Source organism: Mesorhizobium sp. 113-3-9, from assembly GCF_016756515.1.
In the GTDB taxonomy this organism is placed as follows: Bacteria; Pseudomonadota; Alphaproteobacteria; order Rhizobiales; family Rhizobiaceae; genus Mesorhizobium.
The window spans coordinates 2,865,429-3,092,748 of the sequence record NZ_AP023246.1; the positions used below are offsets into that span (position 1 = coordinate 2,865,429).

Here is a 227,320-nt window from a genome sequence, read left to right on the forward strand (position 1 = left end):
AATAGGCCTGGTCCGGTTCACTGGCCTTGCGGTTGGCGATAAAGGCCTGGAGCGCTTCGTCGATCGCCGGATCGAGGCCCGGATCCTGGTATCCGTCGAGCAGCCTTTTCCATTCCCGGTTTGCACGCTGCGCGGCGTCGAGCCGGCCATCCTCGTTCCATTGTTCGAAGGAATTGTTGTCGCTGCTGGTGGAGCGATAGAAGGCGGAGAGGAAGTTGGACTGTGTATGCGCGCTGCCAAGGAAATGCGATCCGGGGCCAACCGCTTCGATCGCCTCCATCGCCTGGGCATTCAGCGACAGATCGATACCCTCGAACAGGCTGGCGACCTTGCCGCAGAGATCAGCGTCGATGACCGTCTTCTCGAATCCGGTGACCAGTCCGCCTTCCAGCCAGCCGGTGGCGTGGTTGATGACGTTGGCGCCGGCAAACATCGACATCAGGATGCCCCATGTCGCCTCCTGCTCGGCCTGCGCGTCGGGAAGTTTTGAGGCTGACAACGAGCCGACAGTGTGGAACGGCACGCCGACGCGCCGCGCGAGCTGCCCGCAGGCGAGCACCATCTTGCCTGCCTCCGGCGTGCCGAAGGTCGGAGCGCCGCTCTGCATCGAGATCGTGCTGGCAAAGCTTCCCATCAGGCAGGGCGCTCCGGGGTTGATCAGCTGCACGAGCGAGAGACAGGCAAGCGCCTCGGCCAACACCTGCGCCAGTGTGCCGGCGACCGTGCAAGGGCTCATCGCGCCGGCCAGCGTCCACGGCGTGCAGGCGACGGGCTGATTGTTGCGGGCACACACCTTCAGCGAGCCCGACATGTTGGCGTCGAGCACGAGCGGTGCGTTGGTGTTGGACACGTTGTAGAGCACGGCGTTGTTGGCCACGAACTCCTCGCCGAACACGATCTTGGCCATGTCGACCGCGTCCTGCGCTCGCCTCGAACCGATGAACGCGCCCATGAAGGCGCGGTCCGAATGACGGATGTGGGTGTAGAGCATGTCGAGATGGCGCTTGTTGGCCGGCAGGTCGACAGGCTCGCAGACGACGCCGCCCGAATGATGCAGATGCGGGATCATCTGATGGATCTTCACCAGATCGCGAAAGTCCGCGATCGTGGCATAGCGCCGGCCGCGATCCAGGTCGTGGACGAAGGGTGGGCCCCAGGACGGACACAGCACTGTGTTGTCGCCGCCAATCACCACCGTGTTTGCTGGATTGCGGGCGTGCTGCTTGAATTGTGAAGGCGCGGTGGCGCGGATGATCTTGCGGCACATGCCAGGCTCGAAGCGGACTCTGGTGCCCTTCACGTCGGCGCCTGCCTCGCGAAAGATGTCGAGGATCTCGGGATCGTCATGGAACTCCATGCCGACCTCCTTGAGAAGCCGGTCGGCATTCGCCTCGATCAGGCTCAACCCCTCTTCATCGAGGATGTTGAATGTGCCGATCCTGCGGCTGATATAGGGTCGCCGCGGTGCCTGCTGAGCGAGGCGCTGGCCCTGTCTTCCAGCCCGGCCTCCGCTTCGTGGCGCTGGAGCGTCGATCGTCGCGTCCTTGTCCATTTCAGTCTCCGTGATCAGGCAGGCATGAAAGCAGCCGGCGCATCGGCCTGAAGGCCGCGCAGCCGCAGATTGTCCGGATCGTAAGGAGCCTTCTTCAGCTCCCGCGCCGACAGTTCCTGGCCGAGGATCGACACGGTCAAGCCTTCGGCCGCAACACCGGGCCGCAGATAGGCAAGCGCAATGGTCTTGCCGGTGCGGAAGCCGTGGCTGCCGGAGGTAACGATGCCGACCGGGCGGCCCGCCTGCATCACGGCGTGGGCGTAGAAGGGCAGCCTGTCGCCATCATCGTCGATTTCGATCAGCACCATTGTCCAGGCGCTTTTGCCGGCGCGCTCCAACATTGCCTCGCGACCGACGAACGTCCGCCCGTCAGCCTTGACCAGCGCGCCCAATCCGGCCTCCAGCGGCGTCCGCTCGGTGGTCAGGTCGGCGCCCCAGGCACGATAGCCCTTTTCCAGCCGCATCGCATTCAGTGCGTAGATGCCGAACGGACGCAGATCGAACTGCGCTCCGGCTTTGATGATCGCTTCGTAGAGCTTGCCGAACTGCGCCAGCTGCACATGCAATTCCCATCCGAGTTCGCCGGCGTAGGAGACGCGAAGCGCGGCCGCCCTGATGCCCGCCACGCGCAGAATCTGCGCCGAAAGCCAGGGGAATGCCGCATTGGACAGATCGGCTTCGCAGATTTTTTGCAGCAGGTCGCGGGCACGCGGTCCCATCACGCCGAGCACGCCACGCCTTTCCGTGACGTTGTCGATCGTCACGCTCGGGAAGGCCGCGGCGCGCGCACGCAGCAGATCCTCGTCATGTCGTTCCGCAAGTGCTGCGCTGGTCAGGTAGAACCCTTGGTCGCCGAAGCGGGTCACGGTGAATTCCGATGCCAAGCCGCCTTTTGCCGTCAGGACGTGAATGAGCCCGATGCGGCCATGGCGTTCCGGTGGCCGGTTGGCGCCGAGCGAAGCCATGAAGGCGCTGGCGCCCGGCCCGCCGATCTCGAACTTGGAGAAGGCTGAAAGGTCGATGGCGCCTACGCTGCCCTGCACACCGAGACACTCGCCGCGCACCGCGTCGAACCAGCCTGGCTTGCGGAAGGTCAGCTGCGGGGCTCCGTCAAAGCTCTTCACGGCGAACCAGTTCGGGCGCTCCCAGCCATAGGCAGCGCCGAGCACGGCGCCCTGGCTCTTCTGGAGCTCAAGTGCCGGCGTCGTGCGGCGCGGCCGGCCCGCTTGGCGTTCCTCATTGGGATAGTGGATGCCAAATTGCAGGCCGAAGCCTTCGACCGCCTTGTCGATACGATAGTCGCGATCGGCATAATTGCCGAACCGGCGAGGATCGATGGCCAATGCGTCGCTCGGCGGTGATCCGTCGACGATCCAGTCGGCGAGGAAGCGGCCGGCGCCGCCGCCTTCCATAACGCCCATGCTGGAGCCGGTGAGCAGCCAGGCATTGCCGAGGCCAAAAGCCGGACCGACCAACGGATTGGCGTCCGGCGTGAAGGTGATCGGGCCGTTGACCACCGTCTTGATGCCGGCATTGGCGAGCGCCGGCACCCGCTCCATCGCCAGTGCGATGATATGCTCGACCCGATCCAGGTCGGGCGGTAGCAGTTCCATGCCGAATTCCGGCGGCACGCCGTCGATCGCCCAGGGATGGGCCGACTTCTCATAAGGGCCGACGATATAGCCGTCGCGCTCCTGGCGCAGATACCAGCTTTCCTCCGGATCGCGGATGATCGGCAATTCCTTGGCGCCGGCCGCGATGCGCTCGGCAATCTCGGGCACGGTGTCGGTCACGACATACTGGTGCAGCATCGGCACGACGGGCAGGTCGATGCCCATCATCGCGCCGATCTCGCGGCACCATGTGCCGGCGGCGTTCACGACATGCTCAGCGACGATGTCGCCCTGTTCAGTGCGCACCAGCCATTCGCCCGATGGCTTTCGCTCGATCGAAAGCACCGGATTGTGGCGCACGATTTCGGCGCCGCGCGAACGCGCGCCGGCGGCCATGGCGTTGGTCGCCAGCGTCGGATCGACATGGCCGTCATTGGGCTCGTAGATCGCGCCAATGATGCCGTCCGTGTGGCAGAGCGGATAGATTTCCTTCAGCTCGCCAGGGCTCAGAATGCGGAAATCATGGCCAACGAAACGGCCCAGTCCCTGCACGTGGCGGAATTCGTCAATGCGTTCCTGCGAACGCGTGATGCGCAGCGCGCCGCTTGGGTGAAACCCTGTCGGCAATCCGGTCTCTGCGGTGAGAATCTCGCGATAGAGCCGCACCGAATGGGCTCGCATCTCCATGATCGTCGCATTGTGGGCGAAATGCGTGCAGAGCCCGGCGGCATGCCAGGTAGAGCCCGCCGTCAGCTCCTGTCTCTCGACGAGCATGACATCGCTCCAGCCGCGTTTGGCGAGGTGATAGAGCAGCGACACGCCCATGGCGCCACCGCCGATAACGACCACGCGGGCCTGCTGTCTCATGAATTTTCCTCCGCGCTTGCGCGCATGCGCATTCCTGTTGGGTCGTAAGGGGGCTTGTCGAGCGGCTGGAGCCGGTAGCGGGTACCGGCGACCGCGATCTCATAGTCGGAAGCGAGCAACTGCGCTTTCGCCTCGCCCGGAGCGCAAGCCACATAGCCGAGACAAAGGCTGAGCCCCGTGCGAACGCCGAGACCGCCTGAAGTCGTCAATCCGGCAAATTTGCCGTCTCGGTAGATGGGTTCGTCATGTAGCAGAAGCGGATTGGCGCCGACGACCGCGAAATGCATGAGCCGACGACGCACGCCATCGACCTTCGTTTTCAGCAGCGCCTCGCGGCCGATGAAATGGTCCTTCTGCCAGGACACGGCGAAAGAGAGACCTGCCTCCAGCGGCGTGTCCTTCGGCCCGATATCATGACCCCAATGGCGATAGCCCTTTTCCAGCCGGCAGCCATCCAGCGCGTAGTGGCCACAAAAGGTCAGGCCATGAGCGCTGCCCGCCTCGGCGATGGTGGCCAGCAGGCTTTCGGCGTGTTCGACCGGCACATAGAGCTCAAAGCCGAGTTCGCCGACAAAGCTGACCCGCGTCGCCCGCACGTTCGCGGTGCCGATATCGATGCGGCGCGAGGTCGAGAACGGAAACGCCGCGTCGGAAAGATCGGCGTCGGTCAGGCTTTGCAGCAGGTCACGCGAACGCGGTCCCATGACACCGAGCACAGCCTCCGCCGACGTCGCGTCGAAGGCCGAGACATTGAGGCCGAGGTCTTCGGCGTGGCGGCTGATCCAGGCGAGGTCCTTCTGCCGTGTCGCCGCGCCCGAGACCACGCGGAAAGCGTCCTTGCCGATTCGCGCGACCGTAACATCGGCCTCGATGCCGCCCCGCGCATTGAGCATCTGCGTATAGACGGCTCGGCCTTCGGGCTTGTCTACGTCGGCGGCACACAGGAATTGCATCAGTGCCACCGCGTCGCGTCCACGTACATCGATCTTGGTGAAGGGCGAAAGCTCGAACAAGCCAACGCCTTCAGCCATCCGCTTGGCTTCAGCCCTGGCAGGGCGCCACCAGTTCTGCGCGCCGACGGAATGGCCACGCGTTTCCGCGTCCCCGAACCAGAGCGGTCGCTCCCAGCCGGTCGGCGCGCCGAAAACGGCGCCCGCCTCGGCGAATGTGCGATGAAAGGCGGAACGCCTGACATCGCGCCCGGCAGTCGGCTGCTTGTAAGGCCAGTGCATGCGGAACAGATCGGCGACGGCCTCTTCCATTCTGGCGCCGACGAAGGAGCGCGCCGCAGCGGAGCGATCGAAGCGGGCTATGTCGAGCGCCCATAGATCGAGGCTTGGCTCGCCATCGACAATCCACTCGGCCATCGCCTTGCCGGCGCCAGCGGACGACATCATGCCCGTCGAGTTGAATCCGGCGGCGACGTAGAAACCGCGCAGATAGGGCGACTCGCCCATCAGCGGTCGTGTGTCTGGCGTAAAACTCTCCGGCCCGTTCATGAAGTGTCTAATGCCGGTTTGCGACAGCGCCGGCAGAAGTTTCAGCCCGGCCGCCATGAAGGGCTCGAACTGGTCCCAGTCCTCCGGCAGTTCGAGGAAAGGCCTGTCGCCGGCCGGTCCGCGAACCTCGAAGAGCTTGGCGTGCGGCTCAAACCCGCCGAGCACCAGCTTACCGGAATCACCCTTGACGTATATGGCTTCATCGAGGTCGCGCAGGATGGGAAACGGATCCTGCAGGCCGGCGATCGGCTCGGTCACCACATACATGTGCTCGACGGCCTGCAACGGCACGGGAACGCCGGCGAGCGTGCCGACATCGCGCGCCCAGGCGCCAGCGCAATTGACCACGATCTCGCAATCGATGGTGACGCCGGAAGCCAGGGTTACACCGGCGACCCGGCCATTGCCGGTCACGATGCCCGAACAGGCGCGGCCTTCCAGGATGCGGATACCGGCCGCGCGGGCCCGTTTGGCATAGGCGGCGCAGATGTCGACGGGATTGGCCTGGCCGTCTTCCTCGACCCACAGCGCGCCTTCGATACCGTCCACGACGATATCGCTCACGCGCTCGGCCACGCCGGCCTGATCGACGATCCCGACCCTCAGGCCGCAGACATCGCCCATATGCGCGATGCGCTTCAGTTCGTCCATGCGCTCCGCGCGCCGCGCCAGCCACAGGCCGCCGGTGCGCCGGTAGCCGGATGCCTGGCCCGTCAGTTCCTCAAGGCGCGGAAATAGCTCCGTCGCATATTGCGCAAGTCTCGTCAGGTTGAGGCTGGCGCGCAACGGGCCGACAATCCCGGCTGCATGCCAGGACGTGCCGCTGGTCAGTTGATGGCGCTCCAGAAGGACGACATCGCTCACGCCCAGCTCGGCAAGGTGATAGGCTGTGGCAAGGCCAATGACGCCGCCGCCAATGATCACTATACGTGCCCTGTCATTCACGTTGCAGGAAACCTTCGCTGGACCCGAATGGCGCGATCTTTTCCCGCTAAGCCTCTTGCGCTCAATCCAAATTTTGCAACATTAGGAAAACTTATGAAGCCTCGCGGGTGGAGTTGCGGGTGAAGAGCGGCAGTTTCGATTTCAATCTTTTCCGATCGATCGAGGTTTTCGTCGCCATCGTCGAGACCAGGCATGTCACCCAGGCCGCGCAGATGCTGGGCATGACCCAGTCGGCCGCTTCGCAACATCTGAAGAACCTGGAAAGCGCGCTCGGGGTCAGTCTGATCGACCGCAATTTGCGGCCGATCGAGCTCACCAAGGCCGGCATCGCGCTGCATCGCCGCGCCGTTGCCATACTGGCCGAGGTCGAGGGCCTGCGCACCGACGCGCGCCGCGTCAATGCGGCGCCGCTGCCCTTGCTGCGCATCGCGCTCCTGGCCTCCATCGCGACCACGCTGGCTCCCGCGCTCTCGGTCCTCGCCCGCAAGGGCTTTGGCATTCCCGAACTCAGCCTGTTCGCCGGGCTTGCGACCGACCATGTCGCTTTGCTGCGCGCTCGCCGCGCCGACCTCGCCGTCACCTCCGGCGAGCTGTTCGAGATCGAGGGACTGACGCGTTACCCGGTGATGACTGAAAAGTTTCTGCTTGTGACGCCAAAGGGCTTTGCTGGTGATGTCGGCGACATCGTGAAGCTCTCGAAGAAGCTCGCGTTCGTGCGCTTCTCGCGCGAGACGCCGGTCGGGCTGCGCGTCGACCAGCATCTCAGCCGGCTGCGCCTCGAGATCCCGCGTGCCATGGAGGGCGACCGCTCCAGCGTTGTGATGGCGCCGGTCGCCGCGGGCATGGGCTTTGCGATCCTGACCCCGACCTTGCTTATCGATGGGTTGGCGGAAGGCATGGAGATCGATGTCCATCCCTTGCCCTTCACAAGCCTTTCACGCAACATCCTGCTTGTCGCACGCGAGCGTGAACTGGGAAGCCTCCCCGAGGCCTTCGCCGCGCGCACCGCCGAAATCCTGACCAACGCGATCAGCACTCGTCTGCCCGGCCTTCCGGCCGATTGCTATACGGTCGACCGTGCTTCCCCCAGCGACTAATCGGCCCCATCAGTTATCCTGATGAGAATGTTTGCCTGTGTGCGCGCCGTGCATTCCGTGTTTTCAATCAGCGGAATTCGCAACACTGGAGGCAAGACATGAACGCTCCGCAGGTCCATTCAAGTCTGGACATCGACTGGTCGACCGAGGCAATCGTGGAGCGGCGGAATCGCTTCTATTCGGCCACGCAGCGTAAATTCGTGCCCTACAAGGATCCGCTGATCCTCAAGCGCGGCAGGGGTCAGTATGTCTGGGACGAGAAGGATCGCAAATATACCGATCTACTCGGTATGAACCTTTGCATCTCGGTCGGTCACGCGCATCCACAAGTGGTCAAGGCGGCCTCGGAGCAATTGGCGGAACTGACGCATTGCACGACGATGTTCTACCACCCGGTTCCGGCCCAATATGCCGAGGAACTGGTGGCGACAATGCCGGTAGGACATGACTGGGTCGTGCATTTCACCAACAGCGGCGCCGAGGCAATTGATCTCGCGCTTCTGATGGCGCGCTCGCACACCGGCAACATCGATATGCTGGCGCTTGCCTCGAGCTATCACGGCGCCACATTCGGCGCCCAGTCGGTTACCGGCATAGCGGGTTTCCGCCATCAGGTGCCGCAGCTTGGCGGCGTAACTTTCGTGGCCGAGCCCAACCAGTATCGTGGCATTCATGGCGAAGGGGTGCAGCCTTATCTCGACGAGGTCGAGCGCGCGATATCAAGCTCGACCAGTGGCCGGCTGGCCGGCATGGTCATCGAGCCCGTACAGGGTTATGGCGGCATCGTGCCAATGCCCCCTGGCTACATCGCCGGTGCCTTCGAGCGCGTGCGAGCAGCAGGGGGCGTCTGCATCATCGATGAAGTACAATCCGGCGTCGGCCGCACCGGCAATGCCTTCTGGGCTTTTGAATCGCATGGCGTCGTGCCCGACATCGTCGTTGTCGCCAAGGGCGTCGGCAATGGCATCCCACTCGGCGCCGTCATCGCCAGGCGCGCGGTCGCCGAATCCATGGCCGACAAATTCCTATTCCACACCTATGGCGCCAATCCTGTCGCCTGCGCCGCTGGACGCGCGGTGCTCAAGGTGATGCGCGAGGAGCGGCTGCAGGACAACGCGGCTGTAGTGGGCGGCGCGCTCATTCAAAGGCTGCAGGATCTCAAGAGAGATTTCCCGCTGATCGGCGATATAAGGGGACAAGGCTTGATGCTCGCCATCGAGCTGGTCAAGAACCAAGCGACAAAAGAACCGGCCCCCGAAGCAACCCTACAGGTCTTCGAGGAAACGCGGCGTCACGGCCTCGTCGCCAGCCGTTCCGGTCCATATCGAAACGTCATCAGGATGTGCCCGCCACTTTGCCTGTCGATGGCCGATCTCGATAATGTGGTGGACAGCTTCGTCCGTAGCTTTCGGATCGTATCAACCTGACCGGTTTTGGTACGATGGGTAGGCAAGATGCTTTCTTATCCGATCAGCCGCTGCTCATCGAATCGCGTTGCCAATAACGTCCAACCAATGGAGTTGGACAAGATCGCCGGCGAGGAGGGAGACCGGTATGCGATGTAGGCGGGAAGCGGCCGGCGCGTCCGCGATTGCAATCTCTCTAGAATCTTTCAAAATCGACGGCTGGCCGTTACTCCCAGCAGTGTCGGCGCCCACGCGGTCGTGCCTGCAGCTGCCGGTCCTCCTACGGCGCCATCTCGGTCATTCACAGGAAAGGGGTTCCTAACGGCCTGCGGCCACGCGGTGCATTGCCGCGCGCCAGTACATAGCCTTTTCTGGGTCGATGCTCGATGCCTAAGGCGTCCGGACTCGCGAACAGGGCGGCGAACTGCTGCACGCCCGCGCTCGTGATCGTTATCCTTTCGCAGGTGGCACCGATCAAATCGCCTCTGTAAAGCACGCACCCTGGGCGTCGAGCATTTTGGTCAGACCGTCATCATCGCGGATCTCTATCGGCATTATGGCATCGATTGGCAAGACATCATGGCAGCGGTGCAATCGGTTTCAGCCGGCCGGCCACTGAAGCACCTTGGCCCCGCCGCCTGACGATCCGCCAGCATCGCCTGGTTGCCGGCTCGTTCGGTCGAGCGCCGTCAATACCGGAATTCCTTGAGGGTCGTCGCCAATCGTCCGCGCCATCTTCCCGCGTGGCGAGAGAACGTGGGGGAGATGAAAAAATGGCTGAGGCCGGCAATCTCATGAGCGGTGACGCGCCGCGGCCGTCGGTTGGGACGGCAGCGGCCATTGCACATCACGGCGAACTCATCCAGGGCGTCTTCAAGGATGATGGCGGGCGCCTTCATCGCGGGCTCGTGACACTGCCTATTGCCGGCTTGAGATCGGAGGCGAGCTTTGTCAGGAGCGATGGCGATGCGGTCGTTGTTCACCCCGATCACAAGGTCAAGGCAGCGGCAGCCGCGCGGCTTACGCTCGATTTCTTGAACGTCGCCGGCGGTGGCGAGCTGACGCTTCAAAGCTCAATTTCCGTGGGGCACGGCTATGGCTCATCGACGGCTGACGTCGTTGCTTCCATTCGTGCTGTCGCCGCGGCCGTCAACGTTCAGCTGCGGCCCTCGAGCGTCGGGCGTCTGGCCGTCGCCGCCGAGCGTGCCAGCGACGCGATCGCGTTCGATGAACACGCGGTGCTCTTCGCGCAACGGGAAGGCACGGTGATCGAGAATTTCGGTGGCTCCCTGCCGCCGCTGCTTCTGATCGGCTTCAAGACAAATGGCGGCGTCCCGGTCGATACATTGCAGCTTCCTCCCGCACGCTACGACAGTGCCGAGATCCAGGAATTCGGCGTGCTCCGGGCTCTGGTGGCGCGGGCGGTTCGCCTTCAGGATCCCTACCTTCTTGGACGCGCCGCCTCGGCCAGTGCCCTGATCAGTCAACGACATTTGCCGAAACAAGGCTTCGGCGATATCGCCGACATAGCCAGGCGAGCCGGGGCATGCGGAGTGCAAGTCGCTCATAGCGGCTCGTTGTTCGGCCTGATCTTCGATCTTTTCACATCGAATCTGAAGCGACGGGCGGCGCTCGTCGCGCAGCAGATAAGACGTGCCGGCTTCAAGGATGTCGAAGTCCATCTGGTCAATGCGGAGGGCTGGACATGGTGACCCTCGACGTGGACTATTTCAGGGACCTTGAGACACCGCGCCTTGCCGTGCTGGCGCCAAATCTCGTGGCCGCGGCTTTTCCGCTGATGAAACTGATGCCGGCCCGTTTCATTCTGGATCGGGCAGCGTCGAGTGGCGAACTGAAGGCAGGTTCTCATATTGTCGAGACCACGTCCGGCACGTTCGGAATGGCGGTGGCGCTGCTCGCGGCGGCGCGAGGTTATCGCCTTACGCTTGTCACTGCTTCAACGCTTATCGATGCCAAATACAAAGCCCGCCTAGAGCGCATCGGCGCCACGGTCATCGCACTTGACGATCCGCGCGGCGACGGCAATCAGCCCGGCCGGCTGGAGCGCCTCCAGGAAATCCTGGACAAGGAGCCGGATGGTTTCTGGACCCGACAATACGACAGTCCGGGCAATTGGCTCGCCTATGCGCGGTTGGCTGAACTCTTCATCCGCGCAATGGGCAGAGTTGACTGCCTGGTCGGCTGCGTCGGTACGGGCGGCTCGCTATGCGGCACCGCTTCCTTTTTGCGAACTGTCTTTCCGCATCTGACGGTGTTTGCCGTCGATACCCATCGCAGCATTCTGTTCGGGCAGCCGGTCGGCAAACGTATGCTGCGGGGCCTGGGCAACAGCGTTTTACCGAAAAATGTCAGGCATGAGCTTGTCGACGAGATCCATTGGGTTGGCGCCTACCCGGCGTATATGACCGCGCACCGTTTGCTGCGCGGGCACGGCCTCTTCATGGGGCCGACAAGCGGCGCCGCCGCCTTGGTGGCGCAATGGGTCGCAACGACCCTTCCGGAGGCGCAAGTGGCGGTCATCATGCCTGACGAAGGCCATCGCCATGCCGAGACTGTCTACAATGACGACTGGCTTGCGGCTCTGCCTGGCTGGCCCTGCAAGGAACTGTCCGAGCCAAGGACACTGACGACAATCGCGCCGGCCGCGGAGACGCAATGGACGCGTTTTCTTTGGTTTCGTCGCAGTCTCGACGATGTGCTGAAAACGGGCGAAGCAGGCGAGGTGCCACCGGCTGTTGGCGCCGCGGAAAATCTATGAAGCGAGATCCAGCCCTTTTTCGTCGAGCCAGCGCCAGGCGTCGTCGGTCGTCTGGAAGATCCGATCGTGCTCGTTCGATCCAGCGGACCGATCGAGATCCTTGAGACCGCTGGCTGTCACGACGGCCACGACCCGGTCTGTGGTTGCGATGATACCTTGGTCTTTCAATTTCGATATGGCGATCAGCGGCGTGACCGACGCCAGTTCGGCAAAGATCCCTTCGTCCCGCGCAAGGCGTTCCTGCATCGCAATCAGGCCGTGATTGCTGACGGGGACGGCGTGCCCGCCGGACTCCCGAAGAGCCTTCAGCGCCTGAAAGGTGCTGCGCGGCGTGCCGATCGATACGGCAAGGCTGTCGAAGTGCATCTTGCGTTCGCTCAACGCATCGGCGCCGCTGGCCAGAGCGTCCGCCAGCGACCCATGTACCTCCGCCGCGACGAGACGAGGCAGGCGCGTGATCGCCCCTTGCGCGAACAGCTCGCAAAAGCCAGCCCACACGCCGGACAACGCATCGCCATAGCAGACCGGCAGGACGCACCAGTCTGGCGCCGTCCCGTTTGATTGCTCGACGATCTCGTAGGCGATGGTCTTGTAGCCCTCGATGCCGAGTGGATGGCTGCCGACGACCGGACCGTGATAGGGCGATGCGATGAACCAGTCGTAGCGTGCAGCCGCCTGTTCAAGCAGCGACCATCGGTCCATCTTGCTGACCAAGGGCAGCACCGTCGCGCCATATTTGCGGATCTGGGCCAGCATCGCGCCGGCCGATCCCGCGAAAGTGGTGACGACGCATTTCAACCCGGCTTGGGCTGCGTAGGCCGCCAGCGAAGCGCCGGCGTTTCCCGATGAGGCGGTCGCGACGATTTTAGCACCACGCGCGCGCGCCACGCTGACCGCAATGGTCGAGAAGCGATCCTTATGCGACCAGGTCGGGTTTCGGCCTTCGTCCTTGATTGCGAGGTTAGACACGCCGACAAACGCGCCGATGCGCGGCGCGGCAAGCAAGGGCGTCAGACCCTCGCCGAGGCTCACCGCCGCCGCTTCTGTGCAAGGCAGCATATGTGCAAAACGCCACAGCGAGCGCGAGCTGGTGGCGCCGGCTAAAGGGTGAGGCTGTGGAACTGCATAGATCGGCCGAAGATTTGCTGGCGCGGTGTCTTGGCACCGCGCGCATCCTTTGGAGTCGATCGTGACGTTGGCGGGGTAGGAAGCGCCGCATCGGATACAGGCGAATTCCAGAACCCGGCTTTTGTCCATCTCCAGACGGCTGATCTCGCCTGGGGAATGCGCGGACATGTCGTGCGCGAGGTCGCGAGACGGCCGGCTCGTCATGGCAATTCCTTGTCCAGGAAACGATGAATTCGCTGGTTGTTTCAAACAGCCAACAGCGCGGCTGTCAATGCGGAATGTGCACTATAGTGTGTCGCACCATAGTGCGCGCCGTAGCATCCGTTGTTTGATGAAACTTCGCGGCGTTTTTGGCCTGAACGTGCAGCGGCTTCGCAGAGAAAGAAAACTCTCTCAGGAGCAGTTGTCTTTCGCTTCGGGCCGGACGCGCGCCTATATCAGCAGCGTCGAGGCCGGACGGCGCAACGCCACGCTGGATACAGTCGAAATTTTGGCCAAGGCGTTGAATGTCGAGCCGCAAGAGTTGGTTTCGGCAAGCCCGGCAAGTAGGCGCGCTATTCGGGTGACGAAGCCGGCGGCTTCAAAGTCGAACGAATGAAGTCAGGCGTCCTCAATGCTGTATTGGTCCGGTTTTCACTTATCTCGTCTTTGTGATGGGCGATTGACTCCTTTAGTGTACATTCGATGCACGTCCCATTGAAGATGGCGTCTCGACACTCATAGGTTGTTGCGCGGGGTAGGGCCTGACTGTGGTTGAGGTCTGCCGATGGAGAACGAAACCGTTATCGACCTTTTTGCGGCGATCTCGAGGATCGACACTGCGCGGTCGGCTGACGCAATCCTTCAAGAGTTTCGCGCGGCGATGGCGCGCTACGGATTGCGCAATTTTCTGATCACCGGACTGCCCGTGCCGCACGACACGGACTGGCGCCGCGAGATTCTGGGTGATGGATGGCCTCCTGAATGGCATCGTCGCTACGTCACCGAGGCGCATTTTCTGCATGATCCTTGTGTCGCCCAGTGCCGGCACTCGCCAGAGCCTTTCCGATGGGGTGAACTGCCGGCCGCAAGGTTGGTTGCGCGCGCGAAGCTGGTGATGGATGAGGCGGCCGAGTTCGGGATGAAAGAAGGTATCTGCGTCCCAATTCATGTCCCATTGGCCGGGCCAGGCGTCGTCACGGCCGCGAGTGACCGGATGGAAGTTCCGCCAAGCGCAGTCCCCTTTATCGAGACGCTTTGCGTGCATACCTTTCGCAGCCTCTCGGGACTGGGAACACCCGCCGATGCCGATGAGCCCACGCCCTTGACAGCGCGCGAGCGTGAACTCCTGGAGTGGAGCGCACAAGGCAAATCCACCGACGACATCGCTTGTATCCTCGGCGTCACCAGGAACACGGTCGAAAGTCATCAGCGCAACATCCGAGGAAAGCTCGACGCGATCAACGTCGCGCATGCCATCGTCAAGGCGCTGCGACGGCAGGAAATCCAGATTTAGCAATACCTGAATACCGTCATACGTACGACAAGCCCGTTTTACTACGACCCTGCGCCTGGAGGCGTCATGGTTCGTATGCATTTGGTCACTTGGGATAACAGGAAGCACTACAGGAAAGTTCTGGAGCGCTACTTTCGCATAAGGTACGACATTTACGTCAAGCAAAGGCGATGGCGCGCCGTCGGCCGGCCCATCAACATCGAGATCGACGCTTTCGACAACGAGCATGCAATCTATGTTCTGGCGCTTGACACCAACGGCAGGATCGTTGGCGGCTCCCGTCTCGTGCCGACGCTGCAGCCGCATCTTATGAGCGAGGTGTTCCCGGTTCTCGCCGGCGGCAGGCCTCCGAGAGCGGCCGAGATTTTCGAATGGACGCGCTTCTTCGTCGTTCCATCGCGTCGCACGCAAGGCGCCTCGTCACCGATCGCCGGCTTTGTTCTCTGCGGTCTGCTTGAGACCGCGCAAAGCCTGGGGATTCGACAGATCAGCGTGGTGTGCGAGACGTTCTGGCCAAAACGCCTGCGCGCCCTTGGCTGGACGCTGACCGAGCTCGGTGAAGTTCTCGAACATCCCGACGGCGACATCATCGCGCTGCTGATCGATGTCACACCCGAGGCTGTTGAACAGACACGCCGCGCTTACGGCATCAGCGGCGTCATACTCGCGGACAAGATCTAGGCTCATAACCAGGCATTTGCGGAAAGTCCGCGAGGCGTCGATCGTCAGGTATATTGTCATCGCGCCTATTTGCGCGGTAGTCAGCCTTATGATGCGTCGAACCCGGTTGATGGACTCATGAAGCCGCTGGTCCTGATCTCCTCGAAGGATCCGGATTTTTTCCTGGTTTTCGGGCACATACTTTCCGTAGCTGGCTTCGAAATACGGCTGATCACGGGAGACCGGGAAATCGCACGCGCCATCGAGGCGGCAGCCCCGCTTGCCGTGGTCATCGACTGCCATCCAGGCGACCGTGCAGTGGTCAAGCAGTGCGCCTGGCTGAAGACCACCGCCGCAACCAAAGGGACTCCGGTCGCAAGCCTGGTTGCCCCGCGTTCGGGCAAGCTGCATCTCGATTTGATCAAGGCTGGCGTCGACGAGGCATTTGCCCGGCCGTTCGCCCCCGAACAGCTCCTGGCCTGGTTGCATGGCAAGGCGGGCCTTGCGAAGCTATCGCGCGAAACGGACTCGGGTGAGTTGGTTCAGGGCGACTTCCGGCTGGAGCGACAGACCCATCGGACATTCTTCAAGCAAAGAGAAATCGTCATGCCACCGATCGAGTTCAAGCTTCTGCGCAGCCTCTTGGCGCAACCTGGCAAGGTCTTCAGCCGCGAGGAACTGGTCGCGACCGCATGGCCTGAACATGCCGCCGCAACCGACGTGCGGGGGGTCGACGTCCATATAGCCAGGCTGCGCAAAAGGCTTCGGGCATCCGTGGGAAGCGATGTGATCCGAACTGTCCGCTCAGCCGGCTACGCATTCGCCCCGGAGTGGTAACCTGCTCGGCGCTTCCGGCATCGGCGCGCGCGTGCGCGCCGATTGCCGGCACGCCGGGACCGCACGCATCGACGCTCAATGGCTCAGGATGGTATCCAGGAAAAGCCTGGCGCGGGGGTGAGCGGCGGCTGAGAAAAAGTCTTTGGAAGTGGCCTGCTCGACGATGCGGCCTTCGTCCATGAAAACGATTTCATCCGCGACTTCGCGTGCGAAACCCATTTCATGGGTCACGCAGACCATGGTCACGCCGCTTCCCGCCAGCGCGATCATGACGTCCAAGACTTCCTTGATCATTTCCGGGTCGAGCGCCGAGGTGGGTTCGTCGAACAGCATGATGCGCGGATTGAGGCAAAGCGCGCGCGCGATCGCCACCCTTTGTTGTTGACCGCCCGAGAGCTGGGCCGGGTAGGCCTGCGCCTTTTCGGGGATGCGCACCGCTGTCAGATGCTGCATGGCGATCTCTTTGGCCTCACGCGCCGGTTTCAAGAGAACCCTGCGCAGCGCCAGCGTGCAGTTGGCAAGCACGGTGAGGTGAGGGAACAGATTGAAGCTCTGAAACACCATGCCTGTCTGCCGGCGGGCCTTTGCAGCAGCGCGGGCATCCTTTCCCAGAGTTGCCGCTTCGAACTGGATCGTTCCCTTCTGGAAAGGCTCGAGACCGTTGATGCAGCGGATCAAGGTCGACTTGCCGGAGCCGGACGGTCCGCAAACGACGATGCGCGCGCCCGCTCCAACCGTCAGATCGATGTCTTTCAAAACCTGCAGGGAACCGAACCATTTGTTGAGGCCGTCGATCCGCACATGAGGGATGGATTGAACGGCCGGCACTGGATGTGGGGCTTGAGCGAGCATCAGCGACGTCCAGCTGCAAGCAGGCGCTGCTCGATGCGCTTCACGCCATAAGCAACGATCAGCGCCAGGGCGAGAAACAGAATGCCGGCCACGGTCAGCGGCTCTGCGTAGCGATAGGTTTCGGACGCGATATCGAAGGCGCGTCCGAGCATTTCGGGCACGGCCAGGATCGCGAGATAGGGCGTCGCCTTGAGGATCGAAACAACATAGTTGCCCAATGGGGCGGCGATGTTGCGCAACATCTGCGGCGCGATGACGAAAACGACCGTGTCGCGGCGTGTGAGCGACAACGCTCTGGCTGCTTCCTGCTGGCCCTTCGGGATCGCGTCGATGCCCGCTTTGAACACCTCCGCCAGATAACCGCTGTAATAGAGACTCAGCCCCAATACGCCGACCGTCATGGCGCCAAGCCGGACTCCGTAGAAGGGCAGCACGAAATACAGGAAATAGAGCCAGGCCAGAACCGGCGTCGAGCGGATGAAGTCGATCAGGAAGCGGACGGCGAGGCCAGGCGCACCGCCGCCGCGGCGGAGCATTTCGAAAGTGAAGCCGAGTGCGGAAGCCCCGATACAGCTCAAGACCGTTGCGAGCAGGGTGGTCCCGATCGCCCCGATGATCGTCGGGATGGTCGATAGTGCGAAGTCGAAGTTAAATCCCACGCGGCGTTCCTCTTTCAGGATTGACCCGCGCCTCGAGCCAGCGGCCGGCAAGCGCGATCGGATAACACACGACGAAGAAGGCCAGCAGCAGCGCCGAATAGATCGCGACCGGGTCGTATTCGGTCTGCGCGATCTCCTTGGCCCGGAAGGTCATGTCCGTCAGCGTGACCAGCGAGACGAGGGAAGTCGCCTTGACGAGCTGGATAAGGTTGTTGACGAAGGTGGGGCTCATGGCGACCAAAGCCTGCGGCAGTTCGATCAGAAACAGGATCGCCGGGCGCGAGAGGCCGAGCGCCATGCCCGCCTCGCGTTGGCCGGCCGGAAGAGATTGCAGCCCGGCGCGAACCGCCTGGCTGGCATAGCCGCCGGCGTTGAGGCCGAGAACCAATGCACTGACGGTCAGCGCCGATAGAGTGATCCCCATCACTGGCAGCACATAATAAAAAATGAAGAGCAGGACGACGACCGCTGAGCTGCGCCAGAATTCGATCACGGCGGTAACCAGAAAGCGGGTGATGCCGGTGGTCAGAAACTGCGCGACGCCGAAGACGAGCGCGAAGGGGACCGCAAAGACCAGGCCATAGGCGGTGACCTCAGCGGTGATGCCCAGCCCTTGTAGAATGCCCAGCCAGATGTCGAGCATGCTCACGGAGTCCCACCACTCTTCGCGGAAAGGGGAGGCGACGATGCCGGTATCGTCTCGGCGTGTCTGAGAAAGGCGGCCTTGCGCTCAGAAATCGCGCCCTCCGGACCGGACCTCATGGCAATCCTCCACGCCTTGAAAAGAACGATCGCCTGTAGGGGCAAGCCATCGATGGCTCTCTCATAAACCGCGTCGGAGTCAGATGTCAATAAACATGTACATATTATTTCCAAAGTTCATATAATAACGCTACGGCCGTCGACATCGCCGTTGGCCGGTCATTGCACGCTACGCTACGATGACGGCTGAAACCTGTTGAATCGGACCGCTCCAGGGCTCTTTTGATCGTCCCCGACCGGAGCGATGTTCGACGTGTTCCCGGTCCAAACGGGGACAGGATGGCTATGGCGCACAACGATACCGAAGGACGCGCGCGCAGCTCGCGTATGCTGCGCACCGCGCTCGGACCCGCCATCGCCCGGTTTCTCGACGACCCCGCGATCATCGAGGTCATGCTGAACCCGGATGGCCGCATCTGGGTGGATCGGCTTTCGGAAGGTTTGGCCGATACGGGGGAAATACTTGCGCCGGCCGCTGGTGAGCGGATTGTGCGCCTGGTCGCCCATCATGTCGGCGCCGAGGTCCATTCCCGTTCCCCGCGTGTCTCGGCCGAGTTGCCGCAGACCGGCGAGCGTTTCGAGGGCCTGCTGCCGCCTGTCGTCGCGGCACCCGCCTTCGCGATCCGCAAGCCCGCCGTGGCCGTGTTCACGCTCGATGACTATGTCGCGGCGGGCATTATGTCGGCCGGTCAGGCCGCGATCTTGCGCGCCGCGGTTGCCGGGCGCGCCAACATCCTTGTCGCCGGCGGCACGTCGACCGGCAAGACCACCCTCACCAACGCGCTGCTCGATGAGGTGGCGAAGGGAACGGACCGGGTTGTTATCATCGAGGACACCCGCGAACTGCAGTGCGCCGCGCCCAACCTTGTCGCCATGCGAACCAAGGACGGTGTCGCCACGCTCGCCGACCTGGTTCGCTCTTCGCTGCGCCTGCGGCCCGATCGCATTCCCATCGGCGAGGTGCGCGGCTCGGAAGCCCTGGATCTCTTGAAGGCATGGGGAACCGGGCACCCCGGCGGTATCGGCACCCTTCATGCGGGCTCCGGCATGGGCGCCCTTCGCCGCCTCGAGCAGCTTATCCAGGAAGCCGTCATCACTGTCCCGCGTGCGTTGATCGCCGACACGATCGGCCTCGTCGCCGTCCTCGCCGGACGTGGCGCCGCGCGACGTCTGATCGAACTCGTTCGGGTCGAGGGTCTCGGCACCGATGGCGATTATCGCATTGTTGAAGCCACGCCGATCAACCCGGGAGAAACTCCATGATCCGCCGCCTTGCACACCGCCACGGCCATCTGGCCGCAGCTGCCGCCGTCGCCCTTGCCGTCAATCTCCTGATCGCGTCGAGTGCCCGGGCGTCGGGCTCCTCAATGCCGTGGGAACAGCCACTCGAAAAGATCCTGCAGTCGGTCGAGGGGCCGGTCTCCAAGATCATGGCCGTTATCATCATCATCGTCACCGGCCTGACGCTGGCCTTCGGCGACAGTTCGGGCGGCTTCAGGCGGCTGATCCAGATTGTTTTTGGCCTTTCGATCGCCTTCGCGGCGTCGAGTTTCTTCCTGTCCTTCTTCTCGTTCGGTGGCGGAGCGCTGATCTGATGAAAAGCGCTTTCGAACAGCTTGATGCAGTGCCGGGATGGACGGTGCCCGTCCACCGGGCGCTGACCGAGCAGATCCTGCTCGGCGGCGCGCCGCGCGCAATCGCGATCCTGAATGGCACGCTGGCGGGCGCGGTCGGCCTTGGGCTGCGGCTGTGGCTGGCCGGCCTCCTCATCTGGGCAATCGGACATCTCGCCGCGGTATGGGCCGCAAGGCGCGATCCGCTGTTTTTCGAGGTTGGGCGCCGGCACCTGCGGCTCCCCGGACATCTGTCGGTTTGAGGGCGCCGCCATGATGAGCCTTGCCGAATACCGCCGGACCGCTGCCCGCCTTGCCGACTTCCTGCCCTGGGCAGCGCTCGTCGCGCCGGGCGTCGTGCTGAACAAGGATGGAAGTTTTCAGCGCACCGCGCGGTTTCGCGGGCCTGATCTCGATTCCGCTGTCGCGGCGGAACTGGTCGCTGTGGCATCGCGCATCAACAATGCCTTCCGTCGCCTCGGCTCGGGCTGGAGCATCTTCGTCGAAGCGCAGCGGCACGAGGCCGCTTCCTATCCCGAGAGCCAGTTCCCCAACGCGGCCTCCGGCCTCGTCGATGCCGAGCGCAAAGCCGACTTCGACGAGGCGGGGGTTCATTTCGTATCGAGCTACTTTCTCACATTGCTGTTCCTGCCGCCGCCGCAAGACGTCACCCGCGCCGAGGGGTGGCTTTATGAGGGGCGCGACCAGTCGGGCGCGGATCCTGGCGAGATCGTGCGCGCTTTTGTTGATCGCACAGAGCGCGTGCTGTCCCTGCTCGACGGGTTCATGCCGGAATGCCGCTGGCTCGATGACGGCGAGACGCTGACCTACCTGCATTCGACCGTCTCGACAAAGCGGCATCCGGTGCGCGTCCCCGAAACGCCGATCTATCTCGATGCGCTGCTGGCCGACCAGCCGCTCGCCGGCGGGCTCGAACCGCGGCTTGGCGACAAGCATCTTCGCGTGCTTTCGATTGTCGGATTCCCGACCGCGACGACACCCGGCCTGCTCGACGACCTCAACAGGCTGGCCTTCCCCTACCGCTGGTCGACCCGCGCCATCCTTCTCGACAAGGTCGACGCTGTCCGCCTGTTGACCAGGATACGGCGGCAATGGTTTGCCAAGCGCAAGAGCATCGCCTCGATCCTGAAGGAGGTGATGACCAACGAAGCGTCAGCTCTCCTCGACACCGACGCCGCCAACAAGGCGGCGGACGCCGACGCCGCGTTGCAGGAGCTTGGCGCCGATGTGGCGGGCATGGCTTATGTCACCGCGACCGTCGCCATCTGGGATGCCGACCCGCGCGTCGCCGACGAGAAATTGCGGCTTGTAGAGAAGGTCATCCAGGGCCGCGACTTCACGGCGATTGTCGAGACCGTCAACGCCATCGACGCCTGGCTCGGCTCGTTGCCCGGGCACGCCTACGCCAATGTCCGCCAGCCTCCCATCTCAACGCTCAATCTCGCCCACATGATGCCCCTTTCTGCCGTGTGGGCGGGGCCGGAACGGGACGAGCATCTGGTCAGTCCTCCCTTGCTTTACGGCAAGACCGAAGGCTCGACCCCGTTCCGGTTGGTCCTTCATGTGGGCGATGTCGGTCATACGCTGGTCGTCGGCCCCACTGGCGCCGGCAAGTCGGTGCTGCTCGCGCTGATGGCGCTGCAGTTCTGCCGCTACCGCAACGCCCAGATCTTCGCCTTCGACTTCGGCGGCTCTATCCGCGCCGCGGCGCTCGCCATGGGTGGCGACTGGCACGATCTCGGGGGGCACCTTACCGAAGGCGTGGACGCCTCCGTCTCGCTGCAGCCGCTCGCCCGGGTTCACGACACCTACGAGCGCGCCTGGGCGACTGACTGGATCGTCTCGCTCCTGACGCGTGAGGGTATCCAGATCACCCCCGATGCAAAGGAGCATATCTGGGCGGCGTTGACGTCGCTTTCCTCGGCTCCCGTCGAGGAGCGCACCATCACCGGGCTCAGCGTCCTTCTGCAAGCCAGTGACTTGAAGCAGGCATTGCGCCCGTACTGTGTCGGAGGCGCGCACGGCCGGTTGCTCGACGCCGAGTCCGAACACCTCGGCCAGGCATCCGTGCAGGCGTTCGAGATCGAGGGTCTGGTTGGCACGCAGGCCGCGCCGGCGGTGCTGTCCTATCTGTTTCATCGCATCGGCGACCGGCTCGACGGGCGGCCAACGCTGCTCATCATCGACGAAGGCTGGCTTGCCCTTGACGACGAGGGGTTTGCCGGGCAGTTGCGCGAGTGGTTGAAGACGCTGCGCAAGAAGAACGCCAGCGTCGTCTTCGCCACCCAGTCGCTTGCCGATATCGATAATTCGGCGATCGCGCCGGCGATCATCGAAAGCTGTCCAACCCGGTTGCTGTTGCCCAACGAGCGCGCGATTGAGCCGCAAATCACCGCCATCTATCGACGCTTCGGCCTGAACGACCGCCAGATCGAAATCCTGGCGCGAGCAATACCCAAGCGCGATTACTACTGCCAGTCCCGTCGCGGCAACCGTCTCTTCGAGCTCGGCCTTTCCGAGGTCGGGCTGGCACTTTGCGCGGCGTCCGCGAAGAGCGATCAGGCGCTGATCGGCAACATCATCGCCGCGCATGGCCGCGACGGCTTCCTGGCGGCCTGGCTGCGTGCCCGCGGCGTCGGCTGGGCTGCCGACCTTATTCCTGACCTGACCCCTGCCGAAGTTGAAAAGGATCCTCAATCATGACTGTTCATCAAAACCGCCCGCGCGCCATTTTTCTGGCCGCGGCGATGCTCACCGCGCCGGTCGCTCTCTCGCCGATGATGACTGTGCCGGCTCATGCCTTCATCGTGTTTGATCCATCGAACTATTCGCAGAATGTTCTGACGGCCGCGCGTTCGCTGCAGCAGATCACAAACCAGATCACCTCGCTTCAGAACCAGGCCGAGATGCTGATCAACCAGGCGCGCAACCTGGCCAGCCTGCCCTTGTCCTCGCTGCAGCAACTGCAACAGTCGGTACAGCGCACGCAACAGCTTCTCGGCCAGGCACAAAACATCGCCTTCGACGTCCAGCAGGTCGACAAGGCCTTTCAGCAGCAATACGGCAGCGTCTCGCTCTCTGCATCCGACCAAGATCTCGTCACCGATGCCCGCGCGCGCTGGCAAAACACGGTGGGCGGCCTTCAGGACGCCATGCGCGTCCAGGCCGGTGTGGTTGGAAATATAGAGACCGGCCGCGCACAGATGTCGGCGCTGGTAGACGCCAGCCAGTCGGCGACAGGAGCGCTGCAGGCGACGCAAGCCGGCAATCAGCTTCTTGCGCTGCAGGGCCAGCAGCTCGCGGACCTCACCGCTGTGGTCGCCGCCAACGGCCGCGCCCAGGCTCTGAGCGAGGCCGAACGCGCTGCCGCGGTCGATCAGGGCCGTGAGCAACGCCGCCGCTTCCTGGCGCCAGGCTCCGGCTACCAGGCCGGCTCGGTCCAGATGTTCAACCGCTGAGGTCGACGTCCATGGACGGCAAAACGCTCGCTCGTACGGCGGCTGTCATTCTTGTTGCGGCCGCCGTCACGGCGGCTGCGCTCGGTATGAGCCGGAAGCAGGACAAGCCGGCGGGTGAGGGCGTGCACACAACCGCAGGCTTGATGCCGAACCCGGTGCGCGACGGTCTGCGCCACTGCCAGGCGCTCGGCGAGGCTGCTCTGCGCGACGATGGATGTGCGCGACTGTGGGCCCAGCAGCGCGATCGCTTCCTTGGTCTGGGAGAGCCGTCGGAGCGTTCGGCAGGCGGGCCGGCCTTCTCGCGATCGCCAGATGCTCCTCCGCGCGTGGGCCCGTAGACATGGGCAACACCGGCGTCATCGACCAATTCCTGGCCACCTTCACCCGTTACATCGACAGCGGCTTCGGGCTGCTCGGCGGCGAGGTCGCCTTCGTTGCCACAACGCTGATCGTCATTGATGTGACGCTTGCCGCGCTGTTCTGGAGCTGGGGCGCTGATGACGACATTCTTGCGCGGCTCGTCAAGAAGACGCTCTTCGTCGGTGTCTTCGCCTACCTGATCTCCAACTGGAACGGTCTCGCCCAAATCGTATTTGAGAGTTTCGCCGGTCTTGGTCTCAAGGCGAGTGGAACCGGCTTTTCGGCACAGGACCTGCTGCATCCCGGCAAGGTGGCGCAAACCGGCCTCGATGCGGGACGGCCATTGCTCGAGGCGATCTCCGGTTTGATGGGCTACGTCTCCTTCTTTGAGAATTTCATCCAGATCGCTTGCCTGCTCTTTGCCTGGGCACTTGTCCTGCTCGCCTTCTTCATCCTGGCGGTGCAGCTCTTTGTGACGCTGATCGAGTTCAAGCTGGCGACGCTGGCCGGCTTCGTGCTGATCCCTTTCGGTCTCTTCGGCAAGACTGCCTTTATGGCCGAGCGCGTGCTCGGCAGCGTCATCTCGTCCGGGATCAAGGTTCTGGTGCTTGCCGTCGTCATCGGCATAGGATCGACGCTCTTCGGCGAATTCACCCAAGGTTTCGGCGGCGAGAGCCCTACGATCGACCAGGCCATGGCGATCGTGCTGGCGGCGCTGTCGCTGCTCGGGCTCGGCATATTCGGTCCTGGCATTGCCAACGGCATCGTCTCAGGCGGGCCACAGCTTGGCGCTGGTGCGGCCGTCGCCACTGGTCTTGCCGCGGGCGGCATGGCGGCCGCTGGCTTGGGCGCAGCAGGCCTGGCAGCGCGAGGTGGGACAACCGCATTCTCGGGAGCGGCATCAGCCACGCGTGCCGGTACCGCATTCGCTGGCGGCGCTTCCGCCGCCTATGCGCTTGGCGCCGCCGGCCAAACTGGCGCGGCAGGCATCGCCTCGGGCGTGGGCGGCATTGCGCGCGCTGGCGCTGCGGCAGCAGCATCCCCCCTGAGGCGCGCCGCCGCAAACACCGGTCGATCGCTTAAGTCAGACTTCGCCTCCGGCGCCAGTTCGGCGGTCGAAATCACCGGCGGGTCATCGACCATGGGAACGATGGGCGGCGCCGCGGCTCCTGCGTCCGGCGCGGGCAAGCCATCCGGAACTCACGGACAGCCCGAATGGGCCAGACGTTTGCATCGCTCTCAACGCCTCGCCCGCGGCGCCCAGACCGCTGCTCACGCGGTGCGCGCCGGCGACAGCCATGGCGCGGGCGCTTCGATTTCTCTTAGTGAAGGCGAATGATCCATGAAACTTTTTAGGCGCCCCGCCACCCACTACGGCAAGACCCCTCGACCTGAAACCCCTTATCAGAAAGCAGAACAGATCTGGGACGAGCGCATCGGCTCGGCTCGCGTGCAGGCACGGAACTGGCGCGCGATGGCATTCGGGTCGCTCCTCTTGTCGGCAGGCCTCGCCACGTCCCTGGTCTGGCAACTCGGCCGCGGCACTGTCGTGCCTTGGGTGGTGCAAGTCGATGCGTTGGGCCAGGCGCAAGCGACCGCGCCCGCGATCGCCGACTATAAGCCGACCGATCCACAGATCGCGTGGCATCTCGCCCGCTTTGTCGAACAAGTGCGCTCCATCCCAGCCGATCCCATCATCCTGCGCCAGGATTGGCTGCGCGCCTACGATTGGACCACCGACCAGGGCGCTGCGGCGCTCAACGACTATGCGCGCGCCAACGACCCTTTCTCCAGGATCGGCAAGCAGCAGGTCGCGGTCGAGGTCTCGTCGGTCATCCGGGCCTCGCCGAGCTCCTTTCGTGTCGCCTGGGTCGAGCGTCGCTATGAAAACGGCCAGCTTTCGAGCACCGAGCGCTGGACTGCGATCCTGACAATCGTGACGCAGATGCCAAATGACGCCGAACGTCTCCGCGCCAATCCCCTCGGGATCTACGTCAACGCCATCGACTGGTCGCGGGAGATGAGCCAATGACCACGACATTACGTGTTGTTGCCGGTACGATTGCCACAAGAAGCCTGTTATCGGCCGCGCTGGTCTCGGGGGCGGCACTGCTTGCGAGTTGCGCCACGCCTTTGAAGAAGCCGCCGAAGATCACCTACGATGCCTATGTCGCGCCGTTGCCGCCGGCACCAGTCGCCGCGACGGAGCAAAGGCCGAAACCTCTGCGCGTGCCGCCAGGCTGGGCACCCGCGCAAGGCGGCGCTATCGGCGAAACGCCGGCCGCGCGCGTCGAGAACGCAAACGCTGCCGCGCGCGTGGAGCCGCGCCGGGAAGGCTACTACAATGCCATTCAGGTCTATCCATGGAGCGAGGGAGCCCTCTACCAGGTCTACGCCGCGCCTGGCCAGATAACGGACATCGCGCTCGAGCCGGGCGAGAGCCTGACCGGAGACGGTCCGATCGCCGCCGGCGATACCGCGCGCTGGATCATCGGCGATACCGAAAGCGGCTCCGGCATTGCCCGGCGCGTCCACGTTCTGGTGAAACCCTCGCGGGCCGACATCACGACCAACCTCGTCATTGCCACGGACCGGCGCAGCTACATGCTTGAGCTGCGGGCAGGGGCGAAGCCCTACATGCCTGCCGTTGCGTGGTCGTATCCGTCTGCGAAAGCGGGGCTTATGCAGAGCATCGCCACAACGCCGGTCATTCCGGACGCTGCAGCACGCAACTATCGCTACGGCCTTGCCGGCGACAGCCCACCCTGGAAGCCGGTGAGCGCCTATGACGACGGCCGCAGAGTTTACGTCGAGTTTCCGCGCGGCATCGTGCAGGGCGAGATGCCGCCGATTTTCGTCATCGGTCCGGACGGCGAAGCTGAAATCGCCAACAGCCGCGTCTATCAAAACGTCTTGATCGTCGACCGCCTGTTTGGTGCTGCCGAACTGCGTCTTGGCGCGGGCAAGCGGCAGCAGACGGTAAGGATCGTTCGTACCGACGGCGGAAGAACGGAAAGGTTATGGCGCAGGCTGGGCGACCGCGCCGCATCGACGGCGCCGAACTCAACCCGCGGAGGAGCGGTGCAGCCATGAACGAGAAGGACATCGCCGTCGAACCCATGCGGCTTCGCCCCGACCCGCCGCGCGTGACACGTCTGTCGCGCAAGATGCTCGCAGGCATCGGCTTCTTCGCCTCGCTCGGTGTCGGGGGCGCACTGATTTACGCTCTGCAGGACGCGAATATAATCAAGCAGGGTGCGGAGCTCTACCCTACCTCCAATCGGCCACCCGCCGACGGACTGGCACGCCTGCCGCACGACTATACCGGTCCGGTCCTCGGGCCGCCGCTGCCTGGCGATCTTGGCCGGCCGATCCTCGATGCCCAAAACAAGGGAGAGGTCGTCGTGCCACCCTCGATAGCGAGCCCCGCCGTTGACGAAGCCGAGCAACGCCGGCGGGCCGAGGAGGAGGCGGCAAGAACCTCGCGCGTCTTCTTCCAGACAGGGCAGGAGAATACGAGGACGGCCGAAACGACCAACCCTGCCGTAAACGACCTTGCCGATCAGGTTGGTCAGCCAAATGCGCAGGACCGGCAGCTTTCCTTCCTGTCGGCCGCCGCAGATCGGCGTACCGTGGCCCCGGATGAAGTGATCCCTCCCGCGTCGCCTTACGTGCTTCAGGCCGGTGCCGTGATTGCTGCCGCGCTGATTACCGGTATCCGGTCGGACCTACCCGGCCAGATCACCGCCCAGGTGACCGAAAATATCTATGACAGTCCCACCGGCCGCGCGCTGCTCATCCCGCAAGGCACCCGTGTTGTCGGGCAGTACGACAACGCAATTGGTTCAGGTCAGCGCCGCGTGCTGCTCGTCTGGAACCGGCTGATCTTTCCCAACGGACGTTCGATCGTTCTCGAGCGTCAGCCCGGCACGGATGCTCAGGGCTATGCCGGCCTGGAGGATGGCGTCGAATATCACTGGGGCGAGTTGTTCAAGGCTGCGGCGCTGTCGACTGTCTTGAGTGTTGGCGCGCAGGCCGGTTCGTCCGGCCACGACAGCGACATCGTGCGCGCTTTGCGCGACGGTGCATCCGATAGCGTCAGCCAGGTAGGCCAGCAGATCGTTCAACGCCAGCTCGCTATCGCGCCGACGCTTACGATCCGACCTGGATTTCCCGTCCGCGTGCTCGTTACCCGCGACCTTGTTCTCGAACCATACAGAGGTTGAGATGGCCAAGCTGAAGCTCGCGACGATCACCGACGACAAGCCGGTCAAGATTACAGTTGAGCTGCCAGCGCCGCTGCATAGCGACCTGGTCAGCTACGCGGAGATCCTAGCCAGAGAGACGGGGCAATCATCCGTAGATCCGTTGCGCTTGGTCGTCCCGATGCTTGCGCGGTTCATCGCGACGGATCGGGGCTTTGCGAAGGCCAAGAAGGGAAAGCTCTAGAAGAACCATAGAATTTCGTTCTGGGCCGGCGCACTCGGCGCGATCTCAAAACGACAGCAATTGCCTCGATAAGCGCAACGACATGCGTGCCTTGTCTCCGAGGATAAAGGCTTTTTATCGCGGCAGTTCTGTTCCAAGTGCGTATGAGATTACTGGACCCAGTCAACCCAAGCTTCCGGGCGACATGAGACCCAATGCGACCGCCAACACCCGACAGACCGCGCTCGATGCCGCAGCTATGCCCGAACTCAAAGCGCCGTACCACGTCAGCGATTGTCGTCTTGACGAAGACCCGGCCGCCCATAAGATCACCGGCCTATCGTTGCGGAAGACCAGAATGGGAACGCGTCGGGAACGGGTCGAGAAATGCCACCGCAATCCATGGCCTGACCATTACGCGTTAGGGAAGTGGGAGCTGCTTTAGGATGTCACAGGCCGACGAAAAGCAGATAAAGGCTGCCGTTGAACGCTACGTCCTGGCCATGTCCACTTCTGACGAGCAGGGACTGACAGCAGCATTTCATCACGCGGCCTCGATTATCGGCAACTATCAGGGGGCGACGGAATGGCTTTCCGTCGACGCATACGTCGCCGAGGTGCTCGGCGCGGCTCTTGCCCCCAACGATAAGCCAAGTTGGGCGATTGGTTCGATCGACCTCACCGATGATGCAGCCACCGTCAAGGTACAGACCGAGTTCGGGAGCTTGCGGTTCACGGACTATCTTTCCGTTCTCAAGATCACCGGAAAGTGGAAGATCGTCAGTAAGCCCTACCACCTTCATCAAAAGCGGTCACCAGCTGGCCCATTTGGCACGGGACGTCCGGCGGTGCCGCGCGGCTAACTATTGCCTTCGCGCGGGCGGAGCGTGGCGGCGACCGATGATGTCGATAAGGCTCTTGTGGACCTCGTGCCAGCTTTCTGAAATCTCTTTGTCGCTGATCCCCTCTGCCTCGGCGCGGGCATGGCGGATCACGATTTGGAAGCTTCGAAGTAAATTCTCCCCAAAAATCGGTGGCTTACGGCTTTCCCTGCCGCGGGCTGTATCGGGGTGCGACGGGTGATCGAAATCAGATGTAGCGAGTTATCCTGCGACGGCGTTGTTGAGGGCAAGACATAGGCCTCCCTACGCCGCAATGCAGCGTCGATTCCGCGCCTCTGAAATTTTTTGACGAATCTGCTGAACGCCGGAGTATCGGCAACCGCCGACCACTGGAAGGATATTTGCCTCCAGATACGGCAATACTGGCATGCGATCAGCATGACTGAAATGGGGCCGACGGCAGAATGACTGCTTCTGGCATTCGATGAACGATAGGCAGACGCCCGGCGGTACCCACATAGGGCTGAACCGTTGGACACGAGGGCTCATTCGATCGACCTTCAGAACGTAACGGCTATGTGATTTGAAGTGCCTGTCCGCTGCTCTAGCTAAGCCAAATAACCTGTTCGCGGATGTGCGCAGTTCTCGGCTCAACCTGGGGTCAGATTTGACATGTTGTGGCGCTCAACTCTGTATCTGTTGATGTTGCTCGCCACACTCGCGGCTGTCCACTTGTCAGTGTCGATCGCTTTGCTGCTAATGGGGCCTGACTGGTACACGCGCCTCTAACCATGTGTCTATCAGTAGCGGCACCCTGCGAGAGGGTCGGATTGCACATTCGCGCGTCGTGAAGCCCTGAACTCTGCGGAATCTGCAAATGCTCGCAGATCATCATAATGCCGTATCCACCGCCCCCCACGACACTCATCCAAATCTCGACTGGCCGGCGCCTTCGTCAGGAGAAGGATATTGGAGGCGTCCATTTCCAATTCAAGAGAGCGGGCGGGCCAAGCTGCCCGCCCTTCGCGGTTATCGTTAGCGCCTATTTCAATGATGTCGCGGTCTCTCCCATGAACTGCACAACAGGCCGACTGCCTGGGCTGGCGCAAGAGGCGTTCAGGAACGCCTCCACGACCCGCAATCGGCCTGTCACTTGAGTATTTTTTCCCAGTGACAGAGGCGACGAAGACCAATGGCGATATCGCCCAAGCGAAAAGCCGCCGCTAACGCATAGCTGTATAGTCTGCTACCGCGAAAGATCGGCAGGGCGTAGAATCTGTGGGCGCGATTTGCGATGCCACGAGCAGTGCCGAAAATGCTTTCCGACGGGTCTTGACGACGAAAATCGGCTTCCACATATATTTTCCCGGTCGCTCCCAATTTTAAGCGACCATTCCTCAACCGTCTGAAATCGTTCAAAGAATTGGAGGTTAAGATGAGCGATAGGACATTCGACAGCCCTGTGTTCGTGAGAGTGGCAGAAGGTCTCATCCAAGAAATATCATGTCTGGAGGACGCATTCGACTTTCTGGACGAATGGCCTCGAAACCGGCGCGGCGTGATCTATGAAACTGCCAAGCGAGCCTGTCAACGAGCCTTCGACGGGCAGATTCCGTCGACAATTGCGCGCGACGCATTGGCTGGGTTCGCCCGTTCAGCAAAAATTCTTGAGGATGTCTCTACAACGGTGCCCTGGATGGTCGGCGCGAAGGCCGGTCACACCGGCGAAGTGGCCACCTGATCGCTACGAGAGGAGGAAAACGATGCTTTCCCAACCTTTCGAAAAGCCAGTCCGCGTATGGGTCGGGCTTGGCTTCCCTCGACAGTTGAATTCTGTGGTGGATGCCTACCAGTTCGTCATGGACTGGTGTGGGAATAGTCCGGAACAGAAGGCTGCGATCCGCGCCTGCAAAGCTGCATTGGCTGGTGAGATCGACGCCGAGACTGCGCGAGGCATTTTAGTTCAGTTCGCCAGGAGGAAGGACATCCTGGTCGAAGACGGAATGATGCCGATGCCGGCACCCACCGGATGGCCATCGCATGTTTGATCTCTAAGCGCCTCTGGGGCGGCGGTCATGTGCTGCCGCCCACACTGCGCCGGCGAATGATCGGCGTACTGAGGACAGGTCGATTGTCGCCGGCAGCTTTGGTGTGCAACGGCCCGGATGAATGCACGGATCCAACGTTGTGAAAATAGTTGAGGCGGAAAATGCCATCTTACGCCGAGACGTTGGTCAGTCGGTTGACGAACCCCAAACCGGTCGCGCTCACCCCCTCGATCAATATGTGCTCATCGACCTTCGTAGGATAGGACAGAACACCGATTGCATTGAAAGCTACTCATCGCCCTGATCTTGAGGTTCGCCAGACCATACGAGAGAATACGAAGGAAACGGATTGGCGAACCAGCCGCCAACGTACTGATTTCCTGTAGAAAACGGCGACCCTCCGGGCCCACCATAACCATTGATTTTATTGGCAAAAATGTGGCTTTGCCCACGGCTTGCTCCACACCTTGCCCACGGGCGGGGCGAACTGCCTGAAAATGATCAAAGGCGCCTCTCTTAGCCATTCCGCGATTCCTTTATCACCTTACGATCCGCAAACTCGTCCGCCGCTTCATCTGATCGCGCTTTTCCTCACGCAGGTTGACGGCTCTCGCGATATCGACGGCGATCCGCTTCTTGTTAGCGTCGCGCACGTAGTCGTCGGTCACCGTCATTGAGGAATGACCCATGGCGTCCATGATGGCGCGCGCTTGGATGTTGCATTCTGCCGATAAGTTCCGAAGGTGCGGCGTAGCCCATGCAGCATATATCCTTCGGCGATATCCGCTTGCCGCGTCCAGTGTTGCATCATGCCTGTCAGGCTTATTTCCGAGAACGGCTTCCCATACGCGGTCTTGAGGACAGTGCCACCCTTCGACCGGTCAAGCGGTTCCTAAGTTGTCGCCAACTTGTCAACGACCGGTATGAACATCTCCCTTCCGCCATGGCGATTTCGGTTCTTCCAATTCGAGCGAGCCGTCGAACAATTCGATCTCCTCCGTGACGAGATCATCCCACTCAAGGTTGGCGATGTCGCCGCGGCGATTGCCGAGCCAGAAGCCAAGGGCATAGCAGGTCCGAGCGGGCGTACCGATTGTATGCCGTTCCTCGTACTTCTCTTTGCTCCGGTGCCTCGCGATGAAAGAGAACCTCATGTCACTTGCCTCGCGAAGTAGGCTGGGGCCTTTTCCATCGCGACAGGGGCCTTTGCTAGCCGGAGACCCGAAGCTACAACAGCGACCGCAGGAAGGGTCCTGCCCGAAGAATCGAAGGGTCGCATGGCGCGGAGCAAACCGGCAACTTTGAAGGATGTGGCGGCACTTGCGCATGTATCGCGCGCAACCGCGGCCCGCGCCCTGAACAGCTATGGCTATGTTGGCGACGAGACTGCCAAGAAGGTGCAGGCGGCGGCGGGAAAGCTCGGCTATCGAGGCAATCGCCTGGCGCAGGCATTGCGCAATGGGCAGCTGCCGATTGTCGGCTGCATTCTCGGCGACATCCAGAACCCGTTCTTCGCGCGCATAGCCCATGACATCGAAGTGCTTGCCCGCGAATGGGGGCATAATCTCGTCATCGGCAGCAGCGAGGAGGAACTGGATCAAGAGATCTCGCTCTTGGCGAGTCTCCAGTCGCTTTCTATCCGAGGCTTCATCGTTGCACCGACATCAGCCGAGAACAATGCGCATCTGCAAGGCCTGATCGCGGAAAACGTGCCACTGATCCTGATCGACCGTGTCGCCGAGGGCGTCGACTGCGACAGTGTCGTGGTCGACAATGAGGGAGGAGCGCGCAAAGCGGTCGAATATCTGATCGCCATGGGCCACCGCCGTATTGGGCTGCTGCAGGACGACATGCGCATCTTCACCTCCCGCGAGCGCATGACCGGCTACCAGACGGCGCTTGCGGCCGGCGGCATCGGGTCCGACGAACGGATGATCGCGGTCTCGCAATCGACGGTCGAGCATGCTGTCGACGCAACGATACGTTTGTTCAGCCAGAAGACTCCACCGACGGCGCTTTTCACGGTCGACAGCCTCATGACGCAGGGCGCGCTTCTTGCCTTTCGTTCGATGGGGATTTCCATTCCCCATGACGTTTCGCTGATCGGATTCGACGATTTCAACCTGGCGACATTCACCGATCCGCAGATCACCGTCGTCTCGCAGCCGGTCTCGGAAATAGGACGCGCGGCGGCCCGGCTCCTGTTCGATCGGCTTGCCGGGAAAACTGATCCACCGCGAAAAGTCCGGTTCGAAACCAAGCTGATCATTCGTGGTTCGGTCAGTCGGCGCGGCGGCTGAACCTCGAAAACGCCTGTCCTATTTTTTTGAAAGCCTACTTGCCAATATGGAATTCTCGTGCGCTAAATGTGTGTGAGATCGATCTCACACACATTCTCAAGGTCATAGTCTCAAGATCATTGAGTGAGGACGCCCGCGTGGTTCGGGGGCAAGTGCGGAACGCAAAACGGGAAGTTTCAAATGCTCAATTTCGATAGGGATCGCTTTGTGAAGATCCAAAGCGGCGCGGTTGCAATCGCCAAGGACATGCGTGTCCTGATGCGCGATCTGCTGGACGGCGGTCTGGAACGCATCTTCTTCATGGGAACCGGCGGTGTGCAGTTTCTGACCCAGCCGGCCATCGAGCTTGCGCGCAACACGACGCTCTTTCCGGTTTCCGCGGCCTATTCCGCGCAGGTCGTGCTGGAGCCGCCGGCGGGCCTCGACGGGAAGGCGCTGGTCGTTCTGCCCTCACTGTCCGGCACCACCAAGGAAAGCGTGCAGCTTCTCGCCTTCCTGAAGGAGCGCGGCGTCAAGACGTTGTCGCTCACCGGCCACAAGGATACCCCGCTCGGCCGCGACGCCGACTACAACTTCACCAACTTTGCCGAGGACGACACCTCTTCGGAATCCTTCTACCTCCAGACCCTTCTCATCGTGCTGGCCCTCTTGGCCGAGCGCGGCGAATTTGCCGATTTCGACGCGACCGTGGCCGAGCTGGCGCTGCTGCCGAAGCTGCTGGTTTCGGTGAAGGAAGGCTACGAGGCCGAAGCCGCCGCCCTCGCAAGGGAGATCAAGGACGAAACCTACCATATCTTCACCGGCGCCGGCTCCGTCTGGCCGGAAGCGCACTATTACGGCATGTGCATCCTCGAGGAGATGCAGTGGATCCGCACCCGCCCGGTGCAGGCATCCGACTTCTTCCACGGCACGCTCGAACTGGTGGAGCCGGGCGTCAGCCTGTTCATCTTCAAGGGCGAGGACGCGTTCCGTCCGCTGACCGACCGGGTGGAGAACTTCGCCAAGCGCTACACAAACAAGGTGCGCGTCCTCGATGCGGCTTCCGCCACCCTGCCGGGTATCTCGGCCAAAACGCGCGGCCTCATCTCGCCGATCGTCCTCGCAACCATGCTGGAGCGCCTCAGCGCGCATCTGGAGGTGCTGCGCGACCATCCGCTGACCACGCGCCGCTATTACAAGCGCGTCGAATATTGAGCTTTGCGGTCCGGCGTCGCCGCCGGACCGCACGCCTGCCTGCATGCCTTACGAGACAAAACAACAGAGAGGAACTGCGAAATGAAAGCCAATATTTTCTTGAGCACGCCCAGCCTCGCGGCCATCGTTGCCGCCGCCTTCGTCATCGGCGGCGTCAGTGCCGCATCCGCTGCCGACGCGGTCGTTGCCGATCCCAATGCGAAGGTCGACTACTCGGGCACGGTCAGCGTCCTGACGAAATTCGGCCTGCAGCAGCTTTCTCCCTTTTTCGTCGACGCCGCCAAGAAATATGAAGCGCTTCATCCCGGGGTGAAGGTCGAGCTTATCCAGGAGAGCGACGACAGCGTAAAGGGCAAGACCAAGGCGCTGGTCGCCTCCAATTCGCTGCCGGACGTCTACTTCACCTGGACAGGCAGCTGGGGCGAGAACTTCGTGCGCGGCAACCGCGCCGTCGATCTGACCCCCGTCATCGGGCCGAACACGGAATGGGGCAAGACGCTCGCGACCGCTGCCGTCTCCGCCTTCCAGTACAATGGCAAGCTCTACGGCATTCCGCTTTATCTGGACGCCAAGTTCATGGGCTACAACAAGAGCCTGTTCCAAAAGGCCGGCATTGCCGAGCCCAAGACCTTCGACGACATGCTGAGTGCCTGCGCGGCCCTCAAGAAGGCCGGCGTCACGCCGATCTCCTTCGGCAATAAGGAAGGTTGGCCGGGCGTCCATTATGCGGGGCAACTCCTTGCCTATAATGTGCCCCAGGCGACCCTCGAGAAGGACTTCGTTCCGGCCACCGCCGAATATACCGATCCGGGCTATGTCGAGAGCCTGAAGCAGTACAAACAGCTGATCGACGAGTGCTCGGACGGATCGGGCACGAACGGTTCCTCGTATGCCTCGGCCTTGCAGCAGTTCAGCAACGGCAAGTCCGCGATGTACTATCAGGAGATCATCGAGTTCGATCAGTCGACGGCCGACGGCGCGCTCAAGCGCGAGGATTTCGGTTTCTTCAAGCTGCCGGTCCCGAAGGACGCCAAGGGCGACGTAAAAGCCATCGAAGGCGCGCCGGAGGGCTACATGATCAACGCGGCCTCGAAGAACGTCCCTCTCGCGATCGATTTCATGCGCTTCGTCACCTCGGCCGAAAACGGTAAGGTCCTGTCGGCAACGCCTTACGGCCAGCCGAGCGCAACGGTCGGCGGCTATTCGGCGGAGACCATGAACCCGACCGTTGTCGACGGCCTGAAGGTGATCGCGGATTCCTCCTATCTCATGCCCTGGCTCGATACCGCGAACCCGCCGCGCGTGGCGGCTGCCTGGCTGTCCGGCCTGCAGGCGCTGATCGGCGGCTCGATGACTCCGGAACAGGTCATGGAACGGGTGAAGGAAGCGGCAGCTCCGTCGAAGTAGGATTTGGCCAGCGATGACCGCCATGCAGCCTGGGCACAAGGGTGAAGCCGTCAAAATCGGCATTGCCGGGCCGAGCCGGTCCGAGAGGGACTGGCTCGGCCCTCTGGCCGCCGTTTGGTCGTTCCGCTGGATCCTCGCCGCCTTCGTGCTGATCCTCTGGTTCGTCTACTATCCCATCATCGACAACTTTGTCGTCAGCACGAAGAACCAGGACATCTTCACCGGCGAAACCGCTTTCGTCGGACTGGAAAACTATCGCCGCCTGCAAGCCGATCCGGTGGTCTGGATCTCGATCGTCAACAACACGCTCTATGCCGTCATCTCGGTCGTCTTCCAGGTCTTCGGCGCCTTCGTGCTGGCGGCGTTGATCGAAGGGCTCGCCGAGGAGAGATGGCGGCGCTTCTGGCGCGCCGTCTATTTCGTGCCGTCGGCCATCTCGATCACCGTGACCGGCCTTCTCTTCTACTTCATCTATCAGCCCGACATAGGCCTTCTGGATTCGGCGCTGACGCAGGTCGGCCTTGCAGGATGGTCGCGTGCCTGGCTCGGCGAGGAAGGGACGGCCATCTATGCCATCATAGCCATGAGCCAATGGCAGGGCTTCGGCTATTCGACGCTGCTGTTCGCCATCGCCATCCAGAAGATCCCGCGCGACCTCTACGACGCGGCGACCATCGACGGGGCGGGAACCTGGCGACGCCTGTGGAGCATCACCTTTCCCCTGACCCGGGAGATGACGGGCCTGATGGTGATCATCACCATCACCGGCGCGTTCCAGGTCTTCAACGAGGTCATGGTGATGACCGGTGGCGGGCCCAACAACAGCAGCCAGGTGCTCGGCACATGGCTCTATCAGCAGGGTTTCATCGAGAACGACTTCGGCTACGGCGCGGCGATCGCATCGGTCATCTTCGTCATCACGCTCATGACCGGCTTTGCACAGCTCTGGTACACGAAAAGGCGGAGGGTCGAGCTGTGAGCCACTCCTATCAGCCGCGCCAGATGGAGCGCACGGACTTCGTCGCCGTGCTGGCGAAGGTCTGCCTCGTCACCTTCCTTACCAGCCTAGGCATCGTCGTGCTCTATCCGCTGTTCTGGATGGCCCTGAACGGCTTCAAGACCAACGCGGAGATCTTCGGCAATCCGTTCGCGCTGCCAAGCGGCTTCAACATCACGAACTACATCGCCGCCTGGAATCAGGGCATTCGCAACTATATCGCGACAAGCGTCATCGTCACGATCGGATCGGCCTTCTGCACCGTGCTGGTCAGTGCCTGGACCGCCTACGGCCTGACCCGCTCGAAGCTCCCGGGCAAGCCGTTCTTCGTCGGCATCGTGCTTGGCGGCCTGATGCTGAGCCCGACGGTCGCCGTCATCCCGCTGGTGCGCATGATGCAGGACCTCGGCCTCTACAATACCTACTGGGCGCTGATCATCCTCTACACCGCCTTCCGCATCCCCTTCACGACCTTCCTGATCCGCGCCTACATGCTTGGCCTGCCGCGCGACCTCGACGAGGCTGCCATCATGGATGGCGCCAGCGAAGGCCAGATCTTCTGGAAGGTGACGCTGCCGCTGTGCAAGCCGATCCTGGTGTCCTGTGTCATCCTGCACGTGCTCTTCGCCTGGAACGAGTATCTCTTCGCGATGATCTTCACCAGCGGCGCGGACCTTCAGACACTGCCCGTCGGCCTGACGTCCATCATGGCCAAGCACGGCACGAACTATGCCGTCGTCTTCGCCGCCATGACGCTCTCGGCGCTTCCTATCGTCATGATTTTCTTCGCCGCTCAGCGTTTCTTCATCCGCGGGCTTGCCGAAGGCATCGGGAAATAGGGCAATGTTGAAACGCAAACAGCTTATCGGTGCGAATTTCTCCTTTCAGCACCACCCCTTCCGCTGGACCGCCGAAAAGCTCAGCGCGATGGGCTTCGACCGGATGGAATTCTGGGGCATCGCCCCGCATCTCGACCTCTTCCACGGCAACCGCGCGCGGCTCGCCGAGGTAAAGTCGATCCTCGCCGACAACGGCTTGACCGTCCGTTGCTTCACGCCGGAGCAGGTTCTCTATCCGATCAACATCGCTTCCGGCGACGGCGCCTATCGGGAGGCCAGCGTCGAGCGCTTCATGCGCGCGGCCGACATCAGCGCGGAACTCGGCGCGACCTATCTCTTCCTGACGCCGGGCCGCGGTTTCGAATGCGAAAGCAGGCAAACCGCCTGGGAGCATTCGGTCGCGTCGATCAACCGGATCGCGGCGCGTGCGAGGTCGCTCGGCGTTTCCTGCCTGCTGGAGCCGCTTCAGCGCCTTGAAAGCAACATCGTCACCAATGCGGATGAGCTTCACACCCTCTGGCGTGCGCTCGACGGCGACGATGTCGACGTTGTGCTTGATCTTGTTGCCATGGCGACCGCGGGGGACAGTGTCGGCGGCTATTTCGAGCGCTTCGGAAAGCGCGTCGCGCATGTCCATGTCGTCGACGGGACGCCGGCGGGGCATCTCGCCTGGGGCGACGGCAGCCTGCCGCTCGACCACCATCTCGGCCAGCTTCGCGCGCAAGGGTTTGCCGGCACGCTGACCTTCGAGCCCTTCGGCAACGGATCCTATGCGCTCGATCCCGTTTCCGCCTGGCGGCGATGCCTGGATGCGATCGCACCTCATCTCGATCGGACTGACGAAGAATGACGAAGGCCAATCCCAAGCTGATCGCCGTCGGCGACAATTGTCTCGACGCCTACCTGACCAAGGGTTTCGTCACGGTGGGCGGCAACGCGCTCAATGTCGCCGTGCAATGGCGGCGGCACGGGCTGAACGCCCGTTATTTCGGGGCGCTGGGGCAGGATACGGAAGCGGACATCATGCTCGAGGCCATCGGGGAGGTGGGGCTCGACCAGAGCGATGTCGAAATACGCCCCGGCTCTTCCGCCGTAACGCTGCTCACGGACGATGCCGGCGAACGGCGCTTCGTTCTCGAATCGCTCGGCGTGGGAGAGGATTACGTTCCGAGCGCCGGACGCTACGAGATGCTGCGGCAGGCCGATTGGGTGCATCTTGGGACGAACTCCAGCGAAAAGCTGGTCCGCAGGCTCGTCGCGGATGGCATGCCCTTCAGCATCGATGTTTCCACCCGGCATTTCGACCTTTCGCTGGAAGGCGTGCCGCTGGTCTTCGCCTCAGGCCCGGACGATCCGGCCGAGGCCGTGGAACCGCTGATCGCGCGGTTCAGGGCCGCGGGCGCGCGCCGGATCGTGATCACCTGCGGCAAGCGCGGCTCCTTCTACGATGATGGTGGCAGCGTCACCGAGGCGCGTTCGGTGCCGGTCGCCGTCGTCGACACCTGCGGCGCGGGGGACAGCTTCATCGCGACCTTCATCACGTCGCGCTTCTTCGAGGAGCGTTCGGGCAGGGACGCTCTTGGGCTCGCCGCCGAAAGGGCATCGGAAACCTGCACCCATCTAGGCGGCTTCCCGCAGCCCATCCGGGCGATCCCGCAATGGCTGCTCGCCAAGTATGACGATGTCATCCGCGGCACACAGAGGACTGGAGCATGAACACCATCACGATGCGGCCACCGGTCGCGGCGGCGAAGGCCGATCGCTCCTACTGGCTGCGCAGCATAGAGGCCGACGCCGCCACCCCGCCCTTGCAGGGCGCGGCGGACTGCGACGTGGCGATCGTCGGCGGCGGCTATGCCGGCCTGTGGACGGCCCTGCGTATCAAGGAGCAGGCGCCTGAAACGCGCGTCACCGTGCTCGAAGCCGATTTCTGCGGCTCCGGCGCGTCGGGCCGCAATGGCGGGCAGGTTCATAGCTGGTTCGCCGAGATCGATATGCTGCGCGCGCTTGTCGGCGAGGACGATGCGCTGATGCTGTGCCGGTCGACCGCCGACGCCATCGAGGAGCTGAACGGCCTCCAAACCTCCGGCACCATTGAGATGGGCCTCAGGCTCGACGGCTGGCTATGGACGGCAAGTTCGACCGCGCAGGAAGGAGCCTGGGCCGCGGCCCGCGACCTCTGCCTCGCGCTTGGCGAACAGCGCTTCCATCCGCTTCAGCGTGCCGACATCCTGCGCCGCACCGGCTCGGATGCCTCCTATGTCGGCATCGTCGAGGAGAGGGCGGGGACCGTGCAGCCCGCGAAACTCGCCATCGGCCTGCGCCGACTTGCCCTTGAAAGGGGCGTGGTTATCCACGAGCGAAGCCCGGTCGTCGACATCTCGCTCGGTCCGCGGCCACGACTGCGCTCGGCCGGCGGCGTGCTTTCCGCCGGCAAGGTCGTGCTCGCAGCCAATGCCTGGCTTTCGGCCATTCCGGAGCTGCATCCCTATCTCTACGTGGTGAGCAGCCAGGTCATCGCTACCGCGCCCGTGCCGGACATTCTCGAGCGGATCGGCTGGACCGACGGCGCCTCGATCTGCGACGCCCAGCACCATGTGCTCTATTACCAGCGCACGCCGGAAGGTGCCGTCATCTTCGGGCGCGGCACGGGCGGCATCGCCTATGACGACCGCATCGATGACCGGTTCAACCGTGGCAGCGACGGAGGAGCGGAAAACATCCGGGAGCTGCACCGGGTCTATCCGCAATTCAAGGACGTGCCGGTGCTCTGCGACTGGAGCGGCCCGATCGACTGCACGGCAGAGCACCTGCCAGTCTTCGGGCATTTGAAGGACCACGCGAACATCTTCTACGCGATGGGTTTCAACGGCACGGGCATCGCGCAGACGCCCGTCGCCGGCCGCATCATGGCAAGCCTCGTCCTCGGGCGTGACGACGCGTGGAGCCGGTGCGGGCTGGTCGGCATCGGCAAGCGCACCCGGCTTCCGCCCGAGCCCCTGCGCTATCTCGGCGCGCGGGTCGTGCGTCACGCCATCCGGCGAAAGAACGATCTCGAAATCCTCAACAGGCGGCCGGATGCAGTGACGCGATTCCTGGCCGGGCTCGCTCCCTGACGGCGCATGCCTCTGAAATCAACCAATGGAATGGGAATGATGGCCGATTTGTCGCTGAGAAACATTCGCAAGGTTTATGGTGACCTGGAAGTCCTGCACGGCATCGACCTTGAGATAAAGTCGGGTGAATTCATCGTCTTCGTCGGTCCGTCGGGCTGTGGGAAGTCCACGTTGCTGCGCTCGATCGCCGGCCTCGAGAAGATCACCTCCGGCGACCTCGTCATCGACGGCGAGCGGATCAATGCCGTCGCGCCCTCGAAGCGTGGCATCTCGATGGTGTTCCAGTCTTATGCGCTCTACCCGCATATGACGGTCTACGAGAACATGGCGTTCGGGCTGCGCATCGCCGGGATGTCGAAGGCCGAGATCGATGAGCGGGTGCGCAAGGCGGCCGAAATCCTCCAGCTCGACAAATACCTGCAACGCCAGCCTAGGGCGCTCTCCGGCGGACAGCGGCAGCGCGTGGCGATCGGCCGCGCCATCGTGCGCAATCCGCGTGTCTTCCTGTTCGACGAGCCGCTCTCCAACCTCGATGCCTCACTGCGCGTCGCCACCCGCATCGAGATTGCCAAGCTGAAGCGGAGCATGCCCGACGTGACAATGATCTACGTCACCCACGACCAAGTCGAGGCGATGACGCTGGCGGACCGGATCGTCGTGTTCAAGGACGGTGGCATCGAGCAGCTGGGCACGCCGACCGAACTATACCGGAAGCCGGCGAACCTCTTCGTCGCCCAGTTCATCGGTTCGCCGGCGATGAACATCCTGAAGGGAACGGTCGTCCACCGCACCGGGACGTCGGCGCGTTGCCGGCTCGATTGCGGCGTCACCCTCGAACTGGCGGCGGAACCCGGCAGGCTTTCGAAAGGTGAGGCCGTCAGCATCGGCATCCGCCCGGAAAACCTGCGGATCGCCGAGGGAAAAGGGGCCGAGCCGGCATTTACCGGAACCGTCGATCTCGTCGAGCACCTCGGCGAGGTGCAGATCCTCTATGTGGATCTGCCCGGCGTCAGCGAGAAGTTCCTGGTCAAGGTGGATGGGGAGAGTTCCATTGCACGCTCGCAGAGCGTCGATTTCACCGCGCGGCGACGGGATATCCATGTTTTCGACGCCGCAGGAAACGCCATTCCGGTTGTGAGCCGGCGCGACAGTTCAACCGACGCTAGTCATAACAGCGGATCGCGCCCATGACCGCAAGACTCTCCACATGCAGACGTGATCGATAAATTCAGCCGTGAGCGCCTGGCGGTCCATATCCAACGCCAGATCAAAAACGGCGATGTCCTGGTTATGCCAGCCCTTCTGTTTGTTCGCCACGGCTCGATGCGAATATCCACTCCAAAGACATGTTCAAGTGTTCGACATCACGATGACGCGTGGCAATTGCAATGCCGTCAATTCACCAGTTACGTTTTGCATGGCGGTGCATTTGAAGAAGCTTCAGCGCTGCACAAGGTATATTGAACTCGTGCCGGCCGCATTGCGCGTGCAACATGACGACGCTGGATGTCTCGATCCGCAGTGGTGCAACTTGATCGAAGTTTTCGTTCTGGGGTTCGAGTCGGCAGGGCGCTGGCGCCTTTCGCCCCACTCAGAAGGCTTGCGGTGACGCGAACGACATCTTCGCGCCGCATTGTCGCTGCGCAAGGTCCATACAGCTCATCTCGAAGGCGGTCATTCCCGGCACCGTCGACAGAGTTAAACCCCTTCTTGGCGCATCTCTGGGGACATTGCACTGGCAAGTTGAGCCTGGGCTTTCACCATGGAAACCAGGAACAGCCCCAGATTGCCTTGCTCCAGGTCAAGGCAGCCTATTTGTCCCATGAGATTGCCGAGTTCGTCACGCAGGATCGTGATCGCCTGTTCGGCTCCCCAGGAACCGTGTGCCGTGACACCGTAGAGAGTTGGCCGGCCGGCGAATACAAAGTCGGCGCCTAGGCAAAGCGCGGCGAAGATGTCCGAGCCGCGACGCACACCTCCGTCCATCATCAGCGGCATGTCCGGGCCAACAATCTCGCGCAGGATCGGCAGTACCGAGGGCGCGGCAACCGATCGGTCGTACTGCCGCCCGCCATGGTTGGAGACGTAGATGCCGTCGGCCCCCAGCCGCATGGCCATCGTGGCGTCGTGCGGGTGCATCACACCCTTTACCACGAGCTTGCCGGGCCAGAGGTCACGGAAGAGCTTCAAGTGCTCCCAGGTCTGAACGCAGTAAGCATGGGTGTTGGCAAACTCTGCCACCTCAATTGCGCTTGATCCCGGGGGCGCGTAGAGCGCCCAGTTCTGCATGACGGGCAAACCGCCGGTGCGCAGGTAAGCAAGCGTCCACGCGGGATGACAAAGGCCGTCCCAGGCAAGCCGCGGCGTCATCCTGAGCGGGAACTCAAAGCCATTGCGCTGGTCGCGCTCTCGCTTGCCGGCGATCGGGATGTCGATGGTGACCACCAGGACTTGACAGCCTGCCCGCTCAGCGCGGCCGATCAGGTGCCTGGTGATTTCGACGTCGGCCGCGGCGTAGAGCTGGTACCAAAAGCTGTTCGGAGCGAGTTTGGCCGCATCTTCGATGGAAGAGACGCTGGTGCCAGACATGATGAAGGGAATGCCGGCCTGTTCTGCCGCCTGTGCGAGCATCAGGTCCGCTCCTGGTCGGAACAGTCCGGCATAGCCGGTTGGCGCAATGCCGAAGGGTGACGCATAAGTCTTGCCGAACAGCGCCTTGCGCTGCGTTCGCTGCGACACGTCCAGCATGTAACGCGGCAGAAAGCGATATGCATCAAATGCGGCTTCGTTCTCGCGCAGGCCACGCTCGTCGCCCGCGCCGCCATCGATCCAGTCGAACAGGATCTTCGGCAGCCGCCTCCTGGCATGCTCGCGCAGATCCGAAATCGAGATGACCCGCCTCAAAGCACCCTCACCAAACCAGCATCCAGGTTGTTCATCGCAGCCGCCAGTCAGTCGTGCAGCATCGCGGGCTCGGGCTCCTCGTCGCCTTCCGGAGCAGACGCCGCTTCCCGCTGGTGCGATTGCGCCAGAATGTCGCCGAACGCCACCGGGAACAGCGAGCCCAGGAAGACACGAGCGATGTGCTGCGCCTCGCCCGGTTTCAGCGGATTGGGTACCGAGCGCATGTTGAACCAGAGCCCTTCGATCAGCGAGTTCAAGCCGACCGCGGCGAGATGGGCGTCGGCACGCTTGTTCGGCTCGGCCGCGACGATCTCCTCGAAGATCGCCTTGGTCAGGCTGTATTCGCGCTCGCGCAGTTCGGCAAAGAGCTTGCGATAGTCGGAATGGATGTGCCGTTCCGACAAGAAAGCGTGCCACAGCGCGATCTTCTTCTGGCTGGTCACGCGCCGGCTGAAGCTTGCCACGATCATCGCATCGATCCGCTGGGCGGCTGTCCCATCGGCCACGGCAACCGCGGCCTCCTCGCGGCAGTTCATGTATTCACCCGAAACCTTCTCCAGCGCGGCCAGCAGCAAAGCTGCCTTGGTCTTGAAGCGGAAGGTAACGTTGCCATAGCCGATGCCCGCTTTGGTCGCGACATCGGCCAGCGTCGTGCGCGAGAGCCCCTTGCGGCCGATCACCTCGATGGCCGCTTCGATCAGCTCCTCGCGGGAATCCTCGGCTGTTTTCCGGCGCCGCAGCAGCGGGCGAGCAGGCTTGGCTTCGGTCTTGGGTACGCGCGGCATCAGCCCCTCGAAGTTATGCGGGTCAAGCGGTGGCACCGCAATCAATAGGAAAATCGGCGCCGGTCACGAAGGTGGAGTCCGACCCTGCCAGAAAAACGATGATGTCGGCAATTTCGGCCGGCGCGATGGAACGCCGCAAAGGCTGCGTATCGAGCCATTCGGGAAGCGTGACATCCACGCTGGCGTCGAAGAAGTTCTCGATCATGGTGGTATCGACCACGCCGGGGCTGACGCTGTTGCAGCGGATGTTGGTGCCGCGGCGGGCGCAATCCAGCGCTATTTCGCGCGTCAGGTTTACCACGGCGCTCTTGCTGGTCGTGTAGGCAACGAGCTTCGCATCGGCGCGGCTGCCCGACACGGAAGCGAGGTTTACGATCGCCCCGCCGCTCGCCGGCATGTGCGGGATCACCGCTTGAACGCCGCAGAAGGTGCCCTCCACGTTCACGGCCATTACCTGCCGCCATTCTTTGAGGGTGGTGGATTCAAGGGTGCCTTCCCGCAGGATGCCCGCGCAATTGACCAGGATGTCGATCCGGCCGAACTCGTCGACCACTCGATCGACGGCATTCTTCCAGGAGGCACGATCCGTGACATCGTGCCGTACATAGCGCGCGTTCTCGCTTTTGGGAAAGCCATCCGGCCTTGGCGCGATGTCGGTTGCCACCACGGTCGCGCCGAGATGCAGCAGCCGCGTCACCGTTGCCAGGCCGATGCCCGAGACGCCGCCGGTCACAATGGCGACCTTGCCGGTAAAACCTTCTTGGTTGGAAGGCCAAGGTCCGGATGTCATGCTGCGATCCTCTGTTGTTCGAAGGGGCGGGGAGTGGACGGCGTGACGCGCAGGCACTGCAAGGGCTGGAGATGGGAGCATCAGCGCGCGAGATAGCCTCCGTCCACCACGAATTCGCCGCCGGTGACAGCGGCGGACCTGTCGGAAGCGAGGTACATTACAATCCCCGCCAGCTCTTCCGGTTGTCCCAGGCGGCCCATCGGGTGAGCGTCAATGATCCGCGCCCGTGCCGCATCGCCATCGGGATGGCTTGCCAGGTAATCGAGCACCATGGGGGTGGCGAAGTATCCTGGCAGGATCACGTTGCACCGCACATTCGTCTTGCGCGCGGCGAGATCGAGTGCCGCCGACTTCGACAGCATACGCACGGCTGCCTTGCTCGAGGCATAGGCAGCCACACCTTCCGCCACGATGCCGCCATCGCCGGTTGCGCCGTTCACCGAAGCGATGTTGATGATCGACCCGCCGCCGCCTTCCCGCATTGCCGCGGAAACGAGCTTGCAGCCGAGGAACGTGCCGTCCAGATTCACCGACAGGGTCTTGCGCCAGATTTCCGCGGTGCAGTTCAGCACATCGTCGCCATCAAAGGCGATGCCGGCCCCGTTCAGCAGCACGTCGATGCGCCCGAAACGCTCGAGGATTTCGACAATGGCGGCGCGCCAGCTGTCTTCTGACGTGACATCCAGGTGGATCGAGCTGCCACTTCGGTCCGCCGCCGATTGCGCGATGTCGGCGGCGATCGCCGTGGCGCCCTCCTGCCGGAAGCGCTGAACGCAGGCGCGGCCGAGCCCCGAGGCGCCGCCGGTGACCAGAACGATTTTGCCGCCCAGCTCGTACATGCTCAACCTCCCGCCGCCAGACGAGAGGGACGAACGAAGTCGTATTCGTCGGGGCGCACCCAGAGCGTTTCCCACCAATAGCGCACCGTGCTGCCGGACCAGTTGTTGAGGATGCGGCCGGAAGCATCCTTGTACCAGCTCGAGCAGCCCGCGGCCCAAACCGTGCGCTGCAGGTCGACATCAAGCTTCTTGTTGAAGCGTTCCATTGCTGCCTTGCGCGGGGCCATGAAACGGGTCCGCCGCGCCTGCATCGCTTTCAGGCAGCGCATGACATACAGAACCTGGCACTCGAGCATGAAGATCGCCGAGCCATGCCCGAGGTTGGTGTTGGGACCATAGAGCATGAAGAGGTTGGGGAAGCCCGTCAGCGTTATGCCGCGATGCGCCGTGGCGCCGCCGGCCCACGCCTCGTGAAGGTCGAGGCCGCCAAGCCCCTTGATCGTCATGGGCGCGAGGAAGCGTTGCGTCTCAAAGCCCGTGGCAAGGATGATCACATCGGCATTGCGGTGCCCGCCGCCGGTGCGGATCCCTGCCTGGTCCAGACCCTCGATGCCTGATCGAACAAGCTCGACGTTCGGGCGCGCCAGCGTCTTGAACCACTCGTTGGACAATAGAATGCGCTTGCAGCCGGCGGGGTAGTCCGGCGTCAGCGCGCTGCGCAATTCCGGGTCCTTGACCGCCTCCTCCAGGCTTCGCTGGCTCTGCTTTTGCCATGCCAGACCAAGCCGGCTGCCCTTCAGGAAGGCACGAAACGTCTGCTCGATCGACCAGTAGTCGAACAAGCGTTGGACCTTCATCAGCCAGGGGAACGCCCTCAGCATCCTTTTTTCAAAAGGGGAGATCGCGCGATCCGGCTTGGGGATGACCCAATTGGGCGAGCGCTGGAACAGCGTCAGCTTGCTCGCCTTCGGCGCGATCTCCGGCAAGAACTGGATCGCGCTTGCACCGGACCCGATGACGGCGACCCGTTTGCCCTCGAGATCGATCCCGTGATCCCAGCGGGCAGAGTGGAAGATGGGGCCACCGAAGCTTTCGAGCCCGGGGAACGCGGGCGTTGCAGGCAGGTTGAGCTGTCCGGTCGCGGTCACGAGGCAGTTCGCCTGATACTCCTCGCCTGCCGCGGTGCGTAGCCGCCAGACCGATGCGGTCTCGTCGAACTCCGCGCTGCTCAATTCCGTCGATAGGTGGATGCTCGGACCAAGGCCGTACTTCTCCACGATCCGTTCGAAGTAGGCCTGGATTTCATCCTGCTTGGCAAAGCGGCGGCTCCAGTCCGGATTCATCTCGAACGAGAACGAGTAAAGGTGGGAGACGATATCGCACCCGGAACCCGGATAGTCGTTGTCACGCCAGGTGCCGCCGACGCGATCCGCCTTCTCGAACACGATGAAGGGAATGCCGGCCTGCTTCAGCCGAATGGCCATGCACAACCCGCCAGCGCCAGCCCCGGCGATCGCGACGGAAAGAGGCTGCGACTGCAGGCTTTTGCGATCATCCATCTCAGTTCTCCGCCAAGCCTTGCACCCAGTGACAAAACATGCGAAGCCATCTATATGCGATTGCTTAGGCAGTCAATAACAACAAAATTACCTAATGTTTTCATACAGTAAGATCGCAATAGAGAGAATTAGTAAATTTAACTTGCGACATTGTCGCAAAGGTGGAAAGCTATCGGAATTCGGGAAAGATCGCGGTATCAGATGAGTGCGCCGGCTTCAGGTCAGACAAAATCAGCAAGCGCCTGGCGCTCGAAATCGGCATGCCGCGGCTTGCGTCCGATCTCCCGGTGTGGCGTGTCGGCATGACTTCCGCGCCCGTCCGGAACCTGGCTGGAAGCGTCGCCATCGTCACCGGGGCAAGCCGCGGCATGGGTCGCGCCGCCGCGATCGCGCTTGCGGAGCAAGGCGTCAAGGTTCTCGCGACGGCGCGGGATGGTGACTTGCTGGAAACGCTTTCCCAGACTCGTGGAATAACTCCTTTTGCGCTCTCGCTAAGCCGCCCTGGCGCTTGCGCCGAGATTTCCGAAGCCGCCCATGCGCTCGGACCTGCGACCATCCTCGTTCATGCGGCAGGGCGCGGCGGTTATCTTGACAAGCCGATTTTCGACCAAGGCCTTGATGATTGGCGCGAGACCATGGCCGTCAATCTCGATAGCGGCTTCGAGCTGTCCCAATTGGTTGCGCGCAACATCCGTGAAGCAGGCTGGGGCCGGATCGTCCTGCTCGCCTCAACGGCCGGCGAAGTCGGCGCGCCGTCGATGGCGCCGTATTGCGCCTCCAAGCATGGTGTGATCGGCCTGATGCGGTCGGTCGCTCAGGATATCGCTCCCTTCGGAGGAACCTGCAACGCGGTGCTGCCAAGCTGGGTGCGTACCGATATGGCCGAGCGCGATGCCGAATTCGAGGCCGAGCGGCGCGGCATGAACGTGGAAGAGGTATGGGCCGAGCGCAATGCCGCCAACCCGGCGGGTAGGATCGTCAGTGTGCAGGAAATCACAGACGTGATCTCCTTTCTTGTCGCGCCTGCTTCCAGTGGCATCAACGGCCAGGCCATCACTGTTTCGCTTGGGAGCTACTGGTGATTTCTAGCGTCCAGACCAGTTCAGTGCAGCCGGCCATAGAATGCCGCAACGTTTGGAAGCTCTTTGGGAGCCGTGCCAGCGAGGCGATGGCGGCTACCAAGCAGAGTGAAACGGCCAAGAAGGATCTACTCCAGAAGTACGGTTGCGTCGTGGGTGTAGCGGACGTCAACCTCTCCATTCCGGCTGGCCAGATCTTCTGCATCATGGGTCTGTCCGGCTCCGGCAAGTCCACTCTTGTCCGTCACATCAACGGGCTGATCCGACCCACCTCGGGCGACATCTTGATCAATGGCCAGAGCGTTTGCGATCTCAGTGCCAAAAATCTTCGTGCCCTTCGCGCCTCCAAAATCGCGATGGTGTTCCAGAACTTCGCACTGCTTCCGCACCGCACGGTGATCGAAAACGTGGCCTTCGGACTGGAGCTTCGCAAGGTCCGCCGAGCCGAACGGCTTCAGCGTGCGGCGGAGATGCTGAAGCTGGTCGACCTTGCTGGTTGGGAAAACCGCTTTCCCGATGAGCTTTCGGGTGGCATGCAGCAGCGCGTCGGTCTGGCACGCGCGCTTGCGGGCGACCCCGACATCCTCTTGATGGACGAGCCGTTCGGCGCGCTTGACCCGCTGATCCGGCGCCAGTTGCAGGACCAGTTCATCGAACTGTCCAGCAAGATGCGCAAGACCACCGTCTTTATCACCCACGACCTCGATGAGGCGATGCGCGTCGGCACCAAGATCGCCATCATGCGCGACGGCCGGGTCGTTCAGGTGGGAACGCCTGGCGACATCATCGCTCGCCCGGCCGACAGCTATGTCGCCGAGTTCGTTGCCGGCGTGTCTGAACTGAAGGTTGTGCGGGCATCGGATATCATGGTGGAAGCGCAAGGTTCCTTTGATCCGTCCGCTCCCCGCGCCGCGCCAGACACTACCCTGGGCGAACTCGCAGGGTTGGCCGCTGGCAGCGATCATCCGATTTCGATCATCGATCTTTCAGGCAAGTTGGTTGGGCTTGTCGACCGCCTTGCGGTTCTCAAAGGCATGAGCAGAAGGCAGAGCGTTGGCTGACCAGGCGATCGACATATCCTATCCCGCAAAGGCCGGCCGGCAGAACCAACGGACGCTTGTCAATGCGTTTCTGGGCGGCCCGCTCTGGGCCGCGCACCATGCCATGTGGGGCCTGTTCGCGGCATCGGCCATCGTGGAGGCCATCGGCCTGGTGGTGTTCGTGCGCGGGTTGGTCGTCGCGGGACAAGGCGTCGGCGCCTGGTTCGGCGCACTGGTCATCCTGGGCGTACGGATCGGCACGGCTTTGCTTGGCGCCTATAGCGTGGCTCGCGGAGAACGTCACCACCGGTCGCATGTTGCCACGGCCAGCACACTGATCGGCACGGCGATCCTGGTTTTCGCCTACGGGCTGACCCTCTACCGGTTCGTGTCGCCGGCACCCGTCGATTACCTGGTGAAGTTTCCCGCTCCGCGAGGCTGGGACAACGCGACAGCGCTGGTGTTCGACAATGCGGTCACCTGGATGAAGCGCAATTGGGTCGGCTTCTTCGACAGCCTGACCGTCGGCCTCCGGTATACTTTGACCTTCATCGAAACAATCTTCGTGGGCACGCCCTGGCCCGTGGTCGCACTTGTTTTCCTGCTTGCCGCGCTCTGGCTCTCGGGCTGGCGGGCGTTGCTGTTCACCGCGGCATGCCTTCTCTATCTCGGCATCTTCGGCTTTTGGGAAAAGAGCATGGGCACGCTGGCGCTGATCGCGACAGCCGTGATCATTTGCATCATCATCGGGCTTCCGCTCGGAATCCTTTGCGCCAAGAGCAGGCGCGCGCTGACCGTGCTCGAGCCGGTGCTCGACATCATGCAGACGCTGCCGACCTTCGTGTACCTGATCCCGGCCGTGGCCTTCTTCTCGGTCGGCAAGCCGCCGGGCGTCATCGCCACCGTGATTTTCGCGCTGCCGCCCGTCGTGCGCCTCACGGCGCTCGGCATCCGCCAGGTTCCCAAGCACGTCAAGGAAGCAGCCGACGCATTCGGAGCCACACCGATGCAAGCCCTGCTGAAGGTTGAGCTTCCCCTGGCCGTGCCGTCGATCCGCCTGGGTATCAATCAAACGATCATGATGTGCCTGTCGATGGTGGTCGTCGCCGCCATGATTGGCGCGGGCGGGCTGGGGCTGGATGTCATCCGCTCGCTGCAGATGCTCAAGACAGGTCAGGGCTTCCTGGCGGGCATCGCGATCGTGCTGTGCGCCATGATGCTCGACCGTATGGTGCGCGGTCGCGCGCGCAGAACCGAAGATAGCGAGAATTGAGATCACTCTCGACACACAAACAACAAGGGGAAGAGCAGACATGTTTCGCAAACTAATGACGAGCGGCGTGGCCGCGCTAGCCATCCTGGCCCTTGCGGGCGGTGCGGCGGAGGCCAAGACCAAGGTCGTGATCGGTGAGCTGGACTGGCTCGGGTCACGCGCGATTGAGCAGGTCTTGAACCAGGTCATGACCGAATACCTCGATGCCGATGTGAGCACGATCGCTGCCTCCCAGGAGGCGCTCTACGAGAGCATGAACAAGGGAGACGGCAGCGTTGATGTCGTGGCGGACGTCTGGAGCGATCACCTGCCTGCCCAGATGAAGAACTATGTCATTCCTGGAAGTGCCGAAACGATCATCTTCAACAAGACGCCGTATGAGGGGACGGAGGGCATCTTCATCCCCAAATACGTTGCCGACGAATACGGCGTGAAATCTCTCGCCGATCTGGCCAAGCCGGAGATCGCGAAACTCTTCGATTCGGACGGCAATGGGCTGGGTGAACTCTGGGCCGGCGCGGCCGGTTGGGAGTCCACCAATCAGACGCAGGTGCGCGCCAAGTCATACGGCTTCGACAAGACGATGGAGTTGACCACGCTCGACCAGGCCGTGGAGCTGGCATTGTTGAAGGATGCTTATGCCAGCAAGAAGCCGATCGCCTTCTATTACTGGACGCCCGAGTGGATCTTTGCCGCCTATGAGCTTGTGAAGCTCGAGGAGCCTGCGTTCACCGGCTACACCACCGAAGGCGCGAAGGGTACGGAGCGCTATAACGCAAACGGCTGCTACACCTTCTACCAACCAGGCGAACGCAACGACTGGCTGGAAGCCAGCGACATCAAGTGCAGCCAACCGCCGACCCGCGTGTATGTCGCCCATTCCAAGGAACTCGCCGGCCGTGACCCCAAGATCGCGCAGTTCCTGACACAGGTGAAACTCAGTACCGACGATGTCAGCAAGTGGATCCTGGCCATGGAAGTCGACGGCAAGCCGGTTGAACAGGTCGCCAAGGAGTGGATCGACGCGAACAAGCCGAAGATCGAGAACGAATGGCTAGCCGGCGTGCGGTAGCAAGCCCTTCCGCCTTTCTGGCTTGGAGGCGGCGGCATCGGGACTGGATACGCCTGGCTGGGGCCGGGCGCCAACGGTGCCCTCGTCTGCCTGTCCGGCACCGGTTCTGCCGCCGCCCCTCGCGACGGCCGGCCAGCGCAGCCTGACGTCGGCCTCCTTCTGTGCGTCTCCGTAAGCGGCAGCATTGCTGCGCAAGGTGCTAACATGACCTATGACTTCATCATTGCGGGTGGCGGTTCGGCAGGCTGCGTGCTCGCCAATCGGCTGAGCGAGGATCCGGCCAACAGGGTCCTGCTGGTCGAAGCGGGTTCGGCTCGCCGCAGCATCTTCGTGAGCATGCCAACCGCCAATGGCTTCATCTTCGGCAAGCCGGCCTATGACTGGGCATTCCGGACGGAGCCGCAAGCCGAGATGTTCGGTCGCCAGGTATACTGGCCGCGCGGCAGGCGGCTCGGCGGCTCTTCGGCGATCAACGGCATGGTCTACATCCGCGGCAACCCCTCGGATTATGACGGCTGGCGCCAGCGCGGGCTGGATGGCTGGTCCTATGCGGACGTTCTTCCGTATTTCAAGCGCATGGAAGACAGCCACCGCGGCGACAACGACTTCCATGGCACGGGCGGGCCGCTGCGTACGAGCTATGCCGGCGGTGCGGCGCCCATCGATCTCGCTTTCCTCGAAGCGGCGAAGCAGGCGGGCTACAAGCGCAACGCGGATTTCAACGGCGCGCGCCAGGACGGCTTCGGCATCTACGATGTGAGCGTGAGCGGCGGCCGCCGCAGCGATGCCGCCTCGGCCTACATCCACCCGATTCTGCACCGCAAGAACCTGACAGTGATGTCCGACACGTTTTGCGAGCGGATCGTTGTCGAAGGGGGGCGGGCGGTCGGCCTCAAGGTACGGCGCAACGGAAAGGCCAAAGAGGTTCGAGGCGGCGAAGTCATCGTCGCGCTCGGCGCCATCACCTCGCCGCAACTCCTGATGGTGTCCGGCATCGGGCCGGAGCAGAACCTGCGCGACGTGTCTGTTCCCGTTGCGGTGGACCTGCCCGGCGTCGGTGCCAACCTGCAGGACCATCTTGCCCTGCCGGTGCAATACGAGACCACCAACCCGGCTGCGACCTTCGATCGTTACCAGCGCATCGATCGCGGCGTGATGCTGGGTATCCGCTATCTGCTCACCAAGTCCGGGCCGGGGGCGCATCCTTTCTGGAGCTGCGGCGCGTTCAGGGCAAGCGACCCGGGAGACGCGCCTGAACTCCAGTTCTTCTTCACGCCGATGCTGCTGATCGAGGATCCGAAGAGCCACCGCAAACAGGCGGCGGCGGGCTATCAGATTGACATCAACCAGATGCGGCCGGACAGCCGTGGCTTCATCCGCCTGCGATCAGACCGGATGTCCGACGCGCCGGTCATCGATCCTCGTTACCTCTCGGAAGAGAAAGATCGTCGCGAGATGGTGGAAGGCATTCGGGCGGCGCGCGAGATCGGCGAACAGGATGCCTTCAGCCCCTACCGCAAGGCGGAGATCGGACCTGGGCCGGAGATCCAGTCGGATGGCGCGCTCCTCGACTATGTTCGCCGCAACGCAATCTCAGGCTACCATCCAGCCTGCACCTGCAAGATGGGCACCGACACCGATCCCCTTGCCGTGGTGGACGCATCGCTGAAAGTTTACGGCGTGCGCAACCTGCGCGTGGTCGACACTTCGGTCATGCCCACATTGGTGACCGGCAACACCAACGCTCCAACGATCATGATCGCCGAAAAGGCCGCCGACATGATCCTCGGCAAGAAGCCGCTGGCTCGGGCGGACGCGGCCTAGCCATCCATCCGCGGCACCGCCGGCGCCACCTCAGGAAACAACGAGAATGACCGACCCACAGACCTACAACTCGCCGCACGCGCTCCAGTTCTTGATCGGCGGTAAATGGGCGGATCCGCACGGGACCGACACTCTTGACGTGATCAACCCGTCAACCGGGCAGCCCTGCGCCAGGATCGCCATGGGGAACGCACAGGATGTCGACGATGCCGTGCGCGCCGCGCATGCGGCATTTCCGCGGTTCTCTGCCACCACCCGCGAGGACAGGCTTGCCCTGCTGGAGCGCGTCCTTGCCGGGTTCCGCAAACGCGAGAAGGAGATCGCCGAGGTGCTGACCATGGAGATGGGGGCGCCTGCATCGCTCTCGCTATCCGGCCAGACAGCAAGCGGCGCAGCCCATCTCGAGAAGATGATCGAGGTGCTGCGTACCTTCCAGTTCCGCGAGATGCGCGGCAGCACGCTGCTGGTGCGCGAGCCGATCGGGGTCGTCGCGCTGATCACGCCTTGGAACTGGCCGATCAACCAGATCGCCTGCAAAGTGGCCCCCGCCTTGGCCGCGGGCTGCACGATGGTGCTGAAGCCCAGCGAGGTGGCACCTCTCAATGCCGTGATCTTCGCCGAGATCCTGCAGGAAGCCGGTGCTCCGCCTGGCGTGTTCAACCTCGTACATGGCGACGGACCATTGGTCGGGACAGCGCTTTCCACGCACCCGCTGGTCGATATGGTGTCGATCACCGGCTCGACCCGCGCCGGCATTGCCGTTGCAAAGGCCGCGGCCGACAGCGTGAAGCGGGTTCACCAGGAACTGGGCGGCAAGTCGGCAAATATCATCTTGCCGGACGCCGATCTTGAGCCCGCCGTCCGCAATGGCGTTGACTCATGCATGCTCAACACCGGCCAGTCCTGCGATGCGCCGACCCGCATGCTGGTGGACAAGGAACGGTATTCTCAAGCCGTCGAGGTGGCCAAACAGGCGGCGGAAGCACAGCGCGTCGGCAATCCTGGCGACGAGCAGACCACCTTGGGGCCGCTGGTCAGCCAGACCCAGTTCGATCGCGTCCAGGCTATGATCGAGATGGCGATGGCGGAAGGTGCGAGGCTTGTCACCGGCGGTCCCGGTCGCCCGGCCGACCTCAGCCAGGGCTACTTCACGCGTCCGACGGTCTTTGCCGATGTGACCCCTGGCATGCGTATCGCGCGCGAGGAGGTGTTCGGACCCGTGCTGGTGATGATGCGCTACGATACGGAAGAGGAAGCAATCCGGATTGCGAACGATTCCGACTATGGGCTTGCGGCCTACGTTCAGGGCACGGATCAGAAACGGATCCTGGATGTGGCCGCGCAGCTGCGCGCAGGGAACGTCCACCTGAACTACCCGGCCTGGGACACCGCCGCACCGTTCGGTGGCTTCAAGCAGTCCGGCAATGGCCGCGAGTACGGCGAGTTCGGATTGGCCGAGTTCCTCGAATTCAAGGCAGTCATGGGCGCGCAGCCGTAACCAGCTGCCGATCCCGCACACGTTATCCCGAGCTAGGGAATCCCTCTATGATCATTGAACTTGGCAAGAGTCTCAAAAGCAAAATGAAGGGCAAGGCTCCGGTCTTCGGCCCTTGGGTGGGCCTGCCGGGGCCGACGGTGGTGGAGGTATTGGCTCGGCTTCCATTCGACTTTCTGCTGGTCGACGCGGAGCATTCCTCCGTCGACGCCAAGCACCTTGCCACATTGCTGCCCGCGGCGGACTTGCACAGGATGCCGGTGATCTTCAGGACGACGTCCCTATCCGTTTCCGAGATCAAGACCGCGCTGGATACGGGTGCGGCCGGCGTCATGATTCCGATGGTTGAAACGGCGGAACAGGCGCGTGAGATCGTCGCCACCGCAAGGTATGCGCCTTTGGGACGACGCGGCATTGGCCCCTGGCGCGCCTCTGGCTTCTACGACAATGCCGACGAGTACCTGCGTGAGGCGAACGCGGCTACCACGCTGATCGTCCAGATTGAAAGCGCGCTCGGGCTGGAGAATGTGGATGCGATTGCTTCAATGGAGGGGGTGGACGTCCTGTTCGTCGGCCCTGCCGATCTCGCCAGTTCACTGGGCCTGACCGTTGGCGTGCTCAGCGACGAGTTGCTATCGGTGCTCGATCGTATCGCGAAGGCCGCGCAGGCGCATGGCAAGATCGCGGCGATCGACCTCTCTTCTCCTGACCGGCTCTCGAGGCTGCGCATGCTTGGCTACTCGCTGTTCACGACCGGATCGGACCTCGACTTCCTCGCGCAATCTGGCCGGCGCCTGCTTGCCGACCTCGCAATAGAAGTGGGCGGCTGATGGCACGTCTTGCCGAACTGAGAAGCATCGTCGGGCAGCACCATGTGGTGGACGGCGAGGACCTGCGCTCGCGTGCGCAGGATTTCTGGAACAACGTGCCGACAACGGCTCTGGGATTGGTGAAGCCCGGTAGCGTCGAAGAGGTTTCCGCGGTGCTCTCCTTTTGCGATCGCCGCGTCCAGCCGGTGATCGTCGAGGGAGGGCGCACCAATCTCGTTCACGCCACGCTGGCCACGCCCGACATGGTGCTGATGTCGCTGGAACGGCTGAACCGCCTGCAGCCGCCCAATACGGATGGCATGACCGTAGAGGCGGAAGCTGGGGTCGTGCTGGAGAACCTGCAGCTTGCCGCGCAAAAGAGTGGCTTGCGCTTCGGGCTTGATCTCGGGGCTCGGGGCAGCGCGACGGTGGGCGGCGTGCTGTCCACCAATGCGGGCGGCTTCCAGGCGCTGCGCTACGGCGTAGCCCGCGACCAGGTGCTTGGCCTGGAGTGCGTGCTCGCCAACGGCACCGTGCTCAGCCACCTTGTGCCTTACACAAAGGACAACAGCGGCTACGATCTGAAGCATCTGTTCATCGGCGCGGAAGGGACGCTTGGCGTCATCACCAAGGCGGTGCTGCGGCTGCACCCGGCTCCGCAAACAGTCAACACGGCCCTGTTCGCCTTCGACAGCTTCGGAGCCGTGGTCGGTGCGCTGCGCACGATGCGACAAGCGCTGCGCGGCACGCTGTCGTCCTTCGAGATCATGTGGCGCGAGTTCTATGACTTCAACGTGGCTGCCGTTTGTCCGGCGGCGCCGCCGCTGCCGATCGGCTTTCCCTACTATGTTCTCTGCGAAGCGGAAGGGTTCGCCCCGGACAACGACGCGACGGAATTCGAAGCAACGATGGCCCGGCTGCTCGAAAGCGGCGCGGCGAGCGACATCGTGGTCGCCCAATCGTCGCGCCAGCGTGCGGACATCTGGCGCATCCGCGAAGAGTTTCAGCCTGAGATCGACTTGTTCAAGGTCATGCTCGACTTCGACGTCTCGTTGCCGATTTCGACCATGGAAGCCTTCGTTGACGAGACTGCAACCTTGCTGGCCAAGGAAGTTCCTGAGAACCTTGGCCTGCATGTCATCGGCCATCTCGGGGATGGCAACCTTCACGTGACCACCGGTCTGGCCAATCCTGAAAGAAAAGCCGAGGTCCAGAAGCTAATTTACGGCCTGATCCGCCGCTACCGCGGATCGATTTCCGCTGAACATGGGATTGGAGTGGCAAAGAAGCACTTCCTCGATCACTCGCGCAGTGCCGACGAGATCGCAACCATGCGCATGATCAAGTCCGCCCTTGATCCCAACGGCATCTTGAATCCTGGCAAGATCATCTGAACGGAGCTCCTATGGACACCAAGCCGAAGGGCTATTGGATCGCTCGCGTCGACGTGCAAGACGCAGAGCAGTACAAGAAGTATGTCGAGGCAAACACCGCTGCCTTCCGAAAGTTCGGCGGCGTGTGCCTGGCGCGAGGCGGGCGTGTCCAGGTCATGGAAGGATCCGGGCGATCGCGCAATGTAATCTGGGAGTTCCCATCCTTCGAAGCTGCCGTCAGCTGCTACGAGTCCGAGGAGTATCAGTATGCCCGTAGCTTCCGCGAAGGCATAGCAGAGGCCGATTTCATCATGGTCGAGGGCTTGCGCGACGCGCCCTGGAAGCCTGCTTGAAGGCAGGGCTCCGGCTGCGACCGCAATGGACCCGCACGGTTCGACTCGGGGCGCGCCATGGGCAACGTGATATAACCGTGCTCGGCTACAGGCTCGCGCGCAAGTCCTCAGCGGCGATGTCCAGCAGACGGTTCATCGCGGCCCTGGCGCCGGCCGTGTCGCGCATGCGGATCGCCTCGAGCACGGCCTGATGCGCGGCAAGCGCCCGCGACTGCGCTTCCATCAGCTTGTTGGTGACGAGGAAGGACGCGCTCAGCGCCGCTTCCAGCATCCCGATCAAGCCCTTCAAAACGACGTTGTGGCTGGCCGCGATCACGCTGCGGTGGAAGGACAGGTCCGCCCGGCAGACACCATCGAGGTCATGCGGGATCGAATCGCGCATGGCGTTGAAGGCCGCCTCGATCGCTGCGAGGTCGGAGCCGGTGCCGCGCCGTGCCGCAAGCTCGGCGGCGGCCGGCTCAAAAATGCGGCGTGCCTCGATCAGGCCGGAAATCAATTCGCTGTCGTTCTGGATATCGGGATGCCAACTCAGCACCACGGGATCGAGCAGCCGCCAGTCGTCGCGCGAGAGCACACGCACGCCGACCCTGCGCCGTGCCTCCACCAGCCCCTTCGCCGACAGCACCTTGACCGCCTCGCGCACCGAGGTGCGGCTGACGCCGAGCATGGCGCAGAGCTCTTCCTCGCGCGGCAGCACGAGTGGTCTTGACGTCTATCTGTTCCTGATCGGCATGATGCTGCTCGACTGGCTGGCGGCCCGGACTGCACCCCATGCCAAAGCCTCTCCTTGTCCTGGCGATGGGCACTTCGTCGGTCGCCGGCAGACATCAGACGACAGTTGGATTCAAAGGGCTTTCGGCAGCCGGACTTCGACCCGGAGACCTCCTTCCGAACGTCGCGAGAGATTGAGATGTCCACCGTAAAGTTCGGTAAGCTCGGCCGCGATCGGCAAGCCGAATCCATGACCGGGGGCCGCCTCATCGATGCGCCGACCCGGGCGCATCGCTTCCGGCATCGCGGCCGCGTCGATGCCAGGACCATCATCCTCAATGGTGATGGTGACATCGCCATCGTCGCTGGATGCCGAAATTGCGACGCGCGAACGAGCCCATTTGCAGGCATTGTCGAGGAGGTTGCCGAAAATCTCGTCGAAATCCTGTGTCTCGACAGCCACGGCAAAGTCCGACATCGCCGACATCTCGAAGCCGATGGCGCGCTCGCGATGAATGTTGGCGATCATGCTGGTGAGGTCGGAGAGCCTGTCGCGAACAGGCGTACTGGCCCGGGCGGGCCCGGCAAGTGCAGCGGCGCGAGCACGAGCCAGATGGTGGCGGATCAGCCGCTCCATCAAGCCGAGCTGATCGCGCATTCCTAGAGCACCAGATGTCACGATTGCATCAGACGAAGCCCTTGCGGGTCGGGGTTCCAAGGCCAGACTTAGTGCCGCCAACGGTGTCTTGAGACCATGCGCCAGGTTGGCAACGTGGCGTCGGGCGCGTGCCAGGCCTTCGGCATTGTCGGCAAGCAGGCTGTTTACTTCCTCCACCAACGGGCCGATCTCGCTGGGTTGATCAGTTGGCAGCGCGTTTCGCCTGCCTGCGCGGATATCGGCGAGCCCCTCTCGCAAGCTGGCAAGGGGACGAAGGCCAAGCCGGACTTGCGCGAAGAGAGCGCCGCATAACAGCAAGCCTAACGTCAACAGAGCCAGCGCCAAGGGCAGCAGCGCTTCCCGAAGGGGTCCGTAAATCGCGCGCAAAGGGGCTCCTGCGGCGATGGTCACCCTTTCCGTCCCAAAAGGCACTTCAAGAGTACGCCAATGGAGCATTTCGCCGCCGGCTCCTGCTCCTTCGGCGGTTCTTGGGCGCCCGAGCGAGCGCAGCAGCCCAAACCAGTCCCGGAAGCCAACAAAATTATCGAAGTGGCCTGGGACGACGGCAGGCAGCTTGACGGGACCAACACCGGCCAGCGTGGCCGAGACGGCGTCACCGGATGGTCCGGATGCCTGCCATACCCATCCCGACTGCGGACGATCGTAGGGTGGCCCACTCAAGACAGGTGTCACTGTCATCCTGCCTTCGCCATCGCGCTGCAAGGCTGACGCAACGGCGAAAATCTGCGCGTCCAGACGCTGGTCGATCTGGCCAACGACGAAACGCTGCAGGATGAATGCGATGACGATGCCAGCAATCAGCAGTGCTGCGATAACAGCGACTATTGCCGCAAGCCGCAATCTGCCGGCCAGTGAACGCGGCAACCATGTCATTTTTCGTCTGCCGTCAGCCGATAACCGAGACCTCGCACCGTGGCTATGTGATGGTGGCCGATCTTGCGGCGGAGCCTGGCAATGATCACTTCCAACGAATTGGATTCGACCTCGGCATCGCCATCATAAACACGGTCGAGCAGATTGGTACGAGTTACCACGACCTCCTTCCGCAAAATCAGGCTGGAAAGGACCCGCCATTCAAGTCCCGTCAGTTTCAACGGTAGCCCGTCGAGCTCGAAAGTGCCGAGTTGCGCGTCGAAGGCGAGTGGTCCGCAAACAATTTTCGCCTGGGCATGGCCGGCTGACCTACGAACCAGGGCGCGCAGCCGCATGATCAGTTCCTCGGTCCGGAACGGCTTGGTCAGATAGTCGTCTGCGCCGGCCTTGAATCCGTCGACCTTTTCTGACCAGCCGTCACGCGCCGTCAGGATCAGCACCGGCAGGTTACGCCCAGCCGCGCGCCAGGCCTTGAGTACCGTCTTGCCCTCGACCTTTGGCAGGCCAAGATCGAGAACCGCGACATCGTATGCGCCGGTGTCACCGAGATGCTGGCCGTCCTCGCCGTTGCGGGCGATGTCGACAACAAAATTCTCGTCGCGCAGCGCTTCGCCCAGCTGGCTGGCGATCGATTCATCGTCTTCGACGAGCAGCACCTTCATTTCATTGACTTCCCTGCCACGCGCGTTGGCGTCGGTGCTAGGCCCTGCGGCTGAACCGAAGCTGAACGGCCTGGTTCAGGCTCGGTTCCAGGCGGAGGTGTAAAACCGACGGCATTCCACAGCAACTGAAGGTGCCCAATATGACTGATACATCCCAAACTACCCATGAGGCGACCGCTGCCCTCCCGCCGTCCCATCATAGGCGCAGGCCCTATCTTACCGGCTTGTTCGCCGCCGGACTGATCGCAGTTGGACTGGTTGCCGGAGCCGGCGCAGCCATATTGGCGGTGCCGCGCGACAACGTGATCTTGATGCAGCCGACAACCATCGCCACCCTCGCGCCGTACAGTACCGTGGCTGTCAAAGGCAAAGTGGCCGAAATCTTCGGCAACAAGTTCGTCATCGATGACGGCAGCGGCCGTGCGCTGGTTGAAACCGGCCGCGCAGGGGAGGGCGGCAAGCTGGTCGCTGCCGGCGAAACTCTCACTGTCCAAGGCCATTTCGACGATGGCTTCCTTCATGGCGACCTGCTCGTCCATGCTGACGGCAGGGCTGAGAGCCTGCGGCCACCGCGTCCGGGCCCGCGCGGCCTGCTCGACCGGCTACACGGACATGAAGTCGCGGCAATCTTTCCGGGCGCGCCCGACCGATAAGCTTCTTCGACGGCGCGGAGCAGTTTCTCCGCGCCGCCAGCCGCTCTGATCGACAATTGAACGGCAGCTTCTATCACCTTCATCCCGAAAGCGGACTGACCGCTTCCGGCCAAAACCAGCCGCGTTCGTCACGAGTTTGTCGACCCTTTTGTGGAAGGAGGAGAAACCGCGTTCGAAGGAAATGGGTTGGCGAACCATCCGCTAAAGTATTGATTTCCCATAGGGGACGTCGACCCAGCGGGCGCACCATTACCATTGACCGCGCTTTTCCTCGCCCAGGTCGATCGCTCTCGCGATATCGACGGCGATCCGCTTAAATGTTCGGTCTTAGCGAGGATGCAGGCCTGCCGCCTCAAGCCCTGACTTCAGGGGTTCAGCGAGAGACGGTGCCACTGAACGAGACGTCATCGCGTCGGAAACAGATTCCTCGAAGCGCGGCTGTACCCGGCGCAGTGCCGCAATATGCTGAGCCGCTTCCTCTGTTCGTCCAACCTTGCCGAGTGTTGCAATCCACACCACTTCGGTCAGATAGCAACCCGAAGCGCGAACTTGCTGAAGATGGCGCTGCGCCTCATCGTAGGCACCACGTCGATAGGCGTCAAAAGCAAGAATTGTGTCGTCCTGAGTGCCGTCGGCTCCACTCAACAGCGAAATGCCCTCGTCCCATCTACCGGTCAGGAACAGGATTCCGCCGAGCTTCAGGGCAATCGCGGCATCGAAGGGGTTGCGATCCATGGCTCGCCGGCCAGATGCGATCGCGGCATCCGGCTGGCCGTTCCTGTAACGAGCCATCATCTGGGCGAAGGCGCCAAGGACCGAATCTGGCTCCAGGGCCGCGGCCTTGTCAGCCAGGTCGAGGGCCCGAGCGGTCGGATCGTTATCCTTGTCCCAGCCCGAAGACGCGAGCAGAACCATCGCCAGCATGGCGTAGGCGTCAGCATCGTTCGGGCGCAGTTCGATCGTCTTGACCAGGCATGATCTGACGGCATCAAGCGACGGCCTGTCGGCAGCTTTCAGCGCCATATGCGCGCGCAGGACGCAGCCATTGCCAAGCGATGGCTTGGCCAGTTCGGCGTTGACCAGAGCCGTATGTATGATTCCGGTGTCGCCCGCGATCCGGTTCGCAAGGTTACCAATCAAGCGATTCGACGGGTCGGTCCAGGAGGGGCTGTCCTTGGACACATACTCGATATCGGTGGCAAGTGCCTCGTTGCTGATCTTGTCGACGACCTGCCACCACAGGTAGGGAAGGGTATTCGATGAATCGTATTTGAGAACGATCCCATATCGGGCGTTCTCCTCCGCGGAGCTGTTTTCTGTCGAGATACGCAGCGTTTGAAAGCGTGACAAAGCCGCTGTAACCGCGTCACGCAACTGGCCTGCCTCGGAACCGTTTGCCCGGTCGGTTGCCATGGTGCTGATGGCGACCGTCGGCTGATCCGATACGGCTTCGGGTCGATTGGGGACATGCAAGAAAGAGATCAGTTGCGTGCCGCCCAGCAGAAGTCCGCCGACAACGCCAAGGACGATTGCCGACCATCTCGCCCGGCCGTTTGGGTAAGGTTGGCGAAAGGCGGGATCTGGTTGTTGAACCGAAACAGCAGGATCCGGAACTGCCTCTGGTTCGGTGTTCGCACCGCCTGCCGACCTTCTGTCCTTGACGAAATCCGGAACATAGCGTCCCCTCGGCAGATCGATGTGGATGTCATGCCGATGGCCGTTCAATTCATAATAGCGAGACAGCGACGCGCGCAGGCGCGTCGCCTCGATACGAACGATTGGATCTATTCCTGGATCAAAACTGGCCGGCCTTCCGAACACATCCACGGCTACTGTATAGGCCTTGATCGAGTCTTGGCGTCCTTCGAATAGCTCCTCCGAAATGAATTGCAGGAACCGCTTGTTGCGGTCGGCGCAATGAAATTGTGGATCGGAAAGCAATCGCGCCAATTCAGCACGCGCTTCTTCGCATGTAACCGTCGGCTCGACGGTCGAGGTGTCCAGATCGCTGCCGTCAGCTTCCACAACAAGTCCCTCGACTTTCTTGCGTGTTCAGCGAATTGACTGGCGTAGGTGTTGAAGTCCATCCAATGGGATACTTCGCCACGGCAGATTTTCTGCCGAATACAAATCGGGGCCAAGCTGGACCTTGGTCCATCCTTCGTGACGAGAGGAGCCGCAGTTCAATTGAACCGCGTTTGAACTCGATCAGCCAACCGGCTTTGCACGGATTCCAGCAACGGCACGCTGGACGGCGTCGAGCAGCAGGCCCAGGTCAACCGGCTTGACCAGGCATGCGATCGCGCCTGCGTCGAGGGTACGTTTGACGACGGTGGAATCATCGTTACCGGTGATGACTATCACGGGGGTAGACAGACCGGCATCGCGAAGCGCCTGCTGCACTTCAAGGCCGCTCATTCCCGGCATTTGCAGGTCGAGCGTCAGGCAATCGGGAATCTGTTCACGCAACGAATCCAGAAACTCGGCACCGGAGGCGAATGTCGACGTCTCGATTTCATCGGCGGTCAGCACACGTGCAAGCGCATTTCGGACCGACACATCATCATCGACAATCGCAATCTTCACGCACCACCCCTGGCCTGACCCTGCGATTATCTCAGATGCGAGAGCTATTTATAGTCGGCCTTTGGTCTATCAGGCCGCACTACCGGCCAGGCGGTAAATCCAGGCCCAGCCGCTCCGATATCCGGACAAGCTCGGCAAGGGAGCGCACCCCCATCTTGGACATCATGCGCCCCCGGTGGAGTTTGACGGTCTTCTCGGCGACGCCGAGATCGGCGGCGATCTGCTTGTTGAGCCTGCCCGCCACGACGTGCGAAAGCACTTCCCGTTCCCGTGAAGTCAGCGATGCATAATGCTTCAGGACTTCCGTGAACCCGATCCGGTCCCGGCGAAGATCGGTATCCTTTCCGATCGCCGCTTCGACGGCATTGATAAGAGCCGTTTCGTCGATGGGCTTGGTGAGGAAGTCCACGGCTCCTTCCTTCATCGCGCGCACGCTCGTTGGAACATCACCCTGGCCAGAGACGAAGATGACAGGGCGGGCGATGTCGTCGGAACCTTTCAACGCGGCCTGCAGTTCGAGACCATTCAACCCCGGCATTGACACGTCCACGACCGCACAACCAGGGATATCGGGATCGTGCGCTTCGAGGAACGCGCCAGGGGAGGAAAAAGTATGGACTTCGTAACCCTTGACCGTCAGGAGCCGCGCCAACGCAATCAAGACCGACGGATCATCGTCGACCACGAAAACGTTCGACCTCGGCATGCTCATTGGTCTTGCGGCCGATACGCGGGAATCAACACCACCATCTTCGCACCGCCCCTGGAATTGTTGACCGCCGATATCCGTCCGCCGTGGCTTTCCACAATCGTGCGGCAGATCGACAGGCCCAGCCCGGTGCCTTTGGACTTTGATGTAACGAATGGATCGAAAATCGTATCGTTCATCTCCGGATCGATCCCGGGACCGGAATCCTCAATCTCCATCACGATCCGGTCGCTGTCGCCATTGGCCCTGACAGATAGCAACCGCTGGCGCGTCGTTATCGCATCCATCGCTTCGACGGCATTCATGACCAAATTCACAATAACCTGTTGCAACTGGATCCTGTTGCCCTTGATGCTGCAGAGTTTCGAGCCAAGTTCGGTCTCGATGACGACCCCGTGTTCGTGAACATCGCCGCTGACCAGTGTCAGAGCATTTTCGATGAGCACGACGACATCAAGCTCTTCGGCTTCACTATCATCTCGCCTGAACATGGCACGGATGCCATTGATGATCTCACTTGCGCGATGGCCGTCCCTGACGACATCCTTCAATATCACCTCCAGCGTAGAGGTATCCGGATTTTCTTTGGCCAGTTCATGCAATCCGGCGGTGCCATTCAGGGTGATGGCGGTTAGCGGCTGATTTACCTCATGCGAAACCACCGCGAGCGTGGCATCCACTTGCATGAGCCGGCTTTCCCGTTCGCTGCGTTGCATGATCGTGGATATGGCGAGCCGTGCGTATAGAGTCGTGGTCTGCGTGAGCAAGCCGAGCAGAACGAACGACGAGGCCAGAAGTCCGTAGAACCGGCTCTCATACCAGACAAGGCTGAATCGATAAGCCGTCGTGCTGACCAGAAGGCTGGCGATCAACCACGCCGACAACACGACCAGCAACCAGAGATCAAGGACCGAGCGGCGTCGCCGCCACACAAGCACGATTGCGGCAATCTCGAGCGGGATGATGAAGGGGGCGTCGACCGCCCAGATCCTGCGCTCCGCGTTGACCATGATATCCGGCAGCAAGGCGCCACCGACCGTCACCAGCAAGGTCAGGCCGCACACGGCGACAAAGACAATGGCGACGCTTGCGAGAATAAGGATACCCGTTGAGTTGCCAGCCAGATGGCTTCGGGATTCACCTTCCTTGAGGAGGGCATATGCAACCGCGGCGCAAGGCAGCCCGGCACGCCAGAAGATCTGCAAATAATTGCTCGTCTGTATCCCCGCGCCCAGCAGCCCGGTTGGGCTGAAGGCACCGGGAAACGTCAGCGCGTGTACGACAATGACAAGCGCTGTGAACAGATATCCGCTTGCCAGGGCCAGCAGCGAGCGGGAGCCGAGAACGGACACATGAGCGTAGAGCAATGCGGCGGTGATCAGATCGATGATAAATAGAATAGTATCAAGAATGGGGACAAATAGATCGAGCCGAGAAAGCTGTAAATTCCGAAGGGGCAATGAGCCAATGAAAACCAAGGACATCAGAACGACGAAAACCACCGCCAGACGCTCTTGTCGCGGATCTGGCGGAAACGTCGAAATCAGTAAAGGTCGCTCCTCCAGAAGTATCCCCATTTTGTGTTCGCCCCGAGATCGGTGGATGGAGGCTGCTTTGCCGATAAGGAAAGCTTCCGAGGCCTAGAGACCGTCGATTCGGACCAATGCGTCTGCGCCGTTCTTGTTCCCTCTCTAAATTAATCCCATAGCGTGCCTTGTCTATATCTCTGGCGAGATAACATCAGCTCATATCTCTCTTACAGTCGCCGGCGATGGCCGGAAAGGAATGACAAGGACCGCCCACGCTTAGCGGAGCGATTGGTTAAAAGTATCTAAATGAGGTGGGTGACGGACGATGAACATGACAACGCAAGTGTTTGCAGCACTGGTTTGGTGCAGGCCGGAATGAAAAACCGGATCACTTTACCTGGAAATACGGTCTGCCCGCCGGCTTCATGTCACCACCTGCCAACCCTTCGCCGCACTTCTTGCCGCGCCGGATGGCGCTGGCACAGCATCACGCGAGAAGCGAGACAATGGATTGACACCTCGGATCGGCTGGCCTTGCCAGTGAACCCAGGCCGGCATTTTCAGCCCGGCTGAACCGAAGCTACGTGTTCGCACTATGCCGCTTTCGGGTGCTCTGGATCGTTCTGCAGTTCGCGTATCTCGCGTTGATCACGCTCCAGGAAAAAATTGAGGAAGGTCCGGATGACGGCGATCGCGCCGATGCGGCCAATGTCGTCCCAACTTGGCGTCGTCGAGGTCTCGATGATGTCGGCGGCAAGCTGAAAGGTCAGGCCGGCGATCAGCCAGCGCGAATAATGCATCCAGACGGAGCGGGCGGCGCGATCATTTTCCGGATGAGACAACGCCACGCGAATGCTGTTGATGAAGGCCTGGATCGTGCCGGTCGCTATGATAATCAGCGCCAGAAGATCGATGAGCGGAACGAACAACTCCGTCAGGGTCCGAAGCCACTCCTCAATCATCGGCGTTCTATCCATTCCTCTTTCCGCGTACGACGCAGCGGAAGCCGAGATGTGAAATCGAGGTATCGACCGGCTGCGCCATGCGTGCCGCGGGACGATAGCGCCGGCAGTAGTTCGGCGCGCATAGATGCGAACCGCCCTTGGTCACCTTGCGCGGGATTTTCACATCGGGCCGGCGTGGGTCGTAGCTTGCCTCGCGCGCCGCACCGCGCGGGTTTTCCGCCGTGCAGCACGGGCTGTCGATGCTGCCGTGCTCCTGGTACCAGTCCGTCGTCCACTGCCAGACATTGCCGGCCATGTCGAAGAGGCCGTAGCCATTGGCCGGGAACGAACCGACCGGTGCGGTGTATTCGTATCCATCATCCATTGTGTTGTGGTACGGGAACTCGCCCTGCCAGGTGTTGGCCATGTGCTGGCCGTCACGCGTGAGGTCGTCGCCCCAGACATAGTCGGCGCCATCGAGGCCGCCGCGCGCGGCAAACTCCCATTCGGCCTCCGTTGGCAATTCCTTGCCTGCCCAGCGGGCATAGGCCTGAACGTCCTCATAGGCGACATGCACCACCGGGTGGTCCGCCAGCTTCTTGGTCGAACTGGCCGGGCCGCGTGGATGGCGCCAGTTGGCGCCGCGCACATAGACCCACCAGTTGTAATGGTTGCGCATGTCGACCGGGCCGGCCGGCTTTTTGAACATGGTAGAGGACGGCGAGAGCATATCCGGCAAGGCGCCCGGATAGTTGTCCGGGTTGGCCGGCTTTTCAGCCAGTGTCACATAGCCGGTCTCAGCGACGAATTTTTCGAAATCGCCATTGGTCACCGTAAATCGGTCTATCCAGAAACCGTCGACTTTCACGCGATGGACCGGTGCTTCCTCGGGGTAGAATTTATCGGAGCCCATCAGAAACGAGCCACCCGAAATCCAGATCATGCCGTCGGTCGACGAACTCTTCGAGACCGGCATCCCTTCCGGTTCTTCGATGGCCGTCCCTTCAGGTCTGGTGACCTCGTTCATCCCTCAACCTCCTTGCGCCCTGGTCACGGACAAACCGCGGCTGTCGATCGTGCCGGCGGGGCTGGATCTGGCGCTCTGCTCGACTCGGTTCGTTGGTCCCAAAAACAATGAGGACAGATAGATCGCGGCCAGCCCGCCAATGGCCAAAGCATGGACCCATGTGTCTATCCTGGCCAATCGGGGATCACGACGAGGAAGCATCGAACTCACCCACCCATCCAGCTGTGCCTGGGAAATTTCACCGGGCTCATCATCGCATTGCCTTTGACTGGGTGGCGGCATGGAGCCTGGTGCGCCATTTGACATAGGGAATGCACACGACGGCGCTGACGATCAGGTGCCATAGCACGACGGCGATCACGGCTTTCTCTTCCGGGAAGATCGAATGCGCGATGGCCATGGCGACGCCGGGATGGCGGGCGCTGCTCGCAAGCGCCAGCACCGTGCGATTGTCGGCTACGGGGCCGCCAAGCGCATGGCCGACCGCGATGCCGACAACGGCAAACACGACCAAGGCGATCAACGTGCCATTGCCGACCATTGCCGTCAGCGCCGGCCAGATCTTGATCAGGACAGGAATGAAGGCCAGCACGAGCAATACCGTGGCAAACAGCGAAAGCGGCCTTGCCAGGCGCGATGCAAAGTCGGGTGCGAATTGATGCACCAGAAGCCCGATGACGAGAGGAACGAGGATCCCGGTCACCACGATGGACAAAACCGTGCCGGCGGGCACAGCGATGCCGAGCCCGAAGATCGCGCCGATCAGGGCGATCCCGAGCGGCACGATCAGCACGGAAAGCGCTGCCATGATAACAAGCAGGCTTGCTGTGTAGGAGACTTCGCCGCCGGCCTTGGTCTGCTTGTTGGGCAGGATCGGCGGCACCGGCGACAGTGCCAGCGCGACAAGGGCTATCTTGACGGCGGGATGAAGGCCGAACAAGGCGTCCATCGCCAGCGCCAGGAGCACCATGATCACATTCATCGAGAGGACGGATCGTGCAAGCAGGGAGGGCTGGCGCAAAAGGGAAATCACGTCCGTCCAGCTCGCCTGCAGTCCAAGCGCCAGCACCATCAGCGCCATCGAGAGATTGATGGCCATGGGGATCAGTTGCGCGATCGTCATCCTGCTTACTCAGTCCCGTGCCATGGCGGCGGCGAACTTCCGTTCAAGATCGAGATAGACGTCGTCGGCGATGTCGAAGACGACCTTGATCACACGCCCGTTTGTGAACGGGAACTGCGGCTTGTACTCGCTACTGACAGCGTCGCCACCGTCATAGCCGATGCACAAGCCCTCGCCACAGAGGGCATAGCGACCCGTCTGGGTTCGGAACGCCGCCTGCGCCGCCACTTCCTCGTCGACGTATAGCGTCATCTGTCCGAGCGCTTCCAAATGTTCACTGATGCGCTCCTTGACGAACTCGACACCGACCACGTGCTTTCCGAGCTTGGGCGCGTCGCAGACCAGTCGCTGCTCCGGAGGGATGCCGAGGAAATTGTAGATGAAGAACAGCTTGCCGCCCTTGACGAAAAGCGAGTAGCCGCCGAAGCGCGAGCCCTGCGCCACGATAACGCCCTGGCTGTCGCCAGTGAACTCAACCTCGGCAAGCATCTTGAACGAAGTACCAAGCGTGGGAGCTGCTGCTGCTTCAGGAACCTCGGTTGTACCGGGTTGGTAGACGTAGCGGTCGCGCTTGGGCGCGTGGTATTCGGCTGCGTGCTGGTCATGCACGTTCAGGTCGTTGAGCGGAAGGACGTTGTTCTTCTTGGCCTCCGACAGCCAGAGATCGACTAATTCCTTCAGCTTTTCCGGCTGCTCGGCAGCCAGATCCCGTGCTTCGGAGCGGTCGACGTCGGTGTGGAAAAGTTGCCAGACGTCCTTGTCGAAATGACCCTGATCGGACGGCATCGGCGCATGGAGAGCGGCCGCTTTCCAGCCCTTGCTCCAGATGCCGCGCGTACCGGCCATCTCGTAATACTGCGTCTCCTTGCTGGTCGGGGCCTTGGCTTCATTGAAGGTGTAGGCCATCGAAACGCCGGCGAGTGGCGACTGCCTCACGCCGTCGATTGTCTCGGGCATTTTCACGCCGCAGGCTTCCAGGATCGTCGGCACGATGTCTGTGCAATGATGGTATTGGTGGCGCACCTCGCCCTTGGCCTTGATCCCCTTCGGCCAGTGGATGACAAGCGGATCGCAGGTGCCGCCTGCAAAGGAGGCATAACGCTTGAACATCTTGTAAGGCGTCGAGAAGGCTGTCGCCCAGCCGGTCGGATAGTGGTTGTAGGTGTCGGGCGATCCCAGCCTGTCGATCATGGCGAGATTGCGGTTCACATCATCCGGAAAACCGTTGAAGAACAGGTTCTCGTTGACCGAGCCGCTGGGGCTGCCTTCACCCGATGCGCCGTTGTCGGCACAGTAGAAGATCAGCGTGTTGTCAAGCTGTCCCGACTCCTCGAGATAGTCGACCAGCCGGCCGATCTGGACGTCGGTGTATTCCGAGAAGGCGGCGTAGACTTCGGCCATGCGGCTGAACAGGCGCTTCTCATCATCCGACAGAGTGTTCCAGGGCCGGACCATGTCACCCTCCGCCGCTACTGCCGGCGGCATCGGATTGATTGGCGTGAGTTCCGTATCGGCCGGCAGAATGCCGCGTTCTATCATCCGCTTCAGGACCCATCCGCGATAAGCCTCGTAGCCGTCGTCGAACTTGCCTTTGTACTTGTCGATGAAATCTTGTGGCGCGTGATGCGGCGCGTGGTTGGCGCCTGGGCAGTACCACATGTACCAGGGCTTCGCCGGATCCGCCTGCTTGGAGTCGCGGATGAAGGCGATCGCCTTGTCGGCGATGTCCCTGGAGAAGTGGTAGCCGTCCTCGGGTTGACTGGGCTGGTCGACGAAATGGTTATCCTCGATCAGTTCGGGGTACCACTGGTTCGTCTCGCCGCCGATGAAGCCGTAGAAGCGATCGTAGCCGAGGCCTAGCGGCCACTTCTTCTTCGACGCGCTCATGCCGAAGGCATCGACCGGCACGTTATGGTTCTTGCCGATCCAGAAGGTGCTCCAGCCTGCGTCACGCAGGATGCTGGCGATGGTGCCGTTCTCCAGCGGGATGTGGCCTTGATAGCCGGGAAAACCTGTCGCGGCCTCCGAGATCGAGCCGAAGCCGTTGGCGTGGTGATTGCGGCCGGTGAGAAAACACGAACGTGTCGGAGAGCAGACCGCCGTCGTATGCCATTGCGTATAGATCAGTCCATTCTTCGCCAGCCGATCGAGCGTCGGCATCTCGATGCGACCGCCATAGGGTGACCAGGCCGCTTGGCCGGTGTCGTCATAGAGGATCACGAGGACGTTGGGGGCGTCCTTCGGCGCCCTGTTGTCGAGAAAGGCTTCCCAGTCGGGCTTGGAGTTGCGGATATCCAGCGCGATCTTGCCCTTGAATGAACGTGTCATTGCTGTCCTCCTCTTTTGGTGTTCGCTGCCGTCGCTACTTCCGCTCAACCGGAGGCGGCGTCCACGAGCCGTCGATGATCGGGGTCTTTGGCCAGTAGGCGCGCAGGTAGAGCGAGAAATCGCCCTTGGGCGCCGGCAGCCAGTTGGCGCGCTGCGCCGGGTCCGTGGGCGCGTCAGACTGCACGGAGATCGTCAGCGACCCGTCGGCGGCAAGCTTCAGATCCTTGTTCTTGGTGCCGACCGAGAAGCGGTTGATCGCGTTGGCGATGAAAAAATGATGCTGGTTGTAGATCGAGAGCGACCAGAAACCATTCACCGGCGGTAAGTCGTCCTTGGCAAATGTCACGGTGTAGCGATTGGCGCTGTTGAGGCGCGCGCCGGACGAATCGAGGTCCTGGTAGAAGTACTTCGTTTCATCCGGCGAATTGACGAGGATGTTCGATTTCGCCACCGCGGTCCGCGTGAAATAGTCGGTCCCGAACGCGGATTCGTTTGAGATCGTGCTCCAGTGGTGCGGCAGTTGCTGGCCGTAGTTGCGAAACTGGAACAGCGGGGTCACCAGTTTCTCTTCTGCATCCTTGGCGGCGTCGATCATCGCCTGTTTCATTTTCGGATTGTCCTTGGCGGCAGCGAGCACCGCGAGCAGTTGGGCATAGCGTGCTTCCTCGCCGGGTAGAGGCGGCGCGTCGGCGAGCACCGCCGGAAGCTCCTCGAAGAACTTGTCGGGGAACACCCAACGCGTTTCCTCTTCGCCTGGAGGCGCGCCGGGGACTTTCGGCAGCTTGTTCCAGTCGATGCTTTTCATCTGCCCGTCATAGTCCGCGAGCGGATACATCACGATGCCGGGCAATACCGACTGGATCGCTCGTTTGTCGTCCGGCGTATCGTCCTGGGCAATGCGCGGCGCCGCGAGGGCGGTGCTGCTCGACGCGCGAAACATCTTGGTGATGCCCTTCGGCACTTCACCCTGCCAGTTGGGACCGGCCAGCAGGTAGAAGCCGGGCGTGGTGCCGTGCATCTTGCCGAGTTGCGCGAAGCTGTCCGTGCGCAGGTCGACGATCTGATAGACCCAGAAACGGTCGCCGAAATCCGGCACCTGGATCACCACCGGTGAGACATCCAGCGCCACCAGGCCCAAGCCGTAGACCACGTCCTGGTTCGGGCATGCGACGTTGCGCTCTTCAGGATTGACGTAGTCCGTCAGCATGGTGAGCGTGTTCAGCGGTGCTTCGAGCAACGGGCCTAAATATCTATTTTCCTTCATCTTCGAAAACGCGAGCCGGCGGTTGTACATGTTGACCAGCGGCCAGGCCCAGAAAAAGGCGTCACGGGCGACGTGAGCGGCGTAAGCCTCGCTGATTTTCACACGCGCATCCGGACCTGGCCGCAGTGCATGCGCCCAGCTCGGCGACGGCGGCAAAGGCTGCGGGTTCAGCCCGGCGGCATCCGTCTCGGATGATCTGGCCATGGCTTTGGCGAGTACAGCAGTCTGACGTGTCATCTCTCCCTCCCAATTCAAGCTGGTGTTCCGACAACTGCTCGACATGCGGAATTCGTAAGACAGCGCCGGCGGCCTCGGACTTTGTTATTTGGCCGGTTGCGGCTCCGGGAATTTCCACTTGCCATCCAAAATCTCGGCACGCGGACGGTAGAGCCGCACGGTGTAATTCCAGCCCTTCATGATCGGCAAGCAATTGGCGATCTTGCCGTCGCAGCCGCCGAACTGGACGGCAATGGCGCCGTCTTCGCCTTTCTTGGCCGTGAGATTGTTCAAGGAATAGGCGTTGTACGGGTTCTTCTCGTAGTAGCCCTTGGCATCGTAGAGGCTCACCGACCAGAAACCGTCGACGGGCACATCCTTGACGTCGAGTTTGTAGACGGTAGTGCCGTCATTGTTGGCCGGCGTGATGTTCAGATAGGTGGCGTCCTTGTCGGGATTGCCTCCCCATGCAGCCGCGCTGCCGACAAGGTGGTGGACAGGGTCGACATCTTCCTTCTTGCCGAACGCGCCCTTGAAATCCGGCATCGTGGTGGCAAGAACCAGCAGCGCATCGCGCATCCTCTTCTGGCTTGCTTGATCCCACGCCGGGCTTTCGAAGCTGCCCGCCTTGGCCTGCTCGGCCTTTATAGCATCCTGCAAGGCGTGGACTTTCGTCACGTCGCCGGGATCGGTGGGATCGACCAGCGTGCGGATGGCGGCAAGCAGATAGCGCGTGCCGACCGTTTCTTTGTCCAGCTTATAACTGCCGCCGCCATATACGACTTCCGGCACATAGTGGTCTTCGTTGACGATCATCAGCGACATGAAACGGTTCCCCGCATCGGGCAGCGTGATTGTCACCGGACCGGCGTCGAGATCGAAAACGGCAGCCGAATAGAGCGTGTCGCGATTCGCGCGAATAACGGCCTGGTGATCGATGTCCATCGGCTCGCGGTGATGCAGGAACTTGCCGATGCCACCTGCATCCTTAATGGCGCTGCCGAAATAGAGATCGGTTTCGGCGCGAGCAAAATTGTCGATGGTGACGGGCACGGTGTCGGCGCCAAGCGCCGATCCGGTTCCGGCAAGGCAGACGACGAATGCGGCATTCACTACTATGGTTCTCATGTCAGTCTCCCTCAGCGGACCTTCTCGATGTCCGGTAGCACCCACGTCTTGTCGAACAGCGGCTTCTCCGGCCCATAGAGGCGGAACAGCACCTCGAATTTTCCTTTCGGCTGTGTTGGTACCCAGTTCGCCTCCTTGCCCGCCGGCGCCTTGAGACCGAAGTAGACATCGACCGAGCCGTCGGCGTTCTTCTTGAGGTCAGGGTCTAGTGACGAGCGGCTCGACACCTTCATGCCCCTGATGAACGCATGCGTGGACCGGTCGTAGACCGTTGCTGACCAGTAAAGCTTGACCGGTGCGTCCGCTGGCACCGTCAGCCGATAGATACTGCCGCCGTCGAAAGGCTTGCCGTCCTTGTCCGATATGGTCATCAGGTAGAACTGACCCGCCCCAAGATGCTTGGCGCTGAAGAAGGCGACGGAGTAGACGGCTCCGCGAGCATCGACGGGATAAGAATCGGCCTTTCCATAATTGGACGACATCGCTTCGATGAGTTCTTGCGAAGCAGGCACGTTCCAATGGGTATGTGGATAATACGGCGGCGAGAAAAGCGATTCGTATTTCGCGTCGATCACCGCATGTGCCTCGCCGGCGGCATTCGCCAGAATTTTCTGGGTAGCGGCATCGGGTTTGAACGGCTTGCCCTTCTCGATCCCGATCGACTTGAGTTGGTCGATCATCGCCCTATCGCGTTCCAGCCAAGGCTCGCGCTGGATGAAGCGGTCGAGCATCTGGAAGAAGCGCAGGTCGTAGGGAATGGTGTTGTCGTAGACGACATCGATGGCATCGACGAATTTCGTCGGCGGCGGGTTGGCTGCTTGCGAGAGCGGATACATCTTGACCTGCTTCCCGTAAGCGACCGCGCTGGCCACATCGGCATCGCTGGTGCTCCTGAGGCTGGAGCGCAGGATCACGAAGCCGGCATAAGTGCTCGACGGCAGCGCGATGTAGCCATCCGGAACCTTGTCCGAATACCCCGGCGGGAGGATCAGGTATTTGCCGCCCTTGCCCTTGTCGGCGCCGGCGGGGCCGACATCCTCGAGAGCCGTTTGCCAGCCGTCGTCGATGCTGCCGACCAGCGAGCCGCCATTGGCCGGCGGGATCTCGAGAACCACGGGCCCGTCCTTGGTGTTGTAGAAGGGATGGAGGTAGACTGTGCCGGGGTTGGGGGTGAGCGTCTGGTTCTTCCAGTCGGGCAGGCGCGACCAGTAGACGATCTGGTTCCATTCGCCCTTGCTGTCGACCATCCCCTGATACAACAGCTCGAAGTTGACCGCCGGCATGCCCCAGATAACCGATTCGACGGCTCGGCGTTCGATCGTACGCGCGGCGAGTTCAGCAGCGGCCCCAGTCGTCTTCGCGGCGCAGGGATCGACCAGGGACATCGACACCCCAACAGCGAACGCACCTGCAAGCAAATGTCGGAAGGTCATGGCATCCTCCGGATTTCCGTTGGTGGCTCCGTGGTTGAACAAAGGCAGGCGGCAGGCTTCCGCCTGCCGCCGCAGCACGTTTTTCAGTGCCCGCTGTTGAAGCTCGCAGCCATCTTTTCCAGAGCTTGGTCGAGCGTGAAGCTCGCGGCCTTCTGGCGCGGCGGATAATCCTTGAAGGTGGCCAGGAAAGGCTGCACCACGGCTTGGGCGGCCATGATGATGTAGCCCTTGGAGAAATACCAATCGAAGTAGGTGTTCGACGTGATGTCGGCTCGCTCGTACGGGTCAGTCCGCAGATTGAATATTTTGGGACACCGTAGAACGACGAACGGATCCATCCAGAGCTTAAGCGTGCCCTCCGTCCGCTGCTCCATGAACACGACCTTCCAGACTTTCATGCGCAGGGCGACGAGGTTGCCGTCGTCATCGAAATAAACGAGGCCCTCGCGCGGGCTTTTCACGCCTTCCTTCGTCAGGAAGTCGAGAAGATTGTAGCCGTCGATGTGGACCTTGAAGGTCTTGTCGCCCGCCTTGTGGCCCTTGAGCAGCTTTTTAGGAATGTCTGCGTCACCGGCTATGGCGCAGAAGGTCGGCAGCCAGTCGTGATGCTGCACGATGTCGTTGGTCACCTCGCCGGCGGGCACCTTGCCGGGCCAGCGCACCAGCATCGGCACGCGGAAAGCGCCTTCCCAGTTGGTGTCCTTTTCCGAGCGGAACATCGTCATGCCGGCGTCCGGCCAGGTGTTCATATGCGGGCCGTTGTCGGTCGAATACATGACGAAAGTGTCGTCGGCGATGCCGAGCTCGTCCAGATAATCCAGCATCTGACCGACATTCTTGTCGTGGTCGATCATCGTGTCGTGATAAGGCGACTGGCCTTCACCCGCCTGACCGACGCTTTCCGGCTTGGTGTGTGTTCTGGCATGCATGTGCGTGGTGTTCAGCCAGACGAAGAAGGGCTTGTCGGCGGCGTGCTGCCGCTTGATGAAGTCTTTTGCCTTCTCCACGACCTCGTCATCGACCGTCTCCATGCGCTTGCGTGTCAGCGGCCCCGTATCCTCGATCTTCTGCTTGCCGACCCGGCCCCAGCGCGGCTGCTCCGTAGGATCGTCCTTGTCCGTCGCCCAACAATGGAGCAGGCCCCTGGGGCCGAACTTTTCCTTGAATCGCGGATCCTTGGGATAGTCTGGCTCTTCCGGGTCTTCCTCGGCGTTGAGGTGATAGAGATTGCCGTAGAACTCGTCGAAGCCGTGCACCGTCGGCAGGTATTTATTCATGTCGCCGAGATGGTTCTTGCCGAACTGACCGGTCGCGTAGCCGAGCGGCTTCAAAAGTTCGGCGATTGTAGCGTCTTCGGCTTGTAGCCCGACATCGGCGCCTGGCAGGCCGACTTTTGAAAGACCCGTGCGGTAGACGCTCTGGCCGGTGATGAAGGACGACCGGCCGGCGGTGCAGGACTGTTCGCCATAGGCGTCGGTGAACATCAGGCCTTCCTTGGCGAGGCGGTCGATGTTGGGTGTCTTGTAGCCCATCAGTCCATGCGTGTAGCAACTCAGATTGGCCGTGCCGATATCGTCGCCCCATATGACGAGGATGTTCGGCTTGCCGGCCTTTGGTGATTTCGCCATCTTTCCTGCCTCCTGTGGTTAATCTGCCCGGCTACATGGATCGAGCCGGTTTTCTTCGCTCGAAGCCGTCAGCCAGCTGACGCGTCGGTGAACGGGCCGACGTTGAAAACCATGCTGAAGATCGCCACGAGGCCGACCACCAGCAGGATCACCGCGGTGACCAGCGTGAAGGAAACGGGATAGCCGCTGTCGCCATGGATCAGCCCGGCTTCGCGCATGTCGTTGCGCTCGCGGCGCAGACCGACCATGAACTGCACATGGTAGATGATGCCGATGATCAGCATCACGATGCCGAGCAGCACCAGCGTCACCCCGAAATTGCGGGGTGCGGCCGCGTGCGCCAGCGTGCCGGCATCCCTGAGCTTTTGAAATACCTGGTAGATGGTGAAGCCGAAGCTGATCAGCGACAGCGCGGTGCGGATCACCGACATCAGCGTACGATCGGCGCTCATGCGCGTCCGCTGGAACGACATGCCGGTGCGCCGCGCGGAAAGCTCGACGGAGATCTTGTCGGAACCGGATCCGGCGGTAACGGGTTCAACGCTCATTGCAGGTGTCCTGCGAACGGAGAGAAGTCGACCGGCACTGTTGGAGCGCGGCGGAAACTTTCGAAGTACGTTACGGTAACGATACGTGTCGGGAGGGCCGAACCGCGCGTCTGATTGTGGGGCAGGGCCTCGGCTCAATCCGCCGCCGGATCGGCCTTCAGGATCGTTCCGAGCTGATCGGGGGCAGGGGTATTCCCTCTTCCCTCCACGATCGCGATGGGAGCGCTGACCGTCGTTGCCGCGACCTTGCCAACCGTACCGACCGTGCCGGCAATCACCATGCCCAGTCCGTCACCAAGGCCAACCCTGGAGTCGGTGAGGATTTGACCGGAGGCCAATTGAGATCCCAGCAGCGCCACGATTTCAGGGCTCTCGGCGAACTTGCTGTGATTCAGGCGGTCGTCCGTCTTCACATTGGTCAGGTCGATGACCGTTATTCCCGCCGCCTGCAGCTTCGACTTGTAGGGCTCTTTTGACGGATCGATCTGGCCCACCCGGTCGACATCGCCGGAAATCAAACGCGAGATTGCCAGAGCGCGGTCGTCCCGCGAGATCATGATCGTGAATTTCGGCTTCTCTGGTCCGAGCTCGGTCCACTGGCGCCCGAAGACATCCACGTCAAGGTCGGGAGATGCAAGAATTACGTTCCTGATCTTCGCAGAGACCCGGCCATCCTGCAGAGCCATTTGCCTCAGCCCTTCCATGGCGAGCCAGGTCCCCATCGAGTGGGCCATGACGGTGATGTCCGTCACCGTGCGATCATTGGCCAAAGCCTTCAATGCCCGCTCGAAGGCCGTGCGGGAAAAGTTGGTGCTTTCCTTGTCGTAATTGTAGTCCAGGACGCTCGCGCGCGATGGCCAGGTGAAGAGGATGGGCGTGACCTTCGCCCCCGAGTCATGGACGAATTGCGCGAACCGAAAAACGGAATCCTCGTAGCGGTTGTTGAAGCCATGCACGAAGACGAGCACATGGCCGTTCGAATTGTGGGAGTGTAGCCAGTCGCCCGCCTGCGGGATCGAAAGGTTCTTCGCCGCGACGACGGCGAATTCCTTCCGGGGGTCCGGTGGCAATCTCCTCGGCCATTCGACGGTGCCGGATACACGGTTCGGCGGAATTGAAATGGTCAGGTCGGTCAACGAAAGTGTCGGGCTGCGCTCGCCCGTGAACAATGTTGCAGGATCGCCCGAAGGTTTGCGGCTGGTCGCCACCAGCATCGTTACGTCAGACGCCGATGCTGAACGCGTATTCGCCGCTACCGGTGCCAAAACGCCTTTCGGTCCTCCTGCGCACGCCGTCAGCGTGAGCAGGCACGAAGCCGCGACAAATCCGCTAATCCACTTGCGCATCGAGCAGCACCTGGTTTGTCACCGCTCAAAACTTCCCGGAAATGTCGAAGAATACAGCGTCGCCCTTCATGCGGTTTTCGGCCTCGACCTCATGGGCCCATCTCAAGCTGAGATCGACCTCGGTCTTCTCTCCGAACTTGGCCTTGTATTTGACCAGCGGTCCAACCGCGATGGAGTGGCCCCTGAAGCCGTCATGGGCGTCGGCGAACGCGCTACGGTCATCTTCGATCTGGTCCAGGAAGCCTGCGATTGCCCCCACGGACAGGTTCTCCGTCAAGGCCTTCGTCACCGAGAGATCCAGATGGGCCGTCGCACCGCTGTAGTAATCGGTGTCCTGGTTCTTGGTGTTGATATCCACGCCGAATTTGGCCGAGAGGTCCAGCCCATGTTCCGGGATGAGGTAGGTGAATCCGATCGCCGGGGTGAACGTCCAGTAATTGAGGCCGATGAAGGCAAGGTCTCCCTCCTTCCATTCGCCGGTGGGCGCGGTGACCGTCAGGGATGCCGACACCCAGCTATTCATGGCGTCGTTGTGCCAGCCAAACACCAGCGGGGCGAAAGCGATGTCGCCGAGCCCGGTAACATGCTGATCCGCCCCCAAGGGGCCAAGCTCCGCCGAGGCAGCCGTTCGACCCAGTGGAACGGCAAGCTGGACGGCATAAGTCCAGTTTCCCGGCAAGTGCAACTCGGGCACATAAACCCCGGCCAGAATCATGGAATAGATATCACCGGTGAGACCGACCGCGACCGAGCCGTTGCCGAATGGAACCTGGCCACTCGCTTCGCCATGGTAATAGATGTTGGACATTGCCCAATAGGCGGCTCCCGGCGTGGGCGGCACAATGCCCGCGCCAGGGCCGGCGAAGGCGCCGGGGATATAGCGGCCCGCGACGGCCTCGGTGGCATTTGCTTCCTTCACGGAAGCGAACGCCGCAAGAACCGCTGTCGCGGTCACCAGCCAGGCAAGTGATCTTGCTTCAGTCATCGTCTCCCTCTCCATGCCGAGGTTTTCATTGGCCGCTAAAAACTCACCAACGAAACACCAACCTCCATATTGAAGTCGTACGGCCTGTCGTTCCCGATACCGATGCCTGGCCTGATATAACCGTTGATGGCGCCGCCATTCGGCATCCTGCCCAGATTGAACCCCAGGGCGACCTCCCAGGACATGGGTTCGGTCCTGGCTTCGAAATCGTAACTCGCGGTCAGGTCCGACGTCAGCCACCAGCGTTTGGCATGCGGCTTGTAGACGACGTAGATGTCGAAATCGCCGCGATTGACGTTGGCCCGGTCGCTGTCGCCGGCGAATGAAAAGCTCTGGATATAGGCCGGCGCGATTATGACCTCGGGGCTGGCAAAATAGGCCCAGGTCAGTCCGGGCGCTGCGACCCATTTGCCGGTGCCAAGCACGTCCTCGGAGGCGGTCGGCGCGTAGATCTCGGTGCTGAGGATAAACGCCTGCCGGCTGCTTAAATAAGGAATCCAGCTGAGCTTCGCCGAGATGTCGCCGAGGCCGAATTCGTCGTCGCCGCCCAGGTTGGTTGCGTCGAGCGGCAAGGTCAGGCGAACCGAAGCCTTTCCGTCGAAAAACGGCTCGGTATAACGGACGTTCGTGATGTTGCAGTATTCGTCCCCTGGCAGGAATCTATACTCGTTCGAGAATGACAGCGTCCTTGTCAGGACGGCAGGGTTCGTCCCCGAAGTATCCTTGGCCTCCTGGGCCTCGGCATGTCCGGCAAAAGCTAGCGCAATGGCAAAGGCGAGCGCACGACAATTCGAGCCGGATGCGGGAGCTGCTGCTTCGAGCCCCCGAGGGCGGAAGGTGCCAGCCGGCAGGATTGCACCGGCGCCGGAGCGAATGCGTCCCATGAACATACCCGGTCACGACCCTCTGCTGCGCGCCGAAGCTTTTGGCGCATCACACAATTGAATCGGAATGCCGGGAAGCGAAGTACGTTACAGTTACAGAGGCCACGCTCACGTTATCGCCGGATATCACTTCAGCGCCGGATGTCACGTTATCGCCGGATGTCACTGGCACATGCGAATAATGTCGGTCTCCAGCTCGGTGCAAAGCTCTTCATATTCGGCAATCGCATCGCGGTTCGCGTTTCCCTTTTCCTTTCTCAACCGATCCAGGGCCACGTTGGCGTCCTCGTAAGCGCCACACAGGCCGAGCAGATGAGGATCCGTCGCGCTGAGGATTTGAAGCATGCCGCGCAAGGCCGGCATCTTGATCATGAGCCTTAGCAAGCCCCGACGATCGTGGTCGCGTTCCGAAGGCATGGCCATGGGTTTCAAACCGGATGAAGGACCTCGTGCGTGGGAGGCATTCCATCAAACATCACCGCAGTTCGGGGAGGCGCGCCAGCACTTTACTGTTACAATCGAGTTTTCTCCCGGTCTGCCCGGGTCGTTGCCTTGGCGTTCAACAGCGCTATCCGGCTTCTGGCGGCGTTTCCATCGGTCAATCTCCCGGAAGGCCTGCTTGTTACCGTTTCGTATCGGTATATGTGGCAGCCAAGTATTGTGCCTGCGGGGCCATCTCCTACTCTGACTGCCTGACGCGCTCGGTCAATCGGATGGGGCTTCTCCGAGGCCTGCATCCCTTGTCAGCCAGCGCATCCAAACCGCAGTCATCGACTTCGCAGCCTGAAGTCTGTGCCGGCGCGACACCAAACCGTTGGAGTCCGCGATGCCAAGAGATCTCGTTTCCAAAAGCTTTATCCGTCCTTGTGGCTGGCTGCTTGCCGGCGCCCTGACCATCCTGCCGATCGGCAACGCGATGGCTGACGATGCGAAAGACATACTCAAGGCCATGTCGGACTACATGGCCAAGCAGAAGAGTTTTTCCTTCGGCTACGATTCCTCGATTGAAGTCGTCACGCGCGATTTCGAAAAGCTGCAGTTCGCCAGCTCGGGCAAGGTCGAGGTCGCCAGGCCCGACAAGATCGCCGTATCGAGGATTGGCGGTTTTGCCGATGTCGAAACCGTCTTCGACGGCACCACCCTGTCGATCCTCGGCAAGAACTTGAACGTCTATAGCCAGGTGGAGGCCAAGGGCACGCTGGATGACCTTGGTGAGCGACTTTCGAGTGCCGGCATTGATCCGCCGGGAGCCGATATTCTGGCGTCAAACGTCTTCGATATCCTTATGGACGGGGTCACCGACGCCCGGCACATTTCAAGCGCCTATATCGATGGCGTCGAGTGCGAGTATCTTGCCTTCCGATCGCACGACGTCGACTGGCAGATATGGATTCAGGCCGGCGATCAGCCGATCCCCAGGCGCTATGTCATCACCAGCAAGCACCTCTCGCAGGCGCCGCAATACACTCTCCAGACCAGGGATTGGAAATTCGATTCCGATGTCGCGGCGAACGATTTCAAATTCAAGGCACCGGCCGACGCCAAGAAAGTCGACCTGAGCGAAATCGCGCAGATCGACGAGGTTCCAAGCCCTGAAGACGACGGAGACCATCAATGACCAGGTTCGGCAAACTCCTGACGGCATCGATTTTCGGTGGATTCTTGTGCGCTGAAATCGGACCTGTTTCCGACCTCGCTTTCCTCGGGGTTCTCAACCCTGTTTCGACCGCACAGGCAAGGATCGGTCATCCGCTGACGCCGCTGTCCTATGCCGGAGTGGCGCGCCGTACGGCGCGCAGAACAACAAGGCGCGTCATTGCACGGCAGATCGCGGTGCTGCCGCCAGCCTGCGTCTACGGTCTCTACTACGGTCACTACTACTACAATTGCGGTGGCGTCTATTATGCGAGGACTGGTGGCGTGTACGTCGAAGTCGTCGTTCGGTAGATGAGCCCGATCATGGATAGACGCACGGTGCTTGCCGGCATGCTGGCGGCCGGACTGCCGCTCTCCAGCGTCGTGTCCGCTCGCGCCCAGGCAGCACCTCTCGCTTCATGGCATGAGGGGCCTGCCAAGGCATCGATCATGGACTTTGTCGCCAAGGTCACGACGCCATCCGGCCGTGATTTCGTTATCGCGGATGAACGGATCGCGGTTTTCGACAATGACGGAACACTGTGGTGCGAACAGCCGATCTATTCTCAACTCGCCTTCGCGCTGGATCAGGTAAAGCTGCTCGCGCCGGATCACCCGCAATGGCAGACGCAGGAGCCCTTCAAGTCGGTGATCTCCAATGACCTGAAAGGTCTGGTCCGCTCTGGCGAGCAAGGAATATTCGAGATCGTCGCGGCGACGCATGCCGGCATGACCACCGACGAGTTCGACCGCGCCGTCCTCGATTGGACCAGAACGGCAAGGCATCCCCGCTTTCGTCGCGCCTACACCGAGCTTGTTTTCCAGCCGATGCTGGAACTGCTCGAGCTCCTGCGCCAGAACGATTTCAAGATCTTCGTGGTCTCGGGTGGCGGTATCGATTTCATGCGTCCCTGGATGGAAGCGGTCTATGGCGTCCCGCCGGAGAGGATCGTCGGCTCATCGGGCGTGACCAGATACGTCGTCGGAGCGGACGGCAAGCCGGCCCTGATCAAGGACGCCAAGGTCGATTTCGTCGATGACGGTCCCGGCAAACCTGTCGGCATCAACAAATTCATTGGCCGCAGACCTATCTTTGCGTTCGGGAATTCGGACGGCGATCTGCAGATGTTGCAATGGACCGCGGCTGGAAGCGGCCCGCGATTTATAGGGATCGTGCATCACACCGACGCCGATCGTGAATATGCCTACGATCGCGTCTCTTCGGTCGGAAAGTTGGACAAGGCGTTGGACGAAGCTGTGAACGGCCATTGGGTCGTCGTTGACATGAAGCAGGACTGGAAAGCGGTCTTTCCTTCCTGAAAGGCACGGGCCTCATCGGGAATTCAATGCACGGGATCTGAATACGTCGGGGTAGAGAACAATGAACGGAAAACCGTATCGTGGCGCAATGGCTGGCATTGTCTTGTTTGCCGGAGGAGCGGGTCATGTCGCAGCTGCCTCCATGGAGGCGTTGCAAGGCGCATGGACAATGAACGGGACGGGATGTGAGGACAATTTCGAGAAGCGAGGCAAAGGTTTTGAGTACAAGGACCGGAGTTCTTCGCTGACGACGGGAATCATCGTCTCCGGCAGCAGGGTCCTCGGACCCAACTCCAGTTGCAAGGCGGAGAAAATCTCTCAGAATGGCGATCGCTTTTCGGTACTGCTGAGCTGCTCGGATGCGGTTCTGTTCAGCAGTTTCTCAGCATCCTTCCGTGTCATCGACAAGACCCATTTCGAGCGTTTCGACCCTCAATTTCCAGAGATTTCCGTCATCTATTACAAATGCGAATTTTGAAGTGACTGCGCGCGGCCCTGGCCAACAGGCTTCCGCGCTGTTTTCGGCCCCGCCCTGTTGTTTGGATCCGGTATCGCTCACGGCAGCCTGTTTGACGGACGTGCCGCCTTCCCGATCGCGTGGTCTGGTCATCATGTTCGTCGTGGCGATCGGCGCTTCTTGCGCCGCCTTCAGCCTGTCAGCGATCCTAGAAGCGGTCGCTCGTTCTCCGGCCCATTTCGATCATCAATATCGTCGGGCAAGGCGTCTCTCGAAGAAACCGAAGCCGGTCGTCACAATTGCGGCCAGCAGGAAATATCCCAACGCGGCGGCGAACAGAGGCTCGTAGATCCTGAAAGTCTGCGCACGAACCAGGTTCGCTGCACCCATGAGTTCGAAGACGGTGATCGTCGAGGCCAGGGCGGTCCCCTTCAGAAGCAGGATATTCTGCCCTCCGATCGCCGGCAGGGCTAACCGGAAGGCCTGTGGCAATAGCACGGAAATCATGATCCGTGTTTTCGACAGCCCAAGCGACTGGCCGGCCTCACGCTGACCGTCAGGAATAGCCTGTATCGCGCCTCTCCATATTTCGCCGCAATAGGCCGCGGTGTTCAGGGACAGGGTAAGAAACGCGTAGCAATAAGCGCCTCGAAGAAGGGGCCAAAATGGGCTGTACCTTATCGAAGGGATACCGCCGAGGAGCTGGCCGACGCCGAAGTAGCAAAGGTAGAGCTGGACGAGAAGCGGCGTGCCACGGAAAGCCAGGATGAAGGCGACCGCCGGGTAGCGAAGCCATGGCCTTGCCGATAACCGGGCAAGGGCGACCGGGATGGCCAGCAGATTGCCGACCAGCGCGCAGCCGATAAACAGGACGACGGTGGTCTGGATGCCGGCCAGGAGCTGGGCGGCGAGATATTGCCCGAATTCTGTCACGCTATCCGCGCCTCCCGGTATTGGCGGTTGATGTTTCCAGGGCGTGGAAGAGCATCGCCGACAGGCCTGACATGACCAGGAACACGAATGCGATCGCGCAATAGAACAGGAAGTAATCGCGCGTCGCCCCAGCGGCCATCTTGCCGGCGAGAACGAGCTCCGTGAAACCGATGAGGCTGACGAGCGAGCTTTCTTTCAGGACGACCAGCCACAAATTGCCTAGCCCTGGCAGCGCCAATGGGATCATCTGCGGAAGGATCACCAGGAAGAAGGCTTGGCTGCGGGTCAAACCAAGCGCGTGGGCCGCCTCGGCCTGGCCTCGCGGGATGGCGGTGATCGCACCGCGAAGAACTTCCGTGCTGTAGCCGCCTTGAACGATCCCGAGCGACAAAGTCGCCGCCACAAATCCGTTCATCTGAAATTCGGACGTAAACCCGGCAAAGGTTACGACCGAACGCAATGCGTCGGTCGCGGTATAGTAGACGAGAAAAATAATCAGGATGTCGGGGACGGAGCGGATAATGGTGGTGTAGGCGGTGGCGACAAAGACAGCTGTCCGGCGCTTTGAAAGCTTGGCCAACGCACCCGCAAGGCCAAGCGTCAGGCCAACGATATAGGCGCTTATCGAAATCTCGACGCTCAGCAAGGCGCCGCGAAGCAATTCGTCGCCCCAGCCCTTGTCTCCGAAGCCGAGCAAGGTCAGCCAAGACACGATCGAATCCATGCGGCAAGTTCCAATGAGGATGGTGCCGGCCGGAACGGGATGGCCGGCATTAGAGCAATTCCAGGAAAAGCGTGAGCGGTTTTCCGTCCGGAATTGCATCAAAACAAGGAGTTGGAATGGTTCGCCGTTTCCGTGAAACGGTGAAGTGCTCTGCTTGTTTGATTTGGGGCGGATGATTTCAGGTCGATACGACCTGAAATCATCCGGCTCCAGGCCCCCTACATCCGATGATCAATCGCCGTAGATGTCGAAATCGAAATATCGCTTGGTTATCGTGTCATACTCGCCGCTGGCCTTTACGGCCTTCAGCGCGGCGTTGAGGCGGTCCCTGAGCGCCGTGTCCTCCTTGCGCAGGCCGCCGCCGTCCCCGTCGCCGAACATCTTTTCATGCGGCAGGGTAACCTTGATTTCATAGGCCTGGCCTTCCGGCTTTTTCAGGAAGTCCTGGATCTGGATACCCGCCGCCGCCATCAGGTCCACACGGCCGGCTTGCATGTCGGCGATTTCATCGTCCAGCGTCGGATAGATCTTTACTTCGCCAATGCCGTTCAACTTATCCTGCATGTAAGTCGCCTGCAGGCTCGCACTCTGCGCCGCCACGGCGACGCCCTTGAAAGTGTCCGGCTTTGCCACATCGAATTGCCGCGTGTCGGCCTTGGCGCCGACAAGTACGTTGGGCGAATAGTAATACTTGTCGGTGAAGTCGATCACCTCCTTGCGCTTGTCAGTGATCGACATAGAGCTCCAGATGACATCGAATTTCTTGGCCAGCAGTGCGGGAATGATGCCGTCCCAGGCGATGTCGACGATTTCGCACTTCGCCTTCATCTGTGTGCAGACGGCATTCATCAGGTCGATTTCCCAGCCTTGCCATTTGCCGCTGGCATCCTTGACCGAGAAGGGCGCGTATGGCTCGGCGGCTACCCCGAAGCGAATGACGTCTTCGGCGGTCGCTGAGGACGTGGCGGCGGCGCCAAAGGCCGCGGCGATTAGTGATACGATAACTGCCAGTTTTTTCATGACGGTTCCCCTTTTTGTTTCCTGCTGAATTGTCATTTCGCAGGGTGGTCTTCAAAAACGCTAACAGTTCAAGTCAAGGCGATCTAATGCCCTCTGCCGCGCGGTTCATCACCAATAGTTATGACAACGGCAGGGGCGCGAATGGTGCATTGCGGCCTGAGCCTCGACTGTGTCGAACACCCTCTTCGGCCGCTTCCGTCGATCCAATCATGAGTTTTCCTCACCAGCCTCATTCTGAAGGAAATAGGTGCGGCACTTGTCCGCCAAATCCGGGCTGTGCCATCGTCGATCCGATCCCGTCCTTGGGTGACTGCGACGCCGACAGCGAGGTCTCGTGAGACTTGAGTTTGCCAAATGAGCGGCCTTCCCGGATCTGTCGAGGACCTGAGCGAAAGAATCGCTTCCGGCCTTTCGCCGGTGACGATCGTGGAAGGCTGTCTGGAGAGGATCCATGCGCTGAACGGGCAAATCAGGGCGATGATCTTCGTGAACGAAGCCCATGCCCTCGATGCCGCACTGCAGGCAGAGCGCGAAATTCAGGCAGGTCGCTGGCGCGGTCCGCTGCATGGCGTGCCCATCGCGATCAAGGACATTGTTGATGTGATGCACTGGCCGACGACCGCGGGATCCCTGCTGTTGCGTGACCAGGTCGCCCAGAATAGCGCGGCCTGCGTCGCCAACCTCCAGGCGGCAGGCGCAATCATCATCGGCAAGACCAACCTTCATGAGTTCTGCGTTGGCGGGCATGACAATCCCTGGTTCGGCAAGGTCGTCAATCCGCTCGATGCAAGCCGCGGAACGGGCGGCACCAGCAGCGGATCGGCAGCGGCGGTTGCCGCGGGTTTCTGTGCGGCGGCGATCGGCACCGACAGCGGCGGTTCGAACCGGTCTCCGGCGGCCGCGACGGGGTTGTTCGGCTATAAGCCGACCAATGGTCTGATCGACACGAAGGGTGTGATGGGTATCGCGCCCTCGCTGGACTGCGTCGGCGTGCTGGCGCGCTCGACGAGGGATGTTCGCCTGGTCACCGAGGCCCTGGCCGGAAAGCGCTTCAGCCGGCCGCAGGGCAGCGGAAGCGTAAAGAGGACCGGCATGACCATCGCCGTGTGCCCCGAACTGACCGGGGCACACGTCGACAACACTATCGAGACGGCATTGGCCGCGCTGCTCGATCAGCCCTTCGTTCGCACGGTGGAAATCGCCTTCGACGACAGAGAGCAATTCGTGGCCGCGGGCCTGACGATCCTGCAATACGAATTTGCCAGGACCTACCAGGATCCAATCGGGCGGAACCCGGATCTGGTCGGCGACGCGGTTCGCGTTTTCCTCGAGGACGGCGTCGGCATCGGCGCGGACGCCTACGACAGAGCCGTCGGGATCCGCGAGGATGCGCGTCGGCGCTTCATGGTGAAAATGGCGGGCCTGGATGCCCTGGCAGTCCCGACGGCTCCCGGCTCGGCGCCCCGGCTCTCGGACGAGCTTACCCAGGTGAAGGGTGAAATGGTGTCATGGGGGATGGCAGGCGGCCGGTTTCGCCGCTGGGCAAATATGCTCGGCATGCCGGCCTTGGCAGTCCCGTTGGATGTTGCCGATAACCTTCCCGTGTCGGTACAGCTTGCCGCTCTTCCCGGCCGGGATGCCGCCTTGCTCGACCTTGCCGAGACGTTGACCGGCACCTGACTGGCGTTCGCAGGTCGTCAAAGTTCATAACCTGCTGGAATGAACTTCATTCGCTTGGCTATTGGAACGCCCGCTATCGCCAGTTAACATCGGCTTTGCCGTGGCTTGCTCGGACGGCGCATCGTTTTATCGGCGGGGCAGGGTCAGCGGCCATGAAATTCAGCGAGAAAGACACGGTTGCAAAGGACGTGGAGTTCACGCCCCGCGAGATCGAGATTTTCGCTTCGGTCATGCTGCACGGGACGACGACGAAGGCGGCCGACGCGCTGGACATCACGCAGCCCGCTGTCAGCAAAATGCTCCAGCAGCTCACCGAGAAGGCGGATTTTCAGCTGTTCAGGAAAAGCCGGCAGCGACTGATCCCGACTCCTGAAGCGCACATGCTTTATGCGGAAGTGCAGCGGGTTTTCGAATCCGCGCGCGGTATCTCGCGTGCCGCCAAGGAAATCCGCGAGCTGCGCAGCGGCAGGCTGAACATCTGCGCGCTCCCGGCTTTCGGGTCCACGCTGCTGCCATCCATCATAACCAGCTTCTCAAGCCACCATCCGTCCGTGTCCATCTCGCTGGATATCCGCAGCTCCGCGACGGTGGTGCAAAGGGCAAGCCGCAATCAGCTCGACATCGGTATCGGCGTCACGGCGTCGGACGAGAACCCTTCCATCGTGAGGCGGGCGCTGACCGCGACACCGCCCGTCTGCGTCATGCCCGCGGGCCATCGTTTATCGCAGCTCGAAGTCATCCAGGCGGATGACCTCGACGGTCTCGACTTCATCTCGATGGGCTCGGCCGATCCGATGCGGCGGCAACTCGACGCCCTGTGCGACGAGCGCGGTGTCAGGCGCCTGCTGAAGGTGGAGGCCAGCCTGTCCAGCGCCTGCATCGCCTTGGTCGCGTCCGGCGCGGGCGTAACGGTCGTCGATCGGCTCTCCGCGTGGATGGCGCGCGACCTGCCGATCGAGATCAGGGATTTCCGGCCGCATCTCGATCTGAATCTCAGCGTGTATCGGCCGTGGGGCGTCATCGCGTCGACGGCCGCTGACGCTTTCACCGAGCATCTCATCCAGGCCACGCGCAGCTTTATGAACAGCGTGGACGCCGGGATAGTGGCTCTTGGGACAGGGCAGGATTAGCAAGGGGTTCTAGCGGAGCGGCAGGCTCAGGAAGAGGCGTTCGATATCGGCTTCGTCGTTGTAAACATGGGGGGATACACGCATCTTCGTGCCGCGCAGCGTGACATGCACGTCAGCGCGCTTCAGTTCCTGCGCCGCATTCGGCAAGAGCCGATCGCCGATATCGAGGATCGAGATATGAGGCGTCGGATGCCGGGGACGCACAACCGGCAGGCCGCGATTTTCCGCCTCTACCCAGACCAGCCCGTTGAGGTGACGAAGACGCTCGAAAACGCGATCGACCGTCCAGTCGCGGATGAGCTCCATCGCGGCGATTGCGATAGGCAGGACGGCGAAGTCGGAGCGTTCGCCCATAAAGGAACGCCAGACGATACGGGCCGAGCAGGAATTTGTAGGTGGCAAAGACCAGGAAATCCGGCCGGACGCGACGGACGTCGAAAGGCACCGCGCCAACCCATTGAGTGCCATCGACAACGAGGGCCGCGCTCGCCGCCCGTGCGGCTTCCGCCACGACCTCGAGGTCGATCGCCATGCCCTCGAACCAGTGAACGAGAGTGCCGGCAACGACCGCGATGGGGCGGCTGGAGGTGCGGATCGCGGATACGATCGCGCCGGTCCAATCCCCGTCGGCCGGTTGCGGAACGATGTCGACAAGCGCGCCCGAGCGTTGCGCCAGATCATACCAGACATATCGGTGCGAAGTGTGCTCGTTCTCCATGAGAAGGATAGCCGAACCCGGCGGAACCGCCACGTTGGCGGCCGCGATCGCCATGCCGTAGCTGGTGGCGGCTACGATGGCGACGTCGTCGGTAGCGGCGCCCACCATCGAGGCGGCAAGCTGCCGGGCCTGCTCCACCTCGTCGTAATAGGATGCGATAGTCATCTTCCAGGGCTCGGCTTTCACCCTGACGCCAGCCTCTCCGGCTGCGACCGCAGCGGTCGGGATCGGCGACATGTAGGCGGCGTCCAGGTAAGCCGTCTCACGGGGGATGGAAAAGAGATCGCGCTGGCAGTTCAACATGGCGTCACAACCTGAAATCGATCGAGCTACCCCGGCCGGCGTCGCGGGCGCGGGCATAGACGAGATTGGCGAGTTCGATGTCCTGGGCGGGAACACCGAGAGACCGGTAGAGCGTCAGGTCGGCGTCGCTGGTGCGGCCGGGCTTCGCGCCCGCCAGCACTTCGCCGATCTCGCCGCGAATATGGTCGCCGCCGATTTGGCCGCCCTCGATCGCCTCGACCAACTCCCCGGCGGCGACGAGCGCCATGGGCATGTAATCCACCCAGATCTTCGATCTGCGCACGCATTCGAGGTCGATCTCGCGGCATGACGCCAGGCTCGCGCCGACCGCGTTGACATGGACACCACGCGGCAGCCATTCGCCCAACAGCACCGGCACCTCGGAAGATGTCGTCGTGCAGACGATGTCGGCCTCGCGAACGGCTCGAATGGCGTCGCGATGCGCATGCGCCTCGAAGCCGGCGGCCGACAGGTTCTCGGCGAAGCGCTGCGCCTTCGCAAGATCTCGACCCCAGACATGGACCACGCGGATTGGCCGCACATCGGCAATGGCCTCGACGTGCCGGCGAGCCTGCTCGCCATAGCCGAGGATCGTCAGCGTCGAGCTGCCCGGGCGCGACAGCGCCCTCGTGGCGACCGCGCTGGCGGCCGCGGTCCGCCAGGCTGTCAACTCTCCTCCGTCGATCAGAGCCGCAGGCCGCCCGTGATCCTTATCGAACAGGAAAACACCGCCGCGGTGAGACGCGAGCCCGTGCGCGAAATTGTCCGGAAATACCGACAGCACCTTCGCCCCGAACAGCGGCTGGTCGTCAAGCGCGGCATACATCAACGACAGGCAAGTGCCGGCCGCGCCCGGAAGGTCGAGCGTGCGCCTGATCTGCTGGCGGGCCGCGCCGTTTGAAGTCTTGAGCAGCGCCGCCTCGGTCACTTCAAGCGCGTCGGCCATGGTCAAGACCTGCCGGATCGCCATCTTGTCGATCAGGAGGAATTCGGTCTCGGCATTCACCGTGCAGTCTCGTCCATTCGACGACCTCCGTATGCGCCAGGTTTCGCCGAGCGTAGCACCGCCTTCGCAAGCGGCTGCGCACGACTTTCATAACCTGGCACGAGAAGTTGCCCATGCCGGATCATGCGCCGGTAAATGCAGCGTCGCAGAGCGGCAGGCGCCGGTTCATAACTTTTGGCGATCAACGGCAGCGGCCAGTTCAATTGACCGCAATCGCCCGCCCGTTGCAATGTTTCCGGGCAATTTGAAGTGCCGAGTCCGATTTCCGTCGAAATTCATCTGCGGCTGAAACGAATAAAATCGCCGATATCTGCAGTATGAGTAACGCATACGAGCTTAGACGATCGGCACGATAGCAAATAAGCACATAAAAATCTCGCCACTATTAGGAAATTGGTTGGCGTGAAGAGTAATATTTCTATCGGAGGTTATCCATATGCGTGTCGTGGTCATCGGTTCCGGCATCGTCGGCAGTTCCGCCGCTTATGAATGCGCCAAGGCGGGGGCGGACGTCTTGGTGCTGGAGGCCGGCAGGATAGCGGGGGGCACATCGGCGGTAAGCTTCGCCTGGACGAATGCGACGACCAAGCGGCCGCGACCCTATTTCGATCTCAATGTCGCGGGTATGCGCGCCCATCTCGAGCTGAAGCGCGACTTCGGTGTCGCTCCCTGGTTTACGCAAAGCGGCAGTTTCGATTGGCGCACAGTGTCGGAATCGATGGACGATTATTTCGAGAACTTCCGGCAGATGAAAGAATGGGGCTACGGCGTCGAGTGGATCGACAAGAAGCTGGTAGCCGAGATGGAGCCCGATATCGACGTCGCGGCCATCGGTGATTGTCCGATCTCGTATTATCCGGAGGAGGGTTGGGTCGATCCGGTCCTTTATGCGGCCTGGCTTTTGCGGGCGGCGAAGGAGCGCTGGGGCGCCGAGGTGAGGGTCGATGCGCGCGTGACCGAGATCGAAACCGAAGGCGGCCGCGTCAGCGCGGTACGCACGGCGGACGGCGAGCGCCACCGTGCCGATGCCGTGGTGAACTGCACCGGCGGCTGGTCAAGCCAACGGCTCGGCGATGCCCAGGGCATCCCGCTCTCCTCGACGATCGGCGTGCTCGCCTTCACCCCGCCGGTAGCATTGACGCTGCGCAGCCAGTTGCATGCCGACGACCTGGATATACGTCCTGACGGCGCCGGCCGCATCATGATCCACAAGGTCTCGGTGGACCTGACCTTCAAGAAGCCGGAGACAATCAGCCCGAGCGGCGATGAGGCGAGGACGCTGCTGGAGGCAGCAAGCAAGGTCCTGCCTTCGCTTCGCGCCGCGGGCGTGGAAGCCATCCGCACCACGGTGAGGCCCTTCCCGGAAGACGGCTACACCTGTGCCGGCGCGATGCCGGACGTCGTCGGCCACTATATGGCGGTAACGCATAGCGGTGTCACCATCGGCCCGCAATTGGGCAAGGTGGTCGCCGACGAGGTCGTGCGCGGCAAGCTCCATGACGAGATGGAGACGTTCCGCCCGCAGCGCTTTTTCCAGGCGAGCGCGAAGCACGCCGCCGCCGCGCACGCATGATTTTTCTTCGAGCGCAGGCGCACGATGACGAAAATCGAAAGACACGAGAAGAACGAGCGGCTCAGCCGGATCGTCGTTCACAATGGGACGATCTATCTCTCGGGCCTCACCGCCGATGACCGGCAAGCCGATACAGCCGGCCAAACGCGACAGATACTGAAGAAGGCCGACGCCCTTCTGGGCAGGGTCGGTTCCGATCGATCGCAACTGCTGTTCGCGCAGATATGGCTGAAGGACGCCGGCGATTTCGATGCGATGAACAAGGCCTGGGTCGACTGGCTCGACGGCGCCGAACCGCCGGCGCGGGCCACTGTCGGAGCAAGCTTCGCGCTGCCCGATATCCGCATTGAGATACAGTTTACCGCGGTGAGCTGACAAGGGCGCTCTTCGGTCAAGTCAGGGATCAGCTCCGGTTTTTAGAGCCGTCGCCGCGCGCGCTCCCCTTCGGCCGACCAACAGAGCGCCGCCGACGCTCCACATTCCAGTCGTTCGCTCCGACATCGTCAGGTGTCGGTGCCTCGCGCCTCCATATTTTCCGACATCGCAGCAAAGCGAATCCCGCGCTCGACATTTCGGTCGAAGCGCGCAGGACGGCTAGCGCGATTCACCATGAAAGCCTGGTCGATGTACCGGCACCTATAACCTGTGAGAATAGACCTTCGAAATCATTCTATTGGACGGCATTCATTCCAACACACATTCTGCGGCCGCTGAAGGGCAGTCGTCCAAGTTCTCGGTTCGCTCTTCCTCACAACGAGAAAAATGGGGAACGTTGATGTTTGACAGAATGACCTGCTTGCAGGCCGTGTCGGTTTTGGCGGTGATGACCGCCTTTGGCTGCGCCACGGATGCTTTGGCGCAAGGCTTTGACACATCTGGTATCAAGGTTGATCCGTCACTTGCCGCGCGTCTTCCGGACAAGATCAAGGACGCTGGCGTGATCGTGATCGGCTCCGACACGTCCTATGCGCCCTGGGAGTATCTGAGTGAGAAGGACGGGCAGACGCCTGAGGGCATCGATGTCGACATCGCCGATGCGATTGGCAACAGGCTCGGCGTGAAGATCGATTTCCAGACCTCGGCCTTCGACGCCATCCTTCCCGCGCTCGGAACGAAGTTCGATCTCGGCGTTTCCGCACTCTCGATCACCAAGGAGCGCATGAACGCAGTCAACTTCGTCAGCTACACCCAAACGGGAAATCTATGGGGCATAAGGGCAGGTAATCCCACTAACTTCGATCCGGCCAATCTGTGTGGGACCAAGATCGCGATCATGTCCGGCACGTCCCACGAAAAAGAGGTGGAGCAGGAAAGTCAGCGGTGCGTTTCGTCTGGAAAGAAGGAAATAGAACTCATTCCCTTCAAGGTCCAGACCGAGGCGCTGACCCGTGTTGCGGCCGGTGGCGCCGATGCGACGTTTTCCGGGCCGGCCACGATTGGCTATGCGGCCAAGAGCTCGAATGGCCAGTTGGAGACAATGGAAGCAACGCCCGCGATGTCCGAAGTCGGATATAATGGCATCGCAGTGGCCAAGTCAGATGACAAATTGACGGGTCTGGTCGCGGATACCATCAATTCCCTTATCGAAGATGGCACCTACAAGGCTATTCTGGATGCCTGGGGTCTCGGCTCGGCAATCGTCGACAAAGCCATGGTAAATCCTCAAGTCGAAGACTGAAATCATGGGTTTTGAGCCAAATGTCAGAGCCGGCCCCCGGCCGGCTCCCATACCAAATCCGTTGGAGTTCCAATGCAATGTCGTGGTTCCCCGTCCTCGCCCGGGGCGCTGGATCGCGGTTGCGATCATCGCGATCATCTCGCTTCAGGTTGCGGTTGCCGTCGCAAGGAACTCCAATTTTCACTGGGATGTCTACCTTACTTACCTGCTTCACCCGCAGGTGGTGAGGGGGGTCGGGTGGACCCTGCTCCTCACTGTGGTTGCGATGGCGACCGCCATCGTCATCGCGGCTTTTCTGGTGATCATGCGCGCGAGCGACAATCCAATCCTTCGCGGGCTGGCGTATGCGTGGATATGGTTCTTTCGCGGAACACCTGTCTATACGCAGCTGCTGTTCTGGGGGCTCTTTGCCGTCTTGTTCCCCAGCCTGAGCATCACGATCCCTTTCGGTCCCGAGATTGTGAGCGTGGATACGAAGTATGTCGTGACGCCGGCTCTGGCTGCGATTTGCGGGCTCGGTTTCAATGAATCCGCCTACCTGACAGAGATATTCCGGGCAGGTTTCAATTCGATCGACCGCGGACAAGCCGAAGCGGCTCAGGCGCTCGGCATGCGACCGGCAAAGATTTGGCGGCGGATACTCATGCCGCAGGCAATGCGCGTGATCATTCCCCCTACCGGCAACGAAACCATTGGAATGCTGAAGATGACATCCTTGGTTCTCGCGGTGCCATTCACGCTGGACCTGACGTTCGCCACCAATGCTATCGCCAACAGGCTCTACCTGCCGATTCCGCTGCTGATGGTCGCTGGAACCTGGTACCTTGCTGTCACGAGCCTGCTGATGGTCGGTCAATATTTCCTCGAGCGCCATTTCGGCAAGGGCGCGTCGGTCCATCCGACGCGGGCGGAGTGATCCGATGGAGGCGAGTATCTCCGGCTTCTGCGTGGAAATGCAGAACATTCACAAATTCTATGGCGCGGTCCATGCGCTCAAAGGCGTGGAACTGCGGGTGAAACGTGGCGAAGTCTGCGTTGCGATCGGCCCCTCCGGCTCCGGTAAATCGACGCTTCTGCGCTGTATCAACCAGTTGGAGAGCATCTCGGCGGGTCGCGTTTTCGTGAAGGGCGAGTTGCAGGGATTCGTGGAGCGGGGCGGTCGTTTCCACCCCCTACCGCCAAGTCGGGTGGCAGCCCAGCGACGCTCGACCGGCATGGTGTTTCAGCGCTTCAACCTGTTTCCTCACATGACCGCCCTGGAAAACGTGATGGAGGGCCCCCTCCATGTGAAGGGTTGGTCGCGGGAGCGGACGAGAGCCAAGGCCACTGAACTTCTCACGCGGGTGGGGCTCAACGGACTCGCAGGTCGATATCCCGCACACCTGTCCGGTGGACAGCAGCAGCGTGTCGCCATCGCGCGCGCGCTCGCCATGGAGCCGGAAGTGATGCTCTTTGACGAGCCAACCTCCGCGCTCGATCCCGAACTCGTCGGCGAGGTCCTGGACGTCATAAGGGATCTGGCACAAAGCGGTATCACGATGGTCGTGGTGACGCACGAGATCGGATTTGCACGCGAAGTCGGCAATCACCTGGTTTTCATGGACCAGGGACAGATCGTTGAGGAAGGGCATCCAAGGGCGGTACTGGCCAGTCCGAAGAACCCGCGAACGGTCGCTTTCCTCTCTAAGGTGCTGTGAGGGGCAGGCCATGACTGAAGCAGGTAACGGGATCGGGTCTCGCCATCCTTCTGAATTCGCCCGGAAGCAAGCTGACACGCGGGAATGTCCGTGCACCTCAGAGCGCCGCCTGAAGATCGTCGAGGAATTCCGCAAGAATTCGGGAGGGAAGGCGATTGGGCGGCCTGATCAGCAGTGTCCGAAAGTAGAGTGCGGGCTCGAACGGCCGCAATGTCAGTCCGCGGCCCTCATAGGGCTCGGCGGTCAGAGGATCGACCAGGCCGACGCCAATGCCGGCGGCCACCATCGCGCAGATCGTCGTCGAATAAGGCGTTTCCATCACGGTTCGGATTGCGACGCCGGCTTCATTGAAAGCGTGCTCGGCATCGCGTCGCGTCGTGTCTTCGCGAGCGAGAGCGATAAACGGATAACCCGCAAGATCCATTGGCCGAATGACGTCCAACGCCTCGAGGGGATGTCCCTTGGGCACCGCCACCGCCACGGGAAAGCGCGCAAACTCCGTCGCCTCGACCCCTGTGCGATCGATCTCGTCGGCGACGATCCCGAGATCGAACTGACCGGAAGCGACCAGATCGCGCACGTTGGAGGACATACGTGCCTGGAAGGTCACAGCGACGTTTGGGTTGCGGTCCATAAAAGCGTGAAGGGCGCGCGGGAGAACGTTTGTCGACAACGCCGAAAGAGAAGCGATTCTCAGTTCGCCGGAACCATAATCCCGAATGCGGGCGGCCGCCCCCCTCAGGTGGCTCAGGCCGAGAAAAGCCTGTTCGACCTCACGGAAGAAAAGCTGTCCCTCGGGCGTAGGGTGCAGTCTGCCCTTGATCCTTTGGAAGAGATCGAAACCAAGCGAGCGCTCCAGCTCCTGGATACTTTTGCTGATCGCCGGCTGGGACACGTGCAAAACATCGGCCGCGCGCGCCGTGGTTCCGTTGGTCATGACTACCCGGAAGACCTCAACCTGCCGAAGATTCATGGACCCCCCAACCAATAACTTTCGCGAATAGCAATGCCGCAAAAGCATATGCCTTTCGATCGATTTCCTAAAGTGTTCGCAGCCATTTTGAAAGGCGCTCTCATGAACGATCTCACCCAATGCGTTCTAACGCCCGATGTGCCGACCGACGGATTTGTTTCTCTTGGCGTTGGAGTGCACCGCGCTTCAACCATCGTATTCGCGAATGCCGCCGCCTATGCCTCACGCGGCGACCGTGGGCATCAGGGCTATTCCTACGGCCTTTACGGCACACCGACCACCCGAACGCTTGAAGCGAAGATCACGAGCCTGGAAGGTGGGGTCTGGAGTTTCCTCGCGCCATCGGGGCAGGCGGCAAATGCCCTTGCCGTCATGCCGTTTCTGACCACGGGCGATCATGTCCTGATCGCGGACACCGCCTACCCGCCAATGCGGGACTTCGCGGAATCCGACCTGCGCCGCCTGGGCGTGGATGTGGAATTCTTCGACCCGCTTTCTCCGGAGGATGTCGCGTCGAAAATGCGGACCAGGACGCGGATCGTCTGGTGTGAAAGCCCAGGGTCGACGACGATGGAAATCCTTGACCTGCCGAAAATCGCTGCGATCGCTCACCAAGGGGGAGCGCTGGTCGGCTTCGACAACACATGGGCGACGCCGCTGAACTTCAAGCCGCTCGAACACGGCGCCGATATCGTCACAGAAGCGCTTACCAAGTTCGTCTCGGGCCATTCCGATGTTCTGATGGGCTCTATCACCGTGAGCGACGCCGCGCTCATAAAACCTATCCGCTCCCTGATGGGGAGAATGGGCATCGGTGTCTCGGCGGACGATGCCTCGCTTGTCCTGCGCGGCTTTGAAACCCTGGGTGTGCGTCTTCGTCACTCGGAGAGGGTGGCTCTCGATTTCGCCCGCAGGCTTGCAAGCCACCCTCTCGTCGAGCGCCTGTTGCATCCGGCACTTGAAACCTTCCCCGGGCATGAAATCTGGAGACGCGACTTCCTCGGTTCGAGCGGAGTCTTCAGCATCCTTTTCAAGGGCAGCGCGTCCCGGCATGTCGAGGCCGCGCTCGATGCTTTGGAGGTCTTCGCCATTGGCGCGTCCTGGGGTGGAACCCGCAGCCTTGCCGCGCCGATGTCGATCGACGGTTTCCGCAGCGCGGCACCATGGTCCGGACCGGATATCATTCTGCGCCTGAGCATCGGACTTGAGGACGAGCATGAACTCTGGGCCGATATCGAACGACTTTTGACAAGCATCGAGGCACGGCAAAGCAAGAAGCATGAAGCATGAAGCATGAAGCATGAAGCATGAAGCATGAAGCGCCTCTAAAGGGCACTCGTCATGGCTGACAGTTCCCCCGAAGGCCGCGGCCAAACAATCATCAGGTGACCACGCATGCCGAATTTGCAAAGTACGCTTCGTACCGTCGATGACAATTTCGACGTCTCGGTGCGCAAACTCCTGGAGTTGATTTCCATCCCGTCGATTTCGAGCGAGGCTTCGGGGCTGGCAGGCATTGTCCGCGCGGCCGAGTGGCTCAAGCGGGAGTTGTCGGCCATGGGGCTTTCCGTGGAGATCATCGAGACGAAGGGGCATCCCGTCGTCCTTGCCCATTCTCCGGCAGGCCCGCGGACCAGACATCCGAGGCTGCTGTTTTACGGACACTACGATGTGCAGCCTGTCGGCGATCTGAACCAGTGGCAACATCCTCCCTTCGAGCCACGCGTGATGGAGGAAGATGGCATCCACCATTTCTACGGCCGCGGCGCGTCCGACAGCAAAAGCCAGCTCTGGACCTTCATTGAGGCGCTGCGCGCATGGAGGGCCGCCCGGGGCAGCTTTCCGGCAGATATCGTCGTGATGCTGGAGGGAGAAGAGGAGGCAGGCTCGCCGAGCCTGCCGGAATTCATCGACGCCCATCGACATGATCTTCGATGCGACGTCGCATTTATCTGCGATGCCGAGATGTGGTCACCGACACAGCCCGCGATCACGACGCAGCTCAAAGGGCTGGTCCACGAGCGGGTGACGATCTTTGCTCCCAATCCCGACCTTCACTCAGGTCACTATGGCGCCGTGGCCGCCAATCCCATCCGCATATTGAGCGATATTCTGGCCGGCATTCATGACGAAGCCGGGCGAGTGACCATCGGGGGCTTCTATGACGACGTGTCCGAAATCCCGGATAGGCTGCGCCAACGATGGCGGCAGCTGGCGCAGGACGCCGGCCGGTTCGAAGAGGTCGACCTGAGCGGCGGCGTAACGGAAAAAGGATACTCCACGCTGGAAGCGATGTGGGGACGTCCTACTGTCGACATCAACGGCATCACCGGTGGAAACCAGGGGCCGGCCGAACGGTCGGTCCTGCCAGGAAGCGCAACAGCCCGTCTTTCGTTCCGGCTCGTATGCGGACAACAACCGGAAAAGGTCCGCGCCGGATTCAGAGCTTATGTCAAATCAGAGCTTCCCAAGGGTTGCACTGTGGAATTCGAAGGGGCGGGAGGCAGTTCGGCGGTGGTGCTGTCGCAGGACAGTCCGTTTCTCGCTGCCGCCGCGCGCGGACTGGAACAGGAGTGGGAAAGTCCTGCCATTCTGAGAGGAACGGGTGGAGCGATACCGCTGGTGCAACAACTCAGCGAGGGTCTCGATGCGGAATGCGTCGTCATCGGCTTCATATTGCCGGGCGACGCCATCCATGCTCCAGACGAACGTTACGATACGCGGCGTCTTCGCAAAGGGATTCGCAGCTGGATACGGATCTTCGAAGAGATCCAACGGGAATCCTCCAGGGACATGCTCGACCAACGGCTTGCAACGAGCGAGCACGACAGCAGGCCGGAGTAAGAAAATCAATGAAACCCCTTGAATTCCGTGGCTTCCGTGAAACCGGCAGAGAGTTTTGCATTCTTCAACTGGACGCAGAATGCCGGCCACCCGCATAGACACCGATAGCCTTGGGCCGCGACAATTGCCTGAGGACGCGCTTTACGGCGCGGCCACCATGCGCGCGCACGACAATTTCGACATCTCCTTTCGCAAGCTGGGCGATGCGCCGGAATTGCTGACCGCGCTCGCACAGATCAAGCACGCCGCTGCGGCTGCCAACCGCGATGTCGGCGTACTGCGACCCGACATCGCCGGTGCGATCATCGCGGCATCGATCGAAGTCGCGAACGGGCTGCACGCCGATCAATTCATCGTCGACTTGCTGGAGGGGTCCGGCGGCACATCAATCAACATGAACATCAACGAGGTCGTCGCAAACCGGGCGCTGCAACTGTTGGGCGATGCGCCCGGTCATTACGACCGCGTGCATCCGAACGATCATGTCAATGCCGGCCAATCGACCAATGACGTCGTACCGTCGGCCATAAAGCTCGCGGTCCATGAAAAGTCCGGAAGGCTCATAGACGTCCTGGCGCATCTCGCGGACGCGCTGGACGACCGCGCCGAAGCGTTCAAGGATGTGCTGAGACTCGGCCGGACCTGCATGCAGGCGGCGCAACCTATGCGCCTTGGCCAGGCTTTCGGCGGTTATGCAGCGGCTATCCGCCGACTTATCGCGAAGCTGCTCGGCGCCCGTAACGAGATGCTGACCTTACCCCTCGGCGGAACAGCCATCGGCACCGGGCTTGGCTCGGCGCCCGGCTACCGCAGCGCGGTCTACAGCCATCTGCGCGAGATCGTTGGCGCCGACGTTCGCCCGGGCGAGAACATGTTCGACGCCATGCAGAACGCCGACGGCTTTGCAAGGATTTCCTCCGAAATTCGCATCTGTGCCGAGGTGATCGGAAAAATCGCTTCGGACCTCATCATACTCTCCTCGGGTTTGGACGGAGGCACGGGAGAACTGCGGCTTCCCTCGGCACAGCCCGGTTCCTCGATCATGCCTGGCAAGATCAACCCGGTGCTGCCTATGATGATGCAGCAGGTCGCGTTCGCCGTGGTGGGTAACGACGCCGCGGTTTCGCTGGCATCGCTCCAGGGGCAGCTCGAGATCAATCACTTTGAGCCTGTCATTGCATCGCGCCTCTTTGATTCCATTGACCTCCTTGCGAAATCGACGCGTATCTTCGCGGATCGCTGTGTCGCCGGCATCGAGGTCGACCGTGACCAATGCCTGAAGAACCTGATGTCCTCCGCAGCCCTCGCGACCATCTTTGTTCCGAAGCTCGGTTACACAAAGGTATCGAAGCTGGTGCACTCGTCGGCTACGGACCAGCGGCCTTTCATCGATCTCGCCATCGAGCAGGGATTGCTGACCCGCGAGCAGGTGCTCGACCTATTGCGCGAAAGTACGGACTACCAACAGGATGCCGTGTGAGCACCTATCCGGTCTGATTGTGCTGCGCTCGTCTCCCGGCGTGTTGGAGAGCTGCGGCGTAAAATAGTGTGCAAGAAGGCGACTTTGCTTCGAGCCGCAAGACCGTCACTCAACGGCCGCGGCTCTATCTCTGCACTTATTTCGGCCGGCCAGAATCAGCCGGGCAAACATCGCCGGAAAAAGTTTCGGCAGCTCCAACGCCGATCTCGCGATGCCGCTAACGGCACACGAAATCTGCGTCGTCGGCCTATAACGCCATCAAGAGCTTCGATCCTTGAAGCGGTTCCAGAGATGCATGCGGTTGGCGACCTGCACGGCGACCGGATGGAACGGAACCGGTTTCATGTTGGTGACCGGCAAAGGCATCTGCTCGTCCCGGCGCCGGCCTGCTGCCCAGCGGCCGATTTCCTGGCCAAGCGACATTGCCAGTGCCACGCCGCGGCCGGAATAGACGCCGCCAAACACGAGGCCGGGCGCCAGGCGATAGAGGCGAGGCCTGCGATCAGGCACCACGGCAAAGGTGCCATGCCAGTATTCCACGATCGCCGGTTCGCCGCCGAATGCGCGAAAAGCCTTGCCCAGCATGTTCGAGACCTTGGCGCGGCCGCGGTCGGCCTCGTCGAACCAGAATGTATGCGTGCCGCCGCTCACCAGCCGGCCGTCGACGTCGTAGTGGAAATAGCGGATGTCGTTGCGCATGTCGGACACTGCGGGGTTGCCGACAAGGATCTTGGTGCGCAGGCCTTCCGGCAGCGGGTTTGTCGCAGCCTGGAAGACCTTGAACGGCATCAGTGTCTTCTTCAGCCCAGGCCAGAGGTCGCCGGTGAGCGCATTCGTGGCAAGCACCACTTCCGGCGCCGTGACGCTTCCCGTTGCGGTGAAGACGCGCCAGCCGCCGTCCACCTTCTCGATGCGGGACGCCGGGGCGTTCTCGAAGATGGTCACGCCTTCGCGCTCAAGGGCGCCGGCAAGGCCAATGGTCATGGCGAACGGATTGACGTGACCGGAATTGTGCACCATCCAGCCACCGAGATAGGGGCTGCCGATGCGCGCGGTGGCTTCGGCCCGGTCAAGCCAGGAGACATTGGCGCCGAAGGCTTTCCACTCCTCGTGGAACTGGCGCGCGCGGGCAAGCGTGGCCTCGGTGTGCGCGGGCTGGATCCAGCCTTCTTGAACCTGGTGGGCGTCGATGTTGAAGCGCTGCATCAGGCCGAAGGCGACGCCGGCCGCATCCGCGACCATGCGATTGTAGCGCTCACCGATCGTCTTGCCGTAGACCGCCTCGAACTCCGCCGGCGAGGCCTTGGAATGGTGGGAGATGACAAGGCCGTTGTTGCGGCCCGACGCCGCCGATCCGATCTCGTTGCTCTCGAGCAGGATGACGTTGACGCCGCTGTCGCGCGCGCCGAGTGCCGCGGCCATGCCGGTGAAGCCGCCGCCGACCACCAGCACGTCCGTCTTCAGGTCGCCTTGCAGCGCCGGTGCGGCCGGGCGTCTGTTCGCGGTCTTGCGCCACAGATGCGGCGTCTTCCAGTCGACCTCAAACATGAAGGACGTCCTCGCTGGCGCCGCCGAGATAGTGTTCCCTCAGGGCCGAATGCGCGGCCATTTCCTGCGCCGGGCCATGCAGCTTCACCTTGCCGGTGTTGAGCAGGTATGCGTAGTCGCCGCATTCGAGCGCCAGCTGAACGTTCTGCTCGACGAGCAGGATCGAAATGCCGTTGCGCGACAGGTCGAGGATGATGCGGAAGATCTGGTGGACGATCTTCGGCGCGAGACCGAGAGACGGTTCGTCGAGCATCAGAAGCTTCGGCTCGGCCATCAGCGCGCGCCCGATCGCCAGCATCTGCTGCTGGCCGCCGGACATGCGGCTGGCCATGCCGTTGCGCCGTTCCTTGAGAACCGGAAACAGCTCGAACACCTCGGCGCGCAACGCCTCGAAACTTTTTCCGCCGCGACCGATATGGGCCGCGACCATGTTTTCCTCCACCGTCAGGCGCTGGAAGATCTGGCGGCCTTCCGGACAGTGGGTGATGCCGAGACGCACGACCTGTTCGGGGCGCATCCCGGTGATGTCGCGGCCCTCGAAGGCGATGCTGCCGGCGGTGGGCCGCGCAACGCCGGAGATCGAGTTGAGCAGCGTCGTCTTGCCGGCGCCGTTGGGACCCAGGATGACGACGATCTCGTGCGGATCGACGTCAATGCTGATGTCCTCAAGAACGCCGACGCGCCCGTATCCCGAGCTGAGCCCGGCGATCCTGAGCAGCGGCTCGGATGTCGTCGATGTCATTGGCGGTTCCCAGATAGGCGAGTTGGACGTCGGTGCTTGCCTGCACCTCGGTGGGCGTGCCCCGGAAGAGCAGTTTTCCGTGATGCATGACGATGATGCTGTCGCAGAGCGTCATGACGAGATCCATGTCGTGCTCGACGACGATCATGATCCGGTCGGGCGAACGCAACGCGGTGAGTTTTGCCGTCAGCTCCGCCGTCTCATGGTGGTTCAATCCGGCGGCGGGCTCGTCGAGCAGCAGGACGCGCGGGTTGGCGACTAAGGCGCGGGCGATCTCCAGCATGCGTTGTCGGCCATAGGGCAGGCCCCCGGCATCGACGTCGGCATAGGACTGAAGGTCAAAAAACCGCAGGATTTCCATGCATTTTTCACGCCGGCGCCGGCGCTGGGCGCTGGCATAAGGTGGCCAGATCACTTCCCTCCAGGCGGCCGCAACCTCGGCGGGATAGAAACAGACCTCGAGGTTTTCGATGGCCGTCATCTGGTCGAAGAGGCGGATGTTCTGATAGGTGCGGGCAATTCCCGAATTGGCGATCTGGTATTTCTTGAGCTTGTCGAGACGCTTGCCGTCGAGCGTGATCGAGCCGGAGGAGACGGTGTAGGAACCAGCGGTCATGTTGATCAGCGTCGACTTGCCGGCGCCGTTCGGTCCGATCACGCCGTGGATCATGCCGGGGGCGAAGGCGGTCGACACGTCGTCGATCGCGACGACCTCGCCATAAACCTTGCGAAGGCTCTGAAAGACCAGCGTCATTTTCCGAAAAGCCCCCGGATCAGTTTCTCCGGCCCGAAGCTGCGCGGCACGATGCCGGCCGGGCGCGCGATGATCAGCGAGATCATCAAAAGACCGAGGAAGAGGATGCGCCATTCGGCGAATTCGCGCAGCAGCTCCGGCAGCAGGATCAGGATTGCCGCGCCGGCGACGATGCCGAAGATGTTGCCGATGCCGCCGACCACGATCATCAGCACGATCAGCACCGATTCCTGCAGCGTGAAGCTTTCCGGGCTGACGAAACGCTGCGATGCGGCGAAGATCGCGCCGGCGATGGAGCCGATCGTGGCCGAGGTGGCGAAAGCGGCAAGCTTGGCATTGGTGGTGTTGATGCCGATGCCGCGCGCGGCGTCTTGGTCCTCGCGGATCGCCGCCCACGCCTTGCCGAGGATGGAGCGTTCGAGCCGCCAGACCACGGTGCCGACGAGGAGCACGGTGATCAGCAGCAGCCAGAAGAAATCGATCGGCCGGGCGATCTGAATGCCGAGGATCGAGGCCTTGTCGAGGCGGGCAATGCCTTGCGGCCCTCCGGTCAGCCAGTCGAGATTGTTGATGATGATGCGGATGATCTCGCCGAAGCCAAGCGTGACGATGGCCAGATAGTCGCCGCGCAATCGCAACACCGGAATGCCGAGCAATATGCCGGTGACCGCGCCAAGGCAGGCGGCGACGAGCAGGATGAGCAGGAACGGCATATGCAGGCCGAGCTGGGGGCTTGCCAGCAGCCCGTAGCTGTAGGCACCGACCGCGTAGAAGGCGACGAAGCCGAGATCCAGCAGTCCCGTATAGCCGATCACGATGTTCAGGCCGATGCCGAGCAGGATGTAGATCAGCAGGCTGTTGAGGACACGCACATGGTAGTTGGGCAGGAAGGGCGTGGCCACGATCAGCGCGATCGCAATAGCTAAGACGAGCCAGGAGATGGTCCGGTTCGCACGCGGCCGGGCCGTGGCCAGGGTGTCGACGGCGGCCATCAGAATTCCCTCTTGTACACGATGCTCTCCTCGGAGACGGCCTCGCCGAGTATGCCGGCGGGACGGACCAGGAGCACGAGTATGAGGATCGCAAAGGCGAGAACGTCGCGATACTCGGTGCCGAGCACGCCGTTTGTGACAATGGGCAGCAGCGCGGTTCCCCACACTTCGATGAAAGCCAGGATGAAGGCGCCGAGCATGGCGCCGGGGATCGAGCCGATGCCGCCCAGGATGGCCGCGGTGAAGGCCTTCAGCCCGATGACGGCGCCCATGCTGGGCGACATGATGCCATAATAGCTGGAATAGAGGATGCCGCCGGCAGCACCCAGAAGCGGCCCGACGAAGAACACCATCGAGATGGCGCCGTTGACGTTGATGCCCAGCAGCTGCGCGGTCGGGCGGCTTTCCGACACGGCGCGCACGATGATGCCGATACGGCTCCGGTTGACCAGGATATGCAGGCCGAACATCAGCACGAAGGCGGCGATCAGGATGCCGATCTGCATCAAGGTGATGGTGCCGCCCATCACCTGATAGCGGACGACGGGGAAGAAGCTGGGAAAGGCGACCGGCTGTGGGCCGGCCAGGATCTGCACCCCGGTGACGAGCGACAATGAAACGCCGAGCGAGGACAGCATCGGCGCGAGCCGGGTGGAGCTCCTCAGCGGTTTGTAGGCGACCCTTTCGATGCCGACGCCGATGAGGCCGACGAGGAAGATCGCCACGAGAAAGGCCGCGGTCAGCGCCAGCGCGCCCGACATCCCGACATCGCCGACCAGCAGGCTGAGCGCCAGAAAGGCGACATAGGCGCCGAGCATGAACATCTCGCCATGGGCGAAGTTGATCATGCGCAACACGCCGTAGACCATGGTGTAGCCGAGCGCGATCAGGGCGTAGATCGAGCCGATGGTCAGGGCATTTACCGTTTGTTGGATAAGGTTTCCCAGCATGGGCCGGCGTCCTGTGCCTGCAACCCCATGGACCGGTCGAACCGGGAAGGGGAATGGTCGACGAGGCCGCCCGTACTTGCGGCAGGCACGCCCGTCAACAGGTGAGGGAGCCGCTTCGCGCGTCGCGATGCGGCTCCGGCGGTCTGGCTGCTACTTCGAACCGACGAGCTTGAAGCCCGTTCCCTCCACCTTGTAGAGGTAGGATGGGGCGACTTTGAGTTCGCCGGTGTCGTCGAATTCCAGTTCGCCGACGACCGTCTTCGCCTTGACCGCATGCAATGCCGCGTTGAGGTCCTCACGCGTCAGGCCTTTCGTCGTCTTCAGCACCTGTTCCAGGATCTGGCCCTGCACATAGCCGTAGATCGAGTACGGGCCGGCTTCCTCGCCATACTTCGCCTTGTAGAGCTTGGCGAAATCGGCGATCTCGGGGGAGGCATCCATCGGCGGCACCTGGATCGCGACAAGCGTGCCCTGGATATTGGCTTCGCCGGCCTGCTTGATGAGGTCCGGCGTGTAGCCGCCGTCCGGCACCATCAGCGCGGCGGCGATGCCTTGCTCGTGCATCTGCTTGGCAAACAGCGCAAGCTGCGGCATGACGGCGCCGAGATAGATCGCATCGGGCTTCTTGGACTTGATCTGGGCCAGCACGGCGGTGAAGTCCACGTCGGACGGCGCCACGGCAATGGTATCGAGGACCTTGCCGCCGCCGGCTTCGAAGTTCTTGGCGAAGATTTCGGAGATGCCCTGGCCGAAGACCTGCTTGTCGTTGACGATCACGGCAGTCTTGGCGCCGAGCTTGCCCAGCGCATATTCGGCCGGCAGCAATGCCCCGGCCAGATCGTTGGCCACCGGGCGCACCATGAACTTGTAGCCCTGCTTGGTGAGAGACGGATTGGAGCCGAAGGTCATGGTCGGCAGCGTGCAGTCTTCATAGATCGGCAGCGTCGACTGGGCGACGCCGGAATTGAAGTTCACCAGGCCAAGCACGACCTTGTCATTGTCGCAGAATTTCTGGGCCACGAGCGTTCCCTCGCGCGGGTCGGCCTTGTCGTCCTGCTGGTCATAGGCAATGGTGACGCCATTGACGCCGCCATCGGCGTTCAGCTTGTCGACGTAGAGCTTGAAGCCATTGTGCCAGGTGCTGCCGAAATAGGCCTGCGCGCCCGAGAGCGGCGCGGACATTCCAACGGTGATCTGCTCGGCCATGGCCGGCGCCGCAAAAAGCGAGGCGCCGAGAAGAAGTGTGGCGATAGATTTTTTCATCATGGTTCCCCTTAGCTGCTGACTACGACAGGGGAGGCCGTTCCGGTCTTCTTCCCCATGTAAGCCCATCGAAGCAGACAAAGAGAGCGCCGTCAAGAAAGTGTCGACACTATTGCGTTCAATTTTGTGCTCAGATATCGATTATGCGTCGCGAGCCCTTCTGCGACGCTTCAACTCGGCGCCATTGTCGGGCGCGAAAACCTTGAGCAGCGCGTCCTTGAGCGCCTGCTGCGTGGCGGAGACGGTCATTTCGATATGTTCGCGCAACAGTTTCGCGCCGTTCTCGGCATCGCGCTTGACGGCGGCTTCGACGATGGCCGAATGAGAGGTGATCTGTGCCTTGTCATGCGAGGGGTGTTCGATCTGGATGCGCCGGATGAAGCGGATGCGGGCATTGATGGAGCTGAGCTGTCCGACGAGTTCGGGATTTCCGGACAGTTCGGCGATGAGCAGATGAAAGCCTTCGTCCTCGGCCAGGATGATATCCGGCGGCTGGTTCGGGTAGACATCGACGATCGCTTCCCAGTACTGCCGCAAACGGTCGATCTCGCTGTCGTCCGCGCGCTCGCACATCAGCTTGAAGGCGGCGGATTCGATGATGGAGCGCAGCTCGTAGAGATCGAGCAGGCCCTCGGTGCTGAGGCTCCGGACGAAGAAGCCGCGATTGGGTGTGAGCGAAACGAAGCCCTCGGAGGCAAGCCGGTTCAGCGCCTCGCGGATCGGGGTGCGCGACACGCCGAGGCTGCGCGAAAGCTGGACCTCGTTGATGCGTTCGCCAGGCTTCAGCTTGAACTCGACCAGAAGCTTGCGGATGGTGAGATAAGCGCGTTCGCTGCTGTCGGCGCTGCGGCGCGTCTCGGCCTCGTTGGCAACGGACGGGTCGCTGTCGGCGCCAGTCTCGGCTCGTTCGGTCATGAAGGTTCCAATCCGGTTTGTCTGCAGGCTGTGTCGACACTTTATGGTGCATCTTTCTTTCCCAACTTCACAGGAATGGCAAGCCACAGGTTGCAGGCTTGGGAGACAAGGCTCGGGAGACAAGCATGATCATCGGTGTTCTTGGCGTCGGGCATCTGGCGACATCCATGCTGGCCGGGTTCCTGCGTTCCGGGCTTGACCCCGCGGCAGTCATCCTGTCGCCGCGCGGCAAGGCCGCGTCACTTGCCGCCCGCCATGGCTTTCAATTGGCGGTGGACAATCGTGATCTCGTCGAACGGTCCGATGTCGTCATTCTGTCCGTGCGGCCCAGCCATGCGCCGGATGCGGTTCAAGGCTTGCCGTGGCGCGAAGGTCAGGTGGTGGTTTCGGTCTGCGCCGGGGTTCCGCTGTCACGGCTCGATGTCGCGCCCGCACGCGCTGTGCGCGCCATGCCGTTCACCGCTTCGGAGATTGCCTCCAGTCCGACGGTCTATTTCCCCGATATCGAGCAGGCGCGGGCGGTTCTTGACCGGCTCGGCCCCTCGATCGCCCTTGCCAGCGAAACGGACTTCGAGGTGGCGACGGTCAGCGCCGCCGTGTACGGCTGGGCGCAGGATCTGATCCGCAACACGGCCGATTGGTCAAGCGCCAGAGGTCTCGACCCGGCAATCGCACGCCGGCTGGCGGCAATGACCTTCGTGGCGGCCGGGCGGCTGATTGCGGAGAAGAGCGAGCCGATGGACCAGATGCTCGAAGAGCTGGTGACGCCGGGCGGCATCACCGAGCGGGGGCTGCAGGTTCTTTCGGCGCGCGGCGTGCCGGCGGCCTGGGAGGAAGCCTGCGCGGCCGTGCTCGACAAATTGACCCGACCTGGCTGATGCGCGGCCTCTTTGCTGCGCGGTCACCGCTGCGGGGCTGGTGGATAAATGTGGCCGCCGCTGGCCTGTTCGCTCGGCGTGACGGTCAGTTCGGCAATGTCGACATGGTCCGGCATCCGCAGCGCTGAGACAAGCACGGCCGCGATATCGGCCGGGCCCAGCGGCCGCTGCTCGCTGTACATGCGCTTGCGCAGGCCCTCGCGGTCGCCGTCGAAGGCCTTCAGGTAGAAATCCGTTTCCACACGGCCGGGCGCGATCTCGGTCAGCCGCACGCCGGTGCCGGCGAGATCGAAGCGCAGGATGCGGCCAGCCTGGGAGAGGCCGGCCTTGGCCGCGCCATAGGTCGTCGTGCCGGGAAACACGGCGCCGGCCGCCGTGCTTGTCAGGTTGAAGATGTGGCCACGCTTGCGCGCGATCATGCCAGGCAGCAACAGGCGGATGAGCTGCAACGGCGCGGTGAGGTTCAGCGCCACAACCTCGGCCGTCTCCTCGGCACTCTGCTCCTGAAGGGGACGCACCGTGGCCAGACCGCCGGCATTGTTCACCAGCACATCGATTTCCGCCGAACCGAGTGCCGAGGCGATCGCCTGATGGTCGCGCACATCGGCGACAAGCGGCTTGACGCGGGGTCCGAGCCGTTGCTGCAAGACCCGCAGCGCGTCATCGCTGCGCGCCAGCGCATGGACGGTCAATCCTTCGGCCACCAGGCTCTCGACGATCGCCGCGCCGATGCCTTTCGAGGCGCCGGTGACAAGGGCAGTACGGTAATCCATGGTTGCTCTCCAAAGCCGCTTTGATCAAAGCGCGCCGCGTTCGGTAACCGTTTTCAAAATGTCGACGAGGCCGGCCTCGCGTGCCGCCTTCAGTTCGCGCTGGCTGCGCTCTCCCACGGCTGCATCCGTCGAAGCTGTGATCGCGCGGATCGTCTCGCCGTCGAGCTTGGCATCGAGCAGCGTGTCCCAGATCGCCTGATAGGTCGGGCCATATTTGTGCAGGAAATCCTCGATGCCATCGGCGTTGAGGCTGTTGGAAATGAAAGAGCCCTGCAGCGTCCATTTCGGTCCCGGCCCATACATGAAGGCTCTATCCACGTCCTCGACGGAGGCGACGCCGTCGCGCACCAGCGCGATCGCCTCGCGCCACATGGCGCCCATCAGGCGCAGGGCAATATGACCGGTCACTTCCCGGTTGAGCGTCACCGGCTTCTTGCCGATCGCCTCATAGAGGGCGCGCGCCTGGGCGATCGCCTGTGGATCGGTCGCCTTGCCGCCGACGATCTCGACCAGCGGCATCAGATGCGCCGGGTTGAAGGGATGACCGAGCACGATGCGGCCGGGCAGGCGGCACTCGGCCTGCATTTCGGACACCAGCAGCGCCGAGGAGGAGGAGGCGATGATGACCTCGTCACCGACATGGTCTTCGATTTCGGCGAGCAGCCGGCGTTTGAGGGCCAGGTTTTCAGGGCCGTTCTCCTGCACGAAGCCGACGCCTTCGAGCGTCTCGGCGAGCGTCGGGAAAAGACGGAGCGTACCGGGCGCCGGCGAGCGTCCCTTCAACGCGTCGAGGTCGGCCATGAGGGCGGGCAACACCTCGCTGAATGCCGCCTCGCGCCGGTCGGTGGGATCGAACACGCGAACCGCATGGCCGGCATGGGCAAAGCAAGCCGCCCAGCGCTGACCGATCACGCCGAAGCCGACAATGCCGATAGTCAGCTTTTCCATCAGCCGGCCTTTCTGCCATCAAGCGCGACGCGAAAAGCCTCGTTGAGGTCGTTCCATGGAATCAGGAGATCGAGCCAGGCGCCGATCCGGCCGGCGACCAGGATTGCCTCGTCGATCAGGGCATCGAAGGGATGGCCGTCGCCCATGGCCGCCTCGAGCCGAAAAAGCAGAGCCGGCGTTTCTTCCATGTGGCAGAAGTCGCGCAGGCGGGTACCGGTCTTGTTGAGCGCGAGCGCGGCCGTCTGCCGCCGCACGGCCTCGTCCCTGCCGCGCGCCGCGCGGATCCACCACAGCAGCTCGTGCAGCACCCGCGCTTCCGACTCCGCCGTGAAGACGGGACCTGCCGGGTGCATGATCGCGCGGGACGCGGTGACATTGCCGATATCGGCGGGACAAGCCGCCCACAACGCCTTGCGCGCGGCGATGATATCCTGCGGAAGCGGCGGCGGCGCCGACGGCTCGGGTGCGCCGCCATCCGATTGGACCAGCGTGCCTTCCAGAATGCGTCGGCCCTGGTCCCGCTTCAGTGTCGCGGCGAGCTCGGCAATGCCTTCCACCGGTGCGTCAAGGTGGCCGAGAACGGTGATCTCGGCATTCTCCGCCTGAAGCGGCGCGAAGGTGATTTCGAGGAACTGCCGCACCGGCCAGTAGATGAAGGCGCCGGCGCTCGCGGCAAGCACATGTGTGGCGCCCTCGACATCCTCCACGAAGGGCGCATGCCAGTAGATATGGCTGCCGGCAATCTTGGGCGTATGGAGTTGCAGGCGCATCGGCAGCGCCGACAGCAAGGCACAGCGGGTGCGGTTGGCATTGCCGCTGAGGCGCAGCGGCCAGCTTTGCCCCTCGGCCGAGAAAATCAGGTCCATCTTATTTTCCCGGATTGAAGAACGAAACGGGCTTGAGGATCTGGTTGCGCATATCGAGCAGATAGTCGGTCTCGATCACCTTGCGCCGGTAGGCCTGCCATTCCGGGTCGGCCTCCATGCGGTCGCGCCGCTCTTCCCGGTCGGCGAGGCTGTCATATTTCCACAGATGCACGGTGCGCGAGAGGTCGCCGATATGCGTCTGGAAGAAGCCGAAGGGCTCGCCCAGATAATGCCGCTGCATCGGCAGGCCGACCTCCTCGTAGAGGGTGAGGAAATGCGACAGCTTGTTCGGGCGGGCGGTGTAAACGCGGTGGTCGAAGATCATCTCTGGCACTCCTTCTGGCATCTGCTCCGGCGCCCCGGCGCCGGTCAAAATGGTCTGTCTGCCTCTCGCGGTCGCCGGCTCAGCCGGCGCTTCGCACCGTCTCGGTTATCAGCCGGGCCGTGAGCGCCGGCGCCTCGATCTGCGCGACATGGCCGATGCCATCGAGAAGATGGACGGCGGCGAAGCCTGGCGCGCGCGCCGCATGGGCGACCGGGATGATGCGGTCGAGCCTGCCCCATATGAGCCGCGTCGGGACGGCGAGTTCCGCGAGCGCGCCGCCAAGATCGAAGCCTTGCGTGCCGTCGGGGAACAGGCTTTCTGCCATCGCAGCGAGCCTGTCGCGATTGCCGGTCTTTTCGATCTGCCGCAGCGCGGCCTGCGCGTAGCCGCCCGGCAAGGCCGAGGGGGCGCCGACCATGACCGCCAGCCACCGATCCAGCGCCTGGACGGTTGTTGCGCGGGCGAGCCCGGCAAGGAAGCCCGCATTGATCTCGGGGCCGAGCCCGCCGGGAGCGAGAAGCGTGACAGAGCGGACCGCAAGGCGGCCAAGCCGGGTGAGCGCGAGAGCCGCCGCGCCGCCGAGCGAATGGCCGACGAGATGGGCATTGCCCACGCCCATTTCCTCCAGCCGATCGGAAAGGAGGAAAGCGATCTCTTCGATGCTGCCCGCCGTCGTGGAGGCTTCACCGCCGTGACCGGGCAGGTCGAGGCTGATTGTCTCGATCCCCGACCCGAGCAGCGGAACGACCTGCCGCCACACGGAGCGATCCGCCCCGAAGCCATGGATGAAAACCACAGGCATGGCTTGTCTGGCCACCGTCGGCGCGGCAACAGACGATGTCTGGCGCGGGGCCGGCGTCCGTTGGACCGCGGCATCCTGTTGGTTCGTGCGAGCGGCAAGGGTGGCATCGATGTCGCGTTTCTTGATGCGTCCGCGCGGCCCGCTTCCCGAAATGGCGGCAAGGTCGAGCCCGGCCGCGGCGGCAAGCCGCCTTGCAAGCGGGCTGGCGATCGGGCGGCTGCCGGGCTGCCGGATGGAGGCAGAGGCTTCGTCAGCCACAAGCTCGCGCGGATTGGCTGCCGTGGCGGCTGCTGCCGCCGGCCCGAGCGAGGCTGGCTGGCCAGCCACGGGCTTCTCGTCCGCGATCGTGCCGAGCACGGCGCCCACCGGCGCTTCCTGTCCTTCGGCGAAGAAGATGTCAGCCAGCCAGCCGTCGCGGTCGGCTTCGATTTCGGTCGCGGCCTTGGCCGTCTCGACGGTGACGACCAGATCGCCGGCCTTGACCGGATCGCCTGGCTTCACCGCCCAGGCGATCACGAGCACGGCTTCCATATATTCGCCACCGGCGCTGTCGATCGTGATCGGGTGGGTTGTCATCGCCGCCTCCGTCACTTCAGCGTCTTCAGCGCGGCAGTGCGGATCTTTTCGGCATTCGGCAGCATCGCCGTTTCCAGCGGTTCGGAGTAGGGGATCGGCATGTCCGGCAGGGTGACGCGTGCGACCGGCGCGTCGAGCTCGTCAAAGGCGTGGTCCATGATCGTTGCCGAAAGCTCGGCGGCATAGCCGCAGAAGCGCCAGCCTTCATTGACCACAACGGCATGGTGCGTTTTCGAGATGGAGGCGACGATGGCGTCGACATCGAGCGGGCGCAGCGACCGCAGGTCGACGATTTCGGCCGAAACGCCGTCAGCGGCGAGCAGGTCGGCGGCCTTCAACGCCTCGACCACCATCTTGGAGGTGGCGAAGATCGAAATGTCGCTGCCCTCGCGCATGGTCGCGGCCTTGCCGAGCGGCACCGTCACATCGCCGTCCGGCACCTCGCCGCGAATGTTGTAGAGCAGCTTGTGCTCGAGGAAGACCACTGGCTGGTCGTCGCGGATCGCGGCCTTCAGCATGCCCTTGGCGTCGGCGGGCGTCGATGGCGCGACGACCTTGATGCCGGGTATGTGGGCAAGCATGGAATCGAGCGCCTTAGAGTGCTGCGCGCCGGCACCGGCGCCGCCGCCGCCCTGCGTGCGCAGCACGAAAGGCATCTTCACCTGGCCGTTCCAGATATAGTTGTAGATCGAGGCCTGGTTGACCAGCGCATCGAGCGTCAGCGGTATGAAGTCCGCATACATGATTTCCAGCACCGGACGGGTGCCGGTCATGGCCGCGGTCACCGCCATGGCGGTCATCGCCTGTTCGGAGATCGGCGTGTCGCGCACGCGCGTCTCGCCGAACTCCTCCATCAGCCCTTTAGTCACCTTGAAGACGCCGCCATAGCGGCCGATGTCCTCGCCGAAGAGGAAGACGGAAGGATCGGCCTGCATCTCTTCGCGCAGCGCCGCGTTGAGCGCCTCGGCGTACCGCATCATGGCCATGTCAGTGCGCTCCGCTGTAGGGATTGCAGGCTTCGTCGACGGAAAATTCCGGCAGGGGATCCGACAGCGCGGTCTCGAAGGCCTCGGCCACCTCGGCCTTGGCCGCCGCCTCGATGTCGGCGAGCTTGGTCTCGCCGACATCGCCAAGAAGTGCCTTGCGCGAAACCAGCAGCGGGTCGCGTGCCTTCCAGGCGGCGATGTCCTGCGGCTTCTGGTAGCCGCCCATGTCGGAGGTGGAAAAGCCTTCGATGCGATAGGTCTTGCATTCGACCATGCCGGGGCCTTCGCCGCGCCGGGCACGCTCGGTCATGGCTGACACGGCGCGGTAGACGGCGACAGCATCGTTGCCGTCGACGATCTCGGCCGGCATCGCGTAGCCGGCGGCGCGGATCGACAGATCCTCGACCGGCGACTGAACGTCGGACGGGACGGTCAGGCCGAACTGGTTGTGCTCGAGCACGAAGACGACAGGCAGCTTCCACAGCCCGGCCATGTTCATCGCCTCGTGGCAGATGCCGGTCTGGGCGGCGCCGTCGCCGAAGATGCACATGGCGACGTTGCCGGTGCCGAGGATCTGCATTGAAAGCGCCATGCCGGTTGCCGCCGGGATGCCCGCGCCGACAATGGCATTGCCGCCGATGACGCCCTTCTCGGCATCGGCGATCAGCATGTGGCCGGCGCGTCCACCGCAGGCGCCGGTGGCGCGGCCGAGGATTTCGGCGACCACGGGGCGCATGGCCATGCCCTTGCCGATATAGACCGCGTGGCCGCGATGGGTGGTGGCGACCTTGTCACCCGCCTCCAGCACCGCCGTTGCCGCGACACCGACGGCTTCCTGGCCGTCGCAGCGATGGATGGGACCGCGCGTGCGGCCTTCCTTGTGGAGCGCGCCAAGGCTCTCTTCCAGATGCCGCACCAGCAGCATGCGGCGATAGATTTCCAGGTGCTGTTCGACGGAAGGAGTGTTTTTCACTGATATCTCCGATCTCGTGTCGAAATTAAATACAAAAGTGTCGACACTTTGCAAGGGGTTCTGCAAGATGGAGACGAAACAATCTGGAAAACAGGATCAACAATGCGTTTGAAGGACAAGATGGCGATCGTGACAGGCGCGGGGGCCGGCATCGGCGCGGCCGTGGCGGAACTGTTCGCGCAGCAGGGCGCGCGTGTCCTGGTCGTTGACCGGGACGGCGCCAAAGCACGGGAGGTTGCGCATAGAACGGGTCAGCTGGCGATGGAGGCCGATGTCTCGGACGAGAGTTCCGTCATGGCCATGGTGGCGCGCGCGCAGGAGGCGTTCGGGCGCATAGACGTGCTCGTCAACAATGCCGGCTACGGCATACGCGGCTCCGTCGTCACCACCGCGGCGCAGGACTGGGACGCGCTGATGGCCGTCAACCTCAAGGGCGTTTTCCTCTGCTCCAAATATGCCGTTCCGGTCATGGCCGAGGGCGGCGGCGGCGCGATCGTGAACACCGCCTCCAACGTCGCCTATGTCGGGATTGCCGATCGCGCGGCCTATGTCGCGTCGAAGGGCGGCGTCGCGGCGCTGACACGCGCCATGGCGCTCGACCACGCGGCGGAGAAGATTCGCGTCAATGCCGTGGCGCCCGGCACCACCTGGTCGAGCTATTTCGACAAGATTCTCGAAACCCATTCCGACCCCCAGGGCTTCGTCACGGCGTTGAATGCACGCGCGCCGATGAACCGCGTCGCCCAGCCGGTCGAGATCGCGCAGGCGATCCTGTGGCTTGCCAGCGACGAATCCTCCTTTGCGACCGGCTCGATCCTGACTGTCGACGGCGGCATGACAGCCTGGTGAGATGCGCGCCCGTCCGGACCATGGCGGGCGTCAGCGGCCGTTCGGGATGGAGCGCAGGGCGACGAGCATCGCATCGAGGTCGGCGCATGGCACGCAGCCGAGCTTTGCGATGTCCTCGGTCACGTCCACCGGCAGGCCGGAATTGGAGTCCTTCGGGACTTCGTTCAGCCTTCCGCCGATAAGCACCGGCAGGACAAGTCCGCGCGCCGACATCGCTGCCTTCACAGCCTGCGCGTAACGAAGCGCCACGCCATTGTAGGTGCTGACGGCGATGGCATTGGCCCCGGTCTCAGCCGCGTGGGTGACAAGCGCTTCGGGATCAACGGCCACGCCGGCATCGGCAATGGCAACGCCCAGGCCAGCCAGCGCCTGCTCGACGAGATACTTGCCGTGCTCGTGCACATCGGTCGTCCCGATGCAGACGATCAGGGGTTCCCGGCTTGCCAACGGTGTCTGCGTCGAAACCCAGTCTGCCGCCTTGTGGTTGAGCTCGCGAGCCCATTCGGCATGGATCAGTGGCGTGCGTCCGCGCCCGCTTGCCGCGCCCGGGCCGAAAAGATCCTCCAGGCGCTTCGGTCCCATGCGGCGGATGGCGAGCATCAGCGCGGCCGGGTCTTGGGTATCCACCCCCCGCTCAGCCAGTCCCTTCATGACGGCGTCGGCAAAACGGCGTCCGCCTTCGACCAGCACATCGGCCATTGCCTCCGCCTTGGTCCAATCGAAGACCGGGTCATAGAAAGGAGCGTGCAGCGTCAGCCGATGCGCGAAGGTCTGCGCGTCGATGATCTCGTCGACATCGGGAATGCGCTGGTTCTCGGTCACCGGCACGGGATTGATCGCATGGCCGGACGGCCACCGCCCGACCGCCAGTATGTCGGCCAGGAGATAGCTGGCCAGGCTCGCATAGTTGCCCGCCGGGGTCGACTGGTAGGAGACGGTGTTGCCGAAGATCATGGTGCCCGGCGTGTCGTTGACCCGCACCAGCGCGGCATGGAAGGCGGTGCGCGACAGCGGATCGCTGAAATGATGGCCGTAGCAATGGGCGAGGCGCGCGCCGATCAGCTCCTCGACGATGTGCTTTTCGATCAGCACCATGCCCAGCGCGCAGGCCATGTCGATGAACAGCCCGGCAAATCCATCGTCGAGATTGGAATGGACGAGGATCTCGGCATCCTGCGCTGCGATCAGGCCGAGCGCGGTGACGGTCGCCTCGGTGGTCGCTACATCGTCGTCCCAATAGGGCAGCCGGAAAGTGAAATACTGCCCCAGATTGCCGACCGCCGTCGCCCCGGCGGCGATGGCCGAGCGGGTGTTTTCCAGCGCACCCGGCAGGCCGAGCATGAAGTCGCCGAAATGCGCGACGGCGGGTGCGGCATTGGTGATGCGGGCAAAATCCTCGGGACCGGTGAGCACGATGCCGGTGCCGCGCGCCGCCTTGGCGCGCATGGCTTGCGGATAGCCCATCGACCAGTCGAGGGTGATGCCGAAACGGTCGACCGTCACCCCAGCCTTGCGGCATTGCCCGTGCACCTCCGCGATCGCCGCGATCGTGCGGTCGACGCTTCGGAAGCCGATATGGGCGTGCTGCATGACGCGCTTCTCGGCCGCTGCCTTGCGCTTCCAGGCGGCCTCCGAAGGCATGCCGGTTTCGGTGAGGAAGAGGCAGCTGCCGAGTCGCCAGTCGCGCGCCATGGCGCGGCCTTCGGCGAGGAGGTCGGCGCCCGGCTTCAGGCGCGGATCGACGAGAGCTGCGGCGATTTCAGCGGTCATGATATTTGCTCTCGGCTCCGGCGATGAAACGGCGAAGGATGGCGGCAAAACCCTCGGGGTCGGCGAGAGGATGAAAATGCGCGCCGGGAACAGTTACATGGTCGGCACCCGGTATTGCCCTGGCGATAGCCTGCGAAAGGGCGGGCGGCGTCAGGATATCGCCAGCGGCCGCAATCACCTGCACCGGGGCGGCGATGCGCGGCAGGTCGGCAAGGCGATCGTGGTCGAGCAGCATGCGCACGCGCGCCGCGGCGACTGCGAGCGGCGCCAGCGTATGCGGGGCGCTTGCCGCCGCCGCGTCGAGTTGCCCGGCATGTGTCTCGAGGTAGGACGGTTCGTGGCACAGCACATGGCCAAGGCGCTGAAAGGTTTCGGCCATGCCGGCATCAAGCAGTTCCGCACGGGCGCCAAAGAGCGTGCGGAAGCGGACGTCGGCCCGCGCCCAGGAGCTGCTGATCGTATAGCTCAAGCCGATCTCGGCATGATCGAGCGCCAGCACCTGCGCGATGGCGCCACCGGTCGAATGCCCAACAATATGAGCGGGCCCGCCCGTCTGTGCCAGCAGGCCGGCAATGTCGCTGGCGATCAGGGGAATGGAATAGAGGCTGTTCGGGCGATCGCTGCGGCCCGCGCCGCGATGGTCGGTGACGATGATGCGATGGTGGGCCTTCAGCAGCCGAACGACGCCGGCCCAGAACCTCCCATCACCGCCGAGCCCGGGGATAAGGATCAGGCGCGGGCCATGGCCGCCTGATGTCTCGTAGTGGATGCGGCATCCATCGGCGGCGGCGAAGAAGGGCATCAGCGATGGCCTTCCCGGTCGAGCAATTCGCGAAGGGCCGCGACGAGGCTGAGCGCGGTGAGCGCCGAAGTCTTGGGATTGTCGGGCGAGGGCGCGTTGACGAGATGGAAGGAGGCGGTGCCGGCGGCACTCTCGACTTCGATTTCGTGGGTGTTGCCGGCAGCCGCCGGATCGGCAACCACACGCACCGTCACCTTGTCGGCGCCCGCCGCCAGCGCCACGGCGAAAGCGGCATTGAGGTTTTTTGGATAGCGCCTTGCCGCCTCGGTGGGCGTGCCCTCGAAGAGGGTTACGGCGCCATTGTCGGTTGTACGGCCGGCGGAAGCCAGCTCCGCCGCCCAGGCGGCCGGCGGCTTGCGCGAGGTGTAGCGGACGCGCGCGTCGGGAAGTACCGCTATCGCCCGCAAATAGTCGAGGCCTCCCAGGGCGCCCGACGGCAAGACCAGCCGCGCGCTTCCGATGCGCTCGGCATCAGTCAGTCGGGCGGCAAGCGCCGGATCGGACAGCGCGCCGACCGAAGCGATGACGGCCGGGATGCCGGCTTCAAGAAGCGCGGGCACGCAGGCGGCCACCGCTTGCTGGCTCGCGGCCTCCACCACCGCCGTGGGCCGTGCGTCGATCAATGCGTCAAGCCGCGTCACCGCGCTGACATGTGCCGGCAATGCGCGGCTGGCGCCTTCGCGCAACAGCGCCACCCAGCGAACCGCATCCGGCGGGAAGGCGCGGACGATCTCGTGCGCGATCGCACCGTAGCCGATGAGGCCAATCGTCAGCATCCTGGCCTGCTTCAGGAGGTCTGTTTCGTGGGATCGAACTTGTCGGCGAGGTCAGCCCCGAACACCGTCTTGCGCTCGATCTCCAGCACGTTTTCCGGACGCGGAAAGTTGGACGGCACGCGCTCGCCTGGCTTGCGCGGTTTGCCGATCAGGCGGAAGAAGTCCTCCAGACCATTGGGAACGATCAGCCAGATCCAGCGCAGCCGCGTCTCGCCGTCGTTGATGAACATGTGCCTGACATTTTTCGGCAGGAACACCACGCTGTCCGGGGTCAGCGGATATTCCTTGCCGTCGATGACGGCACGGCCATGGCCTTCGATGACATAGACCGTCTCCTCGTTTCGGTCATGCGTGTGCTCGCGCACATAGCCGCCGGGCGCGACCGATTGCGTGCCAAGTGCGAAGGGGTGCTCCATGCCGACGATATGCGGTGCCAACGCCACGTCGATATGGCCGTTTGCCGGTACCGGCTGCCAGTAGCTTTCGCGGGATTCGGATCCGGAAACATGGATGCCGGACGGAGCGGTTGGGAGGCGGGTATCGTCCATGGTTTCTGCCTGTCGAAAGAGCTGCGGGATCATGCCGGGGACGCTGGCAACCACAGGGAAGCTACAATGCAAAAAGTGTCGACACAAGAGTAGACAGATCTAATTTCCTGTTCCTATAGTGACGCGGCTATGAAAAGCAGGGGAACGCCAATGGACGAATTCGACGTTCTGGTCATCGGTTCGGGCTCGGCGGCCTGCTCAGCGGCCCTGAGGGCCGCCAAGGGCGGTCTCAAAGTGCTGGTCATCGAGAAGACCGAATGGCTGGGCGGTACATCGGCCATGTCCGGAGCCGGTGTATGGATACCGGCCAATCATGTCGCGGCCGAAGCCGGCATCGCCGACAGCCGCGAGGACGCGCTCGCCTATCTGCGCGCCGTCGCGCCCGAAGGGTGGGAGCGCAAGGAAGACGCGCTCTGGACTGCCTTCGCCCAGGCGGCGCCGGATATGCTGCGCTTCCTCTCCGGCAACACGCCGCTCGACTTCCGCCTGATCAACGAACCCGACCCTTTTGCCGAGGCGCCGGGTGGCAAGCTCTACGGCCGCATGCTCTCGCCCAGACCGGTCAGCCGCCGTATCCTGGGCAGGTTCGCATCCAGCCTGCGCCGATCCACCTTGCCGCACAGTTTCACCTACCAGGAGATCGTCGACCTGGATCTCTATCATCACCCGATCCGCGCGGGATTCAAACTCTGGCCGAAGCTTCTTTGGCGATGGCTGACCAATTCCGGGGGGCAAGGCACGGCACTGATGACCGGGCTGATCAGGGGCTGCCTTGATGCCGGCGTCACCTTCAGGCTGGGAATGCGCGCCGTCACCCTGCTGCAGGATCTGGACTCACGTGTCACCGGCGCTGAGGTGGAAAACGAGGGCCAACGAAAGAAGATTGTCGCGCGCCGAGGCGTCGTGATCGCCACCGGTGGGTTCGAATGGGACAACGAGATGCGCAAGCACCATTTCCCCGGTGCATTCGACCGGATCGGCAGTCCGCGCGGCAACGAGGGCGACGGCCAGAAGCTTGCGGCGTCCGTCGGTGCGCAACTGGACCGCATGGACCAGGCGAACGTCTATCCCTGCCTGCCGACACGCTACCAGGGACAGCCTCACGGTCTGCCGATGACCTTCCAGGCCGAGCCACATTCGATCGTGGTCGACCGTCACGCAAAGCGCTTTGTCAGTGAAAACGCCTTCAACATCGGCGAGGCGATCGATGCGCGCGGACCCGACGGCGCGCCCATCCATCTGCCATGCTACCTCGTGGGCGACCATCGTTTCCCGCGGACGTCGTTGCCGTTCCGGTGGTACGCGTCCTATGAGCGGGACTGGGTAAAGAAGGCGGATACGATTGCCGGCCTTGCAGCAAAGCTCGGGCTGCCGCCGGCAGCGCTCGAGGAGACCATTGCCCGCTGGAATGGCTTCTGCGCCAAGGGGCACGATGCGGATTTCCAACGCGGCGAAAACGGTTGGGAGGCATACAAGGCGCATGGTCCGGAGAACCGTCTGAAGCCGATAGACAAGCCTCCCTATGTCGGCATGACGATCAATCGCTCTATTCTCGGCACCAAGGGTGGCGCCCGCACCAACGAGCGGGCGCAGGTGGTGAGACCGGACGGCTCGATCATCCCCGGCCTCTACGCGGCGGGGCTTGCGATGGCGAACCCGATCGGCACGCGCGCCGTGGGGGCCGGCACCACGCTCGGCCCCAACCTGACCTGGGGCTTCATCGCCGCCGAGACGATCCTGCATCAGAACAGGTGATCGCGTAGCGAACAAGACGGATCTCCGACCGTCGTCCTTTAAAAACAACAGGATCAGGTTTCGCCGCACGCTTTCCTCTCTGCACTGTGCGCCAGGTGCCCCCGCTTCCTGCGTTTCTTGCTGATCGTTCGGTTGACCAGTTGCTTCGGAAGCAAGCCCCGTCGAGTGGGAGGCGACTTGGCGGCACCGCCGGCGATAGTGCCGTCGGTGGTGATGGCAGCATCGGTGCCGTAGCGCGTGACTGATGTGGGCCGTGATGGTCCGATCAGGCCGGTGATGTCTCGCGCACGAAATGGGTAGGCGAAACGGCATTCATCGGTAGGCGGACCGGAACAAAATCAACGCCGCGTACCGCGCTGGGAATCTCATCCGACATCGGTTCGCGTCCAACCGTTCGTCGCGCCGGATCCGCGACGGGAACCGCCGAAAGCAACTTGCGCGTGTAAGGGTGTTGGGGATTGCCGAAGACCGATCGGCGGTCGCCGATCTCCACGATCTCGCCCAGATACATGACGGCAACGCGATGCGCGATGCGCTCGACCACGGCCATGTCATGGCTGATGAACAGAATGGCGATGCCCATGTCGCGCTGCAGGTCCATCAACAGGTTGATGACCTGGGCCTGGATCGTGACGTCGAGCGAGGCGACCGCTTCATCCGCGATGAGGAGGCGGGGATCGAGGGCCAGAGCTCTGGCGATGCAGATGCGCTGCCGTTGACCGCCCGAGAAGGCATGAGGGTAGCGTTCGAGATACTCCGGCGGCAGATGCACTTTTGCCAGCAGGTCCGCCGCCCGTTTCCGCAGCTCACTGCCGCGCGCGATGCGGTGGACGCGCATCGGGTCGGTCAGGGCCTGCCCGACCGTCATCCGCGGATTGAGCGAGGAGAACGGATCCTGGAAGACCATCTGCACCTCGCGACGGAAGCCCGCGAGGGTTGCCCGTCCTGCGCCGATCATCTCCTTGCCGTCATAGCGAATGGCGCCGGACAAGGGCTTGTCCAGTTGCATGATGCTGCGCGCCACGGTCGACTTGCCGCAGCCCGATTCCCCCACCAACGCCAGGGTCTCACCCGGGAAAATATCGAAGGAAACGCCCTCCACCGCATGAACCCGGCCGGCGATGCCGCCGAAGAGACCGCCTCTCAGGTCGAAACGCGTAACGAGCTCGCGGACTTCGACCAAGGGCTTTCTGTCCGTTGCGGGCGGTGCGACGCTCATGCCGAAACCTCCGGCTGCGAGACTTCGGCATTGTATATGACCAGCGGGAATTTCTCGGGCCCATCCTTGTCGGCCATGCTGCCCAGCCTCGGCACCGCCGAGATCAGCGCGCGTGTGTAGCGGTGTCGGGGATCCACGAGGATCTGGTGCACCGAGCCTGATTCCACGATCTCGCCCTTCAGCATGACACAGACGCGATCGGCGATTTCCGCGACCACACCCATGTCATGGGTGATGAAAAGAACGGACATGCCGATATCGCGCTGCAGTGCGCGGACAAGATCCAGAATCTGCGCCTGGATGGTGACGTCGAGCGCGGTGGTCGGCTCATCGAGGATCATCAAGGAAGGGCGGCAGGCCAAGGCAATGGCGATCATGACGCGCTGGCGCATGCCGCCGGACAACTGGTGCGGGTATTGGTCTAGCCTGAGGGCGGCGTCGGGCACGCGAACGAGCTTGAGCACATTCAGGGCGATGTCGCGCGCCTCGCGCGGCGACTTGCCCTGGTGTCTCGTGACCACCTCCGCAATCTGGTCGCCGACGGTGAACACCGGATTGAGGCTCGACATCGGGTCCTGGAACACAATCGAGAACTCAAAGCCACGCAGCCCCTCCATGCGCTTTTCGGAAAGCTTTGCCAGGTCGGCCACGCCGCCGTCCTTGAGCCTCATCAGGATGCGGCCGCCCGTGATCCTGGCGCCGTCATATTCCGTCAGGCGCATTACGGTCATTGCGGTGACCGATTTGCCCGAACCCGACTCGCCCACCAATGCCACCGTCTCGCCGCGCCTGATCTGGAACGATACGCCCTGAACAGCCCGCACCGCTTTTGTCGCCGTCGACCCGAAGCAGACTTCAAGGTTTTCGACCGACAGGATCACGTCGTCGGGAAGGCTCGCGGTGGCGATGGACTTGAGGGTCAAAAGGCACTCCAGGCGCAATGGTCGCGACACCGGGTATCGAACGCAGTGAGCATGTGGGCTGTCAATAGGGGCCCATCACCATGTCGCCTGGAAGCCGTGCCTTGGAATGCCCCGGAATGCCTCGCCGGACGGTATCTTCCCTGCGATTGTCAGGCTTCCCGGTCGCTCCACCAGAGTTATGCAATCTCTGCATCGCCCTGTCGGATTTCGCATTAAACGCGCGAATGGGCCTTCGGTCCGCTCAGCGCATGGTCAGTGTCGGATCAACCAGGTTGCGTCCGCGCGTTTGCTCGGCGGTTCGCGAGAGATATTTCCACAGCGCTTCGCCGTCCCGGCTGCGCGCGCCCACACGGCGGAAAATCCTGATCTCGATCTCCAGGGACAGCTGTTGCCCGCCAATCTGGATGAGCTCGCCCTGGGCGATCGATTTCTGAACGCAGATCTGCGGCAGCCAGACCACGCCTTGCCCGGCGATCGCCATCTGCTTCAGGCCTTCGGCAAGCGAGGACTGGTAGACGATGCTGAGATTGAGAGGACGCCGCCAGCGCGACTGGATGAGCGAGATCAGCTTGCCGAGATAGCCGTCGCTCCAGGAATAGGCGAGGTAGGGAATCCTGGTGCCCTCCGGCACATCGACATCGAAGAGCGGCGCTCCCGTCTGGTCGACACCAGACACCAGAACGAGGCGATCCCTGCCGATTTGAAGCGATTCGAACGGTCCGCCCTCAAGGACCGGCGGTCCGTCGGGGTGATCGTAAGTGATGGCGAAATCGCATTTGCCGGACGACAGGTGCTCGACGCATTCCAGGAAGTCGCCAGTGTGCATGCTGCTGCGGACCGGCGCATTTGGCAGTTCGGGCTGGCTGATCCACCTGGGAAAAAAATAGATAGCCAGCGTATGAAGCGCGGCGAAAGTGAGAAGCCGTGAGCTGGCGCCGGCGGCGTTGCGGCAGTCGGTCCGCAGGCGGTACATGTCGCGAAGCATTTCCTGGCAGCGCGGAACGAAGATGTTGCCCGCGCTGGTGAGGTGCACCGGATATGTACTGCGGTCGATGAGTTCGGCGCCGACCCAGGCCTCAAGCGCCTTGATGCGACGGCTGAAGGCCGGCTGCGAGATATTCCGGGACGCCGCAGCGGTCGAGAAATTCCGCGTCGCGGCGATCTCGAGGAAGTCTTCAAACCACGCCAGCTCCACGGTCGACCTCATGCATTATTCGCATAACTGATCCTATCTACGCATTGGACAGTGGCGCAAGCCTCCTCCTAGCTTTCACACGCAACGATAAAAAGACCTCGAGTCAATTGTGGGAACATACTCATGAAAATGAAACGTGCCTTGGCACTAGCGTTCTGCATGGGCATAGGCGCTTTTGCGTCGCCTGCCGTGGCAGAAACCAAGAATCCCGGAACGTTTGTGTTTCTTTGGACTGACGATGTTCAGTCCTTTGATCCGGCCTACATTGCAAACACGCCGAGCTCCTACGGCGTGCTCAACGTCTACAGCCGCCTGTTGAATTACAACGGCTCCCAGATTTCCGAATTCGTGCCCTCATTGTCCGCGGAAGTGCCGAGCCTCGAAAACGGCCTGATCAAGCAGAACGCGGACGGTTCGGTCAGCTACACCTTCCCGATCCGGAAGGGCGTCCACGCCCACAAGGTCGGCATCAAGGGCGACGACGGCAAGATCACCTGGCAGTACTATGACGGGCTGAGCGACGAGCAGAAGGCCAAGATCGAGCCCGGCTATGGCGAGATCACGGCCGAAGACGTGCGTTACTCGCTGCTGCGCGCCATCCTGATGGGCCAGTCGTGGATGTCCAACGCCATCACCGAGGTGGTGACGGCGAGCAAGTACACCGACGTCGCCAAATGGGTCGAGGCCGAAGGCAAGGTGTCGGACATCAAGGATGCCAGCCCCGAAGCGCTGCGCAAGGTATATGACGAACTCGCGTCGCAGATCACCGTCGAGGGCGACAATGTCACGCTGAAGCTGCCGAAATCCTTCCCCGCCACGCTTGGCGTCCTGGCGCTGCCGTTCGGTGCCTCGATCGTCGACAAGGAATGGGTCGCCTCCGTCGGGGGCTGGGATGGCGACGGGAATACCTGGAAGAAGTACTATCGTCCCGAGCTCGGCGACGATCCGCTGTTCGCCCAGGAAAACGGGACCGGTCCGTTCATGCTCGACGAATGGGATCGTACCGATCGCCGCATCACGCTGAAGCGTTTCGACAATTACTTCATGGGCAAGGCCTCGCTCGAGCGCGTGGTCATGCGCACGGTTCCGGAATGGACCACGCGTCGCCTGCAGTTGCTCTCCGGCGATGCCGACTTCGTGACGACGCCCGTCGAGTTCCTGGACGAGCTCAGCAAGACGGACGGTGTCAAGGTCGTCGACGGCTTGCCCAAGGTGTTCAGCCGTGGCCTCTATTTCGCGTGGCCGCTGGATGATGCCGACAACCCCGCCATCGGCAGCGGCAAGCTGGACGGCAACGGCATCCCGCCGGACTTCTTCTCCGACATCGATGTTCGTCAGGGCTTCAACTATGCCCAGAATTACGATGCGCTGATAAAGCAGGCACTGCTCGGCAAGACCGTGCAGGCGCGCGGCCCGACCGTTCGCGGCATCATGGGCTACCGCGCGGACTCGCCGATCTACAGCTACGATCCGAAGAAGGCCGCGGAGCACTTCAAGAAGGCCCTTGGCGGCAAGCTGTGGGATACCGGCTTCACCTTCACGGCCTATGTGCAGGAAGGAACGCCGCAAGGCACGTCCGCACTTTCCGCGCTCCAGCAGGGACTGCAGCGGATCAACCCGAAGTTCAAGATGAAGATCCAGTCGCTGCCCTGGGCCTCCATCTCGGACAAGCTCAACAATCGTGAAAAGCCTGCCTCGCCGCTCACCTACATGGGCTGGGGACCGGACTATTCCGACCCGGGTGGCCCGCTGGGTGCCGCGACTTACTATCTGTCCCCGACCGGTCTTGTCGGTGGCATGCTCGGCCAGGGCTACCGCGACCTGATGGCGGAGAAGTTCAAGCCGCTTCTCGACCAGGCCTGGGCCTCGAGCGATCCCGCCGTGCGTGAGCCGATCTATGCCAAGCTGCAGGAAATGTCCTACGACTATGCCACCACGCAGTTCCTCTGGGAGGACTTCGGGTACATCGTCACCCGCAGCAACATCGACGGCTACGTGCACAACATGATCCTCTACGGCGCTTGGGATTTCTATCCCGTCACCAAGAAGGCCGACTAGAGAGCTTCGGGTTTCGCCGGGCGTCATCGTCGCCCGGCGAAACGGCTATTCCTCATGGTGCGGATGCTGATGTGCTGAACTACGCTTTGCGGCGGCTCCTGATGTTGCCCGTCGTTCTCTTCGCCCTGTCGCTGATGCTTTTCGCGCTGCAGATGTCGCTGTCGCCGACACAGCGCCTGGCGGCGTACGCGCCGTCCCCGGACTTCCTCAAGGGCGGCCAGGACAGCATTCGCAGGATGATCGAGCAGTATGGGCTGAACGATCCCTTCTACATTCAATACGGACGCTGGATCGGCAACATCCTGACCGGCAATCTGGGCTGGTCCGAGACCGCGCGCCAGCCTGTTGCCCACGCGCTGGCTTCCCTGCTGCCGGCGACGCTGGAACTGGTCCTGCTGGCGTTCATCCCCGGCTTTCTGCTCGCCATCTACCTGGGCTCGCGGGCCGGCATCCATCTCAACCGTTGGCCGGACCATGTGATCCGCATCTTCACCATCCTGGGCTGGTCATTCCCGGTCTATGTCTTCGGACTGCTGATGCTGCTGATCTTCTACTCCGCGCTTGACTGGTTCCCGCCCGGGCGCCTCAGCCAGTGGGCCCAGGCCGCCGTCACCGCGCCCGGCTTCACCCGCTACACCGGCGCGAACACGATCGATGCGCTGCTCAACGGCAATCTGGCCATTTTCTGGGATTCGCTCAGGCATCTCGCCGCCCCCGTCATTACCCTGACCTACGTCAATCTTGCCAACATGACGCGTGTCATGCGCACGTCGATGCTGGAAACGCTGCGCCAGGACTATGTCCGCACGGCACGCGCAAAGGGCATGCCCCGGCGCGTGGTGGAACTGCACCATGCCAGGCGCAACGCGCTGCTTCCGGTCACGACGATCGCCGGAATGGAACTTGCCGCCATGATGGGTGGCGTCGTCATCACCGAAACCATCTTCGACTATGCGGGCCTCGGCCAGTTCGCGGCCAAGACGGCCGCCAACCTGGATTTTCCGGCCGTGCTGGGCTTCGGGCTCTACTTCGCGGTGGTTCTCGTGGTGCTGAACCTGGCCGTCGACATGATCTATCCGCTGCTCGATCCGAGGGTAAAGACGCGATGAGAGCGCTTGGCTATCTGAAGCGTAATCCGATCTCGCTGGTCGGGGTGCTGCTGTTGCTGGCATTCGTGCTGATCGCGATTTTCGCGCCGGTGCTCGCACCGCCGCAGGAATTCCAGATGTCGGTATACGACACGCCGAGAGCGGGCTTCCTGGCAACGCCGCAACCGCCGTCGCCCGAGGCGATCTTCGGAACGACCGAAGGCCAGTACGACATCTACTACGCCGTGATCTGGGGCACCCGCACGGCATTCAAGATCGGCCTCGGCGTCGTCGCCATCTCCGTGCTGATCGGCACGATCGTCGGATCGCTCGCGGCCTTTTACGGCGGCATCGTGGACGAAGTGCTGATGCGTATCGTCGACGTCTTCATGGCGGTTCCCTTCCTCATCGCCGCCATGGTGCTGACCGCCCTGCTCGGCAAGGGGCTCGGGCCGATAACCGTCGCGCTGACGACTTTCGGTTGGATGGGTTATGCGCGCGTGGTGCGCAGTGAAATCCTGCGGATCCGCGAGATGGATTTCGTGAATGCGGCGAGAAGCTACGGCGCCGGCGACTTCAGGCTGATCGTGTTCCACATCCTGCCCAACGCCTTCTTCCCCGTGCTGGTTCTGGCTACCATGGCCACGGGTTCGATGGTGCTGACCGCGTCCGCCCTGAGCTTCCTCGGAGTGGGCACGGAGGAAGGCTACGCCGATTGGGGGCAGTTCATCGCCTATGCGCGCAACTGGATCGTCGGCCAGCCCGGCAATCCGTTCCAGTACTGGTACACGCTCGCCTTCCCCGGAGCCGCGATCTTCCTGTTCGTGCTGGCGTGGAACCTCGTCGGCGACGCACTTCGCGACATTCTCGATCCCCGCCATACAAACTGAAATCAGGGAGTATCCCCCGTGTCTTCGCTTTCCCCCCACGCCATCGAGCTTCTTGAAGACCTTATCCGCCACGAGGTGGAGGACAAGGCGATCCCGTCGATCTCCTATGCCCTGGTCGACAGGAACGGCCTCATGACGCACGGCCATATACAGCGGCACGACCGCCACTTCGACATGAAGGATGACACCTGTTTCCGCATCGGCTCGATCACGAAGACCTTCACATCGGTTGCCATCATGCAACTCGTGGAGAAGGGACTGGTCGACCTTGATGTCGATGTCTCGGAGTATCTGCCCGGTTTTCACCCGGTCAATCCGTTCGCCGGGCGTGAAAGCGGACCGCACGGCTCGCATGTCAGCCTGGGCAAGCTCATGAGCCACACCGCCGGGATCGTGCGCGAACCCAAGAGCGGACACTATCTGGATTCACACAAGCCGCCGCTGGCCGACACTGTCGCCGAGCTTGCCACATCCACATTGAAGCAGGACCCCAGCGCCGGCATCATGCATTATTCCAATGCCGGCATTGCCGTGGTCGGCATGGTGATCGAGCGGATGACGCGAAAGAGCTACTCCGACTACATCACCGAGAACATCCTGAAACCGCTGGGTATGAACGACACGTCGTCAGGCATGGCCCCCGGCATCCGTGAAAGGCTGGCGCCGGCCGACATGTGGACGCTGGACGGGGATAGCCCCGCGCCGGTGTTCAATCTGGGCGGATCGCCCGCCGGCAACATCTTCTCGACCACTTCCGACATGGCCAACTATACGCGGTGCCTGCTGCGGGGCGGCTTCGCGCCCAATGGCGATTCCATTGTCAGCCCGGCATCGCTGCGCAAGATGTGGACCCCGATCGGCAAACGCCCCGAAGGTCACAACAAGGACCTCAACGGGTATGGGCTGTGCTTCGGCGTCGGCGACATGGACGGGTGGACCTCCGTCGGCCATGGCGGCGCGGTTTATGGCTATGCGTCGCAGATGATGCTCCTGCCGAGGGCAGGCTTCGGCGTCCTGATCTTCGCCACGCTTGATTTCGCCAACCAGATAGCCTCCCGGCTCGCGGGCGATGGCTTGCGCATCGCCCTTGCCGATAGCGGCATGGGGCGCATGCCGCTTCGCAGCCAGACCCCGCCGCGCATCACCGAGGACCAGTTCGCAAGCCTGCCCGGCCTCTATCGTCATGAGGTGGGCGGCGAGGTTGTCGAGGTGAAGAACAAGGACGGCAAGCTGTATCTGATGGGCGAGGGCGTGCCGCTGCAGATCCGCCCGGTCTCGGGCAACGACTTCGTCATCGACGGACGCATCTACGGTCGCGGCGCCGACTACGCGCATATGAATCTCTCCTTCTCTAAGGCCAACCAGTTGACCTGGAAAGGGGCGAACTGGTCGCGTGTCGATAGTCTGCCCGTCGAGAAGGTGCCGCCGGAGATCGCGCCGCACCTGGGCGAGTACGGGCCGGATTTCAACATCACCTACCTGACCTACAGCCACGGCCAGCTGAAATGCCTGATCGAGTATTTCTGCACCCACACCTGCGAGCCGGTGGATGCCGGCCGGTTCCGCATGCACGGGCTGCTCTACGAGGAGGAGATTCTCGAGCTGGACGCCGTCGACGACAATGGACGCCGCGGCATTCGCGTCGGTCCCATGTTCCTGGAGCGACGGCGGGCTGAAATGGCGGCCTGAGACGCCTCGGCCCGGGCAGCCATCGCCGCGCGGGCCACTTCCACCGCAGGAGCCCGGACACCATTGAGGCCGCGTGCGCGGTGACCTTCTCTGAAATCGAAAGGCAAGCACATGAAAGTCTTTATCAGCGCCGACATCGAAGGCACGGCGGGCATCACCAATTGGGACGAGGCGCGCAAGGGCAATCCCGACTACGCCGAGTTCCGGGAATACATGACCGACGAACTGGTCGCGGCCTGCGAAGGCGCCAAAGCGGCGGGTGCCACCGAAATCGTCGTAAAGGACGCCCATTCGACGGCGCGCAACCTCATCCTGTCCAAGCTTCCAGCCTATGTCCGCATCGTGCGCGGCTGGAGCGGCCATCCGGATGCGATGATGTTCGGCATCGACGACACCTTCGATGCCGCTCTCTACACCGGCTACCACAACAAGGCCGGCACCGACACGAATCCGCTGGCACACACGTTGACCGGCACCGTGTCCAGGATGCTGATCAACGGGGAGGTGGCATCCGAATATACGCTGAACGCGCACTGCGCCGCCCGTTACGGCGTGCCTTCGGTCTTTCTGTCTGGCGATGCCGGCATGTGCGGCGAGGCGAGGGCGCTGGTGCCCGAGATCGCAACCGTTGCAACCAGCGAAGGCTTCGGGCCGGCGACGTCTTCCCTCTCGCCGCAAGGCTCGGTCAAGGCCATACGCGAGACCGTGGAGGCCTCGCTTTCGCGCGATCTGTCGAAATGCCTGCCGAAGCTGGCCGACCGGTTCGAGCTCATCGTCGAATACACCACGCCTATCGAGGCCTACAGGGGAAGCTGGTACCCGGGCATCGAACATCCCGCCGCGCGCACGCTTCGCTTCGAGGCCGACAATTTCTTCGATATCCAGCGCGCGATACGGTTTGTCGTATGAGCTAGAGCAATTCCAGGAAAGTGTGAGCGGTTTTCCGTCCGGAATTGCCTCAAAAACAAAGAGATGGAGCGTTTCGCCGTTTCCGTGAAACGGCGAAACGCTCCAGCCCGCCAGTGTAAGATCGACTTGTTTCCGGCGTGGCCCGTTCGATCGTCGACGGGCTGTTCGGGCAGGTCGTCAGAGTAGAGTGAAGTCGTTTCGGCGGCGCGATGATCGCGGTGCCATCGCTGGCTTCCGATCAGAAGTAGGTCTTCAGCGCGCCGACGATTTCATAGGCATCATCGACCAGGAAAAGAATCTGCCATTTGTCGAAGGTTGTGCAGGGATGCGACACGCCCAGTCCGATGCGATCGCCGACTTTTACCGAAACCGTTGCCGGAACGCGCATATAGGCGTGCTGGTCGTTGCTGGCAAAGATCTCGCAGCCCGCCAGCGTTTCGGGCGAACCACCATCGCGCGACACGAGCAGCGGTACCGGCAGTCCGGCGTCGGTTCCGAAATCCCGCTTGCCGGCGGTCAGGATCGCCAGCCCCGGTTCGGGGCAGGACTGGACATGGGTCCATACTTCCAGCGCATTGACCAGACCTTCGTTCTCGCCGGTCGCGGCGAGGATGCGCTTCTGCTCGGCCTGGTAGATGCCGCTGTCATGGCTGACATAGCAGCCACTGCGCGTCATCACCTGTGCGCCGCTGCCGGAGAGGCGATCGAGCACGATGTCGTAGAACGACGAACCGCCGGCCGTCACGATCGGTGGCGCACGCTCGAACAGGTTTTCGCCGGCGCATGCTTCGTAGAGCGCGCCGATCTCGTCGACGAAATCCGCAACCGCCTGTGCCGGGCCACCGTCCTTCGGCTTGATCAGTCCCTCGAAAGCCTCGACGCCGCAGAGCCGCAGTTGCGGCGCCGCATGCGCGGCGCGCGCGACCTCGAGCGCCGTGTCGTTGTCGCGGCAACCGGTGCGTCCGCCCGGATAGCCGCGCTCGACCAGCACCTGGATCGGCCGCGAGGCCGGTCCGGCGCGTCCGACCGCCTCGCTCGCCAGGCGCACGGCATCGAGGCTGTCGATCAGCATGTAGAAGTCGAGGCCGGGCGAGGCGTTCAGCTCGGCGACCAGAGCGTCCAGTTCCAGCCGTCCGACAAGCTGGTTGGCGAGCACGATGCGATCGATGCCGAACCGACGGCAAACCTTTATCTGGTGCAGCGTGGCGACGGTCACGCCCCAGGCGCCGTCGCGCAATTGCCTCTGCATGATCTGAGGGCACATCGTGGTCTTGACATGCGGCGCGATCACCGCGTTGCGCTTCGCGAGGAAACGCTGCATCCAACGCGAATTGTGGTCGAGCGCGGACTCCCTGATGATCGCTGCGGGCAGCGGAACATCACCGCGCAGCAGGTTCCAGCCCATCGAACCGACATCATGAAGACGGACCGCGACGCCAGGCGGAATGGCCTTGGTGGTTTCGTCAAGCACCAGATCGTCGAGCGGGTGAAGATGCATGTGAATTTCCGATTTTCTGCCACCCGCCGGAGGCCGCGTGAATGCGGCTTGGCGCAGCTGTTACATGGTCCAGGTGCTTGCGGAAATTATATAATAGTTTGATGATGAGAAAAGTTTTTTCTTAAACGAAAGACGAGTTGAGGGCGAAAGAATGCGCATTTTCATAGCGGGCATGGACACCGAGACCAACACGTTCGCGCCTATCCCGACCGGCTACCATAGTTTCGAGGAAATGGGCATCGCGCGGGGCGACGCCACCTCCAAGGCTTTGAATGAGCCGTCCTGTCAGCTGTTCGTGTGGCGTCAGCGCGGCGAAGCCGACGGCCACGAGATCGTGGAAAGCCTGTGCGTTTGCGCCGAGCCCGGAGGCATAACCATCCGCAATGTCTACGAACAGTTCCGCGACGAGATCCTCGACGAGCTCAAGGCCGCCATGCCGGTCGACTGCGTGCTTCTGGCGCTGCATGGCGCTTTCGTCGCGGAAGGCTATGACGATACCGAGGGTGATCTTCTCGCGCATGTCAGAGCTGTCGTCGGACCCGACATCCCGATCGGGGCGGAGCTCGATCTGCACTGCCACACAACCCAGAAGATGGTCGACAACGCCACCGCCATCGTCGCCTACAAGGAATATCCTCACACCGACATCATGGACCGGGCCGGCGAGCTCTACCGCATTATCGTCGACGCGGTGGAGGGCAAGGTCAGGCCGGTGATGGCGCTTTACGACTGCCGCATGATCAGCACCTTCCGGGTGCAGGAGCAGCCGATGCGCGGCTTCGTTGACGGGATGACTGCCGCCGAAGCCGAGCCTGGCATATTGTCGGTGTCGCTCGGACATGGCTTTCCGCATGGCGACGTCGAGGATGTCGGAGCCCGCATGCTGGTCGTCACCGACAGTGACAAGCCGCTTGCCGAGCGGACCGCCGAAAGGTTCGGCAAGCAGCTTTTCGCCTTGCGCAACGACCTGATTCCGAAATTCCTGGGCATCGACGAGGCGCTCGATATCGCGCTCGCCGAGCCGCATGGGCCGGTCGTCATCGCCGATGTTTCGGACAATGCCGGCGGCGGCGCACCGGGGGACTCCACCTACATCCTGCGCCGGCTGATCGAGCGCGGCATCGGGAACGTGGCCAGCGCCATGTACTGGGACCCGATCGCCTATCGCTTCTGCGTCGAGGCCGGGATCGGCGGTACCATAGACCTGCGGGTCGGCGGCAAGTGTGGCGTGTTCTCGGGTATGCCTGTCGACCTGCGCGTTACAGTAAAGGGCCTCGGCCGCGAACTGACGCAGCTGTTCGGCACCATGCCCTGGCCGCTCGGGGATGCGGCATGGGTCACCACCGACGGCGGCATCGACCTGATCATCAACACGGTACGCACGCAGGTCTTCCATCCCGATTGCATGACCGCGCTCGGTCTCAATCCAAGCGAGCGACGCATCGTCATCGTCAAATCCAACTACCATTTCCAGGCTGGTTTCGCGCCGATCGCCAAGCGCATCCTGTTCTGCGCCCCGCCCGGTGCGACGCAGCCCAACTTCGCCGCGATCCCCTACACAAAGCTCAAGACGCCCTATTGGCCGAAAGTGGAAGACCCATTCGCGGCCGACGCGGCTTAAGCAATCGCATCATTCGGGGAGGAAAACACCGGTCGCGGCGCCGTGCGCGGTAACGCCGCGTCGTTTGCGCGCGTGACCAGATGACAGCGGACTGTTCGCGATCCGTCGGCGGCTACCAGAACCTGCGGCAGTTCGCAGCCGGTGGTCGCGGAAGGGCAGCGCTCCCGGAAGAAGCAGCCGGTCGGCAGCGTCCGGTTGCTCGGCAATTCGCCGGCGCGCGGTGCGATCGAGTTCAGTGGACGATCGAAACTCGGAACGGCATCGAGGAGCGTCCTGGTATAGGGATGCCTGGGAGCGTCAAGCACGTCGAGCGTCGGGCCTTCTTCGACGATCTGGCCGAGATACATGACGGCGACACGATCGGCCACGTGGCGCACCAGCGACACGTCATGCGAGATGAGCACATAGGATAGTTTGCGCTCCGCCTGCAGCGACAGCAGCAGATTGACGATCTGCGCCTGCACCGACACGTCCAGCGCCGAGGTCGGCTCATCGAGGACCAGCAGCGCCGGTTCGACGGCGAGCGCCCTGGCAATCGCGATGCGCTGGCGCTGGCCGCCCGAGAACTCATGCGGATAGCGATCGACATGCTCCGGCCGCAAGCCGACCGAGACGGCCAGTTCGGTTGCGCGCTCGATCAGTTGCTTGCGGGTGTAGCCGCCGCGAATGTGCAGAGGTTCGGTGATCAGGCGCCAGACCGGAAGACGCGGATCGAGCGACGATTGGGGGTCCTGGAAGATGATCTGCAACTGGGTGCGCCGTGCGCGGTCCCGTTCGGTTCCCCTGAGTTTGATCGCACCCGCGGAAATGTCGGTCAGGCCGAGAATCGCCTGTCCAAGCGTGGTTTTTCCGCAGCCGGATTCCCCGACAATGCCGATGGTCTCGCCTTCGGCGACGCTGAACGACACGCCGTTGACGGCATGGACGTCGGCGCCACCGAACCAGCCCGAGGTGACGCGGTAGCGGACTTCCAGGTCTTCGACGGAGAGGAGCGGAGGCTCGGTCACGCGGCTTGCGTCTCCTCGATACGGCGCCAGCAGGCGGCGCGGCGGGTGGGCTCCATGGCAGCCAGCGGCGGCACCGAGACGCAACGGTCATCCGCCTCGCGGCAGCGCGCCCGAAAGAGGCAGCCGGCGGGCGGGTCAAGCAGGTCGGGCAAGGTACCGGGGATCTGTTCCAGGGGCTGCTTGGGTGGGGCCAGTCCCGGCAGGCAGCGTATCAAGGCGCGCGTGTAGGGATGGGCTGGCGCCGCCAGCACAGACGCGGTCGTTCCGGCTTCCGCGACCCGTCCCGCATAAAGCACGTAGAGCCGGTCGCAAAGCTGCGACACCACGGCCATGTCATGCGATATGAAGACAACGGCCGTTCCGGTGCTCATCGCCTTGTGCTTGATGAGGCCCAGGATCAGCGCCTGCACCGTCACATCGAGTGCCGTCGTCGGCTCGTCGGCGATGATGAGCTTGGGTTCGCAGGAAAAGGCCATGGCAATCAGCACGCGCTGCCGCATGCCTCCGGAAAGCTCGAACGGATAGGCCTGCATGATCCGCTCCGGCTCGCTGATCAGCATGTCGCGCAGCAGGCCCGAGGCTTTGCTCGTCGCTGCCGCGTTGTCGAGGCGCTGGTGACGGCGGATAACCTCGACGATCTGCTCGCCGATCCGTCGGGTCGGGTTGAGGGCATTCATCGGCTCCTGGAAGATGGTCGACACCTGCCGCCCGCGCACATGCTGGAGTTCGCGCTCGCTGAGCTTCATCGGATCGCTGCCGAACAGACGGATGCCGCCGCCGGTGATGTGCGCGCTTCCCTTGGGCAAAAGCCGCGTCGCCGCCATCATGGTCACCGATTTGCCGCATCCGGATTCTCCCACGATGCCGACGATCTCGCCGGCACGGACATTGAGGCTGACCCCGTTCAGCGCCTTGATCGGCCCGCGATAGGTACGGAACTCGAGCGAAAGGTCGGTGATTTCGAGCAGGACATCGCCGGAGGGTTCGATCATCGGCCACCCAGCCTTGGATCTAACATGTCGCGTAATCCGTCACCCAGCAGGTTGAAACCCATCGCGCTGATCAAAATGGCCAGGCCGGGAAAGGTGATATACCACCACTGGTCGAGGAAATAGTTGCGCCCGCTCGACACCATGGAGCCCCATTCAGACGTTGGTGGCTGGGCGCCGAGGCCGATGAAGCTCAAGGCCGCGGCCGTCAGGATGGTGCCGCCAAGGTCCAGCGTTGCCTGAACGATGATGGGTGACAGGGCGTTGGGCAGTATGTGCCAGCGCAGCATGTAGGCAGGCGAAGCCCCGAAGCTGCGCGATGCCTTCACATAGGTGCGGTTGCGCAGCGACAGCGTCTGCCCACGCGCCAGCCGCACATAGGCGGGCACCCGCACCACGGCGACGGCCAGCATGGCGTTGAACAGGCTCGGTCCCAACGCGGCAGCCAGCGCCATGGCGAGGATGAGTGCAGGCAGCGCCAGGAAGACATCCATCAGCCGCATGATCGCCGTATCGACGATGCCGCCGACAACGCCGGACAGGCAGCCGATGATCGAGCCGATGACGGTCGAGATGATGACGATGGCAAAGGCGATGCCGCAGGACGCGCGCGCGCCGAAGAGCACCCGCGAAAACAGATCGCGCCCAACCTCATCGGTGCCGAAGAGGTGCTGCAGGCTGGGCGCGGCAAGCCTTGCCGAAAGCGAGATCTTGTCGGGCGGGTAGGGCGCCAGCAGGGGGGCGGCCACGATCACAAACAGAACCAGCAGCGCGATCGCGGCGCCGACCAGGGTGAGGGGGCTTCCCTTCACGCGATACCATAGCCGTCCCATGCGAAGCCGCGATGCCGGCCGGGGCGATGTGGCGATGCCATCCGCCGCCATCAGCCGAGTTCCCTGATCTGTGGGTCGAGCACCATGTAGGTCAGATCGACCGCGAGATTGATCAGCACGTAGCCCAGCGAAGCGACAATGGTGAAGCCCATGATCGCGGGAAAATCCAGCGTCTGGATCGATGACACCACATAACTCCCCATGCCTGGCCACGCGAAGATCGTTTCGGTCAGCACCGCGCCGTAGAGCAGATCACCGAAGGCGAGGCCAAGCAGCGTCACCGACGGGATCAGGGCATTGGGCAAGGCGTGCCGCAGGATGACCGCCGACCGCGACAAACCGTTCGCACGCGCGGTGCGCACATAATCCTCCTGCAGGACGTCCAGCATCGAGGCCCGGATCTGGCGCGTGATGATGCCGAGATTGGCGAAGGCCAGGACAAAGGCCGGCAGGATGAGGTGATAGAGCGACGACCAGAAGGCTTTCAGGTCGCCGGCGACAAGCGAGTCGACCAGGAAGAAGCCGGTGATGCGCGGCGGCGCGGCGATGCCAAGCGTGATGCGGCCGCTGCCCGGCAGGATCGGTATCTTGACATAGAACAGGAGGATGAGCGCCAGCCCGAACCAGAATACCGGCATTGAAATGCCGGCGACCGATACGACACGGGCTGCCTGATCGACCGGTCCGTCCTTGTAGATCGCCGAAAGCACGCCGAGCGGCACGCCAATCATGATCGCCATCACCAGCGCGGCGATGCCGAGCTCAAGCGTGGCGGGCAGGAACAGGGCAATATCGCCGGCCACCGGGCGCCGTGTCCGCAAGGACTGGCCGAGATCGCCCGACAGGAGCTGCTTGACGTAGATGACGAACTGCTGGGTAACGGGTTTGTCCAGGCCAAGCTCTTGCCGCACATGCGCCAATGTCTGGGCTGAAGCCTTGTCCCCCGCGATCAGCTGCGCCGGATCGCCGGGGATCAAATGCGAAATCGTGAAGGTGATGATCGCGACACCAGCCACGACGAACACCAGCAAGACGAGGCGCCGAAGGATCGTTGAAATTAGCGACATACCTTCGGCGCCGATTTCTATTCGGACTTGGACATATCGGCGATGTTGTAGACCTGGATCAGCATCGGATTGTAAACGTACCCTTTCACCGAGGATCGCATGGCGAAGATGTCGTTCTTCTGGAACAGAAGGACGTATGGCGCATCCTCGTTGGTGATTTTCTGCGCGTCGATATAGAGCTGCTCACGCTTCTTCTGGTCGACGGTCGCGAGCGCCTGGGTGATCAAATCGGTCACTTTCGGGTTTTCATAGAAGGCCCGGTTGCCGGGTGCGCCCATCTTGGTCGGGTCGAACCAGATGTTCATGAACATGAACGGATCGGCGAAATCGGGGGTCCAGGCGCCGGTCGCGATGTCGTAGTCGCCCTTGGCGACCAGCTCGCGCTTGGTCGTGTCGGCGACATTCTTCATATCCATGGTGACGCCGATTTCGGCGAGCGAAGCCTGCAGCGCAAGACCCACCGGCTCCCAGGCTGAGTCAGCCTGCGAATAGGTGAAGCTGATGTGCAGATTGGAGACGCCGGCTTCGGCAAGCAACTGCTTGGCCTTCTCCAGATCGTAGCTGTACTGCATGCCCTGCGGGTCATGGCCCCACATGCCGTCCGGGACAGCCCCGCGCATCTGTTCGGCCTGGCCCTGCATGACGCCATCGACCAGCCCCTTGTAGTCGGCTGCATAGGATATGGCCTGACGGACCTTCGGATTGTCGAACGGCGCTTTCTTGTTGTTCAAATAGAGATAGACGACATAGAGGCTGGGATTGCTCTCGATGGTCACCCCCGCGCTCGATTTCATGGCCTCGGCCTGGTCGACCGGAACCTGGTCGATCAGGTCGGCGTCTCCGTTCTCCAGTTGCAAGCGACGCGATGACATCTCGCGTACGATCTTGAAGATGACCTGCTTGAAAGCCGGCTTCTTGCCGGCATAGTGAGGGTTGGGATCGAGCGTGATCTGCTGGTTGCGCTCCCAGGCCGAGATCTTGAAAGCGCCGCTGCCGGCGGTGTGCTCGGCGAGCCAGGCTTTCGCGTCGTCGCCGTTGACCGCGTGCTCTTGCGCCTTCGGATTGATGATCGACCCGGCCGACGTGGCGAGCGCCGACAGGAACGGTGCGAATGGCGCCGACAGTTCGAACTTCACGGTCTGCGGGTCGACAATGACGACGTCCTTGACGGTCGGGAACATGTCGCCCGGGCCAGCCGCCAGCTTCTTTACGCGGTCGAACGAATATTTGACCGCGGCGGCATCGACCGGCGAACCATCGTCGAACATGTGTCCCGACGCCAGCTTGAATGTCCAGCTGAGGTTGTCGGGCGCGGTGGTCCAGCTCTCGGCAAGCTCCGGAATGACCTCGGTCTTGGCGCCGTCGTATTTCACCAGGCGCTCGTAGGCCGGAAAGATCAGCGTATAGCCGTTGTTGGAGACCTCGACGCCGGGGTCAGCCGTGGGCGGATCCTCGGACTTGTCGATAACCAGGACATCCTTTTCGGTGGCCCAACTCGGTCCTGCAAAGGTCAAGGCTGTCAAAGCGGCAAATGCCGCAAAAGTCGGCAGGCGACGTAACAACATGATGCGCTCCCCTCGAGCTTGTGTTTTGCATCTCTCACGGGATCACCGAGGGATGCCTTTCGCACACGCTAACACCCGCATTTCGGATGGCAAGCCGATTTTTCTGATAGGAAAGCGATTTTTCTAATTAGCCAAGTGTCATTTCCGCGTCGACAGTCTCGCGCTCGTCATGAGGGCGCACGCCCTTGGCGCCGCTGATGAGGGTCTGCTCCGACTGGCCGGATGCCGACGTGCACACGCACAGGATCCGGGCCGGCGTGTCGCCGACGCTGACATAGGCGTGCCCCATTGTGCTCTCGAAGTAGACCGACTCTCCTGTCTTCAGCCTCAGCGTTTCGTACACGTCGGTGTGCAGCTCGACTTCGCCCTCGAGAACATAGGTGAATTCCTGGCCGGGATGACGGATGAGCTCGCCAAACGTTTCGATGCTTTGCTGGGTGATTGCCCCCAGCATGGGGATCATTTCCTTGCGCGACAGCTCCGTGCACAGAAAGCGATAGACGTAGTTGGGGGTCTCGACGATCCGCCCGTCCTCAAGCCGGCTGACGGCACGCGCGCCGTGCGCGATGGGAGAGACGCTGGCCTTTCTCACGCCGAAGAGCTCGGTTATGTCGACCTTGAGCCCCTGGGCAAGCTGCAGCAGCTTGTCATAGGTGAGCGACATCTGGTTGTTCTCGACCTTCGACAGGGTGGAGATGGCGAGCCCCGACATCTGGGCGACCTGCGTCAGCGTCCAGCCCCGTTCCCGGCGCAGCAGTTTGAGGCATTCTCCCAGACTTGGCTTCGAATCGCTCATGGCGGACCCTTTTTACATTGGCCGCAGTCTAGGGTTGAGACCGAACAAAGTCGACTCGCAAGCGACGCGGCCTTTATCATAGGAAAGATGTTTGACCGATCGGAAATATTCTGCTTGGCTGCCGGCGCTTGCGCGAGGGAGGCTATGCAGGACGTTCTTATCATCGGCGGCGGCATGGCTGGCGCTTCGGCGGCGTTCTTTCTTGCGCCCGGCCGACAGGTGACCGTGCTTGAAGCCGAAGCCCATTGCGGCATGCACACAACGGGACGGTCCGCCGCTCTCTTCATCGAGGGTTACGGGAACGCCGCCATCCGCGCCTTTACGCGCGCCAGCCGGCAGTTCTTCCTTGAGCCGCCGTCCGGCTTCTGCGACGTACCCTTGCTGACGCCTCGCGGCGCCATGTTGATCGGCACGGCGGCGCAGAGACCCGGGCTGGAGGCGCTGTTTGCCGAAAGGGTCACGGAATCGGCAACAGCCATGGAATGGCTCGACCCCGACGCTTGCCGATCGGTCATTCCAATCCTGCGACCTGAGTACGAGGCGAGCGCGTTCCTCGACCGTTCGGCGATGGACATCGATGTCGACGCTCTTCACCAGGGTTTTTTGCGGGGCGCACGCCGTCAGGGCGCGCGGATCGCCACCAATGCCCGGGTCGAGGCGATCGAGCGGGTTGGTGGCAGATGGATTGTGACGACCACGGCCGGCGTCTTCGAGGCGCCTATCCTTGTCGACGCGGCGGGCGCATGGGCCGACCAGGTGGCCGCGATGGCAGGAGCCACGCCGCTTGGCCTGGTCCCGAAACGGCGAACGGCAATGCTTGTCGAAACGCCGCCCGGCATCAACGCCAGCGACTGGCCGGGCGTGATCGATGTCGACGAGATGTTCTATTTCAAGCCATCCTCGGGAATGCTGCTGCTTTCACCAGCCGACGAGACGCCGAGCGAACCGTGCGACGCACAGGCCGAAGAGATCGATATCGCCATCGCGGTCGATCGCGTTCAACAGGCCGCCGCGCTGCCGGTAACGCATGTTTCGCGCAGTTGGGCGGGGCTGCGGTCGTTCTTTGCGGACAAGACGCCGGCGGTTGGTTGGGACACCCACGTCGAGGGCTTCTTCTGGCTGGCCGGACAAGGCGGCTACGGCATCCAGACCGGACCCGCGCTCGGCCAACTGACCGCGGCGCTCGTGACCGGTAGCGACCTGCCCATGCCATTTCCTGGCGAAGGCGCTGATCCCAGCCTGTTGTCGCCGGCCCGCTTTCATGCACCGTGACCTGAATGACTGTTGAGGCGCCCATGTTGCCGGATACGATCCCTCGATCACGCTTCTGTCACACGCCCACGCCGCTGGAGCCGATGGCTGCGCTGTCGCGCCACCTTGGCGGACCCAACCTCTTCGTCAAGCGCGACGACTGCACGGGTATGGCGCTCGGCGGCAACAAGACGCGCAAGCTCGAATTTCTCGTTGCCGAGGCCATGGCTTCCGGTGCCGACACACTGGTGACGGCCGGCGGCGTACAGTCAAACCATTGCCGTCAGACCGCCGCGGTCGCGGCGCGGCACGGATTGCGCTGCGAACTTATTTTGTCACGCAACGTCGCGCGCAACACGCCGGGCTACGACCGCACCGGAAATGTTCTGCTCGACCGGATGTTCGGGGCCGAACTGCACTTCGTCTCCGGCGATTCGATCCCAGCGATCGAACTTGAACGTGTTGCCGAGGACATCCGGGAGCGCGGCGGAAGGCCTTTCGTCATGCCCATCGGCGGCTCGACCGCGACCGGAGCGCTTGGCTATGTCGGCTGCGCCGAGGAGCTTGTTCGACAAAGCAGCGACAGCAGCTTGACGGTCGATGCGATCGTCCACTGTACCGGCAGCGGTGCCACGCAGGCCGGCCTTCTCGTTGGCCTCGCTGTCCTGGGGCATCAGGCGCCCGTGGTCGGCATCAGCTCGGCGGAACCGAGCGATGTGATCGAGGCGCGCGTGCACGAATTGTGCGGCGAGACGGCCACCAAGCTCGGAGCTTCCGTCGTGATAGAGCGAGAGCAGGTGGAAGTTCTCGACGGGTATGTGGGACCAGGCTACGGACTGCCGACTGAAGCCATGCGCGAAGCCATGGACCTGTGCGCAAGGCTGGAGGCGTTGCTCCTCGATCCGGTCTACACCGGAAAGGCCATGGCCGGCCTGATCGATCTTGTGAGAACGGGACGCTTCTCTGCCGGTCAGAACGTGGTCTTCGTTCATACGGGTGGCGTACCCGGCCTGTTTGCCTATGAAGACGTGCTGAGCCCATGACCGACCGGGAGCTCGTTGCTTCGCCTGGGCTGTGACGGCACGCTACGACGTCTCGTTGCCACCCAAGAAGGCCGCACGGTCACGGTCGATGCGGCCAGCCTTGGCAAGTTCGGCAAGCAGCTTGGTTGCCGCCTCGAGGTAGCTGGCGCTTATCTGCTCTGCCATCGGCAGCGCGCACCAGGCGCTCAGTTCCGCGATCAGGGCGTAGCTGCCTCCGTCGACTGGCGCTGAAGCAAGTCCTCCGTCCCTGTCCATGACGACCGCGACGACGCCGTCCGCCCCGTAACCGATTGCCGCGATCCGTTGAATGCCAGGATCGCCTTCGACGCGAACGTCGAACAACACGGAGCCGTCCGTCTTCTGCGCAATGTCGCCCACACGATCAGAGAACGGGCGATTCAAACCCCCGGTATCGGCCAGCGACTGCTCAAGTAAAACGAGATCAACGTACTGCGCCCCCATCCTCGTGACTATGGACGCGTCCGTGCAATCGGCAATCCCTCCCTTCAGCCTTTCACACAGGAAAACCATGGGACCCGGCCACGCCAGCAAGCGCGTCCACACCGCTGCAACCGCCATCAGGCCACGACTATCGGTCCGTTGGAAAGCAGCGTCGCCTCCGCGGCCTTATCGTGCCGATCCCCCTATCGTCGCTCAGCGCCTCCGACCTTGGCAATGCGCCCTAGCTATTGGAAGCTGCAATGCTATCGCAGCGATGTCGCCATTACGCCGCCGTCGACAGTGAGGACGGCCGCGTTGACCTTGTCCATCTGGGCCAGATGCAGGAATGCGTTGGCGATATCGCTTGCCGTTACCTCTACTCCGAGCAGATTGCCGGCCATGTATTCGTGCGGAGTCATCCCTCGCGCGCTGGCGCGCTCAACGATCATCTGATCGGTCATCAGGCCGGAGCGGATACGCCCGGCATTGATGCCATTGGCGCGGATCCCCTCGCGGCCATGGTCGACCGCATATTGCTTCATCAAGGCCAGCGTCGCGGCCTTGGGTATGCCGTACGGACCGAAATCCTTCCCCGGATTGACGGACTGGTTGGAGATGTTGAACAGGATCGCGCCGCCCCTGCCTTGGCGTCGAAAGATCTGTATCGCCGCCTGGCACGCGTTCTGGTGGCCGAAGAAGTTCAGTTCGAAGCTTCGCCGCAACTCCTCCATCGGCAGGTCGCCGATCGCGCCTTGCTGGGCGGAGCCGGCATTGGAGACGAGGATATCGAGGCCGCCCAGCTCATCCGCCGCCAGGTCGAGCACGCGCTTCACCGACGCCGCATCCGTCACGTCGCACCGGTATGGCCGGCAGCCATATTCGGCGGCGAGCGAGCCGAGTGCGGCATCGTTGATGTCCAGCGTCGCGACAGCGGCACCCGCCTGGGCAAAGACGCGCGCAATCTCGCGGCCTATCCCGCTCGCCGCGCCGGTTACAGCCACGACCTTGCCCTGCATCGGCTTGAGGGCCACGTCGCGTGATGCCTCATCGAGGGTCATCGTCAAGCTGCCTCTGCCGTTTCCAGGTCGCGGAACATGGCATAGGCCTTGTCCGCCTTCTCACCGCGATGAACGATGGCGGCGAGCGCCTTGAGCATGGCGACGGGGTTCGACGACTGGAAGACGTTGCGGCCCATGTCCACGCCGGCCGCGCCCTGGTCGATCGCCAGCCACGCCATCTGAAGCGCCTCGCGCTCCGGCAGCTTCTTGCCGCCGGCAATCACGATCGGCACCGGACAGCCAAGCACGATGCGCTCGAAGCCCTCGTCGACATAGTAGGATTTCACGAATTGAGCTCCGAGCTCAGCCGCTATGCGCGTCGCCAGGCCGAAATAGCGGGCATCGCGCACCATGTCCTTGCCGACGCCGGTAACCGCCATCGTGGGAATGCCATAGCGTGTGCCGGTGTCGATGAGCTTGACGACGTTGGAAATGGATTTGTGCTCGTATTCGGCACCGACATAGACCTGGGCGGCCATGGCCACCGCGCCGAGGCGGATCGCATCGTCGATGTCGACCGCCACCAGTTCGTTGGACAATTCCGTCAGGATCGAGTTGCCGCCCGAGCAACGCAGCACCACGGGCTTGTTGACCTCCGGCTGTATCGTGGCGCGCAAGCCGCCGCGCGTGCACATCAGCACATCGGCGTGTTGGGCAAGCGGCGCGATCGTAAGGTCCATCCGCTCAAGGCCGGTCGTCGGACCCTGGAAATAGCCATGGTCGAAGGCGAGCATGACTGTCCTGCCACTGTCGGGATTGAAGATGCGCGACAGCCTCGCCTTCATGCCCCAGTCGTGATGCGCCGCTCCCTTGAGGTAGAAGCGGCTGGTGTCGGCGGGACGGTCCCGGCCCCAGTCCTTGCCGTCCTTGATGTCGTCGAGATCAGCCATGTCGAAGTCCTTTTCCCGTAGCCGGCAGGGTCAAGCCCTGGCCGTGAAGTCCTGCATTGCCTTTAGAATGAGCGAAACCGAGATCGCGCCCGGATCCGGGTAGCCAATGCTGCGCTCGCCAACCGAGCGCGCCTTTCCCGTCGTCGCTATCATTGCCTTGCTGGCCTCGACCCCATCCAGCGCGCCCTGGGTGGCGGCCGCCGTCGCGGCGGCGAGGCCCTTGCCAACGGCGGCGCGCGCGGCCCGCGCGGCCGGGGCAAGCGCGTCGACCATGGTCTTCTGACCCTCGGTCACGCCGCCGCGCTTCAGCACCGCCGCAAGGCCTTCTTCCAGCGCCGTCGCGAACGAGGCGTCGTCGATGACATCGGATGCCGCGAAGGCCTTGGAGCCGGCGCGAAACAGCGTGCCGAACACAGCGCCCGCCGCACCGCCGGTATTGGACAGGATGGCGGTGCCGACCGCCTTATAGGCGGCTTCGGCACTTTCGGCGGCGCCGGCGTCGAGCGCCTCGAGCGCGGCCTCGAAGCCGCGGCGCATGCCGACGCCATGGTCGCCATCGCCGATGGTCAAATCGGCCTCGGTCAGCACGTCGGTCTGGTCGATCAGGGATTGCGCGACGGAGCGCATCATCTCGCGCGTAGCGTTGGCATCGAGCGTTTCGATCATCGCCGTTACATCCTTGAATAGCCGAGCGATTCCGCCGGCATGTCGAGATAGTGTTTCAACTCGTCGTCGAGCTTCATCAGCGTCACCGAGAAACCGGCCATTTCCTGCACGGTCAGCCATGTGCCGACATCGGTGCGGTGGACCGAGATGCCTTCGCGCTCCAGGATCGCACGGATGCGCCGGTTGACGATCAGCATCTCCATCATGGTGGTGGCGCCGAGATTGTTGATCATCAAGGCAACTTCGTCGCCCCTGGCGAACGGCAGATCGGCGAGGATCTTGTCCATGAGCTCGTCGGCGATCGCATCGGCCGATTTCAGCTTCTGGCGCGCGATGCCGGCTTCGCCATGGGCTCCCATGCCGACCTCGATCTCGTCGTCCCCGAGTTCGAAGGTCAGCTTGCCGGTCTCCGGGATCGATCCCGCCGAGACCGCCACGCCCATGCTGCGCACCCAACCCTGTGCCTTGCGCGCGACGCGTTCGACCTCGTCGAGCGTGCCAAGCTCGCTGGCTGCGCCGCCCGCCACCTTGATCATGTAGATGTCGCCCGCGATGCCGCGGCGGTCGTGCATCCGTTCCGGCGGCGCTGCCGCGACATCGTCGCAGACGCGCACGGTGCGGACCTCGATGCCGTCGTCCTCCAGCAGTTCCACGGCCATGTCGAAATTCATGTTGTCGCCGGCATAGTTGCCGTAGAGAAACAGGACGCCCTTGCCGCGATGCACCGCCTTGGCCGCGGCCGCGATCACATCGGGCGAGGGCGCGGCAAAGACGTTGCCGCAGGCGGCGCCGTCACCCATGTTCTTGCCGACGAAGCCATGGAAAAGCGGCTCGTGACCGGAGCCTCCGCCGATGAGCAGCGCCACCTTGCCGTCCGGGATGTCCTTGCGGATCAGCGCCGGCTTGCCGTTGAGCTTGTAGACACGGCCGTCATTGGCAAGCGCCAGGCCCTCGATCATTTCTGGTACGACGCGCTTGACGTCGTTAAGGATTTTCTTCGGATTAGCCACGGTCTTCCTCCTCGGTTTCCGGCCGCCCGTCGGGCACGTGATCCAGGATCATGAAAAGCACAACCCCGGCAAGCAGCACCGGGAAACCGATGACGAAAAGCCTGTGCGTGAAGGGCTGGCAGAGCATGGCGAAGCCGCCAAGGATCAGCACGCTTGCCAGGCGATAAAACCATTTCTTGCTGAACAACGGACCCATCAGCGGGAACCCTGCGCCTGGGAGATGCGGCGTCCGCCGGCTGCGTCGAACAGGAAGCCGCGGCCTTCCGGAATGCGGAATGAACAGGCATCGCCCTGCGTGAAGCGCATCGACACCGGAACGACCTTGCGGAATGAACCGCCTGATGTCTCGACCTGGATGGCGCGCTCGAAGCCGCGATTGTCCACGGCATAGATCGTGCCCGTGCTGGCGCCGGCGGCATCGGCGGAGCCGACCTCGATGTCCTCCGGCCAGACGCCCAGCAGCACCTTGCCGCTCCCGCTGGCGACCGTGCCGAACTCGCCGATCGGGATGCGCTGCCGCGCACCCTTGACGATGACATGGCCGTCCTCGATGCCGGCCTCGAAGAAGGCCATCGAAGGGCTGCCGACCAATCGGCCGACGACGACATTGGCCGGAAGCCGGTATATGTCCTCTATCGTGCCCGCCTGCTGGATGACACCGCCGTCGATAATGCCGATCCGGTCGGCGATGGCGATGGCGCCATGATAGTCGTGCGTGGCGTAAAGCATCGTCGAGCGATGCTGGCGGTGGATCTGGCGCAGTTCCGCGCGCAAGCCCTCGCGCAATTTGAGATCGAGCGCCGACAGCGGCTCATCGAGCAGGAACATCACCGGGCGGCGTACAAGCGCGCGGGCGATGGCGACACGTTGACGTTCGCCGCCCGACAGCGTGTCCACGTCGCGATCGAGCAGATGAGAAATGCGCAGCAGTTCCGCGGTGCGGCCGACGCGAAGGCTGATTTCGCCTTCGGATTCGCGGAATGCCGGCGAGCGCAACGCAAAGGCAATGTTGTCCTTTACGTCGAGCACCGGCAGAAGGTTGAAGCCCTCGAACACGATGGCGATGTCGCGGCTGCCCGGGTCGGAGTCGGTCACATCGCGCCCGGCAAGGTCGACGCGCCCGGCATCGAGATCGATCAGGCCGGCGGAGGCGAGCAGCGTCGAGCTCTTGCCGGCGCCGGTCGGTCCGAGGAGCGCGAATATCTCGTTGTCATTGACGGTGAGGTCAAGGCCGCGAAGCGCCGTCTTTCCGCGATAGGCCTTCTTCAGTCCCTTCAGTTGGAGCATTGGCTTGGGGGTCATGCCGCGACCTCCGCGTCGACACGCCGGCCGGTGGCGGCATCGAAAAACAGCAGGCCATCCGGATCGAAATGCACGCGCATCACGGAGCCCGATGGCGACCGGCGCTTGTCGACACCCTGGTGGATCGTGTCGCCGATGCGGAACGAGAAGAAGCGTTCGCGGCCGATGGAAAAGACATCGTCCACCGCGATCGCGACGCCGGCGGCCGGGTCGTCGGTCAGGTGCACGTTCAGCGGGCGCACGCCGAGCTTCAACGGCCGCTTCGACGACAGAGCCCAGTCCGGAAGCCGGTCGCGCGCGGCGGTCAGCGTGACGTCGCTGTCGCCCAGCCGCAGGCCGCCCTCGACAGGCGCGAGGTCGATGAGGTTCATCGACGGCGAGCCGATGAACTGGCCGGCGAAGATGTCGACCGGTTCGAAGAACATGCGGTCAGGGTTCGAGACCTGGACGATGCGGCTGTTGTTCATGAGCACGATGCGGTCGGCGAGCGACATGGCCTCGCGCTGGTCGTGCGTGACATAGATCGTGGTGACGCCGAGCTGGCGCTGCAGATGCCCGAGCTCCCAGCGCATTTCTTCACGAAACTGCTCGTCGATCGCCGACAGCGGCTCGTCGAGCAGCAGGACAGCCGGATCGCGGATGACGGCACGCGCAAGCGCCACTTTCTGTCTTGCGCCGGGTGGCAGCGCGCCGGGATAGCGGGCTAGCTCGTCGCCGAGCTTGAAGATGTCGGTGACCCAGTCGAGCTTGCGTGCGATCTCGGCCCTCGCGACGCCACGCGCCTTCAGCGGAAAGACGATGTTTTCCTTGATGCTGAGATGCGGGTAGAGCGAAACGAACTGGAACACCATGGCGATGTTGCGCTCGCTGGCGCTCAGATCGTTGACGGCCGCACCGTCGAACAGCACGTCGCCGCTGGTTGCCTTCACCAAGCCCGCGATGCAGCGCAGGGTCGTCGTCTTGCCGCAGCCCGAAGGCCCGAGATAGACGACGAACTCGCCGTTCTTCACGGTCAGGCTGACGTCGTCCACCGCCTTGAAGGCGCCGAACTGGATGCTCAGGTTCCTGAGAGTGATCTCGGCCATCAGTACTTCTCGCCCATCTTGGTCAGGTGCCGGACAAGGATCATCGACAGTCCGATAATTATGACCAGAAGAATGACGGCGAGCGCCGACGCTTCCCCGGTGTAGAAATAGCTGAATGCCGTCTTGGCCACCGAGAAGGATACGGTCTCCGTGCTCGATCCCGGACCGCCGCCTGTCAGCGCGACGAAAAGGTCGTACTGCTTGAAGCTGTCGATCAGGCGCAGGATCAGCGCGATGAACAGCACAGGCGCCGACATCGGCAGCGTGATGCGGAAGAAACGATAGGCCGGGCTGGCGCCGTCCACCTCGGCCGCCTCGTAAATGGTCTCGGGAATGCCGCGGAAGGCAGCGGTCGCCAGAAGCACGATGAAGGGCGTCCACATCCAGGTGTCGGCGGCGGCCGCCGCCCACAGCGCCGGGCTGGTCTGGCCAAGCCAGTCGACCTTGCTGAATCCGACCGACGACACCAGGAAATTGATGACGCCCCACTCCGAATTCAGCATGTAGCGCCACAGGAAGCCCACCACGACCGGCGACAGCATCATCGGCATCATCAGCATGGTGAAGATGACGTCGCGGCCACGGAAGTTCTTCTGCAACTGGTAGCCGACGAAAATGCCGATCAGCATCTGCAGCGTGACGCAGATGAAGACGAACTTGCCGGTGAAGATGAAGCGGTCCCAGAGATCGGGATCCGAAAGCAGGAACTTGTAGTTGTTGAAGCCGACCGGCTTCATCGTGCCTTGGCGCAAGGCCGAGAAATTGAAGAACGAATAATAGATCAGCGAGAAGATCGGATAGGCGACCATGAATATCAGGATCGCCAGCGTCGGCGACAGGAAGCCGAAGATTATCATGCGGCCGGAGGAGCGCTTGCGCAGTTGCGTCTGCCGCGCCGCGTGGGCGGCGGCCTGCGTTTCGGGTGCAAGAGGCGTGTTGGTGGCAGTCATTGGTCTACCTCCTTCCCAGCACGCCGAAGGTCATCCCCATCAGCAGATGTTTGCGGATGAGATAAAAGAAGATCAGCACAGGAATGATGAGGACGACGCCGGCCGCGCATATCTGTGTCCACTCGATGCCGGTTGCGCCGGAAGCGGCCGAAATCTTGACGGGCAGGGTCTTGGCCTGGGTGGTCGTCAGAATGGATGCGAAGGCGAACTCGTTCCAGGCGAAAATGAAGCAGAAGCCGGCGGTGGCGGCGATGCCGCCCTTCACCATTGGCAGCACCAGTTTGAGGAATGCGTACATGCGCGTGTAGCCGTTGACGATGGCGATCTGCTCGACCTCCTTCGGCACGCCGTCGAAGAAACCCTTCATGATCCAGGTAGCCAGGCCGACATTGGCGAAGATCGAGACAAGGACCAGACCGGTTCGCGTGTCGGCGAGCCCGAGCCGCGCGAACATCAGATGGTAGAAGACGAGAACCGCGACCGGCGGCAGCATGCGGGTCGAGAGGACGAAGAACATGAAGTCGCCCTTGCCGATGAAATTGAAGCGCGAGCAGACATAGCCGGCCAGCGTCCCGAAGAAGACGGCGAGCGACGTGCCGGCGACAGAGACGATGATGCTGTTGATCAACGAGTCGAGGACCCCGACCGCCGAAGCGCTGTCCTTGGCCGCACCGATGCCGAAGACCGCCTGGTAGCCGCTGAAGTCCGGCGTGAAGAGCAGTTTCGGCGGCATGGTGAAGAAATCCATGCGGCTCTTGAACGAAGACAAAAGCAGCCAGAAAATCGGGCCGACATTGTAGACCGTGTAGATGGCGAGCAATCCCAGCACCAGCCATCTGCCGGCAAGGTCCATCGTCGATGTCTTGGAATGCGTCATGACGACCTGTCTTCGAGCCGGCGCGGTGCGGGCTCTGCTGCATGGGACGGGGATGAGAAAGGGCACGCGGAAGACGCTCCGCGTGCCCTTCGGGTCAAGGCGGTTATTCGACGGGAACGACCGCGTCGACGCCAACCGGCGATATGACCTCGTCCGGCACTTCCGGGGTCTTGTCGCCACGCTTGATCTCGTATCCGGCGCGTTGGAGCGTGCGCTCGTTCTTTTCCGCGGCGTCCGAAAGGGCCTGCTGCACCGTCTTGGCGCCGGTGGCGGCGTTTGAGATCTCCTGCTGCAGCTCGTCGAGCAGCACCGGATATTCAGGCAGGTGCCAATAGTCGTTCAGATATTGCAGCGCGGTGGAGAACTGCCGGTTGTAGGAATTCAACCCCTGCCAATCCGGGCTTTCCAGCACCTGCTTCAGGCCGGTCTGGCAGACGGCGGCATAGCGCTTCTGCTGCTCGGGCTGAAAATACCATTCCATGAACTTGGTCAGCTCGGGCAGTTTCTTGGAGTACTTGTTGATGCCCATGCCCTGGCCGCCGACCGAGAACTGGCGACGGAACTTCTTGTCGCGGCCGATGGCGCCCGGCAGAACCCCAAATGCGATCTTGTCGGCGAATTTGCTGACCTTGGGATCGACATTGGATCCGTTGAAATAGAACCACTGCATCGCCATGGCGACCTGGCCTTGCTGGATCGCGGTGTTGACCTCGTCGAAGCCCCAGTTGGTCGATCCGGGCGGACCATACTTGAACATATCGACATAGGCCTGCACCCCATCCACCGAAGCCGGCGAGTCGAGGTAGCCCTTCACTTCCATCGTCTCAGGATTGTAGAGCTCGCCGCCGAACGACCAGAGGAAGGAGTTGGATGCCGTGGTCGCGAAGTCGTAGTCGCGGCCGCCCATCTGGCCCCAGCCATAGAGCCCCTGCTCGGGACGGGTGAAGAACTCGGCCACCTGCTTGGCGTCCTGATAGGTCTGCGGCACCACCAGGTCCCTGCCGTACTTGGCCTTGAAGGCTTCCTTCTCCTTGGGATCCTCGAACAGGTCCTTGCGGTAGGTCAGGCCATAGGCATCCTGGTTGGCCGGCAGGCCGAAGAACTGCCCGGAGCCATCCGGATACTCGCCATAGCGCGAGAGCGAAGCCGCCGGGAAGATGTCGGCCTTCAGGTAGGTCGACTTCTCGAAGATGTCATTGAGCTTGACGGCGTGCTGGGCAAACTCGGCGGTGGACTGGCTGTCCCACATTGCGAAGTCGAAGGCGTCGCCCTGGATGGCGAATTCGGACGCGATCTTGTCGTGCCATTGCGGGCCGTAGGGGACAAGCGCGGGCACGATCCTTACCGATTTGTCCGGATAATCCTTGGCGATGGTCGTCAGCGCGTCGGCGCAAGTGCCTGCGTGCCAGACGAAAGTCAGATCGGTGGCGCGGGCAGAACCCGCGGTTGCAGCGAGCGCGGCTGCAAGCGCTGCGGCTGACGTCAACAGACGCGTGCGCATGGCCATGTTCATGTTCTCCTCCACTTGTCAGTTCAAGGGGGCAATGGTCGGACCCGACCCTCTCCTAACCCCTGTCCGGAGCCTATGCATGGGCGTTATAAATATCAATAGAAAAGTTACAAACAGTGGTTTTTGATGTTAAATATGGTTGCGCGGTTTGCACGAAACATTTGCTAACACGCCCATTCCTGGGTCGTGCTGCACTGCAAAAAGCCATTTAAATCCATAATTCTGAGGTACTTCGCGCCGAGACCACGGAATTCGGATGTTTTCTCGCGGCGCAGTGCAACATCGAAATTTTGATATCTTAACATTTTTCCCTGGCGCGCTTTGTCAATGATGTTAAAACAGGCAAGGGGCAAAATCGCCGGAGGGACAAGCAGCTTGGAATCCGAAGAGGCGCAACATTTGTCGAAGGCGGACCATCGCCGTTCGGAAATCATCCGCATTCTGATGGAAAGCGGAACGGCGCAGATCAAGGACCTGGCCGTCCTGCTCGACGTATCGCTGATGACCATCCACCGCGATCTCAACGATCTGCATGACCAGGGGCTGGTGCGGCGTATCCGTGGCGCCGTCTCGGTAGAGAAGTCGATGCTGTTCGAGAGCAGCTACCTCTACCGGGCGCGTCAGCATGTAGAGGAGAAGCGCCGGCTGGCGCGCGCCGCGGCCGCCCATATCGAACCCGGCAACGCCATCGTCTGGGACGACAGTTCGACGACCTTCCATGTCTGCGACTTCATCGAGCAGATGACGCCGATAACCGTCATCACCAATGCACTACCCGTGATGGAGCGGCTGCGCGACAAGCAGGACGTGGAACTGATCGGACTGGGCGGCAAATACCACCGGGTCTACAACGGCTTTTTCGGCATAGCCTGCGAAAGGGCGATCCGCTCCTACCATGTCGATGTGGCGTTGATGTCGACGACCACCATCCAGGGCATGTCGCTCTATACCCAGGACGAACAGGTCGTGCGCTCCAAGCAGGCGATGATGGAGATCGCGCGCAAGAAAATTCTTCTTGTCGACGAGAGCAAATTCCACTTCTCGGCCCTCAACTACGTGGCCGAACTCACGGCATTCGATGTGGTCCTGGTTTCGCAATCGGTTGACCGCGACATCGTGCAGAACATGAAGGAAGCGGGCGTCAGACTGGAACTTGTCTGACCGGGCCGCACCCCAGCCAAAGGAATGAAAGAAATGTCCGAAATCGGTAAGGCACGCCGGCTTGCCCGGTTGCTCAACAAGAAGTCGGGGCGAATGCTCTGTGTTCCGCTCGACCACGGCATGCAGGTCGGACCGATCGCCGGCATCGCGGATCCCGCGCCTTTGATCGACATCGTGGCGGAGGCAGGGGTCGACGCGGTCATCGTCAATCCCGGCATGCTCTTGCGCCATGGCCACCGCCTGGCAGGCGGGCCTGCCGTGATTCTGCGCCTCGACCAGACGACCATGTGGCGCCACGGGACGCCGACAGGGTATCCGGACACGCACAGTCGTCTCGTCGCGACGGTGGAGGAAGCCGTGCAAATGGGTGCCGAAGCGGTGATCACCTACCTGTTCACCTGCAACAACCGCCCGGAGGAGGAAACGAAATCGTTCGAAACCGCGGGCATCGTCGCTTCCGAATGCCGGAAATGGGGTGTCGTGCACGTCATCGAGGCGATGGCGGCAAAGGGCGGCTTCGCGCGCGCCGACGACCCGGCCGTGGTGGCGATGAACTGCCGTATGGCAGGCGAACTCGGCGCCGACATGATCAAGACCGACTGGTGCGAACCAGAGCGTTTCACCGACATTGCCAGGCAATCGCTGGCGCCCATCGCCGTCGCGGGCGGTCCGGCCTTGGCCACCCTGGCGGGTACGCTGCAGTTCGCAAAGGACACGATCAGCGCCGGCGCGACCGGCCTGATGTTCGGACGCAACGTGTTCCAGCAGGCGGATGTCGCGGCAACCCTGGCGAGATTGGCGGACGTGGTTCATGATCGCTCGGAATTCTAGGGCGGTTCTTGTGCGATGCCGTTGGGCCCGGGGTAGACGGAGGGTCGGTTTTCGCCGTTGCCTCAATAACAAAATGTTATACGGTGGCCCTGCATCAAGCGTAGGGAACTGGTTTGGACCTTCGTCAGCTTAGATATTTTTCCCAGGTCGTGGAGAGCGGCTCGTTCTCCAAGGCCGCGACGCAGCTGCACGTGGCGCAGCCGGCGCTGAGCCAGCATGTCCGGCACATGGAGGAGGAGCTTGGCCTCTCCCTTCTGCATCGCGGGCCGCATGGGGTCAGCGCGACGGAAGCCGGCGCGCGGCTCATGGTGCACGCCAAGCGCATTCTTGCCGAATTCGCCGAAATCACCGACAGCGTCAGGGGCGCCGCCATCGCCCCCCGTGGCGAGGTGCGCTTCGGATTGCCGGGCACAGTCAGCGAGCTGCTCGCGGCGCCGCTGATCGAGGCCGCCCGCGAGCGCTTCCCCGAGGTTCGCATCCGCGTCGTGGAGGCGATGAGCGGCTACATTCTGGAATGGCTGAAACGCGGGGAAGTCGACCTTGCGATGATCTATGCGACGTCGGATCCCCGGGGACTCGCGGTACATCATGGGCTGTCCGAGGAGATCTGTCTCTTTGCCAGCCCGTCGATGCCCGGGTCGGACGCCTTTCGGGGCTCCTCCGTGGAGCTTCGCGACGTCGCCGGATTGCCGCTTGTCGTACCGGGTCCCGGGCACGGCCTGCGGGAACTGATCGATGCCGTGGCGACGTCGGTCAAGGCCGTCATCAACCCGGCGATTGAAATCGACTCCTACACCCAGATCAAGAGATTGGTGACGCGCGGAATCGGTTACGGGATCTTGCCGAGGATGGCGATCAACGCGGAGGCCCAGGCCGGACTGTGCCGGGCGTGGAGTTTCAAGAACCCTCCGATTACCCGGAAAGTGTATCTGGCCTACTCGACGGAACGCCCCCTGCAAACCGCTCCCCGCGCCGTCGGGCAGCTATCGTGGGAAATCCTTCGCCAGCTGGTCAAGGACCAGATCTGGAGCGCCGAGCTGTCCGACGAAAATCAGCGCCCCGACCTCTTTGGCTAGCCTGTTCCGGGCGGGCGGCCGACTGTACCGTTTCGCTATACCTCCCATTACAAAACGCTATTTGACGCAGTGGCCCCTTCCGGTGCGATGGTGTCGGAAAAGCAGGACAGGGAGCATGCCATGCCCGGCGCGCTGGAGGGAACGACCGTCATTTCGCTGGAGCAAGCCGTGGCCGCGCCCCTGGCGACGTCGCGGTTGGCCGACGCGGGCGCACGTGTCATCAAGCTCGAACGGCCCGAGGGTGACTTCGCGCGAGGCTATGACGATTACGTTGACGGCCTCTCCAGCTATTTCATCTGGAACAACCGCGGCAAGCAATCCTGCACCGTCGATCTGAAGCGGCCCGACGATCTCGCACTGGTCGAGTCCATGCTCGCCTCAGCCGATGTGTTCGTGCAGAACCTTGCGCCTTCCGCGACCGACAGGCTGGGCATCGGCAGCGCTGATCTCAGGAGGCGGTTTCCCAGGTTGATCGTCTGTGACATTGGCGGCTATGCGCCGGGAACGCCCGACCATGATCGCAAAGCCTACGATCTGCTGATCCAGGCTGAAGCGGGTTTGGCGGGAGTGACGGGATCCGCTTCGTCGGGCCCGACCCGCGTCGGCATATCGATATCCGACATCGCCACGGGGCAGGGGGCCTACGCCGCTATCCTCGAAGCGCTGATCGTGCGCGCTCGAACCGGGGAAGGGGCTCACCTTCAGGTTTCGCTATTCGACACGCTCGCCGAATACATGAACGTGCCCTATCTGTCGCAGCGTTACGGCGGCAAGGAGCCGCGACGGCTCGGCCTCGCCCACCCCTCGATCGCGCCCTATGGGCTGTTCAAGGTGAGCGACGGCGAAATCCTGATCGCCGTCCAGAATGAGCGCGAATGGGCCGTGTTCTGCGACAGTGTCCTGCGCCAGTCGTCGATCGCAACGGACCCAAGGTTCGAACGCAACGTCCTGCGCATCAAGAACCGCGAGCCGCTGGACGCATGCGTACAGGCGCTGCTGGCGAGCTATACCATGGCTACATTATGCGAACTGCTGGATCAGGTGCGCATCGCATATGGGCGTGTCTCAACCATGGCGGATCTGGCGGTGCACCGCAGCGCGACCAAAGTCCCGGTCGAGACATCGGTGGGGCCGGTTGAGCTTTTTGCCCCGCCTGTCACGGTCAACGGCAGGCGACCGGTGCTTGGCAGGGTGCCAACGCTTGGCGAACACGACCTGGCCTTGCGGCAGGAGTTCGGCACCGCCCGCAGGGTGGATGCCAAACGGATAGGAAATACAGCGCCATGAGCTTGACCCGTAACCTGACCCGCCTGATCCGCGAAAAGCCGGTAACCGAACGCGACCTCGAATGGGCGTCGCTGTTCGTCCTCGATACGCTTGCCTGCGCCCTTGGCGCGCTGCCGACCGAGCCGGCCCGCATGCTCAGAACGGTCGCGCCGCCGACGCAAGCGGATACCGCCCGCAAGGCGTTTTATCTGGGCGGTCTGTCCCATATCCTGGAGATGGACGATCTGCACCGGGATTCGGTGACCCATCCGGGCAGTGTCGTCATTCCCGCGGCCTGGGCGGTGGCCCATGACCTTGATCTTGGCGGCGAAGCTTTTCTCAAGGCAGTTCTCGCGGGATATGAAGCCTGTTGCCGAATAGGCATGTCCGTCGGCAAGAAGCATTACCGGGTCTGGCACAACACCTCGACCTGCGGTCCGTTCGGCGCCGCGTTTGCCGCGGCTGAACTCATCGGCCTCGACGACACCAAGACCGTGTGGGCGCTTGGCAATGCGGGTACGCAGTCGTCAGGGCTCTGGGAATTCCTCGCCGAAGGCGCCATGAGCAAGCATCTCCATACCGCCAGAGCTGCGGAATCGGGCCTTCTCGCGTCATTCCTGGCCAAGGAGGGGTTCACCGGCGCGGAGAATATCCTCGAAGGGGAAAAGGGGTTTTACGCCGGCCTCTGTCCGGACCCGATCCCGGAGGCCGTGACAAGCGGACCCGAGCGCCCGTGGCAGCTGATCAACACCTCGATCAAGCCTTGGCCTTGCTGCCGGCATACCCACCCCGCGATCGACGGCGCGATCGCCCTGCATCACGAGATCGCCGGCGAGGCCATCGCACGGGTTCAAGTCGGAACGTATCGTGCCGGCCTCGACGTGTGCGACCGTCCGAATCCGGAAGATCCATACAGCGCCAAATTCTCGCTGCAGCACACGGTCGCGATAGCCTTGGCGGACGGCCGCGTCGACCAGGCCAGCTTCGATGCGGATGTACGGCAACGGATGGTCGGCGAACGCGGCAAGGTCAAGGTCGAACTCGCGCCCGGGATTGAAGCGGCTTATCCCAGGTCATGGGGAGCCGAGATCGTGGTGGAGACCGCTTCCGGGAGGCGCCTTTCGGCCACGCGCCACGACGCCAAGGGCGATCCCGACAATCCGGTGACGGCCGCCGAACTGTCTGGGAAGGCCCGCGCGCAACTTGTCGAAGGCGGCTGTTCGGAAGGCCGTGCCGACGACCTGATCAGGGCGATCCTTGGCCTGGCCGATAACCGCCCGGTGCGCTCGCTGGGCTTGTTTGAAATAGCTGGCGATGCGCGGGCTCCAGTCCGCGCCGCACGGAGCGCCTGATGTTCAAGGACTTTGACAACGAAGACATCCGCGACGCCGTACGTCGGCTCTGCGAGCAATTTCCGGGCGAATACTGGCGCAAGCTCGACGCGGACCGCGCCTACCCGGTGGATTTCGTCAACGCGCTGACGGAGGCTGGTTATCTTGCGACCTTGATCCCCGAGGAATATGGCGGGTCCGGCTTGACGCTGTCGGCCGCGGCCGCCGTGCTCGAGGAGATCCAGCGAGCCGGGTGCAACGGTGCCGCATGCCATGCGCAGATGTATGTCATGGGGACAGTCCTGCGGCATGGCAATGCGTCTCAAAAGGAGCGTTATCTTCCGAAGATCGCCTCCGGCGAATTGAGGCTGCAGGCGTTCGGCGTCACAGAGCCGACCAGCGGCACGGACACGACTTCGATCCGCACCTTCGCCCGCAAGGAGGGCGATCATTACGTCGTCAACGGCCAGAAAATCTGGACAAGCCGGGCGGAATATTCCGACCTCATGCTCCTGCTCGCGCGGACCACTCCAAAGGACCAGGTGGCCAAACGGACCGACGGCCTTTCAGTGTTCATCCTGGACATGCGGGCGGCGCTCCAAGAGGGGCTGTCGATCCGGCCGATCCGCACGATGATGAACCACTCCACGACCGAGGTCTTTTTCGACAATGTCAAAGTCCCCGCCGAAAACCTGGTCGGAGAAGAGGGCAAGGGCTTCCGCTACATCCTGTCCGGGATGAACGCCGAGCGCATCCTGATCGCCGCCGAGTGCGTTGGCGATGCCAAGTGGCTGATCAACAAGGCTTCCACTTACGCCTGCGACCGCAACGTCTTCGGCCGGGCCATCGGTGCCAACCAGGGCATCCAGTTTCCCATCGCCAGGGCCTATGCCAACATGCGCGCGGCCGAACTCATGGTCCGCGAGGCGACGCGGCTCTATGAAGCGGGCCTCGACTGTGGTGCCGAGGCCAACATGGCCAAGATGCTCGCCGCCGATGCTTCGAATGAAGCCGCCAACGCATGTGTACAGACCCATGGCGGTTTCGGCTTCGCCGAAGAGTATGATGTCGAGCGCAAGTTCCGCGAAACCCGGCTTTACCAGGTCGCGCCGATCTCGACGAACCTCATCTTGTCCTACCTTTCCGAGCATGTGCTCGGAATGCCACGTTCCTATTGACGAGCGGTCAGGTGGACGCGACCGAACAGAAACCATTCGCGGAATGGATTGGCCGGCAGAGCGAGAGCTTCGATGTCGTTTCGGAACGTCTCGTGCGGAGTTTCAAGGCAATTTTCGAACCCAATCTCGCACCTTCGGCGGCACGGCAGGCACCGCTTGGCATCCACTGGTGCCTGTCGCCTGCGATAGCCGGCATGGATCAGCTGGGTGCCGATGGCCATCCGGCCAAGAACCTGTCGCTGCCGCCCGTCCCGCTGCCGCGCCGCATGTGGGCGGGAGGTGAGCTGCGGGTGCTTGATGCCTTCCGGGTCGGTGATGGGGTTCGCCGAGTCTCCACCATCCGCGACATCGTCCGCAAGCAAGGCCGGTCTGGTGAGCTGTGGTTTGTCGCTGTCGGCCACGACTATCACTCAGATCGTGGCCTGGTGCTGAGCGAACGGCAGGATATCGTTTACCGGGAAGCGGCCACGCCGGGGGACGGTGCTCGTCCCAACAATGCACCCGCGGTGCCGACGATAATCCAGCCCGCTGGAAAGGTCTGGTCGCTCGTTCCGTCGCCCACGCTGCTCTTTCGCTACTCGGCCATCACTTTCAATGGCCACCGCATCCACTATGACCTGCCTTACGCGACGAAGGCGGAGGGATATGAAGGGCTGGTGGTCCACGGCCCCCTCCAGGCGACGCTGCTCCTAAATCTCGCGGCGTCGCAACGCGCGGATATCCCCTTGACGTTTCGCTACCGCGGCGTTGCCCCGGCAATCGTGGACCGTGAACTGACCTTCAGGGCCGGCATGGATGGGCAGCGGTTCTGGGCGCAAGGCGGGAATGGCGCCGTGCACATGGAAGCTGATATCGACCAGGGACCGGCCCGATGATCGCGCATATATCAAGTGCGCCTGTCGCGCCCTTGTTTGTGCCGGCCGACCGCCCGGAGCGTTTTGAAAAGGCAGACCGGTCCGGAGCAGACGCGGTCATTATCGATCTCGAGGACGCTGTTGCGCCCGCCGCCAAGGATCGCGCCCGCTCGAACCTTTGCCATGCCCTGAGATTGCAGAACCCCACCTTCGTCCGGGTGAACAGCGAAGACAGCGGCTGGTACCATGCCGACCTTGCCGCCGTCAGGGCACTCGGGCTTCGACGTATCTGCCTGCCAAAGGCGGAGTCCGTGGCAACGCTCGACGCGATCATCGAGACCCTTGGCGTGGACGTCGAGATCATGGCGCTGATCGAAACCGCCAGGGGCCTGGAGGCGGCTGCGGCCCTGGCCGCTCACCCTCATGTCGCGAGATTGGCGTTTGGCCCCGCCGACTTCGCCCTGGACCTGGGTACGGCGGCTTCCGATGCGATCAAAGCGCATGCCTTGATGCGGCTGGCCGTGGCAAGCAGAGCAGCCGGGAAGGCGCTGCCATTGGACGGCCCGTCCTTCGAGGTCGCGGATACCACCAGACTGGCCTCCGAATGCCGGCAAGCCTTGAATCATGGGGCCGGCGGGAAGCTTTGCATACACCCCGCCCAAACATCGGATGTCATCGCGGCCTTTCGGCCAAGCGCCGAGCAGCTCGGCTGGGCGCAGCGTGTCGTCGACGCGGCCCAGGATGGCGCGACGCGCCTTGTCGACGGCAAAATGATCGACGCTCCCATTATCGCCCAGGCCCGGGCGCTTCTCCTGCGGGGCCGTTCGCAATCCGGCAAAGCTGTCTGAACACGGCCGTGTCCGCGACACTTCCCGGCAAGATCAAAGACAAGGATGCGCTGCCGCTGGCCCAGGGCGTCTCATTCGACATCGATTGAGACCGCGGGGCTGATGATTTAGCCATAGTCGCACGACGTTGCGATGCGGCCTTCAAGGAAAGGTTGGGCGGGGTCGCCCGCCCAACATCGATCCGATCATCGCTGGGATCGCAAAGATCGGCTTTCCGGCCAGGTGTTGCTGTCAGGGTTCTATGACCACCTTGCCGTAGACCTGCCGGTCGTCCAGCAGTCGCATGGCCTCGCCGGCCTCCTCGAGGGAAAACCGCCGTGGGTGGAGCGCCGGCTTCAGCTTGCCGCCTTTGACAAGGTCGAGCAGCGCCAGCACGTCGTCGCGCGACCAGCCGTTCGAGCCGACAATGTTCAACTCGAAGGTCCAGATCAGGCGCAAATCCTCATGTGGATCGTAGCCGGCCGTGGCACCGCATGTCAGCAGCCGGCCGTCACGGCGCATGACGCGAAGCGACGGCACCCAGGTGTCGCCGCCGGTAAAGTTGACGACGACATCGATGCCGCCTTCGTCGCGTCCGAAGACCCGCGCCCGGCCGAACTGCCGCCGGCATTCCGCCACCCAGTCTCCCTGCGCATAATTGATGCCGACATCGGCACCCAACGCCTTCAGGCGATCGAGCTTTTCGTCACTCGACGCGCAAGCGATCACCGTCGCGCCGGCCTGTTTGGCAAGCTGTACGCAACACGTGCCGACGCCGCCGGACGCACCGAGGATCAGCACCTTCTCGCCCGGCTTGATCTTGCCCCGCGTCATCATCATGCGATAGGCGGTGCCATAGGCCACGGGCAGTGCGGCGGCGTCCGCGAAGCTTACGTCGTCGGCCAGCGGAATGATCATGTGGGCGGGAACCCGGACCAGTTCGGCGAGCCCGCCGTCGAAGGTCTCGCCGAGCAATCCGCCCTTGACGCGGTCGATCGGGTCGACAAGCACGCGCTGCCCCGCGCTCAGGCCCTGGACATTTTCGCCCACGGCCGCGATCTCGCCCGCGACATCGATGCCGAGGATGAGCGGCATGTTTATCTTGATGCCCGGCATGCCCTTGCGGGTGAAGACGTCATGATAGTTGAGCGTGCAGGCGCGCATCCTGACCACCACGTCGTCCGCGCCCGGTATCGGGTCGCTGTAGGACGGCTCATGGACCATCCGGTCGAGACCACCATGTTCATAGGTTACGACGGCACGCATGCTGATCTCCCTTGTATCGTTTCTTGTCTTGTCTCGAGTGGCGGCGAGCCAGCTGACTAGCCCAGTGTTCCAAAGCGCTCGATCATCATCCGCTGCACGACCTTGCGGTCGATCTTGCCCGGCCCATTGAGCGGCAGCTCTTCGGTGAAGACGATCTTGCGCGGATGGGCATAGGCAGGGCCGACCGAGAGGCAGAACTGCTTGAGTTCCTCCTCGGTGATATCGCGACCCTTGGCCTTGACCACCATCGCCACGGGCACTTCGCCCTTGATGCGGTGCGGGACCGGCACCACCGAGGCTTCGGCGACGGCGGGATTGCGCAGCAGCATGTTCTCGATCTCGAGCGGATAGACGTTCTCGCCGCCCGAATTGAACATGTCGTCGGTGCGGCCGCGGAAATAGAAGAAGCCGTCGCCGTCCTTGGAAAAGACATCGCCGGTGCTGAGCCAACCGTCCTTCAGCCTTTGCCTGTTGACCTCAGGCAGCTTCCAGTAGCCAGGCGTCACGCCCGGATTGCGCACCAGCAATTCGCCGTAGGACGGGTCTTCATTGCCGGCCGCGTCGACGAGCTTCACTTCGCCCTCCGGCCAGATCACGCCGCAGCTGCCATGGGGGACGGCGCGTCCATCGGTCGGCGTGCCGATCATCACCGGCCCGCCTTCGGTCAGGCCGTAGCTCTCCGAGGCCGCGACACCGAAGGCCGCTTCGACGGCGTCGAGCAGCTCCCTGGGCGTCGGCGCCGAGCCGATCTTCAGGCCCTTCAGCGCCGAGAAATCCAGCGTCTCGATCAGGTCGCGCTCCTGGAGGAGCAGCGTGAACACCGCCGGAACCGCGCCGGCATGGGTGCAGCGGTAGTCCGCCAGGGTCTGGAGGAAGCGGCGCGGCTCGAAATTCGGCAACAGCACCACCGAGGCGCCCCAGCTCAACATCGGCTTGATGGCGCCGGCCATGGCGTTCTTGTGGTAGAGCGGAACCGCCGCCAGCGCCCGATGCTCGGGCAGACCCGGCCAGTATTTCTGCAGGCAGCGGAGCCACCAGACCTGTCCGGCATGGGTGAGCACCACGCCCTTGGGCCGGCCGGTCGAACCCGACGTGTAGGGCTGGAAGGAGGGATGGTCGTCCGACAGCCGGGCTGGATCGAACCGCGGCTCGGTCGCCGCCAGCGCCGCCTCATAGTCCAGCCAGCCGGGTCGCGACGTCTCGAAGGCGATTTTCACCTTGCATCCGATCAGCTCCGCAAGCGGGGCGACGTGCGGATTCGCCGCTTCCTCGACGAGAGCGCCGACGCATTCGGCGTCCCGCATGATGTATTCGAGCGTGTCGGCGCCGAGCTTGGTGTTGAGAGGAACCGGAACGATGCCGGCGCGCATGGCGCCGAAGAAGGTTTCGACAAATTCGAAACGATTGCTGACCGACAGAGCCAGCCGGTCGCCGGGCTTCAGGCCGCTGTCGACCAGAAGGCCGGCTGCCCTGTCGAGCCGGTTCTCAAGTTCGCGATAAAGCACCTCGCGTGGCTGGTCGCGCGACAGGTCGATGATGGCGATGTTGTCGGGGTAAAGGCCGGCGGCATCGTGGTTCCAGTAGCCAAGATTGTTCCAGCGCGGATTGTCTGGCGTGATCGGCATGGCAGGCTCGCTTTCGAAAATCGTATGGTCTGGCGCGGTCAGGAGGCTGTGAGAACGACCTCACCCCGGGGTGATTGCAGGACGGCGAGGAATCCCGGTTGGGCAGCGAGCCGTACGGGCACGTCGATGCCCATTTCGCTATAGATCCGCGACAGCGCTTCGGCTTGCGGATGCAGCACGATGAACTCGCGCAGTGTACAGCCGACGGGCGTGCTCGCGGCGGGATGCGGCGATGCCTTCCAGTCGATGGCAAAGGGGATCATCTCGCCGAAAGTGGCATCCTCGATGTAGAGACAGGCCCAGTCGAGCCGCACGCCGTCCGGCCGCGTCCTGCCCATTTCGATCGGGCCCCTGGTGCGGATGCCCGCCCGGCTTGCCGCCGCCGCATAGGCGTCGAGGTTCTTGGTGCGCACGGCAAAGGTGGCAAGCCCGGGGTGGGCGAGGGCGGCAATGCTGCCGCCGCGATTGCCTTCGAGCGATTGCGCCGGATCGGGCGAAATGATTTCCAGATAGGTGGCGCCAAGCGAAAGCAGGCTGTTGCGCGTGCCGAAGCCGGGATGCGAGCCGCCCCGGGCCGGATCGACGCCGGTGAGCGTGCCGATAAGTGCCGACCCGGCATCGAGATCGGGTGCCGCCCACAGAATGTGATCGAGTTCGACGCTCATGTCGGTCCTTCCTGTCAGTCCTTGCGCGACAGCGTCAGATAGACGCCGCGCCCGCTGGCAACGAGCCTGTCTTGTTCATCGAACACCTTGGCTTCGGCGGTCGCCAGCGTACCGCCCAATTTGATGATGGTCGCACGGGCCACGAGGGCGCCGGGCAAAGCGGCGCGATGGTAGTCCACCCGCATATCGACGGTCGGCACGCCTCGGCCGATCTTCGCGGCGACCGCATAGTCGCCGGCAAGATCGATCAGCGCCGCCAGGATGCCGCCATGTGTGTAGCGAACCACCGGATCCGACACGAACTCCTCGCGCCACGGCAGCAGGATTTCCACGCCGTCCGCGGACATCGACTTGAGGGTCACCCCAAGCCATCGATGAAATGGCGCGTCGCGAACCATGCCATCCAACGCCTCGAAATCCACTGTGGCGTCAGCCATGAAATCCTCCCAGATAAAGATCAGCGACCTTCGGATCGCGGGCCAGGGCCGGCCCTTCGCCCTCATAGGCATTGCGGCCGAGGTCCAGCACATATCCGCGATGCGACATGGCCAGCGCCCGGGTGGCGTTCTGCTCGACCATCAGGATCGTGACGCCGGACTTGTTGATCGCCGACACCTGTTGGAACATCACGTCGACGAACCGGGGCGCAAGACCGGCTGTCGGCTCATCGAGCAACAGCACCTTCGGCTCCGGCATCAGCGCCCGCGCCATGGCCAGCATCTGCCGTTCGCCGCCCGACAGGCTTCCGGCCATCTGCCGACGCCGCTCGCGCAGCCTCGGAAAAAGCTCGTACATCAGCTCCAGCCGCTGTTTCAGCTGGAGATCGCGACGTGGCTTCAGGCCGATCTCGAGGTTCTCCTCGACAGGCATCGTCTCGAACACGTTTTCGCGCTGCGGGACATACCCCAGACCCTGGCGGACGATCATGCTCGGCGGTAGGCCGGCTATGTCCTTGTCGTCGAGCGCAATCGTCCCGCTCTTTGGCGCCACCAGGCCGACAAGCGCCTTGAGCAGCGTCGATTTGCCGGCGCCGTTGGGGCCGACGACGGTGACGATCTCGTGCTGGCGCACCGTGATGCTGACGCCGTTCAGAATATCAAGCTGAGGCACGTAGCCGGCAACGAGAGAGGCGATGGTGAGCACATTGGGCTTCATGCCGCCGCCTCCGGGGACGGACTGCCGAGATAGGCTTCGACGACACCGGGATCGGCGCGCACCTGCGCCGGCGTGCCGGCCGAGATGACACGGCCCTGAGCCATGACGACGACGCGGTCGGCGCGGCTCATCACGATGTCCATGTCGTGTTCGACGAACAGGAAAGTGGTGCCGCGCTGTTCCCGCAACGCGGCGATGTGGTCGAGAATGGCGCGGCCGAGCGTCGGATTGACTCCTGCCATGGGCTCGTCGAGCAGCACCATGGACGGCTCGGTCATGAGTGCCCGTGCGATTTCCAGAAGCTTGCGCTGGCCTCCCGAGAGCGCGCCGGCATAGTCCTGTGCCTTGTCGCGCAGACCAAATGTCTCGAGCAAGCCCGCGGCTCGTGCGCGCGAAGTGGCCTCGGCGGCCCTGGCGCGTCCTGGCCCGACAAGCAGCGAGATGAGGTGTTCGCCGGGCTGGCGCGGCGCGGCGAGCAGCATGTTGTCGATGACCGACATGCCGGCGAGGACCCGAGTCAACTGGAAGGTACGCACCATGCCGAGTTGCGCGATCCTGTGGGGCGCCATGCCGCCGATCGATCGTCCGGCGAAGCGGATGGCGCCGGAGTCCAGCCTGGCAAAGCCGCTCAGCAGATCGAACATCGTCGTCTTGCCGGCTCCATTGGGGCCGATCAGCGCCGTGATCGAGCCGCGCTCGACGCTGAAACTCGCGCCATCGACGGCGCGAAGGCCGTCGAAATCCTTGACCGCGTCGGCCACCTCCAGGATGGTTTCGGTGCTCATGGCCGCACCTTCATCTCGTTGACATTGCCGAGCAGGCCTTGCGGCCGCAGCCGGCTGATCAGGAGCAGAAACAGGCCGACGATGACGAAGCGCAGCGAGGCCTGCTGGCCGGCCGAGAGCGATGTCTCGATCAGCCTGGTGCCCTCCAGGAGTATCCAGAACAGCACGCTGCCGAGCGCCACGCCGCCATAGCTGGCGAAGCCGCCCAGCACCAGCAGCGCATAACCGAAGAAGGTGAATGTCGGATCGAAGACGGTCGGGTAGAGATAGGTGACGTTGAGCGCGACGAAGAAGCCGGCGACCGCGGCCAGCGCCGCCGCCAGGGCGAGCGACTGGAGCTTGTAGGCGAACACGTCCTTGCCAAGCGCGGCGGTGGCATCCTCGTCCTCGCGAATGCCGCGCAGCACACGGCCCCATGGCGTTGCCTGCAAGGCCCTGAGCATCAGAAGAAGCGCGATGAAGACCAGCCACACCACGATGAACAGCGGCAGTTGCGTGTAGCTGCCGAGCCCGATCGTGGCGAGCCATGGGAGCATCCAGTCCGACACGGCGCGCCATTCGGCGTCGAAGCCGAGAACACCCTGGTTGCCGCCTGAGAAAGCCGCGTTCTGCAAGGTGTATCTGACGATCTCGGCGAAGGCGATGGTGGCAATGGCGAAGTGGTCCGAACGCAGGCGCAGCGACGCGATGCCGACGAACAGGCCTGCCAGCACGGCCAGCACAATGCCCGCCGGCAGCGCCAGCCAAAGCGACCAGCCGCGGTCGACAACCAGGATGCCGACCGTATAGGCGCCAATCGCCATGAAGCCGGCCTGGCCGAAATTCAACAGGCCGGTGAAGCCCGCATTGAGCTGCAGGCCGAGGGTGAATATGCCGTATATGCCTGCAAGGACGCCGACATTGATCCAGAAATCGATGCTCATGAGCGGCGCTTTGCCCGACCGAATATGCCTTGCGGCATGAACATCAACATCAGGATGAGCAGTGCGAAGCCCACCGCGGGTTTCCATCGCGCGTTGAACAGCAAGGTAGACCATTCCTGCGAGAGGCCGATCACCAGCCCGCCGACAAGTGCGCCGTAAGGGTTGCCGACGCCGCCCAGGACGGTGGCGGCGAACAGGCTGAGCAGCAGCGTTATGCCGAAGTTCGGATTGAAGCTGCCGATGGCGGTTGCGTAAAGAATGCCCGACAGCGCCGCCAGGAAACCGGCGGCGATCCAGGTGACGTTAATGATGTGCTGCGTGTCGATGCCGGACACCTCCGCCAGGGCGCGATTGTCGGCGAAGGCCCGCATCTCCTTTCCGATGCTGGTGAAGCGCAGCGCCAGTCCGACGATTATCATCGCCGTGAGGCCGACGACCAAGGCCAGCGCCTGCAACGTGCCGAGCCGAAGCGGCCCGATGGCGATCGAGGAGACGACATTGGCGCCAAGTGTCCTGACCTGGCTGCCGGCGAAAAATTGCACGGAAAAACGCAGCACCAGGCCAAGCCCGATGGCCGACAGGAAAAGCTGCAGGCTGCCGGCCTTCGCCTGGCGCAGCGGTTGCCAGATGATCTTCTCGGTGAGGAGCGCCAACGCCGCCGTCGCTATCATCGCCGCCAGCATGGCCAGCGGCAAGGGCAGACCGAGCCAGGCGAACAGGATCGTGAAATAGGCGCCGGTGACCAGCAGGTCGCCATGCGCGAAGTTGACCAGCTTGAGCACGCCGAGCACGAGCGTCAGGCCGATCGCGCCAAGGCCGGTGTAGCTCCCGGCGACGAAACCGTTGATCGTGGCCTGCAATGCCGGCACCGGCCCGAAGGCGACAGCCAGCGCGCACAACAAAACGACCAGCACGGCCAGCAGCAGGGCTGGCCGTGGCAGAGCCGAAAGAGGGGATGAAAGGGCGGAAGCCTTGGCTTGCGCCCTTTCGGTTTGGGCAGTGGTAATCACGAAGGCTACTTCACATCCACCTGTTCGATCTTGACCTGCTTGCCGCCCTGATACTGGAAGACGTCGTACAGGCTGGACGATGGATCACCATTGTCCTTGAAGCGGAAAGCGCCGGAAACGCCGACATAGTCGATCGGCTTGCCGGAGGCGGCGGTCTTCACCGCATCGGCCAGGGTTTCGATGGTGAACTGCGGCGCACCGTCCTTGGTCACCGAGCGAATCTTGTCGCGAATGGCGCCGGGCTCGGTCGAGCCGGCCTCAACCGCGGACAGGAAGCACAGGATGGCGGCGTCGAAACTGTTGGCGGTATAAGAGGCATTGGCGACGCCGCCGGCTTCGTCCCAAAGTTTGTTGAATGCCTTGAACGCGTCGGTTCCGGTCGGTGATCCGCCGGCAACGCCATAGGCGCCTTCGAGCGCCTCAGGCGGGATATTGTCGGGAACCTTGGCAAAGGACAGCGCGTCGGCAACGAAGACCTTTTTCGCGTCGAACTTCCCGGTTCGCACCAGCGCGGCACCGAGCTTGGCATAGGTTTCCGGATAGTCGATCACGACATAGGCGTCCGGATTGCCGGCCACGGCCTGACCGGCCTCGGAATCGAAGCTTTCCTGCTGCGGGTCGAAGGAAATCGTGGTCGATATGGTGCCGCCCTCAGCCTGCCAATCCTGCGTGAAGCTCTTTGACAGCGCATCGCCATAGGGTTCGTTGCGGAAGATGATCGCGACGGCCTTGCCTTTGCCGACATGATTTTCGATGGCCTTGACCAGTGCCTTCGACTGCAGATCGTCGGCCGGCACGGGGCGGTAGATCGTGCCATCGTCCTTGACCGTGCGCAACCGCGTGCTCGACGCAAGCGGCCATAGCGTGATCTTGCGCTGCATGGTGATACCGTTGAGCACGGAGATGGATTCCGGTGTTGTCGATGGGCCCATGATGCAAGAGGCGCCCTTGTCGACCAGCGTACGCGTCGCCGAAAGGGCGGCCTGAGGATCGCCCTGCGAATCCGCGGAGACGATGCTGACGGTGATCGCCGCGCCGGCGTCCTTGGCCGCCTGGTTGGCGACCTTGGCCGACAGGTTGATCGCCTTTTCGGCCGGCGGCCCGAGTTCCGAAAGGGGACCCGTCGATTCGAGCAATGCTCCGATCTTCAGATCAAGCGGTTCTGCATAGGCCCCCGGTGCCGAAGCCAGGATCGCGAGCGCTGAAACTGCCGCCCAAGCCGCGAGCCGTCCGATTTTGCACGACATTTCCATCTCCATGACATTTGAAAACAAGCGATTGACAGGCACTACTGATCGTTCAGTAATGAAGCGTATCAAAGGCTTTTGAGTCAAGCGATTGGAATTCCCTTTTTTTGCAATATGAAGGACGTTTGTTGCGCGGCGGCGGCGAGGGAGGAACATGGGAAAGCTCGAAATGTCTTCGGCATGGTCGTCAGCGGTGACGATCACCTCCGCCGCGCCGGACAGTGTGGTCGGGCGCCTGACGGTCCCAGGCGCCCGTTCGGCGGGCTCGCCGCTGGGTCTGCTGACGGATTTCGCGGGCCAGCTCGCGTCCGCTGGCGCCGCCTCGGCACTTGGCCCGACGCGCAAGGCGCAAGAGATCGAATGCCGGACAAGTCTGTTTTCCCACCATGTCGAAGGCCGGTTGAAAGGCGAGGCGACCTTGCTCTTCAGCGATGGCTCGACAATGAACTGGCAGATCCTGGTCCATGACGAAGAAGGCAAGACGGTTTGCGCCGTCAGCATGACCCATCTGGTCGTGCAGGCCGAGCCGACAGGCATCGGCGAGCCGGCCGGACCCTTGTCGAATTCCGGCGAGCCTGTGTCCGATGACGCGTCGTCCCCCGACGAAGCGATGAGCCCGGCCGACAAAAGACGCGCCCAGATCGCCGCCGCCGCCGCCGCCGTCATTGCCCGCAAGGGCTTTGGCAATGCCACCATGCGCGAAATCGCGGACACGGCTGGCATGCATGTGCCGACGATGTACCAATATGTCGCCAGCAAGGATGAAATGCTCGAACTGGTCTATATCTGGACCATGGCGCGGGTGCGCACCGACGTGGACCTTGCCACCGTCAATTGCAGCACGGCCACCGAAAAGCTTCGCGCCACCATCACGGCGATCATAGACAAGGGCGACCGCTTCGGCAGGGATGTCGGCGTGCTCAACCGCGAACTCAAGTCCCTGTCACCGGCCGCCAGGATTCGCGTCCTGGCGGAATATCGCAAGCTGCTGCTGCAGATCGCGCAACTCGTCAGCGACGGAATAGCGGCGGGAGAGTTCCGTGCTGTCGAACCCGAGATCGCCGCCAATTTTGTCGATGCGGTCTGCGATATCTGGGCATTGCGACCCTTCGCGGTCAGACAGTTCGGCCAGGCGGCATTTCACGACGAGGTCGCGGAACTCATTTTGCGCGGATTGAGGAACTGACGTTTCGAAGGATCTCGTCTCGATGATCCTGAGCCTCCTGCATGGCCCACGGCGGGAGATGTCAGGTCAGTGGTATCGTGCGGACCAGCGAAGCCACTATAAGCTTGCCCCGTAATCGCAGATGGATCATGCGGCCGACGCAAGGAAGTCCGTCAGGCGCGCACTATGCCAGCCGGCCTAAAAGGGTGACCGGCCGTCGGTCCATTGTGCATCATCCGGGCCTCTTGAGCGCCAGCAAACAGAAAACAAATCCCTGATCCCGCCTGCCGGCGACCGTTCATTTCCTTTCGTTGTACAATAATGTCTATAAAAATAATCAACATTAGCACCCAGCGCTATGGTTCTCGAGGCCGTGCGCGGGTGGCTACGCAACGAACAAGACAAGAAGCTCACCGCAAGCTCTCAACCGGTCTCGCAGGCAATCGTGACGCAATCCCATCCATCTCTCAGCATACCCGGCCGTCTGATCGATGTCGGCTGGCTAGCCACGCGCCTTGGCACGCCTGGTCTGGTGGTGCTTGACGCAACCGTACCCTATGGACCTGGGGGGCCTGACGGCGCGCTTGGGCGCAGCCGCTGGCAGGAGGCGCATATTCCCGGGTCGCGTTACGCGGACCTGCAGCGATCGCTTTCGGACGCCGCCGCGCCGTTCTCCTTCGCCTTTCCGCCTGCCGAAAAGCTCGCGGCTTCGTTGCAGGCGCTCGGCGTCCATGACGGAGCGGCGGTGGTCATCTACGACGACTTCCTCAACATGTGGGCGACGCGCATCTGGTGGATGTTGCGCGCCATCGGCTTCACCAATGCCGCGGTGCTCGATGGCGGCTGGAAGGCGTGGGTCGCGGCGGGGAAGCCGACCGAGTCTGGCGCGGGCACGGCGGCGCCCGCGGGCAAGCCGCTGTCGGTGCGTCCGCTTCCATCCTTCACGGACATCGCGACGGTACAGGCGCATGTCGCCGGTCAGCGTCAGGGCGAAGCACTGGTCTGCGCACTCCCGGAAAGCTATTTCGCCGGCGCCGAAAAGGTCGCGGGCCGAGGCGGTCACATACCGGGCAGCATCAACATTCCCGCCGCGTCGCTGCTGGATGCCGAGGGCAGGTTCCTGGCGCCCGACCAACTGCGAACCCGCCTTGCTCCTGTCGACGGGGCATCTTCAGTCACCCTCTATTGCGGCGGCGGCATTTCGGCGACCGTCGTTGCCTTCGCGCTCGGGCTGACCGGTCGTGAGGACGTCAAGGTCTACGATGGTTCGCTGGAGGAGTGGAATGCCGATCCCTCGCGGCCGCTGGCGACCACGGGCTGACGGCCATGCAAAAGCTGATCCGCCTCAACGGCTTCAAACAGTCGACCGTCAGCCATGCGGCAGTGGGCGCATGGCGGCATCCCGACAACCAGTCGCACCGTTATCGCGAGCTCGATTACTGGATCGAGACAGCCAGGACCCTGGAAGAGGGGCTGTTCGACGGCCTGTTCGTGGCCGACGTGCTCGGCGTGCTCGATACGCATGGCGGCAGCATGGCCGGCACACTCAAGCAGGGGGTGCAGACACCTTCCACCGATCCGCTGCTTGTCGTCTCCGCCATGGCCGCCGCGACCAGGCATCTGGGCTTCGCCATCACCGTCTCGACGACCTACGAACAGCCCTATGCGCTCGCCCGCAAGCTGACGACGCTCGATCACCTGACCGGCGGCCGCATTGGCTGGAACATTGTCACTTCGGCGCTGGAAAGTGCTGCCCGCAATCTCGGCCATGACACGCAGGTGCCGCATGACGAGCGCTATGCGATCGCCGACGAGTTCCTGGAGGTCGTCTACAAGCTTTGGGAAGGCAGTTGGGAGGATGACGCGGTCGTCATGGACAGGGCCGCGGGCATTTTCGCCGATCCGGCCAAGGTCCATCCGATCTGTCACAAGGGGCGCTACTTCAGCGTGCCGGACGCTTTCGTTGCCGAGCCGTCGCCGCAGCGCACGCCGGTGCTTTTCCAGGCCGGTGTGTCGGGAGTGGGCCGCGAGTTCGCCGCCCGCCACGCCGAGGGTGTCTTCATCGCGGTTCACCGCCCCGACCTCGCGCGCAAGATCGTCGACGATGTCCGTGCCCGCGCCGAACGGCTGGGGCGCGATCCGCAAAGCCTGAAATTCTTCGCCATGGCGACGGTCGTGACCGGCGCCGACGATGCGGCGGCGCAGGCGACGCATGAAGCCTATCGCGAGGTGATCAGCACGGAAGGGCATCTGGCGCGGCTGAGCGCCATTCTTCAGCTCGACCTTTCCAGGCTCGATCCCGACGCGCCCCTCGAATATGTCGAGACGCAAGGCATCCGCAGCGTGCTGGAGATCTATACCAGGCTTGATCCGACCCGCCGCTGGACGCCGCGCGCGATCGGCGAGTTCCTGGGCATTGCCGGCGGCGGTGCCGAGATTGTCGGTGGCCCGGTTCGAGCCGCCGACCAACTCGAAAGCTGGTTCGACGAGGCCGGCATCGACGGCTTCAACATCACCGATCCGATGCCGCTTCGCAGCTATCGCGATTTCAACGCCTTTGTCTTGCCGGAACTTCGCCGGCGAGGGCGTGTGCGTGAGCACTATGACGGCACGACCTATCGCGAGAGCTTCTACGGCGCCGGGCACAAACGGGTGCCCGACGACCACCCGGCAAGCGCCTATCGGGATCTTGCCGCATCCCCCAATCACCTCTGGAGAACGGCATGACCGACATCGTTCAACCCAACCGCCTGTCCGGCGCCACTCCCATATTCGAAGGCGAGGTCGGCGCGAATTTCTCCCTGGTTCCCGCGTCCGACCGCTTCGTGCCGATCATACTGGACGCGGTCGCCGGGCTGAGCGAAATCGAGGGGCTGACGGTCTCCACCGACAGCATATCAAGCCATCTCGCCGGCACGCCCGACATCGTGTTCGGTGCGCTGACGACGACGTTCGTGCGTGCCGCCGCAAGCGGTGCGCATGTCGTCCAGACGTTGCTGGCCTCGCGCGGCTGCCCCGGCTGGGAGGGGACATTCGTGCCGGTTTCCAGCGCCGAGGCAAGCACCGGCGCGGTATCCGCCGCCGTGGCCCGGTTCGGAAATCCCGCCGCTTCGGGAATACAGGTTGCCGCGCAGTTCGCGTTGCTGCCTCTCGCCGCATCGGACTACATCGAGACGATCGCCCAGACACTCGTCTTTCTCAAAGCCGTCGGTCTGCGGACCACCTCCAAGGATTTCGGCACGCGTGTCGACGGCGACGCAGCGCATGTGCTGGCGGCGTTCTCGACCATACTGACGCATTTTGGCAATCCGGCCGGACACGTCGTGCTGCAGGCGACGCTGGTCGCCAACAGCCCCTCCGGGGAAGCCTTCAAGTGACCACGGCAAAGCTGGCGCGACGACCGGACGAAGCCTACGAGCTGCCCGCGGGGCGACCGGCCCACGGGCAGGACGCGCGCAAGGTCGTCACGCCCGTCGGTTCAGCGCCTGTCGCGACGGTCGTCGCGCAGCCGAGCGACCTTGGAAAACGCCTCGGCAACGCGATCGGCGCGGCCTGGCCGGCAACGCTCCTCGTCGCGGCGATCATCCTCTCCTGGGAACTCTATGCCCGCTATTCCGGCATCAAGGCGACGACGCTGCCGGCGCCGTCACGCGTCGTGGAGCAGATCGTCGTCAACCGCCAGTCGCTTATCGACAACGCGCTTCCCACGATCGCCGCGACCTTGAGCGGCTTTGCGCTTTCGGTGGCATCCGCCTTCCTGTCTTCCGTCCTGGTCGACTTCGTGCGGCCGCTGCGCCGCGCGCTGTTTCCGGTCTTCATCATCAGCCAGACCTTGCCGCTGGTGGCGATCGCGCCGCTGGTCGTGTTGTGGTTCGGCTTCGGCCTGCTGCCGAAGATATTGCTGGTGGCCCTCGTCACCTTCTTCCCCATGATGGTGGCGCTGGTCCAGGGGTATGACTCGACCGACAAGGACATGGAGTGGCTGCTGCGCTCCATGGGAGCCACGCGCCTCCAGGTCTTCCTCAAGGCGCGTCTGCCTTCGGCCATTCCCTTCTTCTTCACCGGCCTGCGCATTTCGATCACCTATGCCGTGGTGGGCGCGATCTTCGCCGAATATTCCGGGGCGGCGAAGGGGCTTGGCATCTACATGCTCAGCGCCAAGAACAATTTTCGGCCCGACCTCGTACTGGCGGCCGTGTTCTGCAGCGCTCTCGTGACGCTCGTGCTCTTCGGCTGCACCGTCTTGATCGAGCGCCTGTCCATGCCCTGGGAGCAGGCGCGCAAGGACGGTGGCAAATGACCGCGTCCAGGCTCTCGCTGCGCCATGTCGCAAAACGCTTCGGCGCGCTCGATGTGTTGGGCGACATCAATCTCGATGTCGCCGCCGGCGAATTCGTGTCCATCCTCGGTCCGTCCGGGGCGGGTAAGTCGACCCTGTTCCAGATCCTGACCGGCGCCACCATGCCGGGGGCGGGCAGCATCGCCTTCGACGGGAGCGAATTGACGGATCCCGCAGGCAAGTTCGCCTTCATGCCGCAACGCGACGCCCTGATGCCGTGGCGGCGCGTGCTCGACAATGCCGTGCTCGGCCTTGAAGTTCAGGGCGTGCCGCGCCGCGAGGCACGCCGGCGCGTCGCTCCGCTGTTCGAGCAGTTCGGGCTGGCCGGCTTCGAGCAGCATTATCCCAGCCAGCTGTCAGGCGGCATGCGCCAGCGGGTCGCGCTGTTGCGGACCGTTGTCCAGGACCGGCAGATGCTGCTGCTCGACGAGCCGTTCGGCGCGCTGGATGCGCTGACGCGCACCTCCATGCAGCAGTGGCTCGAGCGCATGTGGGAACGCCATCGCTGGACCGCGCTGCTCATCACCCACGATGTGCGGGAGGCGGTTTTTCTGTCCGACAGGATCTATGTGCTCTCGGCACGCCCCGCCCGTGTGGTCCGCGAGATCGCCGTGCCGCTCGGCCGTCCGCGCACCGTGCATGATCTTTCCGCCCCCGAAGCGACAAGGATCGAAGCCGAGCTTCTCGATGCGCTGCTCGGCAGCGCTTCGTCCGAACTTGCCTGATATCGAACCAAAGGAGACTGAATTGATCGACCTCGACCGCCGCAAGGCAATCAAGCTCGCCGCCAGCATGTTGGCCGGCGCGATGATCTTCGCATCCCCCGTCTATGCGCAGGAGGCGAAGAAGGTGACCGTTGCCCTCGACTGGACACCGAACACCAACCACATCGGCCTCTACGTGGCGCGCGAAAAGGGTTTCTACAAGGAGGCCGGTCTCGACGTCGAGATCCTGCCTTATTCCGACACCGCCGCCGGCACCCTGGTCAGCAATCACCAGGCCGATTTCGGCGTCGCCGGCGTGGGCTTCTACACCCAGCACGCGGCCGGCGCCGACCTCAAGGCGGTTTACGCTGTTGTCCAGCATGAGACCGGGCGCGTCGTCTTCAACGCCGACCGCGCGGACATCAAGTCGCCCAGGGACCTGGACGGCAAGACCTATGGCGGATTCGGCAGCGCCTGGGAGAATGCGCTGATAGGCAGCATCATCAAAGCCGACGGCGGCAAGGGCGACATCAAGACCGTCACGCTGGGAACGTCGGCCTATGAGGCTCTCGCCAACGGCTCGGTGGATTTCACGCTCGAGGTCGTGACATGGGAAGGCGTTCAGGCCGAGCTGCTCGGACAGAAGCTGACGACTTTCAAATACAGCGACTATGGGGTTCCCGAGCAGCATACCACGCTTCTGGTTTCGAGCGATGCCTACCTCAAGCAATCGCCGGACGCGGCCAAGGCCTTTCTCGCCGCAACGCAGAAGGGGTACGCCTATGCCGTTGATCACCCAGATGAAGCCGCCGACCTTCTGATCGCCGCCAATCCGGACGCCCTCACCAACAAGGACCTTGTCCATGCCTCGGTGAAGTCGCTGGTGGAGGGACATTATCTGCGCGGCGAGAACGGTGCGGTCGGCACCATCGATCCGGCCAAGAACGCCGCCATCGGCGACTATCTCTTCGCCAACGGCATCCTCAAGGACGGCAATGGCGCGGCGCTGACTGAAAAGCCTGATTTCGCGGGCTACATCTCCAACGACTACCTGCCGAAGAACTGACGACACATGTCCGCCATACCGCGCTTCCTTCGGCTGAACGCCGTCGTCTACGGCCTCGGAAACCACGAGGCCGCCTGGCGCATGTCGGAAAGCGATCCCTTCGCGACCACATCCTTGGCGCATTGGGTAAGGCTGGCGCAACTGGCGGAAGCGGCCGGCTTCGAATCCCTGTTTCTCGGCGACGTGCTGGCCCTTCTGCAAGGCGCCGAGAAACACCTCTCCGACACGATGGATCCACTCGTCATCCTGTCGGCCCTTGCCGCCGTGACCAGCCGCATCGGCCTGATCGGCACGCTCTCGACCTCGTTCGAGCCGGCGTTCCACATAGCGCGCCGCTTCGCCTCTCTCGATCATATCACCGGCGGACGCGCGGGCTGGAACATCGTCACCTCATCCAATCGCCTCGAGGCGAGCAATTTCGGCACCGACCGACTGCCGGACCATGCCGAACGCTATGCAAAGGCAAGGGATGTCGTCGATGCCGCCATGGCCCTGTGGGACAGCTGGGATGCCGACGCCCGCATCGGAGACAAGCAGGCGGGGCTCTATTTCGATCCCGCCAAGGTTCGTGCCATCAATCACAGCGGACCCTTCGTGCGCACGGCCGGGCCGCTCAACACGCCGCGCAGCCCGCAAGGGCGGCCGCTCCTGGTCCAGGCAGGTTCGTCCGAGGACGGCCGGGACCTGGCGGCTTCGCGTGCCGACCTGGTCTTCACCGCGCAGCTTTCCCTCGACGATGCCCGGGCTTTCTATCGGGATATCAAGACACGCGCCGAACGTGCGGGCCGCGATCCCGACACCGTCCTGGTCATGCCCGGCATCATGCCGGTGGTTGCCGAGACGCGCGCCGCCGCGCAGGCCCGCCTCGACGCCATCGACGGCGTCATCGTGCGCGAGCACGCGCTTGAACAGCTTTCGGAGTATCTGCAGACCGATGCCCGGAGCTTCGGCCTCGATGCACCGCTGCCGGCAAGCGTCGGTGATGAAGGCCGCTCGCAGGCCAACAAGAGCCGCTTCGCCCTCATCGTCACGCTGGCGCGCCGGGAAGGATTGACGGTACGCCAACTCCTCCAGCGCGTGGGCGGCGGGCGAGGGCATTTCCTGCAGGCGGGGACAGCGGCCGAGATTGCCGACACGATGCAGGAATGGTTCGAGACTGGCGCGGCTGACGGCTTCAGCGTGATGTGTCCGGTACTGCCCGCGGATCTGGAAACGTTCAGCGCCGGTGTCGTCCCGGAGCTCAGGCGACGCGGGCTTCTGGGAACCTACGCGCCAGGATCCACCTTGCGCCAGCGCATCGGACTGCCAAGCGAGTTCGATCGGCGTGGCCATCGAGACGCGCACGAGGCGAAAGGAACCGCCTGACCGAGCCGTCGTCCACAAAGGGGCGGACCAGGCTTTTGCACGATATGGGCTGCGCCTATTTCGCCTCGGGCAGTTCCAGCACCGGTTCGGTCTCGTCCATCATCTGCTTGACGGCATCCGCCGACCTGCGCATCCCCGCTTCGTCGATGGCCCAGCCGGCGAAGCGTTCCAGCAGGGTGGCGAACGTCACCAGTTCCTGCTCGTCCCATTGCGCCAGTGCACCGGCGAAGATCCGCAATTTGGTCTGGCGCACCGCCGTCACCAGGCGCTCGCTCTTGGCGGTGAGTTTCAGGCAAATGCGCCGGGCATCGAGTTGCGATGCGACGCGGAAGGCGTAACCGCGTTCGACGAGATCGGCGGAGATGCGGCTGGCGCGGGAGGGGTCGATCCCCATGCGTTCGGCGATGATGCCGACCGTCACCTCGTCCTGCGGCGTGTCGCCGACGATCGCACTGAGCGCTATGATCGCATCGAGATGGCTCACTTCCAGCGATGGATCGATGCGCTCCAGGATCAAACGACCGAATTCCCGGCGCTGCACCGAGCGGCGCACCTTGTTCATCACCGCATCGATGGCGGCGACGGCCTCGGCCGCCGCTTCCGACAGGCCACTGCCGCGCGCCAGATCCGCCAGATCCTGATCGCCATGCGTCTGGCACGGTGTGGAAAATCGGTCAGGCTTGCCCGGCCCGGTATCGTTGCTGCTCATATCACAGCGCGCTAACAAAAATACATGTCGGTGTCAATTACATGCTGACAGCATATATCTGATATTGACATATATCTGCCGTGGGCACATAAACCGCGCCCAGCCTGCGGAGATACCGATGACACTCGACTCGACCCTTCCGGATGCGGCGCCCGTAGAGGAGGCCAGGCCCGACCTTGCGACGCTGATCGTCTATTTCGGTGCGCTGATCGCCATGTTCATGGCCACCATCGACATGCAGATCGTGGTCACCGCCTTGCCCACCATCGCCGGAGAACTGGGCAATTTGCATCTGTTCGGCTGGGTCGGCGCCGCCTACCTGCTGTCGACGGCCGCGGTCGCGCCCTTCTACGGCAAGCTCGGCGACATGTATGGCCGCAAGAACGTCGTGTTGACGGCGATCACCTTGTTCCTGCTGGGTTCGCTGGTCTGCGGCATGGCATGGTCGATGGAGAGCCTGATCGCCGCGCGCGTCCTGCAGGGCCTCGGCGGCGGCGGCTTGATGGTTTCGGCTTTCGCCATGATCGGCGAATTGTTCGGGCCGCGCGACCGCGCCAAGTATCAAGGCTACAGTTCGGCGGTGTTCGCCCTGTCCTCGGTCCTCGGTCCGTTGGCCGGCGGCTATATCACCAGCCTGTTCGGCTGGCGCTGGGTGTTCCTGGTCAATCTGCCGATCGGCATCGTCGTGCTGGCGGTGCTGGCGTTCGCCATGCGCAGCCGGTTCAACGAGAAGAGGCACCGCATCGACTATCTGGGCGGCTTGCTGCTGGCCGTTGGCACCACGGCAATCGTCTATTGGGGCTACCATGTCCTCGACCCCGCCGGCCCGGATCTGCTTACCTTCGTGCTGCCGGTGCTCGCGCTGGCGGCAATCGCTTCGTTCATCATGGTCGAGCGGCGGGCCGAGGAGCCGATCGTGCCCTTGCGGCTGTTCGGCATCTCGACGGTGCGCATCGTCTCGGGCGTGTCGGTGGTCGCCGGATCGGTGACGCTCGGCATGTTCTTCTATTTCGCGCTCTACATGCAGACGCTGACCGGACTGAGCCCGGCCGAAGTCGGCTTCCTGTTCCTGCCGGCTTCCCTGACCTCGATGGTCATCTCGATCGTGGCCGGACGAGTGATTGCCGCGACCGGCCGCTACAAATGGATGCCGGTGGTGGCGATGGGTATTGGCGGGCTGCTGATGATAGGTTTTGTCTTCATCAATTCACACACGCCGATCTGGGTTCTGGCGGTGATGATGGGCCTGTTCGGCATCAGCATGGGCCTGCAGTTCCAGGTGCTGATCGTGGCCATCCAGGCCGCGGCGCCGCTGCAGGATATCGGCGCGGTGACGTCGCTGATCACCCAGGCGCGCACGATCGGGGCGTCCTTGGGACTGGCGCTGAACGGCGCGGTGATGACCTGGGCCCTGAACCGGCAGACTTCGGAGCTTCCGGCCGATGCCGCCGCGCTGTTGCCGGACGGCCTGACCGGGCTGACCCCGCATCTGGCCTCAAGCCTGCCGGCCGCGATCCGCGATGTGGTGCTCGGCCACTATTCGAGTGGCTTCAACGTGATGTTCCTCTGGGTGGCGGCGCTCTACTTCGTCGCCATGGCCCTTACGCTTCTGCTCGAGGATGTCCAGATCCCGAAGCGGGGCTGAGCCCGAGCATCGGCAAGTGGGGTCGAGCCTGCCACTGAACCTGGCAGGTGGTTCTCGGCGCGCGGTGGGTATCAATCGGTTCGATCGGAATTGCGCGCGGCTGTTGTCGGGCGCCGGCGTTGAACGGAAATCTAGATCTCGCCGTGGAGCGGGATCTCCCCTGACAGCCATTGCACGAACAGCGTCGCCGACCGCGAGAGGCGGCGGTGCTGATTGGGAACCACATGCAAGGCAACCGGCAGGATTTCGCCCGCGCCGAATGGCGCCACCAGCCGCCCCGAGGCCAGATAGGCCGCCGCATAGGTCGACATGACCGCGGTGATGCCGCCCGCGCATGCCGCAACCTCCAATGCCGCCGCCGCATTGTCGGCCTTGATCGGCGCCTTGTGCGGCGCGATGACGATGTTCTCCTTCTTCGCCCAGAGATCCAGCAACTGCATCCTGCCTTGCACGTGGATGAGCCGGGCGGCGTTGAACCAATCGGCACTGGGCCTCGCTCCAGCCTGGCGGCCGGTCTCGGGGTCGCAGAGAAGCACCAGCCGCTCTCTCCCCAGCCGCACGGCGCCCGATGCCGGCTGCAGCGGATCGAGTGCCAGAATGCTCAGATCCGCCAGTTCCACGTTGGGGTCGGTCCAGATCGTGCTGTTCAGCCGGACTTCGATCCTCGGATGGGCGGCCGAAAAACCAACCAGATGCCGTGCGAGCCACAGCGTGACGAAGCTGAGCGGGGCTGAAACCGTCACGCTGGTCTGCGCCTGCGCGCCGAGCAGCCCCTCGGTCGCCGCCTCGGCCCGATCCAGCGCCTCGGCTATTCCCGGCAGATAGGCGGTGCCGACCTCGGTCAGTTCCAAGCCATTGCTGCGCCGATGGAAGAGCGGCCTGGCGAAGAACTGCTCCAGCGCCCGGACCCGTTGGCTGATTGCACCCTGGGTGCAATTCAACTCCTCGGCGGCCTTGGTGAAGCTTAGATGCCGGGCCGCCGCTTCAAAGGCCTCAAGATAGGTGAGATGCGGAAGATTTCGCATGCCGAGACCCATTTTCAGTTCTTTATCCATTACGAAAACGAGGTCACTGGGTAAAGAACGATTTCTTGCGCCAAGCCGGCCTGGCGGGTTCTCTAAGGCCAATTCCAGCCGCCGAGCCGCAGGACACCATGCCCTTCTCTCTGCTGAAATACGGCTTGCGCGCCAGGCACGTGTCCTTTCGCGACATCCCCCCGACGCCCGACCTGAAACGATCCTACGACGTGGTGATCATCGGCGGCGGCGGTCACGGCCTCGCGGCGGCTTACTACCTGTCCAATGTGCATGGCATCCGCAATGTCGCCGTGCTGGAAAAGGGCTATCTCGCCGGCGGCAATACGGCGCGCAACACCACCACGATCCGCTCGAACTACATGACCGAGGAATCGGTCCGCTTCTACAAGGAAGGTGTCGAACTGTTCGAGACGATGTCGCGGGATCTTGGCTTCAACGTCATGTTTTCGCAGCGGGGGCAGCTGACGCTCGCGCATTCCGAGGCGACGCTGCGCAGCTTCCACCTGCGTGCCGAGATGGGCAAGCATATGGGCACAAGGATCGAAGTGGTCGATGTCCGGACGGTGAAGGAGCTTTGCCCGCATCTCAACCTCGATTTCGGCGGTCAGCACGAGGTGATGGGCGGGCTCTGGCATGCCGACGGCGGCACGGCCCGCCATGACGCCGTGGCGTGGGGCTATGCCAAGCATGCCGGCGCGCGCGGCGTGGAGATCCACCAGCGCACCGAGGTGACCGGCATCGAGCGCGCGGGCGACCGGGTCACCCACATCAGGACGAACCGTGGCACGATCGCCGCGGGCCAGGTGCTGCAGGCCGTCGGCGGGCTCAACGGCCAGGTCGCCGCCATGGCGGGCATCCGGCTGCCGATACGCTGCTTCCCGCTGCAGGCGATGGTGACGCAGCCGCTGAAGCCATTCCTCGACATACTCGTCTCCTCAGCCAATCTGCACACCTATCTGGTGCAGTCCTCGCGTGGCGAGGTCGTCATCGGCGGCGGCTCCGATCCCTACCAGCTGGCTTCGACGCGCTCGACGCTGGACCAGAAGGAACACCTCGCCGAAGGCGCGCTGCACCTCTTCCCCTTCCTGCACAAGGTCAAGCTCTTGCGGCAATGGGCCGGGATCACCGACATGACGCCGGATTACAGCCCGATCATGGGCGCCTCGCCGTTGCGGAACTATTGGCTCGACTGCGGCTGGGGCACCTGGGGCTTCAAGGCGACGCCGGTGGCCGGCAAGCGCATGGCCGAGACCATCGCCACCGGGCGCGTGCCCGATGTCCTGAAACCGTTCGACCTGCGCCGGTTCGACAGCTTCGCGCTGCTGAACGAAATGGGCGCCACGGCCGCCAGCCACTGACGAGTATTCCGATGAAGCTCTTGACCTGCCCGGTGAACGGCCCGCGCAACATCACCGAATTTCAGTATCTCGGACCGGTCCGCGAGGCCAGCGCCGACCAGCCGGAGCAACTGATCGAAGCCCTGTTCTATGCCGAGAACCCGCTCGGCGTGATGCGGGAGTGGTGGCGGCACACCCCGTCCAACACCGTGCTGATCGCCGAACGCCACACTGTCAGCGACCAGATACTCGCCACCTATCTTCCCAATCGAAAGCCTGCCTGACATGACCGAACGGCTGCCGCTTCCCTGGGGATCGCGCCTCGACCGCACCCAAAAAATCCGTTTCGCCTTCGATGGCCGGCCGCTCGAAGGTTTCGCCGGCGACTGCATTGCCTCCGCCATGGCCGGCAGCGGCCGCTGGATCCTGTCGCGCTCCTTCAAGTATCACCGTGCGCGCGGCATCCTCACCATGGCGGGGCAGGACGCCAACACGCTGGTGCAACTGCCTGACGAGCCGAATGTGCGGGCTGATCTGCGCCCGATCGCCGAAGGGCTGAAGATCACTGCCCAGAACGTCAATGGAACCGCCGAACGCGACCGGGGCGCGGTGCTCGACAGGCTGGGCCGCTTCATGCCCGTCGGGTTCTATTATCGCAGCTTCTTTGGTCCTGGCGCGAAAAGCTGGCTCAAATTCTGGGAACCGATGATCCGCAGATCGGCCGGTCTCGGCAAGGTCGACCTTACCGCCGGTCATGGCCATTACATCAGGGAAAACCTGCACACCGACGTGCTGGTCATCGGCGCTGGCCCGGCCGGGCTTTCGGCGGCCGTCAGGGCAGCCGAGGCGGGTGCGCAGGTGCTGCTGGTCGACTTGAACCCGGAAATCGGCGGCGCCTTGACCTATGCGCGTTTCGGCCTCGAGACGGCGGAGGCCGAGGCGACCTTGCAGGCGCTGCGCGTCGCTGCCGAGAAGCTTGGCAATCTGCGGGTGCTGACCGGCGCCACCTGCAATGGCTGGTTCGCCGACAACTGGCTTCCGGTGCTGCAAGGCGAGACGCTCTACCGCGTTCGCGCCAGGCAGGTCGTGGTGGCCGCGGGGTCGCATGAACAGCCCCTGGTGTTTCGCAACAACGACCTCCCGGGCATCCTCCTGTCGTCCGCGGCGCAGAGGCTGATGCGCCACTATGCGGTTCGCCCTGGCCGGCGCGCCGTGGTCTTTGCCGGCAACCGGGACGGATATCTCGCCGCTCACGACCTTCTCGACGCAGGCGTGTCCCTGGCCGCGGTCCTCGCCCCCGCAGCCGATGCGTCCGACAACACCCTCGCGCAACACCTCGTCGAGCGTGGTGTCCGCATCATCCCGAATGTCACCGTCACGGAGGCGCTGGGGACCGGAGGCAATCGCCATATAAGAGCCATCCGCTTCACCACGCCCGAACATGGCGCGGAACTGCTGGCGTGCGATCACCTGGTGGTGGCGGCGGGCTACACGCCGTCTTACCAGCTGCCGCTGCATGCCGGCGCGAAGCTGGGATTTGACGAGACCAGCCGGCAATTCGTGCTGAGCAATCTGCCGGAGGCGTTTCATGTCGCCGGCTCGGCGGCGGGTTATTTCGAGCTCAACGCGGTGCTGCGCAGCGGTGAGATCGCTGGCGCGGCCGCCGCACGGGGGGCAGGGCATCACGCCGACCTGCCGGCCATCATCCCGGACGCCGGCGCGGCGGCGATGAACCATTTTCAATCGCTGTCCGCGCACGCGAAGGGGCGGGACTTCGTGGATTTCGACGAGGACCTGCAGGTCAAGGATATCAGGAACGCCGTCAGCGACGGCTATAGCGAGCTTGAACTGGTGAAGCGCTATTCCACCGTCGGCATGGGGCCGTCGCAGGGACGGCATTCGGCTTTGATGACGGCCAGGATCGTCGCGGCGGAGACGGGCCGCACAGTGGGCGAGGTGGGTATCACCACATCCCGGCCGCCATTCGGCCCGGAAAAATTGGGACTGCTGGCCGGCCCGAACCATGTGCCCTACCGGCATACGGCGATCCACGCCGAACATGTCGCAAGCGGCGCGAAGCTGACACCTGCCGGCGCGTGGTGGCGACCGCTGCACTATGGCGGAGATGGCGATGTCGGCAGGACGATCTTCGATGAGGTCAGGCTGGTGCGTGACAAGGTCGGCATGCTTGACGTTTCGACCCTGGGCAAGCTGGCGATACGAGGGCCGGATGCCGGCGCCTTCCTCGACCGCATCTATACGATGGCGCATGCCAGGCAGCCGGTGGGGCGCGTGCGCTACTGCCTGATGCTGAACGACATGGGATCGGTCATCGACGACGGGGTGGCTTACCGCCTGTCCGAGACCGAATTCTACGTGACCGCCACCACCGGCGCCGTCGCCCGCGTCTTTACCGACATGCTGTTCGCGAACACGCAATGGGGCATGCGGGTCGATATCCAGAACGTCACCGCCGCCTTCGCGGCGATCAATGTCACCGGCCCTTCGGCACGCAAGGTTCTCGAGGCACTCGGCGGCGACATCGATCTCTCCCCGGAGGGCTTCCCCTACCTCAATGGCCGCAGCGGCGTGATCGGCGGATGCCCGGTCCGGATCATGCGCATCGGCTTCACCGGCGAACTGAGCTATGAGCTTCATGTGCCGCAATCCTTCGGCGCGGCACTCTGGCGAAAGCTGCTGGAGGTGGGCGCGCCCCAGGGGCTGCAACCCTATGGGCTGGAAGCCTCGCGCATCCTGCGTCTGGAAAAGGGGCACATCATCATCGGCCAGGATACCGACGCGCTCTCGACACCCGACGAACTGGGCATGGGTTGGGCGCTGTCGAAGGCCAAGACGCGCTATGTCGGCAAGACCGCCATCGAGGCGCGCGGCGGGCTGGGCCTGAAGCGCAAGCTTTGCGGTTTCGAACTGCCCGAGGGGCACGGTGTCCGGCTGGCGGAATCCTGCCTCGTGCTGCGCGACGGCCGCCCGGTGGGCTTCGTCACCTCGACCTGCTTTTCGCCGACGCTGGGCAAATGGATCGGACTGGCCTACGCCGACCCGCGTGACGCGGCGCCGGGGGCCAGCCTGCGCATACGCGGCCTGTGCGGCAAAGAAGTGCAGGCCAACGTGGTGCCGACGCCGTTCCATGACCCCGAAAACCAACGGCAGGAGATGTAGGATGCCCCCGAGCAGCCATTCCGCATCGGTCGGTCATCCCGAGGGTATTGATCCCGGTCTGCGCCACCACGCCCTGGCGCGGCGCCTCGCGCGCAGGGATGGGGTGCCCGGAGCGCAGGAGAACGTCGTGCTCGATTGCACGCTGACCGAGCGGTTCGGGCTGCGTGGTCCCGGCACAATGGACTGGCTCGGTGAAGCAGGTCTATCGACGCCGGAAACGGTGAATAGCGCCATTGTCTTGCCTTGCGGCACGTCGGTGCTGCGACTTGGCCAGCAGGAGGTGCTGCTGGCGGCGCCTCCCTGCGGCGGCGGTGCGCGGTTGCGTGACCTGCGCAAGGCCTGGCACGACAGTGAGCTTCCCTCCAAGGGATATGACGCCTATCGCGACGAAGGCTGGGCGTGGTTCGTGATATCGGGTCCGGCGGCGCCCGCGCTGATGCGGCGGATCTCGATGGCCGATCTGAGGCCGGAAAGCTTTAAGGCCGGCGATATCTCCCAGACCCGCGCCTTGCATCTGGACGCGGTCGTGGCCCGCTTCGACCGTTTCGGCGCGATATCCTATGACATTTTCTTCGATATCGCCTCGGCGGCGTTTGCATTGGATGTCCTGACCGAGACGGCTGCAGGAACGAATGCCGGCTTTCAGCTGGCGGCTCTCCACCCCGCGGAATAGTTCGGTCCTCGCCTGTTTCCTGCTCGGGTCTGCTCCGAACTGTTGCCGCTCATGCGCGATAGCGGTCGACGAGGGTCACCAGACGCTCGCAGGCCGCAACAGCGGCGGCATGGTCCTGCGAAAAGTTCAGGCGGACGCTGTTTTCGGAAAACGGACTGAATTCCGTTCCGGGTGTCACGATGACGCCCGCCTGCAAGCGCAGGATGCGGACAAAATCGCCGCCTGCCACGGCAAGGCGGGGCAAAGCCGGAAAGATGTAGCTGCCGGCCTCGGTCGTGCGGACCTGGATTCCGGAAGTCGCGCGGAAAACCTTCAACAAATCGTCGCGGATCGCCTGGTGCTCGCGGATGCGCTGGTCCATCCAGCCAGCCGGTTCATCGAACCATGTGCGCAAAACAGCCTGGCTGTAGCCGCCTGCGCGCAAGGAGACGATGGCCTGCAGCTTCTCCATCCGGGCAATGATTTCTTTCGATCCGAAGGCTACCCCCAGCCGATAACCGCTGAGCGATTCCGTCTTCGATGGCCCCATGATGGTCACGACGTTCTCCGCGTCCAGCTTCTGCGCGCGCAAGTGGGTGTAGTCCACGCCGGCGTACAGGAGCCGCGAGTAAAGCTGGTCGACGATGACGGTCGCGCCGTATTGGCTCGCCAGCGCGGCAATCGCTTCGATCTCCGCTCGGGAGTAGACCACGCCGGCCGGATTGTTTGGGTTCGAGAACAGGAAGACTTTTGCGCCCGACCTGAATGCGTCTTCCAACCGGCTGAGATCGAGGCCCGAACGGCCTTCGGTCGTTGCGTAGTCCATCCGGACGGGCATCATTTCGCCCTCGCAGAATTCCACCAGTTTGCGGTTGGCGAAATAGTCGGGCTGGACGACCGCCACCTTGTCGCCCCGCGACACGGTGGAGGCGACGGCCAGGAATAGTGCGCCCTGGGTGCCGGGGGTGATGATCAGGCCGTCGCGCGCATCGACAGGGGCTCCGGTGAAGCCCGCCAGCCGCGTGGCCAGTTCTTCGCGGATGCCGAGATCGCCGCGATATTCCGTATAGGCCTGTCTGCCGCCGGCTTCGACGCCGGCCGAGAAGACCTCGAACGAGCCGGGTGTCGGGGTGAACGCGTCCACGTCGCCATGCGAAAAGTCGACCGGCCGCCCGGTGACCGCGTCGCCGAGCAACACGGCGTCGATCCCGCCGGACAACTGGCGGCTCTCCTGTCCGGGCGCCGCGTCGGTGCCGAGGCCGCTGAATTTGCTCTGGATCGTCATCGGAACTCCTGACTGAAAGCACTGCCGCTGCCGCGATGCCATAGCAGCACATATCAAGCAACGAAATTTGGAAGATGGAACCCGCCGATTTCCGGAGAGCTTTGCGACCCTCGCGGATGCGGTTCGACCGCGCAGCCATATCGGCTGTGCTTCAACATCGCGATGACGGACACCGGCCGCCACCCGATCAGGAAGCCCCACGGCGCCTCACGGCTACCGAAGAACGGTTCGCATTCAGCATCAAAAAAAGCGAAGCGGGATTGCGCCGCAAATGCGCTTGTTATACGAACGTTCAACAAGAGCATTTGCGGGTACCTGCCGTGGTACGAACCGAGTTTCCCTTTGCCGTCGAAACCGTCGATCCGCTGTGGATCACGCTGGCCGACGGCACCCGCATTGCCGCCACGCTGTGGCGTCCGCGCACCGAGGGCAAGGTGCCGGTTGTTGTCGAGATGGTGCCTTACCGCCGCCGCGACGGCACCGTGGCGCGTGATGTCGATATCCATCCCTGGCTAGCCGGGCACGGCATCGCCTGCGCCCGCATCGATATCAGGGGTTCGGGCGATTCCGACGGCGATCTCGCCGACGAATATCTGCCGCGCGAACAGGAAGACGCCTGCGAGATCATCGCCCATCTCGCCGCCCAGCCTTGGTGCAACGGCAATGTCGGGATGACCGGCATTTCCTGGGGTGGCTTCAACGCGCTGCAGGTCGCGGCGCGCCGGCCGCCGGCCCTGAAGGCGATCATCACCAACTGCGCCACCGATGACCGCTACGCCGACGACATCCACTATATGGGCGGTGCGCTGCTGACCGAGCAGGAGATGTGGTCGAACTTCATGCTGGTGAAGAAGGCGATGGCGCCCGATCCGCAGATCGTCGGCGATGCCTGGCGCGCCATGTGGGAAAGCCGGCTCGCTGCGACAAGCTCGCTCTCGGAAGTGTGGCTCGCGCATCAGCGCCGCGACGACTATTGGCGGCAAGGTTCTGTCTGCGAGGATCATTCCGCGATCGAATGCGCCGTCATGGCCGTCTGCGGCTGGGAAGACAGCTACTCCAATTTTGTCCCCCGCCTGCTCGAACATCTGCCAGGTCCAAAACTCGGCATTGTCGGGCCGTGGTCGCATGCCTATCCCTGCCGCGGCGCGCCGGGGCCGCTGATTGGCTATCTGCAGGAGGCGCTGCGCTGGTGGCGCCATTGGCTCGCCGGCGAAGACACCGGCATCATGGATGAGCCGCTCTACCGCGTGTGGATCACCGGCGAGGAGAGGCCGCAACCATTCTACCTGCCCGATCATGCCGGTGGCTGGGCCGCCGAGGATCAGTGGCCGTCACCCCGCATCGAGCGCCGCACGCTGCACCTGAACGCCGCCGGGCTGGGCAGCGAACCGGCACCGGGCGCGACGCTTTCAGTACGCTCGCCCGTCACCGCCGGACGCGACTGCGGCCGCTGGGGCGGCTATGGCGGCGCCTGCCCGGACATGCCCATCGACCAGCGTCGTGAAGACGGGATGGCGCTGTGCTTCGACACGCGGCCGCTGGATGATGATCTGACATTGCTTGGCGCGCCGGAACTGGACCTGCTCGTCACCGTCGACCAGCCGCATGTCAATCTCGCCGCGCGGCTGTGCGATGTCTATCCCGACGGCACCTCGGCGCTGATGACCTATGGCGTGCTCAATCTCAGCCACCGCGACAGCCACGGGCATCCGACACCCTGTCCCGTCGGAACACCGTTTCGCGTGCGGCTGAAGCTCAATGATTTCGCCCGCACCGTGCCCAAGGGCCATCGCATCCGGCTGGCGCTGGCCAACCAGCACTGGCCGATCCTGTGGCCGCAGCCGAGACTGTCGACGCTGTCGGTATCGAGCGGCGACAGCACCATGATGCTTCCGGTGCGCCCGTCGTCGCCGCGCGATCGCGACGTCCGTTTCGAGCCTGCCGAAACCGCGCCGCCGGTCCCCACCACGACACTGGACGAGGGCTTCGACCGCCGCATCGTCACCGACGATGTCGGTTCGGACATGCAGACCATTGCGCTGACCTCCGATCACGGGCGCCGGCGCTATGACGATCGCGCCATCACCGTCGCCTCGGCCAACAGCGACACGATGAGCATCCGCAGTGACGATCCGCTGTCGGCGAAACTTGTCACCGAATATCGCTGGGCGATTGCCAGCGGCGATGCCGACACCGAGGCGATCGCAGTGACCGAACTGACAGCGGACGAAACCCATTTCAACCTGAGTTGGCGGCTCGAGGCGCGAGAACGGGGCACGCTCGTCCACAGCGCCTCGGCAAGTCGGCGCATCAGGCGCGATTTCGCCTGAGTAGAAGGGAGAGAGGCCATGCTCGCATATGCAGTGAAGCGCATCGGTCTCGGCCTCCTGATCCTCGTTCTTGTCATGATCGCGATGTACGCGGCCGTCTTCCTCGTTCCCGGCGATCCGGCAACCGTGGCGCTTGGTCCGCGCGCCACGCCGGAACTGAAGCGGCTGCTGATCGAGCGCATGGGGCTCGACCAGCCGGTCTGGTGGCAGATCATCGAATTCTTCCGCAACGCGCTGACCGGCAATCTCGGCTACGACGTCTGGTCGAACCGGCCCGTTTCCACCCTGGTGCTGGAAGCGTTGCCGAACACGCTGATCCTCGGCCTGACGGCGCTGGCCGTCGCGCTCCTGATCGGCGTTCCACTCGGCTGCCTGTCGGTGATGCGGCGCGGCACGGCGGCCGATGCCCTCATCGGCGTGCTCTCGGTCGGCGTCATCGCGGTGCCGTCCTTCGTTGTCGCCATCTATTCGCTGCTGGTCTTTGCCGTGACACTGCGCTGGCTGCCGGCCATCGGCGCCGGCGAGGCCGGAGACTTCATCAGCCAGGCCAAGGCGCTGGTGATGCCGGCGGCCGCCATCGCGCTCGGCTGGATCGGCTACATCGCCCGCATGGTGCGTGCCTCTATGATGGAGGTGATGGGCGAGCCCCATATCCGCACCGCGCGTTCGTTTGGTTTGCCCGAGTGGAAGATCGTCTCCAAATACGCGCTGCGCATCGCCATCATCCCGACCATCTCGCTGGTCGCGGTCGGCCTCGGCAGCATCCTGTCCAGCGCCGTCTTCGTCGAGGCGGTGTTCGCCCGGCCCGGCATCGGCAAGCTGATCACCGACGCGGTCAACACCCGCAATTATCCCGTCGTCATGGGCACGGTGCTGATCATGACCGCCATCTATGTTTCCATCACCATAGCCGCCGATCTGTTGATCGCGCGGCTCGATCCGAGGGTGCGCGATGTCTTCCGTGGCTGATGCCTCGTTGTCCGTACCGGACCGACAACGGTTCGTCCTGCTGCGCGCATTGCTTGCCGACCCGTTCACCTGCGTGGCGCTGATCCTGGTGACAGGCTTCCTCGTCACCGCGCTCTTCGCGCCGTTTCTGGCGCCCTATTCGCCGGTCAAGATCGACGTGCTGCACAAGTTGCAGCCGCCATCGGCGGAGCACTGGTTCGGCACCGATCATCTCGGCCGCGATCTCCTGTCGCGTGTCATCTATGGCGCGCGCACCGCACTCACCATCGCCATGGTGTCGGTGGCCATCGCCGGCGCCATCGGCCTTCTGCTCGGCCTGATCGCCGGCTACGGGCCGCGCTGGCTCGACGCCATACTGGTGCTGAGCTTCGACAGCCTGAACTCGCTGCCGATGATCATGTTCGCGCTCGCCATCATCACCGTGCTTGGAGCCGGCACCGGCACGCTGATCATCGTCATCGCCGCGACCTCATTCCCGAGCTATGCCCGGCTGATCCGGGCGCAGACGCTGGCGCTGAAGAACAGCGACTACATCCTTGCCGAGCGCCTGATCGATGCCAGTGCCGCACGCATCATCTTCGTCCATCTGCTGCCCAATGTCGTCGGACCGCTGATCATCCTTCTGTCGATGGATATTCCGGTCGTCATCATGGTCGAGGCCGGCTTGAGTTTCCTCGGCCTCGGTGTGCGTCCGCCGACACCATCCTGGGGCTCGATCCTCTACGATGGCTACACCAGCATTCGCTCGGCGCCCTTCATGGTCATCTTCGGCGGCCTGCCGCTGGTGCTGGCCACACTTGGCTTCACCTTCCTCGGCGAAGGCCTGCGCGACTATCTCGATCCGCGCCTGCAGTTGCGGAGGCCGGCATGACCGGCTCGCTCGCCGCCAGCGATCTCAGCGTCCGCTACGAGACGCCGCATGGTGCGGTGCACGCGTTGCGCCATGTCGACATCGAGGCGCATCCGGGGGAAGTGATCGGCATTGTCGGCGAGAGCGGCTGCGGCAAGTCCACGCTGGTCACTGCCCTGGCCAATCTCCTGCCGGCCAATGCCCGCATCGACGGCTCGATCTCCTACAATGGCGTCGATCTGGCGAAGCTCGACGCGTACCACCAGCGCCTGCTGCGCGGTGACGAGATCGCGCTGGTCAGCCAGGATCCGATGACGGCGTTCAATCCGGTGCTGACCATCGGCGATCAGCTCGTCGACTTCCAGCACCACCGCAAGGACCTTGGCCGGGCGCAGAAGCGGGCGCGCATTGCCGCCATGCTTGGCCGCGTCGGCATCGCCGACGCCGAACGGCGCATGCAGAGCTATCCGCATGAACTATCCGGCGGCATGCGCCAGCGTGTCGCCATTGCCGCCGCGCTGCTCACCGATCCCGGCCTGCTCATCGCCGACGAGCCGACGACGGCGCTCGACGTCACCATGGAGGCGCAGATCATCCATCTGCTGCGCGAGCTCAGGCGCGACTATAACGGCATCATCATCGTCGTCTCGCACCATCTCGGCGTCATCGCCGAGCTCTGCGACCGCGTCTATGTCATGTATGCCGGCGAGGTGGTCGAAGGCGGCGAGGTCGATGCCATCTTCCACGACGCCAGGCATCCCTATACGCAAGCGCTGCTCGCCTGCGACCCCGCCCGCTTCCATGAGCGGCTGGACAGGCTGCCGACCATTCCGGGCTCGCTGCCCAACCTGACACAGCCGCCGTCCGGATGCGTCTACGCACCGCGTTGCGACCGTGCCTTCGCGCCATGCACAACCGTCGCGCCGCCGCTGGTGAAACTCGCAGCTTCTCATGTCGCGCGCTGCCATGCGGTGACGCCATGAGCCCGCTGCTTGCCGTCGAGGATCTCTCCGTGAGCTTCGTGCGCGGCGGCTTGCTCAACCGGCTGATCAATCCGTTCCCGCTGCCCGGCTTCAACGTCATCGACGGCGTGACGCTGTCGCTGATGCCGGGCGAGACGCTCGGGCTGGTTGGCGAATCCGGTTCCGGCAAGACGACGCTGGCCCGCACCATTCTCGGCCTCATCCGGGCAGCCGCCGGCCGCATCGTCTTCGAGGGCAGGGAGGTGCGGACGCCAACCGATTTCCGCGCCATGCGCCGGCGCTCGGCGATGATGTTCCAGGACCCTGTCGCCTCGCTCAGCCCGCGCCTGCGCATCGGCACGCTGCTCACCGAACCGCAGATCATCCAGGGGTTGCCGATGCCGGACCGCCGCGCAGCAGCCAAGGCGCTGCTGGCGCTTGTCGGTTTGCCCGCCTCCTTTGTCGACCGCTTCCCGCATGAGCTGTCGGGTGGGCAGGCGCGCCGCGTCGGCGTTGCGCGCGCGCTAGCGATGAAGCCGCATCTGCTGCTCGCCGACGAGCCGACAGCCGGCCTCGATGTCTCGGTGCAAGGCGACGTGCTGAACCTGATCGGCGAACTCAAGCGCGAGCTCGGTTTCGCCGCCATGATCGTCACGCACAACCTGGCCATGATCCGCCACGTCAGCGACCGGCTGGCCATCATGTATCTCGGCCGGCTGGTCGAGACCGGACCGACGCAAGATGTGTTTTCGGCGCCACTGCATCCCTATACCGCGACGCTGATCCAGTCAGAGCCGATACCCGATCCGCGCCGGCGCAGCCACAACCCCGCCGTCACCGGCGAGATACCGAGCGTGTTCCGGCGGCCTTCGGGCTGCGAGTTCCACACGCGCTGCCCGATCGCACGCGAGCGCTGCAGGACCGAGGCGCCGGCCTACCGGCCGATGGGCGCCGATCGGATGGTGCGCTGCCATTTCCCGCTGGAGACCGGCGGGCAAGAACGGGAAGCCTTCTCACGCGCTTCCATCAACCAAAGGGGAAACTGAGATGTCAGAATGGACCATGGACAGACGTGCATTCCTGAAGGCGGCCGGCGTGCTGGGCGCCGGCCTGGCGATGAAGCCGGGCTTTGCCTGGTCGGCGTCCGGCGACACGTTGCGCATCCGCATGGAAGGCGATCTTCAGTGCCTTGATCCCGCCTTCATGAATGGCGGCATCGAGGATGTCATGATGCGCGGCATCTATGTCTCGCTCAACCATTTCGGCGACATCAGGAAAGGTTCGCCCTGGTCGCTGTGGGGCGCGGAAAAGCTCGAGCAGAAAGACCCCAAGACCATCGCCTTTACCCTGATCGACGGGTTGAAATGGTCTGGTGGTTTCGGCGCGGTGACAGCCGACGACGTGAAATTCTCGTTCGAGCGCATCGCGGACAAGGCGCTGGCATCGCCCTGGGCCTATCAGTTCGAGAAACTCGACCGTGTCGAGGTCGTCGATGGCAGGTCCGGCATCATCCATCTGAAGGAGCCCTACCAGCCGATCTTCGTCACCAGCCTGCCTTACTATGGCGGCCACATCATCAGCCGCGCCGGCACCGAGAAGGCCGGCGGCAAGTTCACCACGCAGCCGCCGGCGACATGCGGGCCCTATCTCTTCTCGGACTGGCAGCAGAAGCAGAAGGTGACGCTGACGGCCAACCCGGACTGGCCGGGCCCGAAGCCGGATTTCTCAAAGGTCGAAATCTATGTCGTGTCGGACGATCAGGCGGCTCAGCTTGCCTATGAAGCCGATGCCTTCGACTACACCAAGATCGCCATTTCGGCGACCAAGGCGGTCAAGGAGAAGCCGCCGGCGGACACAAACCTGATCGAGGCGCAGTCGACCCGTTATGTCTGGCTGACCATCAATATGCTCAGCCCGCGACTGAAGGATCTGAAGGTCCGCCAGGCGGTGCAGTATGGCGTCGATGTCGGGCAGATCCTCACCGGCGTGTATGACGATCTCACCAAGCGCTCCACCGGTGTCGTCCAGCCCGGTACCAAGTTCGCGCGGGCGTCGAATCTGATCGCGGCGCCGGATTATGAGAAGTCGGCCGCACTCCTCAAGGAGGCTGGCGTCGGTGACCTGTCGCTGACCCTGACGGTGATGAACGATTCCATCCGCACCGCGACCGCGCAGATCATCCAGGCCAGCCTCGAACAGGCCGGCATCAAGGTCGAGATCCAGCCCTATGACGAAGCCGCCTTCTGGGGCGTCGGCGACAAGACGCAAGGCGACGGCTACAAGAATATCGACCTGGCGCTGATGGATTTCGCCGGCGGCATCGATCCGTCGGAAAACCTGGTCTGGTTCCGCCCCGACCAGATCGGCGCCTACAACTGGTCGGGCTTCGACAGTCCCGAATTCGAGACCAGCTACCAGCAGTTGGTGGCCGAAAGCGACGAGGCCAAGCGCATCACTCTGTCCAACCGCATGGAAGATTTGATGGAGCAGTCCGGCGGCTTCGTCTTCATCTGCCACCAGCCGCTGGTCGCCATCCACAAGACGGCGTTCGACCCGGTCATCTATCCCGACGGTCACCCCAATCCGGTGCTGTTCAAGAAGAAGGCGTGAACGCGCTTTCATGGACAGGAAGGGCATTATCGATTAGCTGGAGCCCATGACGGAAGCCCAACCAGAAGATGCAAAAAGGAAGCGCGGCGCGAAGAAGGCTCCGCCGCGCTTCAGCCGCGAACAGGCTGACGTGCGCCGCTCCATGCTGGTCGAAGCGGCGACGCGCTGCCTGTCGATCGGCGGCATCGGCGCCTTCACCATCGATCGGATCTGCAGGCAGGCCGGCGTCTCGCGCGGCCTCATCAACCATCATTTCGAAAGTCTCGACGGGCTGCTGGTCGAGGTCTACAAATCCTCGCTCTACGCCAGCGTCAACAACCAGATCGCCGAAGCCAAGCGCCGCCGTGCGGAGACTTCCGATTGGTCGCCGCAGGCCGCACTTGCCGCCCTGGTGCACTCCAATTTCTCGCCCGAATATTTCAGCCGCGAGAACCTGCTGATCTGGCTGTCGCTGTGGGGCGAGATCGCTGTCAACCCGCGCCTCAAGGCGGCGCATCGCGAACTCTACGATGCCTACCGGGCGGAACTCGCCGAGGACATCGCCGCGGTCGCCATACCGCGCGGCAGGCAAGTCGACGCGCCGTCGCTGGCGCGCAATTTCATCGCGCTTGTCGACGGGTTGTGGCTCGAATGGTGTCTTGATGAAAGCGTGGTGACACCACAGGCGGCGGAGGCGGCGGGGTTCGAGATGCTGGAGGCGCAGGTGGGGCCTTTGCGGGACGCCTAGTTCAACGGCGACCCACCCTCGCGTTTGCGCCGCTCCATATAGTCGCGCAGCGCCTCGTCGATGCCGGGATCGATCGGCGGCTGCTCGTATTCGGCGACCATGCGCTTCCACACCACATTGGCCCGCTCGCGCGCCGTGACCTGGCCGCGCTCGACCCAGGTGTCGTAATTATCCCAGTTGGACACCAGCGGCGAATAGAAGGCGCGCTCGTAGCGTTGCATGGTGTGGGCGGCGCCGAAGAAATGCCCGGCCGGGCCGACCTCGCGCACCGCCTCCAGCGCCAGCGTGTCGATGTCGACCACCGGCGGGTCGAAATAGGCCGACATCATCTGCAGCATCTCGGCATCGATGACCAGTTTCTCGAACGATGCGGTCAGCCCGCCGCCGAGCCAGCCGGCGGCATGCAGCACCAGGTTGGCGCCGCCCATCAGGCAGCCCCACAGCGACATGGCGCTCTCATAGGCGGCCTGCGCGTCGACCGAGTTGGCGGCGGTGACATTGCTGGAGCGGAACGGCACGCCGATCAGCCGGCAGAGCTGCCCGGTGATCTGCGCGGCCTGTGTGTATTCGGGTGTGCCGAAGGCCGGCGCGCCGGTCTTCATGTCGACATTGGAGGTGAAGCCGCCATACATAACCGGCACGCCCGGACGCACGATCTGGGTCAGCACGATGCCGGCCAGCGCCTCGGCATGCTGCTGCGACAGCGCGCCCGCAAGCGTCACCGGGCTCATCGCGCCGGCCAGCGTGAACGGCGTGATGACATTGACCTGGCCATGCTCGGCCAATGCGATCAGGCCTTCGGCCATCGGCTCGTCGAGCTGTAGCGGCGAGTTGGTGTTGATGATGCCGGTAAAGACCGGCATTTCCCGCGCGAGGTTCTCGCGCGTCGTGCCGAGTGAAATCGCCACCATCTCCAGCGCGTCGATGGCGCGCCCGCGACCAAGCGCCTGCGGCTGCCAGTTCTTGTCGAGCAAGGTGATCTCGGCATAGTAGAGGTCGAGATGGCGCGTGTTCTGGTGCAGGTCGAGCGGCTCGAACGGACCGCCGCCTTCCTGGTGCAGGACATTGAACGACTGGATGAGTTTCAGATAGTCGCACATCTCGGCATAGGTGCCGGGACGGCGGCCGCGATCATTGTCCATGACATAGGCCGGGCCGCCGACCGACGACAGAATGCAGTGCCTTCCGCCGACCTTGACGTTCTTGGCGGGATTGCGAGCGCGCAGCTCGAACGATGATGGCGCCATGGCGACGCGCTCCATCACCATGGCGCGGTCGAAGCGCACCCGCATCGCGCCTTCGTCGACATCGCAGCCGGCGGCGCGATAGAACTGCCGCGCTTGCGGCTGCAGCACGCGCATGCCGATCTCTTCCAGGATGGTCAGGCCCATTTCATGGATCGTCCGCACCTGGTCGGCCGACAGGACCTCGATCGGCGCATAGGGACGCGTCAGCTGCTTCCACGGACGCTGCTCGATGCCGCCGATTTCGCGCTGCGGGCGGCCGGGTCTGCGACGTGCGGCGGTACGTTCCATGGCCTTCCAGACCTCCCTGTTTGACGCAATTCCTATGGGAAAAACGCTTCACACTTTTCCCGGAATTGCTCCTATTCGGCTGCCGTGCGCATGTCGAAATCCGCCACCGCATCGACGATAGGCGTGTCGCGGCGATAGGGCTGCCAGCGGATCTTCGTGCCGATCTCGCGGGCGAGCTTGTGGCCGCTGTGCACCGCGTGGGCGATGGCGCCCGGCGCCAGCGTGTCGCCAATACGATCGACGCTGCGGATGCCTACGTCCGCAAGCGCGTCCGCCCGTTGCGTCAGCGTCTCGAACAGCTCGTTGCGCGGCAAGCGCAGCCCGACGATCAGCACCGAGCGGCAGGCAATGCGGCTCTCCTCGCCGGTGAACAGATGCGCCAGCGTCGCCGTCTCGCCGTCGAAGGATTTCAACAGATGCAACGTCGTCACCGGCACGTTGCGGCGCGCCAGCGCACGATGCACCAGCGGCAGCTCGTTGGTCATGATCGTCCATGCGGACGCCTGGCCGGCCGGGGTGACGTAGCTGACCGGGATGCCTTGTGCGGCCAGATGCTCGGTCAGCACGCCGCCCATGTAATAGTTGTCGAAATCGAAGACCAAGGTTGGTCCTTGCGGAAGGCGGCCGGCGGCGATGTCGTCGGGTGTGAACACATCCGGGTGGTCGAGCGTGCCGACCGGAATCTCCATCGAGGAATAGAGCATGTTGGTCCAGCGCGCGCCGGTCGCAAGCACGACCCGGTCCGGCGCGAGGTCGACGATTTCGTCCGCGCCCAGAACGCTCTCGGGATAGAGCAAGACATTGCTCATCTCGCCGAGCCGTCCGAGCCGGTAGTCGACGACGCGGTTCCAGGCCGCCAAGCCGGGCAGGGTCTTCTCAAAGGTCAGCCGGCCGCCGAAGCCGCGGCTGCTGTCGGCGAGCGTCACCTCATGGCCACGCCGGCCAAGCGTGAGCGCGCATTCGAGCCCGGCCGGTCCGCCGCCGACAATCAGGATGCGCTCCGGTCTGTCGGCACGCTCGACACGCTCGGGGTGCCAGCCGCGCCGCCATTCCTCGCCGGCGGTCGGGTTCTGCGTGCAGCGCACCGGCACGCCGTCATGCCAACTCGAAATGCAGATGTTGCAGCCGATGCATTCGCGGATCTCGGCCTCGCGGCCTTCGCGGATCTTGGCCGGCAGGAAGGGGTCGGCGATCGAGGGCCGCGCGCCGCCGATGAAGTCGAGCACGCCGCGCTTGATCTGCGAGACCATGGTGTCGGGCGAGGTGAAGCGGCCGACGCCGACCACCGGCTTTTTCGTCATCGATTTGACGAAATCGATCACCGGCTCATGGCTGCCTTCGCCGGTGAAGCGCGACGCCGAACAGTCGGTCGGGCTGGAATCCATCTTGACGTCGAACAGGTCGGGCAGGTCGGCCAAAAGTTCGATCAGCTCATGCGCCTCGGAAGGCTGGTTGCGGCCGGGCCGGCCGCGCAGTTCCTCGAGGCTGACGCGCAGCGCGACGCCGCAATCCTTGCCGACGGCATCCTTGGTGACCTCGATCATCTCGCGCACGAAGCGCACGCGGTTCTCGATCGGCCCGCCGTACTCGTCGGTGCGATGGTTGTACTCCGGCAGCAGGAACTCGTAGCCGAGATAGCCCATGCCGGCATAGACGTAGACCACGTCGAAGCCGGCCGTGCGCGCCTTGCGCGCCGCCTCGGCCTGGCATCGCAGCACCTCTTTCATGTCGGCCTTGTCCATGGTCTTCGGCCGCAGATTGCCCATGAAGCCGACATGCGTGGCCATCCAGGGAATTCCCGATGGCGACAGCGGCGGCAGCCGGCTCGTCCTGTTCATGACGGACGCGCCGCCATGCCAAAGCTCCACGCCGGCAAGGGAGCCATGGCGATGCACGGCCTCCGTCATCAACGCATGGGCACGGATATCATTGTCGTCCCACAAAGTGGCGAAAGGCAGCGGGGCGTCGTCCGAACCGGGATCGATCGAACAGGCGCCGGTGCAGATCACGCCCCATCCGCCCTCGGCCTTGGCTTCGCGGAAGGCGGCGCGGACGCGCGGCAGCGCGTTGGTCATGCCGCTGGCGTGCGGCACCTGGTAGAAGCGGTTCGGCGCGGTGACCGGCCCGATCCGCATCGGCTCGAACAGGATCTCGTAGCGGGGATTGCAGGTCATCGGGGCTCGGCGAATATGCTTGTTGAACGATCGTACAACAAGCATATTCGCCGGCATTGCAGAACGCAATGGCCCAAAGCAACGGCGCTGGGGATCGGTTCGAAAGCAGGGCCAATGCGACGGTGTTGGGATGGACCGATCGCATGGGTTCACAACACGATCGCATTTGTCCAAATTGGACAGATCTTGAAACCGGTCGGCCCTATTTCGGGCTAACCTCTTGCGGCCCGTCTTTCGTCGCCAGCCCTCGAAGGTCACTCGACCCGTTTTGGGGGTCGTTTCGTTCCGATCGCTGGCAACGGCCTGCCGGGCCTTTTGGGAGGAATGTCGTGACACTGTTTGCCGTCCACTGTCTGGACCATGCCGATGCCTTGCCGAGGCGCCTGGCCAACTATGACGCGCACAAGGCGCACCTCGCGCAGGGGCGTGTGAAGACCGTCATCTCGGGTCCGCTGGTGGCAGAGGACGGGGAGACGATGATCGGCTCGCTCTTTGTGTTTTCCGCCGAAAAGATCGAGGATGTCAGGGCATTCAATGCCGCGGATCCCTTCAACGCGGCCAATGTCTGGCAGTCGGTCAGCATCAACCCGTTCCTGATGCGCGTCGACAACCGGAGCTAGGTCCGAGGCGAATTCATGGAACCCTTCGTCTATAACGGCCAGCCGGCCCGCGTCATTTTCGGATCCGGCACCATCCAGCAGCTGCCGGCGGAACTGGACCGGCTGGGTTTGAAGAGGGTGGCCGTGCTGGCAACGCCGCCGCAGGAGCCGGAAGCGCGGCGGCTCGTCGAACAGCTCGGCGGCCGCGCCGCCGGCGTCTATGCGCGGGCGACGATGCATACGCCGGTTGAGGTCACCGAGGACGCGCTGCGTGTCATTCTGGACCTCAAGGCGGACGGGCTCGTTGCCGTGGGCGGCGGCTCGACCACGGGCCTTGCCAAGGCCATCGCGCTGCGCACCGACCTGCCGCAGATCGTGGTGCCGACCACCTATGCCGGTTCGGAGATGACGCCGATCCTCGGTGAGACCAGGGACGGAGTGAAGGTCACCCAGTCGAGCCCCAAGGTGCTGCCCGAAATCGTGATCTACGATATCGACCTCACTCTGTCGCTACCCGCGGCCATGTCCGGCACCAGCGGGCTCAATGCGATCGCGCATGCGGTCGAAGCGCTTTATGCACGCGAGCGCAATCCGGTCATCAGCCTGATGGCGACGGAAGCGATCGGCGCGCTTGCCGTCGCCTTGCCGACAATCGCCGTCGAGCCCGGCAACCGGAAAGCGCGCGCAAAGGCGCTCTACGGCGCCTGGCTTTGCGGCATCTGCCTGGGCTCGGTGGGCATGGCGCTGCATCACAAGCTTTGCCATACGCTCGGCGGCAGCTTCGACCTGCCGCATGCCGAAACGCATGCGATCGTGCTTCCGCACGCGCTTGCCTACAACGCCCCGGCGGTGCCGGACGTGATGCAGCGGCTGCGCGACGTGCTCGGCACGGACGACCCTGCCATGGCGCTCTACGATCTTGCCGGCAAGGTCGGCGCACGGCGTGCGCTCGCGGATATCGGCATGCCTGAAAGTGGTATCGAGCTTGCGACGGACAGGGCGCTGTCCAACCCCTACTGGAACCCGCGCCCCCTTGAGCGCGAAGCGCTGAAGGGGCTGATCGCCCGGGCTTACGCAGGCGAACGGCCGCGCTCCTGACGCGCGGCGACATCTGGAGGAGGACCGACCTTGGGCAAAGCAGAGGCCAGCCATGCGCGGCCGCCGAAATATCCGTATTTCGAGGAGGAGACCTCGGTCGACGTCGTCAACGCGCGCATGGGGCCGGACGTCGATCCGCGCCTGCGCGAGGTGATGAGCGTGCTGGTCAAGCACCTGCACGCCGCCGTCAAGGAGATCGAGCCGACCCATGAGGAATGGCTCAAGGGCATCGCCTTCCTGACCGAAGTCGGCCAGATGTGTTCGGAGTGGCGGCAGGAATTCATCCTCCTGTCCGACACGCTCGGCGTCTCGATGCTGGTCGACGCCATCAATCACCGGCGCCCGAATGGCGCCACCGAGAACACGATTCTCGGACCGTTCTACGTGCCCGAGGCGCCGCGCTACCAGCATGGCGCGAACATCTGCCTGGACGGCAAGGGCGAGCCGCTGGTGGTGCGCGGGCGCGTGGTGGATACCGAAGGCAAACCGGTCGCCGGCGCGCTGATCGACGTCTGGCAGACAAATGACGATGGCTTCTACGACGTCCAGCAGAAGGGGCTGCAGCCGGACTGGAACCTGCGCGGCGTGTTCACCAGCGGCGAGAACGGCGACTATTGGTACCGGGCCGTCAAGCCGCGCTACTATCCGATCCCGGACGACGGACCCGTGGGCAAGATGCTTGCCGCGCTGGGACGCCATCCCAACCGGGCCGCCCATATCCATTTCATCATCAGCGCGCCGGGCTATGACCCGGTCATCACCCATATCTTCACGCCCGATTGCCAGTATCTCGCCGAGGACGCGGTCTTCGGCGTGAAGGATTCGCTGATCGCGGATTTCAAGGAGATCACCGACCCGACAAGCGCGGCGGAGCTTGGATTCACGTCTCCCTATTGGTCGGTGCACTGGGATTTCGTGCTGGCGCGCAAATCGGCGGGCACGGCCTGAGACCCGATAGTCCTCCGACGCCGCTATAGTTTCGTCCATTTTGGACTAAATCATAGCGCCGCCCCGTTTGGCGCGACCCAGAGGAGGTCTCATGAACGACCACGAATTCCTGCGCGTCTACGATTTCGTCGACCGGCTGAGGACGCCGTTCCTCGGTGTCGCCGATGTCGAGGACGAGGCGTCGTGGCGCATGGTCCATTACATCATGCGATCGGAGCTCGAAGGCTATCCGGTGACGATGAGCAAGCTCGCGCTCGTCTCCGGCCTCAGCCATGGGACGGCGATCCGGCGCATCCAGGACATGATCGGCAAGGGGCTTGTCGAGCGCCGGCCATCGCCGGACAAGCCGAGGAGCTTCACGCTGCATCCCACGGAGGAGCTGACGACGCTCGCGGTCAACTATGCGGCGGAAACCAAGGCTCTGATCGCGGAGATACTGGGCGGGCGCGGCACGGAGGAACACGAAACCAACTACTATTTCGGCGCGCCGCGGCGCGGCAACCCGGTCATTCCGCCGATCAACCTGCTGAAGAGCCGGGTCACCGAAGGCGTCGAGCTGCAGTTCCTGCTCAACGACGACAATTATTTCGCGGCGATGCGCAACATGTGGTCGGATTTCCGCAACAACCTCGCCAGTGCCAGGAGCTTCAAGCTCGTCCACCAGAACGACCTCTACCGCGAAGGCCTGGCCAACGGCCAGCGCGCGGTGTCGGCCTATGACATCATCGCCATCGACATGCCCTGGCTGGGCGAGTTCGCGGGCAGGGGCCTGGTCATGCCGATCGGCGACATGATCCGCGAATCCGGCATCAACCCAATGGATTTCCACCCGTCGATCTGGTCGACGACGACCTGGCAGAGGGTGGAATACGGGGTGCCGATCTATTGCACCATCGAGGTGCTCGCCTGCCGCAGCGACCTTTTCGACGGTGCCGGGCTCGCCCTGCCCAGGACCTTCGAGGAGGTGATCTCGGCCGGCCGGGTCTTCCACAATCCGTCCGCGGAGCGCTACGGCATTGCCTGGAACGCGGCGCGCATGCCGCTCGCGTCAAGCTTCATGTTCTTCCTCGGCTGCTGCGGCCAGACAGTGCTGTCGATCCGGCGCACGCCGACCGGCTACTCGACGGAAAATCTCGACCGTCAGCACATGCGGCCGCAGATCGACAGCGAGGCCGCACTCACCGTGCTTGACTACATGCACCGGCTGCTCGAGATCGCGCAGCCGGGCGCGCTCGATGCGCATTGGGACGATTCCTGCGCGGTGTTCCTGAAGGGCCAGAGCGCCATGGGCTATGTCTGGACCATGCGCGCGGCGCAGTTCGAGGCGGAGGTGCGCTCGGCCGTGAAACGCCGGGTCTCCTATGTGCCGCAACCCAGCGGGCCGGGCGGCACCAACACGTCGCCGATCGGCGGCTTCCTGCTCTGCATCCCTTCCAACATCGATCCGAAAAGGCTGCCGCTGGCAACGGAGGCGCTTGCCTGGATGGCCTCACGCGAAGCGATGAAGGAGCATGTGAAGAACGGCTTTCCGGTCGCGCCGCGCTTTTCGGTGAGCGCCGATCCCGAAGCCACCGGCCGTTCGCAACTGGTGCGCTTCGTCGGCAACCTAGGCAACCGCAACCTGCTCAGGAACTGGCAGCGGCCGCCGGTTCCCTTCTACACCGACATGGAGCGCATCATCGGCGAGGAAATCCATGACGCATTGTCGGGCGGAAAATCCGACCGGGCGGCTCTGAAGGACGCGCAGAACCGCATCGACCGGATCATCGACAGCACGATCGGCGTCTGACCATCACGCTATGGCGCGGATCGAGCCGCCATCCACGCCCCAGACCGAGGACGTGACGAAGGACGCAAGGTCGGAGGCGAGGAAGACGATCACATTGGCGACTTCCTCGGGCTTGCCGAGCCGGCCGAGCGGAAGCTGGCGCAACGACATTTCGTGTTCGACCGCCTTCTGCGGTTCCATGTTGTGGAACTTGCCCATCGTCTCGGCAAAGCCGCCCGGCTGCGTCCAGAAAGGTGTCCAGACCGGGCCCGGCGCCACGGCGTTGATGCGGATGTTGTTTGCGCCTTCGCTGCGGGCCAGCCCCTTGGTCAGCGCGAGCACCGCCGCCTTCGAGGCGGAATAGTCGATCGGCACGCCTTCGGGCTGCCGGGCAAGATCGGAAGCGTTGTTGACGATCGAACCCTTGCCCTGCTTGCGCATCACCGGCAGCACGATGCGCGTGGTGCGCACATAGCTCATGAAATTGAGCGAGAAGGTCTTGTCCCACTCCGCATCGCTGAGCTGGTCGAAGGTGCGGACCGCGCCCGAGCCGACATTGTTGACCAGCACATCGAGCCCGCCACCCAGATGGGCGATCGCCGCGCCGACCTTGTCCTCGATATCGCCGGCGGAGGAAAGGTCGGCCTTGAAGGCCGTCGCCTGTCCGCCGGCCGCCGTCACGGCCTCCACCGTTTCGCCGAGGCCAGCGGCATCGATGTCGAGCAGTGCCAGGCGGCACCCTTCGCGTCCGAAGGCGATCGCGGTTTCCCGACCGATGCCCTTGGCGGCGCCAGTGATCAGCACCGTCTTGCCCTTGAGATTGGTGTCCATGGTATCCTCCCTTATTTCCCGGCGAACTGCGCCATGGTGGTTTCGAAAGAGCGCCGCGCCGCTTCCTCGAGCGGCAGGACGCGGTGTTTCCTGGAGATGACTTCGACCGAGTAGAAACCGTCGAAGCCGGTACGCTGGATCGCGTCGATGAAGGCCGACGGATCGAGCACGCCTTCGCCGCAAAGCCGCCGCTGATAGATCGTGTCTTCCCAGAGCGTGCCGACGACATCCGCATCGGCGTCGTCGAGTTCGACGGAGACGACATACTGCCGGGGAACCTTGGCCACCGCCTCATAGGGGATGCCGCCTCGGCCGATATGCCAGATGTCCAGCAGCAGGCCGCCATTGCGCTGTGCCGCGCCTTCGACAATGGCGCATGCGGTTTCCAGCGTGCCGACATTGGAAAAGGGCATCACCTCCAGCGCGATGCTGGTTCCGTAGCGCGCCGCATCCTGGCAGATCTCGGCGAAGCTGTCGGTCACATGCGCCAGGTCGATGGTCTTGGCGTCGAATTCCGGTGCGATCTTGACGTCGCGCGCGCCAAGCGCCTCGGCCGCCTCGAACAGCTCCTTGCGCACCTTGTCGGAGGCAAGCTTCAGCTCGCCGCCGGAGAACCAGTGGGTGATGAATTCCAGCTCCACATGCGGCATGCCGTTGGCATCGAGAATGCGGCGCATTTCCTTGAGGCCGATCTGCTCACGCGTGGCCTGGAGGTCGGCGTGAATGAGACCGACGCCCTTGTAGCCGGCCTTGGCCGCCGCCTCGACGCGTTGGGCAAAAGGGAAGGGGCTGATCTCGTTGGGCGCGAAGGGATAGACATCGCCCGCGATCGTCCAGTAGGCGGCGACGAGTTCCGTGCTCTTGGTCATGGTTCGCCCCCTCAGACCGATGCGCCTTCGGACCCGGTCCGGAAGTCGAAGCTGGTCGTCAGGCCGCCATCGGCGACGATTTCGGCGCCGTTGAGCGCGGTCGAGGCGTCACAGAGCAGGAAGAGCGCCGCGCGGGCGACTTCGCCCGGATCGAGGATCCGGCCCGAAGGCTGGCGATTGGCGCGCGTGGCAAGGAAGCGGTCCGGGTCGCTGGCCGACTTCATATGCCGTTCGAACAGGCCGGCCAGCATGGGGCCGGGGCTCAGCACATTGGCGCGAATGCCCTGGCGGGCGTGGTCCATGGCCACGGTCCGCGTCAGCTGGCGCACGGCCCCCTTGGAAGCGGCGTAGATCGCGAGCTGCTGCTCGGCGAAGGTTGCGTCGATGCTGGCAACGGCGACGATCGGGCCGCCGCCGCGCGCGATCATCAGCGGCAGCAGCGCGCGGAAGGCGAGCGCCGTGCCGATGAAGTTGACGGACATGGTCTTTTCCATCGCCGCCTTGTCGAACTCCAGCACGGTGCCGACGTTCAGCATGGCGGCCGAGGTGACCAGTCCGAGCGTGCCCGGATCGATGGCGGTCACGGAGCGGGCGATGTCGCTCCAGGTCTCCTCGAGCGACACGTCGCCCCGGACATGCGTGTAGAGTTCGCTGGAGAGCTCCGAAGGCGCCGGCGCGAGATCGACGCCGATGGTGCGCACGCCGCTCGCGACCAGAAGATGGGCGATCTTGGTGCCCAGACCGGAAGCCGTGCCTGAAACCACGACGAGTTCAGGCAGAACATTGGTAAACAGTGGCTCCTCGGCCATGGGGTACTCCTCGGTTCCTAAATCAGATTGGAAGGCGCGGCGGGAGGCCCGCCGCGCCCGGATGGGATCAGCGCCCGATGGCGCCGTCGCAGTCGGAAATATTGGCCTTGGTGACGATCTCGTGCGGCAGGAAGATCTCCTTCTCGACCTTCTTGCCGTCGAGGAGATCGATCACCGCCTTGGCCGCGTATTTGCCGTCATCGATCGGCGACTGCAGCACGGTCGCGTATTGCGTGCCGTCCTTGATCTGGTTGACGCCTTCGATCGAGCAGTTGGACCCGACGAGCACGAGGCTGGCCGGATCGATGCCGGCGCGCTTGGCGGCCACGATCACGCCCGACATCATGTTGTCGGCCTGGGCGTAGACACCCTTCACGTCGGGACCGACCTGGGTGAAGAGCGCGGCGGCGGCGTCGGTGGCCTTCGTCTGGTCCCAATTGCCGTTCTGCTTGCCGGCGACGACGATGCCCTTGGCCTTCTCGGCCAGCACCTCCTCGAGGCCCTTGGAACGCGCGATCTGCGGCGGTGTTCCCGGCACGCCCTCGACGATGAAGATCTTGCCTTCCGTGCCGAACTTCTTCTCGGCGAAACCCTTGATCATGGCCTCGCCGGCGGACTGGCCGTTGCCGATATCGGAGGGGCCGGTGAAGACGTTCCAATAGTCCGCGTATTTGTCGTCGGGCTTCGAGTTGGTGATGACCAGCGGAATGCCGGCCTGGTTGATCTTGCGCAGCGAGGGCACGATGGCGCTCGCGTCCGCCGGCCACAGCACGATCGCGGCCGGGTTCTGGGCAAGCGCCTGGTCGACCTGCGATGCCTGCTCGGCGGCATCGAAGTTGGTGATCTTCACGTCGAGATCGATGCCGGCGGCGCTGGCGACTTCCTTGAAGGCGCGCTGGTGGAGGGCGCAGTATTCGCATTCCTCGCTCACCGTCAGCAGGATCACCTTCGATCCCTTGGCGCCGGCGAATGCCATGCCGGGCATGGCCAGTCCCGTGAACACGCTGGCCATCAGCGCGAGTTTGGTCAATTTCGCAGTATTCATGTCGTCGTTCCTCCCGTTTCAGGTTGCACGTCACCCATCCCCGCCGCCCAACACGGCGCAGGCAGAACTGGGTTTCGTCGGTTGCTTCCGCTAGAACATGATGCCGAAAAGTGTGAAGCGGTTTTCGGACGACATCATGCTCTATCTCTTTGATTTAGAGGCGGATTCAGATTTCAGATCGATTGATCTGAAATCATCCGACTCTAAGCGGAATGCCTGGCCCGCGATGCCGCGAACCGTTCACTCATCCATGCCCCCAACTGTCCGTCGAGCAGCACGATTCCCATCAGCACGAGCCCGTTCGCGAACAGGATTCCCGTCGCGCCCATGCCCATCAAACTCAGTCCGTTGTTCATCACCGTCAGGATCAGCGAGCCGATCAGCACATGCAGCGGCGAGCCGGCCCCACCCGACAACGCCACGCCGCCGACGATGGCCGCCGACACGGCCTGCAGCATGAGATTGTTCCCGGTGGTCGCCGCAGCACTGGCCAGGCTCATCGACAGAAGGCTGCCTGCGAGGGCCGCGCAAAGGGCCGAGACGATGAAGACGATATAAAGCGAAAGCCCGACCTTCGCCCCGCTCGCCGCCGCCACCAGCCGCTTGCTGCCGATGACGCGGATGTCGCGGCCCATCAGCGTGTGGCGCATGAACAGTCCGGCCAGCAGGAAGGCGGCCAGCGTGATCACGCTGCGCCAGGAGAGGACCGTCAGGATCGGATTGTCGAGGGCAAAGCCCAGGTCGAAATTGTCGGTGCTGATCACCTTGCCGCCGGCAAGCCAGAAGGCAAACCCCGAAAGCGCCATCATCGACCCGACGGTGACCACCAGCGAGGATACGTTGAAGCGGTTGACGACGAAGGCGTTGGCCGCGCCGATCACCACCGCGAAGGTCAATGCGACACCCATGCCATGGACTAGATTGCTTCCGCCCGCGACCAGCGTCAGCAGGCCGCCGACCGCGACCATGGAGCCGACGCTGAGGTCGAATTCACCGGCGATCATGGTGAGCGACAGGCCGAGCGCCACCAGGCCGAGCAGCGCGAACGACTGCGTCAGCGCATAGATGTTGCGCCCGCTGATGAAGGCCGGGTTCCACAGCGCGAAGGCGACGACCAGGGCGATCAGCAGCGCGATGCGTAGCAAGGTGGCCGTGGACATGGGCTGTGACTTCCTTGGGGAGGCCATGGTCATCTCCTCCCGCCGAGCGCCAGCGCGCCGAGGATGACCGAGGCGATCACGACCAGGCCCTTCACGATCAATTGGATTTCCAGCGACAGGCCCTTGAGCAACAGGATGTTGGTGATGATGGCCAGGAAAACCGCGCCGATGGCCGCGTCGAGGATGCGGCCCTGGCCGCCCTTGATCGCCACCCCGCCGACGAGCACGGCGGCGATGGCGTCGAAATCCAGCCCGGCACCGAGCTTGAGGTTGCCCTGCGCGGCCTGCGAACCGTAGAGCGCACCGGCAAAGGCTGCGGCCGCCGCCGCCAGCACATAGGCGATCACCAGGGTTCGCCCGACGCGCAGGCCGGTGAAATGCGCGGCCTTCGGATTGAGCCCGATCAGGCGCAATTCGCGGCCGAAGCGGGTCCGCTCGACGATGAAGCTGAAGACGAGCGCCGCAAGCAGGAACAGCACGATCTGGTTGGGGATGCCGGCCATGCGGCCGATGCCGAGCCAGCTCGCATCGCCTTGCCCGACAATGGTCAGGCCGCCCGAATAGAACGAGCCGGCGCCGGTGATGATCGAAGCCATCGCAATGGTGGTGATGATCGGGTTTGTCTTGAAGACGCCGACGGCAATGCCCTGGGCAAGTCCGAACAAGGCACCGACCAACACCACCACGACGATGCTCGGGAGGAGACCAAGATGGAGAAAGGAGGCAAACACGATCGTCGAAACGGCCGCCGTGGCGCCCATCGAAAGCATGAAGAGGTTGCCCGAGAGGGTGATGAACGCCATGCCGACGGCGGCGATGCCGACCGCCGATGTCGAATACATGATCGCCGAAATGTTGGCGCTCGACGCAAAGCCGGGCACCGCGGCACTGGCCCAGATGGCCAGAAGGATGGTGCCGATCCAGACGGCCGTCGATTGCACACGCTCGGGGCTCAGCAATGCCGCGCCCAACGACTTCATCTCGAGAGCGGCCAAGCCGGAACCTCCGCTTCCTGTCCTCGTTTCCACGCTCATGCCGCCCTCGCCATGCCTGGTCCGCGCAGGACGTCACCCAGGATCGAGTCCATGGCGGTCTCCTCGACCGGCAGATCGTTGACGATCTCGCCGCGGAAAACGGTGATCACGCGCTGCGACAGTTCGCGGATTTCCTCGAGGTCGGTCGAGAAGAACAGGACGACGAGCCCCTGGCGCGCGAGCGCCTGGAGCTCGCGGTAGATTTCGGTGCGCGCCCCAACATCGACGCCGCGCGTCGGCTCGTTGAGGACAAGCACTTTCGGCTCCAGCGCGACGGACTTGGCAATGGCGACCTTCTGCTGGTTGCCGCCCGAAAGCGTCGACGCCGCCGCCGGCAGCCGCCGGCCGTCGATCTGGAAACGGCGCGCGAGATCCAATGCCCGCTTGCGGGCCTCGCCCAGGGAAAGCACGCCGGCGCGGTTCAGGCGGTCGAGTATTGCGGATGTGAGGTTGACCTCGATCGGCGCGCCGAGGAACAGGCTCTTGCCGCCGCGATCTTCCGGGACATAGGCAATGCCGCAGGCCATCGCCGACGACAGCGAGGTGACGTCGATGGCGGCGCCATTCAGAAACACTGTGCCTTCGTGGCGGCTTTCCAACCCTGCCAGCGTCTCGATCAGTGCATTGGCGCCCGATCCAAGCTGGCCGATGACGCCGACGACTTCGCCAGCGCGGAAATCCAGCGTCACCGGCCGGTATTTTCCGGCCACCGCGAGCGTCTTGAGTTCAAGAACCTTGGCGGACTGCTGGAGATCGGCCCGGTCACGCACCGAATGGGCGGATTTTATTTCCCGGCCGATCATCTCGGCGACCAATTCCTCGTTGGTCCACTGCGCCGTCGGTTTGGTCAGAACCCGCTGGCCATTGCGGAAAACGGTGACACGGTCGGTGAGCGCGAAGATCTCGGGCAGGCGATGGCTGATATAGATGACGGCGGTGCCGTTTTCGCGCAGCCAGCGAACCGTCTTGAAGACGCGCTGGATCTCTGCGTCGGAAAGGCTCGCGGTCGGCTCGTCCAGGATCAGGATACGGGCGCCGCGCATGACGGCGCGGCAGATTTCGAGCAGCTGCTGCTCCGCGATCGCCAGGCGGCCGGCCTCGATATCGAGCGGCACTTCGGCCAGGCCGAGCTGGTCGAGGGTCTGGCGCGCGCGGGCGGCATAGCGCTTGCGGATATAGAGCTGACCGACATCGGGATCGCCGAGAAGAACGTTGTCCAGAACGGACAGATGCGGAATGATCGACAGTTCCTGGTAGACGACCGAGACCTGCCTGACGCTGGTCAGTTGCCCCGGCTTGAGCAGATTGCCATCGACGCGGATTTCTCCTTCGTCCGGGCTCATCAGCCCGGCGATCATCCGCACCAGCGTGCTCTTGCCGGCACCGTTCTCGCCACACAGCGCATGGATCTCACCGGCTTCGAGATCGAAGTCGACGCCTTTCAGAGCCTGGACACCTCCAAAAGATTTCCGCAGGCCTCTGACCGTCAGAACGGCTGGCGTCTCCATGATTTCCTCCCACAACCGTTTGAACGGCGTGACGGCTACGCTACAGAATGATGATGGGTGCGATGACGGCAATTTGGTCCAGATTGGACTAACGGATTTGCAGCGTCAGCAATGGGCTGGGCTTGGTCCAAGGCGGCAGCGATCGCGCCCACCGGTCCTGCCTGCCGATGCGCGGCCGTCTCACGCGATAAGGTCGGGACCGATCTGGCTGAACGCCGGCGTGCCCGCGAGCTTCAGGCCGTTGGCGATGTCGTCCAGCAGGATGTCGAGCACCCTGGCCACGCCGGCTTCGCCGGCCGCCGCTCCGAACAGGGCGGCTCGGCCGATCGCTGAGGCGGCAGCGCCGCGCGCCCTGGCCTTGATGACGTCCATTCCGGTTCGGATGCCGGAATCGATCAGGATCGGAACCTCGGCCGCCACCGCCTGGCGGATGGCGGGCAGCGCATCGATGCTTGATATGGCGCTGTCGAGCTGGCGGCCGCCATGGTTGGAGACCCAGATGCCGTCGGCGCCGGCCGCCACCAAGCCGGCGGCATCGGCGGGGTGCAGGACGCCCTTTACCAGCAGCCGGCCCTTCCACCAGTCGCGGATCCGGCGGAAATCGTCCCAGTCGAAACCGGCGTGGAGATTGCGGCCGACACGCGCGGCGATGGTCAACCCGGCGCTGGTGTCGCCAAGATAACCGCGAACGTTCTCGAACTGAGGCAGCCCGCCGCGCAGCAGGCGCAGCGACCAGCCGGGATGAAGCATGCCTTCCCAGAGATGGCGAGGCGAGGGGCGCAGCGGGATCGATATGCCGTTCCTGAGATCCTTTTCGCGTTTTCCCCCGGCCTGCAGGTCGACGGTCACCACCAGCGTCGAATAGCCGAATTCTTCCGCCCGCCGCACAAGCTCGCGGTTGAAGTCGAATTCCCTGAGCACATAGAGCTGGAACCAGAGCGGTCCCTGCACGGCCCTGGCCATGCGCTCGATGCTGGTCGTCGACATGGTGGACAGCGTGTAGGGAATGCCGCGCGCGGTCGCTGCCCTGGCGATGGCGATGTCGGCTTGCGGCCATACCAGCGCGCATGAACCCATCGGGCTGATCACCAGTGGTGTGGCGAAGGTTTGCGACCACAGCGATGTGGTCAGGTCCGGCCGCGATACGTCGGTCAGCACGCGTGGCAGCAGCCGGATACGCTCGAAATCGGCGCGGTTGGCGCGGAGCGTCAATTCCTGTCCTGCCCCGCCATCGACGAATTCGAAGATCGACTTCGGCAGGCGGCGGCGGGCAAGGGTGCGGAAATCGTCGACTGAAACCTTGCGCGCGAGAGCGCCCATCTCAAACTCCGCTTGTTTCGAGCGTCGTGCCGGTCCGCTTGAGGCGGCCGGCAAGGAGGCTGAGCTCGGCATAGGCCTTGCCGGCGTCCGGATGCCATGAGCGCACCGCCGCCTCCTGTTGCGCGACGATCGCGAGATCGCCGCGCGCCGCCGGTCCGGTCAGCGCCGCGGCCGGCCCCAGCCTTCCGACATTCTCGGCCGTGGCGGCAAGCAGGCGCGCATTCAGTTGCCCGGCGATTTCCTGTGGAACGCCGGCGCGCGCCCAGGCTTCCCGCGCCACCGCCTGCAGCACCACGGTGAAGTTGTTCGAGAACACGGCAGCCGCGTGGTAGATCGCCTTGTATTGCGAGCTGAGCGGAAACGGCTGGCCGCCAATGCCGCGTATCAGTGCATCGACAGCCCTGACAGCCTCGGCATCGCCTTCGACGCCGCAAAGTGTCCCTTCGAACTGTCCGACAGCCCTTGCCGGATCGGCGAATGTCAGCACGGGATGGACGCTTGCCAGATGCCAGCCAAGGGCACGCAAGGGCTGCATCTCGGCCGCCGGCAGGAAGCCGCTGCAATGCACGGCGATGGAGGGACTGGCCGGGGCCAGTTCCGCAAGACGGGCCGCCACGTCCGCGATCCGCGTGTCCGACACGGTGAGGAACCAGAGGTCGGCCGGTCGCATGTCGGCAAGCCCGGAAACGGCGGTTCCCGCGCCGATGAATTCAACCGCCCGGGAGGCAGTTTCCGCGCCGCGGCCGGCAATGTCCTGAACCTCGTGCCCGCCGGCCAGGACGATCCGGCGCATGAGGGTCTGGCCGACCTTGCCGGGCCCAATCAGATTGATCTTCAGCTTCATCATTTCAGCCTCATTCGACATTGGCCGAAGGCTATATGATCGGCTTTGGCAAAACAGGCGGAAACTTGTCCCGGCCAGCGGCTCTGGCGTGACACCTCACGCCGCGGCCGCGAGCCGGTCGCAGACGGAATGGGTTATCTGGCGGGTGGACGCGCTGCCTTTCAGGTCGGCGCTGAGCAGGCCGCCGGCAAGGCAGGCTTCCGTCACGCTTCGGATGCGCTCGGCTGCCTGGTTGAGCTTCGCGTCGGCATGCTTGTGGCCGAGCCAGTCCAGCATGGAGGCGGCCGACAGGATGGTGCCATAGGGATTGGCGATGCCTTTGCCGGCGATGTCGGGCGCCGAGCCGTGTGCTGCCTGGAAGAAGCCGTTGGCGTCGCCGATCTCGGCCGAGGGCGCCATGCCCATGCCGCCGACGGTGGCGGCGGCAAGGTCGGACAGGATGTCGCCGAACATGTTCTCGCTGACGATGACATTGAAGTGGCCTGGCTTCAGCACCAGGTGCATGGCCATGGCGTCGACCAGCGCATATTCGGTCGCGACGTCGGGATAGTCCTTCGCCACCTCGTCGAAGACGGAGCGGAAGAAGGCATAGCTGCGCAGCACGTTGGCCTTGTCGCAACAAGTCACCCGGCGCACGCCGTCGCGCGGCGCGCCGGTCGACTGGCGCGCCAGTTCGAAGGCCTTGCGGACGATACGTTCGATGCCGGTACGGGTCTGCACCAGCGTATCGACCGCGACCTCGCCGCGCAGCAGCGCGCCCGAGCCACGCGCGGCGTAGAGCCCTTCGCTGTTCTCGCGCAGGATGATGTAGTCGATGTCGCCTGCCTTGACGCCGCGCAAGGGGCTCTCAACACCCTCGAAGAGCCTGATCGGGCGGATGTTGGCGTAGAGGTCGAGCTCGAAGCGCAGCTTGAGCGTGAAATCCAGCCCCGCTTCGGTGCCGTCGGGATGGACGACGCCGGGCAGGCCGCCCGCGCCATGCAGGATGGCGTCCGCCGCACGGCAGGCCTGGAACGTCGGTTCGGGAAAGCTCTGGCCGGTCTTCAGGAAGTGCTCGGCGCCGGCCGGATATTCGCAGAAGCGTAGCGGGCTGTCGGGCCCGAGTGCGGCCTTCACCACCTCGATCGTGGCGGCGCAGACTTCCGGACCGATGCCGTCGCCATGCACCACGGCGATTTCGTAGATATCCTTCATCGCCAAAACCTCACGGGCAACAGTTTTTCAGATGCACTTGCCGCCATCGACGTTGAGGTCGACGCCGGTGATCATGCTGGCCTCGTCCGAGCACAGGAAGGCGGCGGCATTGCCCATGTCCTGAGGCGTCGACAGCCGGCCGATCGGGATGGTGGCGACGACGCGGGCGCGGTTCTCCTCGCCGGAGCCGATGAAGGTGGACAGAAGCGGCGTGTCGCCGGCGACCGGGTTGATGGCGTTGACGCGGATGCCGAAGGGGGCGAGTTCCACCGCCATGGCCCGCGTCGCGGCGATCGCCCAGCCCTTGGAGGCGTTGTACCAGGTGAGGTTCGGGCGCGGCGAGACGCCGCCGGTGGAGGCGACGTTGAGGATCGCGCCCGATTTGATGGATTTGAAATGCGGAACCACCGCGCGGGCGCCGTTGTAGATCGAGCGCATGTTGACGTTGGCGATCCTGTCGAACAGACCTTCGTCCATCGTCTCCAGCGGCAGAGGCGGCTGGGCGACGCCGGCGTTGTTGACCAGTATGTCGAGGCCGCCAAAGGCCGACCGGGCGAGGTCGGCGGCCGCCTCGAAGCTTTCGAGTGTCGAGACGTCACCGGTGATCGGCCGCACCTTTTCGCCGATCTCGCCCGCGACCCTGGCCGCTGCCGCCTCATCACGGTCCATCAGCACGACCAGCGCGCCCTCGGCGACGAATTTCCTGACGATGCCTTCGCCAAATCCCGAACCGCCACCGGTGACGATGGCGACCTTGCCAGCAAGTCTCATATCTGTTCCTCCGTTGCCGGCACCATCGGGGAAGTCGCCGTGATTGCACAGTCCGATTATCTGAACGCCCTTTTAGCTTTCCTTGTTTGAGGTCGCCGGCAGCGGGAGTAATAGTCGCCACGGAATTCGTGAGGAGGACGCGATGACGCTGAATTTCGACCCGAGGGCGAAGGCCACGACGCTCTACCATGGCGAATTCCGGCCGATGTTCATCGGCGGCAAGTGGGTCGCGGCACAGTCCGGCCAGGAAATGCAGGCGCTCAACCCGGCAACGGGCGAGGTGCTGGCGACGGTGCCGCGCGGCGGCGCGGCCGACATAGATGCCGCGGTCAAGGCGGCACGCGCTGCCTTCGAAGGACCTTGGTCAAGATTCTCGCCCTACGAGCGGCAGTGCGTGCTGTTGCGCATCGCCGATCTGTTCGAGACGCATTGGGAAGAGCTCAGCGTTTCCGACACGCTCGACATGGGCCTGCCGATCACGCGCACGCTGGCCAACCGGCGCCGCGTCATCGGCATGCTGCGCTTCTATGCCGGCATGGCGACGGCGCTGCATGGTGAATCCATCGACAATTCCATTCCCGGTGAGATCGTCTCCTTCACAAGGCGCGAGCCGGTCGGCGTCGTCGGAGCAATCATTCCCTGGAACGCGCCGACCGCCGCCTCGATCTGGAAGATCGCGCCGGCGCTCGCCACCGGCTGCACCATCGTGCTGAAGCCCTCCGAGGACGCATCGCTGACGCCGTTGCTGATCGCCAGGCTTATGCAGGAAGCCGGCGTGCCCGATGGCGTCGTCAACATCGTCACCGGCACCGGAGCCGAGGCCGGCGCGCGGCTGGCCGAACATCCAGACGTCAACAAGATCGTCTTCACCGGCTCGACGCTGACCGGCCAAGCCATCGCGCGGGCAGGGGTCACCAATCTCAAGCGCGTTTCGCTTGAGCTCGGCGGCAAGTCGCCGATCATCGTCTGCCGCGACGCCGACATCGACAAGGCCGTCCCGGTCGCCGCGATGGCGGTGTTCGTGCATTCGGGCCAGATCTGCATTGCCGGCTCGCGGCTGTTCGTGGCGCGCGAGATCCACGACGAATTCGTGCGCCGGGTGGCCGAGTTCGCCAGCAAATTGCGCATAGGCCACGGCATCGAGGCGGAGACCGAAATCGGGCCGCTCATCAATGCCAGGCAGGCCGGCAAGGTGGAAGGCTACATCAAGGCCGGCAGCGACGAGGGCGCAGAACTGGTCGCCGGCGGATCGCGGCTGACGGGCGAGCTATACGACGGCGGCAATTTCATCGCACCGACGGTCTTCGGTGCGGTCTCGGACAAGATGACCATCGCGCGCGAGGAGATTTTCGGGCCGGTCATCTCCGCGATGCCTTTCGACACGCTCGACGAAGCGGTCACGCGCGCCAATGCGACGCCTTATGGGCTGGCCGCCGGCATCTTCACCACCCATCTCGGCACCGCGCACAAGCTGGCGCGGCGTATCAAGGCCGGCTCGGTCTGGGTCAACATGTACCACGCCATCGACCCCGCCGTGCCGTTCGGTGGCATGAAGATGTCCGGCTACGGCCGCGAGGGCGGCATCGAGCACCTGCATGAGTATCTGGAGACCAAGGCCGTCTGGATCCAGACCGATTGAGGGTATGCCGATATTCGGGTGAGGGCGGCCTGCGAATCACAAGTGCGCGAAGCCCCCCGCCTTCGTCATCCTAGGGTCTGCGCGCGTCGCTTCGCTCCTTGCTTCGCCCTAGGATGACGAAGCTACAGACGGTGCGGCAATCTCCAGCGTTGGTCAATGCGCCAGTTCGCGCAGGTTGGTGCGGATGAGGTTCATCAGCTGCTCCGAGAAGCTATGGTGCACGTAGCCGCGCGCGGTGATGATGCCGACGGAGCGGTGGGCGTCGCGGTGGTCGATCGGCACCACGCGCATGCGCTCGTCATTGCGCGAGATGGCGATGCCGGGCACAACGCAGACGCCCAGTCCGGAGGAGGCGAGCGCCACGGCGGTCTGCGCGCTCTCGACCTCGTATTGCGGCTTGAGTTCGATGCCTTCGGCCGCCGTCAGCCGGTCGACGAGACCGCGCACCGCCGTCTTGCGGTTGAGCAGGATCAGCGGATAGCGCAGCAGGTCGGAGAGCAGCAGCTTCTTTTCGCCGCCGTATATTTCGGTGGGAATGCAGGCCATCAGCGGATCGTCGAGGATGGATTCGAACTGGAAGTCGGTCAGGTTGGGCAGTTCGGGGCCGATATAGAACTCGACCTCCTGCTGCTGCAACAGGCCAAGGGCCGCCTGCGGCGGGGTCTCGATGACCTCGACGACCGAGCGGGGGTAGCGCAGCTTGAAGGTGGCCAATATGTCGCCCAGCCGGCTCGCGGCAAGCGTCGGGGCACAGGCGATCTGCACCTTGCCCTTGCGCCGCGCGGCGATCTCGGTCAGCCGGTCGAGGCTGGTCTGCACCTGCGACATCGCATTGGCGATCTCCTCGAACAGGACCTGGCCTTCCGGCGTCAGGCTGGCGCGCTGCGCGGTGCGGATGAAGAGCGAGATGCCGATCTGCTCCTCGAGGTCGCGGATCTGCATGGACACAGCCGATGGCGAGCGGTTGCTCTCTTCGGCGGCACGACGGAAGCTGCCGTTTTCGGCGGCAAGCAGGAACGTCTGCAGAAGTTTGAGGTTGATGCTGGACATGTCCGCTCGGGCAGGTGATCTGACCTCCTGACCTATTCAGACGCGGAACCGATTGCAAGGCAATAGGCCCGGCCAGCCATTGGTCCTGGCTTAGCCAGCAAAGATATTCCCCTGCAACCGGGGCTCAGTGGACGGCGGCGAACATGACGCGTTCCTCGGTCGCTTCCGACAGCATCATCTCCTCGACCACGCGGCCGCGCTTGACGACCAGGATACGGTCGGAAACGGCAAGGATTTCAGGCAGATAGGAAGAGATGACGACGACGGCCATGCCCTGGTCGGCGAGATCGCTGATGAGCTGGTGGATCTCGACGATGGCGCCGACGTCGACGCCGCGCGTCGGCTCGTCGAAGATCACCAGTTTCGGCTTCTGGATCAGCGACTTGGCGATCACGACCTTTTGCTGATTGCCGCCGGAGAGTTCGATCATCCGGGCGCGGTCGCTGGTCTGCCGCAGGCTGAGGCGCTCGCCCCATTCGCGGGCAAGCTGCCTGGCGCGCGCCAGCGACACCATCGAGACCGGGTTGGCGCCCTCGGTGAGTTCGCCCACCTGCAGGTTCTCGCCGGCCGTCATGGTCTCGAAGAAGCCGTCGAGCTTGCGGTCCTCGGTGACATAGACGATGCCGTCGCGCACCGCCGGCCTCGGCACGCGATAGCGCACCGACTTGCCGAGCAGGCGGATTTCGCCGCCATGGAAGATGTTGCGCTTCAGCAGGCCGGCAACGACCTTGGCCATCTCCGTGCGCCCGGCGCCGACGAGGCCGAACATGCCGGTGACCTGGCCCGAAAAGACCGAGAAGGACGAGTTGCGCACCAGGCCGGCACAGGACAGGTTCTCGACCGAAAGCACCTTGTCGCCATAGGGCCGCGCCGCGCGCTTGACCTCGCCATGCAGCGTTTCAGTCAGTGTGCGGCCGACCATCGCCTGCACGATGGTGGCGCGGGTGAAGCCCTTGGCGTCTCCGGAAGCGACGATCTCGCCATCGCGCATGACGGTGATGCGGTCGGCGACATCAAGCGCCTCTTCCAGCGCGTGGCTGATGAAGATGATGGCGATGCCTTCCTTGACCAGGCGCTGCAGCAGGTTGAAGAAGTGGCTCTTTTCCTCGGGCGTCAGCGTCGCGGTCGGTTCGTCGAAGATGATGACGCGGGCCTTGTGGTGGACGGCGCGCGCGATCTCCACCATCTGCTTGTGCGCCGCGCCAAGCGTGCTGACCTGCGCGGTCGGGTCGACCTGGAAGCCCATGCCGGCGAGGAACTGGCGCGCCTGGATGTAGAGGCCGCGCAGCCGGTTGAACATCTTCTCTTCGCCGAGATAGAGGTTCTGCGCCACGGTCATGGCCGGCACCAGATTGGTCTCCTGAAACACCATGGCAATGCCGGCGCGCAGCGCTTCGGCGGGCGTGGCGAAGGACACGTCCTTGCCGTCGAAGGTCATCTTGCCCTCGGTCAGCTTGAACACGCCGGCCATGACCTTGGTCAGCGTCGACTTGCCGGCGCCGTTTTCGCCGAGCAGTGCGTGGATCTCGCCCTTGCGCAGGTCGAAATTGACGTTCTTGAAGGCGGGAATGCGCGAGAACGCCTTGGTGGCGTCCCTGAGCTCGATGATGTTATCCGACATCGCTTAACCCCGCTTGCCGCCGGCGGCGCCGGCCACGCGCACCACCCTCGAGCCGCCGCGCGAGGCGACCAGCAGGTCGTCGCCCGCCTCGCAGGCGCTCACGGTGCCGTGCACCGTGCCGTCGGCGCGCGAATGGAAACTCGACAGCGGCTTCATGTTCTGGTCGCAGTGCACCACCAGCCCGTAGGATCGGGTGACGGCGTAGGGCTTCAGCACATTCATCTGCTTGAGCTGGCTGCCCTGCATCGGTTCGCGGTAGTCGCGCCATGAACTCAGCGACGGCGCCATCCAATAGGCTTCGGGGACCTCGGCCAGCATGCGCTTGCGGTAGGCCTCCTCGCGCAGGATGAACTCCACCAGCTGGTTGCGGACGGAATAGAAGGTCAGCCAGTAGCCGGCATTGAAGGCGGGGGCGATGCGTGCGGGATAGGCCGGCAGGTGTTCCAGCACCGGCATTGTCGCCCTGGTGGCAAGGTCGATGGCCAGCACGCGGTGGCGCCAGGCTTCGGTGACGTAGATGCGGTTCGAGCCGGTGGTGGCGATGCCGGCCGGCCAAGCGAGGCCGTCACGGATCAATTCCAGCCGGCCGCTCTTGAGGTCGAGACGCCAGAGCGAACCGGAAGCGTTCTTCTGCATCAGGTCGCGGCGCCAGCCGGTCGCGGGTACCGATGCCGAGCCATTGGCGATCAGCAGGCTGTTGCTGTCGAGGAAGGTGAGGGCGGTGATGCAGGAGAGCCGCCGCGCTTCGTCGCCTGTTGCTTCGCGCCCGTCATGCAGGCCGCCCCGGATGACGACACCCTTGCCGTCGATCGCCAGCGCGGTCATGCCGCGGGCATGGGCAAGTGCCGTGATCTCACCGGGGAATTCCTGCAGCACCTCCGCCTGGCCGTCGGCGCCAAAACGCACCAGCGAGGCGGCGCTGCTCGCCAGCACGCCCTTGTCGGTGCGCACGAGATTGTCGGCCTCGGCGAGGTTGGCGAAGGTCTCGGCTTCCTCGAGGCCCTGGTTGGGCAGCAAGGGGCCGTCAAGCGTCGGCACCGTCACCGCCCAGTCGCCACGGCCGAGAAAACGGTCGAAAAGCTGGCTCACGGCGCTCATGCCTTTTTGCCCCAGTAGGAATCCGAGCTGAACCAGTTGGGATCGACGCCCTTGAGCGGCAGTGTGCCCATGCGGTTGTTGAAGATGCCGCAGAGATAAAGCACCCCCTTGTGTTCGCGCATCGAGGTGATCATCGGATGCTTCTCGCCGGCGCGGTCCCAGAGGCTTTCGAGGATCTGGCCCTTTTCGTCGAAGCGCAGCACGCAACCGGTGTTGAGGTTGGGCATAAGCCAGGCATCTTCCGAGACGCGCCGCGCCATGCGGCGACGAAAGCCCGGCATTTCCAGCGACAGGTCGAGCGCCGGCGTGCGCATGCCCATCAAGGCCAGCCAGTAGGTGCCGTCGGAGGCGCGGTTGATGTTGTCGGGATAGCCGGGCAGGCCCTCGATGACGCGCTCGACCTTGCCCTTCTTCGGGCCGTCGAAATAATAGCGGCTGATGCGGCAGGCCCAGCTTTCGGCGAACAGCACGGACTGGCCGTCGAAGGCCGTGCAGATGCCGTTCGGGAAGACCAGGTTCGACAGCAGCGTGCGGGTCGAGCCGGATTTCGGATCGTGGACGATGATGCGCCCATTGCCGCGGCTTTCCAGAGCATCGGCGTACCAGTCGTGCATCTCGAAGCGCACTGTGGCTTCGGAGAAGACGATGCGGCCATCGGGAAGGATGTCGCAATCGTCGGCGAGCTTCATGGTCGAGTCGTCGACGACCGATGTCAGCGAGCGGTTGGTCTCGGCCGTCAGCAGCTTCACATCGCCATTCGGGGCGACCCGGTAAAGGCCCATGCCGGCGACGCAGATGACCAGATTGTCGTCGCGGTCGAAGGCCATGCCGAGCGGCGAGCCGCCAATATGGGCGAACACTTCACTCTCGGTGTAATGCGGCGGCTTGAAGCGCAGTATGTCGCCCTGGCGGGTGCCGGTGTAGAGCCGGTCCTGGCGGTCGAAGATGACATCCTCCGCGCCGTCGAGGACGCCAAGGCCGATGACGCCGACATCCTTCAGCCGGTCGTTCACCGCTACCGGCGTGCCCGGCGCGGTCGAGATCGGCTCACGCATCTTGGCGAAGGTCGGCGAGATGTAGACGCTGCGCAGGATCTTGTGGCGGTTCTTCACCCAGCGCACGTCGAGCAGGACCGAGAAAAGCAGCACGAGACCGAGGATCAGGTAGTTGACCGGGCCGGACACGGCCAGAGCGAGCAGGCTGTTCGACAGGACGAGCACGAAGATCGTCCCCATCAGCGCCTTGGCCACCGAGCCGCGCCCGCCGCCAAGCGAGATGCCGCCAAGCACCGTCGCGGTCAGCACCTGCAGTTCGAGCCCGGTGCCGATATCGGAAGCGGCACTGCCGATGCGGGCCGAGAAGAAGAAGCCGGAAAGCGCGACCAGCACCGAGCACAGCACGTAGGCGCTGAACAGGGTGAAGCGCACATTGATGCCGGCATTGTAGGCGGAACGGCGCGCGCCGCCGACCGCGAACAGCCGCCAGCCATAGCGGGCGCGCGAAAGCACCAGATGGATCACCAGCGCGATGACCACGAAGACGACGAAGGAGGTCGGTACGCCCCAGATCGTGCCGAAGCCGAGAAAATCATAGATCGGGGAATCCGGCCCGCTGGTGACGATCGGCGTCGAAACCTGCGGGAAGATGACGTCGAAGGTCGAGCGGTAGATGATGAGCGTCACCAGCGTGGTCAGAAAGGCCCGCATGCGCAGGAAGCCGACCAGGAAGCCGTTGATGGCGCCGCAGACTATGCCCAGCCCGAGGCAGGCCAGCAGGCCGGTGCCGAAACTCCATTGCCCGACATTCATGCCGTAGAGCGTCACCAGGACGGCCAGAGCGAAGGTCGAACCGACCGACAGGTCGATGCCGCCCGAGACCATGACGATGGTCATGCCGAGCACGACCAGGCCGAGCTCAGCGGTCTGGCCGCTGAGATTGGTCAGCGTCGCGACGCTCCAGAAGCCCGGCACGATCGAGCCGAAGATCGCGCACAGAATGACCAGCGCCGTGAAGGGGATGACGCTGTCGATCCACTTCTTGGTCAGGATCTCCCCGACCACGTGGTCGGGGAGCAGGCGGTAGCGCCAGCGCACAAGGCTTTCGGCCATGCTCATCAGGACAGTCCGTTACTTGAGCTCGTCCAGCTTCCAGCAGTTCCTGCCGGTGGCATTGGTCTTGTCGACGCGAGTGATCGGGCCGAAGAAGATGGTCTTCTCGCTGCCCGCCTGCCGCTCGGGATGCTGCAGCAATTCCGAAATCTGCTGCGCGGCGATCTCCGCCTGGATGGGCGAGTTGAAGTTGAAGATCACATCGAGCAGGCCGTTCTTGATGCTTTCGCAGCCAGTGGCGCTGCCGGCGCCATTGGTGACGATGGTCACCTGGTCCTGCTTGCCGGCGGCCGCGACGGCGGCACCGGCGCCGACTTCGGCGTTGTCCCAGATGCCCATGATGCCGCACAGGTCCGGATGCTGCTGGAGGACCGTCTCGGTGATCTGGCGGGCCTTTTCGCTCATGTAGTCGGCCGGCTGGTCGGAGACGAGCTGCAGTTCGGGATTGGCCTTCAGCACCTCATCGATGCCGGTGCGCATGTAGATGTTGGCCGCACCCGTCTGGACGCCGGCAAGCCAGACCACCTTGTGCGATACGGCATTCGGCCCGGTGCAGTGCTTGGCCAGTTCGCCCATTTCGAGACGGCCCATCTCGATCCAGTCATTGCCGACATAGGAGTCGGTCTGGGTCGCCGACTGCATGTTGACCTGCAGCACCTTGATGCCGGCGGCCTGCGCCTGCTTCAGCAGGCGGGCATAGGTCTGCACGTCGGGGTTTTGCACGATGATCAGGTCCGGCTTCTCCGCGATGGCGCCCTGCATGGCGCGGATGCCGGCATTGGTGTCGCCATTGGGGTCGCGCACTTCGATGCTGAAACCGTAGCGGGCGGCATGGCGCTGCCATACCACCACCCAGGACTGGTTGAGGTCCATGCCTTGCGAGATCGGCACGAAGATCACCTTCTTGCCCTTGAGCGATTCCAGATAGGGCGCGCGCCCGACCTGGTCGGTTTCCTGCGCGGTGGTGACGTTCGCGGCGCTGAGCAGCGTGAGCGCCGTCAGGCCCGCGAAAAGGCAGTTCTTGAACAACTTCATGGTTTCCTCCCTGATTGATGTTTCGGCTTGATGTTTTTCAGATATCGCCGCTCTGCGAGGTCTGCTCGTCGCGCGGATTGATGATGGCGTCGATCGCCAGCGCACCCAGCAGGATCACGCTCTTGATCAGGTTCTGGCTGGTGTAGCTGAAGTTGAGGATCGTCATGCCGTTGGTCAGGATGCCGACCAGGATGGTGCCGACGATGACGTTGCGCACGCCGCCCTGGCCGCCGGAGAGGCCGATGCCGCCCAGCACCACGACCAAAAGCACGTCGTAGATCAGGCTGGAATTGTAGAGGCGCGTGTCGATGCCGGTGACAAGCCCCAGCATGATGATGCCGGCGGTAAAGGCGATCAGCGCGCTCAGCACATATTGCGTCACGATGATCGGGCGCGTCGGCAGGCCGGTGGTGCGGGCCGCGTTCGGATTGTCGCCGGTGGCATAGACCAGCCGTCCGAAGCGGGTCTTGCGCAGGAAGAAGCCCATCAGCGCCGCAACCGCCGCGAAGATGATCACGACCATCGGGATGCCGAGGATGGTGCCGCTGCCGATGAATTTCAGCCAGGCGATGT

At 63.2% G+C, this 227,320-nt stretch carries 213 protein-coding genes (2 of these 213 only partly in view); 100 read left to right on the forward strand and 113 right to left on the reverse strand.

All coding sequences use genetic code 11. The features are described from left to right. The 3 genes in view from MesoLj_RS13925 to MesoLj_RS13935 are tightly spaced (at most 14 nt apart) and all read right to left on the reverse strand, a layout consistent with a single transcriptional unit that may run on beyond the window. Window positions 1-1,552, reverse strand: the 5' portion of a protein-coding gene (locus MesoLj_RS13925) for a trimethylamine methyltransferase family protein (RefSeq protein WP_202326347.1). It extends 5 nt beyond the left edge of the window; the window shows 1,552 of its 1,557 coding nt (coding positions 1-1,552); its start codon is at window positions 1,550-1,552; its stop codon lies off the left edge, out of view. 14 nt (window positions 1,553-1,566) lie between these two features. Next, entirely contained in the window at window positions 1,567-4,032 is a 2,466-nt protein-coding gene (locus MesoLj_RS13930) for a GcvT family protein (RefSeq protein WP_202326348.1), read from the reverse strand. After that, on the reverse strand, window positions 4,029-6,455 hold the full coding sequence (locus MesoLj_RS13935) for a GcvT family protein (protein WP_202326349.1): 2,427 nt from the start codon (window positions 6,453-6,455) through the stop codon (window positions 4,029-4,031). The genes MesoLj_RS13930 and MesoLj_RS13935 overlap by 4 nt, the downstream gene beginning before the upstream one ends. 140 nt (window positions 6,456-6,595) lie before the next feature. Here MesoLj_RS13935 and MesoLj_RS13940 point away from each other — a divergent pair, with 140 nt between their 5' ends. Together MesoLj_RS13940 and MesoLj_RS13945 are read left to right on the forward strand one after the other, a co-directional pair. Then, entirely contained in the window at window positions 6,596-7,573 is a 978-nt protein-coding gene (locus tag MesoLj_RS13940) for a LysR family transcriptional regulator (RefSeq protein WP_202326350.1), read from the forward strand. 98 nt (window positions 7,574-7,671) lie between these two features. Next, window positions 7,672-9,000, forward strand: coding sequence for an aspartate aminotransferase family protein (locus MesoLj_RS13945; RefSeq protein ID WP_202326351.1), 1,329 nt, complete (start codon window positions 7,672-7,674; stop codon window positions 8,998-9,000). A gap of 668 nt (window positions 9,001-9,668) precedes the next feature. Here MesoLj_RS13945 and MesoLj_RS36280 read toward each other — a convergent pair. Then, complete coding sequence (locus MesoLj_RS36280) at window positions 9,669-10,049, reverse strand: hypothetical protein (RefSeq protein ID WP_244735388.1); 381 nt, start codon at window positions 10,047-10,049, stop codon at window positions 9,669-9,671. Between MesoLj_RS36280 and MesoLj_RS13950 the strand changes: the two genes are divergently transcribed. Both MesoLj_RS13950 and MesoLj_RS13955 read left to right on the forward strand, forming a co-directional pair. After that, on the forward strand, window positions 10,014-10,691 hold the full coding sequence (locus tag MesoLj_RS13950) for a GHMP family kinase ATP-binding protein (protein ID WP_244735389.1): 678 nt from the start codon (window positions 10,014-10,016) through the stop codon (window positions 10,689-10,691). The genes MesoLj_RS36280 and MesoLj_RS13950 overlap by 36 nt on opposite strands. Then, a complete protein-coding gene (locus MesoLj_RS13955) occupies window positions 10,685-11,758 on the forward strand; it encodes a PLP-dependent cysteine synthase family protein (protein WP_202326353.1) in 1,074 nt (357 codons plus the stop codon). The genes MesoLj_RS13950 and MesoLj_RS13955 overlap by 7 nt, the downstream gene beginning before the upstream one ends. Here the strand turns inward: MesoLj_RS13955 and MesoLj_RS13960 are convergent. Then, window positions 11,753-13,015, reverse strand: a complete 1,263-nt coding sequence (locus MesoLj_RS13960) for a threonine synthase (RefSeq protein WP_202327289.1) — start codon at window positions 13,013-13,015, stop codon at window positions 11,753-11,755. The genes MesoLj_RS13955 and MesoLj_RS13960 overlap by 6 nt on opposite strands. 202 nt (window positions 13,016-13,217) lie before the next feature. Here MesoLj_RS13960 and MesoLj_RS13965 point away from each other — a divergent pair, with 202 nt between their 5' ends. The 4 genes from MesoLj_RS13965 (at window position 13,218) to MesoLj_RS13980 (ending at window position 15,878) form a co-directional block, all read left to right on the forward strand. Continuing rightward, on the forward strand, window positions 13,218-13,484 hold the full coding sequence (locus MesoLj_RS13965) for a helix-turn-helix domain-containing protein (RefSeq protein WP_202326354.1): 267 nt from the start codon (window positions 13,218-13,220) through the stop codon (window positions 13,482-13,484). Window positions 13,485-13,652: 168 nt separating this feature from the next. Further along, the gene (locus MesoLj_RS13970) at window positions 13,653-14,381 is read left to right on the forward strand and encodes a LuxR family transcriptional regulator (protein WP_202326355.1); all 729 of its coding nucleotides are present in this window, start codon (window positions 13,653-13,655) and stop codon (window positions 14,379-14,381) included. Between the two features lie 66 nt (window positions 14,382-14,447). After that, window positions 14,448-15,062, forward strand: a complete 615-nt coding sequence (locus MesoLj_RS13975; protein ID WP_202326356.1) for an acyl-homoserine-lactone synthase — start codon at window positions 14,448-14,450, stop codon at window positions 15,060-15,062. A gap of 117 nt (window positions 15,063-15,179) precedes the next feature. Further along, window positions 15,180-15,878: a winged helix-turn-helix domain-containing protein gene (locus MesoLj_RS13980; protein WP_202326357.1), complete on the forward strand. Its 699-nt coding sequence runs from the start codon at window positions 15,180-15,182 to the stop codon at window positions 15,876-15,878. A gap of 75 nt (window positions 15,879-15,953) precedes the next feature. Here the strand turns inward: MesoLj_RS13980 and MesoLj_RS13985 are convergent, their stop codons facing one another. From MesoLj_RS13985 to MesoLj_RS13995, 3 genes are read right to left on the reverse strand one after another with little or no spacing between them, the layout of a single operon-like run. Beyond that, the gene (locus MesoLj_RS13985; protein ID WP_202326358.1) at window positions 15,954-16,730 is read right to left on the reverse strand and encodes an amino acid ABC transporter ATP-binding protein; all 777 of its coding nucleotides are present in this window, start codon (window positions 16,728-16,730) and stop codon (window positions 15,954-15,956) included. After that, window positions 16,730-17,389: an ectoine/hydroxyectoine ABC transporter permease subunit EhuD gene (gene ehuD / locus MesoLj_RS13990; RefSeq protein WP_202326359.1), complete on the reverse strand. Its 660-nt coding sequence runs from the start codon at window positions 17,387-17,389 to the stop codon at window positions 16,730-16,732. Before ehuD ends, MesoLj_RS13985 begins: the two co-directional genes overlap by 1 nt. Then, window positions 17,379-18,032 (reverse strand): amino acid ABC transporter permease, encoded by a 654-nt coding sequence (locus MesoLj_RS13995; RefSeq protein WP_446720309.1) that lies wholly within the window; start codon window positions 18,030-18,032, stop codon window positions 17,379-17,381. Before MesoLj_RS13995 ends, ehuD begins: the two co-directional genes overlap by 11 nt. A gap of 398 nt (window positions 18,033-18,430) precedes the next feature. On the opposite strand from MesoLj_RS13995, the gene trbB reads away from it, so the two are divergent. The 12 genes from trbB to MesoLj_RS14055 all read left to right on the forward strand — a co-directional run bounded on the left by trbB (window position 18,431) and on the right by MesoLj_RS14055 (window position 28,894). Beyond that, window positions 18,431-19,414, forward strand: coding sequence for a P-type conjugative transfer ATPase TrbB (gene trbB / locus MesoLj_RS14000; protein WP_202326360.1), 984 nt, complete (start codon window positions 18,431-18,433; stop codon window positions 19,412-19,414). Further along, complete coding sequence (locus MesoLj_RS14005; RefSeq protein WP_202326361.1) at window positions 19,411-19,746, forward strand: TrbC/VirB2 family protein; 336 nt, start codon at window positions 19,411-19,413, stop codon at window positions 19,744-19,746. The genes trbB and MesoLj_RS14005 overlap by 4 nt, the downstream gene beginning before the upstream one ends. Beyond that, window positions 19,746-20,027 (forward strand): VirB3 family type IV secretion system protein, encoded by a 282-nt coding sequence (locus tag MesoLj_RS14010; RefSeq protein ID WP_202326362.1) that lies wholly within the window; start codon window positions 19,746-19,748, stop codon window positions 20,025-20,027. Before MesoLj_RS14005 ends, MesoLj_RS14010 begins: the two co-directional genes overlap by 1 nt. 10 nt (window positions 20,028-20,037) lie before the next feature. After that, window positions 20,038-22,488, forward strand: coding sequence for a conjugal transfer protein TrbE (gene trbE / locus MesoLj_RS14015; protein ID WP_202326363.1), 2,451 nt, complete (start codon window positions 20,038-20,040; stop codon window positions 22,486-22,488). Further along, entirely contained in the window at window positions 22,485-23,243 is a 759-nt protein-coding gene (gene trbJ / locus MesoLj_RS14020) for a P-type conjugative transfer protein TrbJ (protein ID WP_202326364.1), read from the forward strand. The genes trbE and trbJ overlap by 4 nt, the downstream gene beginning before the upstream one ends. Window positions 23,244-23,254: 11 nt before the next feature. Then, window positions 23,255-23,581 carry a putative entry exclusion protein TrbK-alt gene (trbK-alt, locus tag MesoLj_RS14025; protein ID WP_202326365.1) on the forward strand — a complete coding sequence of 109 codons (327 nt, stop codon included), beginning with the start codon at window positions 23,255-23,257 and terminating at the stop codon, window positions 23,579-23,581. A 2-nt stretch (window positions 23,582-23,583) separates the two neighbouring features. Beyond that, a complete protein-coding gene (trbL, locus tag MesoLj_RS14030; RefSeq protein ID WP_202326366.1) occupies window positions 23,584-24,942 on the forward strand; it encodes a P-type conjugative transfer protein TrbL in 1,359 nt (452 codons plus the stop codon). 3 nt (window positions 24,943-24,945) lie between these two features. After that, complete coding sequence (gene trbF / locus MesoLj_RS14035; protein ID WP_202326367.1) at window positions 24,946-25,635, forward strand: conjugal transfer protein TrbF; 690 nt, start codon at window positions 24,946-24,948, stop codon at window positions 25,633-25,635. Continuing rightward, the gene (gene trbG / locus MesoLj_RS14040; RefSeq protein ID WP_202326368.1) at window positions 25,632-26,696 is read left to right on the forward strand and encodes a P-type conjugative transfer protein TrbG; all 1,065 of its coding nucleotides are present in this window, start codon (window positions 25,632-25,634) and stop codon (window positions 26,694-26,696) included. The genes trbF and trbG overlap by 4 nt, the downstream gene beginning before the upstream one ends. Continuing rightward, window positions 26,693-27,829 carry a TrbI/VirB10 family protein gene (locus MesoLj_RS14045; RefSeq protein WP_202326369.1) on the forward strand — a complete coding sequence of 379 codons (1,137 nt, stop codon included), beginning with the start codon at window positions 26,693-26,695 and terminating at the stop codon, window positions 27,827-27,829. Before trbG ends, MesoLj_RS14045 begins: the two co-directional genes overlap by 4 nt. 1 nt (window position 27,830) lies before the next feature. Next, a complete protein-coding gene (locus MesoLj_RS14050; protein ID WP_140774448.1) occupies window positions 27,831-28,052 on the forward strand; it encodes a DUF2274 domain-containing protein in 222 nt (73 codons plus the stop codon). Between the two features lie 425 nt (window positions 28,053-28,477). Then, window positions 28,478-28,894 carry a nuclear transport factor 2 family protein gene (locus MesoLj_RS14055; protein ID WP_202326370.1) on the forward strand — a complete coding sequence of 139 codons (417 nt, stop codon included), beginning with the start codon at window positions 28,478-28,480 and terminating at the stop codon, window positions 28,892-28,894. A 1,128-nt stretch (window positions 28,895-30,022) separates the two neighbouring features. Here the strand turns inward: MesoLj_RS14055 and MesoLj_RS14060 are convergent. After that, entirely contained in the window at window positions 30,023-30,229 is a 207-nt protein-coding gene (locus MesoLj_RS14060; RefSeq protein ID WP_140774396.1) for a hypothetical protein, read from the reverse strand. A 79-nt stretch (window positions 30,230-30,308) separates the two neighbouring features. On the opposite strand from MesoLj_RS14060, the gene MesoLj_RS14065 reads away from it, so the two are divergent. After that, a complete protein-coding gene (locus MesoLj_RS14065) occupies window positions 30,309-30,614 on the forward strand; it encodes a DUF982 domain-containing protein (protein ID WP_202326371.1) in 306 nt (101 codons plus the stop codon). A 22-nt stretch (window positions 30,615-30,636) separates the two neighbouring features. Further along, window positions 30,637-30,921: a DUF982 domain-containing protein gene (locus tag MesoLj_RS14070; protein ID WP_202326372.1), complete on the forward strand. Its 285-nt coding sequence runs from the start codon at window positions 30,637-30,639 to the stop codon at window positions 30,919-30,921. Window positions 30,922-31,460: 539 nt separating this feature from the next. Here the strand turns inward: MesoLj_RS14070 and MesoLj_RS36825 are convergent. Further along, window positions 31,461-31,595: a hypothetical protein gene (locus MesoLj_RS36825; RefSeq protein WP_274609157.1), complete on the reverse strand. Its 135-nt coding sequence runs from the start codon at window positions 31,593-31,595 to the stop codon at window positions 31,461-31,463. A 237-nt stretch (window positions 31,596-31,832) separates the two neighbouring features. After that, entirely contained in the window at window positions 31,833-32,075 is a 243-nt protein-coding gene (locus MesoLj_RS36830; protein ID WP_244735390.1) for a hypothetical protein, read from the reverse strand. A 123-nt stretch (window positions 32,076-32,198) separates the two neighbouring features. Here MesoLj_RS36830 and MesoLj_RS14080 point away from each other — a divergent pair, with 123 nt between their 5' ends. From MesoLj_RS14080 to MesoLj_RS14125, 10 genes are all read left to right on the forward strand, one after another. Then, complete coding sequence (locus tag MesoLj_RS14080; RefSeq protein WP_202326373.1) at window positions 32,199-33,221, forward strand: LacI family DNA-binding transcriptional regulator; 1,023 nt, start codon at window positions 32,199-32,201, stop codon at window positions 33,219-33,221. A 180-nt stretch (window positions 33,222-33,401) separates the two neighbouring features. After that, the gene (locus MesoLj_RS14085) at window positions 33,402-34,415 is read left to right on the forward strand and encodes an SIS domain-containing protein (RefSeq protein WP_202326374.1); all 1,014 of its coding nucleotides are present in this window, start codon (window positions 33,402-33,404) and stop codon (window positions 34,413-34,415) included. An 81-nt stretch (window positions 34,416-34,496) separates the two neighbouring features. Continuing rightward, window positions 34,497-35,822: an ABC transporter substrate-binding protein gene (locus MesoLj_RS14090; protein ID WP_202326375.1), complete on the forward strand. Its 1,326-nt coding sequence runs from the start codon at window positions 34,497-34,499 to the stop codon at window positions 35,820-35,822. Window positions 35,823-35,835: 13 nt separating this feature from the next. Next, window positions 35,836-36,801 carry a carbohydrate ABC transporter permease gene (locus MesoLj_RS14095; RefSeq protein ID WP_202326376.1) on the forward strand — a complete coding sequence of 322 codons (966 nt, stop codon included), beginning with the start codon at window positions 35,836-35,838 and terminating at the stop codon, window positions 36,799-36,801. Then, entirely contained in the window at window positions 36,798-37,658 is an 861-nt protein-coding gene (locus MesoLj_RS14100; protein WP_140774389.1) for a carbohydrate ABC transporter permease, read from the forward strand. The genes MesoLj_RS14095 and MesoLj_RS14100 overlap by 4 nt, the downstream gene beginning before the upstream one ends. A gap of 4 nt (window positions 37,659-37,662) precedes the next feature. After that, window positions 37,663-38,508 (forward strand): sugar phosphate isomerase/epimerase family protein, encoded by an 846-nt coding sequence (locus MesoLj_RS14105; protein ID WP_202326377.1) that lies wholly within the window; start codon window positions 37,663-37,665, stop codon window positions 38,506-38,508. Beyond that, the gene (locus tag MesoLj_RS14110) at window positions 38,505-39,374 is read left to right on the forward strand and encodes a PfkB family carbohydrate kinase (RefSeq protein WP_202326378.1); all 870 of its coding nucleotides are present in this window, start codon (window positions 38,505-38,507) and stop codon (window positions 39,372-39,374) included. Before MesoLj_RS14105 ends, MesoLj_RS14110 begins: the two co-directional genes overlap by 4 nt. Continuing rightward, complete coding sequence (locus MesoLj_RS14115; protein ID WP_202326379.1) at window positions 39,371-40,774, forward strand: NAD(P)/FAD-dependent oxidoreductase; 1,404 nt, start codon at window positions 39,371-39,373, stop codon at window positions 40,772-40,774. Before MesoLj_RS14110 ends, MesoLj_RS14115 begins: the two co-directional genes overlap by 4 nt. Before the next feature lie 39 nt (window positions 40,775-40,813). Then, on the forward strand, window positions 40,814-41,965 hold the full coding sequence (locus MesoLj_RS14120) for an ABC transporter ATP-binding protein (RefSeq protein WP_202327290.1): 1,152 nt from the start codon (window positions 40,814-40,816) through the stop codon (window positions 41,963-41,965). A gap of 163 nt (window positions 41,966-42,128) precedes the next feature. Further along, window positions 42,129-42,383 carry a hypothetical protein gene (locus MesoLj_RS14125; RefSeq protein ID WP_202326380.1) on the forward strand — a complete coding sequence of 85 codons (255 nt, stop codon included), beginning with the start codon at window positions 42,129-42,131 and terminating at the stop codon, window positions 42,381-42,383. An 89-nt stretch (window positions 42,384-42,472) separates the two neighbouring features. Here MesoLj_RS14125 and MesoLj_RS14130 read toward each other — a convergent pair whose 3' ends face one another. From MesoLj_RS14130 to MesoLj_RS14150, 5 genes are all read right to left on the reverse strand, one after another. Beyond that, window positions 42,473-43,678, reverse strand: a complete 1,206-nt coding sequence (locus MesoLj_RS14130) for an alpha-hydroxy acid oxidase (protein WP_202326381.1) — start codon at window positions 43,676-43,678, stop codon at window positions 42,473-42,475. Window positions 43,679-43,725: 47 nt separating this feature from the next. Further along, a complete protein-coding gene (locus MesoLj_RS14135; RefSeq protein WP_202326382.1) occupies window positions 43,726-44,463 on the reverse strand; it encodes a TetR family transcriptional regulator C-terminal domain-containing protein in 738 nt (245 codons plus the stop codon). A 22-nt stretch (window positions 44,464-44,485) separates the two neighbouring features. After that, window positions 44,486-45,196, reverse strand: coding sequence for an SDR family NAD(P)-dependent oxidoreductase (locus MesoLj_RS14140; RefSeq protein ID WP_181180024.1), 711 nt, complete (start codon window positions 45,194-45,196; stop codon window positions 44,486-44,488). Between the two features lie 137 nt (window positions 45,197-45,333). Next, on the reverse strand, window positions 45,334-46,092 hold the full coding sequence (locus tag MesoLj_RS14145) for an SDR family NAD(P)-dependent oxidoreductase (RefSeq protein ID WP_202326383.1): 759 nt from the start codon (window positions 46,090-46,092) through the stop codon (window positions 45,334-45,336). A 2-nt stretch (window positions 46,093-46,094) separates the two neighbouring features. After that, window positions 46,095-47,591, reverse strand: coding sequence for a flavin-containing monooxygenase (locus MesoLj_RS14150; RefSeq protein WP_202326384.1), 1,497 nt, complete (start codon window positions 47,589-47,591; stop codon window positions 46,095-46,097). A 260-nt stretch (window positions 47,592-47,851) separates the two neighbouring features. On the opposite strand from MesoLj_RS14150, the gene MesoLj_RS14155 reads away from it, so the two are divergent. The 9 genes from MesoLj_RS14155 (at window position 47,852) to MesoLj_RS14195 (ending at window position 57,909) form a co-directional block, all read left to right on the forward strand. Further along, complete coding sequence (locus tag MesoLj_RS14155) at window positions 47,852-48,673, forward strand: SDR family NAD(P)-dependent oxidoreductase (RefSeq protein ID WP_202326385.1); 822 nt, start codon at window positions 47,852-47,854, stop codon at window positions 48,671-48,673. A 149-nt stretch (window positions 48,674-48,822) separates the two neighbouring features. Beyond that, window positions 48,823-49,731, forward strand: a complete 909-nt coding sequence (locus tag MesoLj_RS14160) for a quaternary amine ABC transporter ATP-binding protein (protein ID WP_446720310.1) — start codon at window positions 48,823-48,825, stop codon at window positions 49,729-49,731. Next, window positions 49,724-50,983: an ABC transporter permease gene (locus MesoLj_RS14165; protein WP_202326386.1), complete on the forward strand. Its 1,260-nt coding sequence runs from the start codon at window positions 49,724-49,726 to the stop codon at window positions 50,981-50,983. The genes MesoLj_RS14160 and MesoLj_RS14165 overlap by 8 nt, the downstream gene beginning before the upstream one ends. 40 nt (window positions 50,984-51,023) lie before the next feature. Continuing rightward, window positions 51,024-52,055 carry an ABC transporter substrate-binding protein gene (locus MesoLj_RS14170; protein ID WP_202326387.1) on the forward strand — a complete coding sequence of 344 codons (1,032 nt, stop codon included), beginning with the start codon at window positions 51,024-51,026 and terminating at the stop codon, window positions 52,053-52,055. Window positions 52,056-52,259: 204 nt separating this feature from the next. Beyond that, window positions 52,260-53,879 (forward strand): GMC family oxidoreductase, encoded by a 1,620-nt coding sequence (locus MesoLj_RS14175; RefSeq protein ID WP_202326388.1) that lies wholly within the window; start codon window positions 52,260-52,262, stop codon window positions 53,877-53,879. 46 nt (window positions 53,880-53,925) lie between these two features. Then, window positions 53,926-55,377 (forward strand): aldehyde dehydrogenase family protein, encoded by a 1,452-nt coding sequence (locus MesoLj_RS14180; protein ID WP_202326389.1) that lies wholly within the window; start codon window positions 53,926-53,928, stop codon window positions 55,375-55,377. A gap of 47 nt (window positions 55,378-55,424) precedes the next feature. Beyond that, a complete protein-coding gene (locus tag MesoLj_RS14185) occupies window positions 55,425-56,204 on the forward strand; it encodes an HpcH/HpaI aldolase family protein (RefSeq protein WP_202326390.1) in 780 nt (259 codons plus the stop codon). Continuing rightward, entirely contained in the window at window positions 56,204-57,577 is a 1,374-nt protein-coding gene (locus MesoLj_RS14190) for an FAD-binding oxidoreductase (protein ID WP_202326391.1), read from the forward strand. The genes MesoLj_RS14185 and MesoLj_RS14190 overlap by 1 nt, the downstream gene beginning before the upstream one ends. Before the next feature lie 11 nt (window positions 57,578-57,588). Beyond that, entirely contained in the window at window positions 57,589-57,909 is a 321-nt protein-coding gene (locus MesoLj_RS14195) for a DUF1330 domain-containing protein (protein WP_202326392.1), read from the forward strand. 85 nt (window positions 57,910-57,994) lie between these two features. On the opposite strand, the gene MesoLj_RS14200 is transcribed toward MesoLj_RS14195, so the two are convergent. From MesoLj_RS14200 to MesoLj_RS14210, 3 genes are all read right to left on the reverse strand, one after another. Beyond that, window positions 57,995-58,606 carry a FadR/GntR family transcriptional regulator gene (locus MesoLj_RS14200; protein ID WP_202326393.1) on the reverse strand — a complete coding sequence of 204 codons (612 nt, stop codon included), beginning with the start codon at window positions 58,604-58,606 and terminating at the stop codon, window positions 57,995-57,997. 147 nt (window positions 58,607-58,753) lie between these two features. Next, window positions 58,754-60,172 carry a sensor histidine kinase gene (locus MesoLj_RS14205; protein WP_202326394.1) on the reverse strand — a complete coding sequence of 473 codons (1,419 nt, stop codon included), beginning with the start codon at window positions 60,170-60,172 and terminating at the stop codon, window positions 58,754-58,756. After that, window positions 60,169-60,834, reverse strand: coding sequence for a response regulator (locus MesoLj_RS14210; RefSeq protein ID WP_140774370.1), 666 nt, complete (start codon window positions 60,832-60,834; stop codon window positions 60,169-60,171). The genes MesoLj_RS14205 and MesoLj_RS14210 overlap by 4 nt, the downstream gene beginning before the upstream one ends. Window positions 60,835-61,058: 224 nt before the next feature. Here MesoLj_RS14210 and MesoLj_RS36290 point away from each other — a divergent pair, with 224 nt between their 5' ends. Then, window positions 61,059-61,487 carry a hypothetical protein gene (locus MesoLj_RS36290; RefSeq protein WP_244735391.1) on the forward strand — a complete coding sequence of 143 codons (429 nt, stop codon included), beginning with the start codon at window positions 61,059-61,061 and terminating at the stop codon, window positions 61,485-61,487. Between the two features lie 327 nt (window positions 61,488-61,814). On the opposite strand, the gene MesoLj_RS14220 is transcribed toward MesoLj_RS36290, so the two are convergent. From MesoLj_RS14220 to MesoLj_RS14300, 17 genes are all read right to left on the reverse strand, one after another. After that, entirely contained in the window at window positions 61,815-63,512 is a 1,698-nt protein-coding gene (locus MesoLj_RS14220; RefSeq protein WP_202326395.1) for a tetratricopeptide repeat protein, read from the reverse strand. Window positions 63,513-63,695: 183 nt separating this feature from the next. Then, window positions 63,696-64,073 carry a response regulator transcription factor gene (locus MesoLj_RS14225; protein WP_202326396.1) on the reverse strand — a complete coding sequence of 126 codons (378 nt, stop codon included), beginning with the start codon at window positions 64,071-64,073 and terminating at the stop codon, window positions 63,696-63,698. 79 nt (window positions 64,074-64,152) lie between these two features. Further along, window positions 64,153-64,758: a response regulator transcription factor gene (locus MesoLj_RS14230; protein ID WP_244735392.1), complete on the reverse strand. Its 606-nt coding sequence runs from the start codon at window positions 64,756-64,758 to the stop codon at window positions 64,153-64,155. A 23-nt stretch (window positions 64,759-64,781) separates the two neighbouring features. After that, a complete protein-coding gene (locus tag MesoLj_RS14235; protein WP_202326398.1) occupies window positions 64,782-66,359 on the reverse strand; it encodes an ATP-binding protein in 1,578 nt (525 codons plus the stop codon). 545 nt (window positions 66,360-66,904) lie between these two features. After that, on the reverse strand, window positions 66,905-67,288 hold the full coding sequence (locus MesoLj_RS14240; protein WP_244735394.1) for a DUF1622 domain-containing protein: 384 nt from the start codon (window positions 67,286-67,288) through the stop codon (window positions 66,905-66,907). After that, window positions 67,281-68,231, reverse strand: coding sequence for a formylglycine-generating enzyme family protein (locus tag MesoLj_RS14245; protein WP_244735545.1), 951 nt, complete (start codon window positions 68,229-68,231; stop codon window positions 67,281-67,283). The genes MesoLj_RS14240 and MesoLj_RS14245 overlap by 8 nt, the downstream gene beginning before the upstream one ends. A gap of 301 nt (window positions 68,232-68,532) precedes the next feature. Then, window positions 68,533-69,405, reverse strand: coding sequence for a bile acid:sodium symporter family protein (locus MesoLj_RS14250; protein ID WP_140774365.1), 873 nt, complete (start codon window positions 69,403-69,405; stop codon window positions 68,533-68,535). A gap of 9 nt (window positions 69,406-69,414) precedes the next feature. Further along, on the reverse strand, window positions 69,415-71,733 hold the full coding sequence (locus tag MesoLj_RS14255) for an arylsulfatase (RefSeq protein ID WP_202326399.1): 2,319 nt from the start codon (window positions 71,731-71,733) through the stop codon (window positions 69,415-69,417). A gap of 34 nt (window positions 71,734-71,767) precedes the next feature. Further along, window positions 71,768-73,099, reverse strand: a complete 1,332-nt coding sequence (locus tag MesoLj_RS14260) for a DUF1254 domain-containing protein (RefSeq protein WP_244735396.1) — start codon at window positions 73,097-73,099, stop codon at window positions 71,768-71,770. Window positions 73,100-73,318: 219 nt separating this feature from the next. Continuing rightward, window positions 73,319-74,341, reverse strand: a complete 1,023-nt coding sequence (locus tag MesoLj_RS14265) for a DUF1254 domain-containing protein (protein ID WP_202326401.1) — start codon at window positions 74,339-74,341, stop codon at window positions 73,319-73,321. Window positions 74,342-74,352: 11 nt separating this feature from the next. Continuing rightward, the gene (locus MesoLj_RS14270) at window positions 74,353-75,774 is read right to left on the reverse strand and encodes a DUF1254 domain-containing protein (protein WP_202326402.1); all 1,422 of its coding nucleotides are present in this window, start codon (window positions 75,772-75,774) and stop codon (window positions 74,353-74,355) included. Window positions 75,775-75,857: 83 nt separating this feature from the next. Next, window positions 75,858-77,402, reverse strand: a complete 1,545-nt coding sequence (locus tag MesoLj_RS14275) for an arylsulfatase (RefSeq protein ID WP_202326403.1) — start codon at window positions 77,400-77,402, stop codon at window positions 75,858-75,860. A gap of 68 nt (window positions 77,403-77,470) precedes the next feature. Next, window positions 77,471-77,950: a YidH family protein gene (locus MesoLj_RS14280; protein ID WP_244735399.1), complete on the reverse strand. Its 480-nt coding sequence runs from the start codon at window positions 77,948-77,950 to the stop codon at window positions 77,471-77,473. Window positions 77,951-78,084: 134 nt separating this feature from the next. Beyond that, window positions 78,085-79,296 carry an alpha/beta hydrolase gene (locus tag MesoLj_RS14285; protein WP_202326404.1) on the reverse strand — a complete coding sequence of 404 codons (1,212 nt, stop codon included), beginning with the start codon at window positions 79,294-79,296 and terminating at the stop codon, window positions 78,085-78,087. Window positions 79,297-79,321: 25 nt separating this feature from the next. Next, window positions 79,322-80,281, reverse strand: a complete 960-nt coding sequence (locus tag MesoLj_RS14290) for a SphA family protein (RefSeq protein ID WP_202326405.1) — start codon at window positions 80,279-80,281, stop codon at window positions 79,322-79,324. A 35-nt stretch (window positions 80,282-80,316) separates the two neighbouring features. Beyond that, window positions 80,317-81,165 carry a hypothetical protein gene (locus tag MesoLj_RS14295; RefSeq protein WP_202326406.1) on the reverse strand — a complete coding sequence of 283 codons (849 nt, stop codon included), beginning with the start codon at window positions 81,163-81,165 and terminating at the stop codon, window positions 80,317-80,319. 162 nt (window positions 81,166-81,327) lie between these two features. After that, window positions 81,328-81,588 (reverse strand): hypothetical protein, encoded by a 261-nt coding sequence (locus MesoLj_RS14300; RefSeq protein WP_140774358.1) that lies wholly within the window; start codon window positions 81,586-81,588, stop codon window positions 81,328-81,330. Window positions 81,589-81,991: 403 nt separating this feature from the next. Here MesoLj_RS14300 and MesoLj_RS14305 point away from each other — a divergent pair, with 403 nt between their 5' ends. The 4 genes from MesoLj_RS14305 to MesoLj_RS14320 all read left to right on the forward strand — a co-directional run bounded on the left by MesoLj_RS14305 (window position 81,992) and on the right by MesoLj_RS14320 (window position 84,598). Next, window positions 81,992-82,783, forward strand: a complete 792-nt coding sequence (locus tag MesoLj_RS14305) for a DUF2092 domain-containing protein (RefSeq protein ID WP_202326407.1) — start codon at window positions 81,992-81,994, stop codon at window positions 82,781-82,783. Next, on the forward strand, window positions 82,780-83,112 hold the full coding sequence (locus MesoLj_RS14310; RefSeq protein WP_244735401.1) for a hypothetical protein: 333 nt from the start codon (window positions 82,780-82,782) through the stop codon (window positions 83,110-83,112). Before MesoLj_RS14305 ends, MesoLj_RS14310 begins: the two co-directional genes overlap by 4 nt. A gap of 12 nt (window positions 83,113-83,124) precedes the next feature. Further along, complete coding sequence (locus tag MesoLj_RS14315; RefSeq protein ID WP_244735403.1) at window positions 83,125-84,120, forward strand: HAD family hydrolase; 996 nt, start codon at window positions 83,125-83,127, stop codon at window positions 84,118-84,120. A 61-nt stretch (window positions 84,121-84,181) separates the two neighbouring features. Continuing rightward, complete coding sequence (locus MesoLj_RS14320; RefSeq protein ID WP_202326409.1) at window positions 84,182-84,598, forward strand: hypothetical protein; 417 nt, start codon at window positions 84,182-84,184, stop codon at window positions 84,596-84,598. A gap of 225 nt (window positions 84,599-84,823) precedes the next feature. Here MesoLj_RS14320 and MesoLj_RS14325 read toward each other — a convergent pair whose 3' ends face one another. The 3 genes from MesoLj_RS14325 to MesoLj_RS14335 all read right to left on the reverse strand — a co-directional run bounded on the left by MesoLj_RS14325 (window position 84,824) and on the right by MesoLj_RS14335 (window position 87,254). Next, on the reverse strand, window positions 84,824-85,510 hold the full coding sequence (locus MesoLj_RS14325; RefSeq protein ID WP_140774353.1) for an ABC transporter permease: 687 nt from the start codon (window positions 85,508-85,510) through the stop codon (window positions 84,824-84,826). 1 nt (window position 85,511) lies between these two features. After that, window positions 85,512-86,171 (reverse strand): ABC transporter permease, encoded by a 660-nt coding sequence (locus MesoLj_RS14330; RefSeq protein WP_244735405.1) that lies wholly within the window; start codon window positions 86,169-86,171, stop codon window positions 85,512-85,514. Between the two features lie 294 nt (window positions 86,172-86,465). Next, entirely contained in the window at window positions 86,466-87,254 is a 789-nt protein-coding gene (locus tag MesoLj_RS14335; protein ID WP_244735407.1) for a transporter substrate-binding domain-containing protein, read from the reverse strand. Between the two features lie 354 nt (window positions 87,255-87,608). Here MesoLj_RS14335 and MesoLj_RS14340 point away from each other — a divergent pair, with 354 nt between their 5' ends. Together MesoLj_RS14340 and MesoLj_RS14345 are read left to right on the forward strand one after the other, a co-directional pair. Continuing rightward, complete coding sequence (locus MesoLj_RS14340) at window positions 87,609-88,934, forward strand: amidase (RefSeq protein ID WP_202326411.1); 1,326 nt, start codon at window positions 87,609-87,611, stop codon at window positions 88,932-88,934. 152 nt (window positions 88,935-89,086) lie between these two features. After that, window positions 89,087-90,064, forward strand: coding sequence for a LysR substrate-binding domain-containing protein (locus MesoLj_RS14345; protein ID WP_202326412.1), 978 nt, complete (start codon window positions 89,087-89,089; stop codon window positions 90,062-90,064). A gap of 112 nt (window positions 90,065-90,176) precedes the next feature. Here MesoLj_RS14345 and MesoLj_RS14350 read toward each other — a convergent pair whose 3' ends face one another. Further along, window positions 90,177-91,142 (reverse strand): aminotransferase class V-fold PLP-dependent enzyme, encoded by a 966-nt coding sequence (locus MesoLj_RS14350; RefSeq protein WP_210346668.1) that lies wholly within the window; start codon window positions 91,140-91,142, stop codon window positions 90,177-90,179. Then, complete coding sequence (locus MesoLj_RS14355) at window positions 91,090-92,091, reverse strand: ornithine cyclodeaminase family protein (RefSeq protein WP_202326414.1); 1,002 nt, start codon at window positions 92,089-92,091, stop codon at window positions 91,090-91,092. Before MesoLj_RS14355 ends, MesoLj_RS14350 begins: the two co-directional genes overlap by 53 nt. Window positions 92,092-92,527: 436 nt before the next feature. Between MesoLj_RS14355 and MesoLj_RS14360 the strand changes: the two genes are divergently transcribed. From MesoLj_RS14360 to MesoLj_RS14380, 5 genes are all read left to right on the forward strand, one after another. Beyond that, on the forward strand, window positions 92,528-93,664 hold the full coding sequence (locus MesoLj_RS14360) for an NAD(P)/FAD-dependent oxidoreductase (RefSeq protein WP_202326415.1): 1,137 nt from the start codon (window positions 92,528-92,530) through the stop codon (window positions 93,662-93,664). Between the two features lie 24 nt (window positions 93,665-93,688). Next, the gene (locus MesoLj_RS14365; protein WP_140774347.1) at window positions 93,689-94,039 is read left to right on the forward strand and encodes a RidA family protein; all 351 of its coding nucleotides are present in this window, start codon (window positions 93,689-93,691) and stop codon (window positions 94,037-94,039) included. A 400-nt stretch (window positions 94,040-94,439) separates the two neighbouring features. After that, window positions 94,440-95,342, forward strand: coding sequence for an ABC transporter substrate-binding protein (locus MesoLj_RS14370; protein WP_202326416.1), 903 nt, complete (start codon window positions 94,440-94,442; stop codon window positions 95,340-95,342). A gap of 4 nt (window positions 95,343-95,346) precedes the next feature. After that, on the forward strand, window positions 95,347-96,258 hold the full coding sequence (locus MesoLj_RS14375; RefSeq protein ID WP_202326417.1) for an amino acid ABC transporter permease: 912 nt from the start codon (window positions 95,347-95,349) through the stop codon (window positions 96,256-96,258). Window positions 96,259-96,262: 4 nt separating this feature from the next. Next, window positions 96,263-97,039 carry an amino acid ABC transporter ATP-binding protein gene (locus tag MesoLj_RS14380; RefSeq protein ID WP_202326418.1) on the forward strand — a complete coding sequence of 259 codons (777 nt, stop codon included), beginning with the start codon at window positions 96,263-96,265 and terminating at the stop codon, window positions 97,037-97,039. Window positions 97,040-97,136: 97 nt separating this feature from the next. Here the strand turns inward: MesoLj_RS14380 and MesoLj_RS14385 are convergent, their stop codons facing one another. Beyond that, window positions 97,137-98,012 carry a LysR substrate-binding domain-containing protein gene (locus MesoLj_RS14385; protein WP_202326419.1) on the reverse strand — a complete coding sequence of 292 codons (876 nt, stop codon included), beginning with the start codon at window positions 98,010-98,012 and terminating at the stop codon, window positions 97,137-97,139. A 102-nt stretch (window positions 98,013-98,114) separates the two neighbouring features. Here MesoLj_RS14385 and MesoLj_RS14390 point away from each other — a divergent pair, with 102 nt between their 5' ends. From MesoLj_RS14390 to MesoLj_RS14400, 3 genes are all read left to right on the forward strand, one after another. Continuing rightward, a complete protein-coding gene (locus tag MesoLj_RS14390) occupies window positions 98,115-99,302 on the forward strand; it encodes a trans-sulfuration enzyme family protein (RefSeq protein ID WP_202326420.1) in 1,188 nt (395 codons plus the stop codon). Window positions 99,303-99,407: 105 nt separating this feature from the next. Continuing rightward, window positions 99,408-100,856: a M20/M25/M40 family metallo-hydrolase gene (locus MesoLj_RS14395; protein ID WP_202326421.1), complete on the forward strand. Its 1,449-nt coding sequence runs from the start codon at window positions 99,408-99,410 to the stop codon at window positions 100,854-100,856. Window positions 100,857-100,935: 79 nt separating this feature from the next. Continuing rightward, a complete protein-coding gene (locus MesoLj_RS14400; RefSeq protein ID WP_202326422.1) occupies window positions 100,936-102,336 on the forward strand; it encodes an aspartate ammonia-lyase in 1,401 nt (466 codons plus the stop codon). A gap of 258 nt (window positions 102,337-102,594) precedes the next feature. Here the strand turns inward: MesoLj_RS14400 and MesoLj_RS14405 are convergent, their stop codons facing one another. The 7 genes from MesoLj_RS14405 to MesoLj_RS14435 all read right to left on the reverse strand — a co-directional run bounded on the left by MesoLj_RS14405 (window position 102,595) and on the right by MesoLj_RS14435 (window position 109,500). Beyond that, window positions 102,595-103,884 carry an NAD(P)/FAD-dependent oxidoreductase gene (locus MesoLj_RS14405; protein WP_202326423.1) on the reverse strand — a complete coding sequence of 430 codons (1,290 nt, stop codon included), beginning with the start codon at window positions 103,882-103,884 and terminating at the stop codon, window positions 102,595-102,597. Beyond that, window positions 103,877-104,626, reverse strand: a complete 750-nt coding sequence (locus MesoLj_RS14410; protein WP_140774345.1) for an ABC transporter ATP-binding protein — start codon at window positions 104,624-104,626, stop codon at window positions 103,877-103,879. Before MesoLj_RS14410 ends, MesoLj_RS14405 begins: the two co-directional genes overlap by 8 nt. Next, window positions 104,550-105,380: an ABC transporter ATP-binding protein gene (locus MesoLj_RS14415; protein WP_140774344.1), complete on the reverse strand. Its 831-nt coding sequence runs from the start codon at window positions 105,378-105,380 to the stop codon at window positions 104,550-104,552. The genes MesoLj_RS14410 and MesoLj_RS14415 overlap by 77 nt, the downstream gene beginning before the upstream one ends. Continuing rightward, a complete protein-coding gene (locus MesoLj_RS14420) occupies window positions 105,377-106,372 on the reverse strand; it encodes a branched-chain amino acid ABC transporter permease (protein WP_202326424.1) in 996 nt (331 codons plus the stop codon). Before MesoLj_RS14420 ends, MesoLj_RS14415 begins: the two co-directional genes overlap by 4 nt. Continuing rightward, entirely contained in the window at window positions 106,372-107,322 is a 951-nt protein-coding gene (locus MesoLj_RS14425; protein ID WP_244735410.1) for a branched-chain amino acid ABC transporter permease, read from the reverse strand. The genes MesoLj_RS14420 and MesoLj_RS14425 overlap by 1 nt, the downstream gene beginning before the upstream one ends. Before the next feature lie 150 nt (window positions 107,323-107,472). Next, complete coding sequence (locus tag MesoLj_RS14430; RefSeq protein ID WP_181180015.1) at window positions 107,473-108,585, reverse strand: branched-chain amino acid ABC transporter substrate-binding protein; 1,113 nt, start codon at window positions 108,583-108,585, stop codon at window positions 107,473-107,475. A gap of 141 nt (window positions 108,586-108,726) precedes the next feature. Next, on the reverse strand, window positions 108,727-109,500 hold the full coding sequence (locus MesoLj_RS14435) for a GntR family transcriptional regulator (protein WP_202326425.1): 774 nt from the start codon (window positions 109,498-109,500) through the stop codon (window positions 108,727-108,729). Window positions 109,501-109,625: 125 nt separating this feature from the next. Here MesoLj_RS14435 and MesoLj_RS14440 point away from each other — a divergent pair, with 125 nt between their 5' ends. After that, window positions 109,626-110,378 (forward strand): pyrroline-5-carboxylate reductase family protein, encoded by a 753-nt coding sequence (locus tag MesoLj_RS14440; RefSeq protein ID WP_202326426.1) that lies wholly within the window; start codon window positions 109,626-109,628, stop codon window positions 110,376-110,378. A gap of 23 nt (window positions 110,379-110,401) precedes the next feature. On the opposite strand, the gene MesoLj_RS14445 is transcribed toward MesoLj_RS14440, so the two are convergent. The 7 genes from MesoLj_RS14445 to MesoLj_RS14475 form a co-directional block, all read right to left on the reverse strand. Further along, window positions 110,402-111,151 carry an SDR family oxidoreductase gene (locus tag MesoLj_RS14445; protein ID WP_202326427.1) on the reverse strand — a complete coding sequence of 250 codons (750 nt, stop codon included), beginning with the start codon at window positions 111,149-111,151 and terminating at the stop codon, window positions 110,402-110,404. Window positions 111,152-111,175: 24 nt separating this feature from the next. Further along, the gene (locus tag MesoLj_RS14450) at window positions 111,176-112,099 is read right to left on the reverse strand and encodes a 3-hydroxyacyl-CoA dehydrogenase NAD-binding domain-containing protein (RefSeq protein WP_140774338.1); all 924 of its coding nucleotides are present in this window, start codon (window positions 112,097-112,099) and stop codon (window positions 111,176-111,178) included. Continuing rightward, on the reverse strand, window positions 112,099-112,965 hold the full coding sequence (locus tag MesoLj_RS14455; RefSeq protein WP_202326428.1) for a hypothetical protein: 867 nt from the start codon (window positions 112,963-112,965) through the stop codon (window positions 112,099-112,101). The genes MesoLj_RS14450 and MesoLj_RS14455 overlap by 1 nt, the downstream gene beginning before the upstream one ends. A gap of 1 nt (window position 112,966) precedes the next feature. Next, window positions 112,967-113,290, reverse strand: coding sequence for an NIPSNAP family protein (locus MesoLj_RS14460; protein ID WP_202326429.1), 324 nt, complete (start codon window positions 113,288-113,290; stop codon window positions 112,967-112,969). A gap of 79 nt (window positions 113,291-113,369) precedes the next feature. Further along, window positions 113,370-114,668 carry an alpha/beta fold hydrolase gene (locus MesoLj_RS14465; RefSeq protein WP_202326430.1) on the reverse strand — a complete coding sequence of 433 codons (1,299 nt, stop codon included), beginning with the start codon at window positions 114,666-114,668 and terminating at the stop codon, window positions 113,370-113,372. Window positions 114,669-114,679: 11 nt separating this feature from the next. Then, entirely contained in the window at window positions 114,680-115,654 is a 975-nt protein-coding gene (locus MesoLj_RS14470; RefSeq protein ID WP_202326431.1) for an alpha-ketoacid dehydrogenase subunit beta, read from the reverse strand. Window position 115,655: 1 nt separating this feature from the next. After that, window positions 115,656-116,627 carry a thiamine pyrophosphate-dependent dehydrogenase E1 component subunit alpha gene (locus MesoLj_RS14475; RefSeq protein ID WP_202326432.1) on the reverse strand — a complete coding sequence of 324 codons (972 nt, stop codon included), beginning with the start codon at window positions 116,625-116,627 and terminating at the stop codon, window positions 115,656-115,658. A 102-nt stretch (window positions 116,628-116,729) separates the two neighbouring features. Here MesoLj_RS14475 and MesoLj_RS14480 point away from each other — a divergent pair, with 102 nt between their 5' ends. Beyond that, entirely contained in the window at window positions 116,730-117,476 is a 747-nt protein-coding gene (locus MesoLj_RS14480; protein ID WP_202326433.1) for an SDR family oxidoreductase, read from the forward strand. A gap of 30 nt (window positions 117,477-117,506) precedes the next feature. Here the strand turns inward: MesoLj_RS14480 and MesoLj_RS14485 are convergent, their stop codons facing one another. The 4 genes from MesoLj_RS14485 to MesoLj_RS14500 are packed head-to-tail and all read right to left on the reverse strand — an operon-like array spanning window position 117,507 to window position 121,372. Beyond that, the gene (locus MesoLj_RS14485) at window positions 117,507-119,246 is read right to left on the reverse strand and encodes a hypothetical protein (RefSeq protein WP_202326434.1); all 1,740 of its coding nucleotides are present in this window, start codon (window positions 119,244-119,246) and stop codon (window positions 117,507-117,509) included. Next, window positions 119,236-120,048, reverse strand: coding sequence for an alpha/beta fold hydrolase (locus MesoLj_RS14490; RefSeq protein WP_202326435.1), 813 nt, complete (start codon window positions 120,046-120,048; stop codon window positions 119,236-119,238). Before MesoLj_RS14490 ends, MesoLj_RS14485 begins: the two co-directional genes overlap by 11 nt. Then, complete coding sequence (locus tag MesoLj_RS14495; RefSeq protein ID WP_202326436.1) at window positions 120,048-120,824, reverse strand: aspartate dehydrogenase; 777 nt, start codon at window positions 120,822-120,824, stop codon at window positions 120,048-120,050. Before MesoLj_RS14495 ends, MesoLj_RS14490 begins: the two co-directional genes overlap by 1 nt. Before the next feature lie 11 nt (window positions 120,825-120,835). Then, window positions 120,836-121,372, reverse strand: coding sequence for a cupin domain-containing protein (locus tag MesoLj_RS14500; protein ID WP_140774328.1), 537 nt, complete (start codon window positions 121,370-121,372; stop codon window positions 120,836-120,838). 150 nt (window positions 121,373-121,522) lie between these two features. Between MesoLj_RS14500 and MesoLj_RS14505 the strand changes: the two genes are divergently transcribed. Next, complete coding sequence (locus tag MesoLj_RS14505) at window positions 121,523-123,127, forward strand: FAD-dependent oxidoreductase (protein ID WP_202326437.1); 1,605 nt, start codon at window positions 121,523-121,525, stop codon at window positions 123,125-123,127. 265 nt (window positions 123,128-123,392) lie between these two features. On the opposite strand, the gene MesoLj_RS14510 is transcribed toward MesoLj_RS14505, so the two are convergent. The 3 genes from MesoLj_RS14510 to MesoLj_RS14520 form a co-directional block, all read right to left on the reverse strand. Next, on the reverse strand, window positions 123,393-124,346 hold the full coding sequence (locus MesoLj_RS14510; protein WP_202326438.1) for an ABC transporter ATP-binding protein: 954 nt from the start codon (window positions 124,344-124,346) through the stop codon (window positions 123,393-123,395). Then, complete coding sequence (locus MesoLj_RS14515) at window positions 124,343-125,269, reverse strand: ABC transporter ATP-binding protein (RefSeq protein ID WP_140774325.1); 927 nt, start codon at window positions 125,267-125,269, stop codon at window positions 124,343-124,345. Before MesoLj_RS14515 ends, MesoLj_RS14510 begins: the two co-directional genes overlap by 4 nt. A 241-nt stretch (window positions 125,270-125,510) precedes the next feature. Beyond that, entirely contained in the window at window positions 125,511-126,476 is a 966-nt protein-coding gene (locus tag MesoLj_RS14520) for a LysR substrate-binding domain-containing protein (protein ID WP_244735412.1), read from the reverse strand. A 207-nt stretch (window positions 126,477-126,683) separates the two neighbouring features. Here MesoLj_RS14520 and MesoLj_RS14525 point away from each other — a divergent pair, with 207 nt between their 5' ends. The 5 genes from MesoLj_RS14525 (at window position 126,684) to MesoLj_RS14545 (ending at window position 133,098) form a co-directional block, all read left to right on the forward strand. Further along, window positions 126,684-128,522 (forward strand): ABC transporter substrate-binding protein, encoded by a 1,839-nt coding sequence (locus MesoLj_RS14525; RefSeq protein WP_244735414.1) that lies wholly within the window; start codon window positions 126,684-126,686, stop codon window positions 128,520-128,522. Between the two features lie 101 nt (window positions 128,523-128,623). Then, window positions 128,624-129,631, forward strand: a complete 1,008-nt coding sequence (locus MesoLj_RS14530; RefSeq protein WP_244735417.1) for an ABC transporter permease — start codon at window positions 128,624-128,626, stop codon at window positions 129,629-129,631. Further along, complete coding sequence (locus tag MesoLj_RS14535; RefSeq protein ID WP_140774324.1) at window positions 129,628-130,500, forward strand: ABC transporter permease; 873 nt, start codon at window positions 129,628-129,630, stop codon at window positions 130,498-130,500. The genes MesoLj_RS14530 and MesoLj_RS14535 overlap by 4 nt, the downstream gene beginning before the upstream one ends. An 18-nt stretch (window positions 130,501-130,518) precedes the next feature. Then, on the forward strand, window positions 130,519-132,189 hold the full coding sequence (locus MesoLj_RS14540; RefSeq protein ID WP_202326439.1) for a serine hydrolase domain-containing protein: 1,671 nt from the start codon (window positions 130,519-130,521) through the stop codon (window positions 132,187-132,189). Window positions 132,190-132,300: 111 nt separating this feature from the next. Then, window positions 132,301-133,098, forward strand: a complete 798-nt coding sequence (locus tag MesoLj_RS14545) for a M55 family metallopeptidase (RefSeq protein ID WP_065005242.1) — start codon at window positions 132,301-132,303, stop codon at window positions 133,096-133,098. A 238-nt stretch (window positions 133,099-133,336) separates the two neighbouring features. Here MesoLj_RS14545 and MesoLj_RS14550 read toward each other — a convergent pair whose 3' ends face one another. Next, window positions 133,337-134,596 (reverse strand): amino acid deaminase, encoded by a 1,260-nt coding sequence (locus MesoLj_RS14550; RefSeq protein ID WP_202326440.1) that lies wholly within the window; start codon window positions 134,594-134,596, stop codon window positions 133,337-133,339. Window positions 134,597-134,747: 151 nt separating this feature from the next. Here MesoLj_RS14550 and MesoLj_RS14555 point away from each other — a divergent pair, with 151 nt between their 5' ends. Then, the gene (locus MesoLj_RS14555; protein ID WP_202326441.1) at window positions 134,748-136,217 is read left to right on the forward strand and encodes a M81 family metallopeptidase; all 1,470 of its coding nucleotides are present in this window, start codon (window positions 134,748-134,750) and stop codon (window positions 136,215-136,217) included. Here the strand turns inward: MesoLj_RS14555 and MesoLj_RS14560 are convergent. The 6 genes from MesoLj_RS14560 to MesoLj_RS14585 all read right to left on the reverse strand — a co-directional run bounded on the left by MesoLj_RS14560 (window position 136,214) and on the right by MesoLj_RS14585 (window position 142,474). Continuing rightward, a complete protein-coding gene (locus tag MesoLj_RS14560) occupies window positions 136,214-137,224 on the reverse strand; it encodes an ABC transporter ATP-binding protein (protein ID WP_202326442.1) in 1,011 nt (336 codons plus the stop codon). The genes MesoLj_RS14555 and MesoLj_RS14560 overlap by 4 nt on opposite strands. Then, window positions 137,221-138,216, reverse strand: coding sequence for an ABC transporter ATP-binding protein (locus MesoLj_RS14565; RefSeq protein WP_202326443.1), 996 nt, complete (start codon window positions 138,214-138,216; stop codon window positions 137,221-137,223). Before MesoLj_RS14565 ends, MesoLj_RS14560 begins: the two co-directional genes overlap by 4 nt. After that, a complete protein-coding gene (ddpC, locus tag MesoLj_RS14570; protein WP_202326444.1) occupies window positions 138,213-139,097 on the reverse strand; it encodes a D,D-dipeptide ABC transporter permease in 885 nt (294 codons plus the stop codon). Before ddpC ends, MesoLj_RS14565 begins: the two co-directional genes overlap by 4 nt. After that, window positions 139,097-140,113, reverse strand: coding sequence for an ABC transporter permease (locus MesoLj_RS14575; protein ID WP_202326445.1), 1,017 nt, complete (start codon window positions 140,111-140,113; stop codon window positions 139,097-139,099). The genes ddpC and MesoLj_RS14575 overlap by 1 nt, the downstream gene beginning before the upstream one ends. Before the next feature lie 17 nt (window positions 140,114-140,130). After that, a complete protein-coding gene (locus tag MesoLj_RS14580) occupies window positions 140,131-141,678 on the reverse strand; it encodes an ABC transporter substrate-binding protein (protein ID WP_202326446.1) in 1,548 nt (515 codons plus the stop codon). Between the two features lie 127 nt (window positions 141,679-141,805). Continuing rightward, the gene (locus tag MesoLj_RS14585) at window positions 141,806-142,474 is read right to left on the reverse strand and encodes a helix-turn-helix domain-containing protein (protein WP_202326447.1); all 669 of its coding nucleotides are present in this window, start codon (window positions 142,472-142,474) and stop codon (window positions 141,806-141,808) included. A gap of 144 nt (window positions 142,475-142,618) precedes the next feature. On the opposite strand from MesoLj_RS14585, the gene MesoLj_RS14590 reads away from it, so the two are divergent. Both MesoLj_RS14590 and MesoLj_RS14595 read left to right on the forward strand, forming a co-directional pair. Next, window positions 142,619-143,746, forward strand: coding sequence for an NAD(P)/FAD-dependent oxidoreductase (locus tag MesoLj_RS14590; protein WP_202326448.1), 1,128 nt, complete (start codon window positions 142,619-142,621; stop codon window positions 143,744-143,746). Window positions 143,747-143,829: 83 nt separating this feature from the next. Beyond that, on the forward strand, window positions 143,830-144,768 hold the full coding sequence (locus MesoLj_RS14595; RefSeq protein WP_244735419.1) for a D-cysteine desulfhydrase: 939 nt from the start codon (window positions 143,830-143,832) through the stop codon (window positions 144,766-144,768). A gap of 42 nt (window positions 144,769-144,810) precedes the next feature. On the opposite strand, the gene MesoLj_RS14600 is transcribed toward MesoLj_RS14595, so the two are convergent. The 11 genes from MesoLj_RS14600 to MesoLj_RS14650 all read right to left on the reverse strand — a co-directional run bounded on the left by MesoLj_RS14600 (window position 144,811) and on the right by MesoLj_RS14650 (window position 154,560). Further along, window positions 144,811-145,347: a hypothetical protein gene (locus MesoLj_RS14600; RefSeq protein ID WP_202326450.1), complete on the reverse strand. Its 537-nt coding sequence runs from the start codon at window positions 145,345-145,347 to the stop codon at window positions 144,811-144,813. Between the two features lie 125 nt (window positions 145,348-145,472). Next, complete coding sequence (locus MesoLj_RS14605) at window positions 145,473-146,267, reverse strand: SDR family oxidoreductase (RefSeq protein ID WP_202326451.1); 795 nt, start codon at window positions 146,265-146,267, stop codon at window positions 145,473-145,475. Window positions 146,268-146,269: 2 nt separating this feature from the next. Continuing rightward, the gene (gene lsrF, locus MesoLj_RS14610) at window positions 146,270-147,157 is read right to left on the reverse strand and encodes a 3-hydroxy-5-phosphonooxypentane-2,4-dione thiolase (RefSeq protein WP_140774305.1); all 888 of its coding nucleotides are present in this window, start codon (window positions 147,155-147,157) and stop codon (window positions 146,270-146,272) included. Window positions 147,158-147,187: 30 nt separating this feature from the next. Further along, window positions 147,188-147,823: a dihydroxyacetone kinase subunit DhaL gene (gene dhaL, locus MesoLj_RS14615; RefSeq protein ID WP_202326452.1), complete on the reverse strand. Its 636-nt coding sequence runs from the start codon at window positions 147,821-147,823 to the stop codon at window positions 147,188-147,190. Between the two features lie 5 nt (window positions 147,824-147,828). Beyond that, window positions 147,829-148,782 (reverse strand): dihydroxyacetone kinase subunit DhaK, encoded by a 954-nt coding sequence (locus MesoLj_RS14620; protein ID WP_202327296.1) that lies wholly within the window; start codon window positions 148,780-148,782, stop codon window positions 147,829-147,831. Window positions 148,783-148,825: 43 nt separating this feature from the next. After that, window positions 148,826-149,029, reverse strand: a complete 204-nt coding sequence (locus MesoLj_RS14625; RefSeq protein ID WP_056570758.1) for a hypothetical protein — start codon at window positions 149,027-149,029, stop codon at window positions 148,826-148,828. After that, window positions 149,029-150,135, reverse strand: coding sequence for an ABC transporter ATP-binding protein (locus tag MesoLj_RS14630; protein WP_202326453.1), 1,107 nt, complete (start codon window positions 150,133-150,135; stop codon window positions 149,029-149,031). The genes MesoLj_RS14625 and MesoLj_RS14630 overlap by 1 nt, the downstream gene beginning before the upstream one ends. Then, entirely contained in the window at window positions 150,132-151,220 is a 1,089-nt protein-coding gene (locus MesoLj_RS14635; protein ID WP_140774302.1) for an ABC transporter ATP-binding protein, read from the reverse strand. The genes MesoLj_RS14630 and MesoLj_RS14635 overlap by 4 nt, the downstream gene beginning before the upstream one ends. Continuing rightward, window positions 151,220-152,170: a carbohydrate ABC transporter permease gene (locus MesoLj_RS14640; RefSeq protein WP_202326454.1), complete on the reverse strand. Its 951-nt coding sequence runs from the start codon at window positions 152,168-152,170 to the stop codon at window positions 151,220-151,222. The genes MesoLj_RS14635 and MesoLj_RS14640 overlap by 1 nt, the downstream gene beginning before the upstream one ends. Window positions 152,171-152,174: 4 nt before the next feature. Then, the gene (locus tag MesoLj_RS14645) at window positions 152,175-153,047 is read right to left on the reverse strand and encodes a carbohydrate ABC transporter permease (RefSeq protein WP_202326455.1); all 873 of its coding nucleotides are present in this window, start codon (window positions 153,045-153,047) and stop codon (window positions 152,175-152,177) included. 103 nt (window positions 153,048-153,150) lie between these two features. Beyond that, window positions 153,151-154,560: an ABC transporter substrate-binding protein gene (locus tag MesoLj_RS14650; protein WP_202326456.1), complete on the reverse strand. Its 1,410-nt coding sequence runs from the start codon at window positions 154,558-154,560 to the stop codon at window positions 153,151-153,153. A gap of 396 nt (window positions 154,561-154,956) precedes the next feature. Between MesoLj_RS14650 and MesoLj_RS14655 the strand changes: the two genes are divergently transcribed. From MesoLj_RS14655 to MesoLj_RS14690, 8 genes are all read left to right on the forward strand, one after another. Next, window positions 154,957-155,718, forward strand: coding sequence for a DeoR/GlpR family DNA-binding transcription regulator (locus MesoLj_RS14655; protein WP_140774298.1), 762 nt, complete (start codon window positions 154,957-154,959; stop codon window positions 155,716-155,718). A gap of 33 nt (window positions 155,719-155,751) precedes the next feature. Next, on the forward strand, window positions 155,752-156,549 hold the full coding sequence (locus tag MesoLj_RS14660) for a class I fructose-bisphosphate aldolase (protein WP_181180009.1): 798 nt from the start codon (window positions 155,752-155,754) through the stop codon (window positions 156,547-156,549). A gap of 113 nt (window positions 156,550-156,662) precedes the next feature. Beyond that, window positions 156,663-157,625, forward strand: coding sequence for a LysR family transcriptional regulator (locus MesoLj_RS14665; protein WP_140774296.1), 963 nt, complete (start codon window positions 156,663-156,665; stop codon window positions 157,623-157,625). 120 nt (window positions 157,626-157,745) lie between these two features. Further along, entirely contained in the window at window positions 157,746-158,912 is a 1,167-nt protein-coding gene (locus MesoLj_RS14670) for a CaiB/BaiF CoA transferase family protein (protein WP_202326457.1), read from the forward strand. Continuing rightward, on the forward strand, window positions 158,909-160,243 hold the full coding sequence (locus MesoLj_RS14675; protein WP_202326458.1) for an MmgE/PrpD family protein: 1,335 nt from the start codon (window positions 158,909-158,911) through the stop codon (window positions 160,241-160,243). The genes MesoLj_RS14670 and MesoLj_RS14675 overlap by 4 nt, the downstream gene beginning before the upstream one ends. After that, on the forward strand, window positions 160,243-161,400 hold the full coding sequence (locus MesoLj_RS14680; RefSeq protein WP_140774293.1) for an acyl-CoA dehydrogenase family protein: 1,158 nt from the start codon (window positions 160,243-160,245) through the stop codon (window positions 161,398-161,400). Before MesoLj_RS14675 ends, MesoLj_RS14680 begins: the two co-directional genes overlap by 1 nt. A gap of 11 nt (window positions 161,401-161,411) precedes the next feature. Beyond that, on the forward strand, window positions 161,412-162,275 hold the full coding sequence (locus MesoLj_RS14685) for an FAS1-like dehydratase domain-containing protein (RefSeq protein ID WP_202326459.1): 864 nt from the start codon (window positions 161,412-161,414) through the stop codon (window positions 162,273-162,275). Window positions 162,276-162,313: 38 nt separating this feature from the next. After that, on the forward strand, window positions 162,314-163,102 hold the full coding sequence (locus MesoLj_RS14690) for an HpcH/HpaI aldolase/citrate lyase family protein (protein WP_202326460.1): 789 nt from the start codon (window positions 162,314-162,316) through the stop codon (window positions 163,100-163,102). A gap of 231 nt (window positions 163,103-163,333) precedes the next feature. Here the strand turns inward: MesoLj_RS14690 and MesoLj_RS14695 are convergent, their stop codons facing one another. From MesoLj_RS14695 to MesoLj_RS14735, 9 genes are read right to left on the reverse strand one after another with little or no spacing between them, the layout of a single operon-like run. Next, on the reverse strand, window positions 163,334-164,347 hold the full coding sequence (locus MesoLj_RS14695) for a zinc-binding dehydrogenase (protein ID WP_202326461.1): 1,014 nt from the start codon (window positions 164,345-164,347) through the stop codon (window positions 163,334-163,336). Window positions 164,348-164,403: 56 nt separating this feature from the next. Continuing rightward, window positions 164,404-165,972, reverse strand: coding sequence for a class I adenylate-forming enzyme family protein (locus MesoLj_RS14700; RefSeq protein ID WP_202326462.1), 1,569 nt, complete (start codon window positions 165,970-165,972; stop codon window positions 164,404-164,406). A gap of 38 nt (window positions 165,973-166,010) precedes the next feature. After that, window positions 166,011-166,637: a VOC family protein gene (locus tag MesoLj_RS14705; RefSeq protein ID WP_202326463.1), complete on the reverse strand. Its 627-nt coding sequence runs from the start codon at window positions 166,635-166,637 to the stop codon at window positions 166,011-166,013. A gap of 14 nt (window positions 166,638-166,651) precedes the next feature. Next, a complete protein-coding gene (locus MesoLj_RS14710) occupies window positions 166,652-167,074 on the reverse strand; it encodes a PaaI family thioesterase (protein WP_140774287.1) in 423 nt (140 codons plus the stop codon). After that, window positions 167,067-167,792 (reverse strand): ABC transporter ATP-binding protein, encoded by a 726-nt coding sequence (locus tag MesoLj_RS14715; protein ID WP_140774286.1) that lies wholly within the window; start codon window positions 167,790-167,792, stop codon window positions 167,067-167,069. Before MesoLj_RS14715 ends, MesoLj_RS14710 begins: the two co-directional genes overlap by 8 nt. After that, entirely contained in the window at window positions 167,789-168,577 is a 789-nt protein-coding gene (locus MesoLj_RS14720) for an ABC transporter ATP-binding protein (RefSeq protein ID WP_140774285.1), read from the reverse strand. The genes MesoLj_RS14715 and MesoLj_RS14720 overlap by 4 nt, the downstream gene beginning before the upstream one ends. Then, on the reverse strand, window positions 168,574-169,500 hold the full coding sequence (locus MesoLj_RS14725) for a branched-chain amino acid ABC transporter permease (RefSeq protein ID WP_202326464.1): 927 nt from the start codon (window positions 169,498-169,500) through the stop codon (window positions 168,574-168,576). The genes MesoLj_RS14720 and MesoLj_RS14725 overlap by 4 nt, the downstream gene beginning before the upstream one ends. After that, window positions 169,497-170,510 carry a branched-chain amino acid ABC transporter permease gene (locus MesoLj_RS14730; RefSeq protein WP_172349247.1) on the reverse strand — a complete coding sequence of 338 codons (1,014 nt, stop codon included), beginning with the start codon at window positions 170,508-170,510 and terminating at the stop codon, window positions 169,497-169,499. The genes MesoLj_RS14725 and MesoLj_RS14730 overlap by 4 nt, the downstream gene beginning before the upstream one ends. Before the next feature lie 5 nt (window positions 170,511-170,515). Then, window positions 170,516-171,757, reverse strand: coding sequence for an ABC transporter substrate-binding protein (locus MesoLj_RS14735; protein WP_202326465.1), 1,242 nt, complete (start codon window positions 171,755-171,757; stop codon window positions 170,516-170,518). A gap of 154 nt (window positions 171,758-171,911) precedes the next feature. On the opposite strand from MesoLj_RS14735, the gene MesoLj_RS14740 reads away from it, so the two are divergent. From MesoLj_RS14740 to MesoLj_RS14775, 8 genes are all read left to right on the forward strand, one after another. Next, entirely contained in the window at window positions 171,912-172,943 is a 1,032-nt protein-coding gene (locus MesoLj_RS14740; protein ID WP_140774739.1) for a TetR/AcrR family transcriptional regulator, read from the forward strand. 424 nt (window positions 172,944-173,367) lie between these two features. Next, window positions 173,368-174,243, forward strand: coding sequence for a sulfurtransferase (locus MesoLj_RS14745; RefSeq protein WP_202326466.1), 876 nt, complete (start codon window positions 173,368-173,370; stop codon window positions 174,241-174,243). 5 nt (window positions 174,244-174,248) lie between these two features. After that, window positions 174,249-175,649: an LLM class flavin-dependent oxidoreductase gene (locus tag MesoLj_RS14750; RefSeq protein ID WP_202326467.1), complete on the forward strand. Its 1,401-nt coding sequence runs from the start codon at window positions 174,249-174,251 to the stop codon at window positions 175,647-175,649. Next, window positions 175,646-176,299 carry a YkoF family thiamine/hydroxymethylpyrimidine-binding protein gene (locus MesoLj_RS14755; protein WP_202326468.1) on the forward strand — a complete coding sequence of 218 codons (654 nt, stop codon included), beginning with the start codon at window positions 175,646-175,648 and terminating at the stop codon, window positions 176,297-176,299. Before MesoLj_RS14750 ends, MesoLj_RS14755 begins: the two co-directional genes overlap by 4 nt. A gap of 164 nt (window positions 176,300-176,463) precedes the next feature. Continuing rightward, window positions 176,464-177,222: an ABC transporter permease gene (locus MesoLj_RS14760; RefSeq protein ID WP_244735546.1), complete on the forward strand. Its 759-nt coding sequence runs from the start codon at window positions 176,464-176,466 to the stop codon at window positions 177,220-177,222. Then, window positions 177,219-177,986, forward strand: a complete 768-nt coding sequence (locus MesoLj_RS14765; protein ID WP_202326469.1) for an ABC transporter ATP-binding protein — start codon at window positions 177,219-177,221, stop codon at window positions 177,984-177,986. Before MesoLj_RS14760 ends, MesoLj_RS14765 begins: the two co-directional genes overlap by 4 nt. A 22-nt stretch (window positions 177,987-178,008) precedes the next feature. Further along, window positions 178,009-179,031, forward strand: coding sequence for an ABC transporter substrate-binding protein (locus MesoLj_RS14770; protein ID WP_244735421.1), 1,023 nt, complete (start codon window positions 178,009-178,011; stop codon window positions 179,029-179,031). Between the two features lie 6 nt (window positions 179,032-179,037). Continuing rightward, window positions 179,038-180,396, forward strand: coding sequence for an LLM class flavin-dependent oxidoreductase (locus MesoLj_RS14775; RefSeq protein WP_202326471.1), 1,359 nt, complete (start codon window positions 179,038-179,040; stop codon window positions 180,394-180,396). A gap of 55 nt (window positions 180,397-180,451) precedes the next feature. On the opposite strand, the gene MesoLj_RS14780 is transcribed toward MesoLj_RS14775, so the two are convergent. Then, the gene (locus MesoLj_RS14780) at window positions 180,452-181,105 is read right to left on the reverse strand and encodes a MarR family winged helix-turn-helix transcriptional regulator (protein ID WP_202326472.1); all 654 of its coding nucleotides are present in this window, start codon (window positions 181,103-181,105) and stop codon (window positions 180,452-180,454) included. Window positions 181,106-181,223: 118 nt separating this feature from the next. Here MesoLj_RS14780 and MesoLj_RS14785 point away from each other — a divergent pair, with 118 nt between their 5' ends. Further along, window positions 181,224-182,750 (forward strand): MDR family MFS transporter, encoded by a 1,527-nt coding sequence (locus MesoLj_RS14785; protein ID WP_202326473.1) that lies wholly within the window; start codon window positions 181,224-181,226, stop codon window positions 182,748-182,750. Window positions 182,751-182,881: 131 nt separating this feature from the next. Here MesoLj_RS14785 and MesoLj_RS14790 read toward each other — a convergent pair whose 3' ends face one another. After that, window positions 182,882-183,775: a LysR family transcriptional regulator gene (locus MesoLj_RS14790; protein ID WP_202326474.1), complete on the reverse strand. Its 894-nt coding sequence runs from the start codon at window positions 183,773-183,775 to the stop codon at window positions 182,882-182,884. Window positions 183,776-183,903: 128 nt separating this feature from the next. Between MesoLj_RS14790 and MesoLj_RS14795 the strand changes: the two genes are divergently transcribed. From MesoLj_RS14795 to MesoLj_RS14810, 4 genes are read left to right on the forward strand one after another with little or no spacing between them, the layout of a single operon-like run. Beyond that, window positions 183,904-185,145, forward strand: coding sequence for an FAD-dependent oxidoreductase (locus MesoLj_RS14795; protein WP_202326475.1), 1,242 nt, complete (start codon window positions 183,904-183,906; stop codon window positions 185,143-185,145). An 11-nt stretch (window positions 185,146-185,156) separates the two neighbouring features. Then, on the forward strand, window positions 185,157-185,408 hold the full coding sequence (locus MesoLj_RS14800) for a sarcosine oxidase subunit delta (protein WP_202326476.1): 252 nt from the start codon (window positions 185,157-185,159) through the stop codon (window positions 185,406-185,408). 1 nt (window position 185,409) lies between these two features. Further along, window positions 185,410-188,304 carry an FAD-dependent oxidoreductase gene (locus MesoLj_RS14805; protein WP_202326477.1) on the forward strand — a complete coding sequence of 965 codons (2,895 nt, stop codon included), beginning with the start codon at window positions 185,410-185,412 and terminating at the stop codon, window positions 188,302-188,304. Beyond that, entirely contained in the window at window positions 188,273-188,977 is a 705-nt protein-coding gene (locus MesoLj_RS14810) for a hypothetical protein (RefSeq protein ID WP_202326478.1), read from the forward strand. Before MesoLj_RS14805 ends, MesoLj_RS14810 begins: the two co-directional genes overlap by 32 nt. A gap of 49 nt (window positions 188,978-189,026) precedes the next feature. On the opposite strand, the gene MesoLj_RS14815 is transcribed toward MesoLj_RS14810, so the two are convergent. Beyond that, window positions 189,027-190,241: a pyridoxal phosphate-dependent aminotransferase gene (locus tag MesoLj_RS14815; protein ID WP_202326479.1), complete on the reverse strand. Its 1,215-nt coding sequence runs from the start codon at window positions 190,239-190,241 to the stop codon at window positions 189,027-189,029. Between the two features lie 53 nt (window positions 190,242-190,294). After that, a complete protein-coding gene (locus MesoLj_RS14820; protein WP_202326480.1) occupies window positions 190,295-190,546 on the reverse strand; it encodes a hypothetical protein in 252 nt (83 codons plus the stop codon). A gap of 15 nt (window positions 190,547-190,561) precedes the next feature. On the opposite strand from MesoLj_RS14820, the gene MesoLj_RS14825 reads away from it, so the two are divergent. The 7 genes from MesoLj_RS14825 to MesoLj_RS14855 are packed head-to-tail and all read left to right on the forward strand — an operon-like array spanning window position 190,562 to window position 198,689. Then, a complete protein-coding gene (locus MesoLj_RS14825) occupies window positions 190,562-192,571 on the forward strand; it encodes a CocE/NonD family hydrolase (RefSeq protein WP_202326481.1) in 2,010 nt (669 codons plus the stop codon). A gap of 18 nt (window positions 192,572-192,589) precedes the next feature. After that, window positions 192,590-193,540, forward strand: a complete 951-nt coding sequence (locus MesoLj_RS14830) for an ABC transporter permease (protein ID WP_202326482.1) — start codon at window positions 192,590-192,592, stop codon at window positions 193,538-193,540. Then, on the forward strand, window positions 193,524-194,411 hold the full coding sequence (locus MesoLj_RS14835) for an ABC transporter permease (RefSeq protein WP_140774265.1): 888 nt from the start codon (window positions 193,524-193,526) through the stop codon (window positions 194,409-194,411). The genes MesoLj_RS14830 and MesoLj_RS14835 overlap by 17 nt, the downstream gene beginning before the upstream one ends. Next, window positions 194,408-195,373 carry an ABC transporter ATP-binding protein gene (locus MesoLj_RS14840; RefSeq protein ID WP_202326483.1) on the forward strand — a complete coding sequence of 322 codons (966 nt, stop codon included), beginning with the start codon at window positions 194,408-194,410 and terminating at the stop codon, window positions 195,371-195,373. The genes MesoLj_RS14835 and MesoLj_RS14840 overlap by 4 nt, the downstream gene beginning before the upstream one ends. Then, window positions 195,370-196,398 carry an oligopeptide/dipeptide ABC transporter ATP-binding protein gene (locus MesoLj_RS14845; RefSeq protein WP_202326484.1) on the forward strand — a complete coding sequence of 343 codons (1,029 nt, stop codon included), beginning with the start codon at window positions 195,370-195,372 and terminating at the stop codon, window positions 196,396-196,398. Before MesoLj_RS14840 ends, MesoLj_RS14845 begins: the two co-directional genes overlap by 4 nt. Window positions 196,399-196,414: 16 nt before the next feature. Beyond that, the gene (locus MesoLj_RS14850) at window positions 196,415-197,962 is read left to right on the forward strand and encodes an ABC transporter substrate-binding protein (protein ID WP_244735423.1); all 1,548 of its coding nucleotides are present in this window, start codon (window positions 196,415-196,417) and stop codon (window positions 197,960-197,962) included. A 46-nt stretch (window positions 197,963-198,008) separates the two neighbouring features. Continuing rightward, a complete protein-coding gene (locus tag MesoLj_RS14855; protein ID WP_202326486.1) occupies window positions 198,009-198,689 on the forward strand; it encodes a TetR/AcrR family transcriptional regulator in 681 nt (226 codons plus the stop codon). Here the strand turns inward: MesoLj_RS14855 and MesoLj_RS14860 are convergent. Together MesoLj_RS14860 and MesoLj_RS14865 are read right to left on the reverse strand one after the other, a co-directional pair. After that, window positions 198,686-200,224, reverse strand: coding sequence for a trimethylamine methyltransferase family protein (locus MesoLj_RS14860; RefSeq protein ID WP_202326487.1), 1,539 nt, complete (start codon window positions 200,222-200,224; stop codon window positions 198,686-198,688). The genes MesoLj_RS14855 and MesoLj_RS14860 overlap by 4 nt on opposite strands. A 71-nt stretch (window positions 200,225-200,295) precedes the next feature. Then, on the reverse strand, window positions 200,296-202,398 hold the full coding sequence (locus MesoLj_RS14865; RefSeq protein WP_202326488.1) for an oxidoreductase: 2,103 nt from the start codon (window positions 202,396-202,398) through the stop codon (window positions 200,296-200,298). A 329-nt stretch (window positions 202,399-202,727) separates the two neighbouring features. On the opposite strand from MesoLj_RS14865, the gene MesoLj_RS36295 reads away from it, so the two are divergent. The 4 genes from MesoLj_RS36295 (at window position 202,728) to MesoLj_RS14885 (ending at window position 206,832) form a co-directional block, all read left to right on the forward strand. Then, entirely contained in the window at window positions 202,728-203,018 is a 291-nt protein-coding gene (locus tag MesoLj_RS36295; RefSeq protein ID WP_244735425.1) for a YciI family protein, read from the forward strand. Window positions 203,019-203,033: 15 nt separating this feature from the next. After that, window positions 203,034-204,095 (forward strand): maleylacetate reductase, encoded by a 1,062-nt coding sequence (locus MesoLj_RS14875; RefSeq protein ID WP_202326489.1) that lies wholly within the window; start codon window positions 203,034-203,036, stop codon window positions 204,093-204,095. A 30-nt stretch (window positions 204,096-204,125) separates the two neighbouring features. After that, window positions 204,126-205,043: an intradiol ring-cleavage dioxygenase gene (locus MesoLj_RS14880; RefSeq protein ID WP_244735427.1), complete on the forward strand. Its 918-nt coding sequence runs from the start codon at window positions 204,126-204,128 to the stop codon at window positions 205,041-205,043. A gap of 91 nt (window positions 205,044-205,134) precedes the next feature. Then, a complete protein-coding gene (locus MesoLj_RS14885; RefSeq protein ID WP_202326490.1) occupies window positions 205,135-206,832 on the forward strand; it encodes an extracellular solute-binding protein in 1,698 nt (565 codons plus the stop codon). Between the two features lie 3 nt (window positions 206,833-206,835). On the opposite strand, the gene MesoLj_RS14890 is transcribed toward MesoLj_RS14885, so the two are convergent. From MesoLj_RS14890 to MesoLj_RS14940, 11 genes are all read right to left on the reverse strand, one after another. After that, window positions 206,836-207,642, reverse strand: a complete 807-nt coding sequence (locus MesoLj_RS14890; RefSeq protein ID WP_202326491.1) for an SDR family NAD(P)-dependent oxidoreductase — start codon at window positions 207,640-207,642, stop codon at window positions 206,836-206,838. An 11-nt stretch (window positions 207,643-207,653) separates the two neighbouring features. Beyond that, window positions 207,654-208,511 carry a sugar phosphate isomerase/epimerase family protein gene (locus tag MesoLj_RS14895; protein WP_202326492.1) on the reverse strand — a complete coding sequence of 286 codons (858 nt, stop codon included), beginning with the start codon at window positions 208,509-208,511 and terminating at the stop codon, window positions 207,654-207,656. Between the two features lie 11 nt (window positions 208,512-208,522). Then, window positions 208,523-209,320, reverse strand: a complete 798-nt coding sequence (locus tag MesoLj_RS14900) for an SDR family NAD(P)-dependent oxidoreductase (RefSeq protein WP_056570808.1) — start codon at window positions 209,318-209,320, stop codon at window positions 208,523-208,525. Between the two features lie 67 nt (window positions 209,321-209,387). Continuing rightward, window positions 209,388-210,365, reverse strand: a complete 978-nt coding sequence (locus MesoLj_RS14905; RefSeq protein WP_244735428.1) for a sugar ABC transporter substrate-binding protein — start codon at window positions 210,363-210,365, stop codon at window positions 209,388-209,390. A gap of 203 nt (window positions 210,366-210,568) precedes the next feature. Next, the gene (locus MesoLj_RS14910) at window positions 210,569-211,525 is read right to left on the reverse strand and encodes an ABC transporter permease (RefSeq protein ID WP_244735430.1); all 957 of its coding nucleotides are present in this window, start codon (window positions 211,523-211,525) and stop codon (window positions 210,569-210,571) included. 29 nt (window positions 211,526-211,554) lie between these two features. After that, entirely contained in the window at window positions 211,555-212,520 is a 966-nt protein-coding gene (locus MesoLj_RS14915; RefSeq protein WP_244735432.1) for an ABC transporter permease, read from the reverse strand. Window positions 212,521-212,555: 35 nt separating this feature from the next. Then, window positions 212,556-214,067 (reverse strand): sugar ABC transporter ATP-binding protein, encoded by a 1,512-nt coding sequence (locus tag MesoLj_RS14920; protein WP_202326494.1) that lies wholly within the window; start codon window positions 214,065-214,067, stop codon window positions 212,556-212,558. 180 nt (window positions 214,068-214,247) lie between these two features. After that, complete coding sequence (locus MesoLj_RS14925; protein ID WP_140774252.1) at window positions 214,248-215,387, reverse strand: alpha-hydroxy acid oxidase; 1,140 nt, start codon at window positions 215,385-215,387, stop codon at window positions 214,248-214,250. Between the two features lies 1 nt (window position 215,388). Beyond that, on the reverse strand, window positions 215,389-216,234 hold the full coding sequence (locus MesoLj_RS14930; protein ID WP_202326495.1) for a Rossmann-like and DUF2520 domain-containing protein: 846 nt from the start codon (window positions 216,232-216,234) through the stop codon (window positions 215,389-215,391). A 93-nt stretch (window positions 216,235-216,327) separates the two neighbouring features. Further along, on the reverse strand, window positions 216,328-217,425 hold the full coding sequence (locus tag MesoLj_RS14935; protein WP_202326496.1) for an isocitrate/isopropylmalate dehydrogenase family protein: 1,098 nt from the start codon (window positions 217,423-217,425) through the stop codon (window positions 216,328-216,330). Between the two features lie 27 nt (window positions 217,426-217,452). Next, on the reverse strand, window positions 217,453-218,196 hold the full coding sequence (locus tag MesoLj_RS14940; RefSeq protein ID WP_202326497.1) for a glucose 1-dehydrogenase: 744 nt from the start codon (window positions 218,194-218,196) through the stop codon (window positions 217,453-217,455). 142 nt (window positions 218,197-218,338) lie between these two features. On the opposite strand from MesoLj_RS14940, the gene MesoLj_RS14945 reads away from it, so the two are divergent. Then, entirely contained in the window at window positions 218,339-219,835 is a 1,497-nt protein-coding gene (locus MesoLj_RS14945; protein ID WP_202326498.1) for an aldehyde dehydrogenase family protein, read from the forward strand. A gap of 153 nt (window positions 219,836-219,988) precedes the next feature. Here the strand turns inward: MesoLj_RS14945 and MesoLj_RS14950 are convergent, their stop codons facing one another. The 6 genes from MesoLj_RS14950 to MesoLj_RS14975 all read right to left on the reverse strand — a co-directional run. Continuing rightward, window positions 219,989-220,885: a LysR family transcriptional regulator gene (locus MesoLj_RS14950; RefSeq protein WP_056570818.1), complete on the reverse strand. Its 897-nt coding sequence runs from the start codon at window positions 220,883-220,885 to the stop codon at window positions 219,989-219,991. A 124-nt stretch (window positions 220,886-221,009) separates the two neighbouring features. Then, window positions 221,010-222,506, reverse strand: a complete 1,497-nt coding sequence (locus MesoLj_RS14955) for a sugar ABC transporter ATP-binding protein (RefSeq protein WP_202326499.1) — start codon at window positions 222,504-222,506, stop codon at window positions 221,010-221,012. A 3-nt stretch (window positions 222,507-222,509) separates the two neighbouring features. Further along, the gene (locus MesoLj_RS14960; RefSeq protein WP_202326500.1) at window positions 222,510-223,604 is read right to left on the reverse strand and encodes a strictosidine synthase; all 1,095 of its coding nucleotides are present in this window, start codon (window positions 223,602-223,604) and stop codon (window positions 222,510-222,512) included. Beyond that, a complete protein-coding gene (locus tag MesoLj_RS14965) occupies window positions 223,601-225,718 on the reverse strand; it encodes an ABC transporter permease (RefSeq protein ID WP_202326501.1) in 2,118 nt (705 codons plus the stop codon). Before MesoLj_RS14965 ends, MesoLj_RS14960 begins: the two co-directional genes overlap by 4 nt. Before the next feature lie 12 nt (window positions 225,719-225,730). After that, window positions 225,731-226,747, reverse strand: a complete 1,017-nt coding sequence (locus MesoLj_RS14970) for a sugar ABC transporter substrate-binding protein (RefSeq protein ID WP_056570822.1) — start codon at window positions 226,745-226,747, stop codon at window positions 225,731-225,733. 37 nt (window positions 226,748-226,784) lie between these two features. Beyond that, a protein-coding gene (locus tag MesoLj_RS14975; protein ID WP_181180002.1) for an ABC transporter permease crosses the window boundary here: on the reverse strand, window positions 226,785-227,320 show its 3' portion. Its footprint extends 469 nt past the window's final position; only the last 536 of its 1,005 coding nucleotides appear in the window; its start codon lies beyond the right edge, outside the window; the stop codon is at window positions 226,785-226,787.

Excerpts from the sequence above, each read along its gene's own strand:
- MesoLj_RS14910 (WP_244735430.1), bottom strand. The coding sequence starts at position 211,525 with ATGTCCACGGCCACCTTGCTACGCATCGCGCTGCTGATCGCCCTGGTC.
- MesoLj_RS14310 (WP_244735401.1), top strand. The coding sequence starts at position 82,780 with ATGACCAGGTTCGGCAAACTCCTGACGGCATCGATTTTCGGTGGATTC.
- MesoLj_RS14115 (WP_202326379.1), top strand. The coding sequence starts at position 39,371 with ATGAACACCATCACGATGCGGCCACCGGTCGCGGCGGCGAAGGCCGAT.
- MesoLj_RS13980 (WP_202326357.1), top strand. The coding sequence starts at position 15,180 with ATGAAGCCGCTGGTCCTGATCTCCTCGAAGGATCCGGATTTTTTCCTG.
- MesoLj_RS14500 (WP_140774328.1), bottom strand. The coding sequence starts at position 121,372 with ATGGACGATACCCGCCTCCCAACCGCTCCGTCCGGCATCCATGTTTCC.
- MesoLj_RS14935 (WP_202326496.1), bottom strand. The coding sequence starts at position 217,425 with ATGAAGGATATCTACGAAATCGCCGTGGTGCATGGCGACGGCATCGGT.
- MesoLj_RS14190 (WP_202326391.1), top strand. The coding sequence starts at position 56,204 with ATGGCACGTCTTGCCGAACTGAGAAGCATCGTCGGGCAGCACCATGTG.
- MesoLj_RS14345 (WP_202326412.1), top strand. The coding sequence starts at position 89,087 with ATGAAATTCAGCGAGAAAGACACGGTTGCAAAGGACGTGGAGTTCACG.
- MesoLj_RS14885 (WP_202326490.1), top strand. The coding sequence starts at position 205,135 with ATGAACGACCACGAATTCCTGCGCGTCTACGATTTCGTCGACCGGCTG.
- MesoLj_RS14110 (WP_202326378.1), top strand. The coding sequence starts at position 38,505 with ATGACGAAGGCCAATCCCAAGCTGATCGCCGTCGGCGACAATTGTCTC.
- lsrF (WP_140774305.1), bottom strand. The coding sequence starts at position 147,157 with ATGGCTGATCTCGACGACATCAAGGACGGCAAGGACTGGGGCCGGGAC.
- MesoLj_RS14700 (WP_202326462.1), bottom strand. The coding sequence starts at position 165,972 with ATGCCGATCACGCCAGACAATCCGCGCTGGAACAATCTTGGCTACTGG.
- MesoLj_RS14605 (WP_202326451.1), bottom strand. The coding sequence starts at position 146,267 with ATGACCCTCGATGAGGCATCACGCGACGTGGCCCTCAAGCCGATGCAG.
- MesoLj_RS14780 (WP_202326472.1), bottom strand. The coding sequence starts at position 181,105 with ATGAGCAGCAACGATACCGGGCCGGGCAAGCCTGACCGATTTTCCACA.
- MesoLj_RS14955 (WP_202326499.1), bottom strand. The coding sequence starts at position 222,506 with ATGTCGGATAACATCATCGAGCTCAGGGACGCCACCAAGGCGTTCTCG.
- MesoLj_RS14820 (WP_202326480.1), bottom strand. The coding sequence starts at position 190,546 with ATGCTCTTGTTGAACGTTCGTATAACAAGCGCATTTGCGGCGCAATCC.
- MesoLj_RS14175 (WP_202326388.1), top strand. The coding sequence starts at position 52,260 with ATGACCTATGACTTCATCATTGCGGGTGGCGGTTCGGCAGGCTGCGTG.
- MesoLj_RS14565 (WP_202326443.1), bottom strand. The coding sequence starts at position 138,216 with ATGATCGAACCCTCCGGCGATGTCCTGCTCGAAATCACCGACCTTTCG.
- MesoLj_RS14205 (WP_202326394.1), bottom strand. The coding sequence starts at position 60,172 with ATGACATGGTTGCCGCGTTCACTGGCCGGCAGATTGCGGCTTGCGGCA.
- MesoLj_RS14120 (WP_202327290.1), top strand. The coding sequence starts at position 40,814 with ATGGCCGATTTGTCGCTGAGAAACATTCGCAAGGTTTATGGTGACCTG.
- MesoLj_RS14340 (WP_202326411.1), top strand. The coding sequence starts at position 87,609 with ATGAGCGGCCTTCCCGGATCTGTCGAGGACCTGAGCGAAAGAATCGCT.
- trbK-alt (WP_202326365.1), top strand. The coding sequence starts at position 23,255 with ATGGACGGCAAAACGCTCGCTCGTACGGCGGCTGTCATTCTTGTTGCG.
- MesoLj_RS14940 (WP_202326497.1), bottom strand. The coding sequence starts at position 218,196 with ATGAGACTTGCTGGCAAGGTCGCCATCGTCACCGGTGGCGGTTCGGGA.
- MesoLj_RS14920 (WP_202326494.1), bottom strand. The coding sequence starts at position 214,067 with ATGGAGACGCCAGCCGTTCTGACGGTCAGAGGCCTGCGGAAATCTTTT.
- MesoLj_RS14660 (WP_181180009.1), top strand. The coding sequence starts at position 155,752 with ATGTCCGAAATCGGTAAGGCACGCCGGCTTGCCCGGTTGCTCAACAAG.
- MesoLj_RS14245 (WP_244735545.1), bottom strand. The coding sequence starts at position 68,231 with ATGCCGGTCTCGAAGAGTTCGTCGACCGACGGCATGATCTGGATTTCG.
- MesoLj_RS14415 (WP_140774344.1), bottom strand. The coding sequence starts at position 105,380 with ATGACGCTGGTCTTTCAGAGCCTTCGCAAGGTTTATGGCGAGGTCGTC.
- MesoLj_RS14250 (WP_140774365.1), bottom strand. The coding sequence starts at position 69,405 with ATGACGATCGCGCAACTGATCCCCATGGCCATCAATCTCTCGATGGCG.
- MesoLj_RS14555 (WP_202326441.1), top strand. The coding sequence starts at position 134,748 with ATGCGCATTTTCATAGCGGGCATGGACACCGAGACCAACACGTTCGCG.
- MesoLj_RS14490 (WP_202326435.1), bottom strand. The coding sequence starts at position 120,048 with ATGCCCTTCTTCGCCGCCGCCGATGGATGCCGCATCCACTACGAGACA.
- MesoLj_RS14290 (WP_202326405.1), bottom strand. The coding sequence starts at position 80,281 with ATGACTGAAGCAAGATCACTTGCCTGGCTGGTGACCGCGACAGCGGTT.
- MesoLj_RS13995 (WP_446720309.1), bottom strand. The coding sequence starts at position 18,032 with ATGCTCGACATCTGGCTGGGCATTCTACAAGGGCTGGGCATCACCGCT.
- MesoLj_RS14840 (WP_202326483.1), top strand. The coding sequence starts at position 194,408 with ATGACCGGCTCGCTCGCCGCCAGCGATCTCAGCGTCCGCTACGAGACG.
- MesoLj_RS14925 (WP_140774252.1), bottom strand. The coding sequence starts at position 215,387 with ATGGGCGCTCTCGCGCGCAAGGTTTCAGTCGACGATTTCCGCACCCTT.
- MesoLj_RS14535 (WP_140774324.1), top strand. The coding sequence starts at position 129,628 with ATGAGAGCGCTTGGCTATCTGAAGCGTAATCCGATCTCGCTGGTCGGG.
- MesoLj_RS14550 (WP_202326440.1), bottom strand. The coding sequence starts at position 134,596 with ATGCATCTTCACCCGCTCGACGATCTGGTGCTTGACGAAACCACCAAG.
- MesoLj_RS14360 (WP_202326415.1), top strand. The coding sequence starts at position 92,528 with ATGCGTGTCGTGGTCATCGGTTCCGGCATCGTCGGCAGTTCCGCCGCT.
- MesoLj_RS14835 (WP_140774265.1), top strand. The coding sequence starts at position 193,524 with ATGTCTTCCGTGGCTGATGCCTCGTTGTCCGTACCGGACCGACAACGG.
- MesoLj_RS14725 (WP_202326464.1), bottom strand. The coding sequence starts at position 169,500 with ATGAGCATCGATTTCTGGATCAATGTCGGCGTCCTTGCAGGCATATAC.
- MesoLj_RS14185 (WP_202326390.1), top strand. The coding sequence starts at position 55,425 with ATGATCATTGAACTTGGCAAGAGTCTCAAAAGCAAAATGAAGGGCAAG.
- MesoLj_RS14855 (WP_202326486.1), top strand. The coding sequence starts at position 198,009 with ATGACGGAAGCCCAACCAGAAGATGCAAAAAGGAAGCGCGGCGCGAAG.
- MesoLj_RS14580 (WP_202326446.1), bottom strand. The coding sequence starts at position 141,678 with ATGTTGTTACGTCGCCTGCCGACTTTTGCGGCATTTGCCGCTTTGACA.
- trbE (WP_202326363.1), top strand. The coding sequence starts at position 20,038 with ATGATGAGCCTTGCCGAATACCGCCGGACCGCTGCCCGCCTTGCCGAC.
- MesoLj_RS14505 (WP_202326437.1), top strand. The coding sequence starts at position 121,523 with ATGGACGAATTCGACGTTCTGGTCATCGGTTCGGGCTCGGCGGCCTGC.
- MesoLj_RS14795 (WP_202326475.1), top strand. The coding sequence starts at position 183,904 with ATGCCCTTCTCTCTGCTGAAATACGGCTTGCGCGCCAGGCACGTGTCC.
- MesoLj_RS14965 (WP_202326501.1), bottom strand. The coding sequence starts at position 225,718 with ATGAGCATGGCCGAAAGCCTTGTGCGCTGGCGCTACCGCCTGCTCCCC.
- MesoLj_RS14575 (WP_202326445.1), bottom strand. The coding sequence starts at position 140,113 with ATGTCGCTAATTTCAACGATCCTTCGGCGCCTCGTCTTGCTGGTGTTC.
- MesoLj_RS14070 (WP_202326372.1), top strand. The coding sequence starts at position 30,637 with ATGCTTTCCCAACCTTTCGAAAAGCCAGTCCGCGTATGGGTCGGGCTT.
- MesoLj_RS14255 (WP_202326399.1), bottom strand. The coding sequence starts at position 71,733 with ATGACACGTTCATTCAAGGGCAAGATCGCGCTGGATATCCGCAACTCC.
- MesoLj_RS14900 (WP_056570808.1), bottom strand. The coding sequence starts at position 209,320 with ATGGCCGAGGAGCCACTGTTTACCAATGTTCTGCCTGAACTCGTCGTG.
- MesoLj_RS14265 (WP_202326401.1), bottom strand. The coding sequence starts at position 74,341 with ATGAGAACCATAGTAGTGAATGCCGCATTCGTCGTCTGCCTTGCCGGA.
- MesoLj_RS14305 (WP_202326407.1), top strand. The coding sequence starts at position 81,992 with ATGCCAAGAGATCTCGTTTCCAAAAGCTTTATCCGTCCTTGTGGCTGG.
- MesoLj_RS14815 (WP_202326479.1), bottom strand. The coding sequence starts at position 190,241 with ATGACGATCCAGAGCAAATTCAGCGGCCTCGGCACCGACGCGGCGCCC.
- MesoLj_RS14455 (WP_202326428.1), bottom strand. The coding sequence starts at position 112,965 with ATGGACCTGATTTTCTCGGCCGAGGGGCAAAGCTGGCCGCTGCGCCTC.
- MesoLj_RS13985 (WP_202326358.1), bottom strand. The coding sequence starts at position 16,730 with ATGCTCGCTCAAGCCCCACATCCAGTGCCGGCCGTTCAATCCATCCCT.
- MesoLj_RS14315 (WP_244735403.1), top strand. The coding sequence starts at position 83,125 with ATGGATAGACGCACGGTGCTTGCCGGCATGCTGGCGGCCGGACTGCCG.
- MesoLj_RS13975 (WP_202326356.1), top strand. The coding sequence starts at position 14,448 with ATGGTTCGTATGCATTTGGTCACTTGGGATAACAGGAAGCACTACAGG.
- MesoLj_RS14095 (WP_202326376.1), top strand. The coding sequence starts at position 35,836 with ATGACCGCCATGCAGCCTGGGCACAAGGGTGAAGCCGTCAAAATCGGC.
- MesoLj_RS14180 (WP_202326389.1), top strand. The coding sequence starts at position 53,926 with ATGACCGACCCACAGACCTACAACTCGCCGCACGCGCTCCAGTTCTTG.
- trbF (WP_202326367.1), top strand. The coding sequence starts at position 24,946 with ATGAAACTTTTTAGGCGCCCCGCCACCCACTACGGCAAGACCCCTCGA.
- MesoLj_RS14405 (WP_202326423.1), bottom strand. The coding sequence starts at position 103,884 with ATGTTTGAGGTCGACTGGAAGACGCCGCATCTGTGGCGCAAGACCGCG.
- MesoLj_RS14430 (WP_181180015.1), bottom strand. The coding sequence starts at position 108,585 with ATGAAAAAATCTATCGCCACACTTCTTCTCGGCGCCTCGCTTTTTGCG.
- MesoLj_RS14625 (WP_056570758.1), bottom strand. The coding sequence starts at position 149,029 with ATGGGTCCGTTGTTCAGCAAGAAATGGTTTTATCGCCTGGCAAGCGTG.
- dhaL (WP_202326452.1), bottom strand. The coding sequence starts at position 147,823 with ATGATCGAAACGCTCGATGCCAACGCTACGCGCGAGATGATGCGCTCC.
- MesoLj_RS14465 (WP_202326430.1), bottom strand. The coding sequence starts at position 114,668 with ATGACAACCCACCCGATCACGATCGACAGCGCCGGTGGCGAATATATG.
- MesoLj_RS14790 (WP_202326474.1), bottom strand. The coding sequence starts at position 183,775 with ATGCGAAATCTTCCGCATCTCACCTATCTTGAGGCCTTTGAAGCGGCG.
- MesoLj_RS14960 (WP_202326500.1), bottom strand. The coding sequence starts at position 223,604 with ATGAGCGCCGTGAGCCAGCTTTTCGACCGTTTTCTCGGCCGTGGCGAC.
- MesoLj_RS14445 (WP_202326427.1), bottom strand. The coding sequence starts at position 111,151 with ATGGATTACCGTACTGCCCTTGTCACCGGCGCCTCGAAAGGCATCGGC.
- MesoLj_RS14435 (WP_202326425.1), bottom strand. The coding sequence starts at position 109,500 with ATGACCGAACGAGCCGAGACTGGCGCCGACAGCGACCCGTCCGTTGCC.
- MesoLj_RS14280 (WP_244735399.1), bottom strand. The coding sequence starts at position 77,950 with ATGAGCGTTGAACCCGTTACCGCCGGATCCGGTTCCGACAAGATCTCC.
- MesoLj_RS14710 (WP_140774287.1), bottom strand. The coding sequence starts at position 167,074 with ATGGCTGACGCCACAGTGGATTTCGAGGCGTTGGATGGCATGGTTCGC.
- MesoLj_RS14585 (WP_202326447.1), bottom strand. The coding sequence starts at position 142,474 with ATGAGCGATTCGAAGCCAAGTCTGGGAGAATGCCTCAAACTGCTGCGC.
- MesoLj_RS14860 (WP_202326487.1), bottom strand. The coding sequence starts at position 200,224 with ATGGAACGTACCGCCGCACGTCGCAGACCCGGCCGCCCGCAGCGCGAA.
- MesoLj_RS14470 (WP_202326431.1), bottom strand. The coding sequence starts at position 115,654 with ATGGCCATGATGCGGTACGCCGAGGCGCTCAACGCGGCGCTGCGCGAA.
- MesoLj_RS14750 (WP_202326467.1), top strand. The coding sequence starts at position 174,249 with ATGCAAAAGCTGATCCGCCTCAACGGCTTCAAACAGTCGACCGTCAGC.
- MesoLj_RS14800 (WP_202326476.1), top strand. The coding sequence starts at position 185,157 with ATGAAGCTCTTGACCTGCCCGGTGAACGGCCCGCGCAACATCACCGAA.
- trbG (WP_202326368.1), top strand. The coding sequence starts at position 25,632 with ATGACCACGACATTACGTGTTGTTGCCGGTACGATTGCCACAAGAAGC.
- MesoLj_RS14510 (WP_202326438.1), bottom strand. The coding sequence starts at position 124,346 with ATGAGCGTCGCACCGCCCGCAACGGACAGAAAGCCCTTGGTCGAAGTC.
- MesoLj_RS14370 (WP_202326416.1), top strand. The coding sequence starts at position 94,440 with ATGTTTGACAGAATGACCTGCTTGCAGGCCGTGTCGGTTTTGGCGGTG.
- MesoLj_RS14740 (WP_140774739.1), top strand. The coding sequence starts at position 171,912 with ATGGGAAAGCTCGAAATGTCTTCGGCATGGTCGTCAGCGGTGACGATC.
- MesoLj_RS14930 (WP_202326495.1), bottom strand. The coding sequence starts at position 216,234 with ATGATGAAGCTGAAGATCAATCTGATTGGGCCCGGCAAGGTCGGCCAG.
- MesoLj_RS14440 (WP_202326426.1), top strand. The coding sequence starts at position 109,626 with ATGATCATCGGTGTTCTTGGCGTCGGGCATCTGGCGACATCCATGCTG.
- MesoLj_RS14680 (WP_140774293.1), top strand. The coding sequence starts at position 160,243 with ATGTTCAAGGACTTTGACAACGAAGACATCCGCGACGCCGTACGTCGG.
- MesoLj_RS14545 (WP_065005242.1), top strand. The coding sequence starts at position 132,301 with ATGAAAGTCTTTATCAGCGCCGACATCGAAGGCACGGCGGGCATCACC.
- MesoLj_RS14755 (WP_202326468.1), top strand. The coding sequence starts at position 175,646 with ATGACCGACATCGTTCAACCCAACCGCCTGTCCGGCGCCACTCCCATA.
- MesoLj_RS13945 (WP_202326351.1), top strand. The coding sequence starts at position 7,672 with ATGAACGCTCCGCAGGTCCATTCAAGTCTGGACATCGACTGGTCGACC.
- MesoLj_RS14295 (WP_202326406.1), bottom strand. The coding sequence starts at position 81,165 with ATGGGACGCATTCGCTCCGGCGCCGGTGCAATCCTGCCGGCTGGCACC.
- MesoLj_RS14195 (WP_202326392.1), top strand. The coding sequence starts at position 57,589 with ATGGACACCAAGCCGAAGGGCTATTGGATCGCTCGCGTCGACGTGCAA.
- MesoLj_RS14005 (WP_202326361.1), top strand. The coding sequence starts at position 19,411 with ATGATCCGCCGCCTTGCACACCGCCACGGCCATCTGGCCGCAGCTGCC.
- MesoLj_RS14055 (WP_202326370.1), top strand. The coding sequence starts at position 28,478 with ATGTCACAGGCCGACGAAAAGCAGATAAAGGCTGCCGTTGAACGCTAC.
- MesoLj_RS14905 (WP_244735428.1), bottom strand. The coding sequence starts at position 210,365 with ATGAATACTGCGAAATTGACCAAACTCGCGCTGATGGCCAGCGTGTTC.
- MesoLj_RS14135 (WP_202326382.1), bottom strand. The coding sequence starts at position 44,463 with ATGCCGCGCGTACCCAAGACCGAAGCCAAGCCTGCTCGCCCGCTGCTG.
- MesoLj_RS14380 (WP_202326418.1), top strand. The coding sequence starts at position 96,263 with ATGGAGGCGAGTATCTCCGGCTTCTGCGTGGAAATGCAGAACATTCAC.
- MesoLj_RS14240 (WP_244735394.1), bottom strand. The coding sequence starts at position 67,288 with ATGGATAGAACGCCGATGATTGAGGAGTGGCTTCGGACCCTGACGGAG.
- MesoLj_RS14485 (WP_202326434.1), bottom strand. The coding sequence starts at position 119,246 with ATGACCGCTGAAATCGCCGCAGCTCTCGTCGATCCGCGCCTGAAGCCG.
- MesoLj_RS14400 (WP_202326422.1), top strand. The coding sequence starts at position 100,936 with ATGCCGGCCACCCGCATAGACACCGATAGCCTTGGGCCGCGACAATTG.
- MesoLj_RS14065 (WP_202326371.1), top strand. The coding sequence starts at position 30,309 with ATGAGCGATAGGACATTCGACAGCCCTGTGTTCGTGAGAGTGGCAGAA.
- MesoLj_RS14695 (WP_202326461.1), bottom strand. The coding sequence starts at position 164,347 with ATGCGTGCCGTCGTAACCTATGAACATGGTGGTCTCGACCGGATGGTC.
- MesoLj_RS14775 (WP_202326471.1), top strand. The coding sequence starts at position 179,038 with ATGTCCGCCATACCGCGCTTCCTTCGGCTGAACGCCGTCGTCTACGGC.
- MesoLj_RS14720 (WP_140774285.1), bottom strand. The coding sequence starts at position 168,577 with ATGAGCACCGAAACCATCCTGGAGGTGGCCGACGCGGTCAAGGATTTC.
- ddpC (WP_202326444.1), bottom strand. The coding sequence starts at position 139,097 with ATGGCGGCGGATGGCATCGCCACATCGCCCCGGCCGGCATCGCGGCTT.
- MesoLj_RS14210 (WP_140774370.1), bottom strand. The coding sequence starts at position 60,834 with ATGAAGGTGCTGCTCGTCGAAGACGATGAATCGATCGCCAGCCAGCTG.
- trbJ (WP_202326364.1), top strand. The coding sequence starts at position 22,485 with ATGACTGTTCATCAAAACCGCCCGCGCGCCATTTTTCTGGCCGCGGCG.
- MesoLj_RS14105 (WP_202326377.1), top strand. The coding sequence starts at position 37,663 with ATGTTGAAACGCAAACAGCTTATCGGTGCGAATTTCTCCTTTCAGCAC.
- MesoLj_RS14480 (WP_202326433.1), top strand. The coding sequence starts at position 116,730 with ATGCGTTTGAAGGACAAGATGGCGATCGTGACAGGCGCGGGGGCCGGC.
- MesoLj_RS14650 (WP_202326456.1), bottom strand. The coding sequence starts at position 154,560 with ATGAACATGGCCATGCGCACGCGTCTGTTGACGTCAGCCGCAGCGCTT.
- MesoLj_RS14530 (WP_244735417.1), top strand. The coding sequence starts at position 128,624 with ATGTTGCCCGTCGTTCTCTTCGCCCTGTCGCTGATGCTTTTCGCGCTG.
- MesoLj_RS14595 (WP_244735419.1), top strand. The coding sequence starts at position 143,830 with ATGGCTGCGCTGTCGCGCCACCTTGGCGGACCCAACCTCTTCGTCAAG.
- MesoLj_RS14875 (WP_202326489.1), top strand. The coding sequence starts at position 203,034 with ATGGAACCCTTCGTCTATAACGGCCAGCCGGCCCGCGTCATTTTCGGA.
- MesoLj_RS14155 (WP_202326385.1), top strand. The coding sequence starts at position 47,852 with ATGCCGCGGCTTGCGTCCGATCTCCCGGTGTGGCGTGTCGGCATGACT.
- MesoLj_RS14850 (WP_244735423.1), top strand. The coding sequence starts at position 196,415 with ATGGACAGACGTGCATTCCTGAAGGCGGCCGGCGTGCTGGGCGCCGGC.
- trbL (WP_202326366.1), top strand. The coding sequence starts at position 23,584 with ATGGGCAACACCGGCGTCATCGACCAATTCCTGGCCACCTTCACCCGT.
- MesoLj_RS36825 (WP_274609157.1), bottom strand. The coding sequence starts at position 31,595 with ATGACGGTGACCGACGACTACGTGCGCGACGCTAACAAGAAGCGGATC.
- MesoLj_RS14275 (WP_202326403.1), bottom strand. The coding sequence starts at position 77,402 with ATGGCGAAATCACCAAAGGCCGGCAAGCCGAACATCCTCGTCATATGG.
- MesoLj_RS14630 (WP_202326453.1), bottom strand. The coding sequence starts at position 150,135 with ATGACCCCCAAGCCAATGCTCCAACTGAAGGGACTGAAGAAGGCCTAT.
- MesoLj_RS14520 (WP_244735412.1), bottom strand. The coding sequence starts at position 126,476 with ATGAGGTCGACCGTGGAGCTGGCGTGGTTTGAAGACTTCCTCGAGATC.
- MesoLj_RS14590 (WP_202326448.1), top strand. The coding sequence starts at position 142,619 with ATGCAGGACGTTCTTATCATCGGCGGCGGCATGGCTGGCGCTTCGGCG.
- MesoLj_RS14050 (WP_140774448.1), top strand. The coding sequence starts at position 27,831 with ATGGCCAAGCTGAAGCTCGCGACGATCACCGACGACAAGCCGGTCAAG.
- MesoLj_RS14170 (WP_202326387.1), top strand. The coding sequence starts at position 51,024 with ATGTTTCGCAAACTAATGACGAGCGGCGTGGCCGCGCTAGCCATCCTG.
- MesoLj_RS14735 (WP_202326465.1), bottom strand. The coding sequence starts at position 171,757 with ATGTCGTGCAAAATCGGACGGCTCGCGGCTTGGGCGGCAGTTTCAGCG.
- MesoLj_RS13960 (WP_202327289.1), bottom strand. The coding sequence starts at position 13,015 with ATGGACAAAAGCCGGGTTCTGGAATTCGCCTGTATCCGATGCGGCGCT.
- MesoLj_RS14375 (WP_202326417.1), top strand. The coding sequence starts at position 95,347 with ATGGGTTTTGAGCCAAATGTCAGAGCCGGCCCCCGGCCGGCTCCCATA.
- MesoLj_RS14425 (WP_244735410.1), bottom strand. The coding sequence starts at position 107,322 with ATGCTGGGAAACCTTATCCAACAAACGGTAAATGCCCTGACCATCGGC.
- MesoLj_RS14450 (WP_140774338.1), bottom strand. The coding sequence starts at position 112,099 with ATGGAAAAGCTGACTATCGGCATTGTCGGCTTCGGCGTGATCGGTCAG.
- MesoLj_RS14670 (WP_202326457.1), top strand. The coding sequence starts at position 157,746 with ATGCCCGGCGCGCTGGAGGGAACGACCGTCATTTCGCTGGAGCAAGCC.
- MesoLj_RS14090 (WP_202326375.1), top strand. The coding sequence starts at position 34,497 with ATGAAAGCCAATATTTTCTTGAGCACGCCCAGCCTCGCGGCCATCGTT.
- MesoLj_RS13970 (WP_202326355.1), top strand. The coding sequence starts at position 13,653 with ATGGAGAACGAAACCGTTATCGACCTTTTTGCGGCGATCTCGAGGATC.
- MesoLj_RS14145 (WP_202326383.1), bottom strand. The coding sequence starts at position 46,092 with ATGTACGAGCTGGGCGGCAAAATCGTTCTGGTCACCGGCGGCGCCTCG.
- MesoLj_RS13955 (WP_202326353.1), top strand. The coding sequence starts at position 10,685 with ATGGTGACCCTCGACGTGGACTATTTCAGGGACCTTGAGACACCGCGC.
- MesoLj_RS14350 (WP_210346668.1), bottom strand. The coding sequence starts at position 91,142 with ATGCCCGCGCCCGCGACGCCGGCCGGGGTAGCTCGATCGATTTCAGGT.
- MesoLj_RS14970 (WP_056570822.1), bottom strand. The coding sequence starts at position 226,747 with ATGAAGTTGTTCAAGAACTGCCTTTTCGCGGGCCTGACGGCGCTCACG.
- MesoLj_RS14045 (WP_202326369.1), top strand. The coding sequence starts at position 26,693 with ATGAACGAGAAGGACATCGCCGTCGAACCCATGCGGCTTCGCCCCGAC.
- MesoLj_RS14715 (WP_140774286.1), bottom strand. The coding sequence starts at position 167,792 with ATGAAGCCCAATGTGCTCACCATCGCCTCTCTCGTTGCCGGCTACGTG.
- MesoLj_RS14785 (WP_202326473.1), top strand. The coding sequence starts at position 181,224 with ATGACACTCGACTCGACCCTTCCGGATGCGGCGCCCGTAGAGGAGGCC.
- MesoLj_RS14335 (WP_244735407.1), bottom strand. The coding sequence starts at position 87,254 with ATGAAAAAACTGGCAGTTATCGTATCACTAATCGCCGCGGCCTTTGGC.
- MesoLj_RS14385 (WP_202326419.1), bottom strand. The coding sequence starts at position 98,012 with ATGAATCTTCGGCAGGTTGAGGTCTTCCGGGTAGTCATGACCAACGGA.
- MesoLj_RS14895 (WP_202326492.1), bottom strand. The coding sequence starts at position 208,511 with ATGACCAAGAGCACGGAACTCGTCGCCGCCTACTGGACGATCGCGGGC.
- MesoLj_RS14080 (WP_202326373.1), top strand. The coding sequence starts at position 32,199 with ATGGCGCGGAGCAAACCGGCAACTTTGAAGGATGTGGCGGCACTTGCG.
- MesoLj_RS36830 (WP_244735390.1), bottom strand. The coding sequence starts at position 32,075 with ATGAGGTTCTCTTTCATCGCGAGGCACCGGAGCAAAGAGAAGTACGAG.
- MesoLj_RS14640 (WP_202326454.1), bottom strand. The coding sequence starts at position 152,170 with ATGACTGCCACCAACACGCCTCTTGCACCCGAAACGCAGGCCGCCGCC.
- MesoLj_RS14830 (WP_202326482.1), top strand. The coding sequence starts at position 192,590 with ATGCTCGCATATGCAGTGAAGCGCATCGGTCTCGGCCTCCTGATCCTC.
- MesoLj_RS14635 (WP_140774302.1), bottom strand. The coding sequence starts at position 151,220 with ATGGCCGAGATCACTCTCAGGAACCTGAGCATCCAGTTCGGCGCCTTC.
- MesoLj_RS14285 (WP_202326404.1), bottom strand. The coding sequence starts at position 79,296 with ATGCGCAAGTGGATTAGCGGATTTGTCGCGGCTTCGTGCCTGCTCACG.
- MesoLj_RS14495 (WP_202326436.1), bottom strand. The coding sequence starts at position 120,824 with ATGCTGACGATTGGCCTCATCGGCTACGGTGCGATCGCGCACGAGATC.
- MesoLj_RS14890 (WP_202326491.1), bottom strand. The coding sequence starts at position 207,642 with ATGGACACCAATCTCAAGGGCAAGACGGTGCTGATCACTGGCGCCGCC.
- MesoLj_RS14235 (WP_202326398.1), bottom strand. The coding sequence starts at position 66,359 with ATGGGGATACTTCTGGAGGAGCGACCTTTACTGATTTCGACGTTTCCG.
- MesoLj_RS14865 (WP_202326488.1), bottom strand. The coding sequence starts at position 202,398 with ATGACCTGCAATCCCCGCTACGAGATCCTGTTCGAGCCGATGCGGATC.
- MesoLj_RS14085 (WP_202326374.1), top strand. The coding sequence starts at position 33,402 with ATGCTCAATTTCGATAGGGATCGCTTTGTGAAGATCCAAAGCGGCGCG.
- MesoLj_RS14620 (WP_202327296.1), bottom strand. The coding sequence starts at position 148,782 with ATGATCGAGGGCCTGGCGCTTGCCAATGACGGCCGTGTCTACAAGCTC.
- MesoLj_RS14810 (WP_202326478.1), top strand. The coding sequence starts at position 188,273 with ATGACCCCGAAAACCAACGGCAGGAGATGTAGGATGCCCCCGAGCAGC.
- MesoLj_RS14320 (WP_202326409.1), top strand. The coding sequence starts at position 84,182 with ATGAACGGAAAACCGTATCGTGGCGCAATGGCTGGCATTGTCTTGTTT.
- MesoLj_RS14270 (WP_202326402.1), bottom strand. The coding sequence starts at position 75,774 with ATGACCTTCCGACATTTGCTTGCAGGTGCGTTCGCTGTTGGGGTGTCG.
- MesoLj_RS14945 (WP_202326498.1), top strand. The coding sequence starts at position 218,339 with ATGACGCTGAATTTCGACCCGAGGGCGAAGGCCACGACGCTCTACCAT.
- MesoLj_RS14150 (WP_202326384.1), bottom strand. The coding sequence starts at position 47,591 with ATGGATGATCGCAAAAGCCTGCAGTCGCAGCCTCTTTCCGTCGCGATC.
- MesoLj_RS14365 (WP_140774347.1), top strand. The coding sequence starts at position 93,689 with ATGACGAAAATCGAAAGACACGAGAAGAACGAGCGGCTCAGCCGGATC.
- MesoLj_RS14705 (WP_202326463.1), bottom strand. The coding sequence starts at position 166,637 with ATGAGCGTCGAACTCGATCACATTCTGTGGGCGGCACCCGATCTCGAT.
- MesoLj_RS14675 (WP_202326458.1), top strand. The coding sequence starts at position 158,909 with ATGAGCTTGACCCGTAACCTGACCCGCCTGATCCGCGAAAAGCCGGTA.
- MesoLj_RS14845 (WP_202326484.1), top strand. The coding sequence starts at position 195,370 with ATGAGCCCGCTGCTTGCCGTCGAGGATCTCTCCGTGAGCTTCGTGCGC.
- MesoLj_RS14950 (WP_056570818.1), bottom strand. The coding sequence starts at position 220,885 with ATGTCCAGCATCAACCTCAAACTTCTGCAGACGTTCCTGCTTGCCGCC.
- MesoLj_RS13930 (WP_202326348.1), bottom strand. The coding sequence starts at position 4,032 with ATGAGACAGCAGGCCCGCGTGGTCGTTATCGGCGGTGGCGCCATGGGC.
- trbB (WP_202326360.1), top strand. The coding sequence starts at position 18,431 with ATGGCTATGGCGCACAACGATACCGAAGGACGCGCGCGCAGCTCGCGT.
- MesoLj_RS14645 (WP_202326455.1), bottom strand. The coding sequence starts at position 153,047 with ATGACGCATTCCAAGACATCGACGATGGACCTTGCCGGCAGATGGCTG.
- MesoLj_RS14460 (WP_202326429.1), bottom strand. The coding sequence starts at position 113,290 with ATGATCTTCGACCACCGCGTTTACACCGCCCGCCCGAACAAGCTGTCG.
- MesoLj_RS14600 (WP_202326450.1), bottom strand. The coding sequence starts at position 145,347 with ATGGCGGTTGCAGCGGTGTGGACGCGCTTGCTGGCGTGGCCGGGTCCC.
- MesoLj_RS14395 (WP_202326421.1), top strand. The coding sequence starts at position 99,408 with ATGCCGAATTTGCAAAGTACGCTTCGTACCGTCGATGACAATTTCGAC.
- MesoLj_RS14805 (WP_202326477.1), top strand. The coding sequence starts at position 185,410 with ATGACCGAACGGCTGCCGCTTCCCTGGGGATCGCGCCTCGACCGCACC.
- MesoLj_RS14300 (WP_140774358.1), bottom strand. The coding sequence starts at position 81,588 with ATGGCCATGCCTTCGGAACGCGACCACGATCGTCGGGGCTTGCTAAGG.
- MesoLj_RS13965 (WP_202326354.1), top strand. The coding sequence starts at position 13,218 with ATGAAACTTCGCGGCGTTTTTGGCCTGAACGTGCAGCGGCTTCGCAGA.
- MesoLj_RS14010 (WP_202326362.1), top strand. The coding sequence starts at position 19,746 with ATGAAAAGCGCTTTCGAACAGCTTGATGCAGTGCCGGGATGGACGGTG.
- MesoLj_RS14390 (WP_202326420.1), top strand. The coding sequence starts at position 98,115 with ATGAACGATCTCACCCAATGCGTTCTAACGCCCGATGTGCCGACCGAC.
- MesoLj_RS14765 (WP_202326469.1), top strand. The coding sequence starts at position 177,219 with ATGACCGCGTCCAGGCTCTCGCTGCGCCATGTCGCAAAACGCTTCGGC.
- MesoLj_RS14420 (WP_202326424.1), bottom strand. The coding sequence starts at position 106,372 with ATGGCCGCCGTCGACACCCTGGCCACGGCCCGGCCGCGTGCGAACCGG.
- MesoLj_RS14410 (WP_140774345.1), bottom strand. The coding sequence starts at position 104,626 with ATGACATCGACGACATCCGAGCCGCTGCTCAGGATCGCCGGGCTCAGC.